This window comes from Streptomyces sp. NPDC026589 (assembly GCF_040638385.1).
Taxonomy (GTDB): Bacteria; Actinomycetota; Actinomycetes; order Streptomycetales; family Streptomycetaceae; genus Streptomyces.
In genome coordinates this window covers 544,268-729,711 of the sequence record NZ_JBEZYG010000001.1, presented here as the reverse complement: position 1 = coordinate 729,711, position 185,444 = coordinate 544,268, and the positions used below count along the sequence as shown (strand labels likewise).

General features: G+C 71.6%; 135 protein-coding genes, 1 tRNA gene and 3 pseudogenes (1 of these 139 cut by a window edge). 86 read left to right on the top strand and 53 right to left on the bottom strand.

Going from position 1 to position 185,444, the window contains the following annotated elements; translation table 11 throughout:
- A partial coding sequence (secF, locus tag AB0F29_RS03010; RefSeq protein ID WP_361867008.1) for a protein translocase subunit SecF occupies positions 1–899 on the top strand: 899 nt, incomplete at its 5' end.
- Between the two features lie 115 nt (positions 900–1,014).
- Here secF and AB0F29_RS03005 read toward each other — a convergent pair.
- Positions 1,015–1,854, bottom strand: a complete 840-nt coding sequence (locus AB0F29_RS03005; RefSeq protein ID WP_361867007.1) for a helix-turn-helix transcriptional regulator — start codon at positions 1,852–1,854, stop codon at positions 1,015–1,017.
- 100 nt (positions 1,855–1,954) lie between these two features.
- Here AB0F29_RS03005 and AB0F29_RS03000 point away from each other — a divergent pair.
- Positions 1,955–2,259, top strand: a pseudogene (locus AB0F29_RS03000) (4a-hydroxytetrahydrobiopterin dehydratase).
- 131 nt (positions 2,260–2,390) lie between these two features.
- On the opposite strand, the gene AB0F29_RS02995 reads toward AB0F29_RS03000, so the two are convergent.
- On the bottom strand, positions 2,391–3,353 hold the full coding sequence (locus AB0F29_RS02995) for a LysR family transcriptional regulator (RefSeq protein WP_361867005.1): 963 nt from the start codon (positions 3,351–3,353) through the stop codon (positions 2,391–2,393).
- A gap of 49 nt (positions 3,354–3,402) precedes the next feature.
- Positions 3,403–3,729, bottom strand: a complete 327-nt coding sequence (locus tag AB0F29_RS02990) for a hypothetical protein (protein WP_361867004.1) — start codon at positions 3,727–3,729, stop codon at positions 3,403–3,405.
- Here AB0F29_RS02990 and AB0F29_RS02985 point away from each other — a divergent pair.
- Complete coding sequence (locus AB0F29_RS02985) at positions 3,718–4,671, top strand: class I SAM-dependent methyltransferase (protein ID WP_361867003.1); 954 nt, start codon at positions 3,718–3,720, stop codon at positions 4,669–4,671. The two genes, AB0F29_RS02990 and AB0F29_RS02985, sit on opposite strands and share 12 nt — an antisense overlap.
- A gap of 31 nt (positions 4,672–4,702) precedes the next feature.
- Here the strand turns inward: AB0F29_RS02985 and AB0F29_RS02980 are convergent, their stop codons facing one another.
- From AB0F29_RS02980 to AB0F29_RS02965, 4 genes are all read right to left on the bottom strand, one after another.
- The gene (locus AB0F29_RS02980; protein ID WP_361867001.1) at positions 4,703–5,170 is read right to left on the bottom strand and encodes an RICIN domain-containing protein; all 468 of its coding nucleotides are present in this window, start codon (positions 5,168–5,170) and stop codon (positions 4,703–4,705) included.
- 108 nt (positions 5,171–5,278) lie between these two features.
- Positions 5,279–6,115: an aldo/keto reductase gene (locus AB0F29_RS02975; RefSeq protein WP_361867000.1), complete on the bottom strand. Its 837-nt coding sequence runs from the start codon at positions 6,113–6,115 to the stop codon at positions 5,279–5,281.
- A 115-nt stretch (positions 6,116–6,230) separates the two neighbouring features.
- The gene (locus AB0F29_RS02970; RefSeq protein WP_361866998.1) at positions 6,231–8,030 is read right to left on the bottom strand and encodes a long-chain fatty acid--CoA ligase; all 1,800 of its coding nucleotides are present in this window, start codon (positions 8,028–8,030) and stop codon (positions 6,231–6,233) included.
- 407 nt (positions 8,031–8,437) lie between these two features.
- Positions 8,438–9,331, bottom strand: coding sequence for a LysR substrate-binding domain-containing protein (locus AB0F29_RS02965; protein WP_361866997.1), 894 nt, complete (start codon positions 9,329–9,331; stop codon positions 8,438–8,440).
- 247 nt (positions 9,332–9,578) lie between these two features.
- Between AB0F29_RS02965 and AB0F29_RS02960 the strand changes: the two genes are divergently transcribed.
- Both AB0F29_RS02960 and AB0F29_RS02955 read left to right on the top strand, forming a co-directional pair.
- Positions 9,579–10,628: a bile acid:sodium symporter family protein gene (locus tag AB0F29_RS02960; RefSeq protein WP_361866995.1), complete on the top strand. Its 1,050-nt coding sequence runs from the start codon at positions 9,579–9,581 to the stop codon at positions 10,626–10,628.
- A 61-nt stretch (positions 10,629–10,689) separates the two neighbouring features.
- Entirely contained in the window at positions 10,690–10,905 is a 216-nt protein-coding gene (locus tag AB0F29_RS02955; RefSeq protein ID WP_361866993.1) for a DNA-binding protein, read from the top strand.
- A 112-nt stretch (positions 10,906–11,017) separates the two neighbouring features.
- Here the strand turns inward: AB0F29_RS02955 and fdhD are convergent, their stop codons facing one another.
- Positions 11,018–11,866: a formate dehydrogenase accessory sulfurtransferase FdhD gene (gene fdhD / locus AB0F29_RS02950; RefSeq protein ID WP_361866992.1), complete on the bottom strand. Its 849-nt coding sequence runs from the start codon at positions 11,864–11,866 to the stop codon at positions 11,018–11,020.
- Between the two features lie 245 nt (positions 11,867–12,111).
- Here fdhD and AB0F29_RS02945 point away from each other — a divergent pair, with 245 nt between their 5' ends.
- The 16 genes from AB0F29_RS02945 (at position 12,112) to AB0F29_RS02870 (ending at position 33,642) form a co-directional block, all read left to right on the top strand.
- Positions 12,112–13,071 (top strand): beta-ketoacyl-ACP synthase III, encoded by a 960-nt coding sequence (locus AB0F29_RS02945; protein WP_361866991.1) that lies wholly within the window; start codon positions 12,112–12,114, stop codon positions 13,069–13,071.
- 206 nt (positions 13,072–13,277) lie between these two features.
- Entirely contained in the window at positions 13,278–14,459 is a 1,182-nt protein-coding gene (locus tag AB0F29_RS02940; protein WP_361866990.1) for an ROK family transcriptional regulator, read from the top strand.
- 224 nt (positions 14,460–14,683) lie between these two features.
- Complete coding sequence (locus tag AB0F29_RS02935) at positions 14,684–16,207, top strand: sugar ABC transporter ATP-binding protein (RefSeq protein WP_361866988.1); 1,524 nt, start codon at positions 14,684–14,686, stop codon at positions 16,205–16,207.
- The gene (locus AB0F29_RS02930) at positions 16,204–17,256 is read left to right on the top strand and encodes an ABC transporter permease (RefSeq protein WP_361866987.1); all 1,053 of its coding nucleotides are present in this window, start codon (positions 16,204–16,206) and stop codon (positions 17,254–17,256) included. The genes AB0F29_RS02935 and AB0F29_RS02930 overlap by 4 nt, the downstream gene beginning before the upstream one ends.
- 116 nt (positions 17,257–17,372) lie before the next feature.
- Positions 17,373–18,407 carry a substrate-binding domain-containing protein gene (locus AB0F29_RS02925; RefSeq protein WP_018955246.1) on the top strand — a complete coding sequence of 345 codons (1,035 nt, stop codon included), beginning with the start codon at positions 17,373–17,375 and terminating at the stop codon, positions 18,405–18,407.
- Positions 18,408–18,478: 71 nt separating this feature from the next.
- The gene (locus tag AB0F29_RS02920) at positions 18,479–19,723 is read left to right on the top strand and encodes a Gfo/Idh/MocA family oxidoreductase (RefSeq protein ID WP_361866985.1); all 1,245 of its coding nucleotides are present in this window, start codon (positions 18,479–18,481) and stop codon (positions 19,721–19,723) included.
- Between the two features lie 6 nt (positions 19,724–19,729).
- Complete coding sequence (locus tag AB0F29_RS02915) at positions 19,730–20,734, top strand: sugar phosphate isomerase/epimerase family protein (protein WP_361866984.1); 1,005 nt, start codon at positions 19,730–19,732, stop codon at positions 20,732–20,734.
- Between the two features lie 288 nt (positions 20,735–21,022).
- Positions 21,023–24,742, top strand: coding sequence for a ThuA domain-containing protein (locus AB0F29_RS02910; RefSeq protein ID WP_361866982.1), 3,720 nt, complete (start codon positions 21,023–21,025; stop codon positions 24,740–24,742).
- A 92-nt stretch (positions 24,743–24,834) separates the two neighbouring features.
- A complete protein-coding gene (locus tag AB0F29_RS02905; protein WP_361866980.1) occupies positions 24,835–26,037 on the top strand; it encodes an inositol-3-phosphate synthase in 1,203 nt (400 codons plus the stop codon).
- Positions 26,034–27,482 carry an SCO3242 family prenyltransferase gene (locus tag AB0F29_RS02900; protein WP_361866978.1) on the top strand — a complete coding sequence of 483 codons (1,449 nt, stop codon included), beginning with the start codon at positions 26,034–26,036 and terminating at the stop codon, positions 27,480–27,482. Before AB0F29_RS02905 ends, AB0F29_RS02900 begins: the two co-directional genes overlap by 4 nt.
- Positions 27,479–28,351 carry a sugar phosphate isomerase/epimerase family protein gene (locus tag AB0F29_RS02895; protein WP_361866976.1) on the top strand — a complete coding sequence of 291 codons (873 nt, stop codon included), beginning with the start codon at positions 27,479–27,481 and terminating at the stop codon, positions 28,349–28,351. Before AB0F29_RS02900 ends, AB0F29_RS02895 begins: the two co-directional genes overlap by 4 nt.
- The gene (locus AB0F29_RS02890) at positions 28,345–29,034 is read left to right on the top strand and encodes an EboA domain-containing protein (protein ID WP_361866975.1); all 690 of its coding nucleotides are present in this window, start codon (positions 28,345–28,347) and stop codon (positions 29,032–29,034) included. The genes AB0F29_RS02895 and AB0F29_RS02890 overlap by 7 nt, the downstream gene beginning before the upstream one ends.
- Entirely contained in the window at positions 29,034–29,882 is an 849-nt protein-coding gene (locus tag AB0F29_RS02885; protein ID WP_361866973.1) for a TatD family hydrolase, read from the top strand. The genes AB0F29_RS02890 and AB0F29_RS02885 overlap by 1 nt, the downstream gene beginning before the upstream one ends.
- A 7-nt stretch (positions 29,883–29,889) precedes the next feature.
- Positions 29,890–31,065 carry a metabolite traffic protein EboE gene (eboE, locus tag AB0F29_RS02880; protein WP_361866972.1) on the top strand — a complete coding sequence of 392 codons (1,176 nt, stop codon included), beginning with the start codon at positions 29,890–29,892 and terminating at the stop codon, positions 31,063–31,065.
- Positions 31,062–32,480, top strand: coding sequence for a nucleotide pyrophosphatase/phosphodiesterase family protein (locus AB0F29_RS02875; protein ID WP_361866970.1), 1,419 nt, complete (start codon positions 31,062–31,064; stop codon positions 32,478–32,480). Before eboE ends, AB0F29_RS02875 begins: the two co-directional genes overlap by 4 nt.
- Before the next feature lie 67 nt (positions 32,481–32,547).
- Positions 32,548–33,642, top strand: a complete 1,095-nt coding sequence (locus AB0F29_RS02870) for a sugar phosphate isomerase/epimerase (protein ID WP_361866969.1) — start codon at positions 32,548–32,550, stop codon at positions 33,640–33,642.
- A gap of 66 nt (positions 33,643–33,708) precedes the next feature.
- On the opposite strand, the gene AB0F29_RS02865 is transcribed toward AB0F29_RS02870, so the two are convergent.
- Entirely contained in the window at positions 33,709–35,013 is a 1,305-nt protein-coding gene (locus AB0F29_RS02865; protein WP_361866968.1) for a DUF2254 domain-containing protein, read from the bottom strand.
- A 163-nt stretch (positions 35,014–35,176) separates the two neighbouring features.
- On the opposite strand from AB0F29_RS02865, the gene AB0F29_RS02860 reads away from it, so the two are divergent.
- Positions 35,177–35,264: transfer RNA gene (locus AB0F29_RS02860), tRNA-Leu, on the top strand.
- A 169-nt stretch (positions 35,265–35,433) separates the two neighbouring features.
- On the opposite strand, the gene AB0F29_RS02855 is transcribed toward AB0F29_RS02860, so the two are convergent.
- The 8 genes and pseudogenes from AB0F29_RS02855 to AB0F29_RS02820 form a co-directional block, all read right to left on the bottom strand.
- On the bottom strand, positions 35,434–36,504 hold the full coding sequence (locus AB0F29_RS02855; RefSeq protein WP_361866966.1) for a glycerophosphodiester phosphodiesterase family protein: 1,071 nt from the start codon (positions 36,502–36,504) through the stop codon (positions 35,434–35,436).
- A 238-nt stretch (positions 36,505–36,742) separates the two neighbouring features.
- Positions 36,743–38,074 carry a cytochrome P450 gene (locus tag AB0F29_RS02850; protein ID WP_361866965.1) on the bottom strand — a complete coding sequence of 444 codons (1,332 nt, stop codon included), beginning with the start codon at positions 38,072–38,074 and terminating at the stop codon, positions 36,743–36,745.
- A gap of 546 nt (positions 38,075–38,620) precedes the next feature.
- Positions 38,621–39,487 carry an NAD(P)-dependent oxidoreductase gene (locus AB0F29_RS02845; protein ID WP_361866964.1) on the bottom strand — a complete coding sequence of 289 codons (867 nt, stop codon included), beginning with the start codon at positions 39,485–39,487 and terminating at the stop codon, positions 38,621–38,623.
- A 47-nt stretch (positions 39,488–39,534) separates the two neighbouring features.
- Positions 39,535–41,529, bottom strand: a pseudogene (locus tag AB0F29_RS02840) (FAD-dependent oxidoreductase).
- A gap of 674 nt (positions 41,530–42,203) precedes the next feature.
- Entirely contained in the window at positions 42,204–45,293 is a 3,090-nt protein-coding gene (locus tag AB0F29_RS02835; RefSeq protein ID WP_361866963.1) for a DUF3962 domain-containing protein, read from the bottom strand.
- Positions 45,294–45,326: 33 nt separating this feature from the next.
- Positions 45,327–48,995: a hypothetical protein gene (locus tag AB0F29_RS02830; RefSeq protein ID WP_361866961.1), complete on the bottom strand. Its 3,669-nt coding sequence runs from the start codon at positions 48,993–48,995 to the stop codon at positions 45,327–45,329.
- Entirely contained in the window at positions 48,988–50,196 is a 1,209-nt protein-coding gene (locus tag AB0F29_RS02825; protein ID WP_361866959.1) for a hypothetical protein, read from the bottom strand. The genes AB0F29_RS02830 and AB0F29_RS02825 overlap by 8 nt, the downstream gene beginning before the upstream one ends.
- On the bottom strand, positions 50,196–51,944 hold the full coding sequence (locus AB0F29_RS02820) for a PD-(D/E)XK nuclease family protein (RefSeq protein WP_361866958.1): 1,749 nt from the start codon (positions 51,942–51,944) through the stop codon (positions 50,196–50,198). Before AB0F29_RS02820 ends, AB0F29_RS02825 begins: the two co-directional genes overlap by 1 nt.
- A gap of 242 nt (positions 51,945–52,186) precedes the next feature.
- Between AB0F29_RS02820 and AB0F29_RS02815 the strand changes: the two genes are divergently transcribed.
- A complete protein-coding gene (locus tag AB0F29_RS02815) occupies positions 52,187–53,653 on the top strand; it encodes a serine/threonine-protein kinase (RefSeq protein ID WP_361866957.1) in 1,467 nt (488 codons plus the stop codon).
- Positions 53,654–53,777: 124 nt separating this feature from the next.
- On the opposite strand, the gene AB0F29_RS02810 is transcribed toward AB0F29_RS02815, so the two are convergent.
- Positions 53,778–55,886: an N-6 DNA methylase gene (locus tag AB0F29_RS02810; RefSeq protein ID WP_361866955.1), complete on the bottom strand. Its 2,109-nt coding sequence runs from the start codon at positions 55,884–55,886 to the stop codon at positions 53,778–53,780.
- A gap of 169 nt (positions 55,887–56,055) precedes the next feature.
- On the opposite strand from AB0F29_RS02810, the gene AB0F29_RS02805 reads away from it, so the two are divergent.
- The 4 genes from AB0F29_RS02805 to AB0F29_RS02790 all read left to right on the top strand — a co-directional run bounded on the left by AB0F29_RS02805 (position 56,056) and on the right by AB0F29_RS02790 (position 66,289).
- On the top strand, positions 56,056–56,997 hold the full coding sequence (locus AB0F29_RS02805; RefSeq protein WP_361866954.1) for a serine/threonine-protein kinase: 942 nt from the start codon (positions 56,056–56,058) through the stop codon (positions 56,995–56,997).
- Positions 56,998–57,109: 112 nt separating this feature from the next.
- A complete protein-coding gene (locus AB0F29_RS02800; protein WP_361866952.1) occupies positions 57,110–58,504 on the top strand; it encodes a serine/threonine-protein kinase in 1,395 nt (464 codons plus the stop codon).
- Between the two features lie 112 nt (positions 58,505–58,616).
- Complete coding sequence (gene drmD / locus AB0F29_RS02795) at positions 58,617–61,883, top strand: DISARM system SNF2-like helicase DrmD (protein ID WP_361866951.1); 3,267 nt, start codon at positions 58,617–58,619, stop codon at positions 61,881–61,883.
- Complete coding sequence (locus tag AB0F29_RS02790; protein WP_361866950.1) at positions 61,880–66,289, top strand: type IIL restriction-modification enzyme MmeI; 4,410 nt, start codon at positions 61,880–61,882, stop codon at positions 66,287–66,289. The genes drmD and AB0F29_RS02790 overlap by 4 nt, the downstream gene beginning before the upstream one ends.
- A gap of 140 nt (positions 66,290–66,429) precedes the next feature.
- Here AB0F29_RS02790 and AB0F29_RS02785 read toward each other — a convergent pair whose 3' ends face one another.
- A complete protein-coding gene (locus AB0F29_RS02785; RefSeq protein WP_361866949.1) occupies positions 66,430–67,164 on the bottom strand; it encodes a DUF5753 domain-containing protein in 735 nt (244 codons plus the stop codon).
- Positions 67,115–67,300, bottom strand: a complete 186-nt coding sequence (locus AB0F29_RS02780) for a hypothetical protein (protein WP_361867031.1) — start codon at positions 67,298–67,300, stop codon at positions 67,115–67,117. Before AB0F29_RS02780 ends, AB0F29_RS02785 begins: the two co-directional genes overlap by 50 nt.
- A gap of 725 nt (positions 67,301–68,025) precedes the next feature.
- Between AB0F29_RS02780 and drmA the strand changes: the two genes are divergently transcribed.
- From drmA to AB0F29_RS02720, 12 genes are all read left to right on the top strand, one after another.
- Complete coding sequence (gene drmA / locus AB0F29_RS02775) at positions 68,026–72,054, top strand: DISARM system helicase DrmA (protein WP_361866947.1); 4,029 nt, start codon at positions 68,026–68,028, stop codon at positions 72,052–72,054.
- Entirely contained in the window at positions 72,051–73,976 is a 1,926-nt protein-coding gene (locus AB0F29_RS02770; protein ID WP_361866945.1) for a DUF1998 domain-containing protein, read from the top strand. The genes drmA and AB0F29_RS02770 overlap by 4 nt, the downstream gene beginning before the upstream one ends.
- Complete coding sequence (gene drmC, locus AB0F29_RS02765) at positions 73,973–74,752, top strand: DISARM system phospholipase D-like protein DrmC (RefSeq protein WP_361866943.1); 780 nt, start codon at positions 73,973–73,975, stop codon at positions 74,750–74,752. Before AB0F29_RS02770 ends, drmC begins: the two co-directional genes overlap by 4 nt.
- Positions 74,753–74,943: 191 nt before the next feature.
- Positions 74,944–75,981, top strand: coding sequence for an SEC-C domain-containing protein (locus AB0F29_RS02760; protein ID WP_361866942.1), 1,038 nt, complete (start codon positions 74,944–74,946; stop codon positions 75,979–75,981).
- Positions 75,982–76,179: 198 nt separating this feature from the next.
- Complete coding sequence (locus tag AB0F29_RS02755; protein WP_361866941.1) at positions 76,180–76,548, top strand: calcium-binding protein; 369 nt, start codon at positions 76,180–76,182, stop codon at positions 76,546–76,548.
- A 56-nt stretch (positions 76,549–76,604) separates the two neighbouring features.
- Positions 76,605–77,933, top strand: coding sequence for a helicase-associated domain-containing protein (locus AB0F29_RS02750; protein ID WP_361866940.1), 1,329 nt, complete (start codon positions 76,605–76,607; stop codon positions 77,931–77,933).
- 273 nt (positions 77,934–78,206) lie between these two features.
- Complete coding sequence (locus AB0F29_RS02745) at positions 78,207–79,223, top strand: LacI family DNA-binding transcriptional regulator (RefSeq protein WP_361866938.1); 1,017 nt, start codon at positions 78,207–78,209, stop codon at positions 79,221–79,223.
- Positions 79,220–80,833 (top strand): sugar ABC transporter ATP-binding protein, encoded by a 1,614-nt coding sequence (locus AB0F29_RS02740; protein WP_361866937.1) that lies wholly within the window; start codon positions 79,220–79,222, stop codon positions 80,831–80,833. The genes AB0F29_RS02745 and AB0F29_RS02740 overlap by 4 nt, the downstream gene beginning before the upstream one ends.
- Positions 80,823–82,781 (top strand): substrate-binding domain-containing protein, encoded by a 1,959-nt coding sequence (locus AB0F29_RS02735; RefSeq protein ID WP_361866935.1) that lies wholly within the window; start codon positions 80,823–80,825, stop codon positions 82,779–82,781. The genes AB0F29_RS02740 and AB0F29_RS02735 overlap by 11 nt, the downstream gene beginning before the upstream one ends.
- Before the next feature lie 57 nt (positions 82,782–82,838).
- On the top strand, positions 82,839–83,768 hold the full coding sequence (locus AB0F29_RS02730) for a ribokinase (protein WP_361866934.1): 930 nt from the start codon (positions 82,839–82,841) through the stop codon (positions 83,766–83,768).
- Complete coding sequence (rbsD, locus tag AB0F29_RS02725) at positions 83,765–84,154, top strand: D-ribose pyranase (protein WP_361866933.1); 390 nt, start codon at positions 83,765–83,767, stop codon at positions 84,152–84,154. The genes AB0F29_RS02730 and rbsD overlap by 4 nt, the downstream gene beginning before the upstream one ends.
- A 92-nt stretch (positions 84,155–84,246) precedes the next feature.
- On the top strand, positions 84,247–84,642 hold the full coding sequence (locus AB0F29_RS02720) for a hypothetical protein (RefSeq protein ID WP_361866932.1): 396 nt from the start codon (positions 84,247–84,249) through the stop codon (positions 84,640–84,642).
- A gap of 36 nt (positions 84,643–84,678) precedes the next feature.
- Here the strand turns inward: AB0F29_RS02720 and AB0F29_RS02715 are convergent, their stop codons facing one another.
- The 3 genes and pseudogenes from AB0F29_RS02715 to AB0F29_RS02705 all read right to left on the bottom strand — a co-directional run bounded on the left by AB0F29_RS02715 (position 84,679) and on the right by AB0F29_RS02705 (position 91,166).
- Positions 84,679–87,990, bottom strand: coding sequence for a type ISP restriction/modification enzyme (locus AB0F29_RS02715; protein WP_361866930.1), 3,312 nt, complete (start codon positions 87,988–87,990; stop codon positions 84,679–84,681).
- A 138-nt stretch (positions 87,991–88,128) separates the two neighbouring features.
- Positions 88,129–90,257, bottom strand: a pseudogene (locus tag AB0F29_RS02710) (UvrD-helicase domain-containing protein).
- 75 nt (positions 90,258–90,332) lie between these two features.
- Positions 90,333–91,166 carry a serine/threonine-protein kinase gene (locus tag AB0F29_RS02705; protein WP_361866929.1) on the bottom strand — a complete coding sequence of 278 codons (834 nt, stop codon included), beginning with the start codon at positions 91,164–91,166 and terminating at the stop codon, positions 90,333–90,335.
- 309 nt (positions 91,167–91,475) lie between these two features.
- Here AB0F29_RS02705 and AB0F29_RS02700 point away from each other — a divergent pair, with 309 nt between their 5' ends.
- The 5 genes from AB0F29_RS02700 to AB0F29_RS02680 all read left to right on the top strand — a co-directional run bounded on the left by AB0F29_RS02700 (position 91,476) and on the right by AB0F29_RS02680 (position 99,296).
- On the top strand, positions 91,476–92,936 hold the full coding sequence (locus AB0F29_RS02700) for a hypothetical protein (protein WP_361866928.1): 1,461 nt from the start codon (positions 91,476–91,478) through the stop codon (positions 92,934–92,936).
- 106 nt (positions 92,937–93,042) lie between these two features.
- Complete coding sequence (locus AB0F29_RS02695) at positions 93,043–94,308, top strand: MoxR family ATPase (protein WP_361866927.1); 1,266 nt, start codon at positions 93,043–93,045, stop codon at positions 94,306–94,308.
- Entirely contained in the window at positions 94,305–95,549 is a 1,245-nt protein-coding gene (locus AB0F29_RS02690; RefSeq protein WP_361866926.1) for a VWA-like domain-containing protein, read from the top strand. Before AB0F29_RS02695 ends, AB0F29_RS02690 begins: the two co-directional genes overlap by 4 nt.
- A gap of 167 nt (positions 95,550–95,716) precedes the next feature.
- Positions 95,717–96,163, top strand: coding sequence for a hypothetical protein (locus AB0F29_RS02685; RefSeq protein ID WP_361866925.1), 447 nt, complete (start codon positions 95,717–95,719; stop codon positions 96,161–96,163).
- A gap of 76 nt (positions 96,164–96,239) precedes the next feature.
- On the top strand, positions 96,240–99,296 hold the full coding sequence (locus tag AB0F29_RS02680; protein WP_361866923.1) for an NACHT domain-containing protein: 3,057 nt from the start codon (positions 96,240–96,242) through the stop codon (positions 99,294–99,296).
- A gap of 82 nt (positions 99,297–99,378) precedes the next feature.
- Here the strand turns inward: AB0F29_RS02680 and AB0F29_RS02675 are convergent, their stop codons facing one another.
- Positions 99,379–99,849 carry an ATP-binding protein gene (locus AB0F29_RS02675; RefSeq protein ID WP_361866922.1) on the bottom strand — a complete coding sequence of 157 codons (471 nt, stop codon included), beginning with the start codon at positions 99,847–99,849 and terminating at the stop codon, positions 99,379–99,381.
- Positions 99,850–99,962: 113 nt separating this feature from the next.
- On the opposite strand from AB0F29_RS02675, the gene AB0F29_RS02670 reads away from it, so the two are divergent.
- From AB0F29_RS02670 to AB0F29_RS02660, 3 genes are all read left to right on the top strand, one after another.
- Positions 99,963–100,835, top strand: coding sequence for a helix-turn-helix transcriptional regulator (locus AB0F29_RS02670; RefSeq protein ID WP_361866920.1), 873 nt, complete (start codon positions 99,963–99,965; stop codon positions 100,833–100,835).
- Positions 100,832–101,032 carry a DUF397 domain-containing protein gene (locus tag AB0F29_RS02665; protein WP_361866919.1) on the top strand — a complete coding sequence of 67 codons (201 nt, stop codon included), beginning with the start codon at positions 100,832–100,834 and terminating at the stop codon, positions 101,030–101,032. The genes AB0F29_RS02670 and AB0F29_RS02665 overlap by 4 nt, the downstream gene beginning before the upstream one ends.
- Positions 101,033–101,411: 379 nt before the next feature.
- Entirely contained in the window at positions 101,412–104,972 is a 3,561-nt protein-coding gene (locus AB0F29_RS02660; protein ID WP_361866918.1) for an AAA family ATPase, read from the top strand.
- 13 nt (positions 104,973–104,985) lie between these two features.
- Here AB0F29_RS02660 and AB0F29_RS02655 read toward each other — a convergent pair whose 3' ends face one another.
- Both AB0F29_RS02655 and AB0F29_RS02650 read right to left on the bottom strand, forming a co-directional pair.
- A complete protein-coding gene (locus AB0F29_RS02655; protein ID WP_274343069.1) occupies positions 104,986–105,285 on the bottom strand; it encodes an NIPSNAP family protein in 300 nt (99 codons plus the stop codon).
- Positions 105,286–105,776: 491 nt separating this feature from the next.
- Positions 105,777–106,610, bottom strand: coding sequence for an N-formylglutamate amidohydrolase (locus AB0F29_RS02650; protein ID WP_361866917.1), 834 nt, complete (start codon positions 106,608–106,610; stop codon positions 105,777–105,779).
- A gap of 199 nt (positions 106,611–106,809) precedes the next feature.
- Here AB0F29_RS02650 and AB0F29_RS02645 point away from each other — a divergent pair, with 199 nt between their 5' ends.
- Positions 106,810–108,996 carry a tetratricopeptide repeat protein gene (locus tag AB0F29_RS02645; protein WP_361866915.1) on the top strand — a complete coding sequence of 729 codons (2,187 nt, stop codon included), beginning with the start codon at positions 106,810–106,812 and terminating at the stop codon, positions 108,994–108,996.
- On the opposite strand, the gene AB0F29_RS02640 is transcribed toward AB0F29_RS02645, so the two are convergent.
- From AB0F29_RS02640 to AB0F29_RS02615, 6 genes are all read right to left on the bottom strand, one after another.
- Positions 108,911–110,215: a hypothetical protein gene (locus AB0F29_RS02640; protein ID WP_361867030.1), complete on the bottom strand. Its 1,305-nt coding sequence runs from the start codon at positions 110,213–110,215 to the stop codon at positions 108,911–108,913. The genes AB0F29_RS02645 and AB0F29_RS02640 overlap by 86 nt on opposite strands.
- 764 nt (positions 110,216–110,979) lie before the next feature.
- Positions 110,980–111,960: a sphingomyelin phosphodiesterase gene (gene sph / locus AB0F29_RS02635; protein ID WP_361866913.1), complete on the bottom strand. Its 981-nt coding sequence runs from the start codon at positions 111,958–111,960 to the stop codon at positions 110,980–110,982.
- Between the two features lie 170 nt (positions 111,961–112,130).
- The gene (locus AB0F29_RS02630; RefSeq protein WP_361866912.1) at positions 112,131–112,793 is read right to left on the bottom strand and encodes a class F sortase; all 663 of its coding nucleotides are present in this window, start codon (positions 112,791–112,793) and stop codon (positions 112,131–112,133) included.
- Positions 112,794–112,939: 146 nt separating this feature from the next.
- Complete coding sequence (locus AB0F29_RS02625) at positions 112,940–113,392, bottom strand: hypothetical protein (protein WP_361866911.1); 453 nt, start codon at positions 113,390–113,392, stop codon at positions 112,940–112,942.
- A 126-nt stretch (positions 113,393–113,518) separates the two neighbouring features.
- Positions 113,519–115,459, bottom strand: coding sequence for a HAMP domain-containing sensor histidine kinase (locus AB0F29_RS02620; RefSeq protein ID WP_361867028.1), 1,941 nt, complete (start codon positions 115,457–115,459; stop codon positions 113,519–113,521).
- Positions 115,460–115,577: 118 nt separating this feature from the next.
- On the bottom strand, positions 115,578–116,300 hold the full coding sequence (locus AB0F29_RS02615; RefSeq protein WP_361866910.1) for a response regulator transcription factor: 723 nt from the start codon (positions 116,298–116,300) through the stop codon (positions 115,578–115,580).
- 332 nt (positions 116,301–116,632) lie between these two features.
- On the opposite strand from AB0F29_RS02615, the gene AB0F29_RS02610 reads away from it, so the two are divergent.
- The 15 genes from AB0F29_RS02610 to AB0F29_RS02540 all read left to right on the top strand — a co-directional run bounded on the left by AB0F29_RS02610 (position 116,633) and on the right by AB0F29_RS02540 (position 139,469).
- Positions 116,633–117,934, top strand: a complete 1,302-nt coding sequence (locus tag AB0F29_RS02610) for a cytochrome P450 (RefSeq protein ID WP_361866908.1) — start codon at positions 116,633–116,635, stop codon at positions 117,932–117,934.
- Entirely contained in the window at positions 117,931–119,184 is a 1,254-nt protein-coding gene (locus AB0F29_RS02605; protein WP_361866907.1) for a cytochrome P450, read from the top strand. The genes AB0F29_RS02610 and AB0F29_RS02605 overlap by 4 nt, the downstream gene beginning before the upstream one ends.
- Before the next feature lie 34 nt (positions 119,185–119,218).
- Positions 119,219–120,079: an ATP-grasp domain-containing protein gene (locus tag AB0F29_RS02600; RefSeq protein WP_361866905.1), complete on the top strand. Its 861-nt coding sequence runs from the start codon at positions 119,219–119,221 to the stop codon at positions 120,077–120,079.
- 85 nt (positions 120,080–120,164) lie between these two features.
- Complete coding sequence (locus tag AB0F29_RS02595) at positions 120,165–121,730, top strand: hypothetical protein (RefSeq protein WP_361866904.1); 1,566 nt, start codon at positions 120,165–120,167, stop codon at positions 121,728–121,730.
- Positions 121,727–122,836, top strand: coding sequence for an AAA family ATPase (locus tag AB0F29_RS02590; RefSeq protein WP_361866902.1), 1,110 nt, complete (start codon positions 121,727–121,729; stop codon positions 122,834–122,836). The genes AB0F29_RS02595 and AB0F29_RS02590 overlap by 4 nt, the downstream gene beginning before the upstream one ends.
- Positions 122,836–127,290, top strand: coding sequence for an FxSxx-COOH system tetratricopeptide repeat protein (fxsT, locus tag AB0F29_RS02585; protein ID WP_361866900.1), 4,455 nt, complete (start codon positions 122,836–122,838; stop codon positions 127,288–127,290). The genes AB0F29_RS02590 and fxsT overlap by 1 nt, the downstream gene beginning before the upstream one ends.
- A 91-nt stretch (positions 127,291–127,381) precedes the next feature.
- Positions 127,382–128,545, top strand: a complete 1,164-nt coding sequence (locus AB0F29_RS02580) for an alpha/beta fold hydrolase (RefSeq protein ID WP_361866898.1) — start codon at positions 127,382–127,384, stop codon at positions 128,543–128,545.
- Positions 128,542–129,681, top strand: a complete 1,140-nt coding sequence (locus AB0F29_RS02575) for a caspase family protein (RefSeq protein ID WP_361866896.1) — start codon at positions 128,542–128,544, stop codon at positions 129,679–129,681. Before AB0F29_RS02580 ends, AB0F29_RS02575 begins: the two co-directional genes overlap by 4 nt.
- A gap of 104 nt (positions 129,682–129,785) precedes the next feature.
- A complete protein-coding gene (locus AB0F29_RS02570) occupies positions 129,786–129,977 on the top strand; it encodes a hypothetical protein (protein ID WP_257138985.1) in 192 nt (63 codons plus the stop codon).
- A 67-nt stretch (positions 129,978–130,044) separates the two neighbouring features.
- On the top strand, positions 130,045–131,943 hold the full coding sequence (locus AB0F29_RS02565; protein ID WP_361866895.1) for an HEXXH motif-containing putative peptide modification protein: 1,899 nt from the start codon (positions 130,045–130,047) through the stop codon (positions 131,941–131,943).
- Positions 131,944–132,142: 199 nt separating this feature from the next.
- Positions 132,143–133,645, top strand: a complete 1,503-nt coding sequence (locus AB0F29_RS02560; RefSeq protein WP_361866894.1) for an aldehyde dehydrogenase family protein — start codon at positions 132,143–132,145, stop codon at positions 133,643–133,645.
- Between the two features lie 98 nt (positions 133,646–133,743).
- Entirely contained in the window at positions 133,744–135,351 is a 1,608-nt protein-coding gene (locus AB0F29_RS02555) for a GMC oxidoreductase (protein ID WP_361866892.1), read from the top strand.
- On the top strand, positions 135,348–136,508 hold the full coding sequence (locus AB0F29_RS02550; RefSeq protein WP_361866891.1) for a glycine betaine/L-proline ABC transporter ATP-binding protein: 1,161 nt from the start codon (positions 135,348–135,350) through the stop codon (positions 136,506–136,508). Before AB0F29_RS02555 ends, AB0F29_RS02550 begins: the two co-directional genes overlap by 4 nt.
- Positions 136,508–138,493 carry an ABC transporter permease subunit gene (locus tag AB0F29_RS02545; RefSeq protein WP_361866890.1) on the top strand — a complete coding sequence of 662 codons (1,986 nt, stop codon included), beginning with the start codon at positions 136,508–136,510 and terminating at the stop codon, positions 138,491–138,493. Before AB0F29_RS02550 ends, AB0F29_RS02545 begins: the two co-directional genes overlap by 1 nt.
- A gap of 1 nt (position 138,494) precedes the next feature.
- On the top strand, positions 138,495–139,469 hold the full coding sequence (locus tag AB0F29_RS02540; RefSeq protein WP_361866889.1) for an ABC transporter substrate-binding protein: 975 nt from the start codon (positions 138,495–138,497) through the stop codon (positions 139,467–139,469).
- A 49-nt stretch (positions 139,470–139,518) separates the two neighbouring features.
- Here AB0F29_RS02540 and AB0F29_RS02535 read toward each other — a convergent pair whose 3' ends face one another.
- From AB0F29_RS02535 to AB0F29_RS02510, 6 genes are all read right to left on the bottom strand, one after another.
- On the bottom strand, positions 139,519–140,886 hold the full coding sequence (locus AB0F29_RS02535; RefSeq protein WP_361866888.1) for a cytochrome P450: 1,368 nt from the start codon (positions 140,884–140,886) through the stop codon (positions 139,519–139,521).
- Positions 140,887–141,000: 114 nt separating this feature from the next.
- Complete coding sequence (locus tag AB0F29_RS02530; RefSeq protein ID WP_361866886.1) at positions 141,001–141,441, bottom strand: hypothetical protein; 441 nt, start codon at positions 141,439–141,441, stop codon at positions 141,001–141,003.
- Positions 141,442–141,502: 61 nt separating this feature from the next.
- Entirely contained in the window at positions 141,503–143,083 is a 1,581-nt protein-coding gene (locus AB0F29_RS02525; RefSeq protein WP_361866884.1) for a TrkA C-terminal domain-containing protein, read from the bottom strand.
- Between the two features lie 98 nt (positions 143,084–143,181).
- Positions 143,182–144,021 carry a hypothetical protein gene (locus AB0F29_RS02520; protein WP_361866883.1) on the bottom strand — a complete coding sequence of 280 codons (840 nt, stop codon included), beginning with the start codon at positions 144,019–144,021 and terminating at the stop codon, positions 143,182–143,184.
- The gene (locus AB0F29_RS02515) at positions 144,021–145,301 is read right to left on the bottom strand and encodes a VWA domain-containing protein (RefSeq protein WP_361866881.1); all 1,281 of its coding nucleotides are present in this window, start codon (positions 145,299–145,301) and stop codon (positions 144,021–144,023) included. The genes AB0F29_RS02520 and AB0F29_RS02515 overlap by 1 nt, the downstream gene beginning before the upstream one ends.
- Before the next feature lie 19 nt (positions 145,302–145,320).
- Positions 145,321–146,001 carry a TetR/AcrR family transcriptional regulator gene (locus tag AB0F29_RS02510; protein ID WP_361866879.1) on the bottom strand — a complete coding sequence of 227 codons (681 nt, stop codon included), beginning with the start codon at positions 145,999–146,001 and terminating at the stop codon, positions 145,321–145,323.
- A gap of 153 nt (positions 146,002–146,154) precedes the next feature.
- Here AB0F29_RS02510 and abc-f point away from each other — a divergent pair, with 153 nt between their 5' ends.
- Complete coding sequence (abc-f, locus tag AB0F29_RS02505) at positions 146,155–147,774, top strand: ribosomal protection-like ABC-F family protein (protein ID WP_361866877.1); 1,620 nt, start codon at positions 146,155–146,157, stop codon at positions 147,772–147,774.
- Positions 147,775–147,859: 85 nt separating this feature from the next.
- Positions 147,860–149,062 carry a macrolide family glycosyltransferase gene (locus tag AB0F29_RS02500; RefSeq protein ID WP_361866876.1) on the top strand — a complete coding sequence of 401 codons (1,203 nt, stop codon included), beginning with the start codon at positions 147,860–147,862 and terminating at the stop codon, positions 149,060–149,062.
- Here AB0F29_RS02500 and xylB read toward each other — a convergent pair.
- Complete coding sequence (xylB, locus tag AB0F29_RS02495) at positions 149,049–150,533, bottom strand: xylulokinase (RefSeq protein WP_361866874.1); 1,485 nt, start codon at positions 150,531–150,533, stop codon at positions 149,049–149,051. The two genes, AB0F29_RS02500 and xylB, sit on opposite strands and share 14 nt — an antisense overlap.
- Positions 150,534–150,753: 220 nt before the next feature.
- Between xylB and xylA the strand changes: the two genes are divergently transcribed.
- Positions 150,754–151,920 carry a xylose isomerase gene (gene xylA / locus AB0F29_RS02490; RefSeq protein ID WP_361866872.1) on the top strand — a complete coding sequence of 389 codons (1,167 nt, stop codon included), beginning with the start codon at positions 150,754–150,756 and terminating at the stop codon, positions 151,918–151,920.
- A 209-nt stretch (positions 151,921–152,129) separates the two neighbouring features.
- Here the strand turns inward: xylA and AB0F29_RS02485 are convergent, their stop codons facing one another.
- From AB0F29_RS02485 to AB0F29_RS02470, 4 genes are all read right to left on the bottom strand, one after another.
- Positions 152,130–153,377, bottom strand: a complete 1,248-nt coding sequence (locus AB0F29_RS02485) for an ROK family protein (protein ID WP_361866870.1) — start codon at positions 153,375–153,377, stop codon at positions 152,130–152,132.
- A 136-nt stretch (positions 153,378–153,513) separates the two neighbouring features.
- Positions 153,514–154,173, bottom strand: a complete 660-nt coding sequence (locus AB0F29_RS02480) for a DUF305 domain-containing protein (protein WP_361866869.1) — start codon at positions 154,171–154,173, stop codon at positions 153,514–153,516.
- Positions 154,170–154,820: a DUF3105 domain-containing protein gene (locus AB0F29_RS02475; protein WP_361866867.1), complete on the bottom strand. Its 651-nt coding sequence runs from the start codon at positions 154,818–154,820 to the stop codon at positions 154,170–154,172. Before AB0F29_RS02475 ends, AB0F29_RS02480 begins: the two co-directional genes overlap by 4 nt.
- A 123-nt stretch (positions 154,821–154,943) precedes the next feature.
- Positions 154,944–155,375 carry a hypothetical protein gene (locus AB0F29_RS02470; protein ID WP_361866865.1) on the bottom strand — a complete coding sequence of 144 codons (432 nt, stop codon included), beginning with the start codon at positions 155,373–155,375 and terminating at the stop codon, positions 154,944–154,946.
- Positions 155,376–155,521: 146 nt separating this feature from the next.
- Between AB0F29_RS02470 and AB0F29_RS02465 the strand changes: the two genes are divergently transcribed.
- The 8 genes from AB0F29_RS02465 (at position 155,522) to AB0F29_RS02430 (ending at position 164,493) form a co-directional block, all read left to right on the top strand.
- Positions 155,522–157,237, top strand: a complete 1,716-nt coding sequence (locus AB0F29_RS02465; protein WP_361866863.1) for an FUSC family protein — start codon at positions 155,522–155,524, stop codon at positions 157,235–157,237.
- Complete coding sequence (locus AB0F29_RS02460) at positions 157,234–157,740, top strand: MarR family transcriptional regulator (RefSeq protein ID WP_265598120.1); 507 nt, start codon at positions 157,234–157,236, stop codon at positions 157,738–157,740. Before AB0F29_RS02465 ends, AB0F29_RS02460 begins: the two co-directional genes overlap by 4 nt.
- Positions 157,741–158,225: 485 nt before the next feature.
- Positions 158,226–159,866, top strand: coding sequence for an ATP-binding protein (locus AB0F29_RS02455; protein WP_361866862.1), 1,641 nt, complete (start codon positions 158,226–158,228; stop codon positions 159,864–159,866).
- Positions 159,863–160,270, top strand: coding sequence for a roadblock/LC7 domain-containing protein (locus AB0F29_RS02450; protein ID WP_006128841.1), 408 nt, complete (start codon positions 159,863–159,865; stop codon positions 160,268–160,270). Before AB0F29_RS02455 ends, AB0F29_RS02450 begins: the two co-directional genes overlap by 4 nt.
- Positions 160,267–160,638, top strand: coding sequence for a DUF742 domain-containing protein (locus AB0F29_RS02445; RefSeq protein WP_026290056.1), 372 nt, complete (start codon positions 160,267–160,269; stop codon positions 160,636–160,638). Before AB0F29_RS02450 ends, AB0F29_RS02445 begins: the two co-directional genes overlap by 4 nt.
- Positions 160,619–161,233: an ATP/GTP-binding protein gene (locus tag AB0F29_RS02440; RefSeq protein ID WP_361866861.1), complete on the top strand. Its 615-nt coding sequence runs from the start codon at positions 160,619–160,621 to the stop codon at positions 161,231–161,233. Before AB0F29_RS02445 ends, AB0F29_RS02440 begins: the two co-directional genes overlap by 20 nt.
- Positions 161,234–161,434: 201 nt before the next feature.
- Positions 161,435–163,018 (top strand): cytochrome P450, encoded by a 1,584-nt coding sequence (locus tag AB0F29_RS02435; RefSeq protein ID WP_361866859.1) that lies wholly within the window; start codon positions 161,435–161,437, stop codon positions 163,016–163,018.
- Positions 163,019–163,146: 128 nt separating this feature from the next.
- Positions 163,147–164,493 carry a 6-phospho-beta-glucosidase gene (locus tag AB0F29_RS02430; protein WP_361866857.1) on the top strand — a complete coding sequence of 449 codons (1,347 nt, stop codon included), beginning with the start codon at positions 163,147–163,149 and terminating at the stop codon, positions 164,491–164,493.
- A 95-nt stretch (positions 164,494–164,588) separates the two neighbouring features.
- Here AB0F29_RS02430 and AB0F29_RS02425 read toward each other — a convergent pair whose 3' ends face one another.
- Complete coding sequence (locus AB0F29_RS02425; RefSeq protein WP_361866855.1) at positions 164,589–165,029, bottom strand: hypothetical protein; 441 nt, start codon at positions 165,027–165,029, stop codon at positions 164,589–164,591.
- Positions 165,023–165,499, bottom strand: a complete 477-nt coding sequence (locus AB0F29_RS02420; protein WP_361866854.1) for an ATP-binding protein — start codon at positions 165,497–165,499, stop codon at positions 165,023–165,025. The genes AB0F29_RS02425 and AB0F29_RS02420 overlap by 7 nt, the downstream gene beginning before the upstream one ends.
- A 207-nt stretch (positions 165,500–165,706) precedes the next feature.
- Here AB0F29_RS02420 and AB0F29_RS02415 point away from each other — a divergent pair, with 207 nt between their 5' ends.
- The 3 genes from AB0F29_RS02415 to AB0F29_RS02405 are packed head-to-tail and all read left to right on the top strand — an operon-like array spanning position 165,707 to position 167,662.
- Positions 165,707–166,567: a helix-turn-helix transcriptional regulator gene (locus AB0F29_RS02415; protein ID WP_361866852.1), complete on the top strand. Its 861-nt coding sequence runs from the start codon at positions 165,707–165,709 to the stop codon at positions 166,565–166,567.
- Complete coding sequence (locus tag AB0F29_RS02410) at positions 166,567–166,803, top strand: DUF397 domain-containing protein (protein ID WP_018955330.1); 237 nt, start codon at positions 166,567–166,569, stop codon at positions 166,801–166,803. Before AB0F29_RS02415 ends, AB0F29_RS02410 begins: the two co-directional genes overlap by 1 nt.
- A 49-nt stretch (positions 166,804–166,852) precedes the next feature.
- Positions 166,853–167,662 (top strand): SAM-dependent methyltransferase, encoded by an 810-nt coding sequence (locus AB0F29_RS02405; protein ID WP_361866851.1) that lies wholly within the window; start codon positions 166,853–166,855, stop codon positions 167,660–167,662.
- Between the two features lie 66 nt (positions 167,663–167,728).
- Here AB0F29_RS02405 and AB0F29_RS02400 read toward each other — a convergent pair whose 3' ends face one another.
- Complete coding sequence (locus AB0F29_RS02400) at positions 167,729–168,163, bottom strand: cupin domain-containing protein (RefSeq protein ID WP_361866849.1); 435 nt, start codon at positions 168,161–168,163, stop codon at positions 167,729–167,731.
- 53 nt (positions 168,164–168,216) lie between these two features.
- Between AB0F29_RS02400 and AB0F29_RS02395 the strand changes: the two genes are divergently transcribed.
- From AB0F29_RS02395 to AB0F29_RS02385, 3 genes are all read left to right on the top strand, one after another.
- Positions 168,217–169,182, top strand: coding sequence for a helix-turn-helix domain-containing protein (locus AB0F29_RS02395; RefSeq protein WP_361866848.1), 966 nt, complete (start codon positions 168,217–168,219; stop codon positions 169,180–169,182).
- Positions 169,183–169,210: 28 nt separating this feature from the next.
- Positions 169,211–169,645 carry a YchJ family metal-binding protein gene (locus tag AB0F29_RS02390; RefSeq protein ID WP_050359246.1) on the top strand — a complete coding sequence of 145 codons (435 nt, stop codon included), beginning with the start codon at positions 169,211–169,213 and terminating at the stop codon, positions 169,643–169,645.
- Positions 169,646–169,797: 152 nt separating this feature from the next.
- Positions 169,798–170,385 (top strand): GNAT family protein, encoded by a 588-nt coding sequence (locus AB0F29_RS02385; protein WP_361866847.1) that lies wholly within the window; start codon positions 169,798–169,800, stop codon positions 170,383–170,385.
- Between the two features lie 75 nt (positions 170,386–170,460).
- On the opposite strand, the gene AB0F29_RS02380 is transcribed toward AB0F29_RS02385, so the two are convergent.
- The 7 genes from AB0F29_RS02380 to AB0F29_RS02350 all read right to left on the bottom strand — a co-directional run bounded on the left by AB0F29_RS02380 (position 170,461) and on the right by AB0F29_RS02350 (position 177,620).
- Positions 170,461–172,554, bottom strand: coding sequence for an MDR family MFS transporter (locus AB0F29_RS02380; protein WP_361866846.1), 2,094 nt, complete (start codon positions 172,552–172,554; stop codon positions 170,461–170,463).
- Positions 172,555–172,614: 60 nt separating this feature from the next.
- Positions 172,615–173,469, bottom strand: coding sequence for a hypothetical protein (locus AB0F29_RS02375; RefSeq protein ID WP_361866845.1), 855 nt, complete (start codon positions 173,467–173,469; stop codon positions 172,615–172,617).
- Between the two features lie 74 nt (positions 173,470–173,543).
- Positions 173,544–173,720 (bottom strand): hypothetical protein, encoded by a 177-nt coding sequence (locus AB0F29_RS02370; protein WP_361866843.1) that lies wholly within the window; start codon positions 173,718–173,720, stop codon positions 173,544–173,546.
- A gap of 403 nt (positions 173,721–174,123) precedes the next feature.
- The gene (locus tag AB0F29_RS02365; protein ID WP_361866841.1) at positions 174,124–175,338 is read right to left on the bottom strand and encodes an acyl-CoA dehydrogenase family protein; all 1,215 of its coding nucleotides are present in this window, start codon (positions 175,336–175,338) and stop codon (positions 174,124–174,126) included.
- A 4-nt stretch (positions 175,339–175,342) separates the two neighbouring features.
- Entirely contained in the window at positions 175,343–175,816 is a 474-nt protein-coding gene (locus tag AB0F29_RS02360; protein ID WP_361866839.1) for an SCP2 sterol-binding domain-containing protein, read from the bottom strand.
- Between the two features lie 127 nt (positions 175,817–175,943).
- Positions 175,944–176,207 carry a hypothetical protein gene (locus tag AB0F29_RS02355; RefSeq protein ID WP_361866838.1) on the bottom strand — a complete coding sequence of 88 codons (264 nt, stop codon included), beginning with the start codon at positions 176,205–176,207 and terminating at the stop codon, positions 175,944–175,946.
- 201 nt (positions 176,208–176,408) lie between these two features.
- The gene (locus AB0F29_RS02350) at positions 176,409–177,620 is read right to left on the bottom strand and encodes a helix-turn-helix domain-containing protein (protein WP_361866836.1); all 1,212 of its coding nucleotides are present in this window, start codon (positions 177,618–177,620) and stop codon (positions 176,409–176,411) included.
- An 810-nt stretch (positions 177,621–178,430) separates the two neighbouring features.
- Here AB0F29_RS02350 and AB0F29_RS02345 point away from each other — a divergent pair.
- From AB0F29_RS02345 to AB0F29_RS02320, 6 genes are all read left to right on the top strand, one after another.
- Complete coding sequence (locus tag AB0F29_RS02345; protein WP_361866835.1) at positions 178,431–179,366, top strand: hypothetical protein; 936 nt, start codon at positions 178,431–178,433, stop codon at positions 179,364–179,366.
- A gap of 213 nt (positions 179,367–179,579) precedes the next feature.
- A complete protein-coding gene (locus AB0F29_RS02340) occupies positions 179,580–180,236 on the top strand; it encodes a hypothetical protein (protein ID WP_215110640.1) in 657 nt (218 codons plus the stop codon).
- A gap of 546 nt (positions 180,237–180,782) precedes the next feature.
- Positions 180,783–182,279, top strand: a complete 1,497-nt coding sequence (locus AB0F29_RS02335; protein ID WP_361866833.1) for a DUF6801 domain-containing protein — start codon at positions 180,783–180,785, stop codon at positions 182,277–182,279.
- A 552-nt stretch (positions 182,280–182,831) separates the two neighbouring features.
- Entirely contained in the window at positions 182,832–183,818 is a 987-nt protein-coding gene (locus AB0F29_RS02330) for an ATP-binding cassette domain-containing protein (protein WP_361866831.1), read from the top strand.
- The gene (locus AB0F29_RS02325; protein ID WP_361866829.1) at positions 183,815–184,687 is read left to right on the top strand and encodes an ABC transporter permease; all 873 of its coding nucleotides are present in this window, start codon (positions 183,815–183,817) and stop codon (positions 184,685–184,687) included. The genes AB0F29_RS02330 and AB0F29_RS02325 overlap by 4 nt, the downstream gene beginning before the upstream one ends.
- A 3-nt stretch (positions 184,688–184,690) precedes the next feature.
- Positions 184,691–185,444: the 5' portion of an ABC transporter permease gene (locus AB0F29_RS02320; protein ID WP_361866827.1), read on the top strand. Its footprint extends 50 nt past the window's final position; 754 of the gene's 804 nt are visible here — the first part of the coding sequence; the start codon lies at positions 184,691–184,693; the stop codon falls past the right edge of the window.

Sequence of the window (185,444 nt, the reverse complement as noted above, 5' to 3'; positions counted from 1 at the left end):
GCCGAGGCGCTCGTCCGCTTCAACGTGCCGTAGGGCGTGATGGCCGTGGCTCGGACCCGGTCGGGCGGGCAGCCGTGTCCCCGGGGCTCCGTGGCCGCCCGGTCGACGTCGAGACGGCCCGGGACACGATCGCCGCCGCCGGGTTCGGGGACGCCGAGGTCACCACGGCCGGGGAGGGCGACCTGTCCGTACGCACAGGGAAGCTCGACAACGACGGCGAACACGCTCTGCGGACAGCCCTCGCCGAGGAGGGCGGCGAGACGACGAAGGTACGGGACGAGCTGATCGGCCCCAGCCTCGGCGATGAACTGCGGCGTAACGCCCTGATCGCCCTGGGGGTGGCCGTCGCCGTTCAGCTGGCCTACTTGGCGGTCCGGTTCCGCTGGACGTTCGCCGTGGCCTCCGTCGGGGCCATGGTGCACGATGTGATCCTCGTGGTGGGGGCCTTCGCCTGGCTGGGACGGCCGGTGGACGGCATCTTCCTGGCCGCCCTGCTCACCGTGATCGGCTACTCGGTCAACGACTCGGTGGTGGTCTTCGACCGGGTACGGGAGACGTGGGGGGCGAACCGGCGGACACCGCTGGACGTCATCGCCCGCCGGGCCGTCCTCCAGACCGTTCCGCGCACGGTGAACACCGGGGTGGGCGCCCTGTTCATCCTGGCCGCCCTCGCGGTGCTGGGCGGCGATTCACTCGCCGACTTCGCGCTCGCCCTGCTCATCGGCATCGTCGTAGGCACGTGGTCGTCGGTGTTCGCCGCCGTACCCGGGGCCATCCTCCTGGAGCGGAACGCCAAGGCCCCGCCGCCCGCCCCCGGGAAGGGGAAGGGGAAGGGCTCGGCAGGCGGGCGCGCGGGCGCGTCCCGGCGCGATCCGCTCGACAACGGAGCGCGCGTCTGAGGTGATCCCGCGCTCCGGCGCCACGACCGGCCGCCACGACCGGCCGCCCCGGCCGGTCGTGGCGCTAGGTCCCGCGTCAAACTCCCGTCGTCGCCCGGAGGGCGGCCTTGAGGGGTCAGGACGGTACGTGCGCGTGCAGATAGGCGGCGGTCTCCCGGTCGGCGGGGAGGAACGTCTCGATGGCCAGCTCGGCCACCGTCACGTCCATCGGAGTGTTGAACGTCGCGATCGACGACACGAACGACAGGACCCGGCCCCCGTGTTCGAGCAGCATCGGCAGCGCGAACGCGACGGAGCGCTCCCGCCCCGTACCGCCCGTACCGCCCGTACCGTCGGCGCGACGGCCCGCCGCGGCCGCCCGCGCGGGGACCGGATAGGCGGCCACCTCGTCGTACAGCGCACGCAGCTCCGGTGAGCGTACGAGGGCGATCTGGCGGCCCATCTGTGCCAGCAGGTCCGCCCGCCACTCCGGGAAGTTCACGATGCGCGGGGCGAGCCCCTCCGGGTGGAGGGTGAGCCGCATGGCGTTCACCGGCGGGGCCAGCAGCTTCTCCGGCACCCCTTCGAGGAGCAGGGCGATCCCCCGATTGGCCGCCACCACCCCGTAGATGCCGTCCACCACGAGCGCCGGATACGGCTCGTACGCCGCGAGCAGCTGGTCGAGGCTTTCGCGGAGGGCGGCCATCGCGGGGTCGTCGAGCGGCGTCTGCGCGTAGCGTGGCGCGTAACCGGCCACCACCAGAAGGGCGTTGCGTTCACGGACGGGTACGTTCAGCTCCTCGGCCAGCCGCAGGACCATGTCCTCGCTGGGCCGGGAGCGGCCCGTCTCGATGAACGAGATGTGGCGGGCCGAGGAGTCGGCGCGAAGGGCCAGCTCCAGCTGGCTGATGCGCCGCTGTTCCCGCCAGTCCCGCAGCAGTGGCCCTACTCCCGTGTCGGGCAAGACAGTCGTCATGCCAAGACCGTAACGTCACCGGCGGGCCGGGGCCGGTACGGGCCGCCCCGGCCCGCTGTGACGCAGGCGCCGATCCACCGAGACCCACGGGAGCCGTTCCATGAGCGCAGAGCCGCTGTCGCCGACCGAGATCGACCGCCGGCTGGAGGGACTGCCCGGCTGGGCGCTGGAAGGTGACCGGATCACCCGGACCTTCCGGTTGCCCTCCCACTTCGCCGCCGCCGCGCTGACGGTCCACATCGCACGGATCCAGGACGAGCTGAACCATCACTCGGACCTGACGCTCGGATACGACACGGTGGCCCTCTCCGTCCACACGCACGACGCGGGAGGCGCGGTCACCGAGAAGGACTTCGCGCTCGCCGCCCGTGGGCCGGCGCCGCCCCGGCCCACGGGGCCGAATAGGCCCACGGGGAGGGGGGCGGTGGGGCCGAATGGTCCGGCGGGGCGGATGGTCCGGCGGGTGCGATCAGCCCCCGGCCCCGGGCCGCGCCGCGGTGGAAGCTGATCGGACCCACCGGACCGGGACCGGGAGCTCAGGCCACCGTGCCGAACCTCGGGTGCGCGCCGAGCCACCGCGCGTAGCTCGGGCTGCGCGACACCGCCTCGGCGTAGGCCGCGCGGGTCGCTCCGGCCACCGTCCCCGCCGCGGCGTCCGCGGCGGGGGAGTGCGGGTGCCAGCCCACCAGATGACGCCAGCTGAGCGGTGCGCCGACCAGCGGTCTGGTCACCAGGCCGGGCGCCGGCGGGAACGTCGCCCGGCACAGCCCGATCGCCCGCCCCACCTGCACCAGATGGACGACGGACGAGGTGTCCGTCTCGTACACCGACACCGGGGTGAAGCCCGACCGCGCGCAGGCCGCGGTGAAGCAGTCGGCGAAGCAGCCTTCGCCGGGCACGTCCGCCCAGCACTCGTCCGCGAGGGCCGCCAGCTCCAGCTCCGTCTCACCGGCCAGGGCGTGATCCTCCGGCAGCATCACGAAGACCGGGTCCACACCCACGACCTCCCAGACCAGCCGGTCCGCCAGCGGCGGCGGGCTCTCACCGCACGTTCCGATCAGCGCGAAGTCCAGCCGGCCGTCGATCACCAGCGAGGCGATCTCGCCGACCGACCACGAGGTGTGCGTCGACACCGGCACCGACGGGTGGGCGGCGGCCATCCGGTCCACCAGGCCGCCGAGCAGCGGACCGTGCGTGCCGCCCAGCCGGAACCGGTCCAGCGACCCCGTGGCATTGGCGAACCGCACCGCCTCCGCCTGGAGTTCACTGACTGCGGGCAGCACCACCCGGGCCCGCCCCAGCACCAGTTCGCCGAGGGGGGTGGCCCGCGCCCCGGTGTGGTCGCGGTCGAACAGAGAGCCGCCCAGGGCCTTCTCGATCCGCCGCAACTGAGCGCTGAGGGCAGGCTGGGCAAGCCCCAGGGTGGCGGCGGCCTTGGTGAGGCTGCCCGTGTCGGCAATGGCACGGACCGTTCGCAGATGGCGCAACTCGAGCTCCATAAGGGCAAGTTATGGGCCCAGGAGCACCCCGGCAATATGTGCGCTCCGCCTACCGTTCGGTCGGTGTACACGGGGTGTACTCCGCCGGCCCGGTCGGCGGGGTGCGGCGTTCCGGTTCAGCCCTGCCAGGCACCGTCCCCGGCGGCTCGGAGACGATGTCGGAGAAGTGCGTCGGCTCCCGTCCCAGGACCCGCTCCACGCCGTCCGTCGCCGCCGTGTGGTGGCCGTCCAGCGGCGTCGCGAACCGTTCGGCCAGGAACTCCGCCTCCGGGCCGGCCCCCTCGAACCCTGCCGGCGGCCACCTCGATTTGCCGGACCGGCAAAGAAGATTGCCGGGCGACCGTCCCTCGGAGAGGCTGATCCCATGAGCAGCCACGCCGGTCACGGCCACCACGACGCGCACGCACCCGCCACGCCCGCCCACGCCCACGCCCCTGCCCACGCCCATGTGCACGGGCCGGGCGGCGACCCTGCGACGGACATCGACTGGGACGTCCTCGGGCCCCTGCTGGAGCAGGAGGCCGCACTCAACGGCGCACAGTACGAGGAGGCGGCCCGCTGGATCGCCGCCCTGCCCACCGCGCCGAAGGTCCGCCGGGTCCTGGACATCGGCAGCGGCCCCGGCGTCGTCTCCTGCCTGTTGGCCGAGGTCTTCCCCGAGGCCGAAGTGGTGGCGGTGGACGCGACGCCGGCTCTCCTGGAACGCGCGAAGAACCGCGCGCGGCGCCTCGGCGTGGTTGACCGCTTCCAGACCCTGGAAGCCGAACTCCCCGCGGACTTCGACAGGTTGGGCGAGGCCGATCTGATCTGGGCGGGCAACTCCCTGCACCACCTGGGTGACCAGCGCGCCGCTCTGGCAGGCTTCGCCGGGCTCCTGCGGTCCGGCGGCACGGTCGCGCTCGTCGAGGGTGGCCTGCCCACCCGGCGGCTGCCCCGCGACATCGGCATCGGACAGCCCGGCCTGGAGGCCCGTATGGGCGCGGCCGCCGCCACGCGCTTCCAGCACATGCGGTCCGAACTTCCGGGAGCGAAGCGGGAGACCGAGGACTGGAGCGCGCTCTTCGCCGCGGTCGGCCTCGTCCCGCAGGGCACCCGGAGCTTCCTCCTCGACCTGCCCGCCCCGCTCTCGGGTCCCGCCCGCGACCATGTCGTCGCGAGCATCACCCGCGAGCGCGAGGTACTGGGCGAACTGCTGTCGGCCGAGGACAGCGCGGTACTGGACCGGCTCCTGGACCCCGAGGACCCCGAAGGCCTTCACCACCGCCCCGATGTCCACCTGCTCACCGCCCGCACGGTCCACCTCGGCCGCCGCGGCTGAACCGGCGACGCTGCCCGGCTGCCCCGCTGCCCTACGACACCGGCTCCAACCGCCACCACTGGAAGGGGGAGTCGGTGTCCTCCCACTGCTGAATCGTGCCGCCGGCCTCGGTGGAACGGTCCGCGACCTCCATGACGAGCCCGCTGATGAAACTCACCAGGGTCACCGTCCCGGGCGCCTCCGCGTGCTGCTCGATCAGCCACTCCTGGGCGCCGAAGTTGTTGGCCTTCCACTGCTGGACGCGGGTGCCGTTCGACGTATCGGCATTGGCCACGTCGAGCCGCTTCCCGCTGTGCTCGTTGACCAGGTGGAAGAGGGCCGCGCCCTCGTGCACCGGGGCCAGCCGCCACACCTGCGCGGCCGTCCCGTCGTCCGCGCCCTGCTGGACCCGGGCCCCACTGCCCTTGGCCGCGCCGTACACCTCCAGCACCAGCTTGCTGCCGACGTTGCGCAGGCGGTACGGACCCGCCTCGACGACGGGCGCGAGTTCGCCGCTCATGTTTCCCTGTCTCCCCGGTTCGACCTGTGTACCGCTGTGCTGCCGCCGGCGCACCGGCTGACGACGGCGCCCCCACCGGGACCGGTGGGGGCGCCGTCGGCCGGACGCTCAGGCGCCGACGTTGAACTCCGCCGGGTCGGGGCCGAGCCGCTTGCCCTCGTCCAGGGCCGCGAAGGCGGCGAGATCGTCGGCGTCCAGCTCGAAGCCGAACACGTCGAGGTTCTCCTTGATCCGCGACGGGGTCACGGACTTCGGGATCACGATGTTGCCGGTCTGCAGATGCCAGCGCAGCACCGCCTGGGCGGGTGTACGGCCGTGCTTCTGGGCGATGGCGACGACCGTCGGCACCTCCAGCAGGCCCTTGCCCTGGCCCAGCGGCGACCACGCCTCGGTGGCGATGCCGTGCTCGGCGTGGAAGGCGCGGAGCTCGGCCTGCTGGAGCTGCGGGTGCAGCTCGATCTGGTTGACGGCCGGCACCACGGAGGTCTCGGCGAGCAGCCGCTTCAGGTGCTCGGGAGGGAAGTTCGACACGCCGATGGCCTTCGCGCGGCCGTCGGCGAGGATCTTCTCGAACGCCTTGTACGTGTCGGTGTACGCGTCCTTCGCCGGGACCGGCCAGTGGATCAGGTACAGGTCGACGTAGTCCAGGCCGAGCTTGTCCAGCGAGGCATCGAAGGCGCGCAGGGTGCGGTCGTGGCCCTGTTCGCTGTTCCACAGCTTCGTGGTGACGAAGAGCTCGTCACGGGCGATGCCGGAGGCGGCGATGGCCTTGCCGGTGCCGGTCTCGTTCTCGTAGATCGCGGCGGTGTCGATGCTCCGGTACCCGGTCTCGACGGCCGTGGCGACCGCCTTCTCCGCCTCGTCGTCCGGCACCTGCCAGACGCCGAAACCGAGCTGCGGCATGTCGAGGCCGTTGTTGAGGGTGATGGAGGGGACCTGGCTCACGAGCGATCGATCCTAACGTCGTCGGTTGATAACTCCCCACGACAACGACCGGGCAGGCCACAGCATTCCCGGCCCCCTCCGGCAGCCTCGATCGTGCCGCCGTGCCGCCGCCGGATCAGTGGTACAGCGCGTCGACCTCGACCGCGTACGCCGTCTCGATCGCCTTGCGCTTCAGCTTCAGCGAGGGCGTCAGCAGCCCCGTCTCCTCGGTGAACGGATGGGCCAGGATCCGGAACGTACGGATCGACTCGGCCTGGGACACCGCCGTGTTGGCGGCCACCACCGCCCGGCGGACCTCCATCTCCAGGTCCGGGTCGCGCACCAGGTCGGCCGGGCCGAGCGGGGTGCGGCCCTGCATCGACAGCCAGTGGTCCACGGATTCCTGGTCGACGGTGACGAGCGCCGCGATGTACGGGCGGTCGTTGCCGACGACGATGCACTGCGCCACCAGCGGATGCGCTCGTACGCGTTCCTCCAGACCGGCCGGGGAGACGCTCTTGCCGCCGGATGTCACCAGGATCTCCTTCTTCCGCCCGGTGATCGTCAGATAGCCGTCCTCGTCCAGCGCACCGAGATCCCCGGTGGCGAGCCAGCCGTCCCGCAGCACCGCCCGGGTGGCCCCGGGGTTGCCCAGATAGCCGGAGAACACGTTCGGCCCGTGCACCCACACCTCGCCGTCGTCCGCGATGTGCACCGACGTCCCCGGAATCGGCTGCCCGACCGTGCCGTACCGGGTGCGCTCGGGAGGGTTCGCCGTCGCCGCGGCGGTCGACTCGGTCAGCCCGTACCCCTCGAAGACGCTCACCCCGGCGCCCGCGAAGAACAGCCCGAGCCTGCGGTCCATGCCCGAGCCGCCCGACATCGCGTGGCGTACCCGGCCGCCCATCGCGTCGCGGACCTTCTTGTAGACGACCTTGTCGAAGAACTGGTGCTGCATCCGCAGCCCGGCCGAGGGACCGGGACCGTCCCCGAACGCCTTCTGCTCCATGGCCTCGGCGTACTTCACCGCGATGTCGACGGCCTTGTCGAACGGCCCGGCCCTGCCCTCCGCCTCGGCCTTGCGGCGGGCCCCGTTGAACACCTTCTCGAAGATGTACGGCACCGCCAGGATGAACGTCGGCCGGAACGTCACCAGGTCCGGCATCAGCGCGTTCGCGGACAGCTCCGGCTGGTGGCCGAGCTTGACCCGGCCGCGGACCGCGGCGATCTCGACCATCCGCCCGAAGACGTGGGCCAGCGGCAGGAAGAGGAGGGTGGCCGCCTCGTCGCCGGGCTTGGAGTGGAACACCGGCTCCCAGCGCGTGACCATCGTGTCGCTCTCGAACATGAAGCTCGCGTGGGTGATCACGCACCCCTTGGGGCGGCCCGTCGTCCCCGAGGTGTAGATGACGGTCGCCACGGAGTCGGGCGTCACCGCGCGCCGGTGCCGCTGCACCACCTCGTCGTCGATGTCCGCACCCGCCCCGAACAGCTCGTCCACCGCTCCGGCGTCCAGCTGCCACAGCCGCTTAAGTCGCGGCAGCCGGTCGATCACCGAGCCGACGGTCATCGCGTGGTCCTCGTGCTCGACCATCACCGCCACCACCTCGGCGTCGTGCAGCATCCACAGGACCTGCTCGGCGGAGGAGGTCGGGTAGATCGGCACCGACTGGGCCCCGACGGTCCAGAGCGCGAAGTCGAAGAGCGTCCACTCGAAGCGCGTACGGGACATCAGCGCGACCCGGTCGCCGAAGCGCACCCCATGCGCGATCAGTCCCTTGGCCAGGGCCAGCACCTGATCGCGGAAGCCCGCAGAGGTCACATCACGCCACTGGCCCCCGGCGTCCTTGCGGCCGAGCGCGACGCGGTGCGGATCGTCCTCCGCGTAGTCGAAGACCACATCGGCCAGACCGCCGACCTGAGGTGCCGCCGGCATGGGTGGGACAGTGAAATCGTGCAATGACATGCTCCTCGTGGCGCTCCGCACAGCGCCGCGACGCTACCCCAAGCGGGGGCCCGGCGGGAGGGGCCCGGACCCTTCGGACACCGTGTCGTCCGCCCAGGTCAACCGTCGAAATCCGGCCAGATGGGCAAGGCTCGGGCGTCCGTCCTGCCCAGTTCTGACGGAGGGGTAAGCGGCTCGCGCCGGAATCTCCACCGAATCCGACCGCGGCGACCACGGTGACCACCGACCACAGCGAAGACGGCGACCACCGCGACCACCGTGAAGGACGGCGATCACCGCCACCCCCGCGAAGACGGCGATCACCGCCACCCCCGCGAAGACGGCGACCACCGCGAAGACCGCGCAGACGGCGATCACCGCGAGTCCGCGGGGGCGCGCTACGGTCCCTCCCCGCCACCGGTCCCGCGGTGCAGCCGGTCGCCGCCCGCCAGGATCGCGGAGGCCAGCGCGTCGGCCGCCTCCTGGGCCGCGCCCCGGCGGTTCGCGTACAGCAGGACGAAGTCGACGCCGCCGAGCTCCGGCAACCCTGCCCTGGCCGGAACCGGCACCAGCCCCGGCGGGATCATCCCCCGGGAGTGCGCCATCACTCCCAGGCCCGCCCGCGCCGCCGCGACCAGGCCGCTCAGGCTCGTACTCGTGCAGGCGATCCGCCAGGCCCGCCCGTGCTCCTCCAGCACCTCCAGGGCGCGGGCACGGGTGATGGCCGGCGGCGGGAAGACGACCAGCGGCACGGGGTGCTCCGGATCGACCCGCAGCTGCGGCGCGCCGATCCAGTCCAGCGCGTCCTGCCACATCAGCTCACCATGGGTATCACCGGTCGGCCGCTTGGCCAGCACCAGGTCCAGCCGGCCCGCCGCGAGCTGACGGTGCAGCGTCCCGGACAGCTCCACGGTGAGCTGGAGCTCGACCTCCGGATGGTCGCGGCGGAAGGACTCCAGGATCTCGGGGAGCCGGGTCAGCACGAAGTCCTCGGACGCCCCGAACCGCAGTCGGCCGCGCAGCCGGGTGCCCGCGAAGAAGGCGGCGGCCCGCTCGTGCGCGGACAGGATCGTCCGGGCGAAGCCGAGCATCGCCTCGCCGTCCTCGGTGAGGTCGACGCGATGGGTGTCCCGGGCGAACAGCTGCCGCCCGGCCGCCCTCTCCAGCCGCCGCACGTGCTGGCTGACGGTGGACTGGCGGATGCCGAGCCTGCGCGCGGCCTGGGTGAAGCTCAGGGTCTGGGCCACGGCGAGGAAGGTACGCAGCTGGGTGGGGTCGTACGTGGCGTCCATGGATCCACGTTATCGGGATCCGTGATGACAGTCAGAGCGGTATGAGTGATTCCCGATGGGGAGGATCGGGAGCAGGATGGACCCGCCGAAACGGCCCGCCGCCGGCACGCGGGACCGCCGGCACGCAGGATCGCCCGCGCGACGCCCGTATGTACGGAGACCGCATGTACGCGTAGGGCCGCCCGCGGCAGCGGCACGCACGGCTGTCCGCCCGGCACGGCGGACCGACCCCTGGAGACCTCGACAGATGACCCGCCGCATCCCGAGACCGCCGTCCTGGCTGCCGGTCGACGCCTACATACTGGCGCTGGCCGCGACCGTGGCCCTCGCGGCGCTGCTGCCCGCCCGGGGAACCGCCGCCGACGTGGCGGGCGGGGCCTCCACCGGCGCGGTCTCCCTGCTGTTCTTCCTCTACGGGGCGCGGCTCTCCGCGGCCGAGGCGCTCGACGGGCTCAAGCACTGGCGCCTCCACCTCACCGTTCTGGCCTGCACCTTCGTGGTCTTCCCCCTGCTGGGGCTGGCGAGCGGCGGACTGGTGCCGTACGTGCTGACGCCCGAGCTCCAGGCGGGCTTCCTCTTCCTGTGCCTGGTCCCCTCGACGATCCAGTCGTCCATCGCCTTCACCTCGATCGCCCGGGGCAATGTGCCCGCCGCGATCTGCGCCGGGTCCTTCTCCAGCCTCGCCGGGATCCTCGTGACCCCGCTGCTCGCCGCCCTGCTCCTCGGTTCGGCCGGGGGCGGGTTCTCGGCGGACTCCCTGCTGAAGATCGTGCTCCAGCTGTTCGTCCCGTTCCTCGCCGGACAGGTGCTGCGCCGCTGGGTCGGGGGTCTCCTCACCCGGCACAAGAAGGTTCTCGGCCTGGTCGACCGGGGGTCGATCCTGCTCGTCGTCTATACCGCGTTCAGCGAGGGGATGGTCGCCGGCGTCTGGCGCCAGATCACCCCGACCCGGCTCGGCGCGCTGCTCGCCGCCGAGGCGGTCCTGCTGGCGCTGATGCTCACCCTGAGTTGGTACGGGGCGCGGCGGCTCGGGTTCGGCCGGGCGGACCGGATCGCCATCCAGTTCGCCGGGTCGAAGAAGAGCCTGGCGGCCGGGCTGCCGATGGCGACCGTGCTCTTCGGGGCCCATGCGAGCCTCGCGGTACTGCCACTGATGCTCTTCCACCAGCTGCAGCTGATGGTCTGCGCGGTGATCGCCAAGCGCCGCTCCCGCGATCCCAAGCCGCCCAAGGACCCGGCGGATTCGGATTCCCCTTCCGAGGCGTTGTCGGACCCGCCGGTTACGGTGAGCCGGTAGCCGGTAGCCGGTAGCCGGTAGCCGGTAGCCGGTAGCCGGTAGCCGACAGCGAGGAAGCGCCATGAGTGACGAGTCCGGTACGCCCGCCGACGACTTTCCGCACGGGGCGGGCAATCCGGCCCGGCGTGCCCTGCGGGCGGCGGGCCACACCCGCCTCGCCCACCTCACGACCGTGACCGCGGCGGAGGTGCTCGCGCTGCACGGGGTCGGCCCGAAGGCGATCAGGGTCCTGCGCGAGGCGCTGGCCGCCGAGGGCCTGTCCTTCGCGGGGGAGTGAGGCCCCGTACGCCCCGGGCCTCCCCGCACCGGGCCTCCCCGCCCCAGGGCTCCCCGCACCGCGCCTCCCCGTCCCAGGGCTCCCCGCACCGGGGCTCCGCCCCCTCCGCGCCTCAGCCCTGGCGTACCGCCGCCTCCAACACGATCCGGTGCTCACCGGCGTACACGTTCATCGACGGGCCGCGCAGGAAGCCGACCAGCGTCAGTCCGCTCTCCGCCGCCAGGTCCACGGCCAGTGACGACGGCGCCGAAACCGCGGCGAGCACCGGGATCCCCGCCATCACGGCCTTCTGCGCCAGCTCGAACGAGGCCCGCCCCGACACCAGCAGAACGGCCCGGGACAGGGGCAGCCGGTGGTCCGTCAGCGCCCGGCCCACCAACTTGTCGACCGCGTTGTGCCGGCCGACGTCCTCGCGTACGTCCAGCAGTTCGCCCTCCTCGGAGAAGAGCGCGGCACCATGCAGGCCCCCCGTCCGGTCGAACACCCGCTGCGCGGCCCGCAGCCGGTCCGGGAGGGCGGACAGCAGCTCCGGGGTGACCCGCACCGGGGGAGCGTCGGCCACGGGGTGCCGGGTCGTGGTGCGCACCGCGTCCAGGCTGGCCTTGCCGCACAGGCCGCACGAGGAGGTGGTGTAGACGTTCCGCTCCAGTGTGATGTCGGGGACGCGGACGCCGGGCGCGAGCTTCACGTCCACCACGTTGTAGCTGTTCACCCCGTCCGCGGTCGCCCCGGCGCAGTAGACGATCGACTGCACCTCGTCCCCCTCGGCGATCACCCCCTCGCTGACGAGGAAGCCGGCCGCCAGCGCGAAATCGTCGCCCGGCGTACGCATGGTGATGGCCAGCGGTCGGCCGTTCAGGCGGATCTCCAGAGGTTCCTCCGCCACCAGGGTGTCCGCGCGGGAGGAGACGGCACCGTCCCGGATGCGGAGGGTGCGGCGGCGTTCGGTGGCCCGTCCCATGGGTGTGAACCCCGATTCTGTCTGTGTGCGATGGCTTCGGTCCGGATGGGCGAAGCCGGAACCCGACCCCGTCATTGTCCGGTACCCGCACCGGGCGTGTCGCAGCCACGGCTTAAGCACGCTGACCAGGCTGTTGTCAACGCTCCAACGTGTGGGCCGGATTCCTGTGGGAACACGTGCCCCTGTACCCGGCGGTAGCGACCAAGACTGGACGTTTCCTGCCCTACCCGACGATGGGAACCCGTATGACCGGCTCACGTGTCGTGGCGCTCGGCCACTACCAGCCCGCCAAGGTGCTCACGAACGACGATCTGGCGGCCATGGTCGACACGAGCGACGAGTGGATCACCAGCCGGGTCGGTATCAAGACCCGCCATGTGGGTGGCCCCGACGAGCCGGTGGACGAGATGGCCGCGCACGCGGGAGCCAAGGCGCTGGCCACGGCCGGGCTGACGCCCTCGGACGTCGATCTGGTCCTCGTCGCCACCTCCACGGCGATCGACCGGTCCCCGAGCATGGCGGCGCGGGTCGCGGCGCGGCTGGGCATGGGCTCGCCCGCGGTGATGGACATCAACGTGGTGTGCTCCGGCTTCACGCACGCGCTGGCCACCGCCGACCACGCGATCCGGGCCGGTGCGGCGACCCGGGCGCTGGTCATCGGCGCCGACAAGATGGCCGACATCGCGGACTGGACCGACCGCTCCACCTGCGTCCTGCTCGGCGACGGGGCGGGCGCGGCGGTCGTCACCGCCGACCCGACGGCCCCCGACACCCCGGAGGGGCCCGGCATCGGACCGGTGCTGTGGGGCTCCGTGCCGGAGATGGGCAACGCGGTCCGGATCGAGGGGACGCCGCCGCGCTTCGCGCAGGAGGGCCAGTCGGTCTACCGCTGGGCCACCACCCAGCTCCCCCCGATCGCCCGCCGGGTCTGCGAGAAGGCCGGCGTCGCCCCGGAGGATCTGGGGGCCGTCGTCCTGCACCAGGCCAATCTGCGGATCATCGAGCCGGTCGCCCGCAAGATCGGCGCGGTCAACGCCGTCATCGCCCGGGACGTGGTGGACTCCGGCAACACCTCGGCCGCCTCCATCCCGATGGCGCTGTCCAAGCTGGTCGAGCGCGGCGAGGTCGCCTCCGGCGCGCCCGTCCTCCTCTTCGGCTTCGGCGGAAACCTCTCCTACGCGGGCCAGGTCATCCGCTGCCCCTGACCCTCCGCCGCCCTTGACTCCTCGCACAGCGCTTGCCTCCTTCCACGGCGCCTGCGTGAGCTCCGACCCAGAACCTTTGTCCTGAGTGTGGAGAAAGTTGGAGCGGATTCCTGCGCAACTTCTTCCCACCCCGGGAAAGCGCTGCTACGTTCCCCTCGAAAGCCCGACGGACTGGCCGATGTGGCGGGGAGGGACGCGTGAGACGCATGACGGCACGACCCGCGAACGCGCATCAGGCGCGGCTGCTCCGACTGCTGCGCGACGGGGGCCCCAACTCCCGTGCGCAACTGGGTGATCAGGTCGAGCTGTCGCGCTCGAAGCTCGCCGTCGAGGTGGACCGGCTGCTGGAGACCGGCCTGGTGGTGGCCGACGGACTCGCCGCATCACGCGGCGGGCGCCGCTCGCACAACATCCGGCTCGCTCCCGAACTGCGGTTCCTCGGGGTCGACATCGGCGCCACCTCGATCGACGTGGCCGTCACCAACGCGGAGCTGGAGGTCCTGGGACACCTCAATCACCCGATGGATGTGCGCGAGGGCCCCGTCGCCGTCTTCGAACAGGTGCTGTCGCTGGCCGCCAAGCTGCGGGCCTCCGGACTCGCCGAGGGCTTCGACGGCGCGGGCATCGGGGTCCCCGGCCCCGTCCGCTTCCCCGAGGGCGTGCCGGTCGCGCCGCCGATCATGCCGGGCTGGGACGGTTTCCCGGTCCGCGAGGCGCTCAGCCAGGAGCTGGGCTGCCCCGTCATGGTCGACAACGACGTGAACCTCATGGCGATGGGGGAGCAGCACGCGGGCGTGGCCCGCTCCGTGGGCGACTTCCTCTGCGTCAAGATCGGTACGGGCATCGGCTGCGGCATCGTCGTCGGCGGCGAGGTCTACCGCGGTACGACCGGCAGCGCAGGGGACATCGGGCACATCCAGGTGGACCCTGACGGCCGGGCCTGCGCCTGCGGCAACAAGGGCTGCCTGGAGGCGCACTTCAGCGGCGCCGCCCTCGCCCGGGACGCGGAGGACGCGGCCCGTGAGGGCCGCTCGCCCGAGCTCGCCGCCCGGCTGGCGGCGGCGGGCCGCCTCAGCGCCGCCGACGTGGCGGCCGCCGCCGCTGCCGGTGACGCCGCCGCGCTCGACCTGATCCGCGAAGGCGGCAATCGACTGGGCCAGGTGATCGCGAGCCTGGTCAGCTTCTTCAATCCCGGTCTGGTGGTGATCGGCGGCGGGGTCACCGGCCTCGGTCACAACCTCCTCGCCAGTGTCCGCACCCAGGTCTACAAGCAGTCCCTGCCCCTGGCCACCGGCAACCTCCCCATCGTGCTGGGCGAGTTGGGGCCCACCGCCGGAGTGATCGGCGCGGCCCGGCTCATCAGCGACCACCTCTTCTCACCGGCCTGACCACAGGGCCACAACGCACCACCGCATTGGTCAGGTACCCGGCATCAGCCAGGTACTAGTCAGGTACTCGTCCGTACTCGCACGTCAGGTACCAGTCAGCAGCCGTTCGCGGTGCCGCCGGCTCCACGGCACCTCCAGCCCTGCGCCCTGTCCGCTCACCGGCCCTCCCCGGCCCCTCGGCACCGCCCGAGCAGGGGAGACCCCATTCGCCGAGGGGATTCGTCATGGCACCAGAACCACCCCTGCTCACCATGTCCGGCATCACCAAGCTCTTCCCGGGCGTCCGCGCCCTGGACGGCGTCGACCTGGAGGTCCAGGCCGGCGAGGTCCACTGCCTCCTCGGCCAGAACGGTGCGGGCAAGTCCACCCTCATCAAGGTGCTCGCCGGAGCCCACCAGCCCAATGACGGCGAGATCACCTGGCGCGGCGAAACCGTCCAGCTCAAGTCGCCGATCGCGGCCATGCGCCTGGGCATCGCGACCATCTACCAGGAACTCGACCTGGTCGAGGGCCTGTCGGTCGCCGAGAACGTCTTCCTCGGCCACGAGCCGACCAGCGCCGGCTTCATCGTCCGCACGGGGGAGGGGCGTTCCGCCGCGCAGGCGCTCCTGGCGCGTCTCGGGCACCCGGAGATCGACCCCGCCCGGCACGTCGGGGACCTCTCCGCCGCCCAGCAGCAGATCGTCTCCATGGCCAGGGCGCTCTCCCACGACGTCCGGCTCATCGTGATGGACGAGCCCTCCGCCGCCCTCGACCCCGACGAGGTCGACAACCTCTTCCGGATCGTCGACGGCCTCACCGCCGACGGGGTGGCCGTCGTCTACATCTCGCACCGGCTGGAGGAGATCCGACGCATCGGCGACCGGGTCACCGTCATCAAGGACGGCAGGACCGTGGCCGTCGGGCTGCCCGCCGCCGACACACCCACCCGCGACATCGTTGCCATGATGACCGGCCGGGACGTCGCCTATGTCTTCCCGCCGCGCTCGGAAGAGTCGGCCCCCGCCACCACCGAACCCGTACTCCGCGTCCAAGGTCTGTCCCGCAAGGGCGAGTTCGCCCCCGTCGACCTGGAGCTGCGGCCCGGCGAGATCGTCGGCCTCGCCGGACTCGTCGGCTCGGGACGCTCCGAGATCCTGGAGACCATCTACGGAGCCCGTAAGGCGTCCACCGGGACCGTCACCGTCGCCGGAGAACAGCTCCGCCCCGGCAGCGTCCGCGCCGCCGTCGCCGCGGGCATCGGCCTCGCGCCCGAGGAACGCAAGGCGCAGGCCCTGCTCATGACCGAGTCGGTCACCCGCAACGTCTCGGTCTCCTCCCTCTCCCGCTTCGCCCGGATCGGCTGGATCGACCGGGGCGGGGAGCGGAAGGCCGCGCGGAGCGCCACCCGCGAACTGCAGATGCGGCCCGACAACCCGGACGCCGCCGTCCGCACCCTCTCCGGCGGCAACCAGCAGAAAGCCGTCCTCGCCCGCTGGCTGCTGCGCGGCTGCCGGGTCCTGCTGCTGGACGAACCCACCCGTGGCGTCGACGTCGGCGCGCGCGCCGAGCTCTACGCCGTGATCCGCCGGCTGGCCGACGAAGGCCTCGCCGTACTGCTCGTCTCCAGCGAAGTGCCCGAAGTCCTGGGCCTCGCCGACCGGGTGCTGGTGCTCCGCGAAGGCCAAGTGGTCCACACGGCCCCCGCCCAGGAGCTCGACGAGCACCGCGTACTCGACCTCGTGATGGAAGGGAGCCCGACGCCATGACACAGCCCGCCCCGTCGGCGCAGCACAACGGGCCGGACAAGGGGGCCCTCACCGGCCCCTCCGACGCGCCGCCCCAGAAGCCGGGCGGTGGCATGCCGGCCCTCGGACTTCGGCTGGACGTCCGGATCCTGTCCCTGCTCGGCGTCCTGGCCGCCCTGATCCTGGTCGGCGGCATCACCGAACCGGACGCCTTCCTGGACACCGGGAACCTCCAACTGATCCTGACCCAGGCGTCCGTCATCGGTGTCGTCACCGTCGGCATGACCTTCGTCATCATCAGCGGCGGCATAGACCTCTCCGTCGGCGCCATGGTCGCCCTCGCCTCCGTGTGGGCGACGACCCTGGCCACCCAGGAGTACGGCTTCGCCGGCATCGCGTTCACCGCGGTCGTCGTCGGCCTCGCCGCCGGACTCGTGAACGGCGTCCTCATCGCGTACGGGGGGATGGTCCCGTTCATCGCGACGCTGGCCATGCTCGCCTCGGCGCGAGGCCTCGCCCTCCAGATCACCGACGGCAAGACCCAGATCGTCACCGTGGACTCGGTACTGGACCTCGGCCTGCCCGACTCCTACATCCTGGGCATCCCGCCGCTGGTCATCATGTTCGCCGTGGTCACCGTGGTCGGCTGGCTGATCCTGAACCGGACCACCTTCGGCCGCCGCACCGTCGCCGTCGGCGGAAACGCGGAGGCCGCCCGGCTCGCCGGGATCGACGTCCGCCGCCAGCGCCTCTACCTCTACCTGCTGTCCGGGCTGTGCTGCGGCATCGCCGCCTTCATGCTGATCGTGCTCGCCGGCTCCGGCCAGAACACCAACGGCAACCTGTACGAGCTCGACGCCATCGCCGCCGCGATCATCGGCGGGACCCTGCTCAGCGGCGGCCGGGGCACCATCGTCGGCTCCGTCCTCGGCGTCCTGATCTTCACCACGATCACCAACATCTTCGCTCTCAACAACCTCCAGAGCGACGTCCAGCAGATCGCCAAGGGCGCCATCATCGTCGCCGCCGTCCTCGTCCAGCGCCGCACCATGCGCGGCAGGGAAACCTGAGCGACCGAGCATCCGGCACCGAGTACCCGGCACCGAGTACCCGGCGCCGAGCGCCCCACAACGCACCCCAGCACCCGCACTTCCTACGCACCCACCGGATGAAGGGTCAGACCGTCATGCCAGAAACCAGCCGCAGAGGGCTGCTGTTCGGAACCGCCGCCGTCTCCGCGGGCGCGCTCCTCACCGCCTGTACCAGCAACGAGCCCAAGAAGACCGAGCCCGCCGGCAACAGCGCCCCCGCCGACGACAAGCCCGGCAAGGCCGTCACCATCGGCTTCTCCGGACCGCAGGCCGACCACGGCTGGGCCAACGCCATCAACGTGAACGCCAAGTCCCGGGCGGAGACGTACTCCGACGTGACCCTGGAGACCACCGAGGGCTCCAACGACACCGCCACCCAGATCGGCCAGATCAAGACCCTCATCAACAAGAAGGTCGATGTTCTCGTCATCCTCCCCGCCGACGGCAAGGCCCTCACCCAGGTCGGTCTGGAGGCCATGAGGGCGGGCATCCCCGTCGTCAACCTGGACCGCATCTTCGCCTCCCCGCAGGCGTACCGCTGCTGGGTCGGCGGCGACAACTACGGCATGGGACTCAACGCCGGGCACTACATCGGCGAACGGCTCAAGGACAAGCCGAACGCCAAGGTCGTCGAGCTCGCCGGGATCGACAACCTGGAGCTGACCAAGCAGCGCAGCCAGGGTTTCGCCGACGCCCTGAAGAACTACTCCAACATCAAGCTGGTGGCCCGTCAGGCGGCCGACTTCACCGTCGAGTCCGGCCAGGCCAAGATGGCCCAACTCCTCCAGGCGCAGAAGCAGTTCGACGCCCTCTGGAACCACGACGACGACCAGGGCGTCGGCGCGCTCCGCGCCATCCAGCAGGCGGGCCGCGACGAGTTCATCATGGTCGGCGGCGCCGGCGCCAAGTCCGCGATGGACGCCATCAAGGCCGACGACTCGGTGATCAAGGCCACCGTCCTCTACCCGCCGACGATGGCCGCGTCCGCGATCGACCTGGCACGGGCCCTGGGCCAGGGCAAGGGCGTCAGCGGTCTCTCCGAGATGGAGATCCCGACCTCCCTGACCCTGTACTCCGCGGTCGTGACCAAGGACAACATCGACCAGTACCTGCCGACGGGCTTCAACTGACCGGGACTCCGGGGGGTGCTCGGAGCGCATCCCCCGGCCCGTTACCGCACACCGATGAGGAGGAAGTCCGCATGGCCCGTAGTCAAGAGACGGAAACGCAAGCCCCAGCCCCTTCGCCGCAGGAGGCGCCGGGAACGCTCGGGGTCGGCATGGTCGGATACGCGTTCATGGGCGCCGCCCACTCGCAGGGCTGGCGCACCGCCGGACACGTCTTCGACCTGCCCCTGCGACCCGCTCTCGCCGCGATCTGCGGACGCGACCGCGCGGCGGTCGACGCCGCAGCGGCCCGGCACGGCTGGGCGGCCGCGGAGACCGACTGGCGGGCACTGATCGCCCGGGACGATGTCCAGCTGATCGACATCTGCACCCCCGGCGACAGCCATGCGGAGATCGCCATCGCCGCTCTGGAGGCGGGCAAACACGTCCTGTGCGAGAAGCCGCTCGCCAACACCGTCGCCGAGGCGGAGGCGATGGTCCGCGCCGCCGAGGCCGCCTCCGCCCGCGGGCAGGTGGCGATGGTGGGCTTCAACTACCGCAAGGTGCCCGCGATCACCTTCGCCCGGCAGCTCATCGCCGAGGGCCGGCTCGGCCCCCTGCGCCATGTGCGCGCCACCTACCTCCAGGACTGGCTGGTCGACCCGGCCTCACCGCTCACCTGGCGGCTCAAGCGCGAGCACGCCGGGTCCGGCGCGCTCGGGGACCTCGGCGCCCACATCGTCGACCTCGCCCAGTATCTTTCGGGCGAACTGCTCACCGGCGTGTCCGCCGTGGCCGAGACCTTCGTCCGGGAGAGGCCCCTGCTCGCCGGGGCGTCCGCCGGGCTCTCCGGCAGCGCCGGCACGGCGGAGCGGGGCGAGGTGACCGTCGATGACGCGGCGATCTTCACCGGCCGCCTCACCTCCGGCGCACTGGCCTCCTTCGAGGCGACCCGGATGGCGGCGGGACGCAAGAACGCCCTGCGTCTGGAGATCAACGGGGAGCTGGGCTCCCTCGCCTTCGACCTGGAACGGCTCAACGAGCTGTCCTTCCACGACCACACCGAACCCGCCGCCACCGCGGGCTTCCGCCGCATCCTCGTCACCGAACCCGAGCACCCCTACCTGGAGGCCTGGTGGCCGCCGGGCCACGGCCTCGGCTACGAGCACACCTTCGTCCACCAGGCCCGCGACGTGGTGAACACGATCGCCCAGGGCGTCCCTCCCGTACCGTCGTTCGCGGACGGGCTCCAGGTGCAGCGGGTGCTCGCCGCCGTGGAGGAGAGCGCCGCCAAGAACTCCGTACACACCCCGGTCCCGTCCTCGGACCTCAGGAGGTAGCCGCCCATGCCCCGCCCCTTCACCCTGTTCACCGGCCAGTGGGCCGACCTCCCGCTGGAGGAGGTCTGCAAGCACGCCCGGGACTTCGGCTACGACGGCCTCGAACTCGCCTGCTGGGGAGACCACTTCGAGGTCGACAAGGCGCTCTCCGACCCCGGGTACCTGGACAGCAGGCACCAGCTGCTCGACAAGTACGGGCTGAAGTGCTTCGCGATCTCCAACCATCTGGTCGGCCAGGCCGTCTGCGACCACCCGATCGACGAACGCCACCAGGGCATCCTGCCCGCCCGCATCTGGGGCGACGGCGAGCCTGAAGGCGTACGGCAGCGGGCCGCGGCCGAGATCGCGGACACCGCCCGGGCCGCCGCCGCCTTCGGGGTGGACACGGTCATCGGGTTCACCGGCTCCTCCATCTGGCACCTCGTCGCGATGTTCCCGCCCGTTCCGCCGCACATGATCGAGCGGGGGTACGAGGACTTCGCCGAGCGCTGGAACCCGATCCTGGACGTCTTCGACGCCGAGGGGGTGCGCTTCGCCCACGAGGTGCACCCGAGCGAGATCGCGTACGACTACTGGACCACCCAGCGCGCCCTGGAAGCGGTGGACCACCGGCCCGCGTTCGGGCTGAACTTCGACCCGAGCCACTTCGTCTGGCAGGACCTGGACCCGGTGGGCTTCCTCTACGACTTCCGCGACCGGATCTACCACGTGGACTGCAAGGAGGCCCGCAAGCGCCTCGACGGCCGCAACGGCCGCCTCGGCTCGCATCTGCCGTGGGGCGACCCCCGGCGCGGCTGGGACTTCGTCTCCGTCGGCCACGGTGACGTTCCCTGGGAGGACGTCTTCCGGATGCTCCGGTCCATCGGCTACGAGGGACCGGTCTCGGTCGAGTGGGAGGACGCCGGCATGGACCGGCTGCACGGCGCGCCCGAAGCGCTCGCCAGCCTCAAGCGGTTCGACTTCGACCCGCCGTCGGCCTCCTTCGACGCGGCCTTCGGCGGCCGGGAGTAGGGCGCCAGGCCAAGCCCCGGGGCGCGATCCGGTTCACGGTTCTCCGCCCCCGGGGCTGCCTCGCGCTGCCCGAAAACTCCTTTGTCCTGGCGGAAGCAGAAGTTCGACTTACCTGTTGCACAAGGGCTTTCCGTCGAGGACGAACAGGTCTACCGTCCATTTCGTGTACACGACATGACTCGCGTCACCGGGGTCGCTCCCGTCCCCGGTGACGCATGCGCGGCAGTCCCCGCGCGGCACGGCACGGCTACACCCGCCCGTACAACCGGCACTCTCCGGAGGACCTACGTGCACAGAACCAGAAAGCGGCTCCTGGCCCGGACCCGCGTCCGCAAATCGCTCGCGCTGCTCACCGGCGGCCTGCTCGCCGCCGCAACCCTGACCCTGGGCTCCGCCCCCGGCGCCACCGCCCACCCCGGACACCCCGGGCACGACGAGTCCGTGGCGGAGGACTTCCAGCAGGTCACCCTGGCCAAGGGTGCCGAGGAGACCGGCGAGCCCATGTCGCTCGCCGTGCTCCCCGACCGCAGCGTGCTGCACACCTCGCGCAGCGGCGAGCTGCGGATCACCGACAGCGCCGGCAACACCAAGATCTCCGGCACCCTCCCCGTGTACACGCACGACGAGGAAGGCCTCCAAGGCGTCGGCGTCGACCCCGGCTTCGCCGAGAACCGCGCGATCTACCTCTTCTACGCACCGCCGATGGACACCCCCGCGGGCGACGCCCCGGAGACCGGCACCGCGGCCGACTTCGCGAAGTTCGAGGGCGTCAACCGGCTCTCCCGCTTCGTCCTCAACGAGGACGGCACCCTCGACACCGCCAGCGAGAAGAAGGTCCTGGACGTCGCCACCTCGCGCGGCACCTGCTGCCACGTCGGCGGCGACATCGACTTCGACGCCGAGGGCAATCTCTACCTCTCCACCGGCGACGACACCAACCCCTTCGCCTCCGACGGCTTCACCCCGATCGACGAACGCCCCGACCGCAACCCGGCGTTCGACGCCCGCCGCACCTCGGGCAACACCAACGACCTGCGCGGCAAGATCCTGCGCATCAAGGTCGCCGAGGACGGCTCGTACACCATTCCGGAGGGGAACCTCTTCGCGCCCGGGACGGACAAGACGCGCCCCGAGATCTACGCGATGGGCTTCCGCAACCCCTTCCGCTTCTCCGTCGACCAGGCCACCGGCACCGTGTACGTCGGCGACTACGGCCCCGACGCCGGCGCGGCCGACCCCAAGCGCGGACCCGCCGGGAAGGTCGAGTTCGCCCGGGTGACGAAGGCCGCCAACTTCGGCTGGCCCTTCTGCGTGGGCGACAACGAGCCCTACATCGACTACGACTTCTCCACCAAGGCATCGGGCGCCGCCTTCGACTGCGCCGCCCCGAAGAACGACTCCCCGCACAACACCGGGCTCGTCGACCTGCCGCCGGCCGAGGCCGCGTGGATCCCGTACGACGGTGGCTCCCTGCCCGAGTTCGGCACCGGCTCCGAGTCCCCGATGGGCGGACCCGTCTACCGCTACGACGCTGACCTGGACTCCCCGGTGAAGTTCCCCGAGGCCTACGACGGCGACTTCTTCGCCGGTGAGTTCGGCCGCCAGTGGATCAAGCGCATCGAGCAGGACGCCGACGGCGGCGTCCAGTCCATCAACGACGTCCCGTGGTCCGGCACGCAGATCATGGACATGGCCTTCGGGCCCGACGGGGCCCTGTACGTCCTCGACTACGGCCTCGCCTGGTTCGGCGGCGACGAGAACTCCGCGCTCTACCGCATCGAGAACGCCACCGGAGGCCGCTCACCCATCGCCGAGGCCTCGGCGAACAAGACCTCCGGCACCGCACCCCTGAAGGTGAGGTTCTCCTCCGCCGGCACGGCCGACGGCGACGACGACCCGCTCACCTACGCCTGGGACTTCGGGGACGGCGGAACGTCCACCGCCGCCAACCCGACGTACACGTACAAGAAGAACGGCACCTACACCGCCACCCTCACCGCCAAGGACCCGACCGGCCGCACCGGCTCCGCCAGCGTCCATGTCACCGTCGGCAACACCGCCCCGACCGTGGAGCTGGAACTCCCCGAGGACGGGCAGCTCTTCGAGTTCGGTGACGCCGTGCCGTTCAAGGTGAACGTCAGCGACCCGGAGGACGGGGCCATCGACTGCACCAAGGTCGAGGTCAAGTTCACCCTGGGCCACGACAGCCACGGCCACGACATCACCACCGAGCACGGCTGCGAGGGCACCATCAAGACCGCCATGGAAGGCGGCCACGACCCCAACGCCAACATCTACGGCGGCATCTCGGCCTCCTACACCGACAACGGCGGTGGCGGCCAGGCCAAGCTGACCGGCAAGGACGCCGCCCGGCTCCAGCCCAAGCACCGCCAGGCCGAGCACTTCGACGCCTCCTCCGGCGTCACCACCCCGGCCAAGTCGAGCGCGCACGGCGGCAAGACCGTCGGCGACATCCACAACGACGACTGGATCTCCTTCAAGACGTACGTCCTGGGCGGCACCACCAAGCTCACCGCCCGCGTCTCGTCGGCCGGTTCGGGCGGCTTCCTGGAAGTACGCACCGGATCGCCCACCGGCAAGATCCTCGGCTCGGGACCCGTCCCGGTGACCGGCAGCTGGGACACCTTCCAGGACATCGACATCCCGCTGCGCGGTGCGCCCAAGAAGCAGACCGAACTCTTCCTGGTCTTCAAGGGCGGCGACGGAGCGCTCTACGACGTCGACGACTTCGAACTGTCCAACACCCCCGTCGACAAGACCGCCAAGCGTGTCCTGGTCTTCTCCAAGACCGCCGGCTTCCGCCACGACTCGATCCCCACGGGCATCGCGGCCCTGAAGGAGATCGGCAAGGACACCAACATCACGGTCGACTCCACCGAGTCCGCCGCCCAGTTCACCACCAGCAACCTGGCCCGCTACGACGCCGTCGCGTTCCTCTCCACCACCGGTGACGTCCTCAACGCCGAGCAGCAGAAGGCGTTCGAGAACTACGTCGCCACCGGCGGCGGTTACGTCGGCATCCACGCCGCCGCCGACACCGAGTACGACTGGGAGTTCTACGGCGGCCTCGTCGGCGCCTACTTCGACTCCCACCCGCAGATCCAGCCCGCCACCGTCCGCGTCGAGGACCACGACCACCCCGCCACCGCCCACCTGGACGAGGAGTGGCAGCGCACCGACGAGTGGTACAACTACGGCACCAACCCCCGGGACAAGGCCAAGGTCCTCGCCACACTCGACGAGACCACCTACACCGGCGGGAACATGAAGGGCGATCACCCGATCTCCTGGTGCCAGACCTACGAGGGCGGCCGCTCCTTCTACACCGGCCTCGGCCATACCAAGGAGTCCTACGCCGAGCCGGCCTTCCGCAGCCACGTGCTGGGCGGCCTGCGCTACGCCACCGGCCAGGTCAAGGCCGACTGCAAGCCGGACAAGGACTACCGGCCGATCTTCAACGGCAAGACGCTGGAAGGCTGGAAGCAGGCGGGCCCGGGGAAGTTCTCCGTCAGCGACGGCGCCCTGCACTCCGAGGGCGGCATGGGTCTGCTCACCTACCAGGCCAAGGAGCTGAAGTCGTACTCGCTGAAGCTCGACTGGAAGATGACCGGCGACGACAACTCCGGCATCTTCGTGGGCTTCCCGGAGTCCGACGACCCGTGGTCGGCGGTCAACAACGGGTATGAGATACAGGTCGACGCCACCGACGCCGCCGACCGCACCACCGGCGCCGTCTACACCTTCAAATCCGCCAACATCAAGGCCCGTGACCGCGTCCTGCGGCCGCCGGGACAGTGGAACAGCTACGAGGTCAAGGTGCAGGGCGAACGTCTGCAGATCTTCCTCAACGGAGCGAAGATCAACGACTTCACCAACACCGACCCGGCCCGCAGTCTGAAGGACGGCTACATCGGCCTCCAGAACCACGGAGCCGACGACCAGGTGTCCTTCCGCAACATCCAACTGAAGGAGCTGCCCTCGAAGTAGGGCGGCCGCCTCTGCCGACGACGGGCGGGGGAAGCACACACCTTCCCCCGCCCGTCGTCCTCCACCCCCGACATCCCCCAGGGAGGCAGCCCGTGACCGCACGCGCCGATCGTCAAGGCCGAACCGAAGCCCCGGACCGCAGCAACGCCCCGAACCCCTCGGAGGCCACCGGCCCCGACGCAGCCGCGGGCCGCACCGGCGTCTGGTTCATCGGAGCACGCGGCTCCGTGGCGACCACCGCCACCGCGGGCTGCGCCGCCATCGCCGCGGGCCTGCACCCTCCGACCGGCATGGTCACCGAGACGCCCCCCTTCGCCGACAGCGGCCTGCCCGAACTGACCAGCCTGGTCTTCGGCGGCCACGACACCCTCGACTGCCCGCTCGCCAAGCGGGCCGAGGCCCTCGCCGACGGCGGGGTACTGCCGTACGGACTGCCCTCCGCCGTACGCGCCGAACTCGGCGCCGCCGACGCGGAGATCCGCCCCGGCGGACCGCTCCCCGGCGACACCCGCACCGACCAGGAGCTCATCGCCGCGTTCGCCGCCGACCTCACCGACTTCGCCCACCGCCACGCTCTGGCCCGTACCGTCGTCGTCAACGTCGCCTCCACCGAGCCCGCACCAGGACCCGGCGACACCCGGCTGCCCGCCAGCTCGCTCTACGCGGCCGCCGCCCTGCGGGCCGGCTGCTCCTACGCCAACTTCACCCCGTCCACCGGCCTGCGCACCCCCGCGCTCACCGACACCGTCGCCTCCAGCGGACTTCCCCACGCCGGACGCGACGGCAAGACCGGCCAGACGCTGCTCCGCTCCGTACTCGCCCCGATGTTCCTCCAGCGCGCCCTCACCGTACGGGCGTGGTCCGGATCGAACCTCCTGGGCGGCGGCGACGGAGCGGCGCTGGCCGATCCGGCGGCCGCCGCGGCCAAGAACGCCGGCAAGGAGCGCGTCCTCGCCGACACCTTCGGCACCGCCCCCGAGGGCGAGGTGCACATCGACGACGTCCCCGCGATGGGGGACTGGAAGACCGCCTGGGACCACATCGCCTTCGACGGCTTCCTCGGCTCCCGCATGATCCTCCAGACCATCTGGCAGGGCTGCGACTCGGCGCTCGCGGCCCCCCTGGTCCTGGACCTGGCACGACTGCTCGCCCGCGCCCACGAGAAGGGGATCAGCGGCCCCCTGCCGGAGCTCGGCTTCTACTTCAAGGACCCGGAGGGCGGCACGTCGGCGGCGCTCGCCGAGCAGTACGCCACGTTGCTCACCTTCGCCGAGCGACTGCGGGACCAGGCGTGAGGTGGCGACGGAACGCCCTCCGGGCCGCTCTCGCCCCGGCCCTGCCGGTACTCCCGGCCGGGCGCGCGAACGGTGTCGCACACGGCGTGGCAACGACCGCTGTGACCGATGATCGTCTGTCCGGTGCCGGCGGGACTGCGCCCGCACCGGACAGGCCCGAACCTCCCACCACGGGCCGGAACGGGGAACGGGCCGCGGACGCCGGCCCGGGCCGGCCCGACCGGACAGCCGACCGGGGCGCGCCGTGGGAGCGCCTGCGGGCCTGGGCGGAACTGCTGCGGGTCTCCGCACTGTTCTCCGTTCCCGGGGACGCCCTGGCGGGCGCGGCGGCGGTGGGCCGCCGGCCCGGCCGGGCCACCGTCCTGGCGATGGGCGCGTCCCTGTGCCTGTACGAGGCAGGGATGGCCCTCAACGACTGGGCCGACCGCGACGAGGACGCCGTGGACCGCCCGCACCGCCCGATCCCCTCGGGCCGGATCAGCCCGGCGGCGGCGCTGGGCGCGGCCGGCGCGCTGACCGCGGCGGGCCTCGCCCTGGCGGCCCGGGCCGGCCGCCCCGCGCTGACCGTCGCCACGGGCCTGGCCGCCACCGTCTGGGCCTACGACCTGCACCTGAAGCACACGAAGGCGGGCCCGGCGGCCATGGCGGCGGCCCGCTCACTGGACCTGCTGCTGGGTGCGACGGCCACGGCGACGGCGACGACCAAGGCGACGGCGCCCGTGACCGGGCCCGGCACGCCGGGCGGGGGAGGCCGGCCCGACAACGTTGCCGGAGCGACGGCCCCGGCAGGGGCCACGTCGGCGGGCGCCGCCCCGGCAGCGGCGCGCGACGCGGCGACATCGGCTCCGGCGCGCGGCGGCCTGGCCGCATGCCTGCCCGCCCTGCCCGCCGCCCTGGCGCTCGGGGCCCACACCTACGGCGTCACCGCCGTATCGCGCCACGAGGCGCAGGGCGGTTCCACGGGCACCCCGCTCGCGGTGCTGGCCACGACGACGGCAATCGCTGCGGCGGTGCTGCGGGAGTCCAGGGGACAGGTCCCCGACCGGCCCGGTGCGACGAGGGCCGGCACCACCGCGAACGCCAAGGCGAACGCCGACGCTGACGCCGACGTCAAGTCCTACGCCGTCGCCGACGTCAAGTCCTACGCCGTCGCCGTCGCGCGGCGTCTCGATGCTGGTCCGCTCGGAAAGGTCACCGACCCCGTCCGGCTCCTGGTCATCGCGCTCAGCGGCGCCTACCTCCGTACCGCCGGGCCACCCCTCCTGCACGCCGCGCTCAACCCGTCCCCGCCCCTGACCCAGCGCGCCGTCGGCGGAGGCATCCGGGCCATGATCCCGCTCCAGGCCGCGCTCGCCGCCCGCGCCGGGGCGCCCGTCACCGCTCTCGCCGTCATGGGCCTCGTCCCCCTCGCCCGCAGCCTCTCCCGGAAGGTGAGCCCCACATGACCCTCCACCTCGGATACGGCACCAACGGGCTCACCGACCTCCGCCTCGACGACGCCCTAGGCCTCCTCGCCGACCTCGGCTACGAAGGCGTCGGACTGACCCTCGACCACATGCACCTGGACCCCATGGCCCCGGACCTCACCGAGCGCACCCGCCAGGTCCGCCGCAGGCTCACCTCCCTCGGCCTCCGGGTCACCGTGGAGACCGGCGCCCGCTACGTCCTCGACCCGCGCCGCAAGCACGGCCCCTCCCTCCTCGACCCGGACCCCGACGCCCGGGCCGCCCGGACCGCGCTGCTGGTCCGCGCCGTCGACGTGGCCGCCGAACTCGGCGCGCACGCCGTCCACTGCTTCAGCGGCGTCACCCCGCCCGGCGCCTCGACCGACACCGCGTGGAAACGGCTCACCGAAGCGCTCGCCCCCGTCCTCGAAGCCGCCGACCGGTCCGGCGTTCCCCTCGCCATCGAGCCCGAACCCGGTCACCTCCTCGCCACCCTCGCCGACTTCCACCACCTGCGCGGACTGCTCGGCGACCCGGGCCCGCTCGGCCTCACCCTCGACATCGGCCACTGCCAGTGTCTGGAGGAGGCGACGCCCCTGGAGTGCGTCGAGGAGTCCGCCCCCTGGCTCCGGCACGTCCAGATCGAGGACATGCGGCGCGGAGTCCACGAACACCTCCCGTTCGGCGAGGGGGAGATCGACTTCCCGCCCGTGCTCGCCGCCCTGGCCGCGTCGGACTACCGGGGCCTCACTGTCGTCGAGCTGCCCCGCCACTCCCACGCGGGCCCCGAGCTGGCCCGCACCTCGATCGACTTCCTGCGCGACGCCATGGCACACGGCACCGCGCCCCAGGGGGCCGCCCCGTGCTGAAGTCCCGCGAGGAACTCGACGCCCGTCTCGGCGGAGCCGCGCGGGCCTGGCTCGACGAGGCGCTGGCCGAGGCCGCCCACTTCGCGGCCACGCCCGACGCCCCCGGCCGGGAGGCGGCCGGCCCGTACACCTCGCCGCCCTGGGAGCTGCGCTACGCCGCAGCCGGCCGACACTGCGGCCTTGAGCACGCCGACTCCGTACGCTCCCTCCTGCTCATCGAGGCACGCGCCACGCTGCCCTCCGTCACCCGGCTCTACGAACAGGGCACCGCCGCCGAACGCCGCGCCGTCCTGCTCACCCTGCACCGCCTCGACCTCGGCTCCACCGCGCTCCCGCTCGTCGAGGACGCCCTGCGCGCCAACGACACCCGGCTGGTCGCCGCGGCCGTCGGCCCCTACGCCGCCGACCACCTGGACACCCACGCCTGGCGGCACGCCGTACTGAAGTGCCTGTTCACCGAGGTGCCGGTCGCGGCGGTCGCCCGGCTCGGCGACCGGGCCCGGGGGGACGCCGAACTCGCCCGCATGCTCGGTGACTTCGCCGCCGAACGCACCGCCGCCGGCCGCGCCGTCCCCGAAGACCTGCGCACGGTCCTCGACCTCACCGCCCCGGCCGACGAAGGCACCCACCGGGCCCCGCCGACCGCGGCTCCCACAGCCCCCGCCCCCACGGAGGAGTCCTGATGCGCATCTTCGACCCCCACATCCACATGACCTCCCGCACCACCGACGACTATCAGGCGATGTACGACGCGGGCGTCCGCGCGCTCGTCGAACCCTCCTTCTGGCTCGGCCAGCCCCGCACCTCGCCCGCCAGCTTCTTCGACTACTTCGACGCGCTCCTCGGCTGGGAGCCCTTCCGCGCCTCCCAGTACGGCATCGCGCACCACTGCACGCTCGCCCTCAACCCCAAGGAGGCGAACGACCCCCGCTGCACCCCCGTCCTGGACGCGCTGCCCCGCTACCTCGTGAAGGACGGCGTCGTCGCCGTCGGCGAGATCGGCTACGACTCCATGACCCCGGCCGAGGACCACGCCCTGGCTGCCCAGCTCCAGCTCGCCGCCGACCACGGGCTGCCCGCCCTCGTCCACACCCCGCACCGCGACAAGCTCGCCGGTCTGCACCGCACCATCGACGTCATCCGCGAATCGAACCTCCCCCCGGAACGCGTCCTGCTCGATCACCTCAATGAGACAACGGTAAAGGCCGCCACTGACAGCGGCTGCTGGGCCGGCTTCTCCATCTACCCGGACACCAAGATGGACGAGGACCGGATGGTCACCATCCTCCAGAACCACGGCACCGAGAAGATGATCGTCAACTCGGCCGCCGACTGGGGGAAGAGTGATCCCCTCAAGACCCGCAAGGTCGCCGACGCCATGCTGAAGGCCGGCTTCACCGAGGACGACGTCGACCAGGTGCTGTGGCGCAACCCGGTCGCCTTCTACGGACAGAGCGGCCGCCTCCACCTCGACGTCCCGGCCCCCGATCCACTCCACGAGGGCAACTCCATCCTGCGCGGCGGGGAGTGAGGCGGCCATGCGCTTCCGCCACCCGGACGGCTCGACGGTCCACCTCGCCTACTGCACCAACGTCCACCCCGCCGAAACCCTGGACGGCGTCCGCGCCCAGCTCCGGGACCACTGCGAACCCGTCCGCCGCCGGCTCGGCCGGGACCGGCTCGGCATCGGCCTCTGGCTCGCCCGGGACGCGGCCCGCGCCCTGATCAACGACCCCGCCGAACTCCGGGCCCTGCGCGCCGAACTCGACAGCCGCGGCCTGGAAGTGGTCACCCTCAACGGCTTCCCCTACGAAGGATTCGGCGCCGACGAGGTCAAGTACCGGGTCTACCGGCCGGACTGGACCGAACCGGACCGCCTGGCCCACACCACCGACCTCGCCCGCCTCCTGGCCGCCCTCCTCCCGGACGACGTCACCGAAGGCACCATCTCCACCCTGCCGCTCGCCTGGCGCACCCCCTACGACGGCGACCCCGAGGCGGCCCGCACCGCACGCGCCGCCCTCACCACACTCGCCCAGCGCCTCGACGCCCTGGCCGAGATGACCGGCAAGTCCATCCGCGTCGGCCTGGAACCGGAACCGGGCTGCACGGTCGAGACGACCGCCGACGCCATCGCCCCGCTCACCGACGTGGCCCACGACCGGATCGGGATCTGCGTCGACACCTGCCACCTCGCCACCTCCTTCGAGGACCCCGGCACCGCACTCGACGCCCTGGCCGCCGCCGGCATCCGCGTCGTCAAGTCCCAGCTCTCCGCCGCCCTGCACGCCGACCACCCCCACCTGCCCGAGGTCCGCACCGCGCTCGCCGCGTTCGCCGAACCCCGCTTCCTGCACCAGACCCGCACCCGCACGGCTGCCGGACTGCGCGGCACCGACGACCTGGACGAAGCCGTCACCGGCCGGGCGCTCCCCGACTCCACCCCCTGGCGCGCCCACTTCCACGTACCGCTCCACGCACCCCCGGCGCCCCCGCTGACCTCGACGCTGCCCGTGCTCCGCGACACGCTCGCCCGGCTCGTCGGCGGACGCGTGCCCCTGACCCCGCACCTGGAGGTGGAGACGTACACCTGGCAGGCGCTGCCCGCCGAACTGCGCCCCCGCACCCGCACCCAGCTCGCCGACGGTATCGCCGCCGAACTCACCCTCGCCCGCGACCTCCTGGTCGACCTCGGCCTCAAGGAACTGCCATGAGCGCTCCCGAACCCGGCACGGAAACCGCACAGGAGAACGGCGGCCCCACCCCCCTCCTGGTCCTCGACGTCGTCGGCCTCACCCCGCAGCTCCTGGCCCACATGCCGAACCTCCGGGCCATGGGGGAGCAGGGCGCGAGAGCGCCGCTCTCCACCGTCCTGCCGGCCGTCACCTGCGCCGCCCAGTCGACCTTCCTCACCGGCACGACGCCCGCAGAACACGGCATCGTCGCCAACGGCTGGTACTTCCGCGAGCTCGGCGACGTCCTGCTCTGGCGCCAGCACAACGGGCTCGTCGAGGGCGACAAACTGTGGGACGCGGCCCGCCGCGCCCACCCCGGCTACACCGTCGCCAACATCTGCTGGTGGTACGCCATGGGCGCCGACACCGACTGGACGGTCACCCCGCGCCCCGTCTACTACGCCGACGGCCGCAAGGAACCCGACTGCTACACCCGGCCCCCCGCCCTGCACGACGAACTCACCGACAAGCTCGGCACGTTCCCCCTCTTCCACTTCTGGGGCCCCGGCGCCGACCTCGTCTCCTCCCAGTGGATCATCGACGCCACCCGCCACATCATCGCCACCCGCACCCCCGACCTCGCCCTCTGCTACCTGCCCCACCTCGACTACGACCTCCAGCGCCACGGCCCCGACGACCCCCGCTCCCACCGGGCCGCCACCGACCTCGACCGGGCCATCGCCCCGCTCCTGGCCGACGCCCGCGCCGAGGGACGTACCGTCGTCGCCCTCTCCGAATACGGCATCACCCGCGTCGACCGCCCCGTCGACATCAACCGCGCCCTGCGCCGGGCGGGCCTCCTGGAGGTCCACACCCAGGACGGCATGGAATACCTGGACCCGATGACCTCCCGGGCCTTCGCCGTCGCCGACCACCAGCTGGCCCACGTCTACGTACGCCGCCCCGAGGACCTGGAAGCGACCCGGGCGGCCCTCGCGGACCTGCCCGGCATCGAGCAACTCCTCGACGACCAGGGCAAGAAGGCGCACCACCTGGACCACCCCCGCTCCGGCGAACTGGTCGCCGTCGCGGAGAAGGACGCCTGGTTCACGTACTACTACTGGCTCGACGACGCCCGCGCCCCCGACTTCGCCCAGCTCGTCGAGATCCACCGCAAACCCGGCTACGACCCCGTCGAGCTCTTCATGGACCCCCAGGACCCCTACGTCCGGGTCAAGGCCGTCTCGGCGGTCGCCCGCAAGAAGCTCGGCATGCGCTACCGCATGGCGGTCGTCCCCCTGGACCCCTCACCTATTCGCGGCAGCCACGGCCGCCTCCCCGAGAGCGACGACGAAGGTCCGCTCATCCTCTGCTCCACCCCCCACACTCTCACCGACCGGGTCAGGGCCACCGAAGTGAAGTCCCTGCTCCTCCAGCTTGCCGGACTGCACTGACATTCCCCGTCACGCGCCCGGCACCGCACCACTCACCCCGTCAGGTCAGCAAGGGAGACACCCGAACATGAGCCGCACCTCCAAGGACACCGAACTCGCCCGCAGACTGAGCCGCCGCAACATCCTCGGTGTCGCCGCCGGAGCCACCGCCGCCACCATCATCGGCACGGCGAGTGCCCAGGCCGACAGCCGCGACCGAGGCCAGGGACACGGCAACGGCCACGACCACGGGCACGGCCATGACCACGGCCACGGCCACGGCAAGGGCAAGCCCGTCCTGCCGCCCGGCCGCCTCGGCATCCAGCTCTACAGCCTCCGCGACCAGATCTCCACGCTGGGCTTCGCGCCGGTCTTCGCCGAACTGGAGAAGTACGGCTACGACGAGATCGAACTCGCGGGCTACACCCAGGGCTCGGCCGGTCCTATCACCCTGGCCCAGCTCAAGCGGCTGGCCCGGGACCATGGCCTCAACCCGATCGGCAGCCACGTCGGCTATCACGACGACAACAACCCCGGCGCGTACACCTTCGCCCAGAACCTGGAGAAGGTCCTCGACGACGCCCAGGCGCTCGGCCTCAAGCACATCGGCACGGCCTCGGGCCCGTTCCGCTACGGCTCCACGGTCGACGGCTGGAAGCGGGCGGCCGAGGACTTCAACACCTACGGGGCGGCCGCCCGCAAGCGCGGCATGAAGTTTTACCAGCACAACCACGCCGAGGAGTTCTCCTTCGCGACCGACAAGCCGAACGTGCGCCTCTACGACGTCCTGCTCGCCGAGACCGACCCGGACCTCGTCTACCTGGAGCTGGACATCTACTGGGCCTACTGCGCGCAGTTCCGCTTCAGCAAGCGCGTGGACGGCAGCCCGGCCCCGCTCGACCCGCTGAAGTACGTCCTGAAGCACCCGGACCGCTACCCGCTCTTCCATGTCAAGGACGGCGTCCGCGACGAGACGACCCGCGACGGCTACCGCATGTCGGACGTGGGCGACGGAGACATCGACTACAAGACCTTCCTGTCCAAGGTCACCGGGCGCACCCACCGCGGCCGGATCTACCACCACTGGCAGGCGGAGCACGACAACCCGGTCGCGTCGCTCGCGTTCGCCCGCAAGTCGAGCGAGCACCTGCACTCGCTCCGCGAGGGCCGCTGCGCCGACTGACGCGTGAAGCGCGGACCGCCGGAGCCTCTCCGGCGGTCCGCTCGCACCGCTCACCACGGTCCGGCGCTACCCGATGCCCTGCCGGTCGGGCAGCAGGGCGAACTCCCGGTCGGCGGCCACCGCCACCGTGCGCTCCACGGTCTGGACGAGCAGCGCACGATGCCTGACCAGCGGCTTCTTCCGTTCCTCGGGGGCGAGCAGCAGCAGGTCGTCCAGCCCCGCCATGAGCCGGCGCGTCACCTGGGGACTGCCGGCGACACACCACCGGATCTCCTCGAACGCGAGGTCGACCAGGTCGTCCCACTCCGGACCGTCCTGCACCAGTCGTACCCGCCCGTCCCGGTCCCGGTGGTGGACGGCGCCGAGCGGCAGGTGCGCCACGGCCGCGAGGAACTGCACGATCCGGTCCAGGCACTGCACGGCGGTGGTCGGATCGTTCACGGACGTCGACAGGGCCCGCAGCGCGATGTCCGCGAGCTGACGCAGCCCGAACGCCAGATCCTGGTGCAGGGTCCGCTCCACCGCGACGGAGACCGCGTACCGCAGCCGTCGCGGCGGCGGCACGGACCCGCCGTGGACGGCGAGCACCGGCGTCCCCGGCACCACGAAGTCCCCGACGCGGGGAATGAGCCGCAGCACGACGTCCTGCCGCCGCGCGGCCCGGACCAGCCGCGCCGTGTTCACGTCCCGCAGCACCCCGGCCCGCCCCTCGTGCAGCACCCGCGCGGTCTCCGGCCCCGGCTCGTCATCGCCCCGCGGCCCCCTCGGCATCCGGCCCAGCACCCGGAACGAGTCGCGCGCGATCCTGTCCACGACCGGCCCCACCTGCATCAGCCGCAGCGTCGCGCTCACGTAGACGACGAAGAGCAGCAGGCTCAGCCCGAGCATCACCAGGACGAGCAGGCTCTGCACCAACGGGACCGAGACCACCCGGCGCGGATCGCTCTCGCTCTCGTACGAGGAGAGCACCAGCAGTGAGAAGAGGAACGTCGCCAGGAACACCGTCAGCGTGAGCTTGCTGATCCGGCTCCTGACGAAGATCCGCACCACCCGGGGCGTCAGCTGGCCGCTCGCCATCTGCACCGCCACCAGCGAGATGCTGAACACGACGCCGATGAAGGTCATCATCGCCGAGCTGATCGTGGTGACGATCGTCTTCGCGTCCTGGGAGAACGCCATCAGCTCGCCCAGCTCCTCGTACGCCTCCTCCCGCTGGAGCAGCGTGACGATCGCGTCGTCCAGTTCGGTGGCGATCAACCACAGCACGGACACGCAGACGAACCCCATGATCGGGGCGGACCAGAACGTGTCGCGCAGATGCTCGCGCAGAGGGGACAGCGGGCGGGGCCGGCGGTAGCCGCGATCACTCATGGACGCGAAGGTAGCCCCGGGACCTCCGAGGACCGGGGAGGCCGGGCTCCCACCGGCACGCGCACCGCACTGACCACCGGATATGCGGGTGAAGGGCGCGCCGAACCCCTGGTATTGTTTTCCATGTCGCCGCGGGGAACACACTGCGAACGACAGACACCTTGTCCGGGTGGCGGAATGGCAGACGCGCTAGCTTGAGGTGCTAGTGCCCTTTATCGGGCGTGGGGGTTCAAGTCCCCCCTCGGACACCAGGGTCAACCGACCAAATAGAGCCGGTCAAAGCGACACTTTGTCGCTTTGACCGGCTTTGTTGTGGTGGATGTGATGTGATCCGGCCCTCTGGGGGTTCACCGAGAACGAGTCCGGGTGCCCGCGGTTCGCTTCCGCCGTCGCTGTGCGCCGGAACGTCCGGGCTCGTCCTCAGCGGGGCTCGTAAGCCTTCGGCAGATGCATGCCGCGGTCGGTCATGATCCGGCGGACCCGGTTCGGGTAGTCGGAGATGATGCCGTCGACGCCCATGTCCATGAGCGCTGCGATGGTGTCCGGGTCGTTGCAGGTCCACGGAACGACCTTCAAGCCCCGCGCGTGAGCCTTGGCGATCATGGCCTTGTCGGGGTAGAAGCGGAAACCGGGGTCGCCGATCTTCCCGTTCTGCGGGAAGCCGTAGTTGGGTGACAGTGCCTTGACGCCCTCGATGGAAGCAGCCGCGTCCACGAAGTCGCCGCCGAAGTCGTCGACGTCGATGCCACCGAGCCACGGGGAGGCACCGGGCTTGCCCACCTGGAGGAAGTCGTAGTTGGTCAGGGCCACCAGCGGCCAGCGGGGAGCGAGCCGGTGCATCGCCCGCAGGGAACCCCAGTCGAAGGACTGGATCGTCACCTGCTTCGCCATCCCCGAGCGCTTGATCTCCTCGAACACGCGGCGGACGAACAGCTCGCGCGGTGCGGTTTCCTCAGGCGCACCGGCCTCGATCTTGGTCTCCACGTTGAGGGTGACCTTGTGGGCCTTGTAGCGCTTGACGAGGTGCAGGACGTCCCTGAGCTCGACCATCCGGAAGTCCTTGACGGCCTCCTGGTCCGGGTGTCCGGGGAGTTGCTGGAATCCGCAGTCCAGGGTCTTGACCTGCCGCAGCGTGAGGTCCTTGATGAGCTTGCCGACATAGGGGTACAGGGCGTCGCCCGGCGTGACCGGTGCGGTGTCACGGCACTTCTGGGCGCTCACCTTGCGGTCGTGGGTGACGACGACCTTGGAGTCCTTGGTGACCTGGGTATCCAGTTCCAGGGTGCTGACACCGAGGTGCAGCGCCTTGCCGAAGCCCTCCAGGGACCCCTCCGTCGTCATACCGAGCCCACCCCGGTGCGCCTGAAGGTCGAAGTGCTTCTTCTGGTGCGACGCCTTCTCGGGACTGTCGGCCGTTGCCGCGCGGGCGGTGACCGGAGCGGCGAGCAACGGCACCAGCACCAGGCTCAGCAGAACACGACGCAGGGACATCAGGAGCCTCTATTCAGTCGTTCTACACTTCCGCCCGAGAATGTAGGCGAGGGAGCGAACGCGACAGCCATCCGACTCCGACCCAGACGTGAACAGTGGCCTGCCAACCCAAGTCGGTACGACCGGCGCCGCGGTCAGAGGCGTCGAGGACATGAACAGGCTTGTTGAGCGGACGGGAGCCAGTGCATCCGGTGCCCGACCAGGTTCTGGGTGCGGGTGCGGGCGGGACGCTGGTTCATCACGGGTGGAGGCGGACGGGCAGTCTGGCCAGTTTCCAGGAGTTGGGGGTCGCTTCACGGGCCAGTTCGTTCGGGGTGACGGCCAGAGCGAGACCGGGGAAGCGGTCCCACAGCGCGGTCCAGGCGACTTGAGCCTCCAGGAGGGCGAGGTGGTCGCCGATGCAGCGGTGGGGGCCGTGGCCGAAGCCGACGTGCGGCGAGCTGTGCCGGGTGATGTCGAGGCGGTCGGGATCGAGGTGGGCGCGGGGGTCGCGGTCGGCGGCGGCCAGGACCGGCAGGACCGCCTCGCCTCGACGGATCGGGCATTGCCTCAGGCGGAGGTCTTCGGTTGCGTAGCGGGGCAGGGCGCGGGGGCCGGGGCCGCTCCAGCGCATGAGTTCGTTGGCGGCGGCGGGTGCCAGGGTGGCGTCGGCGCGCAGCAGGGCGAGCTGGCCGGGGTGGGTGAGCAGGGCGGCGATGCCGTTGGCGATGAGGCTGGCGGTGGTGATGTGTCCGGCGAAGACGATGTTGAGGATCAGCGCGACGTTCTCGGTGGGGGTGAGAGGGTCGTCGTGGGGGGCGAGCAGGGCGGAGACGAGGTCGTCGCCGGGGCAGGCACGGTGGTGGTCGACGAGCTTGTGCGCGGAGGTGATCAGGGCGTGCAGGGCATCGCCCAGGGCGGTGCCGGTGGTTCCGTCGGTGATCACGCCGCCCCAGGCGGACCAGTTCGGGCGCTCGGATTCGGGGACGCCGACGAGCTCGCAGATGACGGTGAGCGGCAGGGGGTGGGCGAGGTGGGGGATCAGGTCGACGACGCCTTCCGGGCCGGTGTGGGCGGGGAGGGCGTCGAGGAGGGCGTGGGTGACGTCTTCGATGTGGGGACGCAGTCGGTTGACGCGGCCCGCGGTGAAGGCCCGGACGACCCTGCGGCGCAGGCGATGATGTTCGGGCCCGTCGGTACCGAACAGGGAGGTGCGCAGGTACTTCGCGTCCTCGGGGCGAGCACCGCGGGCGCACCACAGCTGCTCGATGCGGTGGCCTGGTTCGGCGCCGGGCACGCGGGCGGGATCGGCGACGAAGCGGGGATCGGACAGCACCCGGCGCACATCGGCGTAACGGGTCGCCACCCACATCGGCTCCACCCCGGGCATCACACCGCGGACCAGCGGCGCCCGTTCGCGCACCGGGGAGAACGCGCGGACCGGATCGCGCATCAGTTGCGGATCAAGCAGGTCGATCGTCTCGGCCGCGAAACGCGTGCCGGCATCGGCGTCACGCGCGGGTGCGGCGGCTCTGGCGGCCTTGCCCTGCCCGGGAGCTGTGGTCGGTTCGGTGTTGGTCTCTTCCGTCATGGACACACTTTTCCTCGAATATCGCGTCGAGCGTCCCGCGGCCTGCATACAGGCTGTCCCTTGACTCAGTGCCGTACTGGCGATCACTCCTCGCTGGTGCGGCACCCGCCCCCTGACGACTCCGATGGCCCTGTTCCGAAGCAGTTGCTGTGCGGGCAGCAGGGCGACCGCGTCGACGGCTAGGCGGTCTGCTCGATCGCCTCGTCGGTCAGGCCGCCTGGGGTTCGGGTGGCCACATCCCCCCAAGCGGGTGTCGGTCGGCAAGGGCGAACAGCTTCACTGTGCCCGCCTGGCGGACGCGACAACAAGAGAGCTTCGGCCGGGTTACTCCGATCGTGTACATGGCGGACGCCAAACCTCCCGCTCACCGCGGCCGCGGGCCGAAAGCGCCGCCGCAGGCCCGTTCGCCTGCGGCGAGTTCGTGATCGCACCGTGAAGTAACCCCCCGGTCCGCGGCAGGCGGATATGGCTCTTCGACTGAAGGCCGGGGCGCAGGCCGGGGCGCCTGCCGTCCGTGGATCGAGGTCCGGACGGCTTCATCGGGTCTCAGTTCGGCGGAACCGCCCCGTGATCGAGGAGGTTCTCCGCCGTGAACCCCAGCAGCCTGCGCGCCGCCGAGGTGTCGACGGGCGCCGCTCGGCCCGGCAGCGGGCTCCGCAGCACGGTGGTGGGATGGTAGCGGCGCAGCAGCTCCTCGGTCGGGTAGGGCACGATGATCTCGGGGGCGCAGAGGTGGACCGCGTGCGCCGCGCGGCCGGGTACGTCCAGGGCCAGCAGCGCGGCCCTCGCCGCGTCACGGACCTCCAGATACGTCCACAGATCCCGCGCCCTCGCCGCCGGGTCGGCCGTGAGCCGGGCGGCGTGCGCGCGCAGCCGTTCCTCGAAGCCGCCCACGTACGGATAGCGCAGGCACACCACGCTCATCCCGTGCCGCCGCGCCATCATCCGCGCGGTCAGCTCGTCGACCTGTTTGGAGAGGCCGTACGCGTCGGCGACCTGGGAGGTCATCGCCTCGTCGACCGGTGCGTACGGCGGATGCGGATCGTCGGCGTCCGTCCAGGGCAGGCCGGTGACGCCCCAGGAGCTCGCCACCGCCGCATGCCGGATCCCGGCCCGTCCGGCCTCCTCCAGGACGGTGAAGGTGGCGAGGCTGTTGCCCGCGAAGACCTCGTACGCGGTGTTGCGCTCGGGGGTCGGGATCGCCGCCAGGTGGATGACCGCGTCGGCGCCCTCCAGCGCCGCCCGCACGGTCGTCGCGTCCGTCGCGTCACCGGTCACGACGAGGCGGGCCGCGAGATCACCGGGATCGTCGAGCACCAGGGCGTTCGCCTCGATCCCGCGCTCGGCGAGCAGCGCGAGGACCGCGCGCCCGATCCGCCCGGCGGCCCCGCTGACCAGCGCTCTTGCGACCATGCGGACACTCTCCTGAGTCGGTGCTTCCACTGCCTGAGCCGGTGCTTCTACGGGTGGGCGCGCACGGCGACGATATGCGCTGCCGCCGCCCCGTTGGTGGCTTCGACGACGACCCGGATCGCCGCCGTGGTGACGGGCCCGGCCGGCGTGTGCGCCTCACGACGCCGACGGTTCCCCGCCGCACGGGCGATGACACGCCAGGCGCCGTCGGGCTCCCGCGCCTCGACGCGGTAGTCGCGAAGGAGGGTGGGGAGCGTGTCGAAGGGCGTGCGGTGGTGGTGCAGGTTGATCAGGTCCTCGTTGACATCGTCGTCGGCGATGACCTCGATCCGGCCCAGGGTGACCGGTTCGGGCCAGGCCAGCTCCAGCCAGGGGGCCGGGTCGTCCGCCAGTGGCGCGGAGACCCACATGTGCGGTCCGGCGTACGGGCGGGCGTAGCCGTCGACGGCCTTGGCGGGGGAGTAGGCCGCGGTCTCTCCCGTACGGACGCAGAAGGTGCGGCGCAGCAGCCCGCTGTCCGTCCACTCCCGCAGCGGCTGCGGCGATTCGTCCGTCGGGCGCAGCGGGACGCGCGTGAAGCACAGGACGCCGGGGGTCGGGCGGTCGGAGCGGTGCAGGGCGACGGCGTCGTTGGCGCGGACGACCAGGAAGGCGTTGCGCGGGGTCCCGGGGGACCAGCCCAGGCGGGTCTTGAGCCAGTGCCGGGCGCCGGCGGGGACGGGCACGGTGGTGGAGGCGACGAGCCGGCGCGGGACGTAGTTCTGGCCGAGTTCCGGGTCGTACAGATCGATCACGAGCTCGGTGTCGCGGTCGGCGTCGACGAGCAGTTCCACCCCCGAGAGACCCGGGTCCGCGGGGAGGACGAGTCCGGCGTCCGCCGCGAGCGGCCAGGGCCCGTCGGAGTCCTCGACCGCCAGGCCGCGCAGGGTGGACGAAGCCGTGGCCGTCGCCCGCAGCGCCAGGTCCGCCGGGTCGGTCGAGGCGAGCCCGATGACCGAGGCGTCCTGGCGCAGCAGCGCCCGGTGCAGCTCGGGTACGGGCAGTGCGCGCGGGGTGACGTCCCCGGTGGCGCAGAGGGCCGCCGCCGTGCCGGCCGCCTGGCCGATCGTGGCGCAGGTCGCCATGACGCGGGTCGAGCCGAAGGCCACGTGGCTGGCGGAGATGTTGCGCCCGGCGAACAGCAGGTTCTCGGTGTTCACCTAGTAGAGGCTGCGGTAAGGAATGTGGTAAATGCCGTCCGCGTAGAGCTGTTTGGCGCCCGCCTCGGTGGCGTACACGCCCTGCGCCGGATGCAGGTCGATCGACCAGCCGCCGAAGGCGACCCGGTCGGCGAACTCGGTCTGGCCGAGGATGTCGCCCTGGTGCAGGACGTAGTCGCCGAGGAAGCGCCGGTACTCCCGCTTGCCGGGGATCGAGCCCACCCACTCCAGCGTCATGTTCGCCGCGTCGAACTCCCCGGAGTTCTTGATGTGGTCCCAGATGCCGTAAATCACCGACCACAGCTCGTCGCGGATGCGTTCGTTGTCGTGAACGGTGTCGAGTTCGCCGCCGAACTCGATCCACCAGTACGCGCAACCGTTGTCGCCCGCCTTGATGATGCGGCGCTGCGGGATCGAGGTTTGGGTGATGTCCTTGGCGAAGTCCGGCGGCACGAACTTGACCGGGTGACCGGCGTCCTTCGTATAGAAGAGGAGGGTGGAGCCCAGGGTGATGTCGTCGGCCGTCTCCGGAGCCCATGCCTCGTCGTACTCGGAGCGCGACTCCCGGCCGATGCGGTGGTGGGCGCCCGCCAGGTGGCCGATGAGACCGTCGCCCGTGCAATCGAGGAAGAGGGCGCTCTCGAAACGTATGCGCCGCTCCGATCCCATCATCCAGCCGGTGACCGCGGTGATCCGCCGCGCCTCGTCCGGGCCCTCGGCGTCGACCTCGCGGACGTCGGTGTTGAGGTAGAGCGTGATGCCGGGCTCGGCGCGTACGGCGTCCAGGACCACGGCGTCCCAGCAGTAGGGGTTCCCGTCCGGGTTGCGGAACTGGTTCTCCATGAGCAGCTCGCCCATGATGCCGCCCTGCTCCTTCTCCAGCTCGCCCCCGAAGGCGTACGACAGCATCGTCAGCTGCCAGCCGCCCTAGTTGTCCTTGGACTCGTGGACGAGGCCCGTCGTGCCGGTGCTGTCGCTGATCCTCTTCGCGGCGGCGCGGACCGCCACCCACGATTCACCCGTCGCCGACACATATCGCTCCATTGCGTTTGTCCTCCGTGCCGCGACGGGAAAGCGGACACCGGGGCCGCGCCGTCTGCCGGACCGGCTGGAAGGCCCGTTTGGCGAAGCCTGCGGGCCCGATCGGAGGTGCGCCCCGAGTTGACCGCTGCTGGGCAGGGGTGAGGCCGCCTGGAGGGCTGGGCCGGAGCGCCCGGGGCCAATCCAATGGTTCCGGGCGGAGGGACAGACGGCCTGCCGCTGAGCGTTGCCCAGCGGTTCGGCTCCGCCATCCCTCCCAGGCGTCTGTCCAAGCCCGAGGGCCAAGCGATTCCTGATCTACCGGGCCCCTGACATTCAGCCGATGGGCCGCCGAAGGAGGGGTCGCTAAACGCTTGCCAAGACCAGCTATGCACTCTGTGAAGTCCTCGACCCACCCCCAGGAAAGTAACTCTCAGTAACTTTCCTGGGTGGATTGGGTGGATATGGTCGTCCTTCGCTGTTCCTCTTCCGTTCACTCAGGGGAACAGCGCAAGCTGCTCGTCTTCCGGCGCCTGGCTGAGGCCGGGCTCCTCTGCGCACTCCGGGTCCACATCAGCCGGTTCGGTGTCCGTGGTTTCCGCGAGCACGCCCAGCGCCGCCACCACACGTTTCCCCTCTCCGCTGCTCTTGGCTCCGACGTCGGCCGTCTCGACCAGGGAAGAGCTCTCGGCCTCGCTCTCAGCGACCGTCGGCAGTACGTAGTGCTGCGCGAGGCCGGCCAGATGCAGCGGGAGAGGCAGTGAGAGCGCGTCCAGGTAGTCGGGGGCTTGGCGGAGCTGGTGCACCGCCAGGGCGAGGGCTTCGGGTGAGTCGCCGTCGTCCGGGTGGCAGCCCAGGACCGCGATCTCCACCATGCCGGGGTTCCAGGCGGGGATATGCGTGTCGATCGTCGGTTTGCCCTTGTTCGGTCCCTGTCGCAGGGGGCGGGGAGCGATCTTGTCGGCCTCGACGGCGGAGTCCCGGAAGGTGCTTGCCTTGGGTGTGGTGCTGTAGAAGACCCGGCCTGAGGACCGGACCGCGTCCTCGTCCTCCACCCACAGCCCCTGGGGCAGGCCGTTGACCTCGCCGGGAGCGGCGTTGCCCCACCACTGGGGAGTCTCCCGGCCCGCCGCGGTACGCACGCGGATCACGCGCAGGTCCTGATCGAGCCCCACCGGTTGCCCGTGTCCCGGCTTGATCAGGTCCTGTTCGGTCCGGCCGTCCTGGAGCCAGGGCCAGTGCAGCCGGCTGTTCTGGGAATGGGTCAGCAGGACGGTCGGCCGGCCCCTGAGGGAGCGGATCATCTTCTGGAGATAGCGGGCCGTGGCCTTGCGCTGCTCGTCCATGTTCTGGTGCCAGACGCGGTACTTCGAGCGCTGCCGGGGGAGGGCGACGGGTTCGGTCCCCGTGATCATGCAGTCTTCGACGGACTCGGTCACCTCCGGAATCTCGGCGGTCTTGACCAGACCGAGCAGGAACCGGGGGTAGGGGATCCACTTTGCCGTCTGCTCGTCCCAGCCCGTGACGGCTGCCAGGCCACTGCCGGGAGCGAGCGGCGTGACCATGACGGACACCGGCGTATGACGGGGCAGGCCTGTGGGACCGTCCTTGCGTCGTTTGACCATGTACGTGGCGACGTACCGCAGGTTCTCGGGAAGAGCGTCGCCGAGTGTGTGTTCGGGCAGCACGCGGACACCGAACTGGCGCAGAGCGTCCTCCCAACCCGAACGGACCCGGTGGGCGAGGTTCTTCTCGGAGTTGTGGCCTTTGGCTTTCTTGGGGACGAGAGCGAACTGTGTGAGCACCCCCGCGTCCGCGCAGCCGAGGCGCAGCGCGTACTTGGGGTCGTCCAGGCGGTGGGCGAAGTCCTGTCGGCGGTCGATCTCCACGAGCGCGAAGCCGGGGCGGAGCGCGTCGGCTCCGTCGTCGGTGAGGAACGCTTCTACCGCCTTCCGTCGTCCGCTGATCCCTGCTTCGAGGGCCTTGCCCTTCGGCCGGGCCCCGGGATCGATACCCAGGGTTTCGGTGACGCCCCCGGTGGTGCGGAGGCAGCGGAGACGGAAAACGAGCTCCGGAGACTTCCATTCGACGACGACCGGGCTCCCGGGCGTGGCCAGTTCGTACAGTTCCTCGGCGGTGGCGGGGTCCGGTCGGCTGCCGTCTCCCTCAAGTCCGAGGACGGCGATGAGGGCATCGATGGCCGCCTCCCGGAAGGAAGGGGACTGCCACAGCAGTCGGGCCTCGACGAGTATGGTGTTCCCCGCGACCGCGTCAGCAGGGTCCTGCCCTTCATTGATCCGGGCGGATACCGCGAGCGCCGTCCGACGGGCAAGGGCCTCACGTTCCGCTTCGAGTGCCTTCTCCGACGCCTTGGGCTTGGGCCGGACATTGGCGGGGGCGGTGCTTCCGGCGCTCGCCCGGCTGAGGGAGGGAACCCGGCGCATTGACTCGGGCAGCGCCTGCTCGGCCCACTCGACGATCTGCGAGCGCTGGTGCGACATGAGTCCCGTGCCGATGCCGTGCGCACCCATGTGGGTGCTGTGAACGACCGAGGCGCGGGTGCCAGGTCCGTCGCCGATCCACTCCTCGGGTGCGGTGAGAAGGGTGTCCGGGTCGGGGAAGGGCCGGGCCAGAGCCAGTCTGCCGAGGATCTGGGCGGGGCCGTAGTTCTTCCAGGCATGGCTTCGGGTATGGCGGTTCCAGTTCAGACGCGCCACCGCGTACCGGTCGCTGGTGGGCGTGCCGGGAAGCCAGGGGATGCCGGGCAGCAGGCAGACGGAGGTGTCGCGGCCGTACGGCAGCCGCAGGCGCTGCTGCTTCGCGTCGAGGCGGGTTGCCCAGCGACGTACCCCGGTGTGGAGGTGGAGACGTGGCCTGGGGTCGAAGGGGACGGTGTGCAGCGAGATGTTGATCACGATGGAGAACCACCACTCGCGTCCCTTGACCGGATGCGAGAGGGGCTGTGAGAGCAGCTCCGCCCCCTGCTGGCGTGGGCCGCGCGGGACGGCGCGGAAGCGCAGGCTGCCGGCGCTGTGTTCGAAGGGGCCGAGCGTAAGGATGCGTCGGGCCAGTGCATCGGTCGCGAGTTGGTACTGGCGGTCGAGCGGGGTGGCGGTCCCGCCGTCGCTCGTGGGGCAGCCGAGCAGGTCGACAGTGACGTCCTGCCACTGCGGCGGGCATGCGCGCAGTGCCCTGTGGGTATCCAGAACGGCACGGTGGTGTTCGGGTCCGGGGCGGAGATCCTGGAGCCAGGGGCCGGTGAGCCGGTCCAGGGTGTCGCCGGGCAGGGGGTGGGGGAGGTCGTACGGGGCGTAGAGCCAGAAGTCCTCGGCCTGCTGGAGCGCGTCGCGGGGGCGTCCCCGTACGACGAGATCCGGGGCGAGGCTCTGCAGGACCCCGTTGAAGCCGGCGACGGGAGCGGTGCGATACGGCTCGCTCTCGGGACCGCGGCCGATGTTGCAGAGATCCAGGATGCTCGCGTGCCACTGCTCGGGAGCCGGTAGCGCCCGGTAGCGGGCGGTCCAGGGGGCGGCGTCAGGCTTGAGCAGGTAGGCGGCCCGGCTGGTGTCACGGTACTTGGCGGCCATGGGCGTTCACGCTCTCCTTCTGTTGATCGAGAATCAGTTTTCGGCGCTCAGCCCGCACAGGGCGTCGTAGAGCGGGTGGTAGAGCGTGCGTACCAGGGCGGGGTCGGCGGGGTCGGCGAACGATCCGGGGGCGGCCAGGTCGTCGAAATAGGGGGCGAGGACGTCACGGAGCTTGATGAGCAGACCGTCGTCGTTGCGGCGGCGACCGCTTCTGGTTGCTGCGGCGGGCGGGGCCCCGGACTCGGCGAGCGCCGGGGCGAAAGCCGCGTCGACGAACACCACGCGCGCGGGTACTCCGCCTCGTACGAGACGGCCGATGACCTGCCAGATGGTGACGAGCTGGTCCCAGGCGAACGAGGTCTTCTCCGCGTCGCTGAGCCGGGAGTAGATGTAGCGCCGGGACAGAAGCCGGCGCCATTCCTTGCGGGCCGCGAGTCGGAAGGCGAGTCCGGCGGCGTCCAGATCCGTCGCGTCGGCCACCAGTTCGCCGAAGGTGCCCGCTTCGGGGCCAGGCTGGTCGCGGACGAACCGGGTGACCCAGTCGTTGACAGCGAAGACGGCCAGCGAGAGATCATCGGGGCGCGGGTGGGGCCGGGCGAGGAAGAGCACGGTCCCGAAGGCGGCCTTGTGGCTCTGGTTGAGGATGTTGTGTCCCCGCTCGATGGCCATCAGCGGGGCGACCAGGACTTCGGCGTCCTCGTCCTTGGCGAAGGCCGCCAGGTCACCGCGGCGTACGGCAGAAGCGCTGGTGACATCGGCCGTGGCCGTGTCACCGGGACCGGTGTGGTCCAGCTCCGCCTTGTCGGAGGCCAGGACACGGACTTTGCCGCGCCAACGTGGCATGCGTTCCAGGAGGTCGGCAGCGATTCTGGCGTCGTGGTAGCTGCCGACCAGGAGGAGTGCCCGGCGTCGTTCGCCATCCTCGATCTTTCGCAGTTCCCGGTCGAGGAGCGATGTGGAGCCGGGTGACGACTTCCCGAGCTGGGTGACCAACTGGGCCAGGACCCGTCCACGCGTGTCGAGGCTGGCTCCGGACAGGGTGAGTGGTGCTCCTTCGCCGTCGTAGAGGAACAGGGTACTGAAGCGGGTCTGCCGGATGGAGTCGACGGCGGCGCGGTGGGGTTTGAGGATCGCTCCGACCGGTGCCATGACGTGTGCGCGGGTCGATGTCCCGGCCCAGCTGGTGCCTGACATGAGCAGCACGTGTGGCCCGGGCCGCCCTGCGGCGGGGTCGGCTCCGAGCGCGGGGAGGTTGAGCAGGAGCTCCCGGCCTACGCCGGCGCACCGGAAGAAGCGGAGGGTGCCGCTGCGGTGATCATTGCCGTCCGGTCCTCGTTCCGGGTCCTCGGGCAGGTACTGGAATCCGAGGACGTTGCCCATGGGGGCTTCGGGCACGACCGGTGCGTAGTCCAGGGGAGGCCGGCGGGACAGTTCGTTGTCGGCGGTGTCCAGGTGGAGAGCCGCCTCGGCCTGCGGCCACAGGAAGGTGACGCGTTCGAGGCGCTGGTGCAGCGCGGCAAGCACCAGAGTGAACTCAAGACGCCGTGCCTCCCGTTCCAGCCAGGACTCGCTCCCCCAGGTGTCCACAGGGTCCCGGTCGGGCTGTCCCGGGGCGGGGTCTTCTTGACGCAGTGAGCCGTCGAGGAGGGGAGAACCGGCGAGCAGGGTGTCGAGTACGGAGCGGACACGCTGCCTGGTGGTCGTCTGGTCGAGGTTGTGCAGGAGGTCCCCAGCCCTGTGGACCAGGGTGTCGGTGAGAGCGCTGTGCGGGCCGCGATCACCGAGAGGGTCGTCGCGGAAGGCGTCGAGGACCTCGATCACCTCGTTTCGGCGGAGGTCCCACGGCTCCGTCCCCGCGGTACGCGGGAGGGAGGCGACACCGGCGGACTCCTCCTCTGCCTCATACACCTCGGAGTCGGAGGAGACACCGTCGGGAAGGGTGCCGTCGGCGCGCAGCCGGGGGTACCACTCGTTGACGAGCTTCTCCTGGAGGGTCCAGGCACTGAAGTACTCGATGTCTGCCCACGTAAGGATGTCGTCCTCGGTGATCAGCCTGCGGTAGAGGCGATTGGCCGCGATGTGGACGACGTCCAGGGAGGCCGACCAGCGTTCGACGTCGCGCGCCGAGAGGGGAAGGCGACCCTGCCGGGCCAGTTCGTCGATCTTGTGAATGCCGAGTCGGTCGAGCCAGGATTCCGGGCCGCGCACGATCAGTGTGGCGGACGGAGCGAAGGCGGTGTCGAGCTGCATCTGTACGCGGTCGGCCTCGTCGACGATGACGATATCGCTGCGCAGGCAGGCCAGTTCGAGGTGCCGTAGTCGCTCGGCGTTGAGGTGCTTGGGTACGGCGCTCTGCAGGAGGCTCGCTGGGTTGGCCACCCAGATCAGCGCGTCGACCAGATCGCGGTCGGTGGCGTGCCGTGGGCAGGCGCTCCACACCGGGCAGCCGTGGTCGTACCGGGCGGCCACCGTTTCCTCTCCTCGTGTTCCGCCGTCCACCCGCCCCGAGGCCGCGTCGTGCCGGTACACGGGCATCGCGATGTCGCCGACGGTCGTCGCGCCGGCCTTCTTCACAAGGTGCAGCTCCGTACACGGGGCGTCGACGTAACGAAGGGGCTCGGCGGCTTCCAGTCCGCGCTGGGCGTCGAGGACACACACCGTGCTCAGCAGGTCGAAGGCCGGATCATCGTGCTGCAGCAGGGAGCTCTGGCCGCGAGCGGCCAGCCGTCGGTGCAGCCGCGAGGCGTGTTGCTCGCGGGTGGTGGTGCCGATGACTGGCGCCGCCTTCAACCCGAGGTCCTGGAACATGCCGACCAGGTTGAGCTGCTCGGCGACGTCTCCGACGACCAGAGTGGTACGCAGCCCCTGACGCGCGCCCCAGGCGGCGACGAGGTTCATCAGGGTGCTCTTCCCCGCCCCCACCATGCCGACGAGGTGGAGCAGCCCTTCCAGGCGCAGCCCGGTTGCCCCCTCGAAACGCACCCCGTCGGCGGACAGGACATCGAGCTGTAGATCGGCCAGGCGCTGAACCCAGTTTCCGGACGGAACCCCTTGGGCGGCCTCGGCCTCCTCCATCCAGCGAGCGGTATCCGCTAGTTCGGCCAGCGGGATGTCCATGGGGCGGCCGGCTGTGCCCGGCACGAGGTTCAGGTCGTGGCCGGTCGCCGCCGGAAAGCACAGCTGCTCGGGGATGGTCACGGAGGCCGGAACGTGCCGCTCGCTGAACCGTGCCTGGCCTGCCGGGGCGAGCACCAGCTGACGCCGGTCGAAGTCCGGGAGGCGGGACAGCGCACGCTCGAACCTGGCGAAACGGTCGCCCGCGACCGTGGGCTCCACCCGCCGCACCGGGCCACCTCCGTCGGGCAACCGATATCCCCGGAGCCGTTCGGGCAGCTGGACGTACGCCTCCAGGCACTGGTGCCACATGCGGCGGCGACGCAGCTTCCACAACAGGTGGCGGGCCACGTCGAGCCTGGCGCGCTGCGCCGACGAGGCCGCGAGGCCCGCGGCCACGGCGAAGGGGTAGCCGCCCAGCAGCGTGTAGACCCCGCGGGCGTCACGGGACGGATCGAGGCTCTCCATCAGATAGAGGCCGAGTTCCACCTGACAGAGCAGGGAGGGTTTCACGTCCTGGTTCTCCTGGGGCCAGACCGGCTCCAGGGCTTTGACCAGTGGCAGGTACCACTCGCTGCTGTCACGCACGGGCTGATCCGTTCTGCGGTGTGGATGGCGTCTTCGGTGCGGATTCCGTCAGGTGAGGGCCCCCCGCCCCGTCGAGTCGGTCGGCGGCGAGTGCGACGAGCTGGTCGTCGGTGAACAGGGGCAGGCCCCCGGCAGCAGCGGGGCGATTGCGCCGGTACGTGCCGAGGTAGTCGCGGTGGGCTCCGGTCTGTTCCCGGGGGATCACCCAGCACGACTCGTCGTAGGGCGGCTCCGGGCGCACAGGATGGGCGGATCGGCCGAGCAGTCCGGGGTGCTTCCAGTCCTTGACGTCGACGGCCCAGACGTGTTCGTCCGGGAACGTGATGCGCAGGTCGTAGGCGTCGAAGCCGGGCCAGAGCTGGACCTGGAGCCCGAGGGCGCTCAGCCGGGCCTCCAGTTCAACCTCGGCACGGCCCGGGCTGGTGACGAACTGTCTCAGCGGCCGCACCAGTTGCAGCAATCCGGCCGCGTCCGATCCCTCCAGGGTCCGCCCGTGCGGGGGCGAGCCCCGACGGCGGCACCGGTCACGCTCGCACCACCAGGCGCCTCCGGCGACGGGAGTCAGCAGGGTCAGGCAGCGTCCGCAGGTCACGTAGGCTCCCTCGCGTTCGTAGGAGGCCGGGACCGCCGCGTAGCACTGGTCGAGAAGTTCTTGTACGGGGGCGAGGAACAGGTCGGTGTCGGTCTCGAACCGTTCCACCCCGGTGAGCACCGGACGCTCGACCAGGAGTCTGCGGAATGCCACGTAGGACTCGGGCGACGACGCCTTGCGGCACAGACGCATCGCGGTGTGGACGACTTCCCGGTCGAACTGCGCGGCACCGCCGTCCTTTCCCCTGATCCACCACTCGTGGCACAGCTGGGAGGGGACCAGCGCCTCGGGGTCCACCAGGTAGTCGTCCGGTCCGAAGGCGTCCGGCGGCAGGTCGAGGGGCCAGTCCTCCAGGGGGCGGCTGTGGCACCAGAAGAGCAGCTCCGGGAGGCTGCGAGGGATTTCCTCGACGCCCCTGAGTAGGCAGGCGAGGACGGTCCGGTCCAGGGCCCGCTGCGCCTCGGCCGGGTAGGGCAGGGCGAAGGCGGAAAGGGGCCCGAGATCGGCGAGCTGGATCACTGCGCCGGCCAGCGTACGGACGAGGCCGACGTCGGGGAAGCCGAGCCAGTCTCCGCGCGGGCCGTTGAGAGCGTGCGGGGCAGTGTTCATCAGAACTCCCTCTCCGCTTCCGCCGTGTTGCGCGTCCTGTTCTCCGTCGTGACGAGATGTTCGTTGCCCGGCCGGCACCATTCGAGGGCTTCGCAGCTGTTGCAGTGCCGACCCGGTGCGGCCGGGTAGTTCCGGTCGCCGATCCAGGGGCGGGCGAGTTCCGCGATGACCTCCCGCGCTTCGTCGACGGCCCTCGGGCGTGAGGGGTCCAGCTCCTCGAAGGTCACGTCGTCGGTGTGCAGCAGTTCGAGCTCCACCCGGGAGCGCTTCGCGTCTCCGCCCAGGACCCCGGCGGCCAGCATCAGCACGCCGAGAGCGAGTTGCGGATAGCGTTTCATCAACGACTCGCCCTCGTAGAGGTACCTGCTCGCCGTCTTCGTCTCCCGCCAGACCCATCCTCCGTTGCGGGTGTGGAGCAGATCGGGCGTGGCGATCAGAACGAGATCGAGCCCGGGGTCGTAGCAGGCCACTTGGTACTGGACGCGCACTTCTTCCGCCGCGTCCAGCCCGTCCAGCGGACAGTAGAAGCCGTGCTGTTCGAGCATGGCCGCGCCGTCGCGTGCTTCCTTGCCGCTCAGCTGCAATGCGCCCGAGCCCCAGGACGCAGGGTCCGCCGGCCCGGGAAATTTTGCACAGCTCCGGTAGGGCGTGCCGCCGTGCCGGAGGTTCAGGACGTCGTCCACCACGCGGCCGCGCCGCACCTCCGGGCTCTCGGGCTTCGCGGAACGCAGTTTGAGCTGCCGGGTCGCATGGAATTTTGCCGGGCAGTCCCGGTAAGCGCGCAGGTCAGTGACCGAGAGACTGCGCCGGGGTCGCCGGGGCTCCGGCGGCGCGATCGTCAGCAGATCCGGAGTACGCGCGATCGCGTCGCAACTCGCCAGTGTCTTGCAGTCGACGCAGCTGCTTCCGGGGCGGGTCCCGGTGCCGTCGATGGCCTCGCTCAGCGCGGGCCATCCGTCCGCCGTGAAGTGCTGTCTGACCTCCTGCTGGTTCCAGTCGAGCAGTTCCTTGTACGCCCCGTCTCCGCAGCCGAATTCGATGACTCGGACCCGCCCCGGAAAAGCGGTGCGGTGCGGTTCCAGCCGTTCGGCCGGAACGACGGCGTACCGCTTCTTCCATCCTCCGCTCACCGGTCGCCCCCGGGCCGCGACGTATGCGGCCACGGCCGCTTCCGCTTCAGGGCGGCCGTCCTTCGCCGCACCGAAGCTCAGCAGCCACAACTCCCTGGTGGACCCGTCGAGAGCGGCGAAGCGGCGCCCCCAGGCCGTCGTCTCGTAGGTGTCCGCTCCTCGCGCATCGACCGGTCGGGGGCCCGCGCGGAGGGCCCAGGCGTCGCGGACCGGAACGGTGAGGGGGAGCCCGGCGGCCCGACGCGCGCGTTGGTCCGACAAACGCGCCGTCACGAAGCGCCGGACCGCCGCGGCCGACCAGGACAGCAGCAGCGGGTGTGCTTCCCGTCGCCGGTAGAGCCCGAAAGTTCCGTTTGTGCGCCGGAGTTCCTCGATGACCTCCTCCGGGTCCCTGCAATCATGTTCAATCAGGTCGAGCGCGTCCATGAAGACCTTGAGCGTGAAGTCCTGCAATGTTTCGGCGTGTTCGGCCGGGGCGGGGTACGCCGTGAGCATCGGGCGGGCGTCACTGCTCCGCTTCGACGGACAGTCCCGGGGGTCGAGCCGGGCGGTGCCGAGGTTCGTGCGTACCAGCTTGATGTCCCCACTGGTCCCGGCGGGGCGTGGCCAGCTGCTCATGGTCTCCTCCAAGCGGTACGGCAGGACGGCCCGATGCGACCTCGCAGAGGGAGGCGCCGAGCTCCGGAGAACCCCAGCATGACACATATTGCATGTGAACTCAGTCCATGCATGAAATCTTCGCCGTCCGCTTTACACTGAGCGTATCCGTCGCGCAACGGGCCGGCGGATGCGGAAGCCCGACGGCGTCACGCCTTTGCGGCGTTGGCGCCCGCGGGACGCTTCACAGGCAAGGGGCGGGCATGAAGAAGGACGACGTGCTGGGCGGCCGGTACAAGCTGCTCGACCGTCTGGGCAGCGGCGGCATGGGCGTGGTCTGGCAGGCGCAGGACCTCCGCGACGACGGGCGGGCGGTGGCGGTCAAGTGCCTGCGCGCGGAGGGCGACCTCCTGGCCTCGTTGGACGACGACGACGCGCACGCCGAGCTGACCCGCATCCGCGGACGCTTCCGGCGTGAGGGGTCGCTGCTCGGGCAGTTGCGACACCGGAGCATCCCCGAGCTGTACGGCCAGGGAACCTTCGGCTCCGAGCCCTACCTCGTCATGCGCCTGGTCGACGGCATGGCACTGCACACCTTTCTGGACCGGTACACACCCACCGTCGAGGTCGCCGCGTCCATCGGAGTCCAGATCGCCGAGGCGCTCGCCCATGCCCACGATCTGCCGGTGGTGCACCGCGACCTCAAGCCGTACAACTTGATCATCGATCGGGGCGGCGTCGTCGTCCTCATCGACTTCGGGATCGCCAAGCCGCTCTGGCCCGGAGTCACGGACTACACGCAGAGCGGCTCCACCGTGGGAAGCAGAGGGTACGAAGCCCCGGAGCAGATCCTGGAGCGGCAGATCACGCCCAAGACCGACCTGTACGCGCTGGGCTGCGTTCTTTACCACCTGTTCACCGGACACCCGCCGTTCTCCGGGGACCGACTGAGGGACCAGCATGTGCACGATGTGCCGATCCCGCTGACCTGCCACATCGCACACATCCCGGCGGAGCTGGAAGCGCTGGTCCTGGGGCTGCTCGCGAAGGAGCCCCAGGACCGGCCTGCGAGCGCCCGCGCGGTCGCGGCGGTGCTGCGGCGGTTCGCGCCGCGCCCGGGAGATGTCGCACCTTCTCCCCGCCTGGAGCCGGATCCCACGCGTCCGTTGCGACTCCCGGACGAGTGCGCCCCGCCCGTCCCGGCCACGAAACCCACGCCCGTGACGACGACGAACAGGAGGCACCGAGGTTCCGGGTTCCTCAGTCGCAGGATGTTCGAGGAGCTCACGGCCAAGGCTGAGGCGGAGACCGATTCCGGTGAGCCCGCCGGCGCTGTGGACGGGCTGGCGGAGCTCCTGCCCACCGCCCGACGCAGCTGGGGCGCCTTCGACCCACGGGTCCGGGCGGCCCTGCGCGTGGCCGCGAACGGCATGCGCGTCGCAGGGCGTTGTAAGGAGGCGATCACACTCTACGAGGCTTTGGCCGTACGGCCGGAGGGCAGCGTGGATCCGGACGATCTGGCTGATCACCTGGAAGGCGTTCTCGGCGCGGCGGAGTGCCGCATCCCCTTCGGTGACCTGCTGCCCGCGGCGGCCGCACGGACCATGGTGCGTGAAGCGCTTCCGCGTGTCGGCGCCGCGCGCGCTCAACTGCTTGCTGAGCGGTGCCGTGAAGTCGACGCCGAGCTCGAGGAGCTGCGCTTCGGAGCGAAGGAGGGCAACCCGGCGTAGGCGACCTCACCGGTCCCGCGCCGATGATTCGGCGTGGTCGTCCCAGGGCCCGCCCCGGCCCGCGACACCGGCGTGGGCACCCGCCCCGCCCCGGTGTCGCGGGCCGGGCGGGGGATGCCCGAGTTTACCGGCCCGGCCGCCGCCGCAGCCTCCCCGCCGCGAGCCCGTCACCGAGGACCCGAACGAGATCCTCACCGACCGCCACGACCGATCGGAGGGCCTCCTCGAGCGCCAGAAGCTCCTTGAAGGCCAGCGCGTATGGCCCCTGTTCGGCGAGGGAGAGCTGGAGCACCTGCAGTTTGCGCACGTCGATACGGGCCGAACTCGAGGTGTGGGAACCGGCCTGCCGAGCGTTCGCTGGTGCCCGCAGACAGCCGGCGAGGAACCAGGGGTCGAGAAGTTCTGGGTCCGGGCGCAGGGCATGGAGCTGTGGCCCGAGTACCAGGGGGGTGTTTGTCTGCACCCATACGCGAAACGCCCGCTCGACACCCACCACGACGATGTCCCCAGGTTCCGCGACGGTGAGCGAGCCACTGACGGCACCCGCCTTCACCTCGTCCGCGGCCAGCCAACCGGCCGGCAGTCCGCCCATGATCAGGTCGGGAACCGTCATCACCGGCACCGCGCCGTCCGGCAGTGCGTCGCCGTGCAGTAGTTCACCAGTGGGCGTCTGCCCCTGCCGCGCCTTGAGCGCACGGGCGCGGTCCAGGTCCGAGACCGTGACGGTGGACGCGGCGTCCACGCCCCCCGAGAGGTCGATCTCCGCGAGATGGCGGGAATGCCCGCGTACCTCGTCGAGCAGCCCGTCCAAATGCCCCCAGACTTCCCCGAGTACGGCTTGGGCCTCCCTCGCCGTCTCCGGTACGTGACGGGCCGGGGTGAGGTCCGTCTCCTCGTCGAGCAGATCCATGACGGGGACGGTGACACACCGCTCGGGCGGCGGCTCCTCCGCTCCCGCCTCCAGGTCCCCGGACCACGCATGGGAGTGGACCGCCTCGAGCACGCGAGCGCTCAACCGTGGCCAGTCGATGTTCTGCGCGCCCTTCGCCGCCCCCTGTCGATCGACAGCGTCGAACAGGAACAGGCGATCGCCCGGCGCGGCCACGCCGTCGGCCGCCGGTGCCCGGAGGATCCACAACTGAAGTGAGACGCTGTGTGGTTGAGCGGCCCCGGCCGGCAGCGCGACGACCCCCCGCAGCACGCCCGTACGCAGCAGCGCCCCTCGGATGCGCCTGCCGGCACGCCGGGAAGCCACTGCCGGCGGAAGCAGGACCACGGCCACACCGCCGGGTGCGAGTCGCGCCAACGCGTGCTCGACCCAGGCGAGCTCGGGCTCGGTCCTTGGTGGGAGGCCGTAGAGCCAGCGGGGGTCGGTGGCCAGTTCCTCGTATCCCCAGTCGCGTGCGTTGAACGGTGGATTGCACAGGACGACGTCGGCCCTTGCGCCGGCCTGCGGGTCGGCGCGGAGTGAGTCCCCAGCCCTTGTCTCCGCGAGCGCCCCCGCACCGGCCATACCCGCGAAGCCCAGCCTGACCGCCGCCAGCGCGGCGAGCACCGGGTCGATGTCGGTCCCGAGGAGTGTGGGAGCCGGGGCACCGGTCCCCGTTCCCCGATCGCCCATGCGTTCGCCGGCGGCCAGGAGCAGTCCGCCGGCGCCGCACGCGGGGTCGAGGACGGTCACTCCTCCCAGCGCGCCTCCTGCCAGCCCTCCGGCCCTGACGGCCACAGCGACGTCCGCCATCAGCCGGGCGAGTGGCACCGGGGTGGTGCTGACCTGCCGGACATGGGCATCGAGCCAGCGCGACAGCAGGAAGTCGAAGGTCTCCCGGCCTCCTTCGTGGCGCGCGGCCTCGACCGTTTCGTCCACCACACGGGCGGCCGCTGACGTAAGGCCGGACTGCCCGGGCGCGACCCGACCCGCGGCTCCCAGCTCCTCCGTCGCGATGAGCCGTCCGCCGGCTTCGGCCAGTGCCGCGCCCATGACCGATCGATCGCCCAACGCCTCATAGTGTGGCCACAGCCGCTCGCGCAGTCCGATCCGGTCGATCTTCCCGTTGGCGTGGAGCCACCGTTCGATATCGACCAGGGAGAACTGAGGGCTGGCGTCCGTCCCGCCGACCGGTGGCGGGAAGGAGTTGTGGCGCCGCCGCCAGTTGCTCACCGCGGCTCGGCCGACTCCCGCGATACGTGCGATTTCCGCCAGAGTGACGGGCGCGTCGATGGGGTCTGACATGTGGTTCTCCGAAGGAGGGGGCGAGTTCCGGACAGGCCTGACACCAGCAGCCCTTACCGTAGCCCAGCCACCCCGCCCCCAGTCAATCGTTGACAGAGTTCACAGCGGGTTCCTCGATCGCGCCTCTTTGGCCGTGGTCGCCCTATACTGGCGGATCGGGAGGGGGATCGTGGAAAGCATCGGGCGCGGAGCCGTCCTCGGCGAGCGCTACCGCCTTGAGGAGCCGCTCGGCCGCGGCTCCATGGGTCAGGTCTGGCGCGGCCTCGACCAGCATCTGCAACGCCGCGTAGCGGTGAAGACCCTCGCCTCCGGCGTCTTCGATGATCCCGCCGACCGTGGGCGCCTCAAGCTCCGTTTCGAGCGAGAGGCGAAGGCCGCGGCGGCGCTCGACCACGCCAACGTCGCCACGGTGTACGACGCCGACATTACCAGTGAACTGTGCTGGCTGGTCATGCAGTTGATCGAAGGCGCCACCCTGGGCGTCATCCTCGGCGAACGACAGCGCCTCGACCCTGAAGCGGCCTCGTCGGTCACCGCCCAGATCTGTTCCGGCCTCTCCGCGGCCCACGCGGCCGGGCTGGTGCACCGTGACCTGAAGCCGGAGAACGTCATGGTCCGGCGCGACGGAGTGGTGAAGATCCTCGACTTCGGCCTCGTCAAACATATGACGCAACAGGGGGCTCGGCTCACCGCGAGCGGGGAGTCCCCGGGCAACTTCCGCTACGCCTCCCCGGAGCTGCTCAGCGGCTCCTCGGAGTTTGACGCGCGCAGTGACCTGTACAGCGTCGGCTGCCTTCTCCACCACCTTCTTTCCGGATCGCCGCCCTTCGGGGCGGAGCCCCCCGTCATCCAGCTGCGGAGCCGCCTGGCCGGCCCTCCGCCCTCCCTCGCCGCCCTTGGCGTCCAGGTCCGGCCCGGCCTCCAGGAACTGCTCACCGCACTCCTGGCCCCCGATCCGGCGGACCGCCCGGCCTCGGCGCGTGAGGTGTACGCCGGGCTCGGCCCCCACCTCCCCGTTTCCCGGTGCGGCGACGCGCGGGCGCTCGCCGCCTACGGCCCCGAGGACCCGTGTCGGCCGTTCGCGCTGCCACAGGGGCCACACCTCGGATGACGTCGTCGATGGGGTGGAAGAATGGCATGGGTCAGGATCGCGGGGGCGCGGAACGCTAGGACGGCGACCCGCGCCGCGAAACGAACACGCCGGGCGAAGGGATGCGCGTGACATGGGGTACACGGGGGGCGAGGGCATAGGCACGATGATCCTGGGGCGCTACGAACTGACCCGTCGGCTCGGCCGCGGCGGCATGGGCGAGGTGTGGTCCGCCCGTGACCACAGCCTCGACCGGCAGATCGCACTGAAGCTCATGCTGCCCGCCGGTCAGCAGAGCACTCCCGCGCTCCTGGAGGAACGCTTCCGCCGCGAAGCCCGCTACACCGCCCGCCTCCGGCACTCCGGCGTACCCGAGATCCACGACGTCGGCAAGCTCCCCGACGGCAGGCTGTACCTGGTCATGGAGCTGGTCGCGGGACACACCCTCACCGAGCTCCTCAAGGAGCACGGCAGCTGCCCCGTCGACCAGGCACTCTCCGTCGCCGGACAGATCGCCGCCGTGCTCGCGGACGCCCACCGCACCGGCCTCGTCCACCGCGACCTCAAGCCCGCCAACGTCATGCTCACCCCATCCGGCCAGGTCAAGGTCCTCGATTTCGGCATCGCTGCCGCCCTCGCTTCCTCCCCGCAGGAACCGCGCCTGACAGGAACCGGCGGCGTCGTCGGCACCCCCGGGTTCATCTCTCCCGAGCAAGTCCTCGGAAAGCCGGTCACTGACCGCAGTGACCTGTATGCACTGGGCTGCGTCCTGTACGAGATCCTCACAGGCCGCCCGCCGTTCGTCGCCGGCACCCCGGTGGCGGTCGCCTACCAGCATGTGTACGAAGTTCCGCGGCCCGTTGCCGAGTTGAGGCCGGAGCTCTCGGACGCTTTCGCGGACCTGGTCATGCGGCTGCTAGCCAAGGAGCCGGAGGCGCGTCCGTCGGCCGAGGAGATGGGCGCCGCCGTCGGGGCACTGGCCGCGGCGGCCGAGTCGTCCGCCCGCACCGCGACGGTCGAGCCGCCCCGGCAGGCCGCGCGGGCCGACTACGGCCCCTTCTCGGGCCCGGAAGAGATGCAGGACCGGGTGGCCGAGTGCCAGGAGCTCTTCTTCGCCCAGGACTACACCCGGGCGTACGAGGGCTACCGCGACCTTACCGAGAAGCTCTCGGTCACCCCGGTCGCGACGGACGAACTGCGACTGTCGTGCTGGTCGCTCCTCGCGCTCTGTCTGGCCAAGCTGGGGCGCACGGCCGAGGCGCTCAAGGAGTACGAGTCGCTGGTCCCCCTGAGGCTGGAAGCCTTCGGTCCGGCGGATGCGGCAACTCAGGAGGCGCGCTTCAAGTTCGCCTCGCTCCTCGGTCAGTGCGGCCGCTATGCCGAGGCGTACGAGGAGGCCAATCTTCTGCGCGTCGATATCCAGGCACATCGGCCCGACGATCCCCGGATCGCCGAGCTTGATGGCTTCATCGTCCGCCTGCACCAACTCCGTGCCGCAGCGCGGCACCGACGACAGAAGACCCCTTGAATCACTCCTTACGCCTCCTGGTCAGCCCTCCCGCCGACCCCTTACGCACGCTTTCGCCGCATTGCATAGAGTTGACGCCCTACGCCGAGGTCCCAGAGAAGGCCGCTCACCGATGACGCAGACCGTCCCGACGCCCCGCCGCACCGACGCCGTTCCCTCGGCCGGCGAGGCGCTCCCGCAGCCCGGAGCCCTCGTCGAGGTCCGTGGCCAGAGCTGGGCCGTCGTGAGCGTCGACCCGTCCCCGCCCACGTCCCCGTCCTCTGGTACCCGAACCCCTGCCACCTTGGTCCACCTCCAGTCCGTCGCCGACGGCCGCTTCGGCGACACCCTCTCGGTGATCTGGGAGGTCGAACCGGGCCGCCGCGTTCTGCCCGCCGGTTCCCTCCCCGACGCCTCCACCGGCCGCTTCGACCCGCCCTCCCGGCTCGCGGCCTTCCTCGACGCGGTCCGCTGGTCGGCGGTTGCCTCGGCCGACGCCAAGACCCTTCGGGCCCCTTTCCGTTCCGGCGTCGCCGTGGAGCCCTACCAGCTGGAGCCGGTCTCCCGCGCCGTCGGAGCCCCTCGTGTGAATCTCCTCCTCGCCGACGATGTCGGCCTCGGCAAGACCATCGAGGCCGGCCTCGTCCTCCAGGAGCTGATTTTGCGCGGCAGGGCCCGCCGCGTCATGGTGGTCTGCCCGGCCGGTCTGACCCTGAAGTGGCGTGACGAGATGACCGAGAAGTTCGGCCTGGACTTCACCATCGTCGACTCCCAGCACTGCGCCACTCTCCGCCGCACCCACGGCACGGCCGCCAACCCCTTTCGTGTCCACCCGCTGACCATCGTTTCGCTGCCCTGGCTGCGCCGCCCGAAGGCCCAGCGCCTCCTCAACGAGGTGCTGCCGCCCGACACGCCTGAGCAGGGCGCCGAAACCGGCCCAAACCACCGCTTCTTCGACCTGCTCGTCCTCGACGAGGCCCACCACGTGGCCCCGGCCGCCCCCAAGCAGGTGTATGCGGTCGACTCCCAGCAGACCAAGCTGATCCGCCGCCTCGCACCCCACTTCGAACACCGGCTCTTCCTCTCCGCCACCCCGCACAACGGCTACCCCGAGTCGTACACTGCTCTTCTCGAACTCATCGATAACCAGAAGTTCGTCCGCGGCGTCGAGCCGGACCGGGCGGCCCGCGACGAGACGGTCGTCCGCCGCCTCAAGTCCAAGGTCACCAAGCCCAACGGCGACCCCCAGTTCCGCACCCGCCGCACCAAGGAGCTGGAGGTCGAGTACACCGACCGCGAGCGGGAGATCCACACTCTCCTCGCTGGCTTCGCCGCTCTGCGCAAGCAGCGCATCACCTCCACCGCCCGCGGCGGTCGCCGCGCCGCCGACCTGGTCACGCTCCTCCTCAAGAAGAGGCTCTTCTCGTCCCCCGCCGCCTTCCAGCGCACCGTGAAGGTCTACCTGGGCCACCTGGAGGACGCCGCCGCCCGCCCGAGCGGCGGCGCCGCGCACGTCCCCGACTGGCTGGAGGACTACGCCGACCTGGCCGCCGAGCTCGACGACGAGGAACTGGCCGGCGCCGAGGACTCCGCCCTGACTCTTTCCACCCGCCTCACCCCCGACGAGGACGAGGGCGAGCTGACCCTGCTGCGCGATATGCAGCGCTGGGCCCTCACCCACGAGGCCACCGCCGACTCCAAGGCGGCACGCCTGATCTCGTACCTCAAGGCGGTCTGCCGTCCCGACGGCGCGCACTGGACCAACAACCGCGTAGTGGTCTTCACCGAATACCGCGACACGCAGAAGTGGCTCCTCGGCCTGCTGCGCCAGGAGCAGCTCACCGACGGCGGCCGGGTCGCGCTGCTGCATGGCGGCGTCGACAAGGACGAGCGCGAACGCATCCGCCTCGGCTTCCAGTCCGAACCCAGTACCGAGAACGACGCGTCCGCCGAGGGCCGGGTCCGCATCCTCATCGCCACCGACGCGGCAGGCGAGGGTATCGACCTCCAGCGCCACTGTCACCGGCTGATCAACTACGACATCCCCTTCAACCCCAACAAGCTCGAACAGCGCATTGGCCGCATCGACCGCTGGGGCCAGCGCGTGGACCCCGAGATCCACCACTTCGTCGGCGCCGGCTGGCAGCAGGCCAAGGCCGGCTCCTACGAGGCCGACCTGGAGTTCCTCTCCCGCGTCGCGAAGAAGGTCGCCCGCATGGAGGCTGACCTCGGCGAGGTCAACGCCGTCATCGCCGACGCCGTACAGCGCCGCATGGCCGGCGACACCACCCCCGTCGACCTGGACAACGCCACACCCCGCCCCGCCTCGGGCCGCCGCCCCGCCGGGAGGATCACCGACGAGCAGAACGTCACCGCCCAGGCCGTGAGGCTGAAGAAGCAGTACGACGACACCCGCGACGCCCTCGGTCTGACGCCCCGCAACATCCGCCGCGTCGTCGACACCGCGCTCGCCCTCGACCACCAGCCGCTCCTCGTCCCCACCGGCCACGAGGACTTCGAGGACGGCCTCTACGAGGTGCCGCAACTCACCGGCACCTGGGAGCGCGCCACCCGGGGCCTGCCGCACCCGCTGCGCACCGCCGAGCGCCGCCCGGTCACCTTCGACGCTTCCGTCGCCGCCGAGGGCCGCGACGACGTCGTCCTCGCCCACCTCAAGCACCCTCTTGTCGCCCTCTCCACCAGGCTGCTCACCGCAGCGGTCTGGAACGCCGGCCACATAGGCCTGCACCGCACGACCGCCGTCGTCAGCGACGACCCGGCACTGGAGACCACCCTGGTCAGCGCCTACGCCCGCTACGTCCTCACCGGCACCGACGGCACCCGGCTGCACGAGGAGATTCTCTACGCGGGCGGCTGGTTCGGCGACACCGGCCGCTTCCGCCGCTGGGAGTCGGTGAACACCCAGCGCGAGGTCCTCGCCCGCGCTCTCTCCCACGGCTCCGAGGCGGCCCCCCACCTCAAGCGGCGGCTCGCCGCCGACTTCGGCACCCTCCGCGACCCGCTGCGCCGGTCCCTGGACGCCCGCGCCGGAGAGCTCGGCAGAAGCCTGGAACGTCGCCTCGCCGACCGCCGTGCCGAGGAGGAACGCCGCATCAACGCCACCCTGGACCGTTTCGATGCCGGACTGCGAGCCAAGCTCGCCGAGGAGGGCGACGAGATCGGCGAGCAGATCGCGCTCTTCCAGGACCGCGAGGTCACCGAGGTGGAACGACGCCAGTACGCCGACGACAAGGAGCGCTGGGAGGCCCGCCTCCGGTCCCTCGAAGCGGAGCGCGCCCGCGAGCTGTCCGCTATCGCCGCGCGTTACCGTGACCCGTCCCCGCATCTCTTCCCCGTCGCCGTCGTCTTCGTTGTCCCCGCCAAGGAGGCCCGCAAGTGAGCCGCCGTCCCGCCTCACCCGCACCGGCCTCCGTATCCGCTAACGGTCGTACGTCCGGACACCCCGTCGACCGCGCCGCCCGCGGCCTGGCCGCCGCCCGTGCGAAGGCCCTCGACGGCACGGGCCAGCACCAGGAATGGCTGGACCTCACCGACGTCTCCGGCCCCTTCCTCACCCTCCCCGTACTCCTGAAGACCTGGCCCCAGCTCGATACCCCCGAGCGGGAGCGGTTCGACCGCCTCCGGGCGCACCACGCCGACTGGCGGACCGACCCCGGGGCGGGGCAGGGCGCCTGGATCGCACACCTCCTGCGCGACCTCCTCGAATGGGGCGACGCGCTGACCCTGCGGTCCGGCCCGTCCTGCGACGCGGACGAACCGCTCCTGGACCGCTTCACCCTCCACGTCCCCGAGCACGACACGACCCTGCGCGCCGACTTCTGCCTCACCGACCCCGGCACCGACCCGCTCACCGAGCCGGACACGGCGACCGCCGCCAAGCACGTACGGCTGCTCGGCATGGTCCTGCCCGCCGGTACCCCGCCCACCGTCCGCGACGGCGGCACGGGCGGTCTGGCCGGCGGTGGCGCCTGGGCGGCGACACCGGCCGACCGGCTCGCCCGGCTGTGCCGCCAACACGGCGTCCCGCTGGGCCTGGCCACCGACGGCCGCTGGTGGTGCCTGGTCTGGGCCCCGGTCGGCGGCGTCACCACCACCGCCGTCTTCGACTCCGTCACCTGGAACGAGGCCGCCGACCGTAATCTCGTACGCGCCTGGGTCTCGCTCCTGCGCCGCTCCCGCTTCTTCCAGTACGCCGAGTCCGAAACCCTGATCGGCCTGCTCCGCCAGAGCCTGGAAGCGGGGGAGGAAGTCACCAACGCGCTCGGCGTGCAGGTCCGCCAAGCCGTCGAGCTCCTCGTGGACGCCATCGGCCGAGCCGACGCCCGCGCCATGGAGCAGGGAGCGCCCGGCCTGCACGCCGACGGTGTACAGGCCGGGCAGGTCTACCGCGGCTCGGTTGCGGTCATGATGCGCGTCGTCTTCCTCCTCTTCGCCGAGGAGTGCGGCCTGCTCCCCGCCGACAACGAGGTCTACGCCCACTCCTACTCGGCCCGCTTCCTGCGCACCGAGCTCAAGGCCCGCGCTGACGCCGAGGGAGAGGGCTCCCTGGAGCACACCACGTCCGCCTGGCACCGGCTGATCGCCCTGTTCCACGCCGTGCACGGCGGCGTCGACCACCCCGAACTCTCCCTCCCCGCCTACGACGGCTCAATCTTCGACCCCGCCACCTACCCCTGGCTCGAATCCGACACCGACCCGCTGCCCATCGACGACCTCACCGTCCTGCACATGCTCCAGGCCGTCCAGGAGGTCCAGGTCGGCACGGGAAAGAGCCGCGAGACCCGCACGCTGAGCTTCCGGGCCCTGAGCGTCGAGCAGATCGGTTACGTCTACGAGGGCCTCCTGTCCTACGGCGGCGAGCGCGCCACCGAAGAGGTCGTCGGCCTCATCGGCCCGGTCGGCCGGGAACACGAGGTGCCGCTGCGCGACCTGGAGGCGATGGCCGAGCGGAGCCGCGGCGACGTGAAGAAGCTCGCCGGGCTGATCTGCGAGGCGTACAAGGAGCCGAAGCCCGGCATCGGCACGCCCGGCAAAATCGAGAAGCTGGTCGCCCCGCTGACCGGGGTCGAACGAGACGCCGCCGACCACAAGCTCTTCGCGGCCTGCAAGGACCGCGCCCTGACCGAACGCCTGCTGCCGTTCTTCCGCCTGCTGCGCCAGGACCTGCGCGGGCTGCCCCTGGTCATTCCGGCCGGCCGGCTGTACGTCACGGAGTCCGCGCTCCGCAAGAACACCGGCACCCACTACACGCCGCGCAAGCTCGCCGAGAACGTCGTGACGCACGCCCTGGAGCCCCTGGTCTACGAGGTGGGCCCGCTCCAGACCGCCGAGCGCAGCGAGTGGCGGCCCAAGCGCCCCTCCGAGATCCTGGAGCTGAAGGTCGCCGACATCGCGATGGGCTCGGCCGCCTTCCTGGTCGCCGCCTGCCGCTACCTCGCCGACCGCCTCATCGAGGCCTGGGAGCGCGACGAGGACCACGAACGCCACGAGGCCGCGATCCACTACCGGGCCGGCCGCCAGGTCGACGCGCGCACGGCCGTGGACGCGGAGTCCGACCCCGTCGTCATCGAGGCCCGCCGCCAGATCATCGAGCACTGCCTGTACGGGGTGGACATCAACCCGATGGCCGTCGAGATGGCCAAACTGTCGCTGTGGCTGGTCTCCATGGACCCCACCCGGCCGTTCACGTTCCTCGACGACCGCCTGATCGCGGGGGACTCGCTGCTCGGGGTGACCAGCGTGGAGCAGCTGAAGGCGGTCCATCTCGACGTGGCGAAGGGGGACTTGATCGCTTCGATGGCCGACGCGGATCAACGTGTCCAGGCTGTCGCCCGCGAACGCAGGGCCATCATAGAGATCGCTGGCGACGGCATCGACGCCCTCAGCAAGAAGCGGAAGCTGCTGGGCGAGGTCATGCGGCACACAGCCCGGCTGCGGCTGATCGGCGACCTGCTGTCGGGCGCGGCACTCGCCACGTGCGCCTCGGGGCGGACCGAGTGGTACGAGGGCGGTGAGCGGCTGCGGGACCTGTTCCCGACGGCGGCCGAGGTCGCGGCCAAGCTGGGGGAGGCGGGCGCGGGCGAGGAAAGCGGGCTCGGGGGATTTGTGGAGGCCGCGCGGGAGCAGGCGCTGGAGTGGCTGGCGAGCGAGCTGCCGGAGGGCGGGATCGAACGGGATCCGGTGCACTGGCCGTTGGTGTTCCCGGAGGTGTTCATGGACCGCGGCGGGTTCGACGCGGTGGTGGGGAACCCGCCGTTCCTGGGCGGTCAGAAGCTCACCGGCGCGATGGGGGAGGCGTACCGCGAGTACCTGGTGGACTACCTGGCGGGCGGGAAGCGGGGCAGCGCGGATCTGGTGGCGTACTTCGAGCTGCGGGCGCACGCGCTGTTGAACGGGGGCGGGCAGACGGGGCTGATCGCCACCAACACCCTGGCACAGGGGGACACCCGGGAGGTCGGGCTCGACCAGCTCGCGGCGCGGGGGATCGAGATCCGGCGCGCGATCAAGAGCAAGCCGTGGCCTTCGGCTTCGGCGGTGCTGGAGTACTGCGCGGTGTGGACGAGCCGGGGGGAGGTCACGGCGGACGCGGAGCGGGTGCTGGGGGACCTGGTGGTGCCGCTCGGGATCACTACGTCGCTCAACCCTGGTTCCCGTAAGGCTTTTTGGGCTGAGCCTCTACATGCAAACAACGAGCTTTCATACGTCGGTTCGTATGTCCATGGACTCGGGTTTACGCTTCCAAGAGCTGAAGCTCAGGCGTGGATTTCCGAAGACGAACGCTATCGAGATGTGCTTTTTCCATACATCAACGGGGAGGACCTGAATCAGAGCCCGACTCACAGTAGTGATCGATGGATTATCGATTTTCAGACCTGGCCGCTCGCTCAGGCTGAGCAATATCGCCGGGCGTACGAGAAGATCGTTCGGGATGTAAAGCCGGAACGTGCCATAAATGCGAACAAGAGTCGCCGGGAAATCTGGTGGCGCTTCACTCGTCCAGCCACAGAGATGCGCGAAGCCATCAGCTCACTCAAGAAGTGCATCGTCATCGCACGAGTGAGTAAGTCCGTCATGCCGACCATCATGCCCACAGGGCGAGTTTTCAGTGAGCAAGTAATCGTGTTCGCATCCGACGATGCCGACCTCCTCGGCCTCCTCAGTAGTTCGCCTCATTACTGGTGGACCATCGATCGAGCGTCGACCATGAAGGGGGACCTTCGTTACGCGCCATCGGACGTCTTTGAAACGCTTGTCCGGCCTGCACCATCAGGAAGCCTGCGCTCAGCGGGAACCAAGCTCTACACCTTCCGACGCGAACTTATGTTGCGCCGTAACATCGGTCTAACCGGTACCTACAACCTTCTCCACGACCGTGAATGCGACGACCCCGACATCATTGAACTTCGCGCCATCCACGAGGAGATCGACCGTGCCACCATCGCCGCCTACGGCTGGCACGACCTCCTCGACCCGACCGGCCAGACGCCCCCGGCCGACCCCACCCACCTCACCGTGCCGCTCGACCACGGATTCCACGAGACCGATCAGGGCACCCGCTACACCATCGGCCTGCTCGCCCGTACCGAGATCATCGACCGCCTCCGCCAGCTGAATCACCAGGCGTACGCGGACGAGGTCTTCCTCGGCAAGCACAAGAAGCCGAAGCAGCACCCGGACATGCCGCGTCCCTCCGCCAACGCTCGTGCTCAGCGCGCTGAGCGACCGGCCGCCGTCCAGGGCTTCAACGATGACGGCCTCTTCGCCCCTGACGGCGCTCTTTTCTGACCCGAGCGCACCATGGGTGTGCCATCCGCCGAGATCATCCAACGGAGGGCACGCCCAGGGAAACCGTCCGATTCAGACAGCCCGCGCACCTCGGCCACTTGCGAACGTCACGAACTCCGCCCACTCGACGGCCGTAACGCTCAGCACCCGCCCCGCTCACGCTTCGAGTCGCGGACATACGCTGCGCTGTCGGCCGACGCCACCTCCGCGCACGCGCCTCCTCCGCTGCTGCTGTAGCTGCTCTTGAACCACTTCAGGTCCGAAGTGCCACGCGGGGACTGACTGTCACCCATAGCTCTCCCATGATGCGTTCGATCAGTCGCGTAGGTTCCTCGACGTTGAGGGTTTGCGACCGCAGTGTCCCAAGCGCAGCCAGAGGTCACTGAACTTGTCGGGCTCTGAGACACCACCAGCCCGATGTCCTGCGACTCGACATAGGCCACCTGCTCTCGCTCAGCCGTCTCCAGGAGAACCATCGAACCGTCCAGGCCCGGATGCATCCCCAGAGCGGTAGGCACGATCTGAATCTGGATGTTGCACTCACGGCCTCGCTCCAGCAACAGCTGGAGCTGTTGCTTCTTGACGGCTGCTCCGCCCACCGGTCGATACAGCACCGCCTCCTCGATCAGGAAGGCCGCCACGACCGGAGGGTTCTGCCGATCAAGTAGTTTCTGCCTGTCCATCCGAGCCGAGAGGCTCTCTTCGAGCAGCTCTTTGCCCACTGGCGGGAAGTGCCCCTCGAGGACGGCCCGCGCGTACTCCTCGGACTGCAACAGCCCCGGCACCACATACCCGCCGTACCAGAAGAAGCTGAGCGCCTCCGCCTCAAGCGTCGCGTAGTCGCGGAAGAACATGGGCAGCCGCGCCAGGTCCACTTGCTCCTGCAACGCCGCCAACACCCGGCCGCCCCAGCAGGTCCTCCGCCTGCTCGGTGAGCGGCGCCTTCGCCGGCCGCCGGCCCTGCTCGATCGACGCGGTCTGCTCGTACGAGTACCGCACGGCATCGGCCAGGGCTTCCTGGCCCGAGTCTGCCTTCTCGCGGAACAGTTTCAGATGCTTGCCGTAGCCGATCCGGATCGCCGGTCGGTCGTCGTCAGGCTTCCGCCCAGCCCGTGGTTACGGCCCGCGCCCCGTACAAGCTAACCCCGAACCCGTACCCGCCGATTCGGTACGCCAGGATGACCCGGTCAGGCCATTTGCGTAATGAAGCGGTTATCCTATGGAGCCGCAAGCTTCCGTACCCGCCCCTTACTTCCTCCCGGCACTGCCCGGTTCGCGCGTGCACAGTTCAGTTCCACCTCGCGTGATGCTCGCCTTGCCCGCCTGCTGGTCGTCCAGCACCTCGCTGACCACGGCGTCCCGACGGTCGCACCCAGGGCCGCGACTTCGAGGCCGGCCTCTGCCTCTCCGTCGACGTGATGCGCGTCGCGGTCGCCGGCACCCGGCCCGGGCGCCGGCCGTGCATTGCTGTCGACGGGGCTCCCGGACGGCCTTCCCGGTGCGCGGCGTCCGGTCGCGGCCTCCTCCTGGTCGCCGTGACTGCCTACCGCAGGGGCTGGTGCATCCGCGACAGCTGCACCAAGACCGTCCGGACCGACGTGGCCCAGCGGTGGTAAGCGGAACAGTGGTCTTCGCTACTTGTGAACTGAGTCAATGATCCGCAATCCTGTTCCGGGGTCGATTGTCAGTGGCCCCGGATAGTCTCGTGATGTTGTCTCAGCCGTACGGAAAGGGCCGTGATCCACTCCATGCCCGCACAGTCCACGCCTCCTCCCGCCCCCACGGTCCCGCACCCGCTCACCGAGGTGCCGCACACCTTCCGTCCCGGCTACTCCTTTGACGTACGGGACGGGCTCGGCGCGTACATCCGTCGCGATCTGCTGGGCCCCTGGGACGGCGAGGCCGAGCAGCTGCCGCAGCACTCAGCCGGGCCGCGCGACCGCTATCTGGTAGGGATGCTCGGGCCCCGGCCCGGTGACGACACCAGGAAGCGGATCGCCAGGGACGCCGCGCAGCAGGGGGGCATGGAGCCGGGCGGGGACGGGGAAGGGGACGACGGCGAGCTGCCCGAGCGGCTGACCCCGCAGGCGGCGGGGCGGATCTGGGCCTCCTCGATGGGGATGTCCTTTGTCGTGCCCGCCTCTGTCGGCACGCTCACCCTGACCGCCTCCTGGGGGCGGTACGCACTGGCCCACGCCCGCGGCCAGAACGAGGACGAGAGCGAGGACGAGCACAGGCAGGCGCCCACCCGCCGCCGCACCGGTCGCGTGTGGGGGCGCGAACAGGTCACCCACACCCGTGACATCGACGTCACCCAGCCGGGGAACCACGCTGTTGATCCCCTCGAAGGCGAGCTCGACAACGGGATCGTCCTCGACGTGAAGGTGCGGGAAAGGGCCGGCGCCCCTGGGACAGAGGACCTGCGCGTAGTGGAGGTTTCCCTCGTCAACCTCCTCGAAGAGCTCACCGAACACCGGGACACCGCCTGGCTGTTCCAGGCCGGGCTCACCGCCACCGCCTTCTCCGACGACACCGTCGCCGTCTTCCTGCCCGTCGACGACCCGCTCACCGCGGGCCTCGGCGCGGGCGCGGCGGCCGAGGACGTCGAAGAGCGCCGTCTGCGGCTGCTCTACCGCGACAGCCTGCGGCACGCCGTGGGCCGCAACGTCGCCGTCCGGGCCTCGGTGCGGCGCGGCGAACGGCGCGCGTACCGCATCGAGACCACCTGGCTCCCCGAGTACGACGTACGGGACACCACCGCCCCCGACATCACCGCCGAGGACCGGCTCACCGGCCTCGAACTCTCCATGGACGCACTGGCCGCTCTCGCCGTCCCCCACCGCCGCGCCGAACTGACCGCCGCACTGGCCCCGCTCGCCGAGGGCTACCGCGGCTGGCTGGACGAGCAGCGGGCGACTGCCGCCTCGCTCCCCGAGGACCTGCGGCAGGCCGCGCTCACCGCGATCGGCCAGGCCGAGGACATCTGTCGGCGTATCGGCGCGGGCATCGATCGGCTCCGCTCCGACGGCACTCTCGGCGACACCGCCCTGGAGGCGTTCCGCTTCGCCAACCGCACCATGGCGCTTCAGCGCCGCAACACCGCCATCGCCGCCGAGCGGGCCCGCCTCGGCACCGAGGACGACCCCGCCTCGTACGCCGCTGTCCACACGGCCGTGTACGGCAAGGGGGCGGGGGGCGCGAGCTGGCGTCCCTTCCAGCTGGCCTTCGTCCTGCTCAACCTCGACTCGCTGACTGATCCCGCCCACCCGCACCGGGGCACGGGCCGGGACGCCCTCGTCGACCTGCTGTTCTTTCCGACCGGCGGCGGCAAGACGGAGGCGTATCTGGGTCTCGCGGCCTACACCTTCGCGCTGCGCCGCCTCCAGGGTGTACTCGGTTCCGGCGCCGGGGCGTACAGCGGCGAGGCGGGCGTCGGCGTGCTGATGCGCTACACGCTGCGGCTGCTGACCGCCCAGCAGTTCCAGCGCGCGGCGGCCCTGGTGTGCGCGGCCGAGAAGCTGCGCCGCGAGGAGTACGGGAAGGTGTGCTGCGAGCGGGCCGAGTGCGCGGCGCGCGGGGCGTGCGAGCACCCCAAGCGGTGGGGGAAGACGCCGTTCCGGATCGGACTCTGGGTGGGGACTTCGGTCTCGCCGAACTGGTACAGCGAGGCGCGCGAGCAGATCGCGGGCTCCAGGGAGAGCGCCAGCGACAAACACGCGCGGGTGATCCAGGTCCTCAGCTGCCCGTGGTGCGGGCAGGGCCTCAAGGCACACCGGGACATGCGGGAGGACGACGACCGCCGCCGCGTACTGCTCTACTGCCCGCGCGGGGAGGGCGCGGAGGACACCCGCTGCCCGTTCTCCCGGCTGAGCTCCCCGTACGAGGGCATCCCCGTCCTCACCGTGGACGAGGAGATCTATCGCCTCGCCCCGGCCATGGTCATCGCCACCGTCGACAAGCTCGCCCAGCTTCCCTGGAACGGCTACTCCGGGCTGCTCTTCGGCCGGGTCACCACTTGGTGCGAGCGCCACGGCTATCGCCACGACGACCTCGACGAACAGACCGGCTGCCGCAGCCGCCACACCACCCGCGGCGACCTGCGCGCCACTACGGCCCGGCCGGTCACCCGGCTCCGGCCACCGGACCTGATCATCCAGGACGAGCTGCACCTGATCTCCGGGGCGCTCGGCACCACCGTCGGACTCTTCGAGGCCGCCGTCGACCAGCTGTGCACCTGGAGCCACACCACCCCCGACGGACGGCGCGTCGAGACCGGCCCGAAGATCGTCGCTTCGACAGCCACCACTAAACGCGCCGCCGACCAGGTGCGCGGCGTCTTCGGACGGCAGGTCGCCGTCTTCCCGCCGCAAGTGGTGGACGTCGGTGACACGTTCTTCTCCCGGCAGGTCGAGCTGAGCCGCGAGCACCCAGGCCGCCGCTACCTCGGCATCTGCGCCCACGGCACCCGCCTCAAGGCCGCCGAGATCCGCGTCGCCGAGATCCTGTTGCTCGGCGCCCAGCAGCTCTTCGATGACCATGGCACCCCGGCCGACCCGTACATGACCCTCGTCGGCTACTTCAACGCCACCCGCGAACTGGCCGGCATGCGCCGCTATCTGGACGACGACATCACCACCCGGGTGCGCAGGAACGGCAGCCGCAAGGGCCACGACACGATCGCCGACCGCATCGTCACCCGCTCCGGAATGCTGGAGATCCAGGAGCTGACCTCCCGTATCTCCTCCGCCGAGATCGGCGCCACCCTCAAACGGCTCGAGTCCGGTTTCGACCCGGACTTCGAAACGTCCGCACGGCGTCGCGCCCTCATCGCCGAGGCCGTCGAAGCCGGGACCAGCAAGCGCGACCCGCGAGCGCTGCCCACGCCCCCGCACAAGCGGGCGGTGGACGTCGTGCTCGCCACCTCCATGCTCCAGGTCGGCGTGGACGTCTCCCGGTTCGGGCTGATGCTGGTGGTCGGCCAGCCCAAGAACACCGCCGAGTACATCCAGGCGTCCTCCCGCGTCGGCCGTGACACCGAACGTCCGGGACTCGTCGTCACCCTCTACAACTGGTCACGCCCTCGAGACCTGGCCCACTTCGAGGACTTCGGGCACTACCACGCCACCTTCTACCGCCAGGTCGAGGCTCTTTCGGTGACCCCGTTCACCCGCCGCGCCCTCGACCGGGGCACCGCCCCCACCTACATCGCGGCGCTGCGGCAGGCCGCCTACGAACACTCCCGTAACGGCGACGCCGCCACTCTCGATCTTGACGGCGAGATCGCCGCACGGGTCGAGCAGCGGCTCCTCGAACGCGCGGACCGGGTCGGCGGCGAGCGGGCCCGGGAATATCTCGCCGACCGGATCGCCGCCCTCAAGGACGAGTGGCGGAACCGGCGTTCGGCCGGCGGCGCACTCGGCTACCGCAAGGAGAAGAAGAAGGACGCACGCTTCACCCCTCTCCTGCGGCGCGCCGACGGGGCACGCTGGGACGTCCTGACGGTACCGATGTCCATGCGGGAGACGGAGAACGAACTCAACCTCCTGCTCCCCGGGGGCGGTAACGGCGGGATCTTCATGGAACAGCCCTCGCACGGCGGCCCCGGATGGCACTTCGGGGCGAGTGGGCGATCCGGCGGCGACATTGATGACGGCGGCGGCGATCAGGCGGACAGCCCGGTCGGCAGCGACGAGTACGGACGGCAGCCGGACACCGGCACCACGGCGCGAGGCAAGCGCAACGGAAACGGACGGGGAAATCGATGAGCGGCGGCTACTTCCGGAAGGTCGGCTCGGCCCGGCCCAGTCACCTGATGTTCACGGCTGGGGTGGGAGCACTCATCGACCTGCCGAACTTCTCCGTCCTGGTCAAGGGGCTCGACTCCTGGAGCCACACCGGGCTCGCCGACTACGTCATCGACGAGCCCCGGCTGCGCGCCGCCGTCAACCGCTCCCTCCAGCTCTACGGCGAGAACCAGATCACCGAACTGCGTTCCGCGCCCTGGCTCGAAGGCGGTGACAACGACCCCAAGGGCCTGGCCGCCCAAGGCGTCGGCGTGCCGGTGAGCCCTTTCCCGCAGTGGATGCGCTGCACCGCCTGCAACGAACTGGCGCCCATCGACACGGAGGCGTTCACCTTCGTCAACAACAACCCGCGCTCCCCGCACGAGGCGAAGTTCGTCCACGACTGCCGAACCAAGGGCAAGAAGCCGCTGGCCGTGGCCGCCCGCTTCACCCTGGTCTGCACGGCGGGTCACCTCGACGAATTCCCCTACATCCCGTTCGTCCACCACGGCAGCGAGTGCACCAAGGCGCCGCGCCCCCGGCTGCGCATGAGGGATCATGGCGGCAACCAAGCCGCCAACGTCACCATCGAATGCCTCGCCTGCGGCGCCCCGCGCAACATCCGCGACGCCATGGGCGAACGAGGCCGCGGTAACCTCCCCGCTTGCCGCGGCCGCCACCCCCACCTGGGCACTTTCGAGCGCGATGGCTGCGGCGAGGAGGCTACCCTCATGGTCGCCGGCGCCTCCAACCAGTGGTTCCCCATCACCCTCAGCACCCTCGCCCTCCCGCCGGGCGACACCGAACGCGTCGCCGAACTCGTCGAGGAGCGCTGGCCCGAACTGCGGGGCATCACCTCCACCGTGGTGTATGACGCGCTCGCCGCGACCCCGGCCTACGGCTATCTCAAGGACTACGCCCCGGCCGAGGTCATTGCCGCGGTCGAGGCCCGCCACCGCCTGCTCGACCACGACGACTCCACCTCCGAGCAGCCCGCCGCCGCAGTCGTAGCCGACCTTCTCGGACCGGAGTGGGCAGTCCTCGCTGCCCCGCAACTCCCCACTCCAACAGATGACTTCGCACTCGCGTCCGTCCCCGTCCCCAGCGCCCTCGGCGGATTCCTCTCCGACCTGCGCCAGGTCGAACGGCTCCGGGAGGCCCGCGCCTTGACGGGGTTCACCCGCCTCGACGCCCCCGATCCGGAATCCCCCGAGATCGCCACGCCCGTCCGGCTCGCACGCGCCGCACAGCACTGGGTGCCCGCCAGCGAGGTACGCGGCGAAGGCATCTTCCTGCGCGTCCGCGAGGATTTGATGGCGAACTGGGAGGAGCGGATCGCCAAGTCTGCGGCCATGAACGCGCACCGCGAGGCGTACAAACGCTTTCGCGGGAACCGCAAGTCCGACCGCATCACCAGCGAGTTCGACTACATGTACGGCTGGCCGGGCGAGCGCTATATTGCCCTCCACACCCTCTCCCACCTGCTGATCCGCACCATCGCCCTGGAGTGCGGCTACAACTCCGCCTCCCTCGGCGAACGTATCTACGCCGGCGACGCGGACGACCCGCGCACCGGCATCCTCATCTACACCGCCGTCCCCGACTCCGAGGGCACCCTCGGGGGCCTGGTCTCCCTCGCCGAACCGGACCCCTTCCAGCGCATCGTGCGTCGCGCGCTCACCGATGCCTCGCACTGCTCCTCCGACCCGCTGTGCGCTGAACGACTTCCCCAGCACCCGGCGGACTTCCTGCACGGAGCCGCCTGCCACGTCTGCCTGTTCGTCTCCGAGACGACCTGCGAACGCGGCAACCGCTTCCTGGACCGGCGCTTCCTCGTTCCCCTCGGCGACTCGACGGGGGAAGGAATCGACCACGTACTGACACCGGTGGAGCTTCGGACATGAGCCGGCGCGCGTTCGAGGCCGCGGCCCACGCCCTCGCCGACACCCTCGGCCCGTCCCGCACCAAGGACGTGGCCGGGGCCCTCGCCCGGGGCCGGGGCCTTGAACACGCCCTGACCCGCGTCCAGGGCGCCGGTTCCGGCGAACTGGTCACGACCCTCTACCGCGCGGCGGACCGGGCCGCCCTGCCGTACGCGGAAGCCGCCGCGTACCTCCGCGGATACATAGCGGGCTGGACCCGGCGACGCGACGAGATTGACGTCCGCACGGTCTGGAGCGGCCCGGCCACCCCCGGTGTCCCGGTCCGCTCGACCGCCCAGGTCCTGGTCGAAGTGGTCACCTCCGCACGCACCGAACTCCTCGCCATGACCTATTCCGCCCGCCACTACCCACCACTGACCGCCGCGCTCACCGCCGCCGTGGCACGCGGAGTCGACGTCCATATCGTGGTGGAGACGCGCCAGGGCGCCGGCGGACTCCTGAGCGGCCCGGAACCCGCAGAGGCCTTCACTGGCACCACGGGCCTGCGCCTGTGGCACTGGGATCCGGCTGTCCGGGAGTCGCCCCACGCCCGCCAACACGCCAAACTCGCCGTCGCCGACCGCCACACCTTGTTCCTCGGAAGCGCGAACCTCACCCAGTCCGGCGTCCACATGAACCTCGAAGCCGGAGTCCTGATCCGCGGCGGTTCCGTCCCTCGGCGGGCCGCCGACCACATCCGCGAACTCCAGCGCCGTCAGGTACTGAAACCGCTGTCACCGGCCACGACCCCGGCGTGACGGCGGTGTAGGGCCCTGCGGGAGGGGCGGGGTGATTTGGGTGAAGCGGATCCAGGTGTCGCCGGGCCGCTCCTAGCATGGGCGGTATGTCTGCCAAGCGCCGCCGTACGTCGGTCACGTCCTCTCCCGCTGCTCCGCCCCCGTTTTCCGGCCCGCGTTCAGCTCCCGGCCCATCCTCGTCCGCTGCAAAGGTGCGGGAGTTGGAGGTGCTCGCCGGACGGTATCCGCAGGAGCGGGAGGAGATCCTGACGGAGGCCGCCGAGGTGTGGGCGCGGGCCGGTGAGGTGGAGCAGGCGCTCGCGTTGTACGACCGCTTGCCGGCGGGTCCGTTGGACGATCCGCAGATGGTGGTCGCGTACCGGATCGGGACCCTGTGCGATGCCGGGCGGATGACGGACGCACGGGAAGCGGCGGAAGGCCTGCGGGCCACGCACCCGCGCGACGGCGACGTGTGGCACTACGTCGGGGAGAGCTTCGAGGCGGGGAGCGATCCCGAGCCGGCCGCCGAGTGGTTCACCGCGGGTTTCGCGCACCTGGTCGGGGCCGGTCCGCTGGACGCGGACGCCGTGGACCGCGGGACTTCCGGTCTGGACACGCTGTTGATGTCCCGGCACCGGGTACGCCGACGCCTTGGTCGGCCGCACGACGACTGGGACGAGGCCGCCGACCAGGCGCACGCGCGGCACGCCCCGCTGTTCGGAGGCACGAAGAGCCTGGACGAACTGCACGCCCCTGCCCCCGTGTTGCCCGCGCGGGCGGAGCTGGAAGCGCTGCGCGCACAGAGCGCGGCACTCGCGGAGGAGCACGACAGGCTGGCGGAGGAGATCGCGCAGCGTCGTGCGACGCGGCTGCGACCGAGCATGCTGTGCGCGCTGTACTGGCCCCAGGGTGAGTTCGATGCCCTGCTGCAGCGCAGGCCGGACCTCCAGGAGTACTACGGGGACGATCATGCCGATCATCTGCGGCAGGTGGAGTCGCTGCTGCGTTCGTACTCCGAGGAGGGCGAGCCCCACCTCGGTACGGCCCCGGGCCGGGTGGCGGACCGCATCGAGTGTGCCCGCACCGAGGCTGAGGACCTGGCGGAGTCGTCCACCCGCGCCGGATACGCCGCCGATCTCGCCGCGCGAGGTCTGGGGCAGTCGTGGCCCCCGCCCCGGAACGGTCCCTGCTGGTGCGGGGACGGCCGCAAGTACAAGAAGTGCCACGGCAGCCCGGCGGGGGCTCTGTGACATCCGGCGGGCGAGGCGTTTCCCGGGGCGTCCGGCCCGGGCGGGGCAGCACGGACGATCGATTCGCCTTCCCGGCCGTCCCCCTCGTATCAGCTGCCGCCGCCCCTTCCTGCCCTTTCGTACTCTTTGCTTCCACGCGACCGATCCGGCGCGAGTACGTCGTCGGAATGCCGGCAGCCCCACCCTGGAAGGACTGAGGTGAGCAACAGCGACGTCGAAGCCCTGCTCGACGAGGTGATCGACACGGTGCTGGTCGATACCTACGGGGACGAGGAGCAGCTCACCGCTTGGGAGGTCGTCCTGGAAGAGACGATCGGGGTGCCCGTCGAAGCCGTCCTCCTGGGGCAGCCGGTCACGGTCACGAAGATCAGCGTCATCGGCGGCCGACCGGAAGTGACAGCGGACTGCCGGACCGCACAGGGCGTCAGCGGTGAGATCGCCGTAGCCGATCTGGTCTTCCCACCGTCGTCCGAGGCGGCCTGGCCGCATGCCGCGTACCGACGTTTCCTCGGCCTCGACCCGTTTCCCGCCGCGTCCCGCCCAGACTGGACCTGGCCGCCGGACTGACGCCGCAGTGTCCATACCTACCGAGCCCACCACGAATCCCGAGGACATTCACCGACATGACCGACCGTACGACCGAAGACACACCCGACGTCGGCGAGCATGCCACCGAGCACCACGCGCAGGTGGACCTCAGGGCCGTCCTTCAGTTGTGCGCGGCGGGCAAGCTGCGGTGCAGCGCCAAGACCCTGCGTCCGTCCGCGGCGACGGTCGCCCTTCTGGCCGAGACCCTGACCGGCGGCGACTTCCACCCCGACGAGCCGATCGCCGCGCACGCCTGGCCGTTGCTGCTGCAGGCCGGCGGGCTCGCCGAACTGTCCGGCAGCAAGCTCCAGCTCACCGCGCGCGGCCGGTCCGCGCTCACCCGGCCCGCCCATGACACCATCCGCCACCTATGGCAGAAATGGATCGCACGGGGTGTCATCGACGAGTTCTCCCGCTGCGAGGAGATCAAGGGGCAGCGCGCGACGAACGTCCTGACCGCTGTCAGGCCGCGTCGACAGGCCGTCGCCGTGACCTTGGCCGCCTCGACAGCGGATGCCTGGGAGGACGTGGACGACTTCTTCGACCGGGTGCGCGCCGGGCGGAACGACTTCACCGTCGCCCGCAGCGAGCGCGCCCGGTGGCGGCTGTACCTGGTGGATCCCGAGTACGGCAGCATGGGCTACGCCGGATACGGCGACTGGCCCCTCCTCCAGGGCCGTTACACCTTGGTCGTCCTCTTCGAGTACGCCGCCACCCTCGGCCTGATCGATATCCGGCACACCGCGCCCGCCGGGGCCCGCACCGACTACCACCACCAGTGGGGCGCCGACCATCTCGACTGCCTCACCCGCTACGACGGTCTGCTCGCCGTGCGCCTCAACCCCCTCGGCGTCTACGCCACCGGCGCCGCAGACGCCTACCTCCCCTCAGCGCGCACTCAGGACGCCGCCGACGTCCGACGTGTCAAGGTCCTCGGCAATTTCGACATCGTCGCCCCCGACGGCCTGACGACCGCCGACACTTTGTTGCTTCGCGCCTACGCCGCGCAGACCGCCGACCGGGTCTGGCAGCTCAGCTCCCGCTCCTTGCTCGCCGCTCTCGGCACCGGGCGCACTCTGCGGGAGCTGCGCGAATTCCTCACCGACCGCAGTGACCACGTTCTGCCCGACACGGTGTCCACTCTCCTCGCCGATGTCGAGGCGCGCTCCGGCAGGCTCACCGACCAGGGCCCTGTCCACCTGATCGAATGCACGGACCGCGCGCTGAGCCTGCTCCTTGCCGGAGACCGCAGACTCCGCACCCTGTGCACGCCGCTGGGCGAACTCCACCTCGCCGTACGCCCCGACGACCTGCCCGCCTTCCGCAAGCGAGTCCAGGACTGCGGGTACGTGCTGCCGACCTGAGCGCGATGAGCCATTTCCTCGACGGAGGGGTGGATATCCCCGACGAGCATTGGACCGCTCCCGGCCGGTCAGTGAGGAGCCCAGCTGACGGCCCTGCGCCTCCGCCTTTCCCGTCACGATCCGGTCTCGGACGTGGGAGGGGGGCTTGTTTTTGGTTGTGTAATCGATTCCAATCATCCGTGTAATCGATTCCATGGCATCGAGCGGCTGGTCCGCCACCGGTCGGCGCAAGGATTTCGAGGTGTACGGAAACCACAAGGAGGTGGTCCGGACATGGCGGGCATCAAGGATGTCGCGGCCGAGGCGGGTGTGTCCGCCGCCACGGTGTCGCGCGTGCTGAACAGCCATCCGTCTGTCAGCGAAGAGGCGCGTACCCGCGTCCTCGCCGCCGTCGAGGCCCTCGGCTACCGGCCCAACGCGGTAGCCCGCTCATTGCGCACGGCGCAGACCCGCACGTTCGGCCTGGTCATCAGCGATGTGCTCAACCCGTACTTCACCGAGCTGGCCCGCTTCGTCGAGGAGGAGGCCCGCGCGCTCGGCTACAGCGTCATCATCGGCAACGCCGACGAGCGGCCCGAGCTCCAGGACCACCACATCCGCACGCTCGTCGACCGCAGGATCGACGGTCTCCTCGTCTCGCCCGCCGACGGGGGCTCCCCGCTCCTGCGGGATGTCGCCCTGAGCGGCACGCCGATGGTCTTCGTCGACCGCTGGATCCCCGGCATCGACGTCCCCGTCGTCCGGGCCGACGGTACGGGGGCGGTCAAGGATCTCGTCGCGCATCTGCACGGCCTCGGTCACCGTCGGCTCGCCATCATCGCCGGGCCCGCCGCCACCACCACCGGCAACGAGCGTGTCCAGGCCTTCCGGGACGCGATGGGCGAGCTCGGGCTCGCCCTGCCCGACACCCATATCGGCCAGGGCGACTTCCAGGCGGCCAGCGGCCGCCGGGCCACCGAGCGCTTCCTCGCCCTGGCCGAGCCGCCCGAGGTCGTGTTCGCAGCCGACAACCTGATGGCGCTCGGCGCGCTGGACGCGATCCGGGCCCGAGGGCTGCGGGTCCCCGACGACATCGGGCTCGCCGCCTTCGACGACATCCCGTGGTTCGTCCACACGGACCCGCCGATCACCGCCATCGCCCAGCCGACCGCCGACCTCGCGCGGGCCGCCGTGCGCGCGCTGGCCGACCGGATCGAAGGACGGACCCCGCAGTCCGTCACCCTGCCCGCCCGCCTCGTCGTACGCCGCTCGTGCGGCGGGGCCGCATCGAACCAGAGGAGCGACCGGTGACCGCACCGGAAAAGCCACGGGTGACCGCACCGGACGAGTTGCTGCGCATCGAGGGTCTGCGCAAGACCTTCCCCGGCGTGGTGGCGCTCGACAACGTCGACTTCGACCTCCGCAGAGGCGAGGTGCATGTCCTGCTCGGCGAGAACGGCGCGGGGAAGAGCACCCTCATCAAGATGCTCTCCGGCGCCTACCGCCCCGACCGCGGCCGCATCCTGGCCGAAGGCCGTGAGGTCCGCATCGACGGCGCGCAGGACGCCGAACGGCTCGGGATCGCCACCATCTACCAGGAGTTCAACCTCGTACCCGACCTCACCGTCGCCGAGAACATCTTCCTGGGCCGCCAGCCGCGCCGCTACGGGCTCGTCGACCACCGCCGGATGCGCGAGGACGCGGCAGAGCTGCTGCGCCGGGTCGGCGTCAACGTGCGACCCGACGCCAAGGTCCGTGAACTGGGCATCGCCCGGCTCCAGATGGTGGAGATCGCCAAGGCGCTCAGCCTGGAGGCCCGCGTCCTGATCATGGACGAGCCGACCGCCGTGCTCACCTCCGAGGAGGTCGACAAGCTCTTCGCGATCGTCCGCCAACTGCGCGAGGACGGCGTCGGGATCGTCTTCATCACCCACCACCTGGAGGAGATCGCCGCACTCGGCGACCGTGTGACCGTCCTCCGCGACGGCCGCAGCATCGGCCAGGTTCCGGCGTCGACCCCCGAGGACGAACTCGTCCAGCTCATGGTCGGCCGCAGCATCGAACAGCAGTATCCGCGTGAACGCCCCGAACGCCCCGACTCCGCAGACGCGTTGCTGTCGGTGCGCGGACTCACCCGCCACGGCGTCTTCCACGACGTCAGCTTCGACGTGCACGCGGGCGAGGTCGTCGGCCTCGCCGGACTCGTCGGCGCCGGGCGTACCGAGGTGGCGCGCGCCGTCTTCGGGGCCGACCCGTACGACGCGGGCACCGTCGACGTACGCGGCGAGCGCCTGGTCCGGCACGACGTGCCCGCCGCGATGGGCGCCGGCATCGGACTCGTACCGGAGGACCGCAAGGGCCAGGGCCTGGTCCTCGACGCCTCCGTGCAGGAGAACCTGGGCCTGGTCACCCTGCGCTCCGCGACCCGCTCCGGGCTCGTGGACCTCAAGGGGCAGCGCACGGCCGCCGCCCGCATCGCCCAGCAGCTCGGCGTCCGCATGTCCGGCCTTGGCCAGCACGTGCGCACCCTCTCCGGCGGCAACCAGCAGAAGGTCGTCATCGGCAAGTGGCTGCTGGCCGACACCCGCGTCCTCATCCTCGACGAACCCACCCGGGGCATCGACGTCGGCGCCAAGGTCGAGATCTACCAGCTCATCAACGAGCTGACCGCCTCCGGGCACGCCGTCCTGATGATCTCCAGCGATCTGCCGGAGGTCCTCGGCATGAGCGACCGGGTGCTCGTCATGGCCCAGGGCCGGATCGCCGGTGAACTCCCCGCCGACGAGGCCACCCAGGACTCCGTCATGGCTCTCGCCGTCGGCACCCCGGCCGCGGCCCAGGGCCACGCCCCCAGCGACGTACCGACACTTACCGAACACCCCGCACCGAAGAAGGAAGAGGAGGGCCCCCGTGGCCACTGAGACAGCCAAGAGTGACGCGGGCACGGGCGGCGGAGTCTCCGTGATACGCCGCGTCCTGCTCGACAACGGCGCGCTCAGCGCCCTGGTCGTCCTGGTGGTGGCGATGTCGCTGCTCTCCGGCGACTTCCTGACCACCCAGAACCTGCTGAACGTCGGCGTCCAGGCGGCCGTCACCGCCATCCTCGCGTTCGGCGTCACCTTCGTCATCGTCTCGGCGGGCATCGACCTGTCCGTCGGTTCGGTGGCGGCCCTGTCCGCGACGGTCCTCGCCTGGTCGGCGACATCGGCCGGCGTGCCGGTCGTCCTGGCCGTCGTCCTCGCGATCGTCACGGGCATCGCCTGCGGCTTCGTGAACGGAGCCCTCGTCTCGTACGGCAAACTCCCGCCGTTCATCGCGACGTTGGCGATGCTCTCGATCGCCCGCGGCCTCTCCCTCGTCATCTCGCAGGGCAGCCCGATCGCCTTCCCCGACTCCGTCTCGGTGCTCGGCGACACCCTCGGCGGGTGGCTCCCCGTACCGGTCCTCGTGATGATCGCGATGGGCCTGGTCACCGCACTGATCCTCGGCCGCACGTTCATCGGCCGTTCGATGTACGCGATCGGCGGCAACGAGGAAGCGGCCCGGCTCTCCGGGCTCCGCGTCAAGCGCCAGAAGATCGTCATCTACGCGCTGTCCGGCCTCTTCGCCGCCGTCGCGGGCATCGTCCTGGCCTCGCGCCTCGTCTCCGCCCAGCCGCAGGCCGCCCAGGGGTACGAACTCGACGCCATCGCCGCGGTCGTCATCGGCGGGGCGAGTCTGGCCGGCGGTGTCGGCAAGGCGTCCGGAACGCTGATCGGCGCGCTCATCCTCGCCGTCCTCCGCAACGGTCTCAACCTCCTCTCCGTGTCGGCGTTCTGGCAGCAGGTCGTCATCGGCGTCGTCATCGCGCTCGCCGTCCTGCTGGACACCCTGCGCCGCAAGGCCGGTTCGGGAGCGGCCTCCTCCGCGGGCACCGCCCCCGGCGCGCCCGGGGCAGGCCGCAAGGGAGCGCTCAAACTGGCCGGCGCGGCACTCTGCGTCGCCGTCGTCGTCGGCGCGGTCTCCTTCTTCAACTCCGGATCGTCCGGCGGCACGACGAAGGTCGGCATGTCCCTCTCCACGCTCAACAACCCCTTCTTCGTGCAGATGAAGGAAGGCGCGCAGGCGGAGGCGGAGAAGGCGGGCATCGACCTCACCGTCACAGACGCCCAGAACGACGCCTCCCAGCAGGCCAACCAGCTCCAGAACTTCACCAGTTCCGGCGTCTCCTCGATCATCGTCAACCCGGTGGACTCGGACGCCGTAGGACCGGGTGTCCGCAGCGCCAACAAGGCGGACATCCCCGTGATCGCCGCCGACCGCGGCGTCAACGAGGCGGAGACCGCGACGCTTGTCGCCTCGGACAACGTGGCGGGCGGCAAGCTCGCCGCCGACGCGCTGGCCGACAAGCTCGGCGGCAAGGGCAGCATCGTCATCCTCCAGGGCACGGCGGGCACCTCCGCCAGCCGTGAGCGCGGGGCCGGTTTCGCCGAGGGACTCAAGGCGTATCCGGGCATCAAGGTGGTCGCCAAGCAGCCCGCCGACTTCGACCGCACCAAGGGCCTCGACGTCATGACCAACCTCATCCAGTCGCACCCCGGCGTCACCGGCGTCTTCGCCGAGAACGACGAGATGGCGCTCGGCGCGGCCAAGGCACTCGGCGGCAAGGCCGGGAAGTCCGTCTCGGTCGTCGGCTTCGACGGAACCCCGGACGGCCTGAAGGCGGTCGAGGCCGGAACGCTCTACGCGTCGGTGGCCCAACAGCCCGCCGAACTGGGCAGGATCGCGGTGCGGAACGCCGTGAAGGCCGCGAAGGACGAGAAGGTCGAGAGCACGGTGAAGGTGCCGGTCAAGGTGGTCACCCGGGAGAACGTCGCCGACTTCTCCTGAACCCGCTCCTTGAACCGGCCTGTTGATCCCGGACCGACGAAAGCAGGAAGCACGCACATGCACGACAACGCCCCCGACGACCGGCACCGGTACGACCTGCTGGTCGTCGGGTCGGCCAACGCCGACCTGGTGATCGGCGTCGAGCGCCGGCCCGCGCCCGGCGAGACGGTCCTCGGCTCCGACCTCGCCGTCCACCCCGGCGGCAAGGGCGCCAACCAGTCGCTGGCCGCCGCCCGCCTCGGTGCCAGGACCGCCCTCCTCGCCCGGGTCGGCGACGACGACCACGGACGCCTCCTGCTGGAGACCCAGCGCGCGGCGGGCGTGGACACGGACGCCGTCCTGGTGGGCGGGGCCCCCACCGGCGTCGCCCTGATCACCGTCGACCCCTCGGGCGACAACAGCATCGTGGTCTCCCCGGGAGCCAACGGCCGCCTCACCCCCGAGGACGTCCGGGCGGCGGCCCCGCTGCTGGCCGCCGCCCGGGTCATCTCCGTACAGCTGGAGATCCCGCTCGCCACGGTGGCCGAGACGGTACGCGGCCGGGGGCCGGACACCCGGCTCGTCCTCAACCCGTCCCCGCCCGCCCCGATCCCCGATGAGGTGCTCGCCGCCTGCGATCCGCTGGTGGTCAACGAGCACGAGGCGCGGTACATCCTCGGCGACGGGGCGGGGGAGTCCCCGCACGACTGGGCGCCGGCGCTGCTCGTGCTCGGCCCGCGCTCGGTCGTCATCACCCTCGGCGCGGCCGGGGCCCTGGTGGCGGACAGCCGGACGGGATCCCTGGACCACCTGGTCAGCCCGAAGGTCGAGGCCCTCGACACGACCGGTGCCGGAGACGCCTTCACGGCTGCTCTGGCCTGGCGTCTGGGCCGTGGCGACGACCTGCGGGAGGCGGCGGCCTTCGCGGTCAGGGTGGGCGCGGCGGCGGTCACGGCGCGGGGGGCGCAGGAGTCGTTCCCGACGCTGGAGGAGGTCGACGCGCTGTGAAGAAGTCGGGCATCCTCAACCGCCACCTGGCGGGCGCCATCGCCGAACTCGGCCACGGCGACACCGTCCTGGTCTGCGACGCCGGCATGCCGATCCCACCCGGCCGGCGCGTGATCGACCTGGCCTTCCGCGCCGGGACCCCGTCGTTCGCCGAGGTGCTGGACGGCCTGCTCGACGAGCTGGTCGTGGAGGGTGCGACGGCCGCCCAGGAGATCCGTGACGCCAACCCGGAGGCCGCGGCGCTCCTGGACGGGCACTTCCCCTGGCTGGAAGTGGTCCCGCACGACGAACTGAAGGCGCTCACGGCGGCGGCCCGGCTGGTCGTACGGACGGGGGAGGCCCGGCCGTACGCGAACGTACTACTGCGGTGCGGGGTCTTCTTCTGAGCGAGCACTCGCTGTCCGGGCCGCCGATCTGACGGCGGTACGAGAGCGGGCGCACCCCCGCGTGGGGCGCGTCATGTGCTAGGCATGTCCGCATGTCTTCTCCAGCCCCTCTGCCACACGTGGACCTCACGGCCGCGCAGTGGCAACTCCTGGGCGAGTTGGTCTCCGCAGCCCTCCCCGACCCGTCCCGCAGTGTCGACAGCACGGCCGCCGCGGCGGCGGCGCGCGGCCTCGACCCCGGACTATTGACGGCCGATGCCGCCCTCCTCACCTGGATGAAGCTGGCCGCACACAGCGGCGAACAACTGACGGCGACCGACCTCGGGGCCGCCCTTCACTACCGGCGCCTTCAGGAGTTGTTGGAGCTCCGGTTGAGCGAGGTGGTCAGGTACGCGGCAGCCAACGAGCCGGCGGCGCCGCGGTTCGCGCGGAACATTCGTCGTCTCGCCGAGGGCTCCCTGTCGCTCGCGGACGCCATGACGCCATGAAGGTGTTCCGGCGCACGGTGTGGGCCAGGGGCAGGACTACTCGCTGCCCAGGTCCGTGAAGAGGCTGTCGGCAGGGGGATGGCGCGGCTTCCGGTCGCTCTCCCGACCGAGCAGGACACCAGCCCCGGTCAGTTCGTCACGGGTGGAGACGGGCCCCGCCAGGATCTCGGCGAGAAGCTCTCTCTGCGCCGGGGCCAGATCGGTGAGACGGCGCAGTACGGAGAGAAGGTCGAGCAACTCTTCCGTCCACTCGGTCGGCCAGTTCTCCACGTGCAGATCGTCCAACGGGCTCGTCCTCTTGCTGGTCGGCTTCGCCTTCCGGTAGCCGAACCACTTGTTCACGATCCTCATGCCGCCCACGTGATAGGTCCAGACGGCTTCGGGCACGGGTGCGAACGTCCCGTTGCCCAGGTGCAGTGCCCGGGTCTCCGCCTCGTGCCGGAGACGGTCCGGGACGTCGCGGCCGATGTTGGTCTCGTAGCGGACCTGCCGCGGATCCCCCGAGGGAAACCGTACGTCGCCGAAGGGCCGGCCGGACCTCGGATCGGCGTACCGTTCTCCGTACGTCGACGCCCACAGGATCTCGGCCCCGAGCGCCGTCGCCCGGCCCCACAGTTCCGCGTCCCGGGTCAGTGGCAGACGTACGCCCGGGGTGAGCAGCTCCTCCGCGAAGTGCTCGGTGAAGGCGCTGTGCGCGGTGACGGCGACGATGTAGGCGGCCAGGTCTGCCGGACTCACCGGCCCCACGCCCGTACTGCGTGAGAGATGGGACAGCAGGCCCGTCGGGACGTTGGGCGTACCGTCGGGGTGCAGGAGCGGCGTCACGCGGCCGCCGCGGCCGTTGAAGTGGTGTGTGTCCGGGATGAGGTGGGTTGCCACGACCGCCGGGCCCGAGTCGATCTCGTGCGACGACTGCTGGTTGAGGAAGAGCTGATCGGGCTGGTCAGCGGCCCAGAGGTCGGGCCGAGGGCGGTCGAGTGCACGGTTGTCCGCGATCAGCCACTGCCGGTCGAAGCTGCGCAGGGAGACGCGCGCCAGCGCGGGGCGGGTGTCGGTCTCGTTGCCGACGGTGCGGGCACGGGTGGGTAATCCGGGCAGCGGTTCGCGTCTGCTGTTCAGGTCGCGGTCGCGGGTCTCCTTGAACAGCACGGACTTGGCCGCCGGGTCGGGTTCGCGCACCAGCCTCGCCCACCGGCGTCGCAGGGTCTCCGCCGAGGGGCTGCTGACCCAGGAGCGGTTCGCCTTGATTCCGGGACTGCCCCATGGCAGAAGGTCATTGAGGGCGGGAAAGTCCTGCCAGCCGGATGACGTCAGCGGTGTGAACGGAAACACACCCTCGGCGTGTGTGTCTCTCCACCCGTCGTCGTCCAGCCGTATGTCGCGCAGCTGCCGGAACTTCTCGTCGCGACTGCCGGCCACGGCACGGTAGTGCACCCGCGTCCGACGGCTGCTGCCCATCCCGTCCGCCTCCGCGGCTCTCCGGACGAAGACGCAGATGGCGAGGGGCTGGGCGACGCCCGGAAAGACGCGGGTGGCGACATCGGCGCGGTGTCCTTCGGGCGAGAGGTTGATGACCCAGCCCTCGTCGCAGGTCCGGCGCAGATAGCTGCGCATGCCCCGCCCGCCCGGGCCCGTGGTCCATCCGGACGGGGTGATGAAGCAGACGACGCCATGCCGGTCGTCCTGGTGCGCGTCGAAAACCTTCCACGTCGCCCAGCGCCAGAAGTAGATGTACATGTTCTTGAGCACGTGCTCGTAGCGGCCGTTGCCCGGCAGCCGGAACCCGTCCAGCAGCGGCGCGTCCTGGCCGTGATCATGCTTCTCCACCCAGCCGCCGCGGTTCTCGGCCTTGTCGTCGTAGGGCGGATTGCCGATGACCACATTGACCGGCGTGCTGGCCTTGATCCTGTTGGCGTGGCGCCGGGATGCGGCCAACGCGTCGTAGGACAGGTACTCCTCCTCGATGAAGGGGTTGTCGAGGGTGTCGGTGACGAAGAGGCTGAGGCCGCCCTCGGGCAGCGCTGATCCGTGGCGTTTCAGCAGGTCCGACGTGCGCAGCTCGGCCACGGCGTAGGGCCCCATCTGCAGCTCGAAGCCGCAGAGTCGTGTGGCGAGGCGCGATATGGCGTCAGCGGCCATGGCCGGGCCGGAGCGGTCCGCGGCCTGCTCGGCCACCCGGTCGATGATGGTGTGCAGATACGTCCCCGTGCCCATGGCCGGGTCCACGACGCGTACGTCTTCCTCACCGAAACCGGCGTGCTGCGCGAGGCGGGTGCGCAGGACGTCCTCCGTGAGACGAACCATCTCCTCCACCACCTGATGCGGTGTGTAGTACGAGCCGCTCCGCTGCCGCAGTGCGGGGTCGTACACGGTGAGGAAGTGTTCGTAGAGATGGAGGTAGGCGTCCCGGTTTCCGGCCCTGATCGCAGGCCAGTCCACGTTGGCGATCGTCCGCTGCAAGAGATCGAGCGTCACGTTGAAACGCTCGTTGACGTTGTCGGTGAGGAGTTGGAGTGCCCGGCCCATGAGCGCGTGATCCGCGTTGAGGCCACGGCCGACCTCGTGCAGCCCGACGTCTTCCAGGAGGAGGTCCTCCGAGCGGGCGAGGAGCAGCGCGAAGGTGACCGCCTGGGCGTAGCCGTCGGCGAAGGTGGCGTTGTCGGCGGAGGGGAAGAGCAGCCGCCGCCACTCGTTCTTGAGCCCGGTGAACGGCCTGGCGCGCAGGTCGTCGTCGGGGGCCGACGACGTGGCCTCGGCCGCCAGCTGTTCCAGCACGGCCGAGCGCAGGAGCCTGCACAACGGGGCGAGATGCTGCACCAGACGGGATACGTTGGAGATGCGGGGAGGCTTCCAGTTGAGGAATATGCTCAACAGGGCGTCGAAAGCCGCTGGATCCCCGGGAGCCAGGCGGTCTCCCGCGTTCCGGAGCGTGCCGGTGAAGCGGACGGTCTCGCCCAGCTGGCGCCCGTCGCGGAACAGACGCCACTCCGTTCCGTTGGAGTAGAGCAGGTTGGGCAGGTTCCGCAGTTTCTCCCACTGTGCGCGGTTCGCCTTGTTGAAGGTGTCCGGATCCACTGACAGCCCGGGCTTCTTGAGCTCGATGTAGCCCGTCAGGTCGCCGCCGGCCCGGACGGCGTAGTCGGGGCGGACACCGAGGTCGGCGATGCGGTACTCGTCGTGCCAGGTGACTTCGTGCTGATCGTGCCGTTCGCCGACCGCCCGCAGCAGATTCTCGAGCGGTCCACGGATCGCGGCTTCCTCGCTGCCGCCACCGGTCAACTTGGTCTTCGACTGACGGCCGAACTCCGCTACGGCGGCCAGAAGCCAACCGTAATGCCCTTCTGACATATTCCCCCCGGGTCGCGTAAGACGAGCCTAGCTACGCATGGTGCACAGGGGAAGACGCTCTGTTACCGAGGAGTTTGAGGGGGCCATCGGGACTGACGGGACTGAGGGGACGGTGATGTGATGCGGGACGGACGCTGCTCACACCCCGGCCTCCACCAGGAAGGCGCTGGGTTCCCCGGTCCACGACACGTACAGGTCGTCCCGTGCCCGCGTGCAGGCCACGAAGAGCAGGCAGCGTTCCGCCAGCAGGTCGGCGGCGTGCTGGAGGCGGTCGACCTCGACCGGTGTCACCGCCTTGGCGAACGGGAGGGCGCCGGCGCTCGCGCCGATGACCGCGACGCAACGGAACTCCAGCCCCTTGAAGGCGTGCATGGTGCCGACCTGGACGGCGTCCGCCGCCGCGGCCGTGTCGCCCCGCAGACGAGCCGCGGGAATACCGGCCTGGCTGAGCCGCTCCACCGCCTTGTCGCCGTTCTTGTTGAACCGGGCGCTGACCCCGATCTCGCCTGCGGCGATTCCGCTGTCGAGCCAGCCGCGCACCCGCTCCAAGAGTCCGTCCAGTTCCGCTGCCTCCGACGCGGCTCCGAGCATCTCGGGCCGTGTGCCGTGCAGGGACGAGCGGTAGCCCAGCAGGGTCTCGTTCCGCGCGTCGTCGGCCAGCTGTTCGAAAGGCCGCCCGACCAGCAGCGCCGTCGACCAGCTGAGGATCTCGTGAGTGGAGCGATAGTTCTTGCGCATCTTCGTCGAGCGCCCGGCGACCCTCACCCCGACGGCCTTGAGCGAGACCTTCGAGTCGTAGATCCGTTGGTGCGGATCGCCCGCGATGAACAGGTCGTCCGGCCGGGGCGGGGCGGCGGCCCGCAGCAGCCGCCACTGCACGGGATGCAGATCCTGCGCCTCGTCCACGACGACGTGCCGGTAGCGCGGGCCACCGGACTCCAGCAGATCCGCCGCCTCCGCACAGGTACCGAGATAGGTGCGCCGTCCGTCGGCTGTCAGCCGGTCGGTGAACTCCTGGATCGTGCGCCACACCAGCGCGCGCGAGGTGATGGGCAGGGCGCTGCCGCGCCCCCGCCGCTCTCGTACTCCTCCAGGGTGCGCAGATTCTGCGCCAGGACGACGTGTTTGTGCTCCTGGGCCAAAAACTGCCCGGTCCCCTAGAAGCCGGTCGCCCGCGCGGCCTGCCCCCACCGCGTCTCCTCCTCGCCGCCTCGCAGGGGCCGTCGCGACGTGGACACCACGCGCCCCGCGAACGCGTCGACGGTCATGATGTCGACGCGGTCGCGCAGGGCCTCGTCCTCCACCAGGGCGGCCAGCCCGTTGCGCAGGGCGGCCACGAGCGTGTTCGTGTACGTGGTCAGCAGGATGCGGTCGCCGTCGCGCAGGTGCCCCAGCAGATGCCGTACCCGATGCAGCGCGACGACGGTCTTCCCGGTGCCCGGGCCACCGGTGACCTGGGCGGGGCCGGAGTACGAAGCCCGGTAGGCGATCCGGTGCTGGGAGGGGTGGAGAAACACCCGCCAGGCCGCGAACGGCTTGTCGAGGATGTCCCGCAACTCCTCGGAGGCGGTCACCAGCGCGATGCGGGTTCGGGTGCGGTGGATGGCCGTGGCGAAGTCGTCCGTGTCCACCGGGGCGTCACCCGGCGCCACCTGGGCGAGGCTGACGGAGACGACGTCCCGCCACACCTCCTCCACACTGAACCCCGCCGCCAGGTACTCCAGCACCTCTCGCTGGTCCTGCGGGAAGTAGGGGGCGAAGACCTCCAGCTGCTCCGCATCGGTCAGCGCACGGGCCTGACGCAGCGTGGTCGCGTCGATGCCCAGGGCCGCGAGGTCTCCGTCGGACACCTTCGCGAACAGCCGCTGATCGGCAGCCGGCGCGATCCGCTCGTAGGCGGGCGTGAGTTCGTCCAGCATGGCGATGTCCCGGATCTCCACCGCCCGGGTGACGGTGTTGATGCTCGCCTTCTGCTTGATCGCCCAGTCGATCGCCTTGTCGTGCGGCATCACCCGGAGCAGCACGTACGTGTCACCGCTGGCGGGCGCGAGCACGACACCCCGCGTCCCCTGGTCGATGCGGATGGTGCGGATGTGCGGATCGCGGGCGCGCTTCAGCGACTCCAGCTTCAGCCCCGGGTCCTTGAACAACTGGTCGAGCGTGAGTCGCTCGAACTTCTCCCAGGCGTCGAACACCCCTTGTTTGACCGTCCCTTGAAGCTTGGCGAGCTGGGAACAGAAGCCGATGTCGAACGCGAGGTGGGGCATGGGTGAACTCTCCCGAGGTGCGGGCGGAACGGAGCGAACGGGTGGGGCAGGGGCGAACGACAGCAGACCGGGTAATCAGCCCGTCGGGCCGTCGAGGTCGAGACGTATCAGAGCCAGCGCCTCGGCGACCTCCTCCGTCATCTCGTCGTCGGAGCCGAACACCAGACACAGATCGTCGTACAGGGGAGCCAGGATCCGCGCGGCCTCGGACGCCAGCCCCTGGGCGAGCAGCAGCATCCCGATGTCGCGACGGAGCTCGGCCGCCTCGTCGCTCACGTCTCCGTCCACGGCGCGGACGACCTCCAGGACACCGCGCAGCGAGGCCAGCGCGTCGGTCACCTGTCCGAGCTCGCCCCGACACCGGGCCGCCTGCGCACGGCAGCCGGTGGCGGTCAGCTTGGTGACGTCGCTCCGCAGGATCGCCGCGATCCCGAAGTCCAGGACCTTCACGGTCCCGTCCCGGGCGACCAGAATGTTGCCCGGCTTCAGGTCGCGGTGGATGACCGGCACCTCATGCGCGTACGACAGCACGGTGGCGACCTGCGCGGCGACGGCGACCGCCCAGCTGACCGGCAGCGGACGTTCCGGGTGGATGTACGAGGACAGTGCCACCCCGTCGACCAGCTCCATGACCAGGTACAGCCGCTCGTACGAGTCGTCCAGCACCGCGTCGTACACCTGGGGCACCCCGGGATGCCTGATCTTCGCGGTGATGCGCGCCTCGCGTCGGAAGCGCTTCGCGAACTCCTCGGCCAACTGCGGCGAGCCGAGGACGGCCTGCTGTCGGATCAGCTTCACGGCGACAGGCCGGTCGAGCACGGCGTCGTAGCCGCGCCACACATCCCCCATGCCGCCGCTGTCGAGCCCCTCCAGCAGTTCGTACCGACCGGCGATCGCCTGTTGTGACACCGTTCCCCCGGGCTTGTGCGGATGCGGTCGACGTGCGCGGGGCCGACCACGACGTGGTTGGGGACGAGTCTCGCCGGTGGGAGTGTGCCAGGTCCACCGGCGGCGCGGGGCGAGGGACGAGCCGTCTTGTTCCGGTCAACGGAGTGGCTCGTTAGTGCTACTCAGGGCGGTGCGGCCGCCCTGTCGGCCGCGGAAGGCGCACGCTCGGAGAAGAAAGTTCTGGCAGATCTCGGTGACCGGAGCTAGGCTCCCCGCGATGACTCTCTCCCTGAACAGATTGGGGGACCCGTCCGCGCAAGGTGAGTGCTGATGCTCACTTCGACCGCGAACCGGGATTCCTACCCGTCTCCTCTCTCCTCCCCGTCCTTCTGGCCGCGCGTGCGCGAGTTCGCCGTGCCGGCCCCGATGATCGAGACTGCGACCGCCCACCGTGAGGCCGGGGACTGGGCAGGAGCGTGCGCCGCAGCAGGCGTCGACATCGATTTCCGCCTCCGGTCCGTGGTGCGCAGCCACGGCCCGGAACTCGCCGCCCACATCCGGGCGGACCTTCGCCATCTGGCTCCTGACCTGCTGCGCTGGCACATGCCGCGCATCGCCCCGCACGGGCTGCTGCGCCCGGGGCTGACGATCGAACTGGCCCGCTACGACCCACCGGAGCGCGTCGGCCCGCGCCCCCTGCACCTGGTCGTCCGGACCCCGCCCGCCTGGGCGGACGCCGGGCAGCGGATCAGCCTCGCACTGTGGGACGGGTCGCACACCGAACCGGGCGCCCGCCGTCACCCTCACCCGCGTCCGAACCGGCGCTTCCGTCTCGACCTGCACCGCCACCTGTGGGATGCGCGCAGGGCCGATGAACTACGGGTCCGTTGCGGCCTCGACGACCTGCCGTCCGTCACAGCCGTCGAAGCCGCCGAAGCCGTCGACCCGGAACCGTGGGGCGCCGTCCCGCCGGACCGGCGCTGTGCCGTCGACCGTTGGGCGGCGGAGGCGGCGATCCTGCTCCGCGCCGAGGGGCAGGGTCCGGGCAGGGCGGTCAGCGTGCGGCTGGGCGGCCGACGCCGGCTTCTCCTGCGACTGGAGGTCGGCGCGGACGGTCGGGGGACGCCTGTCGCGCGGGTCGCGGAGGCGGCCCCGGACCCGGGCGCGTCCACACCACCGGTGCTGCCGGACGCGGCGACCTGGGTGCTGCCCGACCTCGACCTGCTCCGGACCGGGGAGATCGAGGCCGGTCAGCTGCACCCGCTGGTCGCGCGGGCCCTCGTGCCGGGCCTGCCGCCGCCCGCTCTCACATCGGCTCGTGCGGGTGGCGGTGACAGGGCGGGAGCGTCGCGCCTCGTGGAATGCCGGGGAGAGCAGCACCGGATCGGCCTCGTCGCAGGGGTCCTCGCGCCGCTGGACCACGACCCGGCCGAGGTCCGCCGCGAAGAACTGCTGGTCGCCCTGACCGGTACTCCGCTGCCCTGCCTCCAGGCCATCGACGAGGCGCACCGGCGGCCGGACTGCCTCACCGGTGTGCGCGAACGCCTCGACCACGGCGACATCGCCGGTGCGCTGGCCGTCGTCGAGGGGCTGCTCGGCCCTGGGGCGTTGCTGCGCGACGGTCCTCTGCGGGACGAACTGGAGGCCGCCGCGCAACGGCGGATCACCTACGGGCTGTTTCGGGCCGACCTGCTCGGTCCCGGACCTGTCCGCCACCGCTCCGACGCCCGCAAACCCGTCGACCCCCGCCCTCGTCGGGCCCGACGCCCGCGCCACACAGTCATCGGCTGACCCCGGGGCTGCCGGTCCTGTCAGCTCCCGCGCCGTGACCGCCCTGGCCTAACCGCGCACCCACCCCTGCTCCTTCGCCCTCTCTCCAACCCTCAGGTGATCACTCATGCCCACGAGCACTCCGTCCGCCGCGCCCGCACCTGTGTCCAGGGACTCTGCTCCCATCTCCCAACTCGCCGTCGCCGACACGCTGATGAGCCTGCTCCGCGACACCACCACCGAGCCGCGCCCCGACGCCCAGCTGGAGGCGCTGACCCTGGCGGTCTCCGCCGACCTGCCCGTGCTGCTGTGGGGTGAGCCGGGGATCGGCAAGACCGCGGCGCTCACCCAGCTCGCCGCCTCCCTGGACCTGCCGCTCACCACGGTCATCGCCAGCGTCCACGAGCCGTCCGACTTCTCCGGACTGCCCATCGTCGGCGACGACCCCGCCGAACAGGGCGTGCCGATGGCCCCGCCGGACTGGGCCGTTCGCCTCGTACGGGCCGGGCGCGGGCTGCTGTTCCTCGACGAGCTCTCCACCGCACCGCCCGCCGTTCAGGCCGCGCTCCTCCGCCTCGTACTGGAACGGCGGATCGGAGCGCTGCAACTCCCGCCCGGCGTACGGATCGTGGCCGCCGCCAACCCGCGCTCCTCGGCGGCCGACGGCTGGGAGCTGAGCCCGCCGCTCGCCAACCGCTTCGTCCACCTCCAGTGGACCCACGACCACGAGGTCGTCGTACGCGGCCTCGCCGGCACCTGGCCCCGCGCGACCCTGCCCCGCCTCGACCCCGACAAGGTGCCCGAGGCGGTCAACTTCGCCCGGCGCGCGGTGTGCGGGCTCCTCTCCGCCCGCCCCACCCTCGTCCACCGGCTGCCCACGACGGAGACTCGCCGGGGCGGCCCGTGGCCCTCGCCGCGCAGCTGGGACATGACGCTGAGCCTGATCGCCTTCGCGACCGCCGCCGGGTCCTCCCGGGACGTGCTGTCCTTGCTGGTCAGGGGGACGGTGGGGGACGGCCCGGGTCTGGAACTGCTGGCGAGCCTGGACCGGATGGACCTCCCGGACCCCGAGGACCTCCTCGCCGACCCGGCGGGCGCCGTGCTGCCCGAGCGCGGCGATCTCCGGCAGGCCGCCCTGGACGGGGTCGTCGTGGCGGTCCGCACCCGCCCGGACCGGGCCCGCTGGGACGCGGCGTGGGCGCTGCTCGTCCGGGCGCTGGAGGACGGAGCCCCGGATCTGGTGGTCGTCCCGGCGACGACCCTCGCCTCGCTGCGCCAGGAGGACTGGGACGTACCGGCCTCCATCGAACAGCTCGCGGGAGTCGTGTCTTTGTCCGGGCGCGCGGACCGCGCGGCGGCCCGGGTCACGGCGACGGCGAAGGCGGGCCGATGACGACGACGGACGCGTCGAGCGTGCTCGACCTGGACAAACTCTTCGCCGCCCGCCTCCAGGCAGCCCGGGTCCGCCCCTACCTGGCGACCGCGCTGTTCGCTCTGCACACCGTGGAGTCACGGCAGGTCCCGACCATGGCGGTCGACCGGTACTGGCGGTGCTACGTATCGCCGTCCTTCGTGGCCCGTACCCCCGTCGAGGAGTTGGCCGGGGTGTGGGTCCACGAGGTGTCGCACCTGTTGCGCGACCACCACGGCCGCAGCGACCGGGTCGCCCGGCAGCGCGGACTGACCGGACCGGGGGAGCGGCTGCGGATGAACATCGCCGCCGACTGCGAGATCAACGACGACGTGTACGGCGACGGCCTGGCCCGGCCGAAGGGCGCGGTCTACCCGTCGACGCTGCACCTGCAACCCGGCGAGCTCATGGAGGACTACCTCTACCAGTTCCGCCTCGGATCCCGCACCCAGAACCTCGCCTGGCTGGACTGCGGAAGCGGCGCCGACGGACTGGAGAGGGAATGGGAGCTCGGGCCCGACGGCGCGAACGGGCTGAGCGCGCAGGAACAGGACGCGGTCCGCTTCCGAGTGGCGCAGGGCATCACGGGCCGGCCGGGAAACGCCTCGAAAGGGTGGAAGCGGTGGGCGGAAGAGGCGTTTCATCCGCCGCAGCCCTGGCGGGATCTGCTGGGCGCCGCCGTACGTTCGGCCGCATCGGGGTCCGGTGCCGGGGAGGACTACACCTACGGCCGCCCGTCGCGACGCTCCACCGGACTGCCCGGCGTCGTCCTGCCGAGCCTGCGCCGCAGGCCGCCCCGGGTCTCCGTCGTCATCGACACCTCCGGTTCGGTCAGCGACGCCGAACTGGGCAGCGCCCTCCTGGAGGTCGCCGCCATCTCCCGCGCGGTGGGCGGCCGTCGCGACCTGGTCACCGTCCTCGCCTGCGACGCGGCGACCCGGGTCGTCCACCCGCTGTGCCAGGCCGAGGGCATCCCGCTGGTGGGAGGTGGCGGCACGGATCTGCGTACGGGCTTTGCGAAGGCGCTCCGGTCCCACCCCCGCCCCGACGCCATCGTGATCCTGACCGACGGACAGACACCCTGGCCGGCCGCGCAACCGGCCTGCCGGACGGTCGTCGGCCTGTTCCCGAGGGACCACAGGCGCCGCTCCTGGGACGAGGACAACCCGGACTACGTCCCTCGCCTGCCGCCGGCGTGGGCGCGGGTGGTGGAGATCGGGTAGCGCGCTGCTGTGGAGCGCGTTGTTCAGGAATCCGTCCAGGTACGCGTGAGCCGTGCCCGGCCGAGCGCTGGGCGGCTACGGGCCACCCGCTGTCCGAGGACAGGCGGAAAACCTGGGCGCCCCGGCCTCATCGAACCGCGGGACGGCGACAGTCGTCTTCCGCCACGATGGAGGACACGTATCCGATGGAGTTGCTGCCATCGGTCGTCGACGCGGGAGGAGCACCTGTGGACCCGATTTCGGAGGGACTGCTGATGGCGATGGCCGGCGGAGCGGCGGGAAGCGCCGGTCAGCAGATCTGGCACTCGCTGCGCGGCCTGGTCGGGCGGCGGGAACCGACAGAGGAGGGTGAACCGTCACAGAGCTCGGTCGAGGGCGAGCTGACGCTGCTCGAACAGCGCCCGGACGATACCGAGCGGGCTCGTTCTCTGGCAGTGGCCCTGAGGGGTCGGGCCGAGCAGGATCCTGCTTTCGCCACCACTCTCGCACGCCTGCTGGTAGAGGGTGAACGCGCGCACCGCACACCGGGGGCCGCGAGTTTCGAGATCAGTGGAGGGACCCAGCACTCGGTCGTCCAGGCTCAGAACGTGCACGGTGACATCACCTTCAACTGAGAGCGGAGACCCGGCGCCCCGTCATCCGGCCGGAGACGGACCCCGCTTCGAGGTCTCGGGCGGGCGTCAGCGGAACGTGATCCAGATCGCCCACGTCGACCGGCTCGAACTGGCGGCGGTGACGGGTGGCCCGTCCGACGGGCACCGCCGGCTCGGGGCGGAGTCCTGGTCCGGCTGGGTCGCCGGGCTCGCGGGAGCCGCGCTCGCCGTGATCCTGCTCTTCGCCCGGCCGGACCTACCGCTCCCGCGAGGGCTCGATCCCGGCCCCGAGGCAGCGGGTCGGCTGCTCCTGACAGGCATCCTCGCTCTGTCCGCAGGCCGATGGGTCCTCCTCCGAGCCCGTGGCCGACGCATGCGCCGGTGGCTGTCAGATCCCCACCTGGCGCGCGCTGTCGAGGATCTCACCAAGGACCTGTCACTCCGCTACGGCGGGGACGAGCGTTGGGAGCTGATCCGCAACCCGGAGCCCATCGAGGTCCCGTGGCGGGAGGAGGAGCAGGGAGGGGGCACCGGCGAGCCCTGCGGCGGCTCGATCGCCGCATACTTCCGCGCGATGCCCGCCCGTCGACTGGTGATCATGGGCGGCCCGGGTGCGGGAAAGTCGGTTCTGGCGCTGCGCCTGGCGGCCGAGTTGCTCCAGGAGCGGCAGCCCCGCGACGGGCAGGGCCCCCGCGACGGGCTGGGGCCCGTTCCGGTCATCGTTCCCCTCGCGTCCTGGGACCCCCGGGAGGGCCTGTACCCGTGGATCGCACGGCAGGTGGCGGCCGAGCACGCCCGCGCCTGCACTCCGGTGACGGGTGCCCCACCGGTGGCGGTTGCCCTGGTCCTCCTGCGGACGAGGCGGGTCCTGCCCATCCTGGACGGCTTCGACGAAATCCCTGCCGACGTGCGCAAACGCGCCATGCGCCGACTCAGAGAAGGCACGAAGGGAGGTTTCCCGTTCGTACTCACGAGCCGCCAGGACGAATACCGCGACCACGCTCCTGAGCAGAACGTGTTCGCGCGTTCGGAGATCACCTTGTGCCCCCTGGCGGACAGCGCCGTGGCCGCGTATCTGAATCCCGGTGGACGGCCGAGGTCACGCTGGACCGAGGTGCTCTCCCGGTTGGAGGGAGCCGCCGACGGTTCTCCCGAGGACCGTTTGCGGAGTGTGCTCCAGGTGCCGCTGATGGCGAATCTGGCCCGCGAGGCGTTCAGTGAGGAGGGAACAGACCCCCGTGAACTGCTCGTACCGGGCGCCTTCGCCGATACCACCGCCATCGAGCGTCGCCTCTACGACGCCTATCTCGATGCCATCTACAGCCCGTCCCACGAGGAACGCACTGGCTGGGATCCACCGGCGGCACGTGCGTGGGCGGGCTTTCTGGCCGCACGGATGAAAGCCGACAACCTGGAGAACCTCGCCTGGTGGCGCCTCGACGAGCACGTGCCCCGGCACGTCCGCGTCCTTGCTCTCGTGCCGGCCTTCACCTTGAGCGTAACGCTCATGGTGCGACTCGATCTGGGGTCGTGGGGCTGGCCGGCCGGCATCGGCCTCTCACTGTGGCAGGCGTACGCGATCGTGTGCGCGCTCGCCCTTCTTCACACGGCGCTCTCGGCGGCGGACGAGGAACTCAGCCCGCCCCAGCAGATCGTCCGCCCCACCGGTACGCGCCTGCGCGAGGCGGTGAGGGGGCGGCGCGGGAGGACCCTGGCGGTCTTCACCGCGGCCTGTCTCGCAGCGGGTTGGGCGACAACGGTCTCCACACGCTCCGGACTGTGGCTGTGGGCCATGACGGCCATCACCTGGGTGACCGTGCGATGGTGCGGCAGGCGGCTGCTCCTCGTCGCCGACGACCCGTTCCTGGCGCGCTCGCCGGGGGCACTACTGCGGTCGGACCGGCGCGCCACGATCGTCCTCGGCTGGCTCCACACCGCCGGGCCGCCGGTTCTGACCGTCCTCTGCGCCGTGCCTCTCCTCCTACTGGGTATCTGGTTCGCGGCCAGGGCCGGAGGCGCTTCCGCAGTCTTCAGCGCCGACGAGAGCGCGGTGGGGTTCCTTGTCGATGTGCTGACCGCGTCTCCGTTCATCGTCGCGATCGCCATATTGAACGGAGCCTGGTCCTATCGCGACCACCTGGTCCCGCTCACTCTCGTGCTGCCGTTGATCATGCTGCCCCTGTACGCCGTCACCCCGGCGGCGCAGGGCACCGTCACCACCGGCGACTGGACCTTCACCGTTCTGGCAACCCTGGTCTGCTGGCTGCTGCACGGGACGGCCGCCTCGGCGTGGGGGCGGTTTCAGGTGGCCCGGCTGTACCTTGCGGCGACGGGCAGCCTGCCCCTGAGACTCATGGCATTCCTGAAGGACGCCCACCAGCGCGGTGTGCTCCGTCAGTCCGGAGGCGCATACAGCTTCCGCCACATCGAACTGCGCGATCGTCTGGCGCAAGCAGTGGCCCCGGAGACGCGGAGGGACGTCCGACGGCAGTTCCGGGGGCGACAACTGGCATCCGGAGCGCTCGCCCTTACGCTCATAGCGGGAAGCTACGCCGTGACACTCGAAGGCGCCGCACAGGCCGCGCTCGCTACCGGACCGATACGCTTACTGCCCGCCGCGTGCAGTCTCCTCGACGGGGAACACATCGCCGAACTCACCGGCGGTACGGACACATCCCCGTCGACGACGCCGACGTCCGTGCTGAGCCGGTGGGAGCCGGGCTGCGTCATCGCTGAGCAGCCGTCGTTTCCGCGTACGGTACGCATCGAGGCAGGCACGCGCATATTCAAGCCCCTTTTCGACCTGAGCGCGGTGACCCTTGCGTCACGTCAGTTCGCGTCCTGGCGGAGTTCCTCCTTCCGATTCGGTCTGGTCACGGAGGCGGATTCGCGAAGCCTGGAAGGGTTCGGCGACGAGGCGCACCTGCACACGGGAGGCCACCTGGTCGACGACGTCGGACGGCAGGTCCTCCTGACTGCTGTGGTGGAAGTGCGCAAGGACAACGTGGTCATCACCGTTTGCTACACGGAGGAGCATGCGGACCGGGAACGAGTCACCGAGGTGGCACAAGCCCTCGCCCGCACGGCGCTGCGCAAGGCAGGGCTCGCACCCGCTGACCATGGGACGTCCGCGCCACAGGCGTCACCGGGCTGATACCGGTGGTGCGGCCGGCCGCCAGGGCGTCCACCTGGTGCTCGCTCTGCCGGCCGTGTACGTATGGACGTTCGGTGCTGGGTCAGAGCGGTCGTACATATAGCGAGGCCCAGACGGTCTTTCCCGGACCGTCGGTGCGGGGGAACCATCCCCAGCTGTTGGTCAGGGCGGCTACGAGGAGCAGTCCTCGGCCACCTTCCTGGTCGTCGGCCGGCGGGTCGTTCAGCACGGGCAGGCGCTCGCTACGGGTGTCGGTGACTTCCACGCGTACGGTCGCGTCCTCGGCGGAGAGCCGGAGGCGGAAGTCACGTCCCGGTACGAGGCCGTGGCTGACGGCGTTGGCGCTGAGCTCCGCCACGATCAGCGTCAACGCGTCGTGGGCGTCACTCCCGTACGGGATGCCCCAGGCGTCGAGCCGTTCGCCGGCCAGGTGACGGGCGAGGCGGGCGCCGCGAGGCGTGGAGCTGAACCGCATCGCGAAGTGGTGCCAGGTGAAGCGGGGTTGGATGGGCCGCGCGATACGTACGGGGAGGGGTGAAGGGTTGCTGGTCATGCCTCCACGGTGACGACTCGTGGCGTAGCGTGACCAGAGGTGACGCGCCGTCGCAGGTGGGTTGTACGCGGCGACGCGCGGGGTGTACGCACGTGGGACAGGCGGTGGCGAGAATGGCGCAGGACGACGAGGCGGGCGGCACGGCGAGCGTGGCGGGCCCGGAGCCCGGAGCACGGCCCGAGGACGAGCCGGGGTCCGGGGTGATGGTCGCGTTCGGGCGGCAGTTGAAGCTCCTGCGGCTGAGGGCGGGGCTGGACCGGACGGAGTTCGGCAACCGGGTGGGTTACGCGGCCCAGTCGGTGGCCTCCTTCGAGCAGGGCCGACGGATCCCGCAGCCGGGATTCATCGACCAGGCGGACCCGGTGCTGGACGCCGGGGGGTTGCTGCTGGCGCTGAAGGAGGAGGTGGCGCGGGCCCAGTATCCGGCGTTCTTCCGGGATGCGGCTCGGTTGGAGGCCGAAGCGCTGGAGCTGTTTGTCTTCGCGGTGAGCGCGGTGCCGGGTCTCCTCCAGACGGAGGAGTACACGCGAGCCCTCCTCAGCATGCGTCGGCCGCTGCTCAGTGAGGACATCATTGAGCAGCGGGTGTCGGCTCGGTTGGCACGGCAGGAGATCTTCAGCCGTTGGCCTGCCCCGCTGTTGAGTTTCGTGATCGAGGAACAGGTTTTGCGTAAGCCGTTCGGCGGGGTACCCGTTCTGCGCGGTGTACTTGAACAAGTGCTCCTCATCGGGCAGAAGCGCAACGTGGAGATCCAGGTCATGCCGATCGACCAGGAGGACAACGCAGGGGTGGACGGGCCGTTCACTCTGCTCACCCGCAAGGGTGGTGAGCAGGTCGCCTACCTGGAGGTGCAAGGACGCAGCATCCTCATGACGGACCGTGAGGAGGTGCGTGCGGTTGCAGCTCGCTGTGGAATCATCCGGTCGCAGGCTCTCACACCACGAGAGTCCCTGAGGTTCGTCGAGAAGCGGCTGGGAGAGCTATGAAGACCATGGATGCTGGTGCGGCACAGGAGCTGACTTGGTTCAAGAGCAGCTACAGCGGTGCTGAAGGCGGCGAATGCCTGGAGGTTGCCTCGATGCCCACGCGCGTGCTCGTACGCGACTCGAAGTTGGTTCAGGGCCCCATAGTGGCGCTTGGCCCTGAGGCATGGGCGGCGTTCGTTCGACGGCCAGGTGTCTGAGGCACAGAGACAGCCCGAGGGCCCCACCGCAACGCCCGTACGGCGTGCGGTGGGGCCCTCCCGCGTAAGGGCGACTACTCGTCAATGCCCTCGTCGCGGCGGATCACCTGCCAGGCCCGCCGCCGGGTGTCAGCGGTCCAGGCTGGACCGGAAGCTCTTGTCGAGTCCGCAGTTGGTCTCATCGCCGAAGGCGGCCGCCGCCGCACCCTGCAGTCTCAGCGTGCCTCCGGCTCGAATTGGGCAGCCTTGACCGCGCGGATGGCTTGTTCTGTCACGCATTGTTGAGATCGACTGCTGCGGGCCTCAAGATGGTTGGGGCACCAGCAAATGGGGGGCACACAGTGCTGCGGAGCGATGACGGACCAACCATCGGTGCGTCATGAGGCAGCGCCTGCAACTCGCGCTTCAGGTGACGCTGGTACTGGTCGCGAGTCTGCTCGGTATCGTCACGAATTACGCTACTGGCGTCGACGAAGCTCCGTGGCTGTTGCGGGCCATCCAGCAGGCGTCCGTCCCCGCCATCGGTTTGCTGGTCGTCGCGATGGTAGTGGGCCAGGTTGTTGTGTACCGGCTGGAGAATCCGGCGCTGCCGCGGGTCGACTGGCCGCGTGACCGAGTTCCCTACCCCGGCCTGGATGCCTTCGCGGAAGACGAGGCTGCCGCATACTTCGGCCGGGATGTCCTGGCGACCGAGTTGACGCGCAGACTGCACACTTCGCCGGACAGTCCGACCGATCGATTCCTGGTGCTTGTCGGCGCATCCGGAAGCGGGAAGTCCTCACTGGTCAGAGCTGGAGTGATGCCCCGGTTACGGGATCGCCGATGGACGCTGGTGCCCGCGTTCTCTCCGGGGACGAATCCGCTGGGTGCGATGGCCGCGGCCATCGCGTCCGCAGGTGGAGAGCGAGAATCCGCGAGTGCGGTCCTACGCCGGCTGCGGCAGGGCCCGGCCGCGCTGCGTGCCGAACTGACCCGCCTGCGCGGCGGTCGGTTCCGGCGTGTGCTGCTGGTGGTGGACCAGTTCGAAGAGGTCATCACCCTGGCCGGTGATCGGGAGCGTGCCCAGTTCCTCGACGCACTTCGCCTCTGCGTGGAGCAGGACTCGAGTGTCCGCGTACTGGCCACCCTCCGGGTCGACTTCCTCGGCCGGATCCTGGCCACGGGACACGCTGAGATCTGCCAGCACCCCGTTACCGTCGGCGCACTCGGAAGGACCCAGTTCGCGCAGGTCGTTGAACGCCCCGCCGCACTGGTGGACCTCTCCTTCGCACCGGGGGTCGTCGACACCATCGTCGACGACGTCGGCACGGATGACGCCCTGCCGCTGCTTGCCTACCTTCTTCAGGAGATCTACTTCGCCTCCGGCCCCGGCGGGATGGTCACCGAAGAGCTGTACCGTGACCTCGGAGGCGTGGCGGGCGCCCTCGCACGGCAGGCGGACCACACGGTGTCCGAACTGGACCAGTTCGGCGGCACCGCATTCGTCCTGCGGGTCCTGCTCATGTTCGTCACGGTCCAGGGACAGGAAGTGGCCCGAAAGCGTGTCCCTCTGTCCGCGCTCACCGAGCAAGAACGGCGCGTCGTCGACGCCTTCGTCGATGCGCGTCTGCTGGTGTCAGACGTAGCTGGCGGTGGAACCACCGGCCAGGAGCCGCCATACGCGCAGGTGACGCACGAGGCGCTGTTTCGCCAGTGGGCTCCGCTGCGCCAGGAGGTCGAGTCCCGCGCGGAACAACTGCGTGAGCGCGCCGAGCTGGAGCGGTGGGCCGAGGACTGGGAACGTTCCGGCCGAAGCGTCGACTACCTTCTCACCGGGGATCGGCTCACCCTGGCCCTGCGCAGGCTCACCGCGCTGGAGGAATCCGGCATCGCCCCTGAACCGGTCCGCGTGCTCGTGCAGTCCTCGCAACTACGCGATCTAGCCTTCCTCCGCCGCGTGTCGGACAGCATCGGCCAGTACGCGATGGGCAGCGCCGAATCGCATCCTGAGCGGGCCGTACTCCTGTCCCTGGCAGCCCTCGGTGAATGCACGCCCACACCTTCGGCCCGCCGCGGCCTCATGGCGGCGCTCGCGGCGAGCCATATGCGTACACGAGTGGACGTGCACACGGATACCGTCCGCCACATCGCCTGGGCCCCGGACGGCCGGCGACTGGCCACCGCGTCGCGCGACGGCACCGCCCGCGTGCTGGACGCCCGGTCCGGACAGCCGTTGCTCGTCCTGCCGTCCGACGGGGCGATGGTCGAGTCGGTCGCATGGTCGCCGGATTCCGCATACGTCGCGACCGCTGGGCGAGAACGCGTCGTACGCATCTGGGACGCCCTTTCGGGCGAGCCGGTTCGGTTGCTGACAGGCCCTACAGACATCGTGAGACAGGTGGCCTGGTCGCCCGATGGGCGGTATGTCGCAGCCAGTTCGAAGGACTGTGTTGTACGCGTATGGGAGGCTGGGACAGGGATCCTCGCGCAGGACCTGGAGGGGCACAGGAATGATGTCTGGGGCGTCACCTGGTCGCCCGACAGCACCCGACTCGCCTCGGCATCGCACGACCAGACGGCCCGCGTGTGGGACCTTGCCGCAGGCACGGCCGCCGTGGTCCTGGAAGGACACACGGACTTCGTTGAAGGTGTCGCCTGGTCACCGGACGGACTTTCGATCGCCACAGGGTCGGGTGACCACACGGCCCGCATCTGGGACGCCGGGACCGGTGCACTGCGGCTTCTGCTGCGCGGCCACACCGACTACGTGTGGAACCTGGCCTGGTCCCCGGACGGCAGTGCCCTCGCCTCCGCGTCCTCGGACCACACCGTGCGCCTTGTCAGCGCCCATGACGCGAGGGTGCTGGTCGTGCTGCGGGGCCACAGTGACACGGTCTGGGGCGTGACCTGGTCGCCCTCCGGCACCCAGCTCGCCACGAGTTCGACCGACGGTTCGGCGATCGTGTGGGACCTACGGCCACGAGGAGCGGAGGTCGTCGCGGTCGACGGCCACCGCGGCCCGGTGAACCAGGCATCCTGGTCCGCTGACGAACTACGGATCGCCACCGCCTGCGACGACGCGACCGTGCGCCACTGGTCCTCCCGCGACGGGGCCCCCGCAGGGGAACCGCTGAGGTTTGACGACCGGGTCTGGAGCGTGGCATGGTCCCCGATCCCCCGAGACGGCAGGCTCGCGCTCAGTACGAAAGACGGCCTCTTTCGCATCCTGGACGAGGCCGGCTCGGTGCTGGTCGAAGAGCGGGGGGAGGTCGTCGAATCGTGCGCTTGGTCACCGGACGGCCGCCGTATCGCCACTGGCGGACACGACAGCACCGTACGTGTACGAGAGGCGGACACCGGAACCGAACTCGCCACGCTCACCGGCCACCAGGACTGGGTGGGACGCATCGCATGGTCGCCCGGCGGGCGATTCCTCGCCAGCGCATCGGACGACCGTACCTGCCGCCTCTGGGACGTCGCGGAGAGCCGGCAGCTCACTGTCCTGCGAGGCCACGACAATTACGTCGACGACGTGACCTGGTCCCCGGACGAACAGCGGATCGCCACCGCCTCCGGCGACTGGACGGTGGCGGTGTGGGAGGCCAACACGGGCCGCCGTCTCGATGTGCTCAAGGGCCACGAGGGACGGGTCCGTTGCGTGGCCTGGTCTGCCGACGGCCGCTTCATCGCCAGCGGCTCGGACGACCGGACTGTACGTGTCTGGCGCGCCGACACCTTCGAGGAGGTCGCAGTCGTAGGCGTCCATCAGGACAAGGTGTCCTCGGTCGCCTGGTCTCGCGACAGCACCTTGCTGCTCACCGCATCCTTCGACGGAACCGCTCGCATCTGGCACGCCGACCCCGACTACGACCAGCTCGAAGCCCACGCCCGAGGGCGCGTCTTCCGTACCCTCGACGAGGACGAACGACGACGACACCTGCTGCCCATGGCGGGGGCGTAGCCGGACCGCCGACTCAGTACCGCTCTTCCACCGTCCGGTCGTCGGTGCTGACGAGGTAGTCATCCGGATCGAGGCCCATCGCCTTGCGGGCGGGCGAGGCCCAGTACATCGCGTTGCGCTCCGCGAACGTCTCCGGGCCGTCGTATGAGACCAGCCATACGAACTGGTTGCGCTCGCGGTCGACCCAGGCCCCACCGATCGTGAACCCCAACTCCACCCGCAGTGGAACGATGTCGGTCTTCCACCGTGCCACCCACTCGTCCAGCAGGCCGTCGCGGACGGTATAGGTGCGGAGCTGGGTGGTCTTGGCCATGAGGGATGTCCTCCCTGGATCGGCTAGACGTGGGATGTCACCCTGGGCGGGGTGTCACGTGGAAGCCATGTCCTTCACCACCTGGCGCCGGGCACAGCTGCGCCCCAGCATAGATCCTCGAGCTGCTTCCAACCTGTCCGCAACGTCCGCCAGGTGGGCGGCTCTGCAACGCGATGAAGCTCCTGGTAGAAGGTGTCACGACGAAGATCCACCATGCCCCACCAGGAGCTTCGTGTGCTTGCGACGGACCAGTGCGTGGTTCGCCAGCTCAGTGTGCTTGCTGCTGTTCAAGGGGTTCCCCGGCTTCCTTTCGGACCCCCGCCTTATCGGGACGGGTGCGTACAAGTGTGGCCGGTACGTGACTTCGTGGTGCCGATTCAGGCCGAACCGTCGGACGCGTGCGTAGGCGTGCCGGCCTTCGATGGGCCGCCCGCCTCCGGCGGCAATCTGGCCGACAGCAGCCGGGGCACCGTCAACAAGGGGGGAGATCTTCAAGTCCACCGGTTGCCAGGACTGGAAGAAGGCCGGCTGACCGACTCCACCAGCTCCGCCAGCGCCCCGGCCAGCATGTCGAGCCCCGGCCCCGCCGGGCCGCCCGGCTCGCTCATGTACGTGTCGCGGCGGATCTCGATCATCAGCGCGGTGACCCGGCGGTCCGTTCCGTAGTGCCGGAGAGGGACATACGTACCCGCGAACGGGGTGTCGTGTCCGAGACCGTCGTGGCCGACTCGGCTCCCGAACGCCGCCTCGGCCGCCGCGAGAAGCTCCGGCGGGGTGTGGAACGGATCGGTGCCCAGACAGACGGGCGGGCGGGGGCCGGCGCCGTGGAGTTCGTAGGGGAGGGGCACAGTCGGGTACGAGTGGACGTCGATGATCACCGCGCGGCCCGCAGCCGCGAGGCGCGACTCGACCGCCGCCGTCATCGCGGCGGCGTACGGGTGGAAGTACGCCTCCAGCAAAGGATCTGGGTCCGCCTCCGGCGGGCGGAGCGGTTCGCGGTGGGTGGTGCGGGTGTAGACGGCGCCCATGCCGACGGCGAGCATCTCCTCCCGCTCGTCCGGGAAGCGTTCCGGGTCGACGACCAGCCGGGACAGGTTGTTGACGAAGCGCCACGGGGCGGCCGGGCCGATCACCGTCGCCGCGGCCGCCAGTTCGGCGGTGTGGGCGTCGGTGATGTGGTCGAGCTCGCGCTCCAGGGCGGCATCGTCCAACGTGATCCCTTCGCGTGCTTTTCGCGGGATGCGGCGCGACCCGTGCGGGACGTGCAGGAGGACCGGTGAGTCGGCAGCTCCTGGGATGAGCGTGAACGGCTGCGGATCACTCACGGGTGACTCCTTCGAGGTGTTTGTTCGTTCCCGCACCAGCATCCCGGACCGCCCCCGGAAGGCATCGGGGGCCTCCCCGTTCTTCTGGCAGGCCGTCAGCGCGCCGCGCCAGCCGCTACCGTTGATCCTCGCGATCGGTCGTGGCGGTGCCCGGGAGGGGCGCACCGGGCGAACCGGCGGGAAGCAGGGGGCGCACCGCATGCTGGATCCCATATCGATGGCCGCCATCACGGCAGTCCTCGGCGCCGTCGGTTCGGGCGTGGCGAGCGAGGCCGGCAAGTGGGCCTGGGAGACCGCGGGCGGGCTGGTGCGGCGGATGGCCGGACGCGAGGTCGCCGCGCCGACCCGGCCCGAGGAACGGGACGCCGTGGCGCGGATCGTCCACGACAGCGTGCGGAGCGACCCCGAACTGGCCCGCACCTGGAGCGCCTTCGCCCGCACGGTACAGACCACGGGAGCAACGGTCGGGCGGCCCCGACTGCCCTCCTCCGTACGCTTCTTCACGGACCGGAAGGGGGCGATGAGACTGCTCGACCGCGAGGCGGGCCGCAAGGCGGACGGACGCCCCCGGGTCGCCCTTCTGTACGGAGACGACGCCATGGGCACCAGCGCCCTCGCCGTGCACTGGGGCTGGCGGGCGGAAAGTCTGTTCCCGGACGGGCAGCTCTACGTGGACCTCGGCCGCCGGGGCACGGGCAGTGCCCGCACCGCCGGGAGCGCCCTGCGGGAACTGCTGCTCCGGCTCGGGCTGCGCGACGAGCGGATCCCGCCCTCGGAGGCGGAGCGCATCGACACCTTCCACCGTGTCGTCGCGGACCGCGCACTGCTCCTCGTCCTCGACCACGCCCGGTCCGCCGCGCAGATCGCACCGCTGCTCACCTCCGCTCCTTCCGTCCTCACCCTGGTCGTGGCCCGGCGACCGCTCTCCGGTCTCGACGCCTTTCCGGTGCCCGTGGGGCCCCTCAGCGACCGGGACGCTGCGCGCCTGCTCACCAAGATCGTGGGCAAGCAGGTCATGCGCTCCGCCCGTGCGGCTCTCCCCGCCGTTCTGGCACGGTGCGGCGGATCGCCGTACGCCCTGCGCGCCGCAGCGCCCCGGCTCCTCGACCCCGGGCCGCTCACCGCGGCCCCGCCGCCCCCACTGCCCCAGGGCGAACCGACGGACGAACCGACCGACGAACCGACGGGAGGCCTCACCATGAGCGACAGCGACCCGGTGCGCACGGCCGCGGAGGACGCCTACCGGCTGTTGCGGCCGGACGCCGCCCGGCTGTACCGCCTGATGGGGCTGCGGCAGTGGCCCGCCTTCGACGCGGAGGCCGCGGCGCGGGTCGCGGGCATCGACGTGGACGCCGCCGAGGAACTGCTCGGTGGGCTGGCCGACGTACTGCTGCTGGAGCACGCGGACAACGGGCGCTACCGCTACCGGCCGTCCGTACGCGCCCACGCCGAGGAAGCGGCGTTCCGCCACGAGGGCATCGCAGGCTGCTCGGCGGCCACGACCCGCGCGGTCGAGCACTACCTGCGGCTGTCGGTGACGGCGGCGCGGGCCGCACTCCCGGAGAGCTGGCGGGTGCCGGAGGCCCTGGCGGACGGGCCGGACGGCGCCTACGCCGGGCGCGGCGACGCCGTGGCGCGTCTCGCCGCCGAACTGCCCAACCTCGTCGAAGCCGTCGCGACGGCCGAGGAGTTCGGACAGCCGGACACGGTGCTGACGCTCTGCCGCGCCCTGTGGCCGCTCCAGCTCAAAGCGGGCCACCACGAGGCGGTGCTGCCGGCTCTGCGGATCGGGGCGGCCGTCGCCGACGCGCAGGCCCCCGGCAGTCGGACCGCAGGCGCCCTTCACGTACAACTCGCCCACACGTTGGGTGAGTTGCAGCTCGGGGACGAGGCCGGTGCGGAAGCGGCGGCGGCCGCACGCGACGAGCGGGCGGCGGGGCACACCCGCGGTCTGGCCTCCGCCATCGAGATCCTGGGGCTGCTGCGACTGCGCCAGTGGCGCTTCGCCGACGCGTACGACTGCTTCGACGAGGCGTACGCCGTCCTCGACGGCATCGGGCCCGACGACGAGGGCGCGGCGGATGTGCCCCGGGCGCGGGCTCTGCTGGAACGCCACAGGGGCCGGGCCCTGCGGGGCCTCGGGCGGCTGGACGAGGCCCAGGAGCACGTGCGGCGCGCCCTGGCCGTCTTCCGGGCGAACGGCGACGCGTACAACACCGCACGGGCTCTCACGGACCTCGCCGAGATCCTGCTCGCCGGTGAGGAGCCCACAGCGGCGCTGCCGTTGACCGACGAGGCGATCAGGATCCTGGCCGAGGAGAACGCCGACCAGCACGTGGAGTACCTGCGTCGCCTCCGTGAGCGCTGCTCCGGTCCGCAGGAGTAGGCGAGAGGCGCGGCCACGTTCCGCCCGCCGCCGGCCTGTCCGCCTCGGCCGTGACCACCACGTGGTGGGCGGTGCTGCCCGTTCGGACGGTCAGACCGTCCGCGACCAGGACTGCCAGGGTCCTGCCCGCCGCGAGCCAGGCGTGCACCGCCGACGCGTACAACGCCGGGTCCGCGTCGGCTTCCGGCCCTCCGGTCAGCCGGAGCAGGGCCCCGCCACGGGTCCGGACGACGCAGGACGAGGGCCCGGTGACGTACGCCGCGAGTGCGCAGTGCGCGTGCCGGTCCAGTACCTCGGCGGCCCATCGGCCGGGCGGGCCGAACCGCGGGTCGTCCGGAGCCCCGTCCCGGAAGACGACGTCGGCCAGGCTGAGCTGCCCCGGATCGCGGGTGTCCTCATGGACGGCCAGATGGGCGTCCCCCGCCCCGTCGGGCTCACGGGCGGGGTCGGCGTACCGGGTCACGACGACCTCCGGCCCCGCGAGGCAGCGCGTCAGCACGTACAGGGGAGCCGTACGAGGGGCGGGTTCCGGGTCCGGCAGCGGCAAGGGCAGGAGCAGGGCGGGGCCCGGCGGCTCGGGGGCGGCCATCAGCCCGTAGAAGGCCCGCCTCAGCCGTACCGCCGCCTCGCCGGGCACGGAGGAGGTGAAGCGCATCGGACCCGGCTGCGGGATGTGGCTTTCGATCAGCGCGTCCAGTTGGCCGCGCAGGGGCGCCCGCGCGTCGAGTCCGGGCGTGGTCCGGATGAAGTCGGCGACGGGCGCGTCGGGATCGAGGCTGTCCAGGGGTGCCGCTCCGAGGAGTACGGGGGTGCCGAGAGCCGCGGCGTAATAGGTGACGGAACCGTGGTCCCCGATGACGACGTCGGCCGCGAGCAGCGCCTGACGCCAGTCCTCCAGCGGGTCGATCAGCGCCAGGCCGGCGCGTCTGGCCCGGTCCAGCCAGGCCCTGATCTGGCCGGGGCCGTGACCGTGCCAGATGTTGGGGTGGAGGACGGCGGCGATGCGGTACTCGTCGGCGGGAAGCTCCGACGCGAGCCGCGGAAGCAGCGCGGGCAGTGTGTCGTCACCGCCCCCGCCTTCGCCGGCGGCTCCTTCCCCGTCGCCGTCGCCCAGCAGCGACCGGGGGCCCCAGGTGGAGTTGAGCAGTACGAGCCGCTGCCCACGCCCCACGCCGAGCGCCCTGCGGAACCGGTCGCGGTAGGGACGTGCCGCCAGCATCCGGTCGAAGCAGGGGTCGCCCCCGAGCACGGCGGTGGGCAGTGCTTCAGGGCAGGCGGCGGCCAGTCGGTCGAACTGCTCGGGGTGGGAGAGGACGAGTGCGTCGGCGAGAGGGACACCGTCCGCGAGGAGCCAGTCCGGCGCGAGTCCGAAGACCGGGGGAGGCGCACCCTGAGGCGGGGCCGCCTCCGCTTCTGCATCGGCGCTCGGCGCTCGGCGCTCGGCGCTCGGCGCTCGGCGCTCGGCGCTCGGCGCTCGGCGCTCGGCGCCGCCAGCCTTTTAGTGTAGCCGATACCGTGCGAAAGTATGAGCAACGGCCCCTGGATCGCGCTGAGTTCGCCGCCGAAGCTGGCCGAGATCGCAAGGTCCACCGGTGTCGCGAGGGCCTGTTCCCACGGCAGTACGGGCACCCCCGTGTCCGCGAGCAGTTCCGCGACGCCCGACCGGAAGGCCGAGGACCCTGTGCAAGTGGCGAGGAGCTGCACCCCGAGGTCGTCGTGGAACAGCGGCAGCACGTCGAGCAGTCGGGTCGCCGAGGTGACGTTGTGCACGACGAGCAGTACGCGACGGCATCGCACCCGCGTGGCCCAGCGGGCCGCGTCGTCCCCGGCCGGCACCCGTATCCACTGGTCCCGCTCCTCGTCCATACCGGCCCTCTCGCGCTCCCGGACACAAGCGCTGGCCACGATATATCGGCGGGATCCGGGCGACGCGCCGTCCCCCTCCCGCGGCGAGCGGAGGGGGACGGCGAGGTCAGGGTGCGGTCACCGGCCGGAGCCGATCACCGGGTAGTGGTCGGAGAGGTTCGTGTACGTGTAGTCCTTGCCCCAGCTGGACACCGTCCAGGGGGCGCTCTCCTCCTTGATCACGTCGTTCTTCCAGCCCGCCGGCTTGGCGTGGCCCGTGCGGTGCAGGACGTGGTCCAGGTCCTCGCGCGGGTCGTCGGGGTAGCGCTCGGAGGCTATGGAGTTGTCGCGGGTGTCGAAGGAGTACGGGTGGCCCGTCCGGGTCTCCGGTGCGCTCAGGCCCGCGTCGGAGAGGAACGAGGCGTACTCGGCCGAGTGCCCGTCGACGTTGAAGTCGCCCGCCACGACGACCTGTTCCGAGGCCGGGATGTTCTTCGCGTCCAGGAACGCGTCCATCTGCTGGAACTGCCGGCTGCGCGTCTGTGCCGCCTGGCCCGCCGAGCAGCCGGGGTCGGTCGACTGGGCGTGCGTGCCGACGACGTGGACCCGGGCGCCGTTGACGTTCAGCACCGTGTAGGCGAAGCCCTTGTTCGAGAACCAGTCGCCGCCACAGGCGTCCTTGAAGACGAACTGCTCCTTGCGCACGATCGGCCACTTGCTCAGGATCGTGACGCCGCCGTCCTCCGGCGTCGTCGCCGCGTACGAGCCGCCCGTCGCGTCCCAGCCGGTCTTGCTCCGGCCGACCACCGGGGTCTGGTACGGGTACTGGGACGCGGAGTTCCGCAGCAGCGCGTCGGAGGCCCCGTTGTCGAAGGCCTCCTGGATCACCACTACGTCATTGCCCCGGAAGAACGAGGTCTTCGGGATCTCGGCCGCCCGGTGGTCCTGGCCCCAGTTGGGGTACAGGGTCTTGCTGAAGATGAACGCGTTGTACGAGAGCACCCGCAGCGACGGGGTCTCGGCAGCCGCCGCCTGCGGCGCGTTCACGGCGAGGGTGACGGCGGCGAGGGTGGCGGACAAGGCCACACCGGTCAGGCGGCGGAACGCGGTGTTCGGCACGGGGTCTCCTGGGGTCGAGTGGGGGGCGTACCGGTCGACCCCATCCAAGCAGCGGGAGTTACCCACGGGTAGACATCGGGTGGCCCGAGTCTGTCCGGCCGGCTGCCATCCGTCGCGTCGACGCCATGTGTGGGCTGTCGCTCGCGAGATTCCCGTGGCGGCAGACCGTTTCAGGCGAGAGCGCCGTACACGATGAGGTTGTCGACCGTATGACCGTCCGCGTCGAACTCGCCGTCGCAGGTGATGAGCCGCAGCGTGCTGTCCTTCGTCGGGCCGTAGACCTTGTCGGTGGGGAACGTCTTCTTGCTGACCGCTTCCTTTCCGGTGACCGTGTAGCGCAGGGTCTTCCCCGCCCCGTCGCGGACCAGGACCTCGGCCCCGTCGCGGATGTTCTTGAGGTCGTGGAAGACGGCCCGGCCGAAGCGGGTGTCGTTGTGGCCGATCAGAACGGCGGGCCCCGGTGCGCCGGGCACGGAACCGCCGCTGTACCAGCCCGCCGTCATGCCCTTCTCCGCGGGCGGGACCTCGACCGTGCCGTCCGGGTTGAGCCCCAGCTCCATGAGGGTGCTCTGTATGCCGATCGAGGGGATGGAGACGTGGGCGGGAGCCGGCTGATCCGGCTCGCCCGTCCTGGACGGTTCGGTCGATCCGCTCGATCCGGATGCCACCTCGCCCGGTGCGGCAGACGCCGAGGCGGAGGGCGCTCCCGCTGCGGCGGAGGAGGACGAGGAGGAGGGCTCGGCGGACGAGCACCCCGCCAGTGCGACGCAGGCCACGACGGCGGTCAGCAGGGCGGCGGTCCGCCGGAAGCGGTGGGGCGTACGGGACGGCACAGAGAACTCCGGGATCGGGGCGGGACAGGGCGGCGGGACGGGGGGCGGGACGGGGTGGCGGGACGGGCCGGTGCGGGCCGGTGCGCGGGCGTGGCGCCGCCCCGGTGTGGGGCGGCGCCACGGTCAGCTGTGGTGAGCGGTGCGGGTCAGCCGTTGAGGCCGGCCGCCGAGCGGCGGCGCAGCACGATCGTGCCCACGCCGGCGAGCAGCGCGGTCCCGGCCACCGAACCGGCCAGCACCGCGGTGCTGTTGTCACCGCTTCCGGCGGGGCGCTCACCCGCGGCGACACCGCCGCGCGGGGTGACCACCGGGGCGGCCTCCTTCGGTGTGGGCGCGGGCGCGGGGCCCTCGCCCGCCGCGACGCCGCCGCGCGGCGTCACCGCCGGCCGGGCGGCGTCCTTCGCCGCGTCATCGGCGGCCTTGCGCTCGGACAGGTCGACCACGGGGGGCTTGCTCTCGGACAGGTCGACGACGGCGGGCTCCGACGGCTTCGGGGAGGAGTCGGCGAAGGCGGCGGCGGACGGGACCAGCACCGCGCCGGCCGCGACGGCGGCCAGGACGGCGGCACGCAGGGTACGACGAGAGGTGAAAGCGGTCATACGGATAGCTCCATTCCATAGTCGGCCCCGTGACGGTCCCGGATGACGGTTCGCACCGGGGACGGGGCATGCCGCCAGGCTGGCGTGGAGATATGAAGAAGCTGTCAGAGCGCTGTGGTCATCCCATCAGGGGCCGGACGGCGTGGTCCCGGGCAGCCGGAGGACGAACGTCGACCCCTTGCCCTCGACGCTCGTCGCCTCCACCGTGCCACCGTGCGCCTCGACCAGTTTGCGGACGATGGCGAGGCCGAGGCCGCTGCCGCCCGTACGGCGGCTGCGGGACTTCTCCGCGCGCCAGAACCGGTCGAAGACCTGGGGAAGGTCCTCGGAGGGGATGCCGGAACCGGTGTCCGCCACCTCGACCAGCACCGCCCCGTCACCCTCGTCGGAGACGTACGCGCGCAGCGTCACCCGGCCGCCCTCCGGAGTGTGCCGTACGGCGTTGGACACCAGGTTGCCCACCACCTGCCGGAGCCTGACCGGATCGGCGCGCAGGGCCGGCCCCGGGGCGGTGCCCGTGACGGCGAGGGTGACGCCCGCGTTCTCCGCCCGCGCCTGGTGGGCGGCGGCGGCCTGGCTCAGCAGCTCCCGGGCCTCGACGGGTTCGGGATGCAGTCGCAGCACCCCGGCGTCGGCGGCGGCAAGGTCCTGGAGGTCGTCGATGATGTGCTGGAGCAGCAACGCTTCCTCCAGCAGTGAGGAGACGAACGCCGGGTCGGGGTCGGCGAGCCCGTCCTGGGCGGCCTCCAGCCAGCCCCGGATGTTGCTCAGCGGGGTGCGCAGCTCATGGGCGACGTCGCTCACCATGGCCTTGCGCTGCTCCTCCAGCCGCGCCCGGTGCGCGGACATGTCGTTGAACGCCGCGGCGAGCCGGCCGACCTCGTCGTCCCCCGAGACGGGCACCGACTCCGGCCGCTCCCCGTCGCGCATACGCTGCGCGGCGCCGGTCAGTGCGTGCAGCGGGCGCACCAGCCGGGCTCCGGCGAACACCGAAGCGCCCACGGTGAGGGCCAGCACGAGCGCCGCGGCCCCGGCGATCCTGGCCGTGTTCGCGGGGGAGAGGTCGAACCCGGGCAGCGTCGCGCCGCCCTCGTCGCCGATGAAGAGGAGGGCGGGGGAGGCCACGTACGAGCTGAGCTGTTCACTCCGGGCCGTGCCCACACAGGACGCGATGGCCCGGTCGTTCTCCCCGGTGCGTTCCGGCGTCACGACGGATGGCTCGGCCCCCTCCGAAGGGGCGTCGCGCGGCGTCGGCACAGGCGCCGGCTCCGGCACGAGCGGCCCGGGTTCGTCCGGCCGGGGACCGGACTCGGGCGCCAGGGACACCCGCGCCGGATCGCCCCAGGACAGGTCGCTGTTCAGCCGTACGCCCTCGCGGCCCTGGCGCTTCAGACAGGCGTCGGCCAGCTCGGTGAGCGCGTCCAGCGCCTTGCGTTCCGAAGGGGTGGGTGTGTCCAGAGCGGCGAGATCACAGCGAGTGCCCAGCGCGCGTTCGGGGTCGTTGCCCACGATCTGCACCCGGGGGCGGCCGCTCGGGCCGACCACCACGTCCGAGGCGATGCCCGCCCGGTTCAGGCACTCCACCTTGTCGTCGGCGGTCCGCCGCAACGCCTTGCCGTCCGCCGCCGACAGCCGGAACGGCCCCACCGCCCGGGGGTCGATGCGGTCGGCCGCCGTGCCCTGCCCGGCGGTCCCGCGCGCCGCCAGAACGGTGTCCACGGACAACGGGTCGACCACGGCGGACGCCTGCGGCCCGAGCGCCGGGGCGGTCGCCGTGGTGGCCGAGTCGGCGAGCGGCTGCCTGCCCTGCGTGGTCAGGGCGACCCGGCGGCCCGACTCCCGGGCCAGCTCCCGCACCGTCGCACCGACCCCGTCCCAGGTCGGATGGCGGGCGGCGTACTCCAGCAGGGTGTCGTAGATCCGGGCGTCCGCGGTGAGGTTCTGCCCCTGCTCCTGCTTGATCGCACCCGAGGTGGTCTGCACGGCGATCCAGGCGGTGGCCGCCACCGAACACGCGGCCACCAGCGCCGAGACGGCGAGCAGCCGCCCCAGCAGGCTCCGGCGCAGCGGCAGCCGCGCCCGGCCCGGCGTCTCCCGCCGGCCGCCGCACCGCCCGGGTCGGCCGGCGCTCCTGCCATCCCCGCCCGTCCCGCGCACGACCGCCCCGTCGTCCCCGTCGCGCACCCTACGCACGCCGGACCGCCTTCGCCGGATCGGTGAGCTTGTAGCCGACGCCGAACACGGTGAGCAGGCGCTCCGGTCGCCGCGGGGCCCGCTCGATCTTCTTGCGCAGGTTCATGACGTGCACGTCGACGGTCCGGGCGCTGATGTAGCGGTCGAACCCGTGGAGCTCCTCCAGCAGCCGCTGACGGCTGAACACCCGGTCCGGTCCCGCCGCCAGGGCCGCCAGGATCCGGAACTCGCCCGGGGTGCACTCCACCGCCCCGCCGCCCACGGACACCTCGTGCCGCGCCGGGTCGACCACGAGGGCGCCGACCCGAAGAACCGGGTCCTCGGCCACCGGCTCCGGGGCGGCGGTACGCCGGGTGCGCCGCAACAGGGTACGGACGCGGGCCATCAGCTCGCGCGGACTGTAGGGCTTGGTCATGTAGTCGTCGGCGCCGAGGTCGAGACCGAGCAGGAGGTCGTCCTCGGTCGAGCGGGCGGTCAGCATCAGCACCGGCAGCTCGCGGTTCTCGGACCGCAGCACCCGCACCACGTCCAGGCCGTCGGCCCGGGGCATCATCACATCGAGAACGAGCAGGTCGGGTTCCTGGTGCCGGACGGCGTCGAGCGCGGCGAGGCCGTCGCCCACGATCCGTACGGCGTGTCCTTCCCGTTCCAGATAGCGGCGTACGAGCTCGGCCTGCTTCTCGTCGTCCTCGGCAACTATGACGTCAGCGCACACGCCCCGATCGTAGAGCGGTGGGACAGCGGTGCGCGCCCGGGGCGGCCCCCGCGCCGTCCACATCCCGGACGCGGCCCCGGACGCGACTTCGGCCGGGACCCCGACCGGTACCGACCGTCGGCGCCCGGCCGAGCCCCGCGCATGATGCCGACCTTGTGATCAAAGGTGCGCAGATGTCATGGGAGAACGGGCGGAACATGAGGTCGAATCGTTCGGAGGTAGGGCGAAAATGAGCGCGAACAGCTCCGGTGGTTCACGCAATCTCCTTATAGTGGTGCCGCGTTGATCGTATGGTCGCAACGCGCGAAGCCGCCGCCCCTGGAGTCCGTACGATGACGAACCCCTCGTCCGCCACGCCCGCGTCCACGGCCGGCGCCGGAGGAGGCTGCCCCGTGGGTGCCGGTACGGGCGCCGTCGCGCTCGGCGGGCCCGGCTTCCCCACCGAGCCGCGGGAGCTCTACCGGTCCATGCGGCGCGACCACGGCCCCGTCGTCCCCGTCGAGCTGCCCGGCGGCTTTCCCGCCTGGCTGGTGATCGGCTACCGGGAACTCCACCAGGTCACCAGCGACGGGGAGCTGTTCCCCCGGGACGTCTCCCTGTGGAACCAGTGGGGACACGTCCCCGCCGACTGGCCGCTGCTGCCCATGGTGGGCACCCCCATGCCGTCCATCTACTTCACCGCCGGAGCCGAGCACCGCCGGCACGTCGACATGGTCGTACCGGCTCTCGAGGAGACCGACCCCTTCGAGATCCGGCAGCACTGCGAGCAGTTGGCCGACCGCCTCATCGACGCCGTCTGCACCCGGGGCACCGCCGACCTCGTCGCCGAGTTCGCCGAACCGCTGCCCGTCCTCGTGCTCGCCCGGCTCGTCGGCTTCCCCGACGACGAGGGCGCCGACATCGCGCGGGTGCTCAAGGACCTCGCCGACGGCGGCCCCGGCGCGCAGAAGGCGCATCTGAGCTTCGGTGAGCACATGCGGCGCCTCGTGGCGGTGAAGCGGGCCCGGCCCGGTGACGACGTGACCTCCCGGATGCTCGCCCACTCCGAACCGTTCACGGACGAGGAGTACGCGCTCGACCTGATGGCCATCACGGCTGCGGGCCACCTGACCACCGCCGACTGGATCAGCAACTCCACCCGGCTGATGCTCACCGAGGACCAGTTCGCCGACGCCCTGTCCGGCGGCCGGCACAGTGTCGCCGAGGCCATGAACGAGGTGCTGTGGGAGGACGGCCCCACCCAGATCCTGGCCGGCCGCTGGGCCGCGCGCGACGCCCGGCTCGGCGGACGGAACATCGCCCGCGGCGACATGCTGCTCCTCGGCCTCGGCGCGGCCAACGCCGACCCGCACATCCGGCAGCAGGTCACCGCCTCCGCCGTCCGCTCCGGGCAGGGCGGCAACAGCGCGCACCTGGCCTTCAGCCACGGCGAGTACCGCTGCCCCTTCCCCGCCCAGGAGATCGCCGAGATCATCGCCCGTACCGGCATCGAGGTGCTGCTGGACCGGCTGCCCGACCTCGAACTGGCCGTCCCCGCCACCGACCTGGTCCGCCGGCCGTCCGCGTTCCTGCGCGGGACGACCGCCCTGCCCGTCCGCTTCACTCCCGTACGCACGACAGGAGACGCGTTGTGAACTGCCCGCACACTGCCGCCGCGCCGGCCGACCGGGGCGCCGGGACCGTCGTCATCGACCCCATGGTCCAGGACCTGGACGGCGAGACCGCCCGGCTGCGCGAGGCCGGGGCCCTCGCCCGGATCGACCTGCTCGGCGTACCGGCCTGGACGGTCACCCGGCACGCCGAGGCACGCCAGCTCCTCCTCGACCCGCGGCTGGTGAAGGACATCGACGCCTGGGGCCTCTGGCAGAGCGGCGCGGTGACCCACGCGTGGCCGCTGATCGGCATGATCGACGCCGGGCGCTCCATGTTCACCGTCGACGGAGCCGAACACCGACGGCTGCGCACCAAGACCTCGCAGGCGCTCACCCCCCGCCGCCTGGAGGCGATCCGCCCGGAGATCGAGAAGTTCACCCAGGAGCTGCTGGACGCCCTCGACGCCGCGCGGGGGGACGACGGGGTCGTCGACCTGAAGGCGGTCTTCGCCCAGCCGCTGCCGATGCGGGTGGTGGGCATGCTCATGGGCGTGGACGAGTCCCAGCACGCCATGCTGACCAGGCAGTACAAGGCGTTCTTCTCCATGCTCACCCCGCAGGACGAACGCCTCGCGCTGCTCGCCGAGTTGGACGTCTTCTACACCGACCTCGTACGGGAGAAGACCGCCCGGCCCACGGACGACCTCACCAGCGCGCTGATCCTGGCCGAGGAGGGCGGCGAGCCGCTCACCGAGGAGGAGGTGGTGGGCAACCTCAAGGCCATGGTCGCCGCCGGGCACGAGACCACCATCGGACTCGTCCTCAACGCCGTACGGGCCCTCCTCTCCCACCCCGACCAGCTGCGCAAGGTGCTCGCCGGGGAGGCCGACTGGGACGCGGTGATCGAGGAGACGCTGCGCTGGGACACCCCCACGACCCACCTGCTGATGCGTTTCGCCACCGAGGACATCACCGTCGGCGACGAGGTGATCCGCAAGGGCGAGGGAGTCGTCGTCTCCTACCGGGCGATCGGGCGCGACATCGAGCAACACGGCCCCGACGCCGACGCCTTCGACATCACCCGGCCCACCCGGAACCGCCACATGACCTTCGGCCACGGCCCGCACATCTGTCCCGGCGCGGCCCTGTCGCGCGTCGAGGCGGGCATCGCGCTGCCCGCTCTGTTCACGCGTTTCCCCGGACTGCGCCTCGCCGTCCCGGACGAGGAGATCACCAAGCTTCCGGTGATGACGCAGAACGACATGACCGCCTTCCCGGTCCTCCTGGGCTGACGGCGAAGCCAGGAGCGGGGACGGGAGGGGCCGTATGCCGTCCGGACCGGGCTTCCTGGCGCTCCCGCCGCATCGCTCCGGCACGGCCTCCCTCCTGTCCGACGCGGCACGCCGACGCGGCATGGAGGTGACCGTGCTGCCCGCCGACGGAGTCCCCGAGCGGTACCGGGGGAGGGAGGACGGGCACTACTACGGCGGCCCGCGCTTCGGCGCCCGGGTCGCGGGTCCACTCGGGGTGGCGCTCCTGGAGCCGCACGACGGGTGGCTGGACGTCCTGCCCGGCGCCTTCACCGGCCGGAGCATCAGCCGGGTGCCCCTCTCCCGGGCCCGCCGCCGTACCGGCCCGCTCTTCGTCAAACCTCCCACCGACAAGAGCTTCCCCGCCGCCGTCCACCCGGACGGCTCCTCTCTCCCGCAGCCTCCGCCGGGCTCCGGCGACCCGCTGGTCCAGGTCAGCGAAGTCGTCAGCTGGGACGACGAGTTCAGGCTCTTCCTGCTCGACGGCGAGGTCCGCACCGGATCGCGCTACGCCGTACACGGTCGGCTCGACGCGGCCCCACTGGCCGGCCACCCCCAGGAGGCCGCCGTGCGCGCTTTCGCCGACCGGCTCACCGAGGAGTGCGGGGACACCCTGCCCGGAGCCGTCGTCGTGGACGTCGGACGGATGCGCCTCCCCGGCCGGGAAGCCGACTGGGCGGTCGTCGAGGCCAACATGGCCTGGTTCAGCACCGTGTACGCCGCCGACCCCGACCGCGCCCTGGACGTGGTGCTCCGGTCGGCGGGCCCCGGCGGCCTGGTCCGCGAGCGGGACCTGGCGTTCCGGCGGGACCCGCCCCACCGAGCCCGCGTCCAAGGGCTGGGGCGGCGCCCCGGACGGGGCCGAAGGGGCACGTGAAGATCCTGGTTACCGAAGATTCGATCGTGGTAACTTCGCGTTCAGCCATGTGAGTTGGACCGACTCGGCGGGGGGATGGCCGGCGATGAATGCTGTCCCGCACGGGCGCCCGGGACCGGACCTGGTGCAGACCCTGGTCGATGCGCTGACCCTGCTCGAATGTGTCAAGGACCGGACTCAGCGCGTCGAGTTCGTGGAGACGGTGGCGTACCGACTCGGCGTCGAACTGACCTACCCGGACAGCACGCCCCGGGTCGCCATGACGCATCTGGTCCGCAAGGTGATCCACCGGCCCGGCGGCCCCGAGGCGCTCGTCTACGCGGTCCGCACCGTCTCCGGCCCGGACGAAGCCGAGCGGATCGCCGCCGAGGCGGGCATCCGGACCGGCACCGGCCGGCCGGCGCCCTGGCCCGCGCCCGTCTTCGCCGAGGACATCGCCCGGCAGGCGCGCCGGCTGCTCGTCGAGGCGAAGGACATCGACGGCGGCCGCCTCGCCGCCCTCCTCGGCGACGAACTGCCCGGGGACCTGCCGGACCACGGAACACCGGCCGAACTCTTCGACCACGCACTGGACATGACCGCACGCGCCGACGGTCTCCCCGCAGCCGTCGTCCTCGTCGAAGCGGCCGCCGCCCTGTCGGCCGAGCAGGGCGTGGCGCTGCGCCGGTGGGCGGACCGCTGGGCGGAGGCGGAGGGCCCCGCCGGGCCGGCCGGCGACGCCCGGGCGGCGGTCGCCGGGGCGCGGGAAGCGCTCGCCGTCTGCCGGCGGCGCCTGGAGCGGCCCGCCGCCCCCGACCCGACGGTGCCCCGGTGTCTGGTCGTCATGGTCGAACCGGCCCGGGACGGTTCACCGGACGTCTTCGTCCGGCACTGGCTCAACAAGGCCTCCGGCTACTGGCGGCCGGAGCAGGGCGCCATGGAGACCGTCACCCTGAACACCCTGGCCGGAGCGGTCGAGCGCGCCGTCGAGCGGGGGGAGGCGCTGTGGGCCGACCCTCCGAAGGGGCATGCGGGGCAGCCGGAGCCGGGCGGTCGCACAGAGAAGGCGGGGGCCGGTGGGGGGCCGGTCCACGTCGAGTTCCTGCTCCCCTTCGACCTGCTGAACCACGACATGGCCCGCCTGGAACTGGGTACCGCGGACCCGAGGCCCCGGCCGATCGGCATGCACTACCGGGTCCATCTGCGCAGCCTGGACCGGATGCGCGGCGACGCCGGGCAGCTGCGCCGCTGGCAGGCCCGCTGGGATCAGCTCCGGGCCGCTACCGCCCCGGCCCCCCACCGTTGGAAGGCCGCGGACCGGGAAGGATTCGAACGCTGGCGTGCCCACCTCGCCGGGGACGAGTCGCTCACCGCGGTCATCCTCGACGCGCCCGCCGTCCAGGGGCACGGCCTGGAGGCGTTGCAGGCCGCCGTCGTCGAGGGCGTGGGTGTCGCCGCCTGGGACCGCAGGGCCGAAGGCTCCTCCCGGTCCAGCGAACTGCTCACGCTGCTTCTGGGGCACACGTACGCACAACTGCCGGAAAAGGTCCACAGGTTGAGAGCGGGGGCGGAGACCGAGGAGGACGGCCCCCTGTGGGTGGGCAGGCACATCGCGTTCTTCTGGGACGACCCGTACCGACTGGTCGATCGTGAGGAGTTGTTGTCGGCATGACCGGAGAGGCCGCTGCCGTACCACCGTCGCCGCCGCCCCCGTGGTGGGTCTTCCACGCGACCGGAAGGGCGCCCGGGGGCGAGCCGCCGGAGCTGCCGACGCCGCCGCCCTGGCGTACGTTTCCCGGCGGCCCGCTCCAGCCGCCGCCGCCCGAGGACGACCGTGCCGCGGAGCGCCGCCTCGGCCGGATCCAGGACGGGCCCCAGCTGCGCCGCGAGGAGATCGACGCGGTCAACGCCGCCCTGCTGCTGCGCCGCCCGCTGCTCATCACCGGCCCGCCGGGCGTCGGCAAGTCCACCCTCGCCTATCTGATCGCCCGCGAGCTGGGGCTCGGCCGGGTCCTGCCCTGGAGCGTCGTCAGCCGCAGCACGCTCAAGGGAGGCCTGTACGCGTACGACGCGATCGGCCGTGCCCAGGCGATCGCGGCCTGGCGGGCAGCCGACGCCCCGAGCGCGCACGGCCCCGCCGCCGGGAACGCTCCCGACGCCGTCGGCGGAGATCCGGGCGGACGCGGCCCGACGGGTGGAGAGCCCCCGGCGCTGGGGGACTTCGTCACCCTCGGCCCGCTCGGCACCGCCCTGCTCGCCTACGCGCGCCCCCGGGTGCTACTTGTCGACGAGCTGGACAAGAGCGACATCGACCTGCCCAACGACCTCCTGCACGTGCTGGAGAACGGCAGCTACGAGATCCCCGAACTCGTGCGCAGCAACGAGGAGTCGGCGACGGTGTTCACGGACGACCCGCGTGGCTCGGCGAGGGTCGAGGGCGGCCGGGTGGAGTGCGCGCAGTTCCCCGTCGTGGTCATCACCAGCAACGGCGAACGGGAGTTCCCCGCCGCGTTCCGCCGCCGCTGCCTGCCGCTGGAGATGCTGCCGCCGGGCCGCGAGCAGCTGATAGGCATCGTCGTCAGCCATCTGCGGCAGCGCCCGGAAGGCGTCGAGGCGTTGGTGGACGAGTTCGTGAAGCGTCTGCGCGGCGGCGGCACCCAGTCGATCGACCAGTTGCTCAACGCCGTTCAGCTGACGTCCGCGGGCGGTTTTCAAGCGGATGCCGACGGGCGTAAACTCGTCGAGATGCTCCTCCGAGACCTCTCGAAGGGCCGCTGATGAACGGCTTGCCCAGGGAGCGTGCTCCGGACCCCGTGTCCGTGCCGGCCGACTCCCCCGATCCCACCACCGGCGACCGGCACGAGGACGACGGCCCGTACGACCCGGGCGGGGCCGACTGGACGGAGCTCGCCGACGCCGCCTGGCTCGCCGCCGCCCGCCTCGACGCGCAGCGCACCCCCGGGCCCGCCCCGGACCACCCGCCCCACGCCGAACGGCACCCCGACACGCCCGGCCCCGGCACGTCCGGCTCCGGGCAGTCCCCGGCCGCCGGCCCGCAGCCCGCCGAAGGGCCCGAACCGCTGCTCGGCCCGGCCCCCGACACGGCGTCCATCCCCGCGCCCCACGCCGTGCCCGGGGTCTCCGGGCTGCCCGGACCACCGGCGTACGAACGGGAGATCAGGACCGTCCAGGAAGGCACCCGCACCGGCCCCGAACGGCTGCCGGGCCCCCGCCCCCGGGCCGCGCGGACGGCGACGCCGCGGCTGGCCAGGTCGCTGCGCGGGCTGGGCCGCAGGGTGCCCACCGGGGGCCGGAGCGCGCTGGACGAGGAGAGCACGGCCGAGCACGGGCTCACCGACGGGCTGTGGGTTCCCTACTTCCTCCCCGACCGCGAGCGGGCCTTCGACCTGGTGCTCCTCGTCGACCGGGCGCCCACCATGCCGCCGTGGGACGCCACCGTCCGGCAGATCGCCGAAGAGGCCGCCCGCAGCGGGGCCTTCCGCGATGTCCGCACGGTGGGGGTGGTCCTGCCCGCCGGGGCCGGCGAACCCGTGCTGCGCTGGCCCGGCGGACGCGACGGCGACCCCGCCGAACTGCTCGACGGCCGCGGCGCGCGGCTCTTCCTCGTCGTGACGGACGGACTCGCCCACGGCTGGGCGGGCCCCGGAGCCGACCGGCTGCTGGAGCGGCTCACCTCCGGCGGGCCCACCGCGCTGGTCCACCTCCTGCCGCCCTATCTGCGCCACCGTTCCTCGCTCTTCCCCTTCCGCGCCCAACTGGACGCCGGAGGCTTCGGCGCGCCGAACCGCCGCTTCCGCTTCCGACCGCCGTTCGGGGCGCACGACCCCGTCCGGCCGCTGCCCGAACCGGACGACGACACCGTGCCCGTACCGGTGCTCAGCGCCCGCGCCGGGTCCTTCCGCGCCTGGGCCGACCTGGTGACCGGCGAACGCGGCGTGCGGCGGACACTGCCGGTGGTGCTGGCGGGCGCGATGGCCAAGGGCGCCTCCGCCCCCGGGCTGCGCACCCCGGTCGTCGACGGTCCCCGGGCGGCGGCCGCCGCCGTACGCAGGTTCCGCTCCCTCGCCAGTCCGTTGGCCCGGCAGCTCGCCGTTCTGCTGGCCCTCGCCCCCTTGGACTTCGCCGTCGTCGACGAACTGCGCGATCTGGCCCTGCCGGACGCCGGGCCCGAGCACCTCGCCGAGGTCATGATGGGCGGGCTGATCGACTGGGACGCCGACGCCGGAAGCGGTCCGGACTTCGCCGACGATGTGCGCGAGGCACTGCTCGCCACCAGCACCAGGACCCAACTCGCCCGCACCGTGAGCCTGCTGGCGGAGCTGCGGACGGGGCAGGGACACGGTGCGCGACTGCGCGCGGCCCTCCACGACCCGGTGCGTACCGCCCTCCCCGGCGCGGAGCCCGGCGTCCGTCCCTGGCTCCGCATCGAGCTGGCGGTGCTGCGGGCGCTGTCGGGCCCCTACGCCGGCCGGGCCGCCAGGGTGGCCGCCCGCCTGGTGCGTTCGCCGGACGACCCCCCTGCCCGGCCGGGTGAGATCGATGCGGATGTGCTGAAAGCCGCCCCGAAATGGGCAAGGCTGCCACCGGACAGCGTCGTTTCACCAGGAGGACCCGTGCCGCCCACGACACCACCAGCAGCTGGCCTCTCGGCACCGGCTGACGACACCGCCCGGAGGGCTCACGAGGAGATGGAAGTCAAAGCGCCGCAAGCACGCGTCGTCCGTTCGGGCCAGCCGAGGATCTTGGGCAACGTGCCGCCCAAGAACCCCAACTTCACCGGCCGGGAGGCCCTTCTCGCCGCCGTGGAACGGCAGCTGACCGAGGACGAGACGACGGCGGTCCTCCCGCACGCACTGCACGGCCTCGGCGGCGTGGGCAAATCACAGATCGCGGTGGAGTACGTCTACCGCCACAGCGGCGAGTACAACGTCATCTGGTGGATCCCCGCCGAGCAGGAGAGCCTGATCCTGGCCGCGCTCGCCGAGCTGGCGACCGCCCTCGGCCTGGAGGTCGGACCGCAGGCGAACACCGCCGTGCCCGCCGTCCGCGAGGCCCTGCGCACCGGCAAGCCCTTCGACAACTGGCTGCTGGTCTTCGACAACGCCGAGGACATCGAGTCGGTGCGCTCGTACTTCCCCCATGGCGGACCGGGAAAGATCATCGTCACCTCGCGCAACCGGGAGTGGGAACGCGTCGCCACCCCCCTCAGTGTCGACGTCTTCGACCGTGAGGAGAGCATCTCCCTGCTCCAGCGCCGGGCCCGGGGCCTGAGCACCCATGACGCCGGCCGCCTCGCCGAGGCGCTCGGCGATCTGCCCCTGGCCGTCGAACAGGCCGGCGCCTGGCACGCGGCCACCGGCATGCCGGTCGACGAGTACCTCCAGCTGCTGGACGAACGGCGCCCCGAGATCCTCGAACTGGCCCCGTCCCCGGACTACCCCCTGCCCGTCGCCGCGGTCTGGGACATCTCGCTCGGCCGGCTGTCCGCCGAGAACCCGGCCGCCCGCCAACTGCTGCAGATCTGCGCCTGCATGGCGCCCGAGCCCATTCCGCTCAACATGCTCCGCGGCGGCCGCAACGTCCAGATCACCCCGGAGCTGGACCGCGTGCTGCGCGACCCGCTGCTGCTCGCCCGCGCCACCCGTGACCTGAGCAAGCTCTCGCTGGTGCGCCTCGACCACAAGGCCGGCACGCTCCAGATGCACCGGCTGATGCAGAACGTGATCGTCGCCCGGCTGGATCCGGAGGAGCGGGAGACGATGCGCAACGCCGCCCACGCGCTCCTGACCACCGCCAAACCCGGGCTGCCCGCCTCACCGGAACAGTGGCCCGCCTACCTCGGACTGCTGCCCCACGTGATCGCCTCCGACGCCATCGACAGCTCCGACGGCTGGGTGCGCGACCTGGTGTTCGACATGGTCACCTTCCTCTACTACTGGGGCGCCCACGAGGCGGGCGCGGACCTGACCCGCCGGGCGTGGGAGGCCTGGAGCGAGCAGTCGGCCCAGGACGACCTGCATGTCATCCGGATCACCAAGATGCTCGGCTTCTACCTCCAGCACCTCGGCCGGATCCCGGAGGCCGCGGCGTTGAGCGAACAGGCCATGGAGGTCTCGCGCAGCGCGCCGATCCCGGAGGAGGAGCTCATCGACTCCATGCTTCAGATGGCCGGTTCGCTGCGCTACCGGGGCGACTTCCACGCCGCCCGCGAGCTGAGCGCCGAGGCCTTCGAGCGGTCGAGCGACCTCTACGGTCCGGAGGACCCGACGACCCTGAACGCGGCCCACAACTACGGCGTCTCGCTGCGCGTGAACGGCGACTTCCGGTTGGCGAAGGAGATCGACGAAGAGACCGCCAGGCAACGCCAGTTGCTCTACGGTCCGACCAGCGGTCTCACCCTCAACACGCTGAGCGCCGTGGCGGCGGACACCCGCGAGGCGGGCGACTTCCTGGGGGCCCGGGTCCTGCAGGAGTCGACGTACCAGACCTACCGGACCCATTTCGGTCCCACCAACGCGGCGACGATCCGGGCCGCGCTGAATCTCGCCATCTGCCGACGCAGGGCCGGATTCCTGGAGGGGGCGGCAGAGCTGGTCGAGGAGATCCTGGAGCGCTTCACCACCCGGTACGGCGCCGAGTACCCGGAGACCCTGGGGGCCGCCCTGGCGGCGGTCGTCGACCGCAGGATCGCGGGCAGGCTGGAGGACTCCCGGCGCCTCGGCCGGCAGATCCTCGACCGCTACCGGGACATCTTCGGCGAGCACCACCCGTACACCCTGTGCGCCAAGGTCAACGTGGCCGCCACGCTTCGGGCCATGGGCGAGGTGGAGGAGGCCGAGCGGCTGGACACGGTCGCCGGGACACGGCTGCGGGCGGACCTGGGGGAGCGCCACGTCTACACACTGGCCGCCACGCTGGGCCGGGCCAACGACCACTACGCCCGGCTGGACTTCGCGGGCGCCCTGGAGGTGGACAGCGCCACGCTGCCGCTGCTCACCGAGGTGGCCGGCGCGGACCATCCCTGCACCCTCGTCTGTGTCGCGAACCTCTCCCTGGACCAGCGTGGCCTCGGCCGCCCCGCGGAGGCGGACCGGCTCAACGCCGAAGCGGTGGAGGGCCTGACACGGGTCCTGGGGGACCAGCATCCGTGGCGGACCTCGGCCCGGCTGCATCAGCGCATCGAGTACGACGTGACGGTGATTCCGTTGTGAGGCGACGGACCGGGCCGGGGTTCCGACGCCCGGTCCGGACGGACCACGCTCCCGGCCCGGAGGGCCGGGAGACCACGGACGGGGGCGACGCATGACCACGGTCATATTCATCCACGGCACGGGCGTGCGACCGCCGCACACCGAGGCCCTGTACGCACGGGTCACGGCCTCGCTCGCCGAGGCCGCCCCGGGCGTGCGGGTCGTGCCGCTCGACTGGGGCCGGCGGTACGGGGCCCGGCTCGCCGCGGGCGGGGCCAGCATCCCGTACGACGGGGCCGGAGCCACCGAACGGGACGCGCAGGGCGAGGAGGACGACGAGACCGCCGCGTGGGAGCGCCTCTACCGCGACCCGGAGGCGGAGCTGGCCCTCGCCGCCGCGCGCGGCCCCTCGGACGAGATCCCGCCGGGCGCGGCCTTCCCCGACGAGGAGATCCGGGAGCGACTGGCGGCGCTGGCCGCCCGGGGCGAGCAGGCCGCCCCGGAGCTGGGCCCCGGTCTCGGCGCGGTCGCCGCCGCCCTGGCCCGCAGCCCCCTGCTCACCCCGGCCGCCGAAACCGTCGGCCCCGAAACCCTGGCGACGCTGCTGGCCCGTGCGCTGGCCGCCGCCGTGACCGGCGCGGCCCTGGCCGAGGACGCGCCCGTGATCCCCGACGGCGCCACCCGCGACGCCGCCGTGGACCGGATCGCCCGGCAGCTCGGCGCCCCCGCGCCCGGCACCGGCAGGGGGCCGGTGGGCCGCCTGCTCGGCCGGCCCGTGACTCGGCTCGGCACCCGCTACGCGGTGCGCCGCCGTCGCGCCCTCACTGGGGCCGCCCACCCGGCGGCCGGCGACGTGCTGACGTTCCTCGTCCGCGGCGGCCCCCTGCGCGCCGCCCTGCGGGAGCTGGTCGCCGCCGTGGAGCCCCCGGTCGTCCTGCTCGGACACAGCCTCGGCGGGATCATCGCCCTGGACACCCTGATCGAGGCCCCGCTGCCCGGCGTCCGGCTGCTGGTCACGGTGGGCTCGCAGGGGCCGTTCCTGTACGAGACGGGGGCGCTGCCCCACCTCGACTACCCGGAGCCGCTGCCCGCCCATGTCCCCGGCTGGCTGAACATCCACGACCGCCGCGACCTGCTCGGCTTCGCCGCCGCACCGCTGTTCCCCGGCCGGGCCGTGGACGTCGCGACCGACAACCGGCAGCCGTTCCCCGCAGCCCACAGCGCCTACTGGACCGATCCGGTCGTCTACCGCGCCATCGCGGAGCGGCTGCCGTGAGCGCGGGCGGTGTCGACCCGGCACGCGTGGTGGCGCTCGTCGTCGGCGTCGAGGCCTATGCGGCGGGCCCGCGCTGGACGCTGCCGGGGCCGGTCAGCGACGCACTGCGCTTCCGGGACTGGCTGCGGTCCACGGGCGTGCCGGACGCCAACATCCTGCTGCACCTCGCCCCGGCGGAGGGGACGGCGGCGGTCGCCGGCCATCGCGCCGCCGACCACGAGACCCTGCGGCGGGTCCTGGTCCACGAACTGCCCGCCCGCCAGGGGGACGTGCTCTGGGTCTGGTGGGGCGGGCACGGTGTCCTGGACCGGGACGAACACCTGCGGCTCTACTGCGCCGACGCCACGGACGCCGACCGCCGCAACATCGACCTGGAGTCCGCCCGCCGCCGCCTGAGCAGCGACGTCCTGCCCGGGTTCGCGGAGCAGAACTGGGTCGTGGACGCCTGCCGGACCTTCGAGGAGCGCCACCGCCCGGCCGTCACGATCCCGGACGGGAGCCTCCCCGCCGGGCAGCGACTGCGCGTGCACCGGCAGAACGTGCTGCTGGCCGCCGACCGGGGGCAGCGCGCGGCCAACGACCCCGTGCGCGGCCTGGGCATATTCTCGGATATCCTCCTGCGCGAGCTGGCCGCCCTGCCCGGCGGTCCGGCCCCCGACCCGGAGGCGCTCTTCGCGGCCGTCCGGAACCGGTTCGACCGGCTGCGCGCCGAGGGGAGCCACGCCCAGCTCCCCACGCTCCAATTGCACCGCCCCGGCCACTCGGAGCACCTGCCCGGCCGTCCGGCGACACCGCCGCCGACGGACGGGGTCCGCCCCGGACCCGAGCGGACGGGCGGCGGGCTGCTCCGGGTGGTCGAAGCGCTCCTCGCCTATCCGCTGATGAGCGACCGGGACGAACGCCAGACGATGGTCGCGGAGCTGGACCCGGTCCTGGTGGCGCGCATGCCGCGGCACGCGGTGCCCCGTACGGACGTCCTGGGCATTCTGCGGACGTTGCGGCGGCGCCCGGAGGGGCCCTGGGACCTCTACCGGGCCGTCACGCTGCTGGACGACGACCCCGGCAGGGGCGCCGAACTGGAGGAAGCCCTGCGGGAGTTCCTGGCCGAGGGCCGGACCGGTCCGCCGGGCCCGTGATCGTACGGCGTGATCGCACGGGTTTCCGGAAGGCCAGCCGTTCGTCATGATGGGAAGGGACGGGTGGCATGGTGTGCCGCCGGACCGAAAAGGGGGAGAAGACCTTGCAGCAGACGGCATCGGCCGGTGATCCGGCCGACTACCTGGAGTCCGATGTGGCGGATCTCGCGGAGGTGGGCGTCGCCACCGTGCGCGCCCTCGCTCCCGCTCCCGGCCGGCGTCTGCTGGAGGAGATCCGAAGAGCGCGCACCAGCACGCTGTCCGGCGGCGGCCCTCCCGGCGGTCTCGCCGACTGAGCGCTGTGCGGCCCTCCCGGAAACGGCCCCCGGCGCGCCGCGTCGGAACCACGACAGAGGAGCGCGGGTGCAGCAACCGATGCGGATGCCCGGCCACTGGTTCGACGAACTCGCCGCGGGCGGTGGTTCGGTGGAGGCCGTCGGCTTCCTCGTGGCGGGCGAACGGGCCCGCCGCCTGCTCCTGCTGCGGGAGTTGCTGAGCCGCCTGGAGGAGCGGCCCGCGCTGCTCGGCCCCGCCGGCCTGGGCGCCATCTGGCGGGCCGTCGAACGGGCCGAGGCCCGGAGGCCGGACTGCGTGGAGGAGTTGCTGCTCAGCCCAGAGGTGGGGAGCTGGCTCGCCCACACGCTGCGCCGCCTGCACGGCACCGCGGCCGGCTCTCCGCTGTGGGTGGACGCCGGACACCTGGCCGCCGTCGCCCTGGTGGCCGCGGTGAGGGCCGGGACGGCCGCCGAGCTCGTCGTGCCCGCGAGGGAGGGCGCGGTGGCCCTGCCGACGCTCGGTCTCGCCCGGCTGCCGGGCACCCCGCTGCTGGGCTTCCAGCCGGTCCACGCGCGCGTACGGGAAGGCGAGTTGCTGCTCGTCCCGGCCGGACGGGGCACCGGGGCGACGGCGCTGACCGTGCGACCGCTCACCGCGCCGCCGAGCGCCCTGTGGTGGCCGACGCACCGGCTGCCGGTCCGGCCGGGCGGGCCCGAGGTCGCCCTCGACGACACCGACCCGTACCGCGACCTCGGTCACCCGATCCCGCCCCAGCGGCTCACCCCGCGTGAACTCGACTCCTGGCAGAGCCTGTTCGCCGCGGCGGTCGCGCTGCTCGACCCCGCCTCCGGCCTTGAACCGCGTTCCGGCGGTACGGGACCGGGCACGGTGCGCCCCGAGGAGATCGGGCGCATCGTGCCCTGGCCCGGGCGGCTGCGACACGGCCCCGTCGCTGGGCTCAGCGCCTCCACCGCCGACGCGTTCGGCTCCATGGTGGTGGCCCGGCCCCCGGACGGCGCGGCGCTCGCGGAGACGATGGTCCACGAGTTCCAGCACAGCAAACTCGGCGCGCTGCTGCACCTCTTCGCGATGCTCGACGACGATCGCGAGGAGGAGCACTACGCCCCGTGGCGCCCGGACCCGCGTCATCTGCCGGGGCTCCTCCACGGCGCGTACGCCTTCGTCGGCGTCGCCGGATTCTGGCGGGACCGGATCGGGGACCGGGCGGCCGATCCGCTGGACCTGGCACCCTTCCGGTTCGCGCTCCGGCGCCTCCAGACCCGTGCGGTCCTGCGGACCCTGGCGACCCGCGCCGCGCTCACCGGGCCCGGCCGCCGGCTCGTCGCCGGACTGACCCGCACCGTCGACGGCTGGCTCCGCGAACCCGTGGACGGGCGGGCCGTGGCGCGGGCCCGCGCGGCGGCGGCCGGTCACCGGGTCGAGTGGCGGCTGCGCAATCTGCGGTGCGCGGACGAGGAGCGCGCCGGCCTGGGCGCCGCGCTGCGCACGGGGGCTCCGCCGCCGCCCGTAGGACAGCCCCTGCTCGTCCCGGCCTCGGAACGTACCCACTGGCAGGACGAGCGGGGCGCGCTGTACCTCCGCCCGGACATCGCGCCGGACAGCGCGCTGGACGTCAACGTCGCGGCCACCGGGCCGGGCGTCGCGTCGGTCGCCGCTCCGGACGCCGCGTCGGTCACCGTCGCCCGCGGCGTGCGCCCCCGGGCTACGCCACCGCTCCGCGCCGATGTGCTGCTGGTCCGGGGGGAGGCCGCCGCGGCACGGGAGGCGTACCGGAAACGCTGGTCCGAGGCGCCGGGGGACCCCCATCCGCTGGCGGGCTGGCTGCTGGCGCACACCGCGCTCCACCCCGGCCACCGGCGGCTCCTCGCCCGCCCGGAGCGGTTCGCCGCCGCCGTCGCGGGGGAGGAGCCGGAGGTGTGGGAGCACGCGGCCCACCGGCTGGCTGCCGCACGACCATCCGCCTGACCAGCACCGGGCCTCCCGCACGGAGGGTCGAGGAGCCCCGCGCGCGTGAGGCGCGTCACTCTGCGTGAAATTCTCGGCATACATTCCGCCGGACCGGGGAGGGGACCAGGCCGCTGGTGCGGCCGTACCCCGGTTCACCACGCGGCACGCCCCGGCCGAACCGGAGGGGGCATTTCAGGCACGGAAGGCAAAAATCGACATGTCGGCGCTCAAAACCATCCACATCGACGGCACCTGGCGGGCCGCCGGATCAGGTGCGACGCGCGAGGTCATCGACCCCGCCGACGCCACGGTCCTGGCCGTCGTCGCGGAGGGCGGGGCGAAGGACGCCGACGCGGCGATCGCGGCGGCGCGACGCGCCTTCGACGACGGCCCCTGGCCGCACAAGCCGGTCGCCGAGCGGGCCGGGCTGCTGCGCCGGGTCGCCGAGCTGCTCCAGCGGGACCGCGAGGAGATCGCGATCACCGAGAGCCGCGACACCGGCAAGACCCTCGAAGAGGGCCGGGTCGACGTCGACGACGTGACCAATGCCTTCCGCTACTTCGCCGACCTCGTGATGAACGAGAGCGGCGGCCGGGTCGTCGACGCGGGCGACCCCGACGTCCACAGCATCGTCGTCCACGAGCCCGTCGGCGTCTGCGCCCTCATCGCCCCCTGGAACTACCCCCTCCTCCAGGCCAGCTGGAAGATCGCCCCGGCCCTCGCCGCCGGCAACACCTTCGTGCTCAAGCCCAGCGAGGTCACCCCGCTCTCCACCGTCCACCTGATCCGCCTGCTCTCCGAAGCCGGGCTTCCCGACGGTGCGGCCAACCTCGTCACCGGCGCGGGCGACCCGGTGGGCGCGCGTCTCTCCGAGCACCCGGACGTCGACCTGGTCTCCTTCACCGGCGGCCTCGCCAGCGGTACGAAGGTGGCCCAGGCCGCCGCGCCGACCGTGAAGAAGGTCGCCCTGGAGCTGGGCGGCAAGAACCCCAACGTCGTCTTCGCCGACGCCTGCGCCACCGACGAGGGATTCGACACCGCCGTCGACCAGGCGCTGAACGCCGCGTTCTTCCACAGCGGCCAGGTCTGCTCCGCCGGGGCCCGACTGATCGTCCAGGACTCGATCAGCGAGCGGTTCGTCACCGAACTGGCCCGCCGCGCCGACGCCATCCGCCTCGGCCGGGGCACCTTCGACGGCGTCGAGTGCGGCCCCCTCGTCTCCGCGCAGCAGCTCGCCAAGGTCGAGGCGTACGTCGCCTCCGCCCGGGAAGAGGGCGCGATCGTCCGGGCCGGCGGCGAACGCCCGGCCCCCAGCGACGTACGGCCCGAGGGCGGCTACTTCTACCGGCCGACCGTCCTCGACGGCTGCCACCGCGAGATGCGGGTGGTCCGTGAGGAGACCTTCGGCCCGATCCTCACCGTCGAGACCTTCCGCACCGAGGAAGAGGCCATCACGCTGGCCAACGACACCGACTACGGCCTCGCGGGCGCCGTCTGGACGACCGACGCCGGCCGGGCCCGCCGGGTCGCCGGACGGCTGCGCCACGGCACCGTCTGGATCAACGACTACCACCCGTATCTGCCGCAGGCCGAGTGGGGCGGCTTCGGGAAGTCCGGCACGGGGCGCGAGCTCGGCCCGACGGGGCTCGCCGAGTACCGCGAGTCCAAGCACATCTACCAGAACCTGAACCCGCGCCCCCAGCGCTGGTTCGCCGGCTGACGCCTGCGGGGGCCCCGGAAACACCCGACCCCGGTGCCCCGCCCGGCTGTTCGCAGCACCACGTACACGCACGAACCTTGCAGAAGGAGCAGTGACCGATGCCTTCCACCCCCCGCAGCACCGCGGTTCCCGACGGCCCCGTTGCCGACTACGTGATCGTCGGCGGCGGCACCGCCGGATCGGTCATCGCCTCCCGGCTCACCGAGGACCCGGACGTCACCGTCACGGTCATCGAAGGCGGCCCCACCGACATCGACCGCGACGACGTGCTGACCCTGCGCCGTTGGCTCGGCCTGCTCGGCGGCGACCTCGACTACGACTACCCCACCACCGAACAGCCGCGCGGCAACTCCCACATCCGGCACAGCCGGGCCCGGGTCCTCGGCGGCTGCTCCTCGCACAACACCCTCATCAGCTTCAAGCCGCTGCCCGGCGACTGGGACGAGTGGGCCGAGGCGGGCGCCGAGGGCTGGGGCGCCGCCGCGATGGACCCGTACTTCGCCAAGCTGCGCAACAACATCGTCCCGGTCGACGAGAAGGACCGCAACGCCATCGCCCGCGACTTCGTCGACGCCGCCCGGCAGGCGGCCGGTGTCCCGCGCGTGGACAGCTTCAACAGCAAGCCGTTCCACGAGGGCGTCGGCTTCTTCGACCTCGCCTACCACCCCGAGAACAACAAGCGCTCCTCCGCCTCGGTCGCCTACCTCCACCCGCACATCGAGGCCGGCGACCGCCCGGGCCTCCGCATTCTGCTGGAGACCTGGGCGTACCGGCTGGAGTTCGAGGGCACCCGCGCCACCGGCGTACACGTGCGGACGAAGGACGGCGAGGAGATCCTGCTGCGCGCCGCCCGCGAAGTCATCGTCTGCGCGGGCGCGGTGGACACGCCCCGGCTGCTGCTGCACTCCGGGATCGGTCCGCGCGAGGATCTGGCCGCACTGGGCATCGACGTACGCCACGACCTCCCCGGCGTCGGCGAGAACCTGCTCGACCACCCCGAGTCCGTCATCGTCTGGGAGACCGACGGGCCCATCCCGGAGAACTCCGCGATGGACTCCGACGCGGGACTCTTCGTCCGCCGCGACCCCGAATCCCGGGGCCCGGACCTGATGTTCCACTTCTACCAGATCCCGTTCACCGACAACCCGGAGCGGCTCGGCTACGAGAAGCCCGAGCACGGGGTGTCGATGACCCCGAACATCCCCAAGCCGCGCAGCCGGGGCCGCCTCTACCTCACGAGCGCCGACCCCGAGGTCAAGCCGGCCCTGGACTTCCGCTACTTCACCGACGAGGACGACCACGACGGGCGCACCCTGGTCGACGGCATCAAGCTCGCCCGTGAGATAGCGGCCACCGAACCGCTGGCCCGCTGGCTGAAGCGCGAGGTCTGCCCCGGGCCCGAGGTCACCTCGGACGAGGACATCAGCGAGTACGCCCGTAAGGTCGCCCACACCGTCTACCACCCCGCCGGCACGTGCCGGATCGGCGCGGTCGACGACCAGCAGGCCGTCGTGGACCCGCAGTTGCGTATCCGGGGCCTGGAAGGCATCCGGATCGCCGACGCCTCCGTCTTCCCGACCATGCCGGCCGTCAACCCGATGATCGGGGTCCTGATGGTCGGCGAGAAGTGCGCCGAACTCCTCGCGGACCGGGCGCGTGACACCGCGCCGGCCACCAGCACCAGCACCGGAGGCGATGCCCGATGACCGGAACCGAGACCCTCAAGGCCACCGGGCCCGCCAAGAACGCCGAGAACCCCGTGTTCTCGGTACGTAACCTCTGGAAGGTCTTCGGCCCCAAGGCCGACCGGATCCCCGGCGGCGAGCACGCCGCGCTCCCGCCCGCCGAACTGCGTGCCGCCACCGGCTGCACCGCCGCCGTACGCGACGTCTCCTTCGACGTCCGCAAGGGCGAGGTCTTCGTCGTCATGGGCCTGTCGGGCTCCGGCAAGTCGACCCTCGTACGCTGCCTGACCCGGCTGATCGAGCCCACGAGCGGCACCATCGCCATCGACGGCGAGGACGTCCTCGCGATGGACCGCTCCCGGCTGCGCGAACTACGCCGCCACCGCGCCGCGATGGTCTTCCAGCACTTCGGACTGCTGCCGCACCGCACGGTGTTGGACAACGTCGCCTACGGTCTGGAGATCCAGGGCCTGAGCAAGGCCGAACGCCGCTCCAAGGCGGCGGAGTTGGTGGCGAAGGTCGGCCTCGCGGGACTGGAGGACCGCCGCCCCTCCCAGCTCTCCGGCGGCCAGCAGCAGCGCGTCGGGCTCGCCCGCGCGCTCGCCGTCGACCCGTCCGTCCTCCTCTTCGACGAGCCGTTCAGCGCGCTGGACCCGCTGATCCGCCGCGAGATGCAGGACGAGGTGGTCCGGCTGCACCGCGAGGAGGGCCGCACCATGGTCTTCATCACCCACGACCTCAGCGAGGCACTGCGCCTGGGCACCCGGATCGCGCTGATGCGCGACGGCGGCATCGTCCAGCTCGGCACCCCCGAGGAGATCGTGGGCTCGCCCGCGGACGACTACGTGCGCGAGTTCGTCCGCGACGTGCCGCGCGAACAGGTCCTCACCGTCGCCACGGCCATGCGGCCCGCGCTCGCCGGGGAGAGCGAGCGCGGCCCGGCCGTACGCCCCGGGGCCACCGTCTCCGAGGCCATCGAAGCGGTCTCCCGCTCCGGCGACCCCGCCGCCCGGGTGATGGACGGCGGCCGGCTCGTCGGCGTCGTCGACCACGCGTGCCTGCTCGACGTCGTCGCGGGAACGACCGGACCCGGTCACGGAGCCGCCTCCGCGTCCGGCGCCCCGGACACCCCCGCCGGCCCCGACGCGCCGGACGGCTCCCGCGAGGTGACCCTCTGATGGCCACCGCCCAGGCCACCCCGGCCCGCCCCGCGCAGGCGGGCGCGCGCCGGGGACCGCTGGCCGTACTCCGCGACCGCCCGGCAGCGGCCAAGCTCCTGCTGCTCGCTCTCGTCGCCGCCGTCGTCGTCCCTCTCGTGCACGGCCGCTGGGGCGGCGGCGTCTGGCCCGACGCGCTGACCGCCGACCTCTCCGCGCCGCTCGGCGACGTGACGGACTGGATCGTCTCCAACCGCGACAGCCACCCGCTGTTCCTCTACTTCTTCGGCCACATCAGCAACGCCGTCGTGCTCTCCGTACGCGGGGTCTACCTGGTCCTCCTGGCCCTCGGCTGGGCCGGCGTCACCGTCTTCGCCGCCGCCGTCGCCTGGCGCGTCGCGGGGATCCGGCTCGCCCTCACCGCGGCCGTCTCGTTCCTGGTCTGCGGGCTGCTCGGCATGTGGGTGCCGACCATGCAGACGCTCGCGCTGATGGCCGTCGCCGTCCTCGCCTCCGTCGTGCTCGGGCTGCTCCTCGGACTGGCGGCCGGCCTGTCCGACCGCACGTTCCGCGTCCTGCGCCCGGTGCTCGACACCATGCAGGTGCTGCCCGCCTTCGCGTATCTGCTCCCCGTGGTGCTGGTCTTCGGCATCGGCGTGCCCGGAGCCGTCCTCGCCACCGTCGTCTACGCGGCTCCGCCGATGGCCCGGCTCACCGCACTCGGCCTGCGCGGCGCGGACGCCGGCGTGATGGAGGCCGTCGCCTCGCTCGGCGCGACCGGACGGCAGCGGCTGCTGAGCGCCCGGCTCCCGCTGGCCCGCAAAGAGCTCCTTCTCGGCCTGAACCAGACCATCATGATGGCGCTCTCCATGGCCGTCATCGCCTCCGTGATCGGCGCGGGCGGCCTCGGCGACCGCGTCTACCAGGCGCTGTCCTCCGTGGACGTCGGCGCCGCGCTCGCCGCCGGCATCCCGATCGTGCTGCTGGCCGTCGTCCTGGACCGTACGACGGAGGCGGCCGGCCGCCGCGTCGGCGCCGAGCCCACCGGCCCGGCCCCGCTGCGCGGTTGGCGCGGCTGGTCCCTGGCCGCCGTGGTCACCGCGGCCGTCGCCGTCGCCGGACGGGCCACCGACGGCCGGGTCTGGCCCGAGGACGTGACCGTGGCCATCGCCGGACCGGTCAACACCGCCAAGGACTGGATGGTCGACCACCTCTACACCGGGGTGCCCGTCGTCGGCGGCACCGCCGACCTCGCCGCCCACTTCACCAGCGGCGTCCTCAACCCGCTGCGCGGCGGGCTCACCGGCCTGCCGTGGTGGTCGGTGCTGCTGATCGTCGCGGCCCTCGCCTGGACCATCGGCACCTGGCGTACCGCCGCCACCGCCGTCATCGCCATGGCCGCGATCGGCGTACTCGGTGTGTGGGAACCCTCGATGGACACCCTCAGCCAGGTGCTCGCCGCCGTCGCCGTCACCCTGGTCCTCGGCTTCGGCGTCGCCGTCGGCGCGGCCCGCAGCGAACGGTTGGAGCGGCTGCTGCGACCCGTCCTGGACGTCTTCCAGACCATGCCGCAGTTCGTCTACCTGATCCCCGTCGTCGCCCTCTTCGGCGTCGGCCGCGCCCCCGCCGCCGCTGCCGCGGTGATCTACGCGCTGCCCGCCGTCATCCGCATCACCACCCAGGGCCTGCGGGGCGTCGACCCGGCGGCCATGGAGTGCGCCCGCTCGCTCGGCGCGACCCCCGGCCAGCAACTGCGCCAGGTCCAGATCCCCCTGGCCAGGCCCTCCCTGCTGCTCGCCGTCAACCAGGCGGTCGTGCTGGTCCTCGCCGTCGTCATCATCGGCGGACTCGTCGGATCGGGCGCGCTCGGTTACGAGGTGGTCCTCGGCCTCGCCCAGGGCGACCTGGCCACCGGCCTCGTCGCCGGAGCGGCGATCGTCTGCCTCGGCCTGATGCTCGACCGGGTCACCCAGCCCACCGCCCGCCGCCAGCGACAGGAGAGCTGAGATGAACCGCTCCCGCACCCGCCTGCTCGTGGCGCTCGCCTCGGCCGGGGCCCTGCTGGCCACGGCCGGCTGCGGCGCCGCCGACATGACCAAGCAGGCCTCCCCCTTCGCGGCCCCCGCCGGCGTCAAAACCGTCACGCTCTCCGTCCAGTCCTGGGTCGGCGCCCAGGCGAACGTCGCCGTGGCGGAGCACCTCCTCAAGGAGAAGCTCGGCTACCGCGTCGACCTCGTCCAGACCGACGAGGTCCCCGCCTGGGACGCCCTCAGCCAGGGCCGCGTCGACGCGATCCTGGAGGACTGGGGCCACCCGGACCAGGAGAAGCTGTACGTCGACGAGAAGAAGACCATCGTCCGGGGCGGCGACCTCGGGGTCACCGGCCACATCGGCTGGTACGTGCCGAAGTACTGGGCGGACCAGCACCCCGACGTCACGGACTGGAGGAACCTCGACAAGTACGCGGATCAGCTGAAGACCGCCGAGAGCGGCGGCAAGGGTCAGCTGATGGACGGCTCGCCCTCCTACGTCACCAACGACGTGGCCCTGGTGAAGAACCTGGACCTGGACTACAAGGTGGTCTTCGCCGGCTCGGAGGCGGCCCAGATCACCCAGATCCAGCAGTTCGCCAAGGAGAAGAAGCCCTTCCTCAGCTACTGGTACCAGCCGCAGTGGCTGTTCAACGAGGTGCCGATGGTCGAGGTGAAGCTCCCCGAGTACACCGACGCGTGCGCCGCCAAGGACCCGGCGGACATCGACTGCGCGTACCCGACGACACCGCTGCAGAAGTTCCTCAACGCCGACTTCGCCGAGCGCGGCGGCGAGGCGTCCGCGTTCCTGAAGAAGTTCCACTGGTCGGAGAAGGACCAGAACGAGGTCTCCGAGATGATCGCCTCGCAGAAGCTCGACCCCCAGGAGGCGGCGAAGCGCTGGATCGAGCGCCACCCGGACGTCTGGAAGAAGTGGCTCCCGCAGGACTGAGGTCCTGGTGCCCGGCTTTCCCTGAGAGGGCCGGGCACCGCGCGTCCCGCTACCGCGCCCGGACCGTCGCCAGCACGTCCCGGTCCGGCTGGAGCGTCAGTCCCGTCAGCGGTGTGATCTCCCCCGGGTCCACGTCCAGGGTGAAACGGCGGGCCAGCACCGCGAGAAGGAGGACGGACTCCACCATCGCGAAACGCGTGCCGATGCAGACCCGGGGACCCCCGCCGAACGGGAACCACGCGTACTCCGGGATCTCGTCCCCGTCCTCGGCGTCCCAGCGCTCGGGCCGGAACTCCTCCGGCTCGGGGAACCACCGCGCGTCGCGGTGCGTGGCCCACTGACTGCTCCACACCCGGGTGCCCTCCTCCACCGGCAGGCCGCCGATCGTCGCCCCCTCCTTCGCGATCCCGGTGATCAGCCAGACCGCCGGGAACAGCCGCAGCGTCTCCTTCACCACGGCCTGGGCGTAGTGCAGTTGTGCGTAGTCCTCGAAGCCGGGCTCCCGGTCGCCGAGCACCCGGTCCAGCTCCTCGGCGAGCGCGTCGCGGACGCGGGGGTTGCGGGCGAGCAGATACCACGCCCACACCAGCGTCGTACTCGTCGTCTCATGGCCGCCGATGTACAGCGTGACCGCCTCGTCCCGGATCTCCTCGTCGCTGAGGCGCGTCCCGCTCTCGTCGACGGCGGTGAGCAACCGGCTGAGCAGATCGGGGCGTTCCTCCTCGCCGTCCCGGTGCCGGGCGACGACCCGGCGCACCTCGGCGTCGATGACGGCGGCGGCCTTCCTGATCCGTGCCCGGCCCGGGGTCGGCACCCAGTCCGGAAGCAGCGCGCCGAGCCCGGCGAACTCCTTGCCGATCTCCATCTGGGCGACGTCCATCGCCCGGCCCATCGCCTCGGAGTCCGCGGGGGTGTCCACCCCGAAGATCGTGCGTACCGCGATCTTCTGGGTCAGCGCGGACATCTCCCGCTTGACGTCCACCCGTTGGCCGTCCGCCAGGCGGTCCGCGAGCTCCACCGCACAGTCCGCCATCGTGGTCGCGTAGGACTTGACCTGCTTGGGCCGCACGGAGGGCTGCACCAGCGAGCGCTTGCGCCGCCAGTCCCGGCCCCGCGCCACGAGCATCCCGTTGCCCAGCACCGTACGGAACGCGATGCCGAGCCTTGGCTGGTCGAAGGTGCGCTCCGTCTCGGTGAGCAACTCGCCCACCAGGTCCGGGTCGGCGAGGAAGACGCAGCGGTTGCGGCCGAACCGCCAGCGCACCAGGTCCCCGTGGCCGCGCAGGAGTTCGAAGAAGGCGAGCGGGTTCTTGCCGAACTGCGGCAGATTCCCCACGAGCGGCAGCCCCTTGGGCCCCGGCACGAACGCATGGCCGCGAGGCTGGGTGTCGCGTGCCGGGCCGGTCTGCGTGGACATCGAGGAACTCCGCTCCCTGGGGCACGCCACTGCCGGCGCGCGACTGTTCGAGCCCCATCGAACAGGATGGGGGCGGCGCTTCGCCAGAGCGACGACCGGCGTGGCCGGAATCCATCAGGTGCCGTGCGGAGCAGGCGAGTTGAGGGCCACCGTCGGGTGTGCTCGGCCGGAGTGGGGCACCACGACGACCTGATGCTCGTCCTCGTACACGATCCGGCCGGGATCCGCCGACTCCAGCCGCTCGCACGGCACTCCGTGCGCGGTCAGCAGCGCGAGATAGCCGGGGATCCGGTCCATCAGGTGGACCGCCGTCCCCTTGAACCAGGCCACCGCCCCCGGGTTCACCCCGGGGTCGTACACCGCCGGGTCGACCCGGGAGGGGTCGGTGTAGGCGGCGTCGTACCAGTCGTTCGCCGCCCGCCAGAAGCGGTGCTGCGCCTCGGTCAGACGGCCTTCCCGGGCCAGGCCGTTGGCCAGCGCGAAGATCCCGGGGAAGTGGCCCCGGGGGCTCCGTTCGGTGCTCTGGAACCGTACGTACGTCGTCGTCCCGCCCATTCTGTCTCCCTCCGTCGCGGCCGGTGAAGGGTTCAGGGTAGGCCTGGGTCGAAGGCGTGGTTCAGAGACCGACGATCAGCTGGATGCAGACGATCTTGACCAGGATGGCGAGCGCGAACAGCGTCGAGTAGCCGTTGTTGATCCGGCTGTCGCTCGCCCGGCTGTTGGCGTACGCCACGATCGCCGGGTTGCCGACGTAGCCCGACAGCAGCCCCATGGTCCGCTCCCGGCTCTGCCCCAGCGCCTTCGCGACCAGCACCATCAGGGTGTAGCTGACGACCGCGGCGATCGCCAGCACGGCCGCCAGCTTCAGCCCGAAGAGGGAGAAGGCGTTCTCCCGGAACGAGTAGCCGGAGGTGAGCCCCACGACGGCGAGGAAGAGCAGCAGACCGATCTGGCGCAGGGTGAGGTTGGCGCGGGTCGGCAGGGTCCACACCAGCGGGCCGGTGCGCCGGCGCCAGCCGAGGATCATCCCCATCACCAGCGGTCCGGCCCCGGTGCCCAGGGCGAGCGTGGTCGAGCCCAGCGTGAGGGAGGGGACGCCGACGAGGAAGCCCAGGGTGAGACCGAGGCCCAGGCTGACCGCGCTGACCTCGCTGACCTTCGCCTCGGTGTCCCCGAGATACGTGGTGACCTCGCCCGTCCGCTCGCGCGGCATGACCACCCGCACCCGGTCGTCGAGCTGGAGCAGCAGGTCGTCGTGGGCGAGCATGTCGAAGTCGCCGCGCCTCACCCGGCTGACGAGCGCCCCGTACTTCTCGCCGAGCCCGAGCTCCCCGACGGTGCGCCCGGCCAGGTCCGGGTTGGTGAGCAGGACCCGCCGGTAGTCCACCGCACTGCGGTCGTCCAGCAGATGGCGCGGGGCGAGGGACCCGAGCGCGTCCGTCGCCGCCCGCACGTCGTCCTCGCCGCCGACCAGGACGACCTGGTCGCCGGGGGAGAGGCGGCCCAGCCCCCGGGCGACCCGGGTCACACCGTCGGCGGGACGGTACTCGCTGGCCAGCACCCGGTGCGCGGCGACGCCGGGCACGTCCGCCCAGCGCAGGTCTCGGGCCACCTGGACCGTACGGGTGACGAGGGTGGCCGGCAGGCCCGAGTCGGGGTCCCGGCGGGCGGTCCACCGTCGGCGGGCCGCGATCGCCGAGACGAACATGATCGTGATCACGACGGCGAGCGGGTAGCCGATGGCGTACCCCACGGCGGGCTGCGTCGGGTCCTCCGAGGCGTCCTGGGCGGCGGCGAGACCCGGGGTGGTGGTGCCGATGCCCGCGTATCCGCCCGCGAGGAACGGTCCGTCGATGCCGAACCAGCGGTGTCCGACGAAGCCGACCACCGCCGCGGTGAGGGCCAGGGCCGCCACGGCCCCGGCCATCACCGGGAGCTGGCCGCGCAGTTCACGGAAGAACGCGGGACCCGACTCCAGGCCGACCGTGTACACGTACAGGGCCAGGCCCAGCGCCGAGACCCCGGCCGGCACGGCGGCGGCGATGTCCTCGTCGAGCGCCCCGACGAGGAGGCCGACGAACAGGACTCCGGCCGCGCCGAGCCGGACCGGGCCGAAGCGCACCATGCCGAGCAGCGAGCCGAGCGTGATCACGGCGAACACCGCCACCCACGGATTGTCCGCGAAGAACTGCCACACCGGCCGCGCCTCCCCGACCTCGAAGATCCCGCCCCTGTCCGGGGCCAGGATCCGCGAGGCCGGGGGAGGCCGCCACCGGAGAGCGGCGGCGGCGTCCCTCAGACGCCGGGCGGTACGTGGGCCGGCCGGCCCCGGCCCCGCGTCAGCGAGTAGCCGAACACGGCCGCCAGCGCGGCGAGCACGCCGCCGCCCACGGTCCACAGCCAGCGGTCGGTCCACCAGCCCGAGGCCCAGCCGTCCTCCGGCTCACCGGCGGACGGCACCCGCGGTGCGGCACTCGCGTCGCCCGCTGAGGCCACCGATACGCCCGGCACCAGCGGCTCGGAGAGCGTGCCGTCCACGTCGTGGGCCCCGCCCTGCTCCTTCGAGACCGCCTTCACCTCGACGCCGACCGGCAGTCCGAGGTCGGCGGCGGGCAGATCCACCACCGTGAGGCGGATGTAGTAGCTGCCGGGCAGCGGGTCGCTCGCCCACGGCTCGGACCAGGACCGCACGGTCCGCAGCACGCAGGACAGCTCGACGGAGGCCGCGTCGGCCGCCGCCTTCCTGGTCTGGTGCCCGTACATGCAGGCCTGGCGGCGGCGCAGCCCGTCGTACACATCGATCTGCCAGGTGGACGTGGAGCTACGGGCGCTCGTAGGCAGCTTCACGGAGGCCTCGACGGTGGGCCGCTGACCGGCGTCGGCCGGGAACACCCAGTACAGGTAGTCGCCCGCCGAGGCCCGGGCGGTGCCCGTCTGCCCCTGTTCCAGTGCGGTGGCCGTACGGAACGTGGTCCCGGCCTCGGTGGGGCCCGCCCCGCCGGCGGCGGGGCTCGCGCTCGCCGACGGGTCGTCGGCCACGGCCGCGCCCGCCGAGGTGAGCAGGGTCAGACCGGCGAGCAGCGCTCCGGTCAGCGCGCGTCGGGCGCCGTGGGTACGGCGAGGTGTCGTGCGCATCAGTTGGTCCTCCATACGGCGACGCGCCAGCGCGAGATCCAGCCGGTCAGCAGGCCCGCGACCAGTCCGGTCAGGACGAGCACGCCGAGCAGCCACCAGCCGCGGCCCAGCCCGAAGGCGGCCACGTCGGAGGCGCTGTCCGGGCCGTCCACCAGGTCCACGGTCAGTTCGACCGGCAGACCGGGGGACCGCTTCACCGAGGCGGGCGCGGAGAAGGAGTGGGCGAGCTGGAGGCAGACGGTCTCGGCGGCGGGCTTGCCGTCGCCGTCGTCGCCGTCATCCACCTCGGGCTTCGGATAGCGCAGCCCGGACGAGATCACGTCGGTGCGGCCGGTCCCGGCCTCGGAGCCCCGGACGATCTCCCGTCCGTGCACGGTCACCGCGCGCAGCAGCACCCCGTAGTCGTCGTCCACAGCGCGGTCGGCCGCCACGCTCGCCGAGGCGCGCAGCTCCTGACCGGGCAGCACGTCGACGCGGTACCAGCGGTGCTGGGCGATCTCCGCGCGGTCGGTGTAGAGCCCCGGCTTCAGCTCGGGCGCGGCGGAACAGCTCCCGGCTCCCTCGGTGGCCACCGGGGTGACGACGGGCTCGGCGGCCCGGTCCACCAACTGCTTCACCCGGCCGGAGAGTTCGTCCTTGTGCTGGACGGCGGTGTACGTGCCGCCGGTGGCCTCCGCGATGCAGGTCAGCTGTTGGCGGATCTTGGCGTTGGGCACCAGGCCCAACGTGTCCACGACCAGGTGGGTGCCGCGGGCGGCGATCTCCCGGGCCACCTCGCACGGGTCGAGCGGCCCGCAGGTGTCCTCGCCGTCCGTGATGAGCACGATCCGGCGCGAACCGTCCCCGCCCTCCAGGTCGTCGGCCGCGCCGAGCAGGGCCGGGCCGATCGGGGTGAAGCCGGTCGGAGCGAGGGTGGCGACCGCGGCCTTGGCCTCGGTGCGGTCCAGCGGGCCGACCGGGTAGAGCTGCTTGGTGTCCTTGCAGCCGACCTTGCGGTCCTCGCCCGGGTAATCCGCCCCGAGCGTCCGGATGCCGAGGTGCACCTCCTCGGGCGCCGCGTCCAGGACATCGTTGAACGCCTGCTTGGCGGCGGCCATCCGGGACTGGCCGTCGATGTCGCGGGTCCGCATCGAGCCGCTGACGTCGAGCACCAGCTCGACCTTGGGCGCGGGGGCGGCGGGGGCTTCGTCGGCGGCGGCGGGGATCGCGGTGCCGAGGCCGGCGGCCAGAGTGGCGAGCGCTATGCCTACCCCGGTCGTCAGCCGTTTTCTCATGATCATCGCTGGATCTTATGGAAAATCAGTTCGTATTCCCAACCGGGTCACTTGATGCCTCTCCCTCCGGTGCGGGGCGGCCGAACGCGCCGGCGGCGGCGGCCAGGGTCGCCGTGGTCGCGGCATGGGCGGGCAGCCGCGGATCGGGAGCGGTCCGCAGGAGCACCAACTGGTGGTACAGCGGTGCGGTGGAGGCGATCAGCAGCCGCCGCGCGTCGGTGTGCGCCGGGAGTTCGCCGCGTTCGACGGCGCGCTCGACGATGATCTCGCAGCGCGCGTACCGGTCCTCCCACAGCCGCCGCTGGGCGGCGGCCGCCCGCGCGGAGCGGAAAGAGGCGGCCACCAGCGCCTGGGGGATCGACGGCCGCACGACCAGCGACTCCTGGATCTCGTCGTTGAGGGCCGTCAGATCGCCACGCAGCGAGCCCGTGTCCGCAGGCGCCCAGTCGTCCTCGCCCGCCGCGTCGAGGACATCGGCGAGCAGGCCCCCGACGTCCTCCCAGCGCCGGTAGACCGTGGTCCGGTGGACGCCGGCGCGGGCCGCGACACCCTCCATCGTCAGCCCCTCGTAACCGTGCTCGCCCAGTTCGGCGCGCACCGCGTCGAGCACCTGGGCGCGGACGCGTGCGGTGCGGCCACCCGGCCTGCGGCCCGGCGACGGGGCGGTGCGGGCGGATTCCGGCGGTTCGGCCGGTGCGTCGGTCATCGGGAATCCGGTTGCCCGGCGGTGTGGGTCATGGCACCATCTTAAAGCAACAGTTGTCGCACTAGTGGAGTCGTCGATGCTCTTCCGAAGCTTTCCCCCGGCCTCGCGGTCCGCCGCCACCGCTTCGTCCACGACAGCTTCGGAGTCGCCCGTATGCCCACACAGATCACCGCACTCGCCGTCAGCAAGGCCTTCGACGGCAGGCCCGTTCTCGACTCGGTGAGCTGCTCGCTCGCGCACGGCGAGCGCACCGGAATCGTCGGTGAGAACGGCTCCGGCAAGACGACCCTGCTGCGGCTGCTCGCCGGGCGGGTCAGCCCCGACCGGGGACGCGTCATTCTGCGGGCCGACGGAGGCGTCGGCTACCTCGCCCAGGACGAGGCCCTGCCCGCCGATCTGACGGCCCAGCAGGTCATCGACCGAGCGCTGGGCGACCTTCGGGCGATCGAGGCACGGATGCGACGCCTGGAGGCGGCGATGGCCGACGGCGACACGTCGGCGCTCGACGCGTACGGCGAGGCCGTCTCCGCCTTCGAGCTGCGCGGCGGCTACGACGCCGACGCCCGGCTGGAGCGCGCCCTGCACGGCCTCGGCCTGAGACAGGTGGACCGCGCCTCGACGCTGGGCGCCCTCTCCGGCGGCGAACGGGCCCGGCTCCGCCTGGCCGCGGTGCTGGCGGCCGCCCCGGAGGTGCTGCTCCTCGACGAGCCGACCAACCATCTGGACGAGGCCGCCCTGAGCTGGCTGGAGGAGCACCTGCGCGGCCGCCGGGGCACCACCGTGACCGTCTCCCACGACCGCCGCTTCCTCGAACACGTCGCCACGAGCCTCCTGGAGGTGGACGGGGACCGGCACGGTGTCGTCCGGTACGGCAACGGCTATACCGGCTACCTCGCGGAGAGGGCGGCGGCACGACAGCGCTGGGGCCGGCACCACGACCGATGGCGTGAGGAGGTCGACCGGACGCGCGCGTCGGCCGCTGTCACCGCCCGCCGGGTCGCCCCGGGCCGGCCGATGAAGGACGGCGACAAACTCTCCTACAACCAGGCCGGAGCCCGGGTGCAGCAGTCCCTGGCCGGCCGGGTCCGCAACGCCGAGGAACGGCTGAACCGCCTGCTGGCCGACCCGGTGCCGGCCCCGCCGGAGCCCTTGAGCTTCTCGCCCGTGCTGCGCGCCGGACAGCTGTCCGGCACCGTGCTCGACGCCTCCGGGGTCCGGGTCGCGGGCAGGCTCGACCCGATCGACCTGACGGTCCGGGCGGGCGAGCACCTGCTGATCACGGGCGACAACGGCGCGGGCAAGACCACCCTGCTGCGCGTCCTCGCCGGAGACCTGACCCCCGACCGGGGAAACGTCGTCAGGCGCGGCCGGATCGGCTTCCTCCCGCAGGACCCGGCACCCGGTTCGGCGCACGAGAGCCTGCTGGCCGCCTACGCCCGGGGGCTCACCGGGGAGGCGGACGAGCACGCCGAACGGCTCCTGGCCCTCGGGCTGTTCGACCGTGACCGCCTGTCGGTGCCCGTCGCGCGGCTCTCCACCGGCCAGCGGCAGCGGCTCGCCCTGGCGCGGCTGGTCAGCCGGCCCGCCGACGTCCTGCTGCTCGACGAGCCCACCAACCACCTCTCTCCCGCCGTCGCCGAGGAGTTGGAGAGGGCCCTGGCCGGTTTCGCCGGCACGGTCGTCCTCGTCAGCCACGACCGGCTGTTCCGGAGCCGCTGGCGGGGCGCCCGGCTGGCCCTGCGGGCCGCCCGGATGCCCGCGCTCGAAGGCTGAGGCCCGCGCCGGCCTCCGTACCCTCCCCGAAACGGAGGCCCGGGCCGGCCTCCGTACCCCTACTACCCGAAGCGAGTGATCACCCTTGTTCCCGCGCCGCTCCCACATCGCGATGATCGGCATCCCGATCGTCAGCCACGTCCTGCCCGGCCTCGGCATCGTCCGTGAGCTGGTGGCGCGCGGCCACCGGGTCACCTACGCGAACGACGCGTTCGTGGCGGACCGGATCGAGGCCACCGGCGCCGAACTGGTGCCCTGCACTTCGCTGTTGCCGGTCGCCGACAACAACTGGCCGACCGACCCCGTAGCCGCGATGGACCTCTTCCTCGACGAGGCGACGCAGGCACTGCCCCAACTGCACGCCGCCTACGACGACGATCCCGCCGACCTGTACCTGTACGACATCGGCGCCTACGCCGCCCGCGCCCTCGCCGAATCACAAGGACGGCCCCTCATGCAGCTGTCCCCCTCGTTCGTGGCCTGGGAGGGGTACGAGGAAGAGGTCGCGGCGCACCTGCGGGGGCTGCCCGGCGCCCCCGCGTACCGGGAGAGGTTCGGCCGCTGGCTCGCCGGCTGCGGGGCGTCCACCCTCGATGTGGACGCTTTCTCCGGCCCTCCCTCGCGGGCCCTCGCGCTGATCCCCGAGGCCATGCAGCCCAGCGCCGACAGAGTCGACACCAAGACAGTGACCTTCGTCGGGCCCTGCTTCGACGCGCAGGCCGACACCGGCCGGTGGACCCGGCCCGACGACGCGGAGAACATCCTGCTGATCTCCCTCGGCTCGGCGTACACGCACCGGCCGGAGTTCTACCGCCAGTGCCTCGCGGCGTACGGGAACCTGCCCGGCTGGCACGTCGTGCTCCAGATCGGCAGGCACACCGATCCGCGTGAACTCGGCGACATCCCGCCAGGCGTCGAAGTGCACCCGTGGGTCCCGCAGCGGGCGATCCTGGAACAGGCGGACGCCTTCGTCACCCACGCCGGCATGGGCGGCTGCGGCGACGGACTCCTCGCGGGCGTCCCGATGATCGCCGTACCGCAGGGCGCCGAACAGTTCATGAACGCGGACCGGCTGGTGGAGCTGGGGGTCGCCCGCCGCATCGACACCCCGGACGCCACGGCCGAGACGCTGCGGGCGGCCCTGAACGCCCTGGTGAATGACCCGGAAACCGCCCGCCGGTCCGCGCGGTTGCGCGCCGCCGCCCGGCGCGAGGGCGGCACCCCGCGCGCCGTCGGCCTGATCGAGGACATGGTGGCCCCGGCCCCAGGAGGCGTCAGGGACCGGTGAGCAGGGGCCCTGAGGCGCGCTCCAGGACCGAGGTGACCCGCTCCCAGGTCGCCACGTCCCGTTCCACCGGCGGCAGCCGGCGGTCCGTCCCGGACTCCTGCCAGGCCGTCGCCAGCGCCACCGGATCGCCACCGCCCGCCGCCGAGGCGGCGAGCGCCGCCGCACCGAGGGCGACCAGCTCGCCGCTGCCCGGGATGACGAGCGGCCGGCCGGAGAGCCGGCGGACCGACTCCACCCACATCCGCCCCTGCGCCCCGCCGCCGATCAGGCGCAGCGGGCGCGCGGCGACCTCGGGTGCGTGCGGGTCGAGACCGCAGGCCGACAGCAGTTCGTCCATGGCCCGCAGCACGGTGACGGCCGCGCCCTCGTAGGCGGCGCCCAACAGCTGCTGCCGGGTCGTGTCGTGGCGCAGGCCGGTCAGCAGCCCGGAGGCGGTCGGCAGGTCGGGGGTCCGTTCGCCGTCGAGATAGGGGAGCAGGACGGCCTCGCCGCCGGGCGCCGCGTCCTCGCGGTCCAGGCCGAGCAGGGCGGCCACCTTGTCCACGGCGAGCGTGCAGTTGAGGGTGCAGGCCAGCGGGAGATACGTGCCGTCGGCGGCGGCGAACCCGTTCAGCGCGGTGGAGTCGGGCCGGGTGCGGGAGGCCGCGAAGACCGTGCCGGAGGTGCCCAGACTGAGGACCGGGTGGTCCAGCAGTCCCTCGCCGCCGAGGCCGAGGCCCACGGCGGCGCTCATGTTGTCGCCGGTGCCGGCCGCCACCGCGATGCCCGCGCGCAGCCCGAGCGCTCGCGCCGCCGAATCGGTGAGCGAGCCGATCCGGGATGCCCCGGTGGGCGCGACCTCCGGGAGCAGCGCCGCGTCCAGACCGAGCAGCTCCAGCAGATCGGGGTCGTAGGCGCCGGTGGCGGTGGAGTACCAGCCGCTGCCCGAGGCGTCCCCAGGGTCGGTGGCGGCGACGCCCGCGAGGCGTTCGGTCAGGAAGTCGTGGGGGAGCCGGACCGCCGCCGCGTTCGCGGCGCTCGCGGGGTCCGTCTCGCGCAGCCACTGCCACTTGGACGCGGTGATCGAGGCGACCGGCACGGACCCGGTCCGCTCCGCCCAGGCCCCCGGCCCGCCGAGTGCGTCCGTGAGCGCGGCGGCCTGGGGCGCGGAACGGGTGTCGTTCCACAGCAGCGCGGGGCGCAGCGGCCGGCCCGCCCCGTCCAGGACGACGAGTCCGTGCTGCTGCCCGGCGACCGCGATGCCGGTGACCGCGCGGGCGGGGAGGCCGGACTCCTTCAGCCCGGCGGCCACCGCCTCGCACAGGGCCCGCCACCAGATCTCCGGATCGCTCTCCCGGGCCCCGGCCTCGCCGGTGACCACGTGCGGGGCGCGCCCCAAGGCGAGCTGCTCGCCGGTCGCCGCGTCGATGAAGGCGGCCTTGGTGGACTGGGTCGAGCTGTCCACGCCGATGACGACGGCGGGTGACGGCATGGGGAGCCTCTTTCGCACGGAACGGCCTGATCATTTGGCTGGGGCACGAACAAATTACGGGATGGCTGCCGCTCTGCACAGGGGGCGGGACCGGCTTCGCCCGGCAGGGGGGTTCCCTGGCCGTGGTGTGGTGTGCTTGATTAGTCATGACACTGAACAAATAGGGGTGCCGGGCTGGTGGCCGGGCGTCCCGACGGCAGGCGAAGGCGGTCGGACGACGATGACGGAACGCTTCACCCCCACCCCCGAGGACAAGTTCAGTTTCGGCCTGTGGACCGTGGGCTGGCAGGGCCGGGACCCCTTCGGCGACGCGACCCGCGCGGCCATCGACCCCGTGGAGTCGGTGCGGCGGCTCGCGGAGCTGGGCGCCTGGGGGGTGACCTTCCACGACGACGACCTGATCCCCTTCGGGGCGCCGGAGACCGAGCGCGAAAGGATCGTCAAGCGCTTCCGCACGGCGGTCGACGACAGCGGGCTCGTCGTGCCCATGGTGACGACGAACCTCTTCACCCATCCCGTCTTCAAGGACGGCGGATTCACCGCCAACGACCGTGGCGTACGCCGCTACGCGCTCCGCAAGACCCTGCGCAACATCGACCTCGCCGTCGAGCTGGGTGCGAGCACCTTCGTGGCGTGGGGCGGCCGTGAGGGGGCCGAGTCAGGCGGGGCGAAGGACGTCCGCCTCGCCCTCCACCGGATGAAGGAGGCCTTCGACCTGCTGGGCGAGTACGTCGTCGAGCAGGGCTACGACCTCCGCTTCGCCATCGAGCCCAAGCCGAACGAGCCGCGCGGCGACATCCTGCTGCCCACCATCGGCCACGCCCTGGCCTTCATCGAGCGCCTGGAGCGCCCCGAGCTGGTCGGCGTCAACCCGGAGACCGGGCACGAGCAGATGGCCGGGCTCAACTTCCCGCACGGCATCGCCCAGGCCATGTGGGCGGACAAGCTCTTCCACATCGACCTCAACGGCCAGTCCGGCATCAAGTACGACCAGGACCTGCGCTTCGGCGCGGGCGATCTGCGCCAGGCGTTCTGGCTCGTCGACCTGCTGGAGAGCGGCTACGAAGGCCCCCGTCACTTCGACTTCAAGCCCCCGCGCACCGAGGACTACGACGGTGTCTGGGCCTCCGCCGCGGGCTGCATGCGCAACTACCTCATCCTCAAGGAGCGGGCCGCCGCCTTCCGCGCCGACCCCGAGGTGCGCGCGGCCCTGCGCGCGTCCCGCCTGGACGAACTGGCGCGCCCCACCGCCGGCGAGGGACTGGCGGGCCTGCTCGCCGACCGCAGCGCGTACGAGGACTTCGACGTGGCCGCCGCCGCGGAACGCGGCATGGCCTTCGAGGCACTGGACCAGCTCGCCATGGACCACCTGCTCGCCGTGCGCTGACCCGCCGGGCCGACCCGCCGGGCTGACCCGCCGGGCCGACCCGCCGGGCTGACCCGCCGGGCTGACCCGCCGGCCCGGAACCCGGGCCCGCCCCACTGGTCTGGCTCACCGGGTCCGGCCCACCGGCCGCACCCACCGGCCCCGTCCCGCCGGCCCCGTCCCACCGGCTGGGCCGGAGCCGTCCGGCTCAGCCGGTGGGACGGCCCGGCTCAGCCGCCGGACGGCTCCGCGTACGCCACCGGGTCGTCCAGCACGTCCTGCACCACGAGCGCCGCCGCGCCCCGCGCCGCGTCGCCCGCCACCGACGACGCCCGGAGCCGGCCGCTGCCCCGGGACCAGAGCCCCGACACCACCCGGCCGGTCAGCTCCTCGTCGGCGGGCGGCGCCAGCCACGGCATCAGCCCCCGGTAGATCCCGCCGAGCACCACCGCGTCCGGGTCGACCAGATTCACCGCGCCCGACAGCACCCGGCCCAGCATCCGGCCCGCCTCACCGACCGCGGCCACCGCCCGCGGGTCCCCGGCGCCCGCGCGCCGCTCCAGCTCCAGCACCCCGGAGGCGCCGCCGATCCCCTCGATCCCGGCCGCCCGCAGCAGCGCCGCCTGACCGGCGTACTGCTCCAGGCATCCCCGCGAACCGCACCGGCACTCCGGCCCCGCCGGATCCACCACGACATGCCCGATCTCCCCGGCGAAACCGTGCGCACCGCGCAGCAGTTCGCCGCCCAGGACGAGTGCGCCGCCCACCCCGATCTCCCCGGTCAGATAGAGGAAGCTCCGCACATCTCCCAGGCCGCCGAACCACAGCTCGGCCAGAGCCGCGAGATTGGCCTCGTTCTCCGAGGCGACCGGCAGCACCGGGTGGCCGGGGCGCAGGGCGGCCAGCGCCTCGGCGAACAGCTCCTGCGCGGGGACCTCGTTCCAGCCGAGGTTGGGGGCCTGCCGCACCGACCCGCCGGAGACGAGACCCGGCAGCGCAAGCGCCGCGCCCACCGGACGCAACTCCTGCTCGTACGCCGACTCCAGGGTCCGCGCTGCGATCCGGGCCGCCCGGGCCAGGGCCTCCTCGGCGGGCGCGCCCCGGTTGTCGAGGTGCTCGGTCTGCCGGACCCGGCCGGTGCCCGCCAGGTCGACCACGCACACCGAGACGTAATCGATGTTGATCTCCACGCCGAGCCCGGCCGGTCCGGTCCTGGCCACCTTGAGCGCGGTGCCGGGGCGGCCCGCCTGCCCGCTGAACGTCTTGCCCGACTCGGTGAGGAACCCGCTGTCCATCAGCTGCTCGACGAGCGAGGACACGGCGGCCCGGGTCAGCCCGACCCGGGCCGCCACTCCGGCCCGGGTCGCCTCGCCCCGCTCGCCCTCGTCCCGTACGGCGCGGAGTACCAGGCTCAGATTGTGCCGTCGCACGGTGTCCTTGTCGGCCTTGGGCCCCAGCGGAGTGAGGATGCTCTTCATATCGTCGCCGAGCCTATGTGATGCGGGGCTCCCGGCGGGGGGTACGGGGACGGGCGGTGCCGCGGAAGCGGAGGGGGAGACGTCACGGAAGGGGGCGGTTCCGGCCGTCCGGCCCGAACCGCCCCCTCCGATCGGCTCAGGGCTTGGCGCCCCGGTCCTTCAGCATGTTCGCCATCAGGCCGATCTCCGACTGCTGGCCGCTGACCATGCCCGCCGCCAGATCCCGGATGGCGTCCGTCTTCGCCGCACCGGCGGCCGCCTGCGCCATGTCCGCACCGGCGCGGTGGTGCACGGTCATCAGCCGCAGGAACAGCACCTCGGCCTTCTCGCCCTTCGCGGCCGTGAGGGCGGCCAGCTCCGCGTCGGTGGCCATGCCCGGCATCAGCGAACCGTCGTCGGTCGGGGTGAGGGTGTGTCCCATCCACTCCATCGGCGGCCCGGCCGCGCTCTTCGGCAGCCCCCACAGCTCCAGCCAGCCCAGCATCATGCCGCGCTGGTTCGCCTGGGTGTTGATGATGTCGTACGCGAGACGTCGCACGTCCTCGTCGTCGGTGCGGTCCCGCACGATGAACGACATCTCGACCGCCTGCTGGTGGTGGATGGCCATGTCCCGGGCGAAGCCCGCGTCCACGGATTCCTCCGCCGGAGCGGACCGTGCCGCCGAGGACGCCCCGGACGGGGAGGCCGCGGAGGGGCGTACGACCATCAGCGCCACCAGCCCCAGCGCCAGGAGCAGCACGGCGGCCCCCGCGAGGACCATCCGACGCATGGAGCCGGACGGGGTCAGGGCGGTCACTTGTCCAGTCCGCCGGTGCAGGCGGCCCCCGGCTCAGGGGTCTGCGGGCCCTGCACGTACTTGGTGAAGAACTGTGCGACCCGGTCGTCCGTGGCGTTCTTGATCGTCACCTGCTTGCCCCACGCGCTGAGCATCAGCGGGTCCTTCTGGTCCTTGACCGGACTCATCAAGGAGTACGGAGTCGACTTGACCTTCTTGGTGAGCGCCTCGATGTCGGAGTCCGAGGCCTTGTCGTTGTACGTGACCCAGACCGCGCCGTGCTCCAGCGAGTGCACGGCGTTCTCCTTCGGTATCTCGTCGGTGTAGACGTCGGCGTTGCAGTTCATCCAGACCTGGTTGTGGTCGCCGCCGACGGGCGGGTTCATCGCGTAGTCGACCTTGGTCGTCACGTGCTCCCGCCCCAGGTCGTCCCAGCTGCGCTCGCCGGTGACCGGCGAGGTCTTGGCCTGATTCTCCTTCTCCTCCTTCTCGTTCGCCTGCGACATCAGATAGCCGCCCCCGGCGACCAGGGCGGCGACCACGGCCACCGACGCGCTGATGGTGATGATGCGGACCCGCCGCTCGCGGGCGCGCTCCTTGCGGCGCGCCTCCTCGAGCTTGGCGCGACGCGCTGAGGCCGGGTTGTTCTGGTTCTTGGCGGAAGCCATGGGGAGTCCTCGTCGTTCAACCGATGCATACGGGCGATGCATGAAGGGGAAGGGGTGCGGGGCAGGCGAAGAACCGCTCCCGGTGACCGGCGCCGGGGCGCGGCGGGAGAGCGGACCCGGCCTCTAGATCCGCTGGACCTGAAGACGTAGTTGATCGACGGAACGCACACCGTCGTGCGCGGGACCCCGGATGGCCGCCGCGCCGGTGAGCGGGGTGGCGGGGACGAAGGTCACGGGCGAGGGAACGGTGACGGGGGCGGAGGACGCCGGAATCACGACGGCAGCCGTGTGCGTCGAGCCGCCGTGGCACGACGTCCCGAGGCCGCGGTCCGCGGGAGAGGCCAGGACGACCGGTTCGAAGGCGGCGTCGGGCGTCGGGGTGAAAGCGCGGACGGCACTCGCCCCGGCAGGGCCCGCGGCCACCGGGGCGCCGGCGGCCGCCGTGGTGACCGAGCAGCAGAAGAGCATGGCCAGGAGGAAGAACACCCAGCCCAGAGCGAGGGGCGTGCGGGAGCGGTACCGCTGCCGGTCCGTCCGCGTACTCACCCTGGTCATCGCCCGTCATCGTAGTGGGTGCATGAAGATTCAAAGAATATGGGTCGCGCTGTCCGCGGGACAGTGTGCCCGAGTCGCCGTCGCTCGAACAGAGACCCCATGATGTACGGATAATTTACAGGTGTAATACCTGCTAACGTATATGAGTGACCGATACACCCATCTGTCCGGGGCGGCCCTCCGCCCGGGCCCTCCCGCTGGCCTCGGCCCTCCGGCTCTCGCGGCCGTCGGACACCTGGTTCAAGCCCGCCCTCAGCGTGGTCGTCGCCTCCGCCGCGCCCCAGCTGACACTCCTGGCCATAGGCCGGCTCGACCTCGTGATGTACACGATGGCCGGTTCGCTCTGCGCGCTGTACGGGCACGGTCTGCCGTACGCCCGGCGGGCCGGGGCGGTCGCGGGCGTGGTGCTCGGCATGACGGCCTCGCTCGCCGTCTCCCTGGCCACCGCGTCGCTCACCGGATCGACCGCCGTGCTCATCGCGGTCGGGGCGTTGCTCGCCGCCGCCCAGAAGGTGCTGTGCGACGCCACCCGGATCGGACCGCCCGGCCATGTGATCTTCACCTTCGTCAGCTCCGCCGCCCTCTTCGCCCCGCAGCGCCCGGAGCAGATCCCCGGTCACCTCGCCCTGACCCTCGGCGCGGGCGCGTTCGCCTGGCTGGTCGCCGTCGCCCCCGCCCTGGTCCGTCGCGAGGGCCCCGAACGCCGGGCCGTCGCGCGCGCCCTGGAGGCCGCGGCCGCGTGTGCCGCCGACCCCGGCCCCCGTGCCCGCAACGCGGCGGCCGCCGCCGTGCACGCCGCCTGGCAGTGTCTGCTCGCCTCCGGCCGACCCACCCCCGTACGCCGGTCGCTGGAACGCCTGGTGGTGCACGCCGAGGTGGCCTTCGCGGCCCCGCGCCCCGGGGGTGGAACCGTGGATCCGGACCGGCTGCGCGCCTGGGCCGCTCTGACCCGGGCCCGCGGTCCCGTGCCCACGCCGCCGGCGGCCCCCGGCACCGCCGACGAGCTGTACGGGATCGACGCGGAGCGTGCCGCCCGGCGGGCCCCCGAGGGGCGCCGCGCGGCCCGTCGCGCCCTGCTCGGCCGTCTCGGCCCGGGGTCACCGCTGCTGCCGGTCGCCGTCCGCACCCTGGCGGGCTGCGCGCTCGCCGGGTACCTCTGCGCCGCGCTCGGCGTCGGACGCCCCTACTGGGCGATCGTCACGGCCGCCTCCCTCTACCAGGCCAACATCACGCTGTCGTGGAACCGGGCCCTCCAGCGCACTCTCGGCAACCTCCTGGGCGTGCTCGTCTTCGCCGCGGCCCTGCCCGTGTCCCGGATCAGCCCGCTCGCCCTCGTCTGCTGCTGCCTCTTCTTCAGCTTCGCCGCCGAGGCCCTCATCACCCGCAACTACTGGCTCGGCTCCGTCGCGGTGACCCCGATGGCCCTGCTGGTCCTGGAGTTCGGCGGCGCCCATCCGGCCGGGGAGCTCATCGGCGACCGGGTCCTGGACACCGTCCTCGGAGCGGTCGTCGGCTTTCTGGCCGCGACGCTGGTCACCAACCGGCGGGCGGCGGGGCGCGTCGAGCGGGCGCTCGGCGCCCTGGACCGGGCCCGCGCCGACGTCGAACGGACCGGAGCCGACCCCGGGGCGGCGCCCGCGACACGGGACCGGGCGCGCCGGACGCTCACCGCGAGCCTCGTCGAACTGCGCGAGGCCGGCGACACCGCCGCGGGCGAATGGTGGCAGAGCGCCCTGCCCGAGCAGCGCCTTCTCGCGGCCGAGCGGGCCGGACACCGTACGCTCGCCGCGACAGCACAACGGCGGGGGCCCGGGGGTGATACGCCTCCCGCGGCCCACGCCCCTTCGATCGGAGCGGAGTGACCGACGACATCGTTGCCTCGGTGGTCCGGCAGTGGCAGGCCGTCAACCCCGGGCTCGACACCGGACCGATGGAGATCATCGGCCGGATCAACCGCTGCGCCGCCCTGCTCCAGCAGGCGGAGGACGCCCCCTTGCGTTCCGCCGGACTGACCCGCGCCGAATTCGACCTCCTCGGCGCCGTACGCAGGACGGACCGGGAGCTCACCCCCGGTGAGCTGGCCCGCGAGACCTTCTCCTCCGGAGCGGCCGTCACCAAGCGGCTGCGCGCCCTCCAGGACCGCGCCCTGGTCGAGCGCCGCGGCGACGCCCGTGACCGGAGGGTCGCCCATGTCCGGCTCACCGACGAGGGCCGGGCCCTGGTCGACCGGATCCTGCCCGAGCAGCTCGCCTACGAACGCGCGGTGCTCGCCGGTCTGGACGGCGGCGCGCGCGACGAACTCGGCTCCAGGCTGGGCGAGTTGCTCGTGCAGCTGGAGGGCCGGCTCGGCGGAGCCCGGCGCTGACCCGGCGGCCCGGCCCAGGGTCTTCGCAGCCGCGTCAGCGCGGCGGTTTCGCGCGTCACTCAATCGTCGGTCAGGAATCTGCACCTTTCGATCCGGTTCGATCACCTGTGCCGTTGTCCTGTTCTGCCCTACGAAAGTCGCCTGCGCAAGGGCGATTTGCCCTAGAAATCACCCTTAACTGGTAGTGAATGGTCGGACTCTCGGGCCCGGGGAACCTCCCGCGGGGGAGCGCTTTCAGCCACGATCACTCACCGCGCACGCCCCGAAGCGCAGCGTGCAAAAACTGGCGAGTGTATTCCTCTCGGAGAGCTTCCGCAGGGGGTTGGGTGAATATGCCGAAGCACTGTTCTGATCTGGCTAAGCTCACGCGCAGTGAAGTCGAGTTGAGATGAATTCGAGCACTTGTTCCTGAGTCTCCGCTCACGTGCGCATACATCCCGGAATCAACCGCCAACATCCCGGAATCAACCGCCAGAGGGTTTTAGATGGTCCGTGTTGAATCACCGCCGACCGACAGAGAAGTTCCCGTCGTCCGCGTAGTCCTGCTGCCCGTGGCCCTGCTCCTCGGCGCCACCGCCGCCGGCTCGGCCGTGGTCGCACCGGCCGCGCGGATACCAGTCGCCGTGTGCGGCGCGATCGCCACGCTCGTGGTCGCCGTACTCACCGTGGCGCTGCACCGCCGCCGACGCGCCATGCGCGTCCAGCGCGCGGAGTACGAACAGCGCATCGCCTACCTGGAACACCGCATCCTCTCGCACGACGCCGAGACGGTACGGCTCACCAAGGAAGTCATGCCCGCCGCCATCCGGCGGCTGCGCGTGGGCAACTCGCCCGAAGAGGTGATGCGCGACGTCGTCGACGCGGACGCCGCCAACCGGCATCTGCCCAAGGCGCTGCGCGAGCAGGTCTACCAGGTCCTCGAAGTCATCGACAACGAGGAGGCGCGGCGTGACTCCGCTCAGCGCGCCTTCGTCAGCGTCGCCCGCCGCGTCCAGGCGATCGTGAACCGCCAGGCCAGCGAACTGCGGGAGATGGAGAACCACTACGGGCGCAACCCCGAGGTCTTCGACGACCTGCTGCGCATCGACCACGGCACCGCGCTGATCGGCCGCCTCGCCGACTCCATCGCCGTGCTCGGCGGCGCCCGCCCGAGCCGCCAGTGGCCCAAGCCCGTACCGCTGTTCAGCGTGTTGCGCGGGGCGATGTCCCGCATCCTGGAGTACCAGCGCGTCGATCTGCACTCGATCGCCAAGGTCGCCATCGTCGGCACCTCGGTCGAACCGCTCATCCACGCGTGCGCCGAACTCCTCGACAACGCGACCCGCTACTCGCCGCCCCAGACCCGGGTGCACGTCACCGCGGTCGAGGTGCAGACCGGCATCGCCATCGAGATCGAGGACGGCGGCGTCAGCCTCAGCGAGGAGGCCCGCGCCCGCGCCGAGAACATGCTCGCCCAGGCGCAGGCCGGCATCAACATGAACGACCTCGGGGAGTCCCCGCGCCTCGGCATGGCCGTCGTCGGCAGGCTCTCCCGGATGTACCAGCTCCAGGTGTCGCTGCGTCAGTCGGCGTACGGCGGCGTCCGCGCCGTCCTCATCGTGCCGCGCGACATGATCACCACCGGGCCCGCCCCGGGCATCGCCCACGGCATCGGCGCCACCTCGCGGCCCACCAGCTCCCTGGACATGTCGCAGCTCCAGCACGTGGTGCCGCCGCCCGGCAAGCGCAAGTCCAAGCCCGCCGCCACCGGCCCCGTGCCGTCCGTGGCCGCACCGGTCTCCACCGGAGCCCCCGCGGTCACGTCGCACCAGGCCCCTCCCGCGGCAGCCATGGAGGACGACCTTCCCGTGGTCACCGAGTGGACCGAGAACGGGCTGCCGCAGCGCCGCAGCCGGGGCCGCGCCCCGCTCGGCTCGCACAACCTCCCGCAGCAGCCCCCACCGCCCCCCGCCCCCGCCAACGGGTTCCACCCCGGCGCGGACGAGGGCGCGGACGGCGGACGCGGCGAGGAGAAGCCCCCCGGCCTCTGGCTGGAGGCCTTCACCAAGGCCGTCAACGGCGTACCGCAGGAACGAAAGCACGGCGAAGACACCGATGACGCGTGGGACAAGGGAGACCTGAAGTGATCCAGCAGCGGGGAAACATGGACTGGATGCTCAAGGAACTGGCCGACGACGTTCCGAGCATTCACCAGATCGTGGTGCTCTCGTCGGACGGCCTGCGCATCGCGATGCACGGCGGCGACCCCGACGTCGCCGACCGGCTCGCGGCGGCCTGCGCCGGGCTGCAGAGCCTGGCCGCCGCCGTGGCCACCGAGATTCCGTACAGCGACGGCCTCATGAAGCTCGTGGTCATCGAGGTGACGGGCGGGTTCTTCTACCTGATGGCGGCCGGGACCGGCGCCTATCTCGCGGTCCTGGCCGGCGAGACCGTCGACGCCGGACTCGTCGGGGCCCGGATGAGGGACATGGTCGTGCGGATCGGAGCCCACCTGACCAGCCCGCCCCGCCACGGCGGGCAGTCCGGATGAGTGGTCCTCGACGAGAACGCCGGAAGGCCGATCCGGACCTGCACGATCCGGAACGGCTGTACGTGATCACCGGCGATCTCGACGACAGTGAACGGTCCGCGCTCGACCTGGTCACGATGGTCGTCGCGAAGGCGGAACCCTCGCCGACCTTCCAGCCCGAGCAGGCGGCCATCCTGCGGCTCTGCCAGGCGCCGTTGTCCGTCGCCGAGATCTCGGCCTACCTCAGCCTGCCGTTCAGCGTGGTCACCTCGCTCCTGAGCGATCTCCTCGCGACCGATCTCATTCAGTCGCGTGCGCCGATCGTCCGTGCCACGCTCCCCGACAGGTCCCTTCTCGAAGCGGTGATGCATGGACTTCAGAAGCTCTGACACGATCACCGGACCCCGCAGCGAGGACGTCCTTCCCACCACGGCCACCGCCGCGGTGAAGGTCGTGATCGTCGGCGGGTTCGGCGTCGGCAAGACGACCATGGTCGGCTCGGTGAGCGAGATCCGGCCGCTGACGACCGAAGAGACCATGACCCAGGCCGGCGTCGGCGTGGACGACAACGCCGGGGTGGAGACGAAGACCGCCACCACGGTCGCCATGGACTTCGGACGGATCAGTCTCAGCGAGGAACTGATCCTCTATCTGTTCGGCACCCCCGGCCAGGAACGCTTCTGGTTCCTCTGGAACGGCCTCTTCGAGGGCGCCCTCGGCGCGGTCGTCCTCATCGACACGAGACGGCTCGAAGTCAGCTTCGACGTCATCGGCCGGCTGGAGGAGCGCGGAGTGCCCTTCGTGGTGGCCGTGAACACCTTCCCCGACGCGCCGCACCATCCGGTCGATGCCCTGCGCAGAGCCCTCGACCTGCCGGACGAGGTCCCGATGATCGACTGCGACGCCCGGCTGCGGGCCTCCAGCCGCGATGTGCTGATGACCCTGATGCGCTATCTGCACAGCCTGGCCGTCCCCCTCGCCTGACACCGAACCTCCCTCGGGACAACCCCGGTCCAGCAGATTCACGACCGGATCCACGACCGGGATCCACGACCGGATCCACGACCGGGGGCGCGCGCCATCCCGCGGCGCCTGCCCCCGGCCCGGTCCGGCCCCGGCCGTGAACCGTCGACCTGTCCCGCCCACTCGCGCACCAGCCCTGGAATCCTGATCCCTGGAGCCTCTGTGACAACCCCCTTCCACCACGAACCCGGCGCCGTGCCCCCGCCCCAGTGCCCGGCCCACAACCTTGACATCGGCCCCGGCGGACTGCGCCGGCTCTACGGTCCCGAGGCGGAGAACGACCCGGCGGGCCTCTACGACAAGCTCCGCGCCGAACACGGCACGGTCGCCCCGATCCTGCTCCACGGCGACGTTCCCGCCTGGCTCGTGCTCGGCCACAGCGAGAATCTCCACGTCACCCGTACGCCCTCCCAGTTCTCCCGGGACTCGCGGCGTTGGCGGGCCCTCCAGGACGGCAGCGTCGCCCCGGACCACCCGCTCGCCCCGATCTTCACCTGGCAGCCCGTCTGCGTGTTCGCCGACGGCGCCAAGCACGAACGGCAGCGCGGCGCGGTCACCGACAGCATGGAGCGCATCGACACCCGCGGGGTGCGCCGCCACATCAACCGCTTCAGTAACCGCCTCGTCAACGACTTCTGCGAGAAGGGCACCGCCGACCTGGTCAGCCAGTTCGCGGAGCATCTGCCGATGATGGTGGTGTGCGCGATCTTCGGCATGCCGGAGGAGTACGACGAGCGTCTCGTCCAGGCGGCCCGGGACATGACGCGCGGCACGGAGACCGCCGTGGCCAGCAACGCCCACGTCGTGTCCGTGCTGACGCGCCTGGTCGAGCGCCGCCGTGCCGAATCCGCGCCGGACCTCACCTCCTGGCTCGTCGAGCACCCCGCGACGATGACCGACACCGAGGTCATCGAACATCTGCGCCTGATCATGATCGCCGCCTACGAGTCCACCGCCAACCTCATCGCCAACGTGCTGCGCATGGTCCTGATCGACCCGCGTTTCCGTGCCCGGCTCAGCGGCGGGCACATGACCGTCCCCGAGGCGGTCGAGCAGACCCTGTGGGACGAGCCGCCGTTCACCGCCGTGTTCGGCCGCTGGGCGGTCGGTGACACGGAGCTGGGCGGCCAGCAGATCAAGGCGGGCGACGCCCTGCTCGTCGGGATCGCCCCGGCCAACACCGACCCCACCGTCCGCCCGGACCTGGCCGCCGACATGAGCGGCAACCGCGCCCACCTCGCCTTCAGCGGCGGTCCCCACGAGTGCCCGGGACAGGACATCGGCCGGGCCATCGCCGACGTCGGGATCGACGCGCTGCTGATGCGCCTGCCCGACCTGGAGCTCGGTGTCGGGGAGGGCGAGCTGCGCTGGGTCGGCAACATCATGTCCCGCCACCTGGTCGAGCTGCCGGTGAAGTTCGCCCCCAGCCCCCAGCAGAAGCTGGACGCCGACCCGCTCTCGGTGATGGCCCGCGCCGCCCGCCCGGCCGACGCCTGGGAGATCTCCTCCCCGGCCAGGCAGGTCCCCGAGCCCCGGCACGAGGCGGCCGTGGCGCAGCCCGCCCACGCCCCGGGCGTCACACCCGCTCCCGCCCCGGCCGCACCCCTCCTGCCCGAACCGGCCCCTTCCCCCGAGCCGGCCCCGTCCCCGGACCCCGCTCCCGTGGCGACGATCCCGCAGCAGCGCCGGCCGACCGCCCCCGCCCGGCTCTGGCAGGCCGTCGTCCGCTGGTGGAGCGGCTACTGACACGACGTCGCCCCCGTGCAGGCCGCGGCGGCCCCGGATCACGCCCACGGGCCCGGGGCCGCCGCGTCGCGCCAGGTCCTGTCGTCAAACCGCCGTCGTCGCCCGACCTGCCCGTACCATCGAGCAGCGTGAAGCTGACAATTCTTGGCGGTGGCGGATTCCGGGTGCCTCTCGTGTACGGGGCCCTCCTCGGCGATCACGCCGAGGGCCGCGTCTCCCGGGTCACGCTGTACGACACCGACGCCGACCGGCTCACCGCCGTCGCCCGCGTCCTGGAGGAACAGGGGCGGGGCATCCCGGACGCCCCCGCGGTCGTCGCCACCACGGAGCTCGACGAGGCACTGTGCGGCGCCGACTTCGTCTTCTCCGCCATCCGGGTCGGCGGGCTGGCCGGACGCGCCGCCGACGAACGGGTGGCCCTCGACGAAGGCGTCCTCGGCCAGGAGACCGTCGGCGCCGGAGGCATCGCGTACGGGCTGCGCACCGTCCCCGTCGCCCTCGACCTCGCCCGCCGCGTCGCCCGGCTCGCCCCGCACGCCTGGGTCATCAACTTCACCAACCCGGCGGGCCTCGTCACCGAGGCCATGTCCCGGCACCTGGGCGACCGGGTCATCGGGATCTGTGACTCGCCGGTCGGTCTTGGGCGGCGCATCGCCCGCGTCCTGGGCGCCGACCCGGACCGAGCGTGGATCGACTACGCCGGGCTCAACCACCTCGGGTGGGTGCGGGGGCTGTACGTGGACGGGCGGGACGAACTGCCCCGGCTGCTCGCTGAACCGAAGCTGCTCGAATCCTTCGAGGAGGGCCGCCTCTTCGGCGCGGAGCTGCTGCGGTCGCTGGGCGCGATCCCCAACGAATACCTGCACTACTACTACTTCAACCGGGAAGCCGTACGCGCGTACCAGGAGGCCGAACAGACCCGGGGCGCCTTCCTCCGGGACCAGCAGGAGGGCTTCTACGCCCGCATGCGGGAGCCCGGCACCCCTGCCCTGGCCACCTGGGACCGCACCCGCGCCGAACGCGAGGCGACGTACATGGCGGAGAACCGCGAGGTCGCCGGGGCGGGGGAGCGGGAGGAGAGCGATCTGGAGTCCGGAGGCTACGAACAGGTCGCGCTCGCCCTGATGCGGGCCGTCGCCCGCAACGAACGCACCTCGTTGATCCTCAACGTCCGCAACCGCGGGGCCCTTTCGCTCCTGGACGCGGACGCCGTCGTCGAGGTGCCCTGCCTCGTCGACGCCAACGGGGCCCACCCGGTGGCCGTCTCCCCCCTCCCGAACCACGCGGTCGGCCTCGTCACCGCCGTGAAGGCAGTGGAACGGGCGGTGCTGGAGGCCGCGGAGAGCGGGTCCCGCACGGCGGCAGTCCAGGCGTTCGCGCTGCACCCGCTGGTCGACTCCGTGGCAGTGGCCCGGCGGCTGCTCGACCGGTACGCCGAGGTGCACCCCGGTCTCGCGTACCTCGGAGGGCCCTGACCACCCCGCGGGGCCCGCGTCGGAACGGTACGGGCCCGACCTGACCGGGCCCGGCTCGTTCCGACGCGGGCCCCGCCGCCCGGTCGCCAGGAGGACTACGGCGCTGACACGACGCTCGGCCTGCCGGCCGTGGCCCAGCTCGGCGTCACCCCGGTGACCTGGCAGACCATCAGGAAAAGCGGAATGGGCGGGGTGTACGGAGTGAGGCCCTCCGGAGAGTGGATCAGCCGGGGCCGCCCGCCGGGCACGGCCGCGTCACGCGCGTACGTCACCTGCTCGGGCCAGTCGAGATCCAGGTCGGAGCCGGCCGGGACGATCCACCACCAGCGGTCCGCGTCGGCGAAGACGCATCCGGTGCGCGGCAGATGGGACATGAGGCGGAAGCCGTGCCGGGCGGGCACCCCGACCGCGTCACATCCCAGGGTGGTCGACATCGAGGCCGGCAGAACCAGCCGCACCCGGCCGCCGCCACGGGCCTGCTCGGGCGTCCGGGCCCGGTGCGCCGAGCGCAGCCTGGCCAGCGCGTTCTTCAGCATGGCCGCTCCGTGCCGGACGGCTGCTCCGCGTCGGCCGCCAGCTCCGCCCAGACGATGCGTCCGGAGGCGTTCTGGGCGTCGTGCGAGCCCCAGGCGCTGCTCATCGCGTCGACCAGGAGCAGGCCGCGGCCGTGCTCGTCGTCGGACGAGCGGCGCAGCCGCGGACCGTCGGGCTGGTGCCCCTGGTCCTGCACGGCTATCCGCAGGCGTCTGCCGAGCCGGCTCAGCTCGCATACCACCCGGGTGCTCGCGGTGTGCACGACGACGTTGGTCACCAGCTCGGAGACGATGAGGACAGCCGCGTCACCGGTGTCGGGGCCCAGCTGCCAGGCGTCCGTCCGGGCTCGCGTCAGCTCGCGCGCACCGGCCACCGACTCGGGGTGCGCCGGCAGCGCGAAGCAGTAACGGAGCGCCTCCGTCCCGGGACTGAGGTCCATGAGCCGGGGGATGAGCGCACTGCCAGGTGCCACGACCGATTCCTCACAGTGGGGGCTGCGTCACGCTTCGTTCCCCGGGTGTTCGGGGGCGGGCGTGACTGAGCGAACTGGTTCGGGAGTCAACTCTCCCCCTGACGATGACACTTGGCAAGAGGCACTCTGAAATTTCCAGAGTGACTGTGTCGTTGGGGGCGCACGCATGGCACACTGCTCGCAGAACAGCGCATGGGGAGGTCTGAAGTGAGCGAACCGCGGTCCGCCCCGACCGTGGGCCAGGTCGTTCTCGGCAAGCGCCTGCAAGATCTGCGCGAGCGTGTCGGCCTGACCCGTGACCAGGCGGCGAAGGTGCTCAGGGTCGCCCCGGCGACGATACGCAGAATGGAAACGGCCGAAGTCGGGCTGAAGATCCCCTACGTCCAGCTGCTGCTGAAGGCGTACGGCATCGCCGACCAGGAGGCCGACGCCTTCGTCGACCTGGCCGAGGAGGCGAACAAGCCGGGCTGGTGGCAGCGTTTCCACGACGTCCTGCCCGACTGGTTCAGCATGTACGTCAGCCTGGAGGGCGCGGCGAGCCTGCTGCGCATGTACGAGCCGCACTTCGTGCCCGGACTCCTCCAGACCGAGGACTACGCACGTTCCGTGATGCGGACCGGAGCGGTCGGCCAGACCCGGCCCGAGGACATCGAGCGCCATGTGGCGCTGCGGATGGAGCGCCAGTCCCTGCTGGCCAAGGAGGACGCTCCCCGACTGTGGGTGATCATGGACGAGACCGTCCTGCGGCGGCCCGTCGGCAGCGCGCAGGCGATGCGCGGGCAGATCGACAAGCTGCTCGAAGCCACGGAGCTTCCCCACGTCACGCTGCAGATCGCGGAGTTCGCCACCGGCCACCACCCGGGTACGTACGGACCGTTCGTCCTCTTCCGGTTCGCCGTCCCCGAACTCCCCGACATGGTCTACAGCGAGTACCTGACCGGAGCCGTCTACTTCGACGCCCGACCCGAGGTGGCCTCCTATCTCGAAGTCATGGACCGCATGGCGGCTCAGGCCGCGACTGCACAACGCACGAAGGAAATCCTCCGGGACTTCCGCAAGGAGCTGTGATGAACCACATATACAACGGCATGCCGGCCGGTGATCTCGGCTCCGAAGGCTGGTACAAGCCGTGGAGCGGCGGGAACGGCGGCAACTGCGTCGAGGCCATGAAGCTCGCCGACGGGCGGGTCGCCGTACGCCAGTCCGCCGACCCGGACGGTCCCGCGCTCATCTACTCCAACGGCGAGATCGCCGCGTTCATCCAGGGTGCCAAGGCAGGCCAGGCCGACTTCCTTCTCACCTGAGATCGCCCCCTCCTCCTCTCTGTACGGAGACCCGACCACGGAGCGCGCCATGACCGGGCAAGAACCCCACTCCATCGAGATCGACACCAGCAAGCCGCATCCGGCCCGGATGTACGACTGGTTCCTCGGCGGCAAGGACAACTACCCGGTCGACGAACAGATGGCGCGACAGCTGCTCGCCCTGGACGCACGGGGCCGTGACATGGCACGGGTCAACCGGGCGTTCATGCACCGGGCCACCCGCCGGCTCGCCGAGAGCGGGGTGCGCCAGTTCCTGGACATCGGCACGGGCATACCCACCGAGCCGAACCTCCACCAGATCGCCCAGCGGACCGCCCCCGACGCGCGCGTCGTCTACTGCGACAACGACCCCATCGTGCTCGCCCACGCGGCGGCGCTGCTCCGCTCCACGCCCGAGGGCGCCACCGAGTACATCCAGGCCGACGCCCGCAGGCCGGAGACCATCCTGGCGGAGGCCGGCAAGGTCCTGGACTTCGACGAGCCGATCGCCCTGTCGATGCTGGCCCTGCTGCACTTCATCGACGACGAGGACGGCGCGGGCGAACTGGTCGACAAGCTGGTCGAGCAGCTTCCCTCCGGCAGCTATCTCGTGCTCTCGCACACCACCGGCGACTTCAACCCGGAGGGCGCCGCGCAGGCACGGGCCATGTACAAGGCGCGCGGGATGACGTTGCGTCCCCGCAGCCGCGCCGAACTCACGGCGTTCTTCGACGGTCTCGAACTCATCGAGCCGGGCGTCTCGCTCTCCGCCGACTGGCATCCGGAGCTCGGAGAGGTCATCGACGTCCCGGGCGACGAGCCGATCCCCGGTTACGCCGGCGTGGCCCGCAAACCCTGAACCCTCGGTTCCACCGCCGCTGCGCCCGCCCGCACCCGACGCGGGCGGGGCGGTGGCGTTCCGTGCTCAGCCGCCGAGAGCGTGTCCCGTGGTGACGTCCACATGCCCGGGCACCTCGTCGTGCGCATCGCCCACCGTCGACGTACCCGACGGTTCGAGGAGCATGATCGACGCGCCCCGGTCGGAACGGGGGCGGTGCCAGACCCCGCGCGGGACGACGAAGACAGCGCCCCGCTCCAGGGACACGCGGCGCTCACCGCCGTCGCCCCCCTCATCGCCGTCGCGCAGAGCGATGTCCAGCGTTCCCTCCACCACGAGGAAGAACTCGTCCGTGTCCTCGTGCACATGCCACACATGCTCGCCGGCCACCTTGGCCACGCGTACGTCGTAGTCGTTGACCCGGGTCACGATGCGCGGACTCCACAACGCCTCGAAGGAGCCCAGGGCGGCACTCAGCAGAATCGGCTCGGCGACGCGCGACGTCACGTTCTCGTTGCTCATGGGATCCATCCTGTGCGCTGGACCTCACCGCCCGCGAGTGCTACGAATCGCATATGGCGAAAGAATCCTCGCATCGGGTCGTGATGATCGTCTCGGCGGGTTCCAACCCGTTCGAGATGGGTGTGGCGACCGAGCTCTTCGGTCTGCGCAGGCCCGAGCTCCCCGTCGACTGGTACGACTTCACCCTGTGCTCGCCCACCCCCACGGTCCGGATGCACTCCGGCTTCTTCCAGCTCTCCGGCGTCGCCGGGCTGACGGCCGTGGACCATGCGGACACCGTCATCGTGCCCAACCGGCCCGACCCTCTGGAGGAGCCCGACCCGGACGTCCTGGCGGCGATCCGGCGTGCCGACGCCCGCGGGGCGCGCCTCGTCAGCTTCTGCACGGGCGCCTTCACGCTCGCCGCCGCCGGGGTGCTGGACGGCAGACGAGCCACCACGCACTGGCGGTGGGCGGAGGCCTTCACCGCCCGCCACCCGCACGTCGATCTCGACCCGGACGTCCTCTTCGTCGACGACGGTCGGGTGATCACGGCGGCAGGCAGCGCCGCGGCCCTGGACACCGCCCTTCATCTCATCCGCGCCGACCACGGGGCGGAGACCGCCGCCGCCGTCAGCAGACGGCTCGTCCACCCGGCCCACCGGGACGGCGGCCAGCGCCAGTTCGTCGAGCACCCGGTCCCCGAGACCGCCGACACCTCGCTCGGCCCGCTCCTCGACTGGGCCACCGAGCATCTGGCCGACGGCCTCGACGTGACGGCGCTCGCCGCCCGTGCCGCCGTCAGCCCCGCCACGCTCCACCGCCGCTTCCGCGCCCAGCTCGGCACCACACCGCTGGCCTGGCTCACCGAGCAGCGCATCACGCTTGCCCGACGCCTCATGGAACGCGGCGAGGACCGCCTCGACGTGATCGCCCGCGCCAGCGGACTCGGCACGGCGACCAGCCTGCGCACCCAGCTCCGCCGCCGTACCGGACTGACGCCCACCGAATACCGCCGTCGCTTCGCCCCGGCCCGCTGAGCCCGCCGTCACCCGTCACAATGGACCCATGTCACGACGCACCTCCCGGCCCCGGGGGCCCGCCGCCGCGCGGATCACCTCCGCCTCCCCGTGCCCCTGCGGTCTGCCCGCCGCCTACGGGCAGTGCTGCGGCCGGTTCCATTCCGGCAGTGCCGCCGCTCCGACCTGCGAGGCGCTGATGCGCTCCCGGTACGCGGCCTTCGTCGTCCGGGACGCGGCGTACCTGCTGCGCACCTGGCACCCCGAGACCCGGCCGCCCGGCGTCGACTTCGACCCGGCGATGCACTGGGTGGGGCTGGACATCCTGGACACCACCGAGGGCAGCGCCTTCCACTCCACCGGGACGGTCACCTTCCGCGCCCACTACACCGACGACGGGCGCCCCGACTCCCTCCACGAGAAGAGCCGCTTCGTCCGGCACGACGGCGCCTGGGTCTACACGACGGCGGTCTTCGTCGACTGAGCCGGCCGAACGGCGCTCCCGAAGGCGGCCCGGACGCATCCGGAGCGGCAGCCCGGACGCATCCGGAGCGGCGGCGGACGTATCCGGCACGGCGGTCGCGAAGGCGTGAAATCCGTTTCCCGGCGGGCCGTGCGCGACCGTACGATCCGCGCATGGACGAGGACGAAGAAGCGACGCCGTACGCCGCGCGGGAACGATTCTGGCGGGGCCGTGACGTCGCCTTCACCCCTGTCGAGCCCGACGACGCCGAACTGATCCACCGCTGGCGCGCCGACCCGGTGGCCGCCCACGAGATCGGCGTCTGGCCCGGCTCACTCCACGAACTCCGCGAGCGCATCGAGGCCAACGTGGAGGATAGGCAGCGGGACGACTTCCTCGTCCTCCTCGCGGACGGCACCCCGGCCGGCCACATCGCCCTCATGGAGGAGGACTTCGTCGACGGCACCGCCGAGGCCTACCTCCTCCTCGCCCCCGAACACCGCCGCAAGGGCATCGGAGCCGACGCGCTCGAAGCCCTTACCGATCTGGCCTTCGGCGAACTGCCGCTGCACCGGGTCGAGGCCGTCACCCACACCGACAACGCGGCGGCCCTCGCCACCCTGAGCGGAGCAGGCTTCGTCCGGGAGGGCGTGCGCCGGTCCTCCTGCCTGCACCGCGGCCGCCGGCACGACAACGCGATCCTCGGCCTGCTCCGCACGGAGTGGGAGGCGCTGGCCCGCCCCCGGTCCTGGGAGCACTGACCCGCCCGTACGGGAGTGACCCGCCCGTACGGGAGTGGTCGGGGTCCCGGCCGGGAACAGGCCCGGGCCACCGCCTCAGACCGGGGCCCCCACCCGTCTCGACCCCCCGGGGCCGGCCGCCGGGGACAGCTCCTGGGCCAGGTCCTCCGCCAGCAGCCGTTTGGCGATCACGTCCACGGTGGCCCGGAGCTGACGGTCGTCGGGGCGGGCGCCGTCCTCGGCCAGGCGCTCGTTGAGCCAGCGGCCCCAGGCGTCGGAGATCACCGCGGCCTCGCGCCGGCCCGCCGCCGTGTGCGAGAAGATCCGGCCGTCGCCCGTCAGATAGCCCTCCTCGATCATCCGGTCGAAGACGGGCACCAGCACCTCCGGCGGGATGCGGTGCCGGGCCGCGATCAGCCCGAGGCCCGCGTGGCCGACCATCCTGGTGAAGAGGTCCACCTGCATCACCGCCCAGGCCCCCGCCAGGTCGAGGCGGGTGTCGGACGCGGCGGTGATCTGCCGGGCGGTGTCCGGGCCCGCGCCGTGCAGGATCGTGGCCACGGAGTACTCCAGGACCTTCGCCGAGTCCCCGCTGCCCGGCTGGGCGAAGCCCTCGCCCATGTCCGTCGACCCGAGCCGGGCCGAGTCCCGCAGCTTCACCTCCTTCAGGAACAGCGCGACGACGAAGCCGATCAGCGCGATGGGCACCGTCCACAGGAACACGGTGTGCAGGGTGTCCGCGTAGGCCAGGGCCAGCGGTTCCGACTGGGCGGCGGGCAGCGCGTGCAGCGCCTGCGGGTTCTGCGAGGCGCGGGCCAGGGTCGCCGGGTCGCCGCCCGCCGCCACCGCCCGCGCGACGCCGTCGGTGAGGTTCGGCTTCAGCGCGTTGGCGTAGATGGTGCCGAAGACCGCCGTGCCGAAGGCGCTGCCCAGGGTGCGGAAGAACGTCACGCCCGACGTGGCCGTGCCCAGGTCCTCGTAGTCGACGGTGTTCTGCACGGCGATCGTCAGCACCTGCATGGCCAGACCGATGCCGAGCCCCAGCACCACCATGTAGAGCGACTCCAGCCAGACGCCGGTCCCCGGCCCCATCCGGGACAGCAGGAACAGTCCGGCCGCCATGACCAGCGTCCCCACGATCGGGAACACCCGGTAGCGACCCGTCTTGCTCACCACGTTGCCGCTGAAGATCGAGGCGGCCAGCAGACCGACGACCAGCGGCAGCGTCCGCACCCCCGAGAGCGTCGCCGAGTCCCCGTCCACGTACTGGAGATAGGTCGGCAGGAAGATCATCGAGCCGAGCATCGCGAAGCCCACGATGAAACTGAGGATCGAGCAGACCGTGAACACCGGGTTGCGGAACAGCCGCATCGGCAGCATCGGTTCCTTCGCCCGCGTCTCCACCACGCAGAACAGCGCCAGCGCGATCAGACCTCCGGCGAACAGCCCGATGATCATGGGCGAGCCCCAGGCGTACTCGTTCCCGCCCCAGCTCGTCGCCAGGATCAGCGCGCTCGCCCCGACGGAGACCAGCGCGATCCCGGCGTAGTCGATGACCGGCCGGCCGGAGGCCTTCACCGACGGAATGTTCCGGGCGGCGGCGATCACCACCACGATGGCGATCGGCACGTTGACGTAGAACGCCCAGCGCCAGGTCAGATGGTCGGTGAAGAGCCCGCCGAGCAGCGGCCCGATCACCGTCGAGATGCCGAACACCGCCCCGATCGCGCCCTGGTACTTGCCCCGTTCGCGCAGCGGGATCACGTCCGCGATCAACGCCATCGACGTGACCATGAGGCCGCCCGCGCCGATGCCCTGCATACCGCGCCAGATGATCAGCAGCAGCATGTCCGACGCGAGGCCGCACAGGAACGAACCCGTGACGAAGATGATCGCCGAGACCTGGAAGACCAGCTTCCGCCCGAACAGGTCGCCGAACTTGCCGACCAGGACGGTGGCCACCGTCTCTGCCAGCAGATAGGCGGTGACCACCCACGACATGTGCGCCGCCCCGCCCAGCTCCGAGACGATCGTCGGCAGGGCCGTGCCCACGATCGTCTGGTCCAGGGCCGCGAGCAGCATGCCCAGCACGATCGTCGCGAAGACGATGTTCCGCCGCCGCCGGTCGAGGACGGGCGGCGGCGCGGCGGCACTCTGCGCGGCGGGAGCTTGCTCGCTGGCAGTGGTCACCTCTGCACCCTCACACCGGCTCATGACCCCCGCATGCCGGGGCAGGCCGGACGGGGGTGGTCAGCGGGGCAGCGAGGCGATCGACGTCTTCAGCCGCGCCACGAACGCCTCGCGGACGTCCTCGCCCACCCGGTCGAGCGACAGATACGGATTGAGGTCCTCCAGCTCGACGAGCAGCAGCGCGCCGTCCGGCGCCCGGCAGGCGTCGACCCGCTGGATCCCGTGGGTGAGGGAGTTCCAGGCGATGAAGCGCCGGGCGAACTCCAGGTCCGCCGCGCTCGCCGCGTACGGCTCCAGTACCCAGCGCCGTTCCGGGTCCGGCGCGTACAGTGCGTACTGGAAGTCGTGGTCGATGAAGTAGAAGGACACCTCGTGGCGGAAGTCGATGCGCGGCTGGACGAGGAGCGAGCCCTCGGCCGCCCGCTCCAGCTCGGTGGCCGCCTCCGCCGCCGTGACGAAACGCAGCCCGACCGAGTCCGCCCCCAGCTTCGGCTTGACCACGTAGGCGGGGGCGTCGGGCAGCTCCGGCAGCTCCGCCACCCGGTCCACCGTGGGGATGACCGGCAGGCCGGCCCGGTCCATCGCGACCAGATACTCCTTGCCCGCCATGTCGCCACGCCCGTCCAGCGGGTTGTAGACCGGCGTCCGCAGCTCCCTGGCCCGGGAGCGATACGCGTCGTACGCCTCCCGGTGGTGCAGCACCGGCCCGCTGTTGCGGATGAGTACCGTGTCGAAGCCCTCCAGCAGCGCGGCCGCGTCCCGGGGGTGGCAGAGAGCGACGTCGAACGACTCGCGCAGCCGGGAGCCGAGGTAGATGTCCTCGTCGCAGTAGCGGCGGCCGCGGGCCTCGTACGCGAGATCGGTGACGAGCAGGAGGGACGGGCGGCGTGCGCCGGCGGGTGACGCGGCGGTCATGAGGTTCTCCCGGGGTCAGGACGCGGACGGACGATCACTATCGCCGACGCCCGGCCGGACCCGCGGCCCCGCGGTCAGAGAGCGTCCGTGGATCCGCCCCGTACGGCCGCCACCCACTCGACGAGCAGCCGCTCGTACTCCCGGCGACCCTCGGGCGACACCACACCGCCGTCCGCGACCAGAGCGCGGATCTCCGCGTTCAGCTCAACCATCGGGCGGGCAGGCGTCGGCTCGGTCGAAGTGGAGGTCATGTGAAGAGGCTAGTGGCAGGGGAGCCGGAGAGGCACCGGTCAAACGTGTGGGGCCCACCACGGGAACCGTTCGTCGTCGGTCCCGAGGGCGTGCCGACCCGCTGTCGTAACGTGTCGCGACGCTCTCCACACCGTCGTCACGGATCGCCGCGCATCGTCACGACCGGACGATCCGAACCCTGTTGCCGCACGTCGGCGGTGTGTGGCGCGGTCTCGGCGCTGTTGCGTACACGTCCCGACGCGCTCGGTGACGATCTCCGTCCGGCCCGGCCCGACGAAGAATTCCGCGGCTCCGTTCCCCATCGGTGTACGTCTTCAGGGCGACGAGGATCACACGGATTCTGGGCGGATCAGGGCCGGATCAGGGCCGGATCAGGCCGCCACCCCGGCCTCTGCCTCCGCCTCAGCGGATGTGCCGGCCCGAGATCGCCCGCGCGATGACGAGGCGCTGGATCTCGCTGGTGCCCTCGAAGATGGTGTAGATCTTCGCGTCGCGGTACATCCGCTCCACCGGATGCTCCCGGCTGTAGCCCGCGCCGCCGAGGACCTGGACCGCCTTCTCCGTTGCCGCGACCGCGAGTTCGCCGGCCCGCAGCTTCGCCATGGAGCCCTGGCCCGCGTCGAAGGTCCGGTCGTTGCGGGCCATCCAGGCGGCCTGCCAGATCAGCAGACGTACGGCCTCGATCTCGGTGCGGATATCGGCCAGGGCGAAGGCGATCGACTGGTTCTCGATGATCGGCCTGCCGAACGCCTTGCGCTCCCCGGCGTATTCCAGGGCGTACTCGTAGGCCGCCCGGGCGATGCCGAGTGCCTGCGCCGCCACCGTCGGGCGGCTGACCTCGAAAGTCGCCATCGCCGCCTGCCCCTTGGCGGTGCCGCCCTCGCGTGCCCTGGCGAGGCGGGCGTCCAGCTTCTCCTTCCCGCCCAGCAGACAGTGCCCCGGTACGGTCACCTCGTCGAGGAAGAGATCCGCGGTGTGCGAGGCGCGCAGCCCCAGCTTCTTGACCGTACGGCCCGCCGTCAGGCCCTTCGTGCCGGGCGGCACGATGAACGCGGCCTGTCCGCGGGCCCCGAGCGCGGGATCGACCGAGGCGACGACGACGTGGACCCCGGCTATGCCGCCGTTGGTGATCCACGCCTTCTGACCGGAGATCACCCAGGAGTCGCTCGCCTCGGTGTAGCGGGCCTTCGTCGTCATCGCGGAGACGTCCGAGCCGGCCCCCGGTTCGGATACGCAGAAGGCGGCGACCTTCGGGTCGTCCTGGTCCCCGTAGCACTGCGGCACCCACTCGGCGAGCTGGTCCGGGGTGCCGGAGGCGAAGATTCCGGCGACCGCGAGCGAGGTGCCGAACAGGGCCATGCCGATGCCCGCGTCGCCCCAGAACAACTCCTCGTTGGCGATCTGGAGGGAGAGTCCCGTGGGGTCCCCGTACAGGTCGGCGAGCGACTCGAATCCGTACAGCCCGATCCGGGCGGCCTCCTGGATCACCGGCCAGGGGGTTTCCTCCCGGGCGTCCCACTCGGCGGCGGCCGGGCGTACCACCTGGGCGGCGAAGCCGTGCACCCAGTCGCGCAGGTCCTGCTGCTCCTCGGTCAGGGCGAGGGAGAAGAAGCTCATGCGCTCACGCCTTCGGGATGTCGAAGTAGCGGGTCAGGCCGGAGGCGAGGCCGACGTCGCCGGCGACCTTGAGCTTGCGCGTCATGAACATGGTGACGGGGTTGCCGTTGCCGGAGACGAGCTTGAGGAACTCCGCGTCCCCCATCGTCAGCGTGGTGCGCGGTTCGGCGTCCGAGCGGCCGGGGGTGACCCGGCAGGCTCCGTCGGCTATCGCGGTCTCGTAGACGGCGTCGCTCTCCCCGGTGATCTTCCAGCGGATCAGCGCGCTGAGGCCGCCGGCCGCCCCGGGCCGGAACTGCCGCTCCATCCGGCCGAAGACCTCGCCGAGTACCCGGGTGCGCAGCTCGCCCCTCATGACCTCGGCGAGCTGCTTCGCGGACAGGCTCTTGACGATGCGGGCGAACTCCTCGGGCGCGACCGCCGCGAAGTCGAGCCCGGACAGGTCGTCCGTGAGGTTGCCGCTGCTGGTTCCGTCCACGCCCATTTCCTTACTTCAAAGTAAACTTACTTTTGAGTAAGGTAAGGGGAGTGGCGGCGCCCCGCAAGGCCGGTCCGCGGCCGGTCGCGGCGAGAGGGGCGGGTGGGTAGTGAGGGGTGAGGGGCGGTCAGAAGGGTGAGCGTGGGAGCACGGGGAGTCCGGGGTGGTGCGCGGCCAGCGTCTTGTTGGCGCGGGCCAGGTCGGACAGAGCCTGTTCGCGGTCGGCCTGGTCCTCGACGCCGAGCCGGGGGCCGCGGAACCTGCGTACCTCGCGGGCCGCGCAGTCGGCGTCGAACTCCGCCTGGAGGATGTGCGGCGGAATGCACGAACCGATCAGCGCGGCGACCCGGTCCGGGATCGGCACGGGGACGAGGAGGTGCGAGGCGGTCATGGGACGTTCCCTCTCGGATGGTTGGCCAGGAGGCGGTGCACGGGGCCTGTCGCCTGATGGGCGGCAGGTTCCTTCCTGTGTACGGGACGCGGTTCCGGGTTTCTCGTCGGATACGTCTCCGTGTCGCAACCGTTTGGGACTGACCGTCTATTTCGCCTTACTCGCCGGTAAGTTGACCCGCCGCGCCGAACGTGATCCGGATCAGGGGGATGTGCCCGTGGCCCGGGAGCGCAGCCGCAACGCGCGCAGCACCGCCTCGGTGGCGAAGCGGCTCTCGGGATCGACGAGTTGGTCACCGAAGATGGTCTCCAGGCTCCGCATGCGGTAGCGCACGGTCTGCGGGTGGACATCCAGCAGGGCGCCCATCTGGGCCGCGGTGCCCCGGGTGTCGAGCCAGATCCGCAGCGTCTCGACCAGCCGGTCGCGGCGGGTGGCGCTGATCCCCGCGACGGCGGCCAGCTCCCGCTGGGCGAGCTGGTCCAGCAGGGCCGGGTCGGACAGCAGCCACAGGGTGGTGAGGTGGTCCTCGCAGTGGATCAGCGGTGCGTCGTCGATCACGCCGGAGTCGACGAGCTCCAGGACCCGGCGGGCCCAGCGGACCGACTCGCAGGCCAGCGCCGTGGGCACGGTCAGCCCGATCGCCGCGCGGCCGGCCGGCAGGGCCTGTTCCAGCATCGATCTTCGTGCGTCGTCCAGCGCTCCGGGGATCAGCAGGTGCGGCTGCGGGGCGCTGAGATCGACGAGGAGGTCGCGGTCCGCGCTGAGCCGGTCCAGCTCCGCCGGGGCGCGGACGGCGATCAGCGTGACCTCTTCCGGCAGCGCCCACCCGACCTGCTCGCACAGGTCCGCGACGGCGCTGCCGGGGGCCGGGCCGGCGAGGATGAGGTGGAGCAGGCGGCGGCGCAACGCCTCGCTGTGCTCGCCCGACTGGGACCGCACCTCCTGGAATCCCTCCCGGGAAAGCGATTCCAGTTCATCGACGTAGGCGAAGAGCGCGTCGGCGAAGCTGAGCATCAGGGTGGGGGACAGGTGGTAGCTCTGCCCGACCTTCTTCGCGCGCCGCAGGGCCACCCGTGCGCCCAGCCGGTAGGCACCCTGGAGGGTGTCCATGCTCCTGCCCTCGTACGCCTCGAACCGTCCGAAGCGCCGGCACATGTCGTCGCGGAGCGTGGTGGAGGAGGAGGGCTCGGCCACCAGATCGACGAAGGAGGCGAGGCTCTGCTCCACGCCCACCCGGATGGCCTGCCCGTTCGGGCCGTCGAGCAGGCGGGCGTATTCCGGATAGGCCCGGGTGACCTCCACGCCGATTTCCTTGATGAGGCTGGGCAGTTCGGGCCGCATGATCGCCGCGAATTCCTGGGGGAGCGGCCCCAGCGGGTCTTCGGTATCCAACGGCTGTATGAGATGTGGCATGACAGGTCCCCTTGCTCTCGGCGCCCGGTGGTGGGGTGAGGCGGTGGGGGGAAAGCGCTCCCACGAACCGACAGGTGCGTACCAAGTTCGCGACGAAGATAGACCAACGAACAGGCACTGCACACCACTTGGGCAAGATCGAAGTGCAGGGGGCACACATCCCGGCCGCACTGTGCGACTTCCGTGCAGGTCGGGCGGCACTACGCGCTTTCGGACAATGAATTTCGGCCGCGTGCTCCGGTGGTGACAACAAAGCCGTTCCCCTGTGCGGAGATGTTCCCGGTGTGATGTCCGCGGTGTCGGTCGATCCTTGGGGTGAACGGGCGCGCAAGCGGCTCACCACGGCGAATGTGGGCGGGTGGCCGGTCTTCGGTGAGTATTTTCGGCCGAGTGGCTGATTTACGCGCCATCCGCGAGTGCGTGGAGGCGGGGCGTCCGTCACCCCCGCCTCCGTGGGGCCGCGTACGCACGGCGCGCGGGGTTCCGGCCGCCGCTGCGCAATTCCCTGCCCCCGGGTGCGCATTCCTTGACAAGGAGATGGTGTCCCGATGCTCATTTCCGGATCAAAAAGAGTGCGATGCAAAGAATCTTAGACGGACGGATTGTGTCGCCCGGTTTCCCGCGAGTAACATCACGCCTCGATCAATTCGGTCACGGAATCTGCCCGAAATTTGATGCTCCGATCCTCCGCCCCCGGGCCCACCCGAGGCTCCCGCACCGTCGAGAAGTCGTCGCGGTGCGGGCTCGCATTGCGGAACCGCTCAACTTCGTGCACGAGGCCGCGCCACGGCGGCCGACAGAGGGGACGACATGAGATCCGTTTCCAATCGAACCCGCGTAGGTCTGCTCGCGGCGTTCACGGCATTCAGTGCTCTGCTCTCCACCGGCTCGGCCGCCGCCGCCACCCAGCTCAACGGCGACTGGGCGCCCTTCGACCGCTGCCCGGTCGACGCGGCCCCCATGCTGGCCGCGGACGGCCTCAACACCATCGCGACCTGCATAGCGTCGAGCTCGGCCACCGGAACCATCACGCTGGGCAAGACGAAGGTCTCCACCGGCGCCACCGATCTGCAGCTCGGAGTCATCCAGCGCCCCGGCGGCGCCGCATCGCTGGTGGCCCCTCCCGAGGGGGCGCTGACCGCGGATCCGGCGGAGATCCCCGGTGGGCTGATCGGACTCATGTGTCCCAGCGGAATTCCGCTCGTATCAGCAATCTGCCGTCAGTTGACGGACAACAATCTCAACCGGGTGACGGCCACCATCGAACCGGCCGGAGCGCCACGCGACTTCAATATGAGCGCGGCATTCTCCACCGGTGAGCCCATTCTCACCATCCCGGTCCGCATCCACCTCAAGAATCCGTTCCTCGGTGACAAGTGCTACATCGGGACCACGTCCAACCCGGTGCTCCTGAAGCCCCGGAACGTGACGGCTCCGACCCTCTCGCTGCAGCGGTTCTCGGCCGACGGCACCTCGAACGACGACGAGGGCGAGATGGGGCGCTACACCTTCGACGGTGCCGACCAGGGTGACGCCACGTTCGCCGTCCCCGGGGCCAGCGGCTGCGGTGCCGGGCTCCTGGACTGGGCGGTGAATCTCAAGACCGGTCTGCCGTCCGCCGCCGGAAAGAACAGCGTGACGCTCGACGCCACCACGACGTACTTCGGCAGCCCCTACGACCCCGCCGGCCTCGCGCCGAACGAGGGCAGGAAGCTGTCCGAGTTCTGGCACTCCGCGAAGCGGTAGCCCCGGTCCCGATCGGCCGGGCCCGCCCTGACGCCGAGTACCGAGGAGGTGATGCGCGACCCTCCCCCCATTCCCTGTCCGCGCACCTCGACACGAGCCGGTGCCGTGGACCCGCCGAGTGCCGCACCGTCCGGCACGGCGAGCAACCGAGCAAGCGCCTGGTCCAGTCACGTTCAGTCCAATCCCCAACGGGACGAGAAAAGGGAGTACCCCATGTTCAAGCGAACCGGTGTCCTGACCGCGATCGGTGCCGCCGCGGCATCCGTCGTCCTGGCCGCCCCGTCGGCCGTCGCCGCGCCGACCAGCTGGACGATCAGCCCGACCGGTGCCTTCAAGGGCACCGCCGGAGTGACCGTCCTGACCGACAACAACGGCAACAAGATCCAGTGCGCGACGTCCGCCGCCTCGGGCTCGGCGCCGACCTCCCCGGTCGCCGGGAGCCCGGCCAAGCTCGCGTCGATCTCGGCGATCTCGTTCAACTCGCCGTGCACCGGGCCGTTCAGCTCGACGTGGACGGTGACCACCACGCCGCCGTGGGAGATCTGGGGCCTGGACTACGCGGCGGGCGCCGGCACCAACTCCACGGGCCAGGTGACCGGTGAGATCAGAGCGATCAAGGCGAAGGTGTCCGGGAACAGCGTCCTCGGCCCGTGCACCTTCGACGTGACCGGCAAGGTCGCGGCCAAGTACAACAACCCGACCCTGAACGGGAGTAACGGCACCCTCAACACCGCGGGCGGCGGGCTCACCCTGACCATCGCCAACAAGGTCGGCGGCGGCTGCGGCATCGTCGGCACCACCGCCAGCTTCCAGGGCCTGTACACCATCGTGAACACGGCATCGGGCAAGTCCCCGGTCATCAGCGGGTGACCCACCGCCGATGACGTCCCGTACCTGAGCGTCGTGCCCGGCCGTGCGCACCCGACGGCCGGGCACGACGGCGAGCGGGGTGCGGGGTGCGGGGCGCGGGGTGCGCTCCGCCGGCGTAGGCCGGAGCCGCACGATCCGCTCCGCCGGCGTAGGCCGGAGCCGCACGTGCCGCTCCACCGCACCGGCCCGGCACGCCCCGTTTCGCGCACCCGCCGACAAGAGCGCGGCCGGGGATTGTCACCGGCTGCCAAAGTCCGAGCCCCCGTGATCCGAAGGGAAGCCCGGCCCTTCCCAGGCGTCGTCGGCGTGCGTACCGTACCCGTCGGTAGGGGCCGTATCCCCGTCCGGACGACGTACGGCCGAGCCCGGACGACGTACCGCCGAAACCTGGCCGATGTACCACAGAAGCCCGCCCCACGTACCGCCGAAGCCCGTCCGACGTCCGTTCGAACTCCGCTCGACGTCCGCCCGCAGGCCGTTGCCGAGAAGTGGACCCGCTTTCCGCAGTCAGCCCCGGGCCCACGCGCGCCGGAAGGACACATCCGTATGACCGTCGATGCACGCGCCGCAGCGAGACGACCGATCCACTGGGCCGTGGGCGGGGCGCTCGTCGTCGCCACCGCGCTCGTCCCCAGCGCCGAGTCGGCCGCCGCGGAACAGACCTCGGAGGTCGCCCTCCGCTACGCCTGCCCGTTCCCCTCCGGGCCCGAGGAAGTGGACGTCGTCGTCTCGGCGGTGCTTCCCACCTCGGTCCGCACGGGCGGGGAGATCCGCCCGTCCCAGGTCTCCGTCGAGGTGAACCTGGAGCCCACGGCGCTCGCCCGGTTCGGGGAGCTGGACGCCGCCACCCTGTCGGCCGTCGCGCGGCTCACCGTCCGCAACACCGTCGGCGACCGGTCCGCCGACGCCTCCTGGCAGGATCTGACCGCTCCGCCCGTCGCCCTGCCCGGGCCCGACGGGGGCGGCCTGGCCCTGACCGCGACCGGTGACGTGCCGACGGTCTCCTTCGGCAGCCCCGGCCGCGCGACGCTGGCCCCCGCCGAGCTCGCCCTCTCGCTGTCCTCGCTCACCGGCGCCGGCGAGCCGACCACGCCCCCCGGGCTCGACGTCACCTGTGAACCGGCCCCGGGCCAGGAACCCGAACTCGCCGCGATCACCGTCCGCGGCGACGGCGACCCCACGGCCCCCGCTCCGCAGCCGTCGGCGAACGACCCCGCACCGGACCCGGCCCCCACCCGGCGGGCCGAGGGCCTGTCGCCCGGCGCCCGGGAGAAGATCGACGCCCTCACCGACGAACGGCTCGCGGCCCTGGACGGCGAGGACCCGGGCAGCTGCCCGATCGAGATCCCGCCCGAGTGGGTGATGACCACCGCCGAGACCTACGCGGCCGGCTTCGCCAACGCCGCCAAGCTGGACGGCGCGGCGGCGCTGGGGCCCGCGTTCATGAAGGTGGTGCTCAACAAGCGCTACATCAACGACTCCTGCGCCTCGACCGTCGACGTCAGCTCGGAGGTGAACTTCGACTACCAGGGGCGCCGGCAACTCCCCCCGACGAAGGCCACGTTCCTCAGCTACGGCTTCATGCCGACGACCGCGACCATGACGCTGGAGCAGGTCGGCCCGCCGGCCGCGATCCACACCCACACGGTCACCAACACGCCCACCTATCCGGAGGAGACGACCGTCACGGCCCAGCTCGTGATGCGGCTCTCCGACGTCGAGGTGAACGGCGTCCCCCTGGACGTGGGCCCCGACTGCCGCACGGCACGCCCCTTCGAGCAGGTGCTGAGAGGGTACGGCCAGAGCTATCCGCCGGCCGGCTACCTCGTGGCGACCGGCGGCAGCCTGACCGGGTACGCCCACATCCCGCCGTTCGAGGGCTGCGGTGCGGGCGAGGACCTCGACCCGATCTTCACCTCGGCCATCTCCAGCCCGGGCAAGAAGGCCGACAACTACACGAAGATGACGCAGGCGCCCCTGTGCGTGGCCACGAACCCGGAAGGGCCGGACTGCCCGCCGAGGGTGCCCGACCCCGAGCGCTGACCCGAACACCCCCGAGCGCTGACCCGAAACACCCCCGAGCCCTTTCGGTTTCCCGACCGGGAGGGCTCTTTCCTGCCCACCGACCGCCGTGTGATTCCTCATCATCCGACAGGTTTGACACGCGTATTACTCACCCGTTAACAACTCTTCGCCCCGCGTGAATTCTCGCCGAGGAAAGTCTGTACCCAGTATTGCGAAGTCAGGTTACCGGCCCGTAGCGTCCCAAGCGTGCCGATCGAAACCGACTGCGTGCCTGTTCGGCAGGCACACCCGGGCCCGGTTCGCTCCGCTCCGGCCCAGGGGTGCCCCGGACCAACCGCCCACTGCTTGCGCAGATTCCGACAAGGACGGGAACCTGCCTTGTCACCGAATGACAAGTGATCCATTCTCAGCCCCGCGTTCGCCGATCTTCGCTGTTCAACGGCTTGCCCTGGCGGTTTCGGCGGACATAACGTGCGCCCCCTGGTGCATGTGTGACGAGCCGCCATCGCTTTTATCAGAGCCGGAGCGCCAATCGATGAACACGTTCACCGCCACTTCGAGGGAGGGCCGATGGGAATCGAAGTAGTCGTCGAGGGCCTGACGAAGTCCTTCGGCAAGCAGAACATCTGGCAGGACGTCAGCCTCACCCTGCCCGCCGGTGAAGTGAGCGTCATGCTCGGTCCTTCCGGGACCGGAAAGACCGTCTTCCTGAAATCCATCATCGGGCTGCTCAAGCCCGAACAGGGACGCGTCCTCATCAACGGCGTCGACATGGTGAACAGCTCCGAGCGCGACATCATGGAGACCCGGAAACTCTTCGGCCTCATGTTCCAGGACGGTGCCCTCTTCGGCTCGATGTCGCTCTTCGACAACATCGCCTTCCCGTTGCGCGAGCACACCCGCAAGAAGGAATCCGAGATCCGCCGCATCGTCATGGAGCGCATCGACATCGTCGGCCTCCTCGGTGCCGAGGGAAAGCTGCCGGGCGAGATATCCGGCGGCATGCGCAAGCGCGCCGGCCTCGCCCGCGCCCTGGTCCTGGACCCGCAGATCATCCTCTGCGACGAGCCGGACTCCGGCCTCGACCCGGTCCGCACCGCCTACCTGTCGCAACTCCTCATCGACCTCAACGCGCAGATCGACGCGACGATGCTCATCGTCACCCACAACCTCGACATCGCGGCGACCGTCCCCGACAACATGGGGATGCTGTTCTGCCGCAACCTCGTCACCTTCGGCCCGCGCGAGGTGCTCCTCACCAGCGACACCCCGGTCGTCTCCCAGTTCCTCGCCGGACGCCGCGAAGGCCCCATCGGCATGTCCGAGGAGAAGGACGCCGCCACCCTCGCCGCCGAGCAGCAGGCCGACACCGCCCCGCTCCGGACCGGGCCCCGCACCGTCGTCCCCCAGCTGGAGCCCTCGCCCGGGATGCCCGTACGCCAGGGCGCGCTGCGCCGCCGGGAGCGGGTCATGGCGATGATGGGCCAGCTGCCGGAGGCCGCCCGTACGGCGATCCTCGACAGCTACACCCCGGTCGCGGGAGGTGCGCGCGCGTGACCGCCCCGATGCCGGTGCGGCCGCCCGAGCCGCCCGAGAAGCCCCCGCCGCCCCCCGACCCCGGGGCGACCGCACCGCCCGCGCCCGAACAGCGGCGGCCCTCCCGGCTGCTCGCCCCGCTCCGCGAGACCGGGAAGCTCTTCGCGCTCGCCGTCGCGGTGGCCCGGGCGATCTTCCGCCGCCCCTTCCAGGTGCGCGAGTTCATCGAGCAGTTCTGGTTCGTCGCGAGCGTCACGATCCTGCCCGCCGCCCTCGTCTCCATCCCCTTCGGCGCGGTCATCGCCCTTCAGGTCGGCTCCCTCACCCAGCAGCTCGGCGCCCAGTCCTTCACCGGCGGCGCCAGCGTCCTGGCGGTGATCCAGCAGGCGAGCCCGATCATCGTGGCGCTGCTGATCTCCGGGGCCGCCGGATCCGCGATCTGCGCCGACCTCGGCTCCCGCAAGATCCGCGAGGAACTCGACGCGATGGAGGTCATGGGCGTCTCGCCCATCCAGCGTCTCGTCGTCCCCCGGGTGCTCGCCACCATGCTCGTCGCCGTCCTGCTCAACGGCCTGATCTCCGTGGTCGGCACCCTCGGCGGCTACTTCTTCAACGTGATCATGCAGGACGGCACCCCGGGCGCGTACCTCGCGAGCTTCTCCGCCCTCGCCCAGCTGCCCGACCTCTACATCAGCGAGTTCAAGGCCCTGATCTTCGGCTTCATCGCGGGCATCGTCGCCGCCCACCGGGGCCTCAACCCGCGCGGCGGCCCCAAGGGCGTCGGCGACGCGGTCAACCAGTCCGTCGTCATCACCTTCATGCTGCTGTTCTTCGTGAACATGGTCCTCACGGCGATCTACCTCCAGATCGTCCCCGCGAAGGGGAGCTGACCCATGGCGATGCTCAGCTGGCTCGACCGATCGGGCGACCAACTCACCTTCTACGTCAAGGCGCTCGTCTGGATCCCGCGCACCCTGCGCCGCTATCTGCGCGAGGTGCAGCGGCTGCTGGCCGAGGTCGCCTTCGGCAGCGGCGGACTCGGCGTCATCGGCGGCACCATCGGCGTGATGGTCGCCATGACCCTGTTCACCGGCACCGTCGTCGGACTCCAGGGCTACGCGGCCCTCAACCAGATCGGCACCTCGGCGTTCACCGGGTTCATCTCCGCCTACTTCAACACCCGGGAGATCGCCCCCCTGGTCGCGGGCCTCGCCCTCTCCGCCACCGTCGGCGCGGGCTTCACCGCCCAGCTCGGCGCGATGCGGATCAACGAGGAGATCGACGCCCTGGAGGCGATGGGCGTCCGCTCCATGCCCTACCTCGTCACCACCCGGATCATCGCCGGAGTCGTCGCGATCATCCCGCTGTACGCGATCGGGCTGCTCTCCTCGTACGTCGCCTCCCGCTGGATCACCATCTTCTTCAACGGGCAGTCGGCGGGCACCTACGACCACTACTTCAATCTCTTCCTCTCCCCCGAGGACGTGCTGCTGTCGGTGCTCAAGGTACTGATCTTCAGCGTGCTGGTGATCCTCGCCCACTGCTACTACGGCTTCCACGCCACCGGCGGCCCGGCCGGAGTGGGTGTGGCGGTCGGCCGGTCGGTGCGCAACGCCATCGTCCTCATCAGCGTCACCGACTTCTTCC

What these genes read in the sequence shown, in the direction of transcription:
- AB0F29_RS03005 (WP_361867007.1), bottom strand. Translation starts at nt 1,854, where the DNA reads ATGACGACTGTCTTGCCCGACACGGGAGTAGGGCCACTGCTGCGGGAC.
- AB0F29_RS02995 (WP_361867005.1), bottom strand. Translation starts at nt 3,353, where the DNA reads ATGGAGCTCGAGTTGCGCCATCTGCGAACGGTCCGTGCCATTGCCGAC.
- AB0F29_RS02985 (WP_361867003.1), top strand. Translation starts at nt 3,718, where the DNA reads ATGAGCAGCCACGCCGGTCACGGCCACCACGACGCGCACGCACCCGCC.
- AB0F29_RS02980 (WP_361867001.1), bottom strand. Translation starts at nt 5,170, where the DNA reads ATGAGCGGCGAACTCGCGCCCGTCGTCGAGGCGGGTCCGTACCGCCTG.
- AB0F29_RS02970 (WP_361866998.1), bottom strand. Translation starts at nt 8,030, where the DNA reads ATGCCGGCGGCACCTCAGGTCGGCGGTCTGGCCGATGTGGTCTTCGAC.
- AB0F29_RS02965 (WP_361866997.1), bottom strand. Translation starts at nt 9,331, where the DNA reads ATGGACGCCACGTACGACCCCACCCAGCTGCGTACCTTCCTCGCCGTG.
- AB0F29_RS02960 (WP_361866995.1), top strand. Translation starts at nt 9,579, where the DNA reads ATGACCCGCCGCATCCCGAGACCGCCGTCCTGGCTGCCGGTCGACGCC.
- AB0F29_RS02955 (WP_361866993.1), top strand. Translation starts at nt 10,690, where the DNA reads ATGAGTGACGAGTCCGGTACGCCCGCCGACGACTTTCCGCACGGGGCG.
- fdhD (WP_361866992.1), bottom strand. Translation starts at nt 11,866, where the DNA reads ATGGGACGGGCCACCGAACGCCGCCGCACCCTCCGCATCCGGGACGGT.
- AB0F29_RS02945 (WP_361866991.1), top strand. Translation starts at nt 12,112, where the DNA reads ATGACCGGCTCACGTGTCGTGGCGCTCGGCCACTACCAGCCCGCCAAG.
- AB0F29_RS02940 (WP_361866990.1), top strand. Translation starts at nt 13,278, where the DNA reads ATGACGGCACGACCCGCGAACGCGCATCAGGCGCGGCTGCTCCGACTG.
- AB0F29_RS02935 (WP_361866988.1), top strand. Translation starts at nt 14,684, where the DNA reads ATGGCACCAGAACCACCCCTGCTCACCATGTCCGGCATCACCAAGCTC.
- AB0F29_RS02930 (WP_361866987.1), top strand. Translation starts at nt 16,204, where the DNA reads ATGACACAGCCCGCCCCGTCGGCGCAGCACAACGGGCCGGACAAGGGG.
- AB0F29_RS02925 (WP_018955246.1), top strand. Translation starts at nt 17,373, where the DNA reads ATGCCAGAAACCAGCCGCAGAGGGCTGCTGTTCGGAACCGCCGCCGTC.
- AB0F29_RS02920 (WP_361866985.1), top strand. Translation starts at nt 18,479, where the DNA reads ATGGCCCGTAGTCAAGAGACGGAAACGCAAGCCCCAGCCCCTTCGCCG.
- AB0F29_RS02915 (WP_361866984.1), top strand. Translation starts at nt 19,730, where the DNA reads ATGCCCCGCCCCTTCACCCTGTTCACCGGCCAGTGGGCCGACCTCCCG.
- AB0F29_RS02895 (WP_361866976.1), top strand. Translation starts at nt 27,479, where the DNA reads ATGACCCTCCACCTCGGATACGGCACCAACGGGCTCACCGACCTCCGC.
- AB0F29_RS02885 (WP_361866973.1), top strand. Translation starts at nt 29,034, where the DNA reads ATGCGCATCTTCGACCCCCACATCCACATGACCTCCCGCACCACCGAC.
- eboE (WP_361866972.1), top strand. Translation starts at nt 29,890, where the DNA reads ATGCGCTTCCGCCACCCGGACGGCTCGACGGTCCACCTCGCCTACTGC.
- AB0F29_RS02875 (WP_361866970.1), top strand. Translation starts at nt 31,062, where the DNA reads ATGAGCGCTCCCGAACCCGGCACGGAAACCGCACAGGAGAACGGCGGC.
- AB0F29_RS02870 (WP_361866969.1), top strand. Translation starts at nt 32,548, where the DNA reads ATGAGCCGCACCTCCAAGGACACCGAACTCGCCCGCAGACTGAGCCGC.
- AB0F29_RS02865 (WP_361866968.1), bottom strand. Translation starts at nt 35,013, where the DNA reads ATGAGTGATCGCGGCTACCGCCGGCCCCGCCCGCTGTCCCCTCTGCGC.
- AB0F29_RS02855 (WP_361866966.1), bottom strand. Translation starts at nt 36,504, where the DNA reads ATGTCCCTGCGTCGTGTTCTGCTGAGCCTGGTGCTGGTGCCGTTGCTC.
- AB0F29_RS02850 (WP_361866965.1), bottom strand. Translation starts at nt 38,074, where the DNA reads ATGACGGAAGAGACCAACACCGAACCGACCACAGCTCCCGGGCAGGGC.
- AB0F29_RS02845 (WP_361866964.1), bottom strand. Translation starts at nt 39,487, where the DNA reads ATGGTCGCAAGAGCGCTGGTCAGCGGGGCCGCCGGGCGGATCGGGCGC.
- AB0F29_RS02835 (WP_361866963.1), bottom strand. Translation starts at nt 45,293, where the DNA reads ATGGCCGCCAAGTACCGTGACACCAGCCGGGCCGCCTACCTGCTCAAG.
- AB0F29_RS02825 (WP_361866959.1), bottom strand. Translation starts at nt 50,196, where the DNA reads ATGAACACTGCCCCGCACGCTCTCAACGGCCCGCGCGGAGACTGGCTC.
- AB0F29_RS02820 (WP_361866958.1), bottom strand. Translation starts at nt 51,944, where the DNA reads ATGAGCAGCTGGCCACGCCCCGCCGGGACCAGTGGGGACATCAAGCTG.
- AB0F29_RS02815 (WP_361866957.1), top strand. Translation starts at nt 52,187, where the DNA reads ATGAAGAAGGACGACGTGCTGGGCGGCCGGTACAAGCTGCTCGACCGT.
- AB0F29_RS02810 (WP_361866955.1), bottom strand. Translation starts at nt 55,886, where the DNA reads ATGTCAGACCCCATCGACGCGCCCGTCACTCTGGCGGAAATCGCACGT.
- AB0F29_RS02800 (WP_361866952.1), top strand. Translation starts at nt 57,110, where the DNA reads ATGGGGTACACGGGGGGCGAGGGCATAGGCACGATGATCCTGGGGCGC.
- drmD (WP_361866951.1), top strand. Translation starts at nt 58,617, where the DNA reads ATGACGCAGACCGTCCCGACGCCCCGCCGCACCGACGCCGTTCCCTCG.
- AB0F29_RS02770 (WP_361866945.1), top strand. Translation starts at nt 72,051, where the DNA reads ATGAGCGGCGGCTACTTCCGGAAGGTCGGCTCGGCCCGGCCCAGTCAC.
- drmC (WP_361866943.1), top strand. Translation starts at nt 73,973, where the DNA reads ATGAGCCGGCGCGCGTTCGAGGCCGCGGCCCACGCCCTCGCCGACACC.
- AB0F29_RS02750 (WP_361866940.1), top strand. Translation starts at nt 76,605, where the DNA reads ATGACCGACCGTACGACCGAAGACACACCCGACGTCGGCGAGCATGCC.
- AB0F29_RS02745 (WP_361866938.1), top strand. Translation starts at nt 78,207, where the DNA reads ATGGCGGGCATCAAGGATGTCGCGGCCGAGGCGGGTGTGTCCGCCGCC.
- AB0F29_RS02730 (WP_361866934.1), top strand. Translation starts at nt 82,839, where the DNA reads ATGCACGACAACGCCCCCGACGACCGGCACCGGTACGACCTGCTGGTC.
- AB0F29_RS02720 (WP_361866932.1), top strand. Translation starts at nt 84,247, where the DNA reads ATGTCTTCTCCAGCCCCTCTGCCACACGTGGACCTCACGGCCGCGCAG.
- AB0F29_RS02715 (WP_361866930.1), bottom strand. Translation starts at nt 87,990, where the DNA reads ATGTCAGAAGGGCATTACGGTTGGCTTCTGGCCGCCGTAGCGGAGTTC.
- AB0F29_RS02700 (WP_361866928.1), top strand. Translation starts at nt 91,476, where the DNA reads ATGCTCACTTCGACCGCGAACCGGGATTCCTACCCGTCTCCTCTCTCC.
- AB0F29_RS02695 (WP_361866927.1), top strand. Translation starts at nt 93,043, where the DNA reads ATGCCCACGAGCACTCCGTCCGCCGCGCCCGCACCTGTGTCCAGGGAC.
- AB0F29_RS02690 (WP_361866926.1), top strand. Translation starts at nt 94,305, where the DNA reads ATGACGACGACGGACGCGTCGAGCGTGCTCGACCTGGACAAACTCTTC.
- AB0F29_RS02685 (WP_361866925.1), top strand. Translation starts at nt 95,717, where the DNA reads ATGGAGGACACGTATCCGATGGAGTTGCTGCCATCGGTCGTCGACGCG.
- AB0F29_RS02675 (WP_361866922.1), bottom strand. Translation starts at nt 99,849, where the DNA reads ATGACCAGCAACCCTTCACCCCTCCCCGTACGTATCGCGCGGCCCATC.
- AB0F29_RS02670 (WP_361866920.1), top strand. Translation starts at nt 99,963, where the DNA reads ATGGCGCAGGACGACGAGGCGGGCGGCACGGCGAGCGTGGCGGGCCCG.
- AB0F29_RS02665 (WP_361866919.1), top strand. Translation starts at nt 100,832, where the DNA reads ATGAAGACCATGGATGCTGGTGCGGCACAGGAGCTGACTTGGTTCAAG.
- AB0F29_RS02660 (WP_361866918.1), top strand. Translation starts at nt 101,412, where the DNA reads ATGAGGCAGCGCCTGCAACTCGCGCTTCAGGTGACGCTGGTACTGGTC.
- AB0F29_RS02655 (WP_274343069.1), bottom strand. Translation starts at nt 105,285, where the DNA reads ATGGCCAAGACCACCCAGCTCCGCACCTATACCGTCCGCGACGGCCTG.
- AB0F29_RS02645 (WP_361866915.1), top strand. Translation starts at nt 106,810, where the DNA reads ATGCTGGATCCCATATCGATGGCCGCCATCACGGCAGTCCTCGGCGCC.
- AB0F29_RS02640 (WP_361867030.1), bottom strand. Translation starts at nt 110,215, where the DNA reads ATGCTGGCGGCACGTCCCTACCGCGACCGGTTCCGCAGGGCGCTCGGC.
- AB0F29_RS02625 (WP_361866911.1), bottom strand. Translation starts at nt 113,392, where the DNA reads ATGACCGCTTTCACCTCTCGTCGTACCCTGCGTGCCGCCGTCCTGGCC.
- AB0F29_RS02610 (WP_361866908.1), top strand. Translation starts at nt 116,633, where the DNA reads ATGACGAACCCCTCGTCCGCCACGCCCGCGTCCACGGCCGGCGCCGGA.
- AB0F29_RS02600 (WP_361866905.1), top strand. Translation starts at nt 119,219, where the DNA reads ATGCCGTCCGGACCGGGCTTCCTGGCGCTCCCGCCGCATCGCTCCGGC.
- AB0F29_RS02595 (WP_361866904.1), top strand. Translation starts at nt 120,165, where the DNA reads ATGAATGCTGTCCCGCACGGGCGCCCGGGACCGGACCTGGTGCAGACC.
- AB0F29_RS02590 (WP_361866902.1), top strand. Translation starts at nt 121,727, where the DNA reads ATGACCGGAGAGGCCGCTGCCGTACCACCGTCGCCGCCGCCCCCGTGG.
- fxsT (WP_361866900.1), top strand. Translation starts at nt 122,836, where the DNA reads ATGAACGGCTTGCCCAGGGAGCGTGCTCCGGACCCCGTGTCCGTGCCG.
- AB0F29_RS02580 (WP_361866898.1), top strand. Translation starts at nt 127,382, where the DNA reads ATGACCACGGTCATATTCATCCACGGCACGGGCGTGCGACCGCCGCAC.
- AB0F29_RS02560 (WP_361866894.1), top strand. Translation starts at nt 132,143, where the DNA reads ATGTCGGCGCTCAAAACCATCCACATCGACGGCACCTGGCGGGCCGCC.
- AB0F29_RS02555 (WP_361866892.1), top strand. Translation starts at nt 133,744, where the DNA reads ATGCCTTCCACCCCCCGCAGCACCGCGGTTCCCGACGGCCCCGTTGCC.
- AB0F29_RS02550 (WP_361866891.1), top strand. Translation starts at nt 135,348, where the DNA reads ATGACCGGAACCGAGACCCTCAAGGCCACCGGGCCCGCCAAGAACGCC.
- AB0F29_RS02545 (WP_361866890.1), top strand. Translation starts at nt 136,508, where the DNA reads ATGGCCACCGCCCAGGCCACCCCGGCCCGCCCCGCGCAGGCGGGCGCG.
- AB0F29_RS02540 (WP_361866889.1), top strand. Translation starts at nt 138,495, where the DNA reads ATGAACCGCTCCCGCACCCGCCTGCTCGTGGCGCTCGCCTCGGCCGGG.
- AB0F29_RS02535 (WP_361866888.1), bottom strand. Translation starts at nt 140,886, where the DNA reads ATGTCCACGCAGACCGGCCCGGCACGCGACACCCAGCCTCGCGGCCAT.
- AB0F29_RS02530 (WP_361866886.1), bottom strand. Translation starts at nt 141,441, where the DNA reads ATGGGCGGGACGACGACGTACGTACGGTTCCAGAGCACCGAACGGAGC.
- AB0F29_RS02520 (WP_361866883.1), bottom strand. Translation starts at nt 144,021, where the DNA reads ATGCGCACGACACCTCGCCGTACCCACGGCGCCCGACGCGCGCTGACC.
- AB0F29_RS02515 (WP_361866881.1), bottom strand. Translation starts at nt 145,301, where the DNA reads ATGATCATGAGAAAACGGCTGACGACCGGGGTAGGCATAGCGCTCGCC.
- AB0F29_RS02510 (WP_361866879.1), bottom strand. Translation starts at nt 146,001, where the DNA reads ATGACCGACGCACCGGCCGAACCGCCGGAATCCGCCCGCACCGCCCCG.
- abc-f (WP_361866877.1), top strand. Translation starts at nt 146,155, where the DNA reads ATGCCCACACAGATCACCGCACTCGCCGTCAGCAAGGCCTTCGACGGC.
- xylB (WP_361866874.1), bottom strand. Translation starts at nt 150,533, where the DNA reads ATGCCGTCACCCGCCGTCGTCATCGGCGTGGACAGCTCGACCCAGTCC.
- xylA (WP_361866872.1), top strand. Translation starts at nt 150,754, where the DNA reads ATGACGGAACGCTTCACCCCCACCCCCGAGGACAAGTTCAGTTTCGGC.
- AB0F29_RS02485 (WP_361866870.1), bottom strand. Translation starts at nt 153,377, where the DNA reads ATGAAGAGCATCCTCACTCCGCTGGGGCCCAAGGCCGACAAGGACACC.
- AB0F29_RS02475 (WP_361866867.1), bottom strand. Translation starts at nt 154,820, where the DNA reads ATGGCTTCCGCCAAGAACCAGAACAACCCGGCCTCAGCGCGTCGCGCC.
- AB0F29_RS02470 (WP_361866865.1), bottom strand. Translation starts at nt 155,375, where the DNA reads ATGACCAGGGTGAGTACGCGGACGGACCGGCAGCGGTACCGCTCCCGC.
- AB0F29_RS02455 (WP_361866862.1), top strand. Translation starts at nt 158,226, where the DNA reads ATGGTCCGTGTTGAATCACCGCCGACCGACAGAGAAGTTCCCGTCGTC.
- AB0F29_RS02445 (WP_026290056.1), top strand. Translation starts at nt 160,267, where the DNA reads ATGAGTGGTCCTCGACGAGAACGCCGGAAGGCCGATCCGGACCTGCAC.
- AB0F29_RS02440 (WP_361866861.1), top strand. Translation starts at nt 160,619, where the DNA reads ATGGACTTCAGAAGCTCTGACACGATCACCGGACCCCGCAGCGAGGAC.
- AB0F29_RS02425 (WP_361866855.1), bottom strand. Translation starts at nt 165,029, where the DNA reads ATGCTGAAGAACGCGCTGGCCAGGCTGCGCTCGGCGCACCGGGCCCGG.
- AB0F29_RS02410 (WP_018955330.1), top strand. Translation starts at nt 166,567, where the DNA reads ATGAACCACATATACAACGGCATGCCGGCCGGTGATCTCGGCTCCGAA.
- AB0F29_RS02405 (WP_361866851.1), top strand. Translation starts at nt 166,853, where the DNA reads ATGACCGGGCAAGAACCCCACTCCATCGAGATCGACACCAGCAAGCCG.
- AB0F29_RS02400 (WP_361866849.1), bottom strand. Translation starts at nt 168,163, where the DNA reads ATGAGCAACGAGAACGTGACGTCGCGCGTCGCCGAGCCGATTCTGCTG.
- AB0F29_RS02395 (WP_361866848.1), top strand. Translation starts at nt 168,217, where the DNA reads ATGGCGAAAGAATCCTCGCATCGGGTCGTGATGATCGTCTCGGCGGGT.
- AB0F29_RS02390 (WP_050359246.1), top strand. Translation starts at nt 169,211, where the DNA reads ATGTCACGACGCACCTCCCGGCCCCGGGGGCCCGCCGCCGCGCGGATC.
- AB0F29_RS02385 (WP_361866847.1), top strand. Translation starts at nt 169,798, where the DNA reads ATGGACGAGGACGAAGAAGCGACGCCGTACGCCGCGCGGGAACGATTC.
- AB0F29_RS02375 (WP_361866845.1), bottom strand. Translation starts at nt 173,469, where the DNA reads ATGACCGCCGCGTCACCCGCCGGCGCACGCCGCCCGTCCCTCCTGCTC.
- AB0F29_RS02370 (WP_361866843.1), bottom strand. Translation starts at nt 173,720, where the DNA reads ATGACCTCCACTTCGACCGAGCCGACGCCTGCCCGCCCGATGGTTGAG.
- AB0F29_RS02365 (WP_361866841.1), bottom strand. Translation starts at nt 175,338, where the DNA reads ATGAGCTTCTTCTCCCTCGCCCTGACCGAGGAGCAGCAGGACCTGCGC.
- AB0F29_RS02355 (WP_361866838.1), bottom strand. Translation starts at nt 176,207, where the DNA reads ATGACCGCCTCGCACCTCCTCGTCCCCGTGCCGATCCCGGACCGGGTC.
- AB0F29_RS02350 (WP_361866836.1), bottom strand. Translation starts at nt 177,620, where the DNA reads ATGCCACATCTCATACAGCCGTTGGATACCGAAGACCCGCTGGGGCCG.
- AB0F29_RS02345 (WP_361866835.1), top strand. Translation starts at nt 178,431, where the DNA reads ATGAGATCCGTTTCCAATCGAACCCGCGTAGGTCTGCTCGCGGCGTTC.
- AB0F29_RS02340 (WP_215110640.1), top strand. Translation starts at nt 179,580, where the DNA reads ATGTTCAAGCGAACCGGTGTCCTGACCGCGATCGGTGCCGCCGCGGCA.
- AB0F29_RS02335 (WP_361866833.1), top strand. Translation starts at nt 180,783, where the DNA reads ATGACCGTCGATGCACGCGCCGCAGCGAGACGACCGATCCACTGGGCC.
- AB0F29_RS02330 (WP_361866831.1), top strand. Translation starts at nt 182,832, where the DNA reads ATGGGAATCGAAGTAGTCGTCGAGGGCCTGACGAAGTCCTTCGGCAAG.